Annotated in this window: 218 protein-coding genes and 1 riboswitch (2 of these 219 cut by a window edge); of the genes, 84 read left to right on the plus strand and 134 right to left on the minus strand. The window is 76.2% G+C overall.

What is annotated here, in order from left to right; translation table 11 throughout:
- A protein-coding gene (locus tag ACI79O_RS00510) for an MFS transporter (protein ID WP_456913087.1) crosses the window boundary here: on the minus strand, positions 1-1,041 show its 5' portion. 483 nt of this gene lie to the left of the window's left edge; 1,041 of the gene's 1,524 nt are visible here — the first part of the coding sequence; its start codon is at positions 1,039-1,041; the stop codon falls past the left edge of the window.
- A 114-nt stretch (positions 1,042-1,155) separates the two neighbouring features.
- On the opposite strand from ACI79O_RS00510, the gene ACI79O_RS00515 reads away from it, so the two are divergent.
- Together ACI79O_RS00515 and ACI79O_RS00520 are read left to right on the plus strand one after the other, a co-directional pair.
- Positions 1,156-2,088 carry a helix-turn-helix domain-containing protein gene (locus tag ACI79O_RS00515; protein ID WP_456885836.1) on the plus strand — a complete coding sequence of 311 codons (933 nt, stop codon included), beginning with the start codon at positions 1,156-1,158 and terminating at the stop codon, positions 2,086-2,088.
- Positions 2,085-2,627 carry a dihydrofolate reductase family protein gene (locus ACI79O_RS00520; RefSeq protein ID WP_456885838.1) on the plus strand — a complete coding sequence of 181 codons (543 nt, stop codon included), beginning with the start codon at positions 2,085-2,087 and terminating at the stop codon, positions 2,625-2,627. Before ACI79O_RS00515 ends, ACI79O_RS00520 begins: the two co-directional genes overlap by 4 nt.
- 7 nt (positions 2,628-2,634) lie before the next feature.
- On the opposite strand, the gene ACI79O_RS00525 is transcribed toward ACI79O_RS00520, so the two are convergent.
- The 4 genes from ACI79O_RS00525 to ACI79O_RS00540 all read right to left on the minus strand — a co-directional run bounded on the left by ACI79O_RS00525 (position 2,635) and on the right by ACI79O_RS00540 (position 6,731).
- Positions 2,635-3,234 carry a YceI family protein gene (locus ACI79O_RS00525; protein ID WP_456885840.1) on the minus strand — a complete coding sequence of 200 codons (600 nt, stop codon included), beginning with the start codon at positions 3,232-3,234 and terminating at the stop codon, positions 2,635-2,637.
- Between the two features lie 79 nt (positions 3,235-3,313).
- On the minus strand, positions 3,314-4,123 hold the full coding sequence (locus ACI79O_RS00530; protein ID WP_456885841.1) for an acyl-CoA thioesterase: 810 nt from the start codon (positions 4,121-4,123) through the stop codon (positions 3,314-3,316).
- 59 nt (positions 4,124-4,182) lie between these two features.
- Positions 4,183-5,325, minus strand: a complete 1,143-nt coding sequence (locus ACI79O_RS00535) for a thiolase family protein (protein ID WP_456885843.1) — start codon at positions 5,323-5,325, stop codon at positions 4,183-4,185.
- 35 nt (positions 5,326-5,360) lie between these two features.
- A complete protein-coding gene (locus tag ACI79O_RS00540) occupies positions 5,361-6,731 on the minus strand; it encodes an MFS transporter (protein WP_456913088.1) in 1,371 nt (456 codons plus the stop codon).
- 60 nt (positions 6,732-6,791) lie between these two features.
- Here ACI79O_RS00540 and ACI79O_RS00545 point away from each other — a divergent pair, with 60 nt between their 5' ends.
- Positions 6,792-7,892, plus strand: a complete 1,101-nt coding sequence (locus ACI79O_RS00545) for a LacI family DNA-binding transcriptional regulator (RefSeq protein WP_456913089.1) — start codon at positions 6,792-6,794, stop codon at positions 7,890-7,892.
- On the opposite strand, the gene ACI79O_RS00550 is transcribed toward ACI79O_RS00545, so the two are convergent.
- From ACI79O_RS00550 to ACI79O_RS00560, 3 genes are read right to left on the minus strand one after another with little or no spacing between them, the layout of a single operon-like run.
- The gene (locus tag ACI79O_RS00550) at positions 7,889-8,653 is read right to left on the minus strand and encodes a crotonase/enoyl-CoA hydratase family protein (RefSeq protein WP_456885849.1); all 765 of its coding nucleotides are present in this window, start codon (positions 8,651-8,653) and stop codon (positions 7,889-7,891) included. The genes ACI79O_RS00545 and ACI79O_RS00550 overlap by 4 nt on opposite strands.
- 29 nt (positions 8,654-8,682) lie before the next feature.
- Positions 8,683-9,783 carry a CaiB/BaiF CoA transferase family protein gene (locus ACI79O_RS00555; protein ID WP_456885850.1) on the minus strand — a complete coding sequence of 367 codons (1,101 nt, stop codon included), beginning with the start codon at positions 9,781-9,783 and terminating at the stop codon, positions 8,683-8,685.
- Positions 9,780-10,466, minus strand: a complete 687-nt coding sequence (locus ACI79O_RS00560; RefSeq protein ID WP_456885852.1) for a dienelactone hydrolase family protein — start codon at positions 10,464-10,466, stop codon at positions 9,780-9,782. The genes ACI79O_RS00555 and ACI79O_RS00560 overlap by 4 nt, the downstream gene beginning before the upstream one ends.
- Before the next feature lie 293 nt (positions 10,467-10,759).
- On the opposite strand from ACI79O_RS00560, the gene ACI79O_RS00565 reads away from it, so the two are divergent.
- From ACI79O_RS00565 to ACI79O_RS00575, 3 genes are all read left to right on the plus strand, one after another.
- Positions 10,760-10,903 carry a hypothetical protein gene (locus ACI79O_RS00565; RefSeq protein WP_456885854.1) on the plus strand — a complete coding sequence of 48 codons (144 nt, stop codon included), beginning with the start codon at positions 10,760-10,762 and terminating at the stop codon, positions 10,901-10,903.
- Positions 10,904-11,052: 149 nt separating this feature from the next.
- Positions 11,053-12,342, plus strand: coding sequence for a pre-mycofactocin synthase MftD (gene mftD / locus ACI79O_RS00570; protein ID WP_456885856.1), 1,290 nt, complete (start codon positions 11,053-11,055; stop codon positions 12,340-12,342).
- A gap of 108 nt (positions 12,343-12,450) precedes the next feature.
- Entirely contained in the window at positions 12,451-15,825 is a 3,375-nt protein-coding gene (locus ACI79O_RS00575; RefSeq protein WP_456885857.1) for a BTAD domain-containing putative transcriptional regulator, read from the plus strand.
- On the opposite strand, the gene ACI79O_RS00580 is transcribed toward ACI79O_RS00575, so the two are convergent.
- Entirely contained in the window at positions 15,822-16,529 is a 708-nt protein-coding gene (locus tag ACI79O_RS00580) for a hemerythrin domain-containing protein (RefSeq protein WP_456885859.1), read from the minus strand. The genes ACI79O_RS00575 and ACI79O_RS00580 overlap by 4 nt on opposite strands.
- Before the next feature lie 123 nt (positions 16,530-16,652).
- Between ACI79O_RS00580 and ACI79O_RS00585 the strand changes: the two genes are divergently transcribed.
- The gene (locus ACI79O_RS00585; protein ID WP_456885862.1) at positions 16,653-17,642 is read left to right on the plus strand and encodes an LLM class flavin-dependent oxidoreductase; all 990 of its coding nucleotides are present in this window, start codon (positions 16,653-16,655) and stop codon (positions 17,640-17,642) included.
- A gap of 11 nt (positions 17,643-17,653) precedes the next feature.
- Here ACI79O_RS00585 and ACI79O_RS00590 read toward each other — a convergent pair whose 3' ends face one another.
- The 5 genes from ACI79O_RS00590 to ACI79O_RS00610 all read right to left on the minus strand — a co-directional run bounded on the left by ACI79O_RS00590 (position 17,654) and on the right by ACI79O_RS00610 (position 20,771).
- Positions 17,654-18,172: a pyridoxamine 5'-phosphate oxidase family protein gene (locus ACI79O_RS00590; protein WP_456885863.1), complete on the minus strand. Its 519-nt coding sequence runs from the start codon at positions 18,170-18,172 to the stop codon at positions 17,654-17,656.
- Between the two features lie 47 nt (positions 18,173-18,219).
- Entirely contained in the window at positions 18,220-18,792 is a 573-nt protein-coding gene (locus ACI79O_RS00595) for a class I SAM-dependent methyltransferase (RefSeq protein WP_456885865.1), read from the minus strand.
- Between the two features lie 46 nt (positions 18,793-18,838).
- The gene (locus ACI79O_RS00600; protein WP_456885867.1) at positions 18,839-19,705 is read right to left on the minus strand and encodes an alpha/beta hydrolase; all 867 of its coding nucleotides are present in this window, start codon (positions 19,703-19,705) and stop codon (positions 18,839-18,841) included.
- A 67-nt stretch (positions 19,706-19,772) separates the two neighbouring features.
- Positions 19,773-20,183 (minus strand): large conductance mechanosensitive channel protein MscL, encoded by a 411-nt coding sequence (gene mscL / locus ACI79O_RS00605; protein ID WP_456868828.1) that lies wholly within the window; start codon positions 20,181-20,183, stop codon positions 19,773-19,775.
- 54 nt (positions 20,184-20,237) lie between these two features.
- Positions 20,238-20,771 carry an N-acetyltransferase family protein gene (locus ACI79O_RS00610; protein ID WP_456885869.1) on the minus strand — a complete coding sequence of 178 codons (534 nt, stop codon included), beginning with the start codon at positions 20,769-20,771 and terminating at the stop codon, positions 20,238-20,240.
- A gap of 193 nt (positions 20,772-20,964) precedes the next feature.
- On the opposite strand from ACI79O_RS00610, the gene ACI79O_RS00615 reads away from it, so the two are divergent.
- Positions 20,965-21,681 (plus strand): GAF and ANTAR domain-containing protein, encoded by a 717-nt coding sequence (locus tag ACI79O_RS00615; protein WP_456885871.1) that lies wholly within the window; start codon positions 20,965-20,967, stop codon positions 21,679-21,681.
- 53 nt (positions 21,682-21,734) lie between these two features.
- Here ACI79O_RS00615 and ACI79O_RS00620 read toward each other — a convergent pair whose 3' ends face one another.
- The 5 genes from ACI79O_RS00620 to ACI79O_RS00640 form a co-directional block, all read right to left on the minus strand.
- On the minus strand, positions 21,735-22,322 hold the full coding sequence (locus ACI79O_RS00620; protein WP_456885873.1) for a hypothetical protein: 588 nt from the start codon (positions 22,320-22,322) through the stop codon (positions 21,735-21,737).
- 99 nt (positions 22,323-22,421) lie between these two features.
- A complete protein-coding gene (locus ACI79O_RS00625; protein ID WP_456885875.1) occupies positions 22,422-23,843 on the minus strand; it encodes an NADP-dependent succinic semialdehyde dehydrogenase in 1,422 nt (473 codons plus the stop codon).
- Between the two features lie 82 nt (positions 23,844-23,925).
- A complete protein-coding gene (gene chrA, locus ACI79O_RS00630; RefSeq protein ID WP_456913090.1) occupies positions 23,926-25,317 on the minus strand; it encodes a chromate efflux transporter in 1,392 nt (463 codons plus the stop codon).
- A gap of 16 nt (positions 25,318-25,333) precedes the next feature.
- The gene (locus ACI79O_RS00635; RefSeq protein WP_456885882.1) at positions 25,334-25,765 is read right to left on the minus strand and encodes a chromate resistance protein ChrB domain-containing protein; all 432 of its coding nucleotides are present in this window, start codon (positions 25,763-25,765) and stop codon (positions 25,334-25,336) included.
- On the minus strand, positions 25,762-26,259 hold the full coding sequence (locus ACI79O_RS00640; RefSeq protein WP_456913091.1) for a Chromate resistance protein ChrB: 498 nt from the start codon (positions 26,257-26,259) through the stop codon (positions 25,762-25,764). The genes ACI79O_RS00635 and ACI79O_RS00640 overlap by 4 nt, the downstream gene beginning before the upstream one ends.
- A gap of 76 nt (positions 26,260-26,335) precedes the next feature.
- On the opposite strand from ACI79O_RS00640, the gene ACI79O_RS00645 reads away from it, so the two are divergent.
- Positions 26,336-27,253, plus strand: a complete 918-nt coding sequence (locus tag ACI79O_RS00645) for a YwqG family protein (RefSeq protein WP_456885886.1) — start codon at positions 26,336-26,338, stop codon at positions 27,251-27,253.
- 167 nt (positions 27,254-27,420) lie between these two features.
- Here ACI79O_RS00645 and ACI79O_RS00650 read toward each other — a convergent pair whose 3' ends face one another.
- A complete protein-coding gene (locus ACI79O_RS00650) occupies positions 27,421-28,593 on the minus strand; it encodes a DUF222 domain-containing protein (protein ID WP_456913092.1) in 1,173 nt (390 codons plus the stop codon).
- Positions 28,594-28,736: 143 nt separating this feature from the next.
- On the opposite strand from ACI79O_RS00650, the gene ACI79O_RS00655 reads away from it, so the two are divergent.
- A complete protein-coding gene (locus ACI79O_RS00655) occupies positions 28,737-29,306 on the plus strand; it encodes a dihydrofolate reductase family protein (protein ID WP_456913093.1) in 570 nt (189 codons plus the stop codon).
- Position 29,307: 1 nt separating this feature from the next.
- On the opposite strand, the gene ACI79O_RS00660 is transcribed toward ACI79O_RS00655, so the two are convergent.
- On the minus strand, positions 29,308-30,276 hold the full coding sequence (locus ACI79O_RS00660) for a sulfotransferase (RefSeq protein ID WP_456885892.1): 969 nt from the start codon (positions 30,274-30,276) through the stop codon (positions 29,308-29,310).
- Positions 30,277-30,343: 67 nt separating this feature from the next.
- On the opposite strand from ACI79O_RS00660, the gene ACI79O_RS00665 reads away from it, so the two are divergent.
- The 4 genes from ACI79O_RS00665 to ACI79O_RS00680 all read left to right on the plus strand — a co-directional run bounded on the left by ACI79O_RS00665 (position 30,344) and on the right by ACI79O_RS00680 (position 32,463).
- Positions 30,344-31,246 carry a hypothetical protein gene (locus ACI79O_RS00665; RefSeq protein ID WP_456913094.1) on the plus strand — a complete coding sequence of 301 codons (903 nt, stop codon included), beginning with the start codon at positions 30,344-30,346 and terminating at the stop codon, positions 31,244-31,246.
- Positions 31,247-31,336: 90 nt separating this feature from the next.
- A complete protein-coding gene (locus ACI79O_RS00670; protein WP_425283680.1) occupies positions 31,337-31,417 on the plus strand; it encodes a putative leader peptide in 81 nt (26 codons plus the stop codon).
- Positions 31,418-31,489: 72 nt separating this feature from the next.
- A complete protein-coding gene (locus ACI79O_RS00675; protein WP_456913095.1) occupies positions 31,490-32,056 on the plus strand; it encodes a cysteine dioxygenase in 567 nt (188 codons plus the stop codon).
- The gene (locus ACI79O_RS00680; RefSeq protein WP_456885898.1) at positions 32,053-32,463 is read left to right on the plus strand and encodes a rhodanese-like domain-containing protein; all 411 of its coding nucleotides are present in this window, start codon (positions 32,053-32,055) and stop codon (positions 32,461-32,463) included. Before ACI79O_RS00675 ends, ACI79O_RS00680 begins: the two co-directional genes overlap by 4 nt.
- A 55-nt stretch (positions 32,464-32,518) precedes the next feature.
- On the opposite strand, the gene ACI79O_RS00685 is transcribed toward ACI79O_RS00680, so the two are convergent.
- From ACI79O_RS00685 to ACI79O_RS00695, 3 genes are read right to left on the minus strand one after another with little or no spacing between them, the layout of a single operon-like run.
- Entirely contained in the window at positions 32,519-32,695 is a 177-nt protein-coding gene (locus ACI79O_RS00685) for a hypothetical protein (RefSeq protein WP_456876553.1), read from the minus strand.
- Positions 32,692-33,744, minus strand: coding sequence for a glycosyltransferase (locus ACI79O_RS00690; RefSeq protein WP_456913096.1), 1,053 nt, complete (start codon positions 33,742-33,744; stop codon positions 32,692-32,694). The genes ACI79O_RS00685 and ACI79O_RS00690 overlap by 4 nt, the downstream gene beginning before the upstream one ends.
- Positions 33,741-34,802 carry a glycosyltransferase family 9 protein gene (locus ACI79O_RS00695; protein ID WP_456913097.1) on the minus strand — a complete coding sequence of 354 codons (1,062 nt, stop codon included), beginning with the start codon at positions 34,800-34,802 and terminating at the stop codon, positions 33,741-33,743. The genes ACI79O_RS00690 and ACI79O_RS00695 overlap by 4 nt, the downstream gene beginning before the upstream one ends.
- Before the next feature lie 81 nt (positions 34,803-34,883).
- Here ACI79O_RS00695 and ACI79O_RS00700 point away from each other — a divergent pair, with 81 nt between their 5' ends.
- The 3 genes from ACI79O_RS00700 to ACI79O_RS00710 all read left to right on the plus strand — a co-directional run bounded on the left by ACI79O_RS00700 (position 34,884) and on the right by ACI79O_RS00710 (position 38,838).
- On the plus strand, positions 34,884-36,146 hold the full coding sequence (locus ACI79O_RS00700) for a glycosyltransferase (RefSeq protein WP_456913098.1): 1,263 nt from the start codon (positions 34,884-34,886) through the stop codon (positions 36,144-36,146).
- Positions 36,143-37,930 carry a glycosyltransferase gene (locus tag ACI79O_RS00705; RefSeq protein ID WP_456913099.1) on the plus strand — a complete coding sequence of 596 codons (1,788 nt, stop codon included), beginning with the start codon at positions 36,143-36,145 and terminating at the stop codon, positions 37,928-37,930. The genes ACI79O_RS00700 and ACI79O_RS00705 overlap by 4 nt, the downstream gene beginning before the upstream one ends.
- Before the next feature lie 107 nt (positions 37,931-38,037).
- Complete coding sequence (locus ACI79O_RS00710; RefSeq protein ID WP_456913100.1) at positions 38,038-38,838, plus strand: hypothetical protein; 801 nt, start codon at positions 38,038-38,040, stop codon at positions 38,836-38,838.
- Here the strand turns inward: ACI79O_RS00710 and ACI79O_RS00715 are convergent.
- The 3 genes from ACI79O_RS00715 to ACI79O_RS00725 form a co-directional block, all read right to left on the minus strand.
- Positions 38,835-39,236, minus strand: coding sequence for a hypothetical protein (locus tag ACI79O_RS00715; RefSeq protein WP_456913101.1), 402 nt, complete (start codon positions 39,234-39,236; stop codon positions 38,835-38,837). The two genes, ACI79O_RS00710 and ACI79O_RS00715, sit on opposite strands and share 4 nt — an antisense overlap.
- 145 nt (positions 39,237-39,381) lie before the next feature.
- Entirely contained in the window at positions 39,382-40,467 is a 1,086-nt protein-coding gene (locus ACI79O_RS00720; RefSeq protein ID WP_456885912.1) for a zinc-dependent alcohol dehydrogenase, read from the minus strand.
- Positions 40,464-41,414 (minus strand): Gfo/Idh/MocA family protein, encoded by a 951-nt coding sequence (locus tag ACI79O_RS00725; protein WP_456885913.1) that lies wholly within the window; start codon positions 41,412-41,414, stop codon positions 40,464-40,466. Before ACI79O_RS00725 ends, ACI79O_RS00720 begins: the two co-directional genes overlap by 4 nt.
- Positions 41,415-41,536: 122 nt before the next feature.
- Between ACI79O_RS00725 and ACI79O_RS00730 the strand changes: the two genes are divergently transcribed.
- Positions 41,537-42,751 (plus strand): zinc-dependent alcohol dehydrogenase, encoded by a 1,215-nt coding sequence (locus ACI79O_RS00730; protein ID WP_456913102.1) that lies wholly within the window; start codon positions 41,537-41,539, stop codon positions 42,749-42,751.
- A gap of 18 nt (positions 42,752-42,769) precedes the next feature.
- Here ACI79O_RS00730 and ACI79O_RS00735 read toward each other — a convergent pair whose 3' ends face one another.
- Genes ACI79O_RS00735 through ACI79O_RS00750 form a run of 4 tightly spaced genes read right to left on the minus strand, consistent with a single transcriptional unit; the run spans position 42,770 to position 47,277 of the window.
- A complete protein-coding gene (locus tag ACI79O_RS00735; RefSeq protein ID WP_456885916.1) occupies positions 42,770-43,654 on the minus strand; it encodes a potassium channel family protein in 885 nt (294 codons plus the stop codon).
- A 49-nt stretch (positions 43,655-43,703) separates the two neighbouring features.
- Positions 43,704-44,345 carry a hypothetical protein gene (locus ACI79O_RS00740; protein WP_456913103.1) on the minus strand — a complete coding sequence of 214 codons (642 nt, stop codon included), beginning with the start codon at positions 44,343-44,345 and terminating at the stop codon, positions 43,704-43,706.
- Entirely contained in the window at positions 44,342-44,827 is a 486-nt protein-coding gene (locus ACI79O_RS00745) for a hypothetical protein (RefSeq protein ID WP_456913104.1), read from the minus strand. The genes ACI79O_RS00740 and ACI79O_RS00745 overlap by 4 nt, the downstream gene beginning before the upstream one ends.
- Positions 44,824-47,277, minus strand: a complete 2,454-nt coding sequence (locus ACI79O_RS00750) for a molybdopterin oxidoreductase family protein (RefSeq protein WP_456913105.1) — start codon at positions 47,275-47,277, stop codon at positions 44,824-44,826. The genes ACI79O_RS00745 and ACI79O_RS00750 overlap by 4 nt, the downstream gene beginning before the upstream one ends.
- A 216-nt stretch (positions 47,278-47,493) precedes the next feature.
- On the opposite strand from ACI79O_RS00750, the gene ACI79O_RS00755 reads away from it, so the two are divergent.
- Genes ACI79O_RS00755 through ACI79O_RS00770 form a run of 4 tightly spaced genes read left to right on the plus strand, consistent with a single transcriptional unit; the run spans position 47,494 to position 51,065 of the window.
- Entirely contained in the window at positions 47,494-48,171 is a 678-nt protein-coding gene (locus tag ACI79O_RS00755) for a DsbA family oxidoreductase (protein WP_456913106.1), read from the plus strand.
- Between the two features lie 58 nt (positions 48,172-48,229).
- Positions 48,230-48,637: a four-helix bundle copper-binding protein gene (locus tag ACI79O_RS00760; RefSeq protein ID WP_456913107.1), complete on the plus strand. Its 408-nt coding sequence runs from the start codon at positions 48,230-48,232 to the stop codon at positions 48,635-48,637.
- Positions 48,638-48,670: 33 nt separating this feature from the next.
- Complete coding sequence (pdxY, locus tag ACI79O_RS00765; RefSeq protein WP_456913108.1) at positions 48,671-49,522, plus strand: pyridoxal kinase PdxY; 852 nt, start codon at positions 48,671-48,673, stop codon at positions 49,520-49,522.
- A 49-nt stretch (positions 49,523-49,571) separates the two neighbouring features.
- Positions 49,572-51,065 (plus strand): APC family permease, encoded by a 1,494-nt coding sequence (locus ACI79O_RS00770; RefSeq protein WP_456913109.1) that lies wholly within the window; start codon positions 49,572-49,574, stop codon positions 51,063-51,065.
- A gap of 6 nt (positions 51,066-51,071) precedes the next feature.
- Here the strand turns inward: ACI79O_RS00770 and ACI79O_RS00775 are convergent, their stop codons facing one another.
- A complete protein-coding gene (locus ACI79O_RS00775) occupies positions 51,072-51,578 on the minus strand; it encodes a MarR family winged helix-turn-helix transcriptional regulator (RefSeq protein WP_456913110.1) in 507 nt (168 codons plus the stop codon).
- Between the two features lie 86 nt (positions 51,579-51,664).
- On the opposite strand from ACI79O_RS00775, the gene ACI79O_RS00780 reads away from it, so the two are divergent.
- The 4 genes from ACI79O_RS00780 to ACI79O_RS00795 are packed head-to-tail and all read left to right on the plus strand — an operon-like array spanning position 51,665 to position 54,794.
- Positions 51,665-52,579 (plus strand): EamA family transporter, encoded by a 915-nt coding sequence (locus ACI79O_RS00780; RefSeq protein ID WP_456913111.1) that lies wholly within the window; start codon positions 51,665-51,667, stop codon positions 52,577-52,579.
- Between the two features lie 27 nt (positions 52,580-52,606).
- Complete coding sequence (locus ACI79O_RS00785) at positions 52,607-53,359, plus strand: LamB/YcsF family protein (RefSeq protein ID WP_456913112.1); 753 nt, start codon at positions 52,607-52,609, stop codon at positions 53,357-53,359.
- Positions 53,359-53,967 carry a 5-oxoprolinase subunit B family protein gene (locus tag ACI79O_RS00790; protein WP_456886248.1) on the plus strand — a complete coding sequence of 203 codons (609 nt, stop codon included), beginning with the start codon at positions 53,359-53,361 and terminating at the stop codon, positions 53,965-53,967. The genes ACI79O_RS00785 and ACI79O_RS00790 overlap by 1 nt, the downstream gene beginning before the upstream one ends.
- The gene (locus ACI79O_RS00795; RefSeq protein ID WP_456913113.1) at positions 53,961-54,794 is read left to right on the plus strand and encodes a 5-oxoprolinase subunit C family protein; all 834 of its coding nucleotides are present in this window, start codon (positions 53,961-53,963) and stop codon (positions 54,792-54,794) included. The genes ACI79O_RS00790 and ACI79O_RS00795 overlap by 7 nt, the downstream gene beginning before the upstream one ends.
- Before the next feature lie 63 nt (positions 54,795-54,857).
- Here the strand turns inward: ACI79O_RS00795 and ACI79O_RS00800 are convergent, their stop codons facing one another.
- The gene (locus tag ACI79O_RS00800; RefSeq protein ID WP_456913114.1) at positions 54,858-56,318 is read right to left on the minus strand and encodes a benzaldehyde dehydrogenase; all 1,461 of its coding nucleotides are present in this window, start codon (positions 56,316-56,318) and stop codon (positions 54,858-54,860) included.
- A 287-nt stretch (positions 56,319-56,605) separates the two neighbouring features.
- Here ACI79O_RS00800 and ACI79O_RS00805 point away from each other — a divergent pair, with 287 nt between their 5' ends.
- On the plus strand, positions 56,606-56,797 hold the full coding sequence (locus ACI79O_RS00805; protein ID WP_456885936.1) for a hypothetical protein: 192 nt from the start codon (positions 56,606-56,608) through the stop codon (positions 56,795-56,797).
- Positions 56,798-56,803: 6 nt separating this feature from the next.
- Here ACI79O_RS00805 and pcaC read toward each other — a convergent pair whose 3' ends face one another.
- From pcaC to ACI79O_RS00835, 6 genes are all read right to left on the minus strand, one after another.
- The gene (gene pcaC / locus ACI79O_RS00810; RefSeq protein ID WP_456885938.1) at positions 56,804-57,205 is read right to left on the minus strand and encodes a 4-carboxymuconolactone decarboxylase; all 402 of its coding nucleotides are present in this window, start codon (positions 57,203-57,205) and stop codon (positions 56,804-56,806) included.
- A complete protein-coding gene (gene pcaD / locus ACI79O_RS00815) occupies positions 57,202-57,981 on the minus strand; it encodes a 3-oxoadipate enol-lactonase (RefSeq protein ID WP_456913115.1) in 780 nt (259 codons plus the stop codon). The genes pcaC and pcaD overlap by 4 nt, the downstream gene beginning before the upstream one ends.
- On the minus strand, positions 57,978-59,306 hold the full coding sequence (gene pcaB, locus ACI79O_RS00820) for a 3-carboxy-cis,cis-muconate cycloisomerase (RefSeq protein ID WP_456913116.1): 1,329 nt from the start codon (positions 59,304-59,306) through the stop codon (positions 57,978-57,980). Before pcaB ends, pcaD begins: the two co-directional genes overlap by 4 nt.
- A 26-nt stretch (positions 59,307-59,332) precedes the next feature.
- On the minus strand, positions 59,333-59,896 hold the full coding sequence (pcaG, locus tag ACI79O_RS00825; protein ID WP_456885945.1) for a protocatechuate 3,4-dioxygenase subunit alpha: 564 nt from the start codon (positions 59,894-59,896) through the stop codon (positions 59,333-59,335).
- A complete protein-coding gene (gene pcaH, locus ACI79O_RS00830) occupies positions 59,893-60,648 on the minus strand; it encodes a protocatechuate 3,4-dioxygenase subunit beta (RefSeq protein ID WP_456885947.1) in 756 nt (251 codons plus the stop codon). The genes pcaG and pcaH overlap by 4 nt, the downstream gene beginning before the upstream one ends.
- A 70-nt stretch (positions 60,649-60,718) precedes the next feature.
- Positions 60,719-62,419, minus strand: coding sequence for an FAD-dependent oxidoreductase (locus ACI79O_RS00835; RefSeq protein WP_456885949.1), 1,701 nt, complete (start codon positions 62,417-62,419; stop codon positions 60,719-60,721).
- A gap of 266 nt (positions 62,420-62,685) precedes the next feature.
- Here ACI79O_RS00835 and ACI79O_RS00840 point away from each other — a divergent pair, with 266 nt between their 5' ends.
- Positions 62,686-65,280: an ATP-binding protein gene (locus ACI79O_RS00840; RefSeq protein ID WP_456885951.1), complete on the plus strand. Its 2,595-nt coding sequence runs from the start codon at positions 62,686-62,688 to the stop codon at positions 65,278-65,280.
- Here ACI79O_RS00840 and ACI79O_RS00845 read toward each other — a convergent pair.
- Complete coding sequence (locus tag ACI79O_RS00845; protein ID WP_456885953.1) at positions 65,263-66,123, minus strand: acetoacetate decarboxylase family protein; 861 nt, start codon at positions 66,121-66,123, stop codon at positions 65,263-65,265. The two genes, ACI79O_RS00840 and ACI79O_RS00845, sit on opposite strands and share 18 nt — an antisense overlap.
- A 130-nt stretch (positions 66,124-66,253) precedes the next feature.
- Here ACI79O_RS00845 and ACI79O_RS00850 point away from each other — a divergent pair, with 130 nt between their 5' ends.
- Both ACI79O_RS00850 and ACI79O_RS00855 read left to right on the plus strand, forming a co-directional pair.
- Positions 66,254-66,997: an IclR family transcriptional regulator gene (locus tag ACI79O_RS00850; protein ID WP_456885955.1), complete on the plus strand. Its 744-nt coding sequence runs from the start codon at positions 66,254-66,256 to the stop codon at positions 66,995-66,997.
- 51 nt (positions 66,998-67,048) lie between these two features.
- Complete coding sequence (locus ACI79O_RS00855; protein ID WP_456885957.1) at positions 67,049-68,215, plus strand: 4-hydroxybenzoate 3-monooxygenase; 1,167 nt, start codon at positions 67,049-67,051, stop codon at positions 68,213-68,215.
- A gap of 69 nt (positions 68,216-68,284) precedes the next feature.
- Here the strand turns inward: ACI79O_RS00855 and ACI79O_RS00860 are convergent, their stop codons facing one another.
- From ACI79O_RS00860 to ACI79O_RS00875, 4 genes are all read right to left on the minus strand, one after another.
- Positions 68,285-69,118: a hypothetical protein gene (locus ACI79O_RS00860; RefSeq protein WP_456885959.1), complete on the minus strand. Its 834-nt coding sequence runs from the start codon at positions 69,116-69,118 to the stop codon at positions 68,285-68,287.
- A gap of 9 nt (positions 69,119-69,127) precedes the next feature.
- Positions 69,128-70,615 (minus strand): mannitol dehydrogenase family protein, encoded by a 1,488-nt coding sequence (locus tag ACI79O_RS00865; protein WP_456885961.1) that lies wholly within the window; start codon positions 70,613-70,615, stop codon positions 69,128-69,130.
- Positions 70,616-70,645: 30 nt separating this feature from the next.
- Complete coding sequence (locus ACI79O_RS00870; RefSeq protein ID WP_456885963.1) at positions 70,646-71,593, minus strand: ribonuclease Z; 948 nt, start codon at positions 71,591-71,593, stop codon at positions 70,646-70,648.
- A gap of 106 nt (positions 71,594-71,699) precedes the next feature.
- Complete coding sequence (locus tag ACI79O_RS00875) at positions 71,700-72,098, minus strand: TFIIB-type zinc ribbon-containing protein (RefSeq protein WP_456885965.1); 399 nt, start codon at positions 72,096-72,098, stop codon at positions 71,700-71,702.
- Positions 72,099-72,161: 63 nt separating this feature from the next.
- Between ACI79O_RS00875 and ACI79O_RS00880 the strand changes: the two genes are divergently transcribed.
- Positions 72,162-73,232 carry a DUF3616 domain-containing protein gene (locus tag ACI79O_RS00880; RefSeq protein ID WP_456885967.1) on the plus strand — a complete coding sequence of 357 codons (1,071 nt, stop codon included), beginning with the start codon at positions 72,162-72,164 and terminating at the stop codon, positions 73,230-73,232.
- 7 nt (positions 73,233-73,239) lie between these two features.
- On the opposite strand, the gene ACI79O_RS00885 is transcribed toward ACI79O_RS00880, so the two are convergent.
- Positions 73,240-74,403: an MFS transporter gene (locus ACI79O_RS00885; protein WP_456913117.1), complete on the minus strand. Its 1,164-nt coding sequence runs from the start codon at positions 74,401-74,403 to the stop codon at positions 73,240-73,242.
- 172 nt (positions 74,404-74,575) lie between these two features.
- On the opposite strand from ACI79O_RS00885, the gene ACI79O_RS00890 reads away from it, so the two are divergent.
- The 3 genes from ACI79O_RS00890 to ACI79O_RS00900 all read left to right on the plus strand — a co-directional run bounded on the left by ACI79O_RS00890 (position 74,576) and on the right by ACI79O_RS00900 (position 78,255).
- Positions 74,576-75,751 carry an acyl-CoA dehydrogenase family protein gene (locus ACI79O_RS00890; protein ID WP_456875712.1) on the plus strand — a complete coding sequence of 392 codons (1,176 nt, stop codon included), beginning with the start codon at positions 74,576-74,578 and terminating at the stop codon, positions 75,749-75,751.
- A gap of 7 nt (positions 75,752-75,758) precedes the next feature.
- Positions 75,759-76,910: an acyl-CoA dehydrogenase family protein gene (locus ACI79O_RS00895; RefSeq protein ID WP_456913118.1), complete on the plus strand. Its 1,152-nt coding sequence runs from the start codon at positions 75,759-75,761 to the stop codon at positions 76,908-76,910.
- A gap of 103 nt (positions 76,911-77,013) precedes the next feature.
- Entirely contained in the window at positions 77,014-78,255 is a 1,242-nt protein-coding gene (locus ACI79O_RS00900; protein WP_456913119.1) for a serine hydrolase, read from the plus strand.
- A gap of 3 nt (positions 78,256-78,258) precedes the next feature.
- Here the strand turns inward: ACI79O_RS00900 and ACI79O_RS00905 are convergent, their stop codons facing one another.
- Together ACI79O_RS00905 and ACI79O_RS00910 are read right to left on the minus strand one after the other, a co-directional pair.
- Entirely contained in the window at positions 78,259-79,095 is an 837-nt protein-coding gene (locus tag ACI79O_RS00905) for an HDOD domain-containing protein (protein ID WP_456913120.1), read from the minus strand.
- Positions 79,092-81,158, minus strand: a complete 2,067-nt coding sequence (locus ACI79O_RS00910; RefSeq protein WP_456913121.1) for a putative bifunctional diguanylate cyclase/phosphodiesterase — start codon at positions 81,156-81,158, stop codon at positions 79,092-79,094. The genes ACI79O_RS00905 and ACI79O_RS00910 overlap by 4 nt, the downstream gene beginning before the upstream one ends.
- 300 nt (positions 81,159-81,458) lie before the next feature.
- Between ACI79O_RS00910 and ACI79O_RS00915 the strand changes: the two genes are divergently transcribed.
- Genes ACI79O_RS00915 through ACI79O_RS00930 form a run of 4 tightly spaced genes read left to right on the plus strand, consistent with a single transcriptional unit; the run spans position 81,459 to position 85,322 of the window.
- A complete protein-coding gene (locus ACI79O_RS00915; RefSeq protein WP_456913190.1) occupies positions 81,459-82,994 on the plus strand; it encodes a Re/Si-specific NAD(P)(+) transhydrogenase subunit alpha in 1,536 nt (511 codons plus the stop codon).
- A 2-nt stretch (positions 82,995-82,996) separates the two neighbouring features.
- Positions 82,997-84,406 (plus strand): Re/Si-specific NAD(P)(+) transhydrogenase subunit beta, encoded by a 1,410-nt coding sequence (pntB, locus tag ACI79O_RS00920; protein WP_456885979.1) that lies wholly within the window; start codon positions 82,997-82,999, stop codon positions 84,404-84,406.
- A gap of 23 nt (positions 84,407-84,429) precedes the next feature.
- Positions 84,430-84,846, plus strand: a complete 417-nt coding sequence (locus ACI79O_RS00925) for a hypothetical protein (RefSeq protein WP_456875718.1) — start codon at positions 84,430-84,432, stop codon at positions 84,844-84,846.
- 38 nt (positions 84,847-84,884) lie between these two features.
- On the plus strand, positions 84,885-85,322 hold the full coding sequence (locus ACI79O_RS00930; RefSeq protein ID WP_456875719.1) for a hypothetical protein: 438 nt from the start codon (positions 84,885-84,887) through the stop codon (positions 85,320-85,322).
- Here ACI79O_RS00930 and ACI79O_RS00935 read toward each other — a convergent pair.
- A complete protein-coding gene (locus ACI79O_RS00935) occupies positions 85,264-86,160 on the minus strand; it encodes a pentapeptide repeat-containing protein (protein ID WP_456913122.1) in 897 nt (298 codons plus the stop codon). The genes ACI79O_RS00930 and ACI79O_RS00935 overlap by 59 nt on opposite strands.
- A 127-nt stretch (positions 86,161-86,287) precedes the next feature.
- On the opposite strand from ACI79O_RS00935, the gene ACI79O_RS00940 reads away from it, so the two are divergent.
- Both ACI79O_RS00940 and ACI79O_RS00945 read left to right on the plus strand, forming a co-directional pair.
- A complete protein-coding gene (locus ACI79O_RS00940; RefSeq protein WP_456913123.1) occupies positions 86,288-86,713 on the plus strand; it encodes a VOC family protein in 426 nt (141 codons plus the stop codon).
- Positions 86,710-87,072 carry a hypothetical protein gene (locus tag ACI79O_RS00945; protein ID WP_456913124.1) on the plus strand — a complete coding sequence of 121 codons (363 nt, stop codon included), beginning with the start codon at positions 86,710-86,712 and terminating at the stop codon, positions 87,070-87,072. The genes ACI79O_RS00940 and ACI79O_RS00945 overlap by 4 nt, the downstream gene beginning before the upstream one ends.
- 30 nt (positions 87,073-87,102) lie before the next feature.
- On the opposite strand, the gene ACI79O_RS00950 is transcribed toward ACI79O_RS00945, so the two are convergent.
- Positions 87,103-87,723: a dihydrofolate reductase family protein gene (locus ACI79O_RS00950; RefSeq protein ID WP_456913125.1), complete on the minus strand. Its 621-nt coding sequence runs from the start codon at positions 87,721-87,723 to the stop codon at positions 87,103-87,105.
- Between the two features lie 134 nt (positions 87,724-87,857).
- Between ACI79O_RS00950 and ACI79O_RS00955 the strand changes: the two genes are divergently transcribed.
- Entirely contained in the window at positions 87,858-88,298 is a 441-nt protein-coding gene (locus tag ACI79O_RS00955; RefSeq protein ID WP_456913126.1) for a VOC family protein, read from the plus strand.
- Positions 88,299-88,424: 126 nt separating this feature from the next.
- A complete protein-coding gene (locus tag ACI79O_RS00960; RefSeq protein WP_456913127.1) occupies positions 88,425-89,120 on the plus strand; it encodes a GPP34 family phosphoprotein in 696 nt (231 codons plus the stop codon).
- A gap of 298 nt (positions 89,121-89,418) precedes the next feature.
- On the opposite strand, the gene ACI79O_RS00965 is transcribed toward ACI79O_RS00960, so the two are convergent.
- A complete protein-coding gene (locus ACI79O_RS00965; protein ID WP_456885993.1) occupies positions 89,419-89,733 on the minus strand; it encodes a hypothetical protein in 315 nt (104 codons plus the stop codon).
- Between the two features lie 258 nt (positions 89,734-89,991).
- Between ACI79O_RS00965 and ACI79O_RS00970 the strand changes: the two genes are divergently transcribed.
- The 4 genes from ACI79O_RS00970 to ACI79O_RS00985 all read left to right on the plus strand — a co-directional run bounded on the left by ACI79O_RS00970 (position 89,992) and on the right by ACI79O_RS00985 (position 92,539).
- Positions 89,992-90,576: an ester cyclase gene (locus tag ACI79O_RS00970; protein WP_456885995.1), complete on the plus strand. Its 585-nt coding sequence runs from the start codon at positions 89,992-89,994 to the stop codon at positions 90,574-90,576.
- 558 nt (positions 90,577-91,134) lie between these two features.
- A complete protein-coding gene (locus tag ACI79O_RS00975; RefSeq protein WP_456885997.1) occupies positions 91,135-91,329 on the plus strand; it encodes a hypothetical protein in 195 nt (64 codons plus the stop codon).
- Between the two features lie 76 nt (positions 91,330-91,405).
- Positions 91,406-91,873, plus strand: a complete 468-nt coding sequence (locus tag ACI79O_RS00980; protein ID WP_456885999.1) for a hypothetical protein — start codon at positions 91,406-91,408, stop codon at positions 91,871-91,873.
- Positions 91,874-92,116: 243 nt separating this feature from the next.
- Complete coding sequence (locus tag ACI79O_RS00985; protein WP_456886001.1) at positions 92,117-92,539, plus strand: hypothetical protein; 423 nt, start codon at positions 92,117-92,119, stop codon at positions 92,537-92,539.
- Positions 92,540-92,766: 227 nt separating this feature from the next.
- On the opposite strand, the gene ACI79O_RS00990 is transcribed toward ACI79O_RS00985, so the two are convergent.
- From ACI79O_RS00990 to ACI79O_RS01040, 11 genes are all read right to left on the minus strand, one after another.
- Positions 92,767-93,009 (minus strand): hypothetical protein, encoded by a 243-nt coding sequence (locus ACI79O_RS00990; RefSeq protein WP_456913128.1) that lies wholly within the window; start codon positions 93,007-93,009, stop codon positions 92,767-92,769.
- Positions 93,010-94,136: 1,127 nt separating this feature from the next.
- A complete protein-coding gene (locus tag ACI79O_RS00995; protein WP_456886004.1) occupies positions 94,137-94,421 on the minus strand; it encodes a hypothetical protein in 285 nt (94 codons plus the stop codon).
- A 263-nt stretch (positions 94,422-94,684) separates the two neighbouring features.
- Positions 94,685-96,136 carry an argininosuccinate synthase gene (argG, locus tag ACI79O_RS01000; RefSeq protein WP_456913129.1) on the minus strand — a complete coding sequence of 484 codons (1,452 nt, stop codon included), beginning with the start codon at positions 96,134-96,136 and terminating at the stop codon, positions 94,685-94,687.
- Between the two features lie 45 nt (positions 96,137-96,181).
- The gene (locus ACI79O_RS01005; RefSeq protein WP_456913130.1) at positions 96,182-96,568 is read right to left on the minus strand and encodes a hypothetical protein; all 387 of its coding nucleotides are present in this window, start codon (positions 96,566-96,568) and stop codon (positions 96,182-96,184) included.
- 77 nt (positions 96,569-96,645) lie between these two features.
- A complete protein-coding gene (locus ACI79O_RS01010) occupies positions 96,646-97,371 on the minus strand; it encodes a DUF72 domain-containing protein (protein WP_456913131.1) in 726 nt (241 codons plus the stop codon).
- A 16-nt stretch (positions 97,372-97,387) separates the two neighbouring features.
- Complete coding sequence (locus ACI79O_RS01015; RefSeq protein WP_456886252.1) at positions 97,388-98,227, minus strand: SDR family NAD(P)-dependent oxidoreductase; 840 nt, start codon at positions 98,225-98,227, stop codon at positions 97,388-97,390.
- Positions 98,227-99,735 carry a flavin-containing monooxygenase gene (locus ACI79O_RS01020; RefSeq protein ID WP_456913132.1) on the minus strand — a complete coding sequence of 503 codons (1,509 nt, stop codon included), beginning with the start codon at positions 99,733-99,735 and terminating at the stop codon, positions 98,227-98,229. The genes ACI79O_RS01015 and ACI79O_RS01020 overlap by 1 nt, the downstream gene beginning before the upstream one ends.
- A 76-nt stretch (positions 99,736-99,811) precedes the next feature.
- Positions 99,812-100,477: a TetR/AcrR family transcriptional regulator gene (locus ACI79O_RS01025; RefSeq protein ID WP_456886014.1), complete on the minus strand. Its 666-nt coding sequence runs from the start codon at positions 100,475-100,477 to the stop codon at positions 99,812-99,814.
- Positions 100,478-100,508: 31 nt separating this feature from the next.
- Complete coding sequence (locus ACI79O_RS01030; RefSeq protein ID WP_456913133.1) at positions 100,509-101,135, minus strand: class I SAM-dependent methyltransferase; 627 nt, start codon at positions 101,133-101,135, stop codon at positions 100,509-100,511.
- 54 nt (positions 101,136-101,189) lie between these two features.
- Entirely contained in the window at positions 101,190-102,146 is a 957-nt protein-coding gene (locus tag ACI79O_RS01035; RefSeq protein ID WP_456913134.1) for an aggregation-promoting factor C-terminal-like domain-containing protein, read from the minus strand.
- A 234-nt stretch (positions 102,147-102,380) separates the two neighbouring features.
- Positions 102,381-102,541, minus strand: a riboswitch (cyclic di-AMP (ydaO/yuaA leader).
- 151 nt (positions 102,542-102,692) lie between these two features.
- The gene (locus ACI79O_RS01040; RefSeq protein WP_456886020.1) at positions 102,693-103,514 is read right to left on the minus strand and encodes a hypothetical protein; all 822 of its coding nucleotides are present in this window, start codon (positions 103,512-103,514) and stop codon (positions 102,693-102,695) included.
- 360 nt (positions 103,515-103,874) lie between these two features.
- Here ACI79O_RS01040 and ACI79O_RS01045 point away from each other — a divergent pair, with 360 nt between their 5' ends.
- Together ACI79O_RS01045 and ACI79O_RS01050 are read left to right on the plus strand one after the other, a co-directional pair.
- Positions 103,875-105,032: an LLM class flavin-dependent oxidoreductase gene (locus tag ACI79O_RS01045; RefSeq protein ID WP_456886022.1), complete on the plus strand. Its 1,158-nt coding sequence runs from the start codon at positions 103,875-103,877 to the stop codon at positions 105,030-105,032.
- Positions 105,029-105,652, plus strand: coding sequence for an FMN reductase (locus ACI79O_RS01050; protein WP_456913135.1), 624 nt, complete (start codon positions 105,029-105,031; stop codon positions 105,650-105,652). Before ACI79O_RS01045 ends, ACI79O_RS01050 begins: the two co-directional genes overlap by 4 nt.
- A gap of 61 nt (positions 105,653-105,713) precedes the next feature.
- On the opposite strand, the gene ACI79O_RS01055 is transcribed toward ACI79O_RS01050, so the two are convergent.
- From ACI79O_RS01055 to ACI79O_RS01070, 4 genes are all read right to left on the minus strand, one after another.
- The gene (locus ACI79O_RS01055) at positions 105,714-107,288 is read right to left on the minus strand and encodes an FMN-binding glutamate synthase family protein (RefSeq protein WP_456913136.1); all 1,575 of its coding nucleotides are present in this window, start codon (positions 107,286-107,288) and stop codon (positions 105,714-105,716) included.
- Positions 107,289-107,376: 88 nt separating this feature from the next.
- Complete coding sequence (locus ACI79O_RS01060) at positions 107,377-108,834, minus strand: GntP family permease (protein WP_456886028.1); 1,458 nt, start codon at positions 108,832-108,834, stop codon at positions 107,377-107,379.
- 18 nt (positions 108,835-108,852) lie between these two features.
- Entirely contained in the window at positions 108,853-110,403 is a 1,551-nt protein-coding gene (locus ACI79O_RS01065; RefSeq protein WP_456913137.1) for a gluconokinase, read from the minus strand.
- A gap of 39 nt (positions 110,404-110,442) precedes the next feature.
- The gene (locus ACI79O_RS01070) at positions 110,443-111,774 is read right to left on the minus strand and encodes an MFS transporter (protein ID WP_456913138.1); all 1,332 of its coding nucleotides are present in this window, start codon (positions 111,772-111,774) and stop codon (positions 110,443-110,445) included.
- 123 nt (positions 111,775-111,897) lie between these two features.
- Between ACI79O_RS01070 and ACI79O_RS01075 the strand changes: the two genes are divergently transcribed.
- From ACI79O_RS01075 to ACI79O_RS01085, 3 genes are all read left to right on the plus strand, one after another.
- Entirely contained in the window at positions 111,898-112,527 is a 630-nt protein-coding gene (locus ACI79O_RS01075) for a TetR/AcrR family transcriptional regulator (RefSeq protein WP_456886034.1), read from the plus strand.
- Positions 112,528-112,612: 85 nt separating this feature from the next.
- On the plus strand, positions 112,613-114,484 hold the full coding sequence (locus ACI79O_RS01080) for a hypothetical protein (protein ID WP_456913139.1): 1,872 nt from the start codon (positions 112,613-112,615) through the stop codon (positions 114,482-114,484).
- A complete protein-coding gene (locus tag ACI79O_RS01085) occupies positions 114,481-115,665 on the plus strand; it encodes an acyltransferase family protein (RefSeq protein ID WP_456913140.1) in 1,185 nt (394 codons plus the stop codon). Before ACI79O_RS01080 ends, ACI79O_RS01085 begins: the two co-directional genes overlap by 4 nt.
- Positions 115,666-115,671: 6 nt before the next feature.
- Here the strand turns inward: ACI79O_RS01085 and ACI79O_RS01090 are convergent, their stop codons facing one another.
- The 3 genes from ACI79O_RS01090 to ACI79O_RS01100 form a co-directional block, all read right to left on the minus strand.
- Positions 115,672-119,892 carry an alpha-(1->3)-arabinofuranosyltransferase domain-containing protein gene (locus ACI79O_RS01090; RefSeq protein WP_456913141.1) on the minus strand — a complete coding sequence of 1,407 codons (4,221 nt, stop codon included), beginning with the start codon at positions 119,890-119,892 and terminating at the stop codon, positions 115,672-115,674.
- A 34-nt stretch (positions 119,893-119,926) separates the two neighbouring features.
- The gene (locus ACI79O_RS01095; RefSeq protein ID WP_456913142.1) at positions 119,927-120,907 is read right to left on the minus strand and encodes a DUF3068 domain-containing protein; all 981 of its coding nucleotides are present in this window, start codon (positions 120,905-120,907) and stop codon (positions 119,927-119,929) included.
- 179 nt (positions 120,908-121,086) lie between these two features.
- Positions 121,087-121,818 (minus strand): class I SAM-dependent methyltransferase, encoded by a 732-nt coding sequence (locus ACI79O_RS01100; RefSeq protein WP_456913143.1) that lies wholly within the window; start codon positions 121,816-121,818, stop codon positions 121,087-121,089.
- A 71-nt stretch (positions 121,819-121,889) separates the two neighbouring features.
- On the opposite strand from ACI79O_RS01100, the gene ACI79O_RS01105 reads away from it, so the two are divergent.
- The gene (locus ACI79O_RS01105) at positions 121,890-123,287 is read left to right on the plus strand and encodes a glycosyltransferase family 4 protein (protein ID WP_456886046.1); all 1,398 of its coding nucleotides are present in this window, start codon (positions 121,890-121,892) and stop codon (positions 123,285-123,287) included.
- On the opposite strand, the gene ACI79O_RS01110 is transcribed toward ACI79O_RS01105, so the two are convergent.
- Entirely contained in the window at positions 123,179-124,936 is a 1,758-nt protein-coding gene (locus tag ACI79O_RS01110; RefSeq protein WP_456913144.1) for a hypothetical protein, read from the minus strand. The genes ACI79O_RS01105 and ACI79O_RS01110 overlap by 109 nt on opposite strands.
- 59 nt (positions 124,937-124,995) lie before the next feature.
- On the opposite strand from ACI79O_RS01110, the gene ACI79O_RS01115 reads away from it, so the two are divergent.
- Positions 124,996-126,330 (plus strand): hypothetical protein, encoded by a 1,335-nt coding sequence (locus tag ACI79O_RS01115; RefSeq protein ID WP_456913145.1) that lies wholly within the window; start codon positions 124,996-124,998, stop codon positions 126,328-126,330.
- On the opposite strand, the gene ACI79O_RS01120 is transcribed toward ACI79O_RS01115, so the two are convergent.
- The gene (locus ACI79O_RS01120) at positions 126,278-127,678 is read right to left on the minus strand and encodes an MFS transporter (RefSeq protein WP_456913146.1); all 1,401 of its coding nucleotides are present in this window, start codon (positions 127,676-127,678) and stop codon (positions 126,278-126,280) included. The genes ACI79O_RS01115 and ACI79O_RS01120 overlap by 53 nt on opposite strands.
- Before the next feature lie 185 nt (positions 127,679-127,863).
- On the opposite strand from ACI79O_RS01120, the gene ACI79O_RS01125 reads away from it, so the two are divergent.
- From ACI79O_RS01125 to ACI79O_RS01135, 3 genes are all read left to right on the plus strand, one after another.
- Complete coding sequence (locus ACI79O_RS01125) at positions 127,864-128,268, plus strand: cupin domain-containing protein (protein ID WP_456886053.1); 405 nt, start codon at positions 127,864-127,866, stop codon at positions 128,266-128,268.
- Positions 128,269-128,322: 54 nt separating this feature from the next.
- Positions 128,323-131,139, plus strand: coding sequence for an FAD-binding and (Fe-S)-binding domain-containing protein (locus tag ACI79O_RS01130; protein ID WP_456913147.1), 2,817 nt, complete (start codon positions 128,323-128,325; stop codon positions 131,137-131,139).
- 101 nt (positions 131,140-131,240) lie between these two features.
- Positions 131,241-131,900, plus strand: coding sequence for an NADPH-dependent F420 reductase (locus ACI79O_RS01135; protein ID WP_456886056.1), 660 nt, complete (start codon positions 131,241-131,243; stop codon positions 131,898-131,900).
- A gap of 7 nt (positions 131,901-131,907) precedes the next feature.
- Here ACI79O_RS01135 and ACI79O_RS01140 read toward each other — a convergent pair whose 3' ends face one another.
- On the minus strand, positions 131,908-132,528 hold the full coding sequence (locus ACI79O_RS01140) for a GDSL-type esterase/lipase family protein (protein WP_456886058.1): 621 nt from the start codon (positions 132,526-132,528) through the stop codon (positions 131,908-131,910).
- 113 nt (positions 132,529-132,641) lie between these two features.
- On the opposite strand from ACI79O_RS01140, the gene ACI79O_RS01145 reads away from it, so the two are divergent.
- On the plus strand, positions 132,642-133,136 hold the full coding sequence (locus tag ACI79O_RS01145) for a cation:proton antiporter regulatory subunit (RefSeq protein ID WP_456886060.1): 495 nt from the start codon (positions 132,642-132,644) through the stop codon (positions 133,134-133,136).
- A gap of 3 nt (positions 133,137-133,139) precedes the next feature.
- Positions 133,140-134,303, plus strand: coding sequence for a cation:proton antiporter (locus ACI79O_RS01150; RefSeq protein WP_456886062.1), 1,164 nt, complete (start codon positions 133,140-133,142; stop codon positions 134,301-134,303).
- A 58-nt stretch (positions 134,304-134,361) separates the two neighbouring features.
- On the opposite strand, the gene fabG (ACI79O_RS01155) is transcribed toward ACI79O_RS01150, so the two are convergent.
- The 10 genes from fabG (ACI79O_RS01155) to ACI79O_RS01200 all read right to left on the minus strand — a co-directional run bounded on the left by fabG (ACI79O_RS01155) (position 134,362) and on the right by ACI79O_RS01200 (position 140,525).
- On the minus strand, positions 134,362-135,123 hold the full coding sequence (gene fabG / locus ACI79O_RS01155; protein ID WP_456913148.1) for a 3-oxoacyl-ACP reductase FabG: 762 nt from the start codon (positions 135,121-135,123) through the stop codon (positions 134,362-134,364).
- A 142-nt stretch (positions 135,124-135,265) separates the two neighbouring features.
- Positions 135,266-135,685: a DUF350 domain-containing protein gene (locus ACI79O_RS01160; protein WP_456886066.1), complete on the minus strand. Its 420-nt coding sequence runs from the start codon at positions 135,683-135,685 to the stop codon at positions 135,266-135,268.
- A gap of 84 nt (positions 135,686-135,769) precedes the next feature.
- Positions 135,770-136,237 (minus strand): AAA family ATPase, encoded by a 468-nt coding sequence (locus ACI79O_RS01165; protein ID WP_456886255.1) that lies wholly within the window; start codon positions 136,235-136,237, stop codon positions 135,770-135,772.
- Positions 136,237-136,500 carry a hypothetical protein gene (locus ACI79O_RS01170; protein ID WP_456877837.1) on the minus strand — a complete coding sequence of 88 codons (264 nt, stop codon included), beginning with the start codon at positions 136,498-136,500 and terminating at the stop codon, positions 136,237-136,239. Before ACI79O_RS01170 ends, ACI79O_RS01165 begins: the two co-directional genes overlap by 1 nt.
- 86 nt (positions 136,501-136,586) lie before the next feature.
- Entirely contained in the window at positions 136,587-137,912 is a 1,326-nt protein-coding gene (locus tag ACI79O_RS01175; RefSeq protein ID WP_456886068.1) for an AI-2E family transporter, read from the minus strand.
- A 103-nt stretch (positions 137,913-138,015) separates the two neighbouring features.
- A complete protein-coding gene (locus ACI79O_RS01180; protein WP_456886070.1) occupies positions 138,016-138,174 on the minus strand; it encodes a hypothetical protein in 159 nt (52 codons plus the stop codon).
- Between the two features lie 352 nt (positions 138,175-138,526).
- The gene (locus tag ACI79O_RS01185) at positions 138,527-139,057 is read right to left on the minus strand and encodes a hypothetical protein (protein ID WP_456913150.1); all 531 of its coding nucleotides are present in this window, start codon (positions 139,055-139,057) and stop codon (positions 138,527-138,529) included.
- Positions 139,058-139,143: 86 nt separating this feature from the next.
- Complete coding sequence (locus ACI79O_RS01190) at positions 139,144-139,665, minus strand: hypothetical protein (protein ID WP_456886072.1); 522 nt, start codon at positions 139,663-139,665, stop codon at positions 139,144-139,146.
- Positions 139,666-139,725: 60 nt separating this feature from the next.
- The gene (locus ACI79O_RS01195; RefSeq protein WP_456913151.1) at positions 139,726-140,187 is read right to left on the minus strand and encodes a PPOX class F420-dependent oxidoreductase; all 462 of its coding nucleotides are present in this window, start codon (positions 140,185-140,187) and stop codon (positions 139,726-139,728) included.
- 68 nt (positions 140,188-140,255) lie between these two features.
- Positions 140,256-140,525 (minus strand): hypothetical protein, encoded by a 270-nt coding sequence (locus tag ACI79O_RS01200; protein ID WP_456886076.1) that lies wholly within the window; start codon positions 140,523-140,525, stop codon positions 140,256-140,258.
- Between the two features lie 130 nt (positions 140,526-140,655).
- Here ACI79O_RS01200 and ACI79O_RS01205 point away from each other — a divergent pair, with 130 nt between their 5' ends.
- From ACI79O_RS01205 to pabB, 3 genes are all read left to right on the plus strand, one after another.
- Entirely contained in the window at positions 140,656-142,044 is a 1,389-nt protein-coding gene (locus ACI79O_RS01205; protein ID WP_456913152.1) for an AI-2E family transporter, read from the plus strand.
- A 69-nt stretch (positions 142,045-142,113) separates the two neighbouring features.
- Positions 142,114-143,064, plus strand: coding sequence for a proteasome assembly chaperone family protein (locus tag ACI79O_RS01210; RefSeq protein WP_456886080.1), 951 nt, complete (start codon positions 142,114-142,116; stop codon positions 143,062-143,064).
- The gene (pabB, locus tag ACI79O_RS01215) at positions 143,061-144,809 is read left to right on the plus strand and encodes an aminodeoxychorismate synthase component I (protein WP_456913153.1); all 1,749 of its coding nucleotides are present in this window, start codon (positions 143,061-143,063) and stop codon (positions 144,807-144,809) included. The genes ACI79O_RS01210 and pabB overlap by 4 nt, the downstream gene beginning before the upstream one ends.
- Before the next feature lie 81 nt (positions 144,810-144,890).
- On the opposite strand, the gene purU is transcribed toward pabB, so the two are convergent.
- From purU to ACI79O_RS01240, 5 genes are all read right to left on the minus strand, one after another.
- The gene (gene purU, locus ACI79O_RS01220) at positions 144,891-145,775 is read right to left on the minus strand and encodes a formyltetrahydrofolate deformylase (protein WP_456913154.1); all 885 of its coding nucleotides are present in this window, start codon (positions 145,773-145,775) and stop codon (positions 144,891-144,893) included.
- Between the two features lie 50 nt (positions 145,776-145,825).
- The gene (gene ligD, locus ACI79O_RS01225) at positions 145,826-146,746 is read right to left on the minus strand and encodes a non-homologous end-joining DNA ligase (protein WP_456913155.1); all 921 of its coding nucleotides are present in this window, start codon (positions 146,744-146,746) and stop codon (positions 145,826-145,828) included.
- Positions 146,747-146,770: 24 nt separating this feature from the next.
- A complete protein-coding gene (ligD, locus tag ACI79O_RS01230; RefSeq protein ID WP_456886085.1) occupies positions 146,771-147,718 on the minus strand; it encodes a non-homologous end-joining DNA ligase in 948 nt (315 codons plus the stop codon).
- Positions 147,719-147,769: 51 nt separating this feature from the next.
- Positions 147,770-148,756 (minus strand): non-homologous end joining protein Ku, encoded by a 987-nt coding sequence (ku, locus tag ACI79O_RS01235; protein ID WP_456886086.1) that lies wholly within the window; start codon positions 148,754-148,756, stop codon positions 147,770-147,772.
- 125 nt (positions 148,757-148,881) lie between these two features.
- Entirely contained in the window at positions 148,882-149,499 is a 618-nt protein-coding gene (locus ACI79O_RS01240) for a DUF1360 domain-containing protein (RefSeq protein ID WP_456886088.1), read from the minus strand.
- A gap of 154 nt (positions 149,500-149,653) precedes the next feature.
- On the opposite strand from ACI79O_RS01240, the gene ACI79O_RS01245 reads away from it, so the two are divergent.
- Together ACI79O_RS01245 and ACI79O_RS01250 are read left to right on the plus strand one after the other, a co-directional pair.
- Positions 149,654-150,190 (plus strand): hypothetical protein, encoded by a 537-nt coding sequence (locus ACI79O_RS01245; RefSeq protein WP_456874148.1) that lies wholly within the window; start codon positions 149,654-149,656, stop codon positions 150,188-150,190.
- A gap of 256 nt (positions 150,191-150,446) precedes the next feature.
- Positions 150,447-150,845, plus strand: a complete 399-nt coding sequence (locus ACI79O_RS01250) for an STAS domain-containing protein (protein WP_456874149.1) — start codon at positions 150,447-150,449, stop codon at positions 150,843-150,845.
- A gap of 67 nt (positions 150,846-150,912) precedes the next feature.
- Here the strand turns inward: ACI79O_RS01250 and ACI79O_RS01255 are convergent, their stop codons facing one another.
- Positions 150,913-151,923, minus strand: coding sequence for a DNA topoisomerase IB (locus tag ACI79O_RS01255; protein WP_456886090.1), 1,011 nt, complete (start codon positions 151,921-151,923; stop codon positions 150,913-150,915).
- A gap of 45 nt (positions 151,924-151,968) precedes the next feature.
- Complete coding sequence (locus ACI79O_RS01260) at positions 151,969-153,840, minus strand: SpoIIE family protein phosphatase (RefSeq protein WP_456886092.1); 1,872 nt, start codon at positions 153,838-153,840, stop codon at positions 151,969-151,971.
- Between the two features lie 236 nt (positions 153,841-154,076).
- On the opposite strand from ACI79O_RS01260, the gene ACI79O_RS01265 reads away from it, so the two are divergent.
- Both ACI79O_RS01265 and ACI79O_RS01270 read left to right on the plus strand, forming a co-directional pair.
- Positions 154,077-154,586: an ATP-binding protein gene (locus ACI79O_RS01265; RefSeq protein WP_456874152.1), complete on the plus strand. Its 510-nt coding sequence runs from the start codon at positions 154,077-154,079 to the stop codon at positions 154,584-154,586.
- A complete protein-coding gene (locus ACI79O_RS01270; protein WP_456913156.1) occupies positions 154,583-155,557 on the plus strand; it encodes a SigB/SigF/SigG family RNA polymerase sigma factor in 975 nt (324 codons plus the stop codon). The genes ACI79O_RS01265 and ACI79O_RS01270 overlap by 4 nt, the downstream gene beginning before the upstream one ends.
- 34 nt (positions 155,558-155,591) lie before the next feature.
- Here the strand turns inward: ACI79O_RS01270 and ACI79O_RS01275 are convergent, their stop codons facing one another.
- On the minus strand, positions 155,592-156,785 hold the full coding sequence (locus ACI79O_RS01275) for an SPFH domain-containing protein (RefSeq protein WP_456886096.1): 1,194 nt from the start codon (positions 156,783-156,785) through the stop codon (positions 155,592-155,594).
- 70 nt (positions 156,786-156,855) lie between these two features.
- On the minus strand, positions 156,856-157,296 hold the full coding sequence (locus tag ACI79O_RS01280) for an NfeD family protein (protein WP_456874155.1): 441 nt from the start codon (positions 157,294-157,296) through the stop codon (positions 156,856-156,858).
- Positions 157,297-157,374: 78 nt separating this feature from the next.
- Between ACI79O_RS01280 and ACI79O_RS01285 the strand changes: the two genes are divergently transcribed.
- The gene (locus ACI79O_RS01285; RefSeq protein WP_456886098.1) at positions 157,375-158,109 is read left to right on the plus strand and encodes a hypothetical protein; all 735 of its coding nucleotides are present in this window, start codon (positions 157,375-157,377) and stop codon (positions 158,107-158,109) included.
- A 21-nt stretch (positions 158,110-158,130) separates the two neighbouring features.
- On the opposite strand, the gene ACI79O_RS01290 is transcribed toward ACI79O_RS01285, so the two are convergent.
- From ACI79O_RS01290 to ACI79O_RS01315, 6 genes are all read right to left on the minus strand, one after another.
- Positions 158,131-158,967 (minus strand): methyltransferase domain-containing protein, encoded by an 837-nt coding sequence (locus ACI79O_RS01290; protein ID WP_456913157.1) that lies wholly within the window; start codon positions 158,965-158,967, stop codon positions 158,131-158,133.
- A 150-nt stretch (positions 158,968-159,117) separates the two neighbouring features.
- Positions 159,118-160,233 carry a ferrochelatase gene (locus ACI79O_RS01295; RefSeq protein WP_456886101.1) on the minus strand — a complete coding sequence of 372 codons (1,116 nt, stop codon included), beginning with the start codon at positions 160,231-160,233 and terminating at the stop codon, positions 159,118-159,120.
- Positions 160,234-160,270: 37 nt separating this feature from the next.
- Positions 160,271-161,041 (minus strand): enoyl-ACP reductase FabI, encoded by a 771-nt coding sequence (fabI, locus tag ACI79O_RS01300; RefSeq protein ID WP_456913158.1) that lies wholly within the window; start codon positions 161,039-161,041, stop codon positions 160,271-160,273.
- A complete protein-coding gene (gene fabG / locus ACI79O_RS01305; protein ID WP_456886105.1) occupies positions 161,041-161,745 on the minus strand; it encodes a 3-oxoacyl-[acyl-carrier-protein] reductase in 705 nt (234 codons plus the stop codon). Before fabG (ACI79O_RS01305) ends, fabI begins: the two co-directional genes overlap by 1 nt.
- 76 nt (positions 161,746-161,821) lie before the next feature.
- Positions 161,822-162,175: a nuclear transport factor 2 family protein gene (locus tag ACI79O_RS01310; protein ID WP_456886107.1), complete on the minus strand. Its 354-nt coding sequence runs from the start codon at positions 162,173-162,175 to the stop codon at positions 161,822-161,824.
- On the minus strand, positions 162,172-163,152 hold the full coding sequence (locus ACI79O_RS01315) for a patatin-like phospholipase family protein (RefSeq protein WP_456886109.1): 981 nt from the start codon (positions 163,150-163,152) through the stop codon (positions 162,172-162,174). Before ACI79O_RS01315 ends, ACI79O_RS01310 begins: the two co-directional genes overlap by 4 nt.
- Positions 163,153-163,221: 69 nt before the next feature.
- Between ACI79O_RS01315 and ACI79O_RS01320 the strand changes: the two genes are divergently transcribed.
- Positions 163,222-163,425, plus strand: coding sequence for a zinc-ribbon domain-containing protein (locus ACI79O_RS01320; protein ID WP_456886111.1), 204 nt, complete (start codon positions 163,222-163,224; stop codon positions 163,423-163,425).
- A 24-nt stretch (positions 163,426-163,449) separates the two neighbouring features.
- Here ACI79O_RS01320 and ACI79O_RS01325 read toward each other — a convergent pair whose 3' ends face one another.
- From ACI79O_RS01325 to serA, 3 genes are all read right to left on the minus strand, one after another.
- A complete protein-coding gene (locus ACI79O_RS01325; protein ID WP_456886113.1) occupies positions 163,450-163,842 on the minus strand; it encodes a nuclear transport factor 2 family protein in 393 nt (130 codons plus the stop codon).
- A 145-nt stretch (positions 163,843-163,987) separates the two neighbouring features.
- Positions 163,988-165,208, minus strand: coding sequence for a 3-deoxy-7-phosphoheptulonate synthase (locus tag ACI79O_RS01330; RefSeq protein WP_456913159.1), 1,221 nt, complete (start codon positions 165,206-165,208; stop codon positions 163,988-163,990).
- On the minus strand, positions 165,198-166,409 hold the full coding sequence (gene serA / locus ACI79O_RS01335; protein ID WP_456913160.1) for a phosphoglycerate dehydrogenase: 1,212 nt from the start codon (positions 166,407-166,409) through the stop codon (positions 165,198-165,200). The genes ACI79O_RS01330 and serA overlap by 11 nt, the downstream gene beginning before the upstream one ends.
- Positions 166,410-166,582: 173 nt before the next feature.
- Between serA and ACI79O_RS01340 the strand changes: the two genes are divergently transcribed.
- Positions 166,583-167,557, plus strand: a complete 975-nt coding sequence (locus tag ACI79O_RS01340) for a quinone oxidoreductase family protein (RefSeq protein ID WP_456886120.1) — start codon at positions 166,583-166,585, stop codon at positions 167,555-167,557.
- 42 nt (positions 167,558-167,599) lie between these two features.
- Here ACI79O_RS01340 and ACI79O_RS01345 read toward each other — a convergent pair whose 3' ends face one another.
- A complete protein-coding gene (locus ACI79O_RS01345; protein WP_456886121.1) occupies positions 167,600-168,448 on the minus strand; it encodes a mycofactocin-coupled SDR family oxidoreductase in 849 nt (282 codons plus the stop codon).
- 288 nt (positions 168,449-168,736) lie between these two features.
- On the opposite strand from ACI79O_RS01345, the gene ACI79O_RS01350 reads away from it, so the two are divergent.
- Both ACI79O_RS01350 and ACI79O_RS01355 read left to right on the plus strand, forming a co-directional pair.
- Entirely contained in the window at positions 168,737-169,363 is a 627-nt protein-coding gene (locus tag ACI79O_RS01350) for a hypothetical protein (RefSeq protein ID WP_456886123.1), read from the plus strand.
- Positions 169,360-170,844, plus strand: a complete 1,485-nt coding sequence (locus ACI79O_RS01355; protein ID WP_456913162.1) for a glycosyltransferase family 2 protein — start codon at positions 169,360-169,362, stop codon at positions 170,842-170,844. The genes ACI79O_RS01350 and ACI79O_RS01355 overlap by 4 nt, the downstream gene beginning before the upstream one ends.
- Positions 170,845-170,913: 69 nt before the next feature.
- Here ACI79O_RS01355 and ACI79O_RS01360 read toward each other — a convergent pair whose 3' ends face one another.
- The 9 genes from ACI79O_RS01360 to ACI79O_RS01400 form a co-directional block, all read right to left on the minus strand.
- Positions 170,914-171,657 carry an SDR family NAD(P)-dependent oxidoreductase gene (locus ACI79O_RS01360; RefSeq protein ID WP_456913163.1) on the minus strand — a complete coding sequence of 248 codons (744 nt, stop codon included), beginning with the start codon at positions 171,655-171,657 and terminating at the stop codon, positions 170,914-170,916.
- A gap of 1 nt (position 171,658) precedes the next feature.
- The gene (locus tag ACI79O_RS01365; RefSeq protein WP_456874173.1) at positions 171,659-172,618 is read right to left on the minus strand and encodes a VWA domain-containing protein; all 960 of its coding nucleotides are present in this window, start codon (positions 172,616-172,618) and stop codon (positions 171,659-171,661) included.
- A gap of 28 nt (positions 172,619-172,646) precedes the next feature.
- Positions 172,647-173,690 (minus strand): DUF58 domain-containing protein, encoded by a 1,044-nt coding sequence (locus ACI79O_RS01370; RefSeq protein WP_456886130.1) that lies wholly within the window; start codon positions 173,688-173,690, stop codon positions 172,647-172,649.
- Entirely contained in the window at positions 173,687-174,988 is a 1,302-nt protein-coding gene (locus ACI79O_RS01375) for an AAA family ATPase (RefSeq protein ID WP_456886132.1), read from the minus strand. Before ACI79O_RS01375 ends, ACI79O_RS01370 begins: the two co-directional genes overlap by 4 nt.
- Positions 174,989-175,360: 372 nt before the next feature.
- Positions 175,361-176,836, minus strand: coding sequence for a C40 family peptidase (locus ACI79O_RS01380; protein ID WP_456913164.1), 1,476 nt, complete (start codon positions 176,834-176,836; stop codon positions 175,361-175,363).
- Positions 176,837-177,001: 165 nt separating this feature from the next.
- Entirely contained in the window at positions 177,002-178,537 is a 1,536-nt protein-coding gene (locus tag ACI79O_RS01385) for an AMP-binding protein (RefSeq protein ID WP_456886137.1), read from the minus strand.
- Positions 178,538-178,720: 183 nt separating this feature from the next.
- Positions 178,721-179,152, minus strand: a complete 432-nt coding sequence (locus ACI79O_RS01390) for a DUF1772 domain-containing protein (RefSeq protein ID WP_456886138.1) — start codon at positions 179,150-179,152, stop codon at positions 178,721-178,723.
- On the minus strand, positions 179,149-179,460 hold the full coding sequence (locus ACI79O_RS01395; protein WP_456913165.1) for a hypothetical protein: 312 nt from the start codon (positions 179,458-179,460) through the stop codon (positions 179,149-179,151). Before ACI79O_RS01395 ends, ACI79O_RS01390 begins: the two co-directional genes overlap by 4 nt.
- Positions 179,457-180,215 carry an SIR2 family NAD-dependent protein deacylase gene (locus ACI79O_RS01400; protein ID WP_456913166.1) on the minus strand — a complete coding sequence of 253 codons (759 nt, stop codon included), beginning with the start codon at positions 180,213-180,215 and terminating at the stop codon, positions 179,457-179,459. Before ACI79O_RS01400 ends, ACI79O_RS01395 begins: the two co-directional genes overlap by 4 nt.
- Positions 180,216-180,399: 184 nt before the next feature.
- Between ACI79O_RS01400 and ACI79O_RS01405 the strand changes: the two genes are divergently transcribed.
- From ACI79O_RS01405 to ACI79O_RS01415, 3 genes are read left to right on the plus strand one after another with little or no spacing between them, the layout of a single operon-like run.
- Positions 180,400-183,234: an aconitate hydratase gene (locus ACI79O_RS01405; RefSeq protein WP_456913168.1), complete on the plus strand. Its 2,835-nt coding sequence runs from the start codon at positions 180,400-180,402 to the stop codon at positions 183,232-183,234.
- Positions 183,234-183,989 carry an SDR family oxidoreductase gene (locus ACI79O_RS01410; RefSeq protein WP_456913169.1) on the plus strand — a complete coding sequence of 252 codons (756 nt, stop codon included), beginning with the start codon at positions 183,234-183,236 and terminating at the stop codon, positions 183,987-183,989. The genes ACI79O_RS01405 and ACI79O_RS01410 overlap by 1 nt, the downstream gene beginning before the upstream one ends.
- Positions 183,986-184,687 (plus strand): sirohydrochlorin chelatase, encoded by a 702-nt coding sequence (locus ACI79O_RS01415; protein ID WP_456913171.1) that lies wholly within the window; start codon positions 183,986-183,988, stop codon positions 184,685-184,687. The genes ACI79O_RS01410 and ACI79O_RS01415 overlap by 4 nt, the downstream gene beginning before the upstream one ends.
- A gap of 18 nt (positions 184,688-184,705) precedes the next feature.
- Here the strand turns inward: ACI79O_RS01415 and ACI79O_RS01420 are convergent, their stop codons facing one another.
- The 8 genes from ACI79O_RS01420 to ACI79O_RS01455 all read right to left on the minus strand — a co-directional run bounded on the left by ACI79O_RS01420 (position 184,706) and on the right by ACI79O_RS01455 (position 191,522).
- On the minus strand, positions 184,706-184,984 hold the full coding sequence (locus ACI79O_RS01420) for a hypothetical protein (RefSeq protein WP_456886150.1): 279 nt from the start codon (positions 184,982-184,984) through the stop codon (positions 184,706-184,708).
- Between the two features lie 29 nt (positions 184,985-185,013).
- On the minus strand, positions 185,014-185,838 hold the full coding sequence (locus tag ACI79O_RS01425; protein ID WP_456913172.1) for a sulfurtransferase: 825 nt from the start codon (positions 185,836-185,838) through the stop codon (positions 185,014-185,016).
- The gene (locus tag ACI79O_RS01430; RefSeq protein ID WP_456886154.1) at positions 185,835-186,302 is read right to left on the minus strand and encodes an SgcJ/EcaC family oxidoreductase; all 468 of its coding nucleotides are present in this window, start codon (positions 186,300-186,302) and stop codon (positions 185,835-185,837) included. The genes ACI79O_RS01425 and ACI79O_RS01430 overlap by 4 nt, the downstream gene beginning before the upstream one ends.
- Before the next feature lie 43 nt (positions 186,303-186,345).
- Entirely contained in the window at positions 186,346-188,238 is a 1,893-nt protein-coding gene (locus tag ACI79O_RS01435; RefSeq protein WP_456913173.1) for an ABC transporter ATP-binding protein, read from the minus strand.
- Between the two features lie 76 nt (positions 188,239-188,314).
- On the minus strand, positions 188,315-189,088 hold the full coding sequence (locus ACI79O_RS01440; protein ID WP_456886158.1) for an enoyl-CoA hydratase/isomerase family protein: 774 nt from the start codon (positions 189,086-189,088) through the stop codon (positions 188,315-188,317).
- Positions 189,085-189,315 (minus strand): helix-turn-helix domain-containing protein, encoded by a 231-nt coding sequence (locus ACI79O_RS01445; protein WP_456874187.1) that lies wholly within the window; start codon positions 189,313-189,315, stop codon positions 189,085-189,087. The genes ACI79O_RS01440 and ACI79O_RS01445 overlap by 4 nt, the downstream gene beginning before the upstream one ends.
- Before the next feature lie 172 nt (positions 189,316-189,487).
- On the minus strand, positions 189,488-189,871 hold the full coding sequence (locus ACI79O_RS01450; protein WP_456874188.1) for an MmcQ/YjbR family DNA-binding protein: 384 nt from the start codon (positions 189,869-189,871) through the stop codon (positions 189,488-189,490).
- A 49-nt stretch (positions 189,872-189,920) separates the two neighbouring features.
- Positions 189,921-191,522, minus strand: coding sequence for an ABC-F family ATP-binding cassette domain-containing protein (locus ACI79O_RS01455; RefSeq protein ID WP_456874189.1), 1,602 nt, complete (start codon positions 191,520-191,522; stop codon positions 189,921-189,923).
- Positions 191,523-191,653: 131 nt separating this feature from the next.
- On the opposite strand from ACI79O_RS01455, the gene ACI79O_RS01460 reads away from it, so the two are divergent.
- Together ACI79O_RS01460 and ACI79O_RS01465 are read left to right on the plus strand one after the other, a co-directional pair.
- On the plus strand, positions 191,654-193,759 hold the full coding sequence (locus ACI79O_RS01460) for an SCO7613 C-terminal domain-containing membrane protein (protein WP_456913174.1): 2,106 nt from the start codon (positions 191,654-191,656) through the stop codon (positions 193,757-193,759).
- A gap of 45 nt (positions 193,760-193,804) precedes the next feature.
- Positions 193,805-195,649, plus strand: a complete 1,845-nt coding sequence (locus ACI79O_RS01465) for an SCO7613 C-terminal domain-containing membrane protein (protein ID WP_456913176.1) — start codon at positions 193,805-193,807, stop codon at positions 195,647-195,649.
- 10 nt (positions 195,650-195,659) lie between these two features.
- Here ACI79O_RS01465 and ACI79O_RS01470 read toward each other — a convergent pair whose 3' ends face one another.
- The 10 genes from ACI79O_RS01470 to ACI79O_RS01515 all read right to left on the minus strand — a co-directional run bounded on the left by ACI79O_RS01470 (position 195,660) and on the right by ACI79O_RS01515 (position 206,895).
- On the minus strand, positions 195,660-196,853 hold the full coding sequence (locus tag ACI79O_RS01470) for a site-2 protease family protein (protein WP_456913177.1): 1,194 nt from the start codon (positions 196,851-196,853) through the stop codon (positions 195,660-195,662).
- 528 nt (positions 196,854-197,381) lie between these two features.
- On the minus strand, positions 197,382-197,762 hold the full coding sequence (locus ACI79O_RS01475) for a metal-sulfur cluster assembly factor (RefSeq protein WP_456886168.1): 381 nt from the start codon (positions 197,760-197,762) through the stop codon (positions 197,382-197,384).
- Positions 197,759-198,226: a Fe-S cluster assembly sulfur transfer protein SufU gene (gene sufU, locus ACI79O_RS01480; RefSeq protein ID WP_456874195.1), complete on the minus strand. Its 468-nt coding sequence runs from the start codon at positions 198,224-198,226 to the stop codon at positions 197,759-197,761. The genes ACI79O_RS01475 and sufU overlap by 4 nt, the downstream gene beginning before the upstream one ends.
- Positions 198,226-199,557: a cysteine desulfurase gene (locus ACI79O_RS01485; protein WP_456886172.1), complete on the minus strand. Its 1,332-nt coding sequence runs from the start codon at positions 199,555-199,557 to the stop codon at positions 198,226-198,228. The genes sufU and ACI79O_RS01485 overlap by 1 nt, the downstream gene beginning before the upstream one ends.
- On the minus strand, positions 199,554-200,327 hold the full coding sequence (gene sufC / locus ACI79O_RS01490) for a Fe-S cluster assembly ATPase SufC (protein WP_456874197.1): 774 nt from the start codon (positions 200,325-200,327) through the stop codon (positions 199,554-199,556). Before sufC ends, ACI79O_RS01485 begins: the two co-directional genes overlap by 4 nt.
- 15 nt (positions 200,328-200,342) lie before the next feature.
- The gene (locus ACI79O_RS01495; protein ID WP_456886176.1) at positions 200,343-200,696 is read right to left on the minus strand and encodes a Rieske (2Fe-2S) protein; all 354 of its coding nucleotides are present in this window, start codon (positions 200,694-200,696) and stop codon (positions 200,343-200,345) included.
- 3 nt (positions 200,697-200,699) lie between these two features.
- Positions 200,700-202,010: a Fe-S cluster assembly protein SufD gene (sufD, locus tag ACI79O_RS01500; protein WP_456886178.1), complete on the minus strand. Its 1,311-nt coding sequence runs from the start codon at positions 202,008-202,010 to the stop codon at positions 200,700-200,702.
- Positions 202,010-203,452, minus strand: a complete 1,443-nt coding sequence (gene sufB, locus ACI79O_RS01505) for a Fe-S cluster assembly protein SufB (RefSeq protein ID WP_456886180.1) — start codon at positions 203,450-203,452, stop codon at positions 202,010-202,012. The genes sufD and sufB overlap by 1 nt, the downstream gene beginning before the upstream one ends.
- The gene (locus tag ACI79O_RS01510) at positions 203,449-204,261 is read right to left on the minus strand and encodes a helix-turn-helix transcriptional regulator (protein WP_456913178.1); all 813 of its coding nucleotides are present in this window, start codon (positions 204,259-204,261) and stop codon (positions 203,449-203,451) included. Before ACI79O_RS01510 ends, sufB begins: the two co-directional genes overlap by 4 nt.
- Before the next feature lie 93 nt (positions 204,262-204,354).
- Positions 204,355-206,895, minus strand: coding sequence for an ATP-dependent Clp protease ATP-binding subunit (locus ACI79O_RS01515; protein ID WP_456886182.1), 2,541 nt, complete (start codon positions 206,893-206,895; stop codon positions 204,355-204,357).
- Positions 206,896-207,105: 210 nt separating this feature from the next.
- On the opposite strand from ACI79O_RS01515, the gene ACI79O_RS01520 reads away from it, so the two are divergent.
- On the plus strand, positions 207,106-208,035 hold the full coding sequence (locus ACI79O_RS01520) for a COX15/CtaA family protein (RefSeq protein WP_456913179.1): 930 nt from the start codon (positions 207,106-207,108) through the stop codon (positions 208,033-208,035).
- Between the two features lie 189 nt (positions 208,036-208,224).
- Here the strand turns inward: ACI79O_RS01520 and ACI79O_RS01525 are convergent, their stop codons facing one another.
- Positions 208,225-209,139: a heme o synthase gene (locus ACI79O_RS01525; protein WP_456886186.1), complete on the minus strand. Its 915-nt coding sequence runs from the start codon at positions 209,137-209,139 to the stop codon at positions 208,225-208,227.
- 329 nt (positions 209,140-209,468) lie between these two features.
- Between ACI79O_RS01525 and tkt the strand changes: the two genes are divergently transcribed.
- From tkt to ACI79O_RS01565, 8 genes are read left to right on the plus strand one after another with little or no spacing between them, the layout of a single operon-like run.
- Positions 209,469-211,703: a transketolase gene (gene tkt / locus ACI79O_RS01530; RefSeq protein WP_456886188.1), complete on the plus strand. Its 2,235-nt coding sequence runs from the start codon at positions 209,469-209,471 to the stop codon at positions 211,701-211,703.
- Positions 211,704-211,737: 34 nt separating this feature from the next.
- Positions 211,738-212,841, plus strand: a complete 1,104-nt coding sequence (tal, locus tag ACI79O_RS01535) for a transaldolase (protein WP_456886190.1) — start codon at positions 211,738-211,740, stop codon at positions 212,839-212,841.
- A complete protein-coding gene (locus tag ACI79O_RS01540) occupies positions 212,838-214,445 on the plus strand; it encodes a glucose-6-phosphate isomerase (protein WP_456886192.1) in 1,608 nt (535 codons plus the stop codon). The genes tal and ACI79O_RS01540 overlap by 4 nt, the downstream gene beginning before the upstream one ends.
- Before the next feature lie 51 nt (positions 214,446-214,496).
- Positions 214,497-216,014 carry a glucose-6-phosphate dehydrogenase gene (zwf, locus tag ACI79O_RS01545; RefSeq protein WP_456886194.1) on the plus strand — a complete coding sequence of 506 codons (1,518 nt, stop codon included), beginning with the start codon at positions 214,497-214,499 and terminating at the stop codon, positions 216,012-216,014.
- 40 nt (positions 216,015-216,054) lie between these two features.
- Positions 216,055-217,209 carry a glucose-6-phosphate dehydrogenase assembly protein OpcA gene (locus ACI79O_RS01550; protein ID WP_456886196.1) on the plus strand — a complete coding sequence of 385 codons (1,155 nt, stop codon included), beginning with the start codon at positions 216,055-216,057 and terminating at the stop codon, positions 217,207-217,209.
- Positions 217,206-218,027, plus strand: a complete 822-nt coding sequence (gene pgl, locus ACI79O_RS01555) for a 6-phosphogluconolactonase (RefSeq protein ID WP_456913180.1) — start codon at positions 217,206-217,208, stop codon at positions 218,025-218,027. Before ACI79O_RS01550 ends, pgl begins: the two co-directional genes overlap by 4 nt.
- Before the next feature lie 23 nt (positions 218,028-218,050).
- Positions 218,051-221,146 (plus strand): BTAD domain-containing putative transcriptional regulator, encoded by a 3,096-nt coding sequence (locus ACI79O_RS01560; protein WP_456913181.1) that lies wholly within the window; start codon positions 218,051-218,053, stop codon positions 221,144-221,146.
- Positions 221,143-222,006 carry a PIG-L deacetylase family protein gene (locus ACI79O_RS01565; RefSeq protein ID WP_456913182.1) on the plus strand — a complete coding sequence of 288 codons (864 nt, stop codon included), beginning with the start codon at positions 221,143-221,145 and terminating at the stop codon, positions 222,004-222,006. Before ACI79O_RS01560 ends, ACI79O_RS01565 begins: the two co-directional genes overlap by 4 nt.
- A 69-nt stretch (positions 222,007-222,075) precedes the next feature.
- Here ACI79O_RS01565 and ACI79O_RS01570 read toward each other — a convergent pair whose 3' ends face one another.
- From ACI79O_RS01570 to gap, 6 genes are all read right to left on the minus strand, one after another.
- A complete protein-coding gene (locus ACI79O_RS01570; protein WP_456874214.1) occupies positions 222,076-222,444 on the minus strand; it encodes an RNA polymerase-binding protein RbpA in 369 nt (122 codons plus the stop codon).
- Between the two features lie 88 nt (positions 222,445-222,532).
- Positions 222,533-222,766 carry a preprotein translocase subunit SecG gene (secG, locus tag ACI79O_RS01575; protein ID WP_456874215.1) on the minus strand — a complete coding sequence of 78 codons (234 nt, stop codon included), beginning with the start codon at positions 222,764-222,766 and terminating at the stop codon, positions 222,533-222,535.
- A 35-nt stretch (positions 222,767-222,801) separates the two neighbouring features.
- Complete coding sequence (locus ACI79O_RS01580) at positions 222,802-224,610, minus strand: ABC transporter substrate-binding protein (protein ID WP_456886204.1); 1,809 nt, start codon at positions 224,608-224,610, stop codon at positions 222,802-222,804.
- A gap of 35 nt (positions 224,611-224,645) precedes the next feature.
- Positions 224,646-225,458, minus strand: coding sequence for a triose-phosphate isomerase (tpiA, locus tag ACI79O_RS01585; protein WP_456886206.1), 813 nt, complete (start codon positions 225,456-225,458; stop codon positions 224,646-224,648).
- A gap of 10 nt (positions 225,459-225,468) precedes the next feature.
- Complete coding sequence (locus ACI79O_RS01590) at positions 225,469-226,662, minus strand: phosphoglycerate kinase (RefSeq protein WP_456913183.1); 1,194 nt, start codon at positions 226,660-226,662, stop codon at positions 225,469-225,471.
- Positions 226,663-226,665: 3 nt separating this feature from the next.
- Positions 226,666-227,314 carry the 3' portion of a type I glyceraldehyde-3-phosphate dehydrogenase gene (gene gap / locus ACI79O_RS01595; protein WP_456886210.1) on the minus strand. 356 nt of this gene lie beyond the right edge of the window, so the window shows 649 of its 1,005 coding nt (coding positions 357-1,005); its start codon lies off the right edge, out of view; its stop codon occupies positions 226,666-226,668.

Genomic DNA, 227,314 nt, shown 5'->3' on the forward strand with positions numbered 1-227,314 from the left:
CAGCCGCCCGGCGACCACCGCCGACGTCGCCGACCCGAGCGCGAACGGGGTCACCGCCAGGCCCGACTGCAGCGGCGTGTAGCCCAGGCCGGTCTGGAAGAACAGCGCCAGCACCAGCCAGATGCCGCTGAACCCGACGAAGTAGACCGTCCCCAGCGCCGCCCCGATGCCGTAGCCCCGGGTCTGCGTCACCAGGCGGGGGTCGAACACCGGCTGGCCGCCGCGGGCCACCACCCGCCGCTCCCAGGCCGCGAACGCCGCCAGCAGCGCCGCGCCGGCGAGGAACAGCCACCACAGCCGCGACAGCCCGCCGGCCTCGGCCTGCACCAGCGGGAAGAGCACCGCCAGCGCACCGGCGCCGAGCAGCAGCACGCCGACGACGTCGATCCGGCCGCGCCCGCCGGACGTCCCGCGCGGCAGCAGCCGCATAGCCAGCAGGAACGCGACGACGCCGATCGGCACGTTGACGTAGAAGAGCCACCGCCAGCCGTCCGGCCCCGACGCCAGGCCCAGGATCGCCCCGCCGACGACGGGCCCGACGGCGGTGGAGACGCCGACCGTGGCACCGAACAGGCCGAAGGCCCGCCCGCGCTCGGCGCCGCGGAACAGCTGCTGGATGAAGGCGGAGTTCTGCGGCGCGAGGCAGCCGGCAGCGAGCCCCTGCACCAGGCGCGCGGCGACCAGCCAGCCGACCGACGGCGCCGCACCCGCGGCCGCGCTGGCCAGCACGAAGCCGGCCAGGCCCGCGAGGAACAGCCGCCGCCGGCCGAGGGCGTCCCCGAGCCGGCCGGCGGGGACCAGCGCCAGCCCGAAGGTGAGCGCGTAGCCCGACACCACCCACTGCACCGTGGCCGGGGTGGCGCCCAGGTCGGCCTGCAGCGAGGGCAGCGCCACCGAGACGATGCTGACGTCGAGCAGGCTCATGAAGCCGACGACGAGGGTGACCGACAGCGCCTGCCAGCGCCTCGGGTCGGGCCGGTACCCCTCGTCCGCACCGGCCGCGGGACGGGAGGCGGCCTCGGCCGGGGAGCGGGGTGGCACGACGGGGTGCCCTACCCGGTGGTGCGCGACCGACACCCGCCGGCCCCTGCCGACGGCTGGGACAGCGCAAGAACGGTCGGGCGCCGCGGACGGCCGGCTCGCCAGACTGGGCAGGTGACGCCACCCGCACGCGACCGGCTGCGTGAGCTGCTCGACGCCGTCCTCGACGAGGACAACCGCACCCTCTCCGACATGGCCGGCGACGCCTACGCCTCCCCGTTCCACTTCAGCCGGCAGGTGTCGGTCGGCGTCGGCGAGTCACCGGTGGCGCTGCGCCGCCGGGTGGTCCTCGAGCGCGCGGCCTGGCAGCTGCGGCAGGGCGCCAGCGTGACCGAGGTGGCCCTCGCGGCGGGCTACGAGTCGGTGGAGGGGTTCAGCCGGGCCTTCGCCCGCGCCTACGGCCGCACGCCGGGCAGCCTGGCCACCGACGGGACGCCGCCGCGGACCCGCGACGAGCACTGGCTGCCGGCGCCCAACGGGCTGCACTTCCACCCGCCGTCGTCGCTGTGGGTGTCCGACGAGCCGGTGCGCCGCGGCGGCGACGAGGTGACCGCGCTGCTGGTGCACCACGGCGTCGAGGACACCCGGGTGCTGCTGGAGCTGGCCAAGGGCCTGCCCGAGGAGGAGTACCGGCGGGTGCGCTCGGCCGGTCTGTCGGTGCTGTCCTGGGACGGGCCCGAGGAGACGCTGGCCGCCGTCCTCGACCACGTCGTGTGGGCCCTCGAGGTGTGGGTGGCGTCGATCGAGGGCGGGGACACCCCCGCGCGCGGTCCCGACGACGCCGCGGCGCTGCTGGACCGGCACGACGCCGTCGCCCCCCGGTGGCTGGCCGCGGTGCGCGACATCTCGCGGCGCGGCGCCTGGAACGACCGGCTCGTCGACGCGCTGTGCGAGCCGCCGGAGAGCTTCGTCCTCGGCAGCGTCGTCGCGCACGTCCTCACCTTCTCCGCGCACCGCCGGCTGCTGGCCCGGCACTGGCTGCGCGCGGCCGGCGTCGAGGTCGACGCCGGCGACCCCATCGAGTGGCTCTCCCGGAGGAACCGATGACCCGCACCGTCTACTACACCGCCACGTCGCTGGACGGCTTCATCGCCGACGCCGACAACTCGCTGTCCTGGCTGCTCTCCCGCCAGGTCGACCAGGAGGGGCCGATGGGCTTCTCCACGTTCGAGAAGTCGCTCGGCGCCCTGGTCATGGGCGCCACCAGCTACCGGTGGATCCGGGACAACGGCGGCCCGGACCCCTGGTCCTACACCCAGCCGGCGTGGGTGCTGACCCACAGTGAGCTCGAGCCCTTCCCCGGCGCCGACATCCGGTTCGCCGCCCCGGGCACGCCGGAGGAGCTGCGCGCGCTGCACGCGGAGATGGTCGCGGCGGCCGGGGACCTCGACCTCTGGGTGGTCGGTGGCGGGCCGGTGGCCGCGCAGCTGGCCGAGGTGGGGCTGCTCGACGAGGTCGTCGTCGCGATCGCGCCGGTCACCCTGGGCGGCGGGGCGCCGCTGCTGCCGGCCCGGGTGGAGCTGGTGACCCGGGAGGTCGCGCAGAACGGCGAGTTCGTGTGCGTCCGCTACGACGTCGTCCGCTAGGTCCTCGTCAGGCGGCGCGGATCACCGAGACGTCGAACTCGATCTGGATCCGGTCGCTGACCAGCACGCCCCCGGTGTCCAGCGGCGTGTTCCAGGTCAGGCCCCAGTCGCTGCGCTTGATGGCCAGCGCGCCCTCGAAGCCGACCCGGGTGTTGCCGAAGGGGTCCTGCGCCGAGCCGGTGAGCGCGAACTCCACGGTCACCGGCCGGGTGACGTCGCGGATGGTGAGGTCGCCGGACACCTCGTAGGCCTGCTCGTCGACCTGCTCGACGTCGGTGGAGGTGAACACGATCTCCGGGTACCGCTCGACGTCGAGGAAGTCCGGGGAGCGCAGGTGGGCGTCGCGGTCGGCCTGGCCGGTGTCGATGCTCGCCGTCCGGATGCGGATGCCCACCGTGCTCGCCCCGGGCTTGGCGACGTCGAGGTGCGCCTCCCCCTCGAAGTCGGTGAACGCGCCGCGGACCGTGGTCACCATGGCGTGCCGCGCCCGGATGCCGATCCGGGTGTGCGCGACGTCGATCGTGTAGTCGCCCGAGACGTCGGCCAGCGCAGCCGTCGCCGCGTCGAAGTCGATGGGGTCACCCTCGGGTGCCCGGTGCTTGGCCACGTGTCCGTCCTTCCCCCAGTCAGCGGGCCCATCCTCTCCGATGCGCCCGCCGATGACACCGCCGGGCTCCGGAGGCGGCTCAGCGGCCGGGGCGGAAGGGGTTGCGCCCGGGCCGGAACAGCGTCTCCTGCGCGAGGCTGGCGGCCAGGACGCCGTCGCCGGTGGTGACCGAGCCGGTGTACCAGCCGCGCCCGCCGGAGACGGTGTGCGGGACGAGGTCGACCAGCACCCAGTCGTCGAGCCGGGCCGGGCGGTGGAACCAGACGGCGTGGTCGAGCGTCGGCCCCGGCGCCGCCTCGTCCTCCGGCAGCGCCGACAGGCCGGTGCCGATGTCGGAGAGGTAGGTCAGCGCGCAGGCCTGCAGCAGCGGGTCGCCCGGCAGCGGCACGGTGGCCCGGGCCCAGAACCGGGTGGGCATCGACGCGCCGGGGTGCGGCTGGGCGGGACGCCGGCTCTCCATCGTGAACAGCCGCGGCAGGGTGAACGGCTCGCTGTCCTGCGGTGGCTCGGCCGCCGGCGCCGCCGCCACCTGGAGGTCGGGGCCGGCGGTCGGCGCCTGGAAGGACGCCGACATCGACAGCACCACCTCACCGCCCTGCACGGCGACCACCCGGCGGGCGGAGAACGAGCCACCGTCACGGTCGCGGTCGACCCGGAAGACGGTCGGGCGGGCGGCGTCGCCGCTGCGGAGGAAGTAGCCGTGCAGGGAGTGCGGCAGCCGCTCGGGCGCCACGGTGCGGCCGGCCGCCAGCAGCGCCTGTGCGGCGACCTGGCCGCCGTAGAGCGGCAGCGGGTCGGTGAACAGCAGCGTGCTGCGGTAGAGGTCGCGGTCGATCTCCTCGAGCCGCAGGACGTCGAGCAGCGTGGGCTCCGTGGCGGTCGCGCTCACGGCCGCCGACCGTAACCGGGCGCCGGGGCCGCCTCGCGGGGCGGCCCCGGCGCCGGGTGTCACAGCAGCTCGAGGATGGTCGCGTTGGCCTGGCCGCCGCCCTCGCACATCGTCTGCAGGCCGTAGCGGATGCCGTTGTCGCGCATGTGGTGCACCAGCGTGGTCATGATCCGCGCACCCGACCCGCCCAGCGGGTGCCCCAGGGCGATGGCGCCGCCGTTGGGGTTGAGCGCCTTGGCGTCGGCGCCGATGTCGGCCAGCCAGGCCAGCGGCACCGGCGCGAAGGCCTCGTTGACCTCGAACGCGCCGATCTCGTCGACCGACAGCCCCGACTTGGCCAGCGCCTTCTGCGTCGCCGGGATCGGCGCGGTCAGCATGACCACCGGGTCGGCGCCGGCGAGCACCGCGGTGTGCACCCGCGCGACCGGGCGCAGGCCGAGCTCGGCGGCCTTCTCCGACGTCGTCATGAGCAGGGCCGCGGCGCCGTCGGAGATCTGCGAGGAGTTCCCGGCGGTGATGACGCCGTCCTCGCGGAACGCGGTCTTGAGGGTGCCGAGCTTCTCCACCGTCGACTCGCGGATGCCCTCGTCCTGGCTGACGACGGCGCCGTCGGGCGTGGTCACCGGCGCGATCTGGGCGTCGAAGCGGCCCTCGGCGCGGGCGGCGGCGGCCTTCTCGTGCGAGGCGACGGAGAACTCGTCGCACTGCTGCCGGGAGAGTCCCCACCGCTGCGCGATCGTCTCGGCGCCCAGCCCCTGGTTGATCTTCGCGCCGGCGTAGCGCTCGAGGAACCGGGTGCCGAACGGGTTCGCGTCCTGCCGCGCGCTGCCCATCGGCACCCGCGACATCGACTCCACGCCGCCGGCGACGACGACGTCGTAGTGCCCGGCCACCAGCCCGGCGGCGGCGAAGTGCACCGACTGCTGCGAGGACCCGCACTGCCGGTCGACGGTCACGCCGGTCACCGTCTCGGGCCAGCCGGCCGCGAGCGCCGCCGTGCGGGCGATGTCGAAGGTCTGCTCGCCGACCTGGGAGACGCAGCCCCAGATGACGTCCTCGATCTGCGCCGGGTCGACGCCGGCCCGCTCGGCCAGCGAGGTGAGCACGTGCGCCGACAGGTCGACCGGGTGCACCCCCGACAGCCCGCCGTTGCGCTTGCCCACCGGCGTGCGCACCGCCTCCACGATCACCGCGTCACGCATGGTCGCTCCCCTCGACAGGTGTGGTCACCGGCACACTAACCCGCGCCGCCGGGGACCCGGCCCCGACGTCGCAGGAGCGCCGCCGCCGCGGCGGCGGCGAGCGCGGCCGCCATCAGCCACCCCAGCGGCGCGCCGGCCAGCGGCAGGGCCGTCCCCCCGGTGACGCCGGCGACGAGCAGCACGACCGCCACCCCCAGCGCGGTGCCCAGCTGTGCCGCGGTGTTCAGCACGCCGGCGGCGGTCCCCTGCAGCCCGGGCGCGACGGCGGTGCCCAGCGCCGTCGCCGCCACCGAGGACACGCCGATGCCCAGGCCCGAGACGGCGACGGCGGCCGGGACCACCCACACCCCGGCGGCCGAGGCGAGCAGCGCGAGGTCACCGGCGGCGATGACGGCCAGGCCCGCCGCCGCGGCGGTGCGCGCCGGCACCCGGCGCAGGACGCGCGCGGCGAGGGCGGCGCCGCCCACCACGCACAGGCTGAAGGGCACCAGCGCGAGGCCCGCGGCCGCGGCGCCGAGGCCCTCGGCCTCCTGCAGGTGCAGGGTGGCGAGGGTGACCGCGGAGCTGGTGCCGGCGGTGTTGGCCGCCGAGGCGAGCACGCCGGCGCGCAGCCCGGGGTCCCGCACGGCGGCCGCCGGCAGCAGTGGGTCGGCGGCGCGGCGCTCCACCGCCGGGAGCGCCGCGGCACCGGCCAGGCCGGCCGCGACCAGCAGGACCCCGAGGAGACGGTGCCCGCCGTCCTCCAGCGTCGAGGCGCCGCTGACGACGGCGGCCACCGCGGCGGCGAGCAGCGCCGCGCCGGCCAGGTCGAGCGCGCCCTCGGCCCGGCGCGGGACCGGCGGCGCCGTGCGGCGCACCGCGGCGAGCAGCACGGCCGACAGCGGCACGGTGAGCCAGAACAGCACCCGCCAGCCGGCCAGGTCGGTGAGCACGCCGCCGAGGACCAGGCCGGTGGCCCCCGCCGCGGCGCCGGCCGCGCCCCAGGCGGCCAGCGCGCGGCGGCGTCCGGCCTCGTCCGCGGACGCGGCGGTGAGCAGGCGCAGCGCGGTCGGCACCGACAGCGCGGCCGCCGCACCCAGGGCGCCGCGGGCAGCCACCAGCACGCCCACCGACGGCGCGGTGGCCGCCGCCAGCGACGCGGCGCCGAAGGCCACCAGCCCGGCCTGCAGGACGCGCGCGTGCCCGTACCGGTCGCCCAGCCGTGCGCCGAGCACCAGCAGCGCGCCGAAGAGGACCGCGTAGACGGTCACCACCGGGGCCGCCGCCGACGCCGGCGCGCCCAGGTCGGCCAGCATCGCCGGGAGCGCCGCGACCACCAGCGTGGTGCCGAGGACGTCGACGAACTGGACCGCGCACAGCACCGGCACCGCGCCGCGTGCGGTCCGGACGGCAGCGGCGCTGCTCACCGGGGTCACGGATCGGCGGGCACCCCGCTTCTTCATCGATGAAGCACGCAGGATGGGTCCGTGCCCGACGACCGGCCGAAGACACTGCGGGACGTCGCCGCCGAGCTCGGCGTCTCGGCCAAGACGGTGTCCAACGCGTTCTCCCGCCCCGACCAGCTCTCCGCGGGCCTGCGCGAGCAGGTCCTGGCCACCGCCCGGCGGCTGGGCTACCCCGGCCCCAACCCGCTCGCCGCCGGGCTGCGCCGCGGCCGGGTCGGCGCGATCGGCGTCGCCTACGACAACGGGCTGTCCTACGCCTTCGACGACCCGGTGGCCGTGGCGCTCCTGGCCGGCGCCTCCACGGTGGCCGAGCCCGCCGGCGCCGGGCTGCTGCTGGTGCCCGGGTCGACCGACATGCACCGCCGGCTGGCCGCGGTCAACGACGCCGTCGTCGACGGGCTGGTCGTCTGCTCGCTCGGCGACGACGACCCGCTGCTGGCCGCCGCCGTCGCCCGCGGGCTGCCGCTCGCCGTCGTCGACCAGCCCCGCCCGGAGCGGCTGGCCGCGCTCGGCGCGCCCGGGACCCCGTGGGTGGGCGTCGACGACCGCTCGGCCGCGGCGGCAGTCGCCGAACACCTGCTGGACCTCGGGCACCGGCGGCTGGCCGTCGTGTCGTTCGGGATGCACCAGGAGCCGATCCGGCGCGGGCTCGCCGACCTGGAGCTGCAGGCCGCGGCCACCTACGCCGTCACCCGCGACCGGCTCGCCGGCTACCGCGACGCCGTCGAGCGCGCCGGGCTGGACTGGTCGGCCGTCCCGGTGTCCCACGGCGAGGACAGCACGCCCGCGGTCGGCGCGGCCGGCGCGGCGGCCGTGCTGGACACCGATCCCCGCCCCACGGCCCTGGTCTGCCTGAGCGACCGGCTCGCCGAGGGTGCGCTCGCGGTCGCCGCCCGCCGCGGCCTGCGCGTGCCCGACGACCTGTCGGTCACCGGCTTCGACGACGCGGCCACCGCGGCCGCGCTGGGTCTCACGACGGTGCGCCAGCCGACCCGGGAGAAGGGCAGCACCGCGGCGCGGGGCCTGCTCGAGCGCATCGCCGGCCGGCCGGCGCCGCCGCCGCGGGTGCTGCCGACCGAGCTGGTGGTGCGGACCTCGACCGGCCCGGCGCCGCGGGACTAACGGCCGCGCCAGACCGGCGGGCGGCGCTCGGCGAATGCGGTGGCGCCCTCGCGGGCGTCCTCGGAGGCGAACACCGGCTCGATGAGCTGCTGCTGCCGGGTCCAGCCCTCCTCGGCGGTCCAGTCGGCGGTGCCGGTGGCGATCTCCTTGGTGGCCGCGACGGCCAGCGGGCCGTTGGCGGCGACGACGCCGGCCAGCTCGACGGCCGCCTCGAGCGCGCCGCCCTCGTCGACCACCCGGTTGACCAGCCCGACCGCGGCGGCCCGCTCGGCGTCGACCGGCTGCCCGGTCAGCAGCATCTCCATCGCCACGGCCCGCGGGATCCGCCGCGGCAGGAACAGCGCGGCGCCGGCCGCGGCCACCAGCGAGCGGCTGACCTCGGGGACGCCGAAGCGCGCCGTCCGCGCGGCGACGACCAGGTCGCAGGCGAGCACCAGCTCGAACCCGCCGGCCAGGGCCCACCCCTCGACGGCGGCGACCAGCGGCTTGCGCGGCGGGGTCTGCGTGATGCCGCACAGCCCGCGGCCCTCGATCGCCGGGCGCTCGCCGCGCAGGAACGCCTTGAGGTCCATGCCGGCCGAGAAGGTGCCCCCGGCGCCGGTGAGCACTCCGGCCCGCAGGTCGCCGTCGGCGTCGAGCTCGTCGACGGCGGCGGCCACCCCCCGCGCCACGGCGGCGTCGAGGGCGTTCTTCGCCTCCGGCCGGTTGATCGTGATGACCTGCACGGCGCCGCGGCGCTCCACCAGCACGGGATCGGGCACCCGTCGACCTCCTCTTCTCGGCGCCCCGGTCAGCGGGGGCGGGACCACTCCTCGAGCACGGCGGCGGCGTCGGCCGGGCCCGGCGGGACGGACGCGGCGGGGCCGGCCGGGGTCCGGGAGAACCGCGGCGCCGGCGCCGCCTGCACCACCCCGTCGACCTCGGCGAACGTGCCGCGCGCGGCCAGGTGCGGGTGCGCCGGCGCCTCGCGCGGCTCCAGCACCGGCGTGACGCAGGCGTCGGTGCCCTCGAACACCCGCTCCCAGTGCTCACGCGAGTGGGCGGCGAACGCCGCGGTGAACGCCTCCCGCAGCCGCGGCCAGCCGGCCGGGTCCGACTGCGGGGGCAGGCCGGCGTCGGCGAGCCCGAGGCCGGCGAGCAGCTCGGCGTAGAACTGCGGCTCCAGCGCCCCCACGGCGACGTGCCGGCCGTCGGCGCAGGGGTAGACGTCGTAGAACGGCGCGCCGCCGTCGAGCAGGTTGGTGCCGGGCCGGTCCGACCAGACGCCCATCCCCCGCATCGACCACATCAGCTGCGAGACCAGCGCGACGCCGTCGACCATCGCGGCGTCGACGACCTGCCCGCGCCCGGACCGCGACCGCTCGTGCAGCGCGGCGAGGATCCCGACGAGCACCAGCATCGAGCCGCCGGCGTAGTCGGCGACCAGGTTCATCGGCGCCCGCGGCCGCTCCCCAGGGTGGCCGAGCGCCGCCAGCGTCCCGGTGACCGAGAGGTAGTTGACGTCGTGGCCGGCGCGGTCGGCCCACGGCCCGTCCTGGCCCCAGCCGGTCATCCGCGCGTAGACCAGCCCGGGCGCCCGCTCCAGGCAGACGTCGGGCCCCAGACCCAGCCGCTCGGCGACACCGGGCCGGAACACGTCGAGCAGCACGTCGGCGCGTGCGACGAGGTCGAGCACGAGCTCGCGGCCCCCGGCGGTCTTGACGTCGGCGGCGACCGGGCGCCGGCCGCGCAGCACGACGTCGCGCCCGGTGCCACCCACCCGCAGCGCGCCGGCGGGCCGCTCCACCCGGACGACGTCGGCGCCGAGGTCGGCCAGCACCATCGCCGCGTGCGGGCCGGGGCCGATGCCGCCGAGCTCGACCACCCGCAGCCCGGCGAGCGGCCCGGTCACGCCGCGGCCCGCAGGTGCCGGTCGAGGAAGCGGAGGATGCGCGCCCAGGCGTCCTCGGCCGAGGGCCGGTGGTAGCCGCCGCCGAGCACCCGCTCCAGCGCCGTGACCGGGCCGGGGTGCCGGTTGAGGAAGGAGTGCCCGGCGCCGGGGTACTCCCGCACGTCGTGCTCGACGTCGAGGTCGGTGAGCACCCGGTCCAGCCGGTCGGCGGCACCGCGCAGCGCCGGGTCGCGGCCGCCGTAGCTCGCCACGACCGGGCACGCCCCCGCCAGCACCCGCTCGGCGTCCCGGGGCAGGAAGCCGTAGTTGGGCGCGGCGACGTCGAACCCCCGGGTGGCGGCGACGAGCGCGAACCCGCCGCCCAGGCAGAACCCGAGGACGCCGATCCGGCCGGTGCAGTCGTCGCGGTCGGCGAGGAAGCGGCGGGCGGCCTCGAGGTCGCCGAACGCCGGGCCCTCGCCGCGGGACAGCGACCGGAAGGTCGAGCGCAGGCAGCGCCGGATCCCGCCCGCGCTGAACAGGTCGGGCGCGACGGCGAGGTAGCCCGCCGCCGCGAGCCGGTCGGCGTGGTCGCGGACGTCCTCGGTCAGCCCGAAGGCCTCGTGCACGACGACCACGCCGGGCCAGGGCCCCTCCCCCACCGGCGGGACGGCGAGGTGGGCGGACAGCTGCGGCGTGCTCACGCCACCGGGGACGACGGTGCTGGGCAGGACGGCCTCCGGGGTCTCGGACGGCGGTGTGGAGCGGTGCGGCGCGCCCGACGCTAGCCCGCTGGTGTGGCGCCCGTCTCACCGGGCCGGGTGCAGTGCGGATCACGGCCGCGGAGGTGGCACCCGGGACTCCGGAGGCGGACAGTTGGAATTGCAGACCCAGCAGGTCGGAGCCGTTGTCCTGTGACCGACACCGCACGTGGTGGGCCCGCCGGTGACGGCCGGGAGCGACCGTCGCCGCCGACCGTCGCTCGAGAGGAACCACCATGACCCGCCTGCGCTCCGCCCTCACCTCCGCCCGGGCCACCCGCGCCCGCCGCCGCGACGAGCGCGAGTTGCAGCGCGCCCTCGCCACCGCGCCCACCCAGGAGTCGGCGCACGAGATCGCCGCGCTGGCCGCCCGCCGCTGAGCCGTCCCGGCCCTCCTCCCGGCCCCGGAGCCCCTCGGCTCCGGGGCCGGCCCCGTTCCCGGACACGTGTGGTCCGGGCAACACCCCGCCGTTACGGTGGCACCCGGTGCCAGCACCGGACCCCCGGTCCGACGACAGCGGGAGACGACATGGCGGGCGCGTGGTTCGAGACGGTGGCCGAGGCGCAGCGGCGGGCGGAGCGGCGGCTGCCCAAGGGCGTCTATGGCGCGCTGGTCGCGGGGTCGGAGAAGGGCCTGACCGTCGACGACAACCTGCGGGCGTTCGACGAGCTGGGCTTCGCGCCGCACACCGCGGGCCTGTCGAACACGCGCGGGATGGCCACCACCGTGATGGGCCAGGACGTGTCCATGCCGGTGCTGATCAGCCCCACCGGCGTGCAGGCGGTGCACCCCGACGGCGAGGTCGCCGTCGCCCGGGCCGCGGCCGCCCGGAACGTGGCGATGGGCCTGTCGTCGATGGCCAGCAAGCCGATGGAGGAGGTCATCGCGGCCAACCCGAAGACCTTCTTCCAGCTGTACTGGGTGGGCGACCGCGACGCCATGGCCGCCAAGGTGGAGCGGGCCCGGCGGGCCGGTGCCGCCGGGCTGATCGCCACGCTGGACTGGTCGTTCGCCTACGGCCGCGACTGGGGCTCCCCGTTCATCCCGGAGAGGATCGACCTCGAGGCGGTCCGCCGCTACGCCCCGCAGGTCGTGCTCCGGCCGCGCTGGCTGCTGCAGTTCGCCCGCACGAGGAAGTTGCCCGACCTGTCCGTGCCCAACATGGTCGGCGACCCCGCCGAGACCCCGCCGACCTTCTTCGGTGCCTACGGCGCCTGGATGCAGTCGCCCATGCCGACCTGGGAGGACGTCGCCTGGCTGCGCGAGCTGTGGGGCGCCGACCGGCCCTTCATGCTCAAGGGCGTCATGCGCGTCGACGACGCGAAGCGCGCCGTGGACGCCGGCGTCACCGCCATCTCGGTGTCCAACCACGGCGGCAACAACCTCGACGGCACCCCCGCCTCGATCCGCGCGCTGCCGGCGATCGCCGAGGCCGTCGGCGACCAGGTGGAGGTGCTGCTCGACGGCGGCATCCGGCGCGGCTCCGACGTCGCCAAGTCCCTGGCCCTGGGCGCGAAGGCGGTCATGATCGGCCGCGCCTACCTGTGGGGGCTGGCGGCCAACGGCCAGGCCGGGGTGGAGAACGTGCTCGACCTGCTGCGCGACGGGCTGGGCTCCGCGCTGACCGGCCTGGCCCGGGAGTCCACGGCCGAGCTGACCCGCGAGGACGTCGTCGTCCCGCCCGGCTTCGAGCGGCGCCTCGGCGTGGCCGGACCCGATGCCCCGGTCGAGGCGGCCCCGGTCGAGGCGGCGCCGGTCGAGGCGGCGCCGGTGGCGTCGGCGCCCAAGCGCGCGCGGCGGCCCCGCACCGCCTCGTAGCGACGGCCATGCCGGGCGGGGCGCCTGGGGCGCCCGGTGCCCAGATCGGGGTGGTGTCGGCCACAGGAGGCTGATCGCGGGCGCCGGCCGACCTATGCTCGCGCCGTCATGGGCACGGGGAGTGCCGGAACGGTCGGGTTCCGGGTGTTGGGCGAGGTCGGCGCCGTCCGGGACGGCGTGCCCCTCGACCTCGGTGGTCGCCGGCAGCGGTCGGTGGTCGCCCGGCTGCTGGTCGCCGGCGGCCGGATGGTCCCCGCCGACGTGTTGGTCGCCGACCTGTGGCGGGCCTCCTCCCCCGCCGACGCGATGGGTTCGCTGCAGGCCCACGTCAGCCACCTGCGCCGCATCCTCGAGCCCGGCCGCGCACCCCGGACGCCGGCCGCGCTGCTGGTCACCGTCCCCCCGGGGTACGCGCTGCGGCCGGCCGAGGACGCCGTCGACGTGCTCCAGGCGCTGCGGCTGCTCGACGAGGGCGACCGGCTGGCCGCGACCGACCCGGCCGCGGCCCGGGAGCGCTACACCGCCGCCATCGACCTCTGGCGCGGCCCGGCCTACGCCGAGTACGCCGACGAGCCGTGGGCCGCCCCGGAGGCCGCCCGCCTCGACGAGCTGCGGCTGACCGCGGTCGAGCGGCGCGCCGCGGTGGCCCTCGACGCCCCCGGCGGACGCGACCCCCTGCCGCTGCTGCGCGCGCACGTGGCCGAGCACCCGCTGCGGGAGGAGGGCTGGCGGCTGCTGGCCCTCGGCCTCTACCGCGCGGGCCGGCAGGGCGAGGCCCTGGCCGCGCTGCGCGAGGTCCGCACCCGGCTCGCCGACGAGCTCGGCGTCGACCCCGGTCCGGAGCTCCGGGCGCTCGAGGAGGCCGTGCTGGCCCAGGCGCCCTCCCTGCTCCCGGCCCGCCCGCCCGCGCCCGCCGTCGGCCGGCCCGCCGCCGTCGCCCCGGCTCGCCCGCCGGCGGCCGCCGCGGCCGCGGCGCCCGTGCCGCCGGCGCCGCGGCCGGTCGGCCGGGACGCCGAGCTCGCCGCGCTCGAGGCGGCCGCCGGCCGCGCCGCGGAGGGCCGGCTCGAGGTCGCCGTGCTCGCCGGGGAGGCCGGCAGCGGCAAGACCACGGTGCTCGAGCACCTGCGCGCCGAGTACGCCGGCCGCGGCTGGACCACGCTCGCGGTGTCCTGCCCCGAGACCGACGGCGCCCCGCCCGCCTGGCCGTGGGCCGCGGCGCTGCGCGCGCTGGCCGCCACCGCCCCGCCGGAGGACCCCGCGCCGCTGACCCCGCTGCTGACCGACGACGTGCCCGCCGAGACCGGCGGTGACCCGACCGGCAACCGGTTCCGGCTGCACCGCGCGGTGGCCGGCTGGCTGGCCGCCGTCGCCGCGGCGACCCCGCTGCTGGTCACCGTCGACGACCTGCACCGCGCCGACCGCGAGAGCACCGCGCTCCTGCTGGACCTGCTGCCGGCCCTGGCCGGGTGCCCGGTGCTGGTGGTCGCCGGGCACCGGCCCGAGGAGAGCTCCGGGCTGGCCGACGTCCTGGCCGCCCTCGCCCGCCGCTCCCCCCTCGGCCTGCGGTTGCGCGGCCTCGAGCGTCGCGCCGTCGACGCGCTGGTCGAGGACTGGGCGCTCACGCCGGTCGACGGCCGCACCCGTGCCGCGATCGCCGCCCGCGCCGACGGCAACCCCTTCTACGTGCGCGAGCTGCTGCGGCTGGTCGACGCCGGCGCCGACGTCGACGCCGTCCCCGGCACCGTACGCGACGTGGTGCGGCACCGGCTGGCCTCGCTGCCCGCCCGCACCGGCACCCTGCTGCGGCTGGCCGCGGTCGTCGGGCGCGACGTCGACGCCGAGGTGCTGCTGGCCGCGGCCGCCCCCGCCGGCGGCGCGGACGACGACGAGGACGCGCTGGTCGAGGCGCTGGAGACCGCGCTGGTCAGCGGCCTGCTCGTGGAGCCCGGCCCGGGCCGGCTGCGGTTCGTGCACGCGCTGGTCCGCGACACGCTCTACGAGGACCTGTCCTCGCTGCGCCGCACCCGGCTGCACGGGCGGGTGGCCGCCGTCCTGGAGCGGCTGCGGCCCGACGACGTCACGGCGCTCGCCCACCACACCGCCGCGGCCGGGCCGGGCTCGGCCGCGGCGGCGGCGCGCTGGGCGCAGGCCGCCGCCGAGCTCGCCGAGCGGCGTTTCGCCCACGCCGACGCCGCGGTCATGTGGGGCCGGGCGGCCGAGGCCACCGCGACGGCCCGGCCGGGCGACGCGGCGGGGCTCGCCCGGCTGCTGGCCGCGCAGGCGCACGCCGACGCGATGGCCGGCGCCGTCGGCGAGGCCCGCGCCCTGCGCACCCGGGCGCTGGCGGTGCTGCCCGAGGACGCGCCGGCCGCGCTGACCGCGTCGGTCCTGCTGTCCTCGGACGTGCCGACCTTCTGGAACGCCTGGGTCGACCCCGTCGACGACCGGTTCGTCGCGCGCACCGAGCGCGCCGTCGCCGGGCTGCCGGCCGGGGACCCGCAGCGGGCCCGGCTGCTGGCGATGCTCGCCGTCGAGCTCGAGGAGCGGCACGAGGAGCGGGCCGTCGAGGTGTCGGCCCAGGCGCTGGCCGAGGCCCGCCTCGGCGGGGACCGGCTGGCGCTGGCCCACGCCCTGACCGTCCGGCAGTTCCACGCCGTCCGCGGGTCCGACCGCAGCGAGGCCACCGCGCTGGGCAGCGAGCTGCTCGCCCTGGCGCAGCGCGAGGGCTTCGGCCTGTTCGAGGCGGTGGCGCGGCTGGTGCTGCTGCAGGACACCTGCGCGGTGCTCGACCTCGAGGCCGCCGACCGGCACGCCGGGGAGGCCGAGCGGCTGTCCGCCGCCTACGGGCTGCCGCTGCTGCACGGCATCGCCCGCTGCTACGCCGGCCTGCGCGCCGCCGTCGCCGGGCGGGTGGCCGAGGCCGAGGCGGCGTACCGCGTGGCCGAGCAGGCCCTGCTCGACGCCGGCTACTACCCCCAGGTGGCGCGGGCCCTCCGGCTGACCACGCAGCTGTCCCTGCAGCTCGCCGACCCCGCGGCCCGGCCGGTCGCCCCCGAGGAGCTGGCCACCCTGGCGCCGATCTCGCCGGAGCTCGCGACCGAGTTCCAGGCCCTGGCGCTGGTCCTGGCCGGGCGGGTGGAGGAGGCGCGGACGCTGGGCCCGTCGCGCCACCGGGTCACGCGGGACCTGTTCACGCCGTTCCTCCAGTACTGCCGCGGCGTCGTCGGGCTGGCCCTGGGCGACGCCGACCGGATGGCCGAGGCCGAGGCCGAGCTGCTCCCCTACCGGGACACCGTGTGCGGGACGCACACCGCCCAGCTGGCCTTCGGCCCGACGGCGACCCTGCTCGCCCGGCTGGCCGCCGCGCGGGGTGACACCGAGGCCGCCGCGGCCCACCGCGAGGTCGCCGTCGCCGTCGCCGAGCGGACCGGGCACCCGGGCTGGATCGCGGCCGCCCACGCCGCGCCGGGGGTGCCGGGCTAGGAGCCTGCGACCAGGTCGCGGCGGCGCCGCCAGCCGGGCCCGGCAAGCCGCAGCAGCAGCCGCAGCGGCAGCGGGGTCGCGGCGAGCAGCCCGGCGCGCTCGCCGGGCGTGCCGCAGGCGTCGGCGAGCCAGGGCAGCGTGAACGCCGCCTGCCGGAGGCCGGCGCCGCGTGCGCAGAGCGCCTCGTAGCGGGCCAGGTCGCGGGCCGACACGCACCGGCGCACCGCCGGGAACACCTCGCGCTCCTCCTCGGCGACGTGCTCGTCGAGCGCATCGGCCAGCTCGCGGAGGACGGCCGCCGCGTGGCCGGCGTCCGGGCCCGCGGCGGCGAGCGCCGGCAGCACGGTCGCCGCCCGCCCGAGCAGCGCCCGCAGGGCGGTGTGGTCCTCGGTCAGCGGCTCCAGGTCGGCGGCGTGCGTGCCGGCGCAGGCCGCGACCACCGGCCACAGCACGGCGTCCTCCCGCTCGGTGTGCGCCCGCACCTCGCGCAGCACGCCCCGCCCGAAGGCGACCAGCGCCCGCCGCCGCTCCGGCGGCCAGCCGTCGCCCCCGGTCTGCTCGGTGGCCCCGGCGGCGGCGTCGGCCAGCAGCCGGCAGCCGGCCCGCAGCGCGCGGTGCGCCAGCGCCAGCCGGGAGACGTCGGCCTCGGGCTCGCCGGGCCGGCGGGGGGTGACGGGGAACGGCAGCGGCGCGGTCGCGGTCACCGGACGACCGTCCCGCGGCCCGGTTGCCGGTGACTTGCGACCGACTACCGCCGGCGCCGGAAGAGCCGGGCACCCCCGGGAGTTGCACCGGGCAACGATCGCCGTCGTCCCAGGAGCTCCCCCATGCGCATCCCGCTGTCCGTGCTCGACCTCGCCCCCGTCGCCCGCGGGGAGACCGTCGGGGAGAGCATCGCCGCCAGCGTGGCCCTCGCGCAGCGGGCGGAGGAGGCCGGCTACCGCCGGGTCTGGTACGCCGAGCACCACAACATGCCGGCCATCGCCTCGTCGGCCACCAGCGTGCTCGTCGCCCACGTGGCCGCCCACACGCGCACCATCCGGCTGGGCGCGGGCGGCGTCATGCTGCCCAACCACTCACCGCTGACCATCGCCGAGCAGTTCGGCACGCTGGCCTCGATCCACCCGGGCCGGATCGACCTCGGCCTGGGCCGCGCGCCGGGCTCGGACCAGAACACCGCCTGGGCGCTGCGCCGCGACCCCGCGGCCGCCGACCGCTTCCCGCAGGACGTGCTGGAGCTGCAGGGCTACCTGACCGGCCGGTCGCGGGTGCCCGGCGTGGAGGCCGTCCCCGGTCGCGGGACCGACGTGCCGCTGTACGTGCTCGGCTCGTCGATGTTCGGCGCCGGCCTGGCCGCCGCGCTCGGCCTGCCCTACGCGTTCGCCTCGCACTTCGCCCCGCAGCTGCTCGAGCCCGCGGTGGCCGCCTACCGGCGCGACTTCCGCCCGTCCGAGCAGCTCGACGCGCCGTACGTCATCGCCGGGGTCAACGCGATCGCCGCCGACAGCACCGAGGCCGCGCGGGCCGCGCTCGCCGCCACCCGCCGCCGGCTGGCCGTCGGCCTGTTCGGCCAGGGCCGCGACCTCGACGACGCCGCCGCCGACCTGCTGCTGGAGTCGGGCGCGGGCCGGCAGGTGGACACCATGCTCACCCACACCGCGGCCGGCACCCCGGCGGAGGTCCGCGAGCAGCTGACCGCGTTCGCGCGGCAGGCCGACGCCGACGAGCTGATCGTCGCCCACCAGGTCCCCACCGCCGAGGGCCGGCTGCGCTCGGTGACCCTGGTCGCCGAGGCGATGGACGCCGTCGCCGCCTGAGACGTCCTCCCTCAGGGGAGGTACCGGGTCTGGCCGTGCGGTCCGCCGAAGAGCAGGACCTTGGCCGGCGTGACCCGGTAGACCAGCGCACCGCCCTCGGTTGCGCCGCCGGAGTCGCTGACCTCGACGAACTCCTCGCCGTGCACCTCGAAGTGCCAGTCGTCGCCGTACTTGGCGTACCAGGCGCCCGCGAGCGCCTGCAGCTCCTGCGGGTCGGTCACGCGCGTCGCGGTGCCCTCGACCACGACGTCGAGACCGCTGTCCCAGCCGTGCGCGCCGGTGCTGCCGGTGGTCACCGCCACGTGCGGGTTGCCGTCGAGGTTGCGCTTCTTCTGCTCCCCGGCGCCGGTGCAGAACGCGAAGCCGTCCTGCCAGACGCCCACCAGCGGCACCGCGTGCGGGCGCCCGTCGGCCCGGACGGTGACCACCCAGTAGAGCTGGGCGTCCGCGAGCAGCCGTTCGACGTCGGCCCACGGCGGCGCCGTGGCCGACGCGTCGCCGTAGCGGGGGTCGATCTCGCCGGTCGTCATGTCGGTTGTGACCGGTCCCGGCGCGGCGACTCATCGCCCGCGCCGGGTCAGCCCTCCGGGGTGCCGGTGCAGGCGAACAGGAACGCCGGCGGCACGTTCCACGGCGTGACGCGGGTGCGCACCTCGGCGAACCGGCGGCGCAGCTGACCGAGGACCAGCGGCGAGTACTGGATCACCAGCGCCGTCCCGCCGGGGCGCAGCGCCAGCGGGAGCTCGTCGAGCAGCCGGTGGCGCAACCCGGCCTCCAGCGAGGTGAACGGCAGCATCGAGACGACCACGTCGGCGCGCTCCCCGTCGAGGTGGGCGCCGAGGTCCTCCGCCGAGCCGCAGACGACCTGCAGCCGCGGGTCGACCGAGCGCTCGGTGAGCAGGCGGGCCAGCCGCGGGTCGATCTCGACGGCGACCAGCCGGGCGTCCGGGCCGAGCCGGGCGAGGATCTCGCGGGTGGCCACCCCGGTACCGGCCCCGAGTTCGACCACCAGCCGGGCCGCCGGGACGTCGGCGAGGTCGAGCATGGCCCGGACCGCGGTCCGGGACGTGGGCAGCACGGCGCCGATCTGGCGCGGGTTGCTCGCGAACGCGCGCAGCAGGCGCAGTCCGTCACCGAGGGCGTGGGTCACCGTCACTCCCGTCCGCCGCGCCGTCCGCGCCGCTGCCCGGACCCTGTCACGGACCGGTGGCCGTCGCCGCCCGAGCACCGTCCGCCCGGTGCGCGTCGAGCCAGGCGACGACGTCGGCCAGGACCTCGTCCTTCTCCGGCTCGTTGTGCGGCTCGTGGTAGAGCCCGTCGTAGACGCGCACCGTCAGGTCCGGCGAGCCGGCGTGCTCGCGGACGACCTCGCTGGCCGCCGGCGGCATCAGCCGGTCGTCCCCGCCGTGGATGACCAGCAGGGGCAGGCGCAGCCCGCGCAGCCGGTCGGGCATCCCGGCGGCGCCGAGCATGATCGCGGTGCCGGTGCGCGCCACCATCCTCCGGTTGTGGTTCAGCGGGTCGGCCCGGTAGGCGGCGACGACCTCGGGGTCGCGGCTGACCGTCTCGGCGTCGAGGGTGAGCACGCCCAGGCCCGGGGCCAGCCGGGACAGCAGCGGCGCGACCGCGCGCTGCACCGGGGTGGCGCTGCTGGTGTCGAGGGCCGGGGCGGACACGACGGCGCCGGCGACCCGCTCGTGCGGCGTGCCGGTCAGGTACTGCAGCGCGACCAGGCCGCCGAGGCTGTGGCCGTAGACGAACAGCGGGACGCCGGGGTGCCGGTCGGCGGCCGCGCGGGCGGTCTGCGCGACGCCCTCGACGGCCGCGGCCAGGCTGCGGATGTCGCCGCGGCGGCCCGGGGAGCGGCCGTGGCCGAGGTGGTCGGGCGCGTAGGAGGCGTACCCGGCGGCGCCGAGGCGCTCGGCCACGTGCGCGTAGCGACCGCCGTGCTCGTGCGCGCCGTGCACCAGCACCACGACGCCGACGGGGTCGGGCACCGTCCAGCCCTGCCAGTACTGCCCCGACGGCAGGCTGCCCTGCCCGTGCCTCACCGCTGTCGTCACGCGTCCTCCCGGTCCGGTCGTACCGGCGCCAGACCGTAGCCGGTCGCCGGCCGGACCCGGCTCCCGGTCAGGGGACGACCGGCTCCACGTCCCGCGTGCAGAACATGCAGACCGAGGCGTCGACCGGGATGAAGCTCTTGCAGTGGTCGCACTCCCGGTTGCCCTGGGCGCCGGCGGTCTCCCGGCCGGTGGCCCGGCGGATCGCCTGGACCAGGAACATGATCGTCACCGCGAGCAGCAGGAACGAGACGAACGCGGTGAGGAACGACCCGTAGCGGATCTGCGCGCCGTTGACGGTGAGCACCAGGGCGTCGAAGTCGGGCTGGCCGAAGACCGCGGCGACCAGCGGCAGGATCACGTCCCCGACCAGCGACTCGACCACCGTGGCGAAGGCCGCTCCGATCGCCAGGCCGACCGCGAGGTCGACGAGGCTGCCGGAGAAGGCGAAGTTGCGGAAGTTGGTCAGCAGCGTGCGCACGGGGGTCCTCCCTGGCCGGTCCGGGTCGGCGGGGAGCGTAGGGCCGGCCCGCGGTCAGCGCGGCTCGGCGGCCGGCGCACCGTCGGCGGGACCGGGGCCGAGGTCCCGCTGCAGCCAGGTGACGTCGTGCCAGGCACCGGCCTTCCAGCCGACCCGACGGTAGGTGCCCACCGGCTCGAAGCCGAGGGCGCGGTGCAGGCCCAGGCTCGCCTCGTTGGGGAGGGCGACGCCGGCCAGCGCCCGACGGTAGCCGCGCGCGGTGAGCCGCTCGAGCAGCGCGCCGTAGAGGGCCCGGCCGGCACCGGTGCGCCGGCGGCCCGGCTCGAGGTACACGCTCACCGTGCACGACCAGCGGTAGGCCGCGCGGCTCGTGAACGGCCCGCCGTGCGCGAAGCCGCGCACCGCGCCGTCGGCCTCGAGCACCAGCCAGGCGTGGTGCTCCTGCGCCGCGGCGATGCGCGCGGCCATCTCCGCCGCGGTCGGCGGCTCGGTCTCGAAGGAGACGGCGGTGCCGGTGACGTAGGGGGCGTAGACGTCGCGGCAGGCGGCGGCGTCGGCGGGGGTCGCGTCACGGACAGTGCCGGTCACTTCCCCGACGCTAGCCGCACGCCGAGCCCTGTCCGAGCGCTGCGTGTGCGCGGCATCACTCTCACGTGTCGAGATGCGGGCGTGTCGCGCCTCCGGGTGGCACGATCGGCCCACCCCGCAGACCGGCGCATCGAACGACCGGGGCGCCCTCAGTCTCTCGGACCCGGAGCCCGCTCCGGCTGGAGGTGCCGCGGTGCACGCTGTGACCACCGCCGTCCCCGTCCCCCGACCCCGTCCCGACCTCGCCGCCTGGCTGCTCGGCGCGGCCCGTCGGTGGCACGCCGCCGACGACCCGGCCACCGCCGTCCGGGCCGTGCTGGAGGACGTGGCGGCCCTGCTGCCGGCCGGCGCGTCCGCGTCGCTCACGCTGCTCGGCCCCGGCCGGCGGCCGCTCGCGCCGGAGGGCGACGCCGGGCCGGCCGCTGCCCTGGACACCGCCCAGGTCGGCAGCGGGCAGGGGCCGCTGCTGGACGCCCTGGCCGGCACCGCGGCCCGCAGCGGCGACCTCGGCCGCGACCTGCGGTGGCCGGCGCTCGCGGCACCGGCCGCCGCCGCCGGCGTGCGCACGGCGACCTGCCTGCCCCTCGACACCGGCACCGAGGTCCTCGGCGCACTGTCGGTGTACGCGACCGGCCCGGTCGCCGACCGGGCGGTGCTCGTCCCGGTCGCCGGGCAGGCCGCGCTGGCGCTGTCCGCGGTCCGGCGCACCGCCAACCTGGCCGTGGCCCTGGAGAGCCGCGACCTCATCGGGCAGGCGAAGGGCGTGCTGATGGAGCGCCACCGGATCACGGCCGACATCGCGTTCGGCATCCTCGTGCGCGCCTCACGGGACACCCAGCGCAAGGTCCGCGACGTCGCCGCGCTGGTCACCGAGACCGGCGAGACGCCGCCGCCGGCCGGGGACGGCTGACCGGCCGGTGACCGGCCGGGCGCCCGCTGGTCGCGGGGCCCGGCCGGCGGCGGCTACGAGGGCAGCAGCCGGCCCAGCACGCCCTTCGCGGTCGACCCGAGCCGGTAGGACTGCACCAGCCAGGCGTTGCAGACGATGACCGCGCCGGCCAGCGTCGGGACGGCGGCCTGCGCGACCCGCTGCCGCCCCTGCCACCTCGCGATCTCCGGCGGGGTGCCCGCCGAGGGCAGGGTCGCGTCCTTCACGTCGAGCCCGCCGCCGTCGCGGTTCGCCTTCTCGGCCAGCTCGCCGATCTTCTTGCCCGTGTACGCGGCGTAGGCCGTCGCGCCGGCCCCGGCGACGGTGAGCGCGGCCTTGAGCGCGCCGACCGACCCGAAGCCCTTCTGCAGCGCCAGCCGCCGGCCGCCGACGCGGGTCAGCTGCAGCCCGGACCCCAGCGTGGCCGCGATGCCGCCCCACTGCGCCGGGGAGAACCGGCTCCAGGCCGAGCTGGCCACCCGGACCTTGTCGATCCCGGTGGTCAGGTCGCTGCCGGACTTGTTCACGCCGGCGATCCCCATCACCGCGCCGCCGAACCACAGCGCCGTGCCGAGGTCGTGCACCGCCTGGGCCACGAAATGGTTGTCCGTCGTCTTCGTCACGAGTGCTCCTGCCCGGGTGCGCGGTCGCACCCGTCGAACGTCCCCGGCGTCCCCGCTGCTGAGGGCCGGTCCGGTCCGGCTACCCGTGCCACGGCGCGCTCACTCCGAGGCGGTGGCGGTGTTCCCCTCCCCCTGCCGGCTGCTGGGCGGGCCGATCCACACGGTGGTGGCGTTCATGAACTCGTACATGCCGAGTTCGGTGAGCTCACGGCCGTAGCCGCTCTGCTTGACCCCGCCGAAGGGCAGTTCCGGGTAGCTGGTGACCATGCCGTTGACGAACGCCATCCCGCTCTCGACGTCGCGGACGAACGTGGCCCGCTCCGCCTCGTCCTCGCTCCACAGGTTGGCGCCGAGGCCGTAGGGGTGGCTGTTGGCGATCTCCAGGGCCTCCTCGAGGGACTGCACCGTCCACAGCGCGGCCACCGGCCCGAAGACCTCCTCGTCGAACAGGTCCATCTCCGGCGTGATCCCGGTGAGCAGTGTCGGCTCGTAGTACCAGCCGGGCCGGTCGGGCCGCTTCCCGCCGACGACGACGGTCGCGCCCTTGTCGACGGCGTCCTGCACGTACCGCTCGACGTCCTCGCGGCCGGACTCGGTGGCCAGCGGCCCGACCTGGGTGCCCTCCTCCATCGGGTCGCCGACGGTGAGCGCGCCGAGCTTCTCGGCGAACAGCCGGGTGAACTCCTCGGCGACGTCGGCGTGCACGAAGAACCGCTTGGCCGCGATGCAGCTCTGCCCGTTGTTCTGGCAGCGCGCGGTGACCGCCACCTCGGCGGCGCGGTCGAGGTCGGCCGAGGGCATGACGATGAACGGGTCGCTGCCACCGAGCTCGAGGACCGTCTTCTTCAGGACGTCACCGGCGATCGCGGCCACCGACTGCCCCGCCGGGGCGCTCCCGGTGAGCGTGGCGGCGGCGACCCGGTCGTCGCGGAGCACCCGCTCGATGGCCGAGGAGCCGATGAGCAGGGTCTGGAAGACGTCGGCGGGGAAGCCGGCCTTCCGGAACAGCTCCTCCAGGTACAGCGCCGTCTGCGGCACGTTGCTGGCGTGCTTGAGCAGCGCGACGTTGCCGGCCGTGAGTGCCGGGGCGGCGAACCGCATCGCCTGCCAGAGCGGGAAGTTCCACGGCATGATCGCCAGCACCACGCCGATCGGCCGGTGGACGACGAACGCCTGAGCGGCGCCGACGGCGTCGGCGTCGGCGGGCTTCGGCTCGAGCATCGCTGGGCCGTGCTCCGCGTAGTACCGCAGCGCCTTGGCGCACTTGGCGGCCTCCGCCTTCGCCGCGGCCAGCGTCTTGCCCATCTCGGTGACCATGAGCGCGGCGACGGTGTCGGTGTCGGCGTCGAGCACGTCGGCGGCCGCGCGCAGCCAGCCCACGCGCTCCTCGGGGCTGGTCAGCCGGTAGGAGCGGTACGCGGCCGCGGCCCGGCCGATCTTCTCGTCGACGGCGTCGTCCGACAGGGGTTCGTAGGTCTTCAGCGTCTCACCGGTGGCCGGGTTGATCGTCGCGATCGCCATCTCTGCCTCCCGTCCGGGGCGGGCCGGGCTGCCCGCACCCTCAGCCGGGGGCCCTACCCGGTCGGCCGCCGGTCACCCGCGCTCACGCCACCGGCAGCCCGGCGAGGCCCGCGGCCAGCCCGAGCACCGCGCAGACGCCGAGCGTCCGCAGCACCGACCACCTGAGCCGGAACAGCAGGACGGCGGCGACCGCGGCGACCGCCCAGGCCACCGGCTGGGCGCTGGTGGGGTCGGGCACCTCCAGCGCCAGCGGGCCGAGCCGCACGGTCTCCGAGAACAGCGTGTGGACGGCGAAGTAGAGGCCGAGGCTGGCGATGACGCCGACCACCGCCGCGGTGATGCCGGTGAGCGCCGCCGACAGCGACCGGTTGCCGCGCAACCGCTCGATGTAGGGCGCGCCGAGCAGCACGAACAGGAAGCTCGGCACGAAGGTCACCCAGGTGACCAGCAGCGAGGCGAGCACGGCCGCGGCCCAGGGGTCGAGTGCGCCGGGCGCGCGGAAGGCGCCGAGGAAGGCGACGAACTGCACCACCATGATGAGCGGCCCGGGCGTGGTCTCGGCCAGTGCCAGCCCGCGCACCATCTCCCCCGGCGCGAGCCACCCGTAGGTGCCGACGGCGGCCTGGGCGACGTAGGCCAGCACCGCGTAGGCGCCGCCGAAGGTGACCACCGCGGCGCCGGAGAAGAACAGCCCCTGCTCGGTGAGCGTGCTGCCGGCGCCGGTGAGCAGCACGACGGCGGCCAGCGGGACGCCCCACGCGAGCAGCCCGACGGCGAGCACGGTGAGCGTGCGGCGCGTGCTCGGGCGCTCGGAGTGCAGGGCGTCGTCGGCGATCACCGGCGCCGGGCCGCCGTCGGCGGGTGCCTCGGCGACCGCCGCCGGCCGCCGGCGGCCCAGCACCCACCCGGCCAGGCCGGCGGCCAGCACCACGAGCGGGAACGGGACGGCGAACAGCGCCAGCGCGAGGAACGCGGCAACGGCGATGGCGACCAGCGGCGGGCTGGTGAGCGCCCGCTTGGCCACCCGCTGCACCGCCTGGGCGACGATCGCCACCACCGCCGGCGCGAGCCCGGCGAACAGCGCGAGGACGGCGGTGGTGTCCCCGAAGGCGACGTAGACCGCGGACAGGACCAGCAGCGCCAGCACGCCCGGGAGGACGAACAGGCCGCCGGCGACCAGGCCGCCGCGGGTCCCGTGCAGCAGCCAGCCCACGTAGGTGGCCAGCTGCTGGGCCTCGGGGCCGGGCAGCAGCATGCAGTAGTTCATGGCGTGCAGGAACCGGCGCTGGCCGATCCAGCGCCGCTCGTCGACCAGCTCCCGCTGCATGACCGCGATCTGCCCGGCGGGGCCGCCGAAGGTCTGCAGGGACACCTGGAACCAGGTGCGGACGGCGGTGCGGAACGGCGGCACGGCGGCGGCCACGGGAGGGGTGGCAGGCGGCACGGCCGGGGTGGGGCGCGGCTCGGGCGTCACGGGTCTCCGTCGAGGGTCAGGCCGGCTCACGGCCGAGCAGCAGGCGGCGTCGGACGTACTCGTAGAGGCCGTCGAAGAGCGGTCCGGAGACGGCGAGGGTGCGCTCGTCCTCGCCGGTCATGGACAGGCCGCGCAGCAGGACGTCGAGTCCCGGCGCCTCGGGCGCGTCGAACCGGCCGTCGTCGAGGTCGGCCTCGTGGACGATCTGGCCGATCCGCTCCAGCGCGGGGTCGGTGAGGCCGTGGACGCGCAGGATCGTCTCGAAGGAGCAGTCGCCGCCGACGTGGCCGAGGGCGGCGCCGCGCATGTCGAAGGGCGTGGCGTCGGCCGGGACGTCGGCGGGGTCGGAGACGAAGACGAACTCGGCGTCCGGGTCGACGAACCGGCGGATCAGCCAGGCGCAGGCGGCACGGTCGACGTGCACCCCGGCGCGGGTCGCCCACCTCACGACCGGCTCCCCCGTCCGGCCGCCAGCGGCTCGCCCACGGCGTCGGCCAGCGCCAGGAGCGCTGCGCCGGCCGCATCCCGCTCCGCCGGCGGGAAGAAGTCCCGCCGGCCGATGGCCCGCCACTCGCCGCGCAACCGCCGCAGGGCGCGCGCCCGGTCGGCCTCGGGGGCCTCGAGCGCCGCGGTGCACTCCACGGTCAGCTCGCGGTACTCCGCCGCCCGCGCGGCGGCCATGACGGCGGCGAGCTCGCGCTCCTGGGCGGCCGCGGCGGGCCGGGCGATCCACACCCCGGCGGAGCCGCCGGCGGCGAGCACGTCGTCGGCGAGCCACTCGAGCGACTCCCGGGTGCGGGCGTCGGCGGGCAGGGCCACCACGCCGTCGCCGAGCTGGGCCACGCCGAGCCGGCGCAGCCGGCGCCACAGCGTCGTCCGCGGGCCCGACGGCTCCCTCGGCAGGCGGTAGGACAGCAGCACCCACTCCCCCACCGCGGTCACAGCGCGATGCAACCACGGTTGCGCCGGCCCTGTCGACCCGGCCCGCGTCACCGCGAGGCGCCACGATGATGGGCGCATGGCCCGCCGATGGCACCCTCCGGACGACGACCTCGCCCCGATCACCACGTCGTGGCTCGCGGTCGACGAGTGGCTGGCGGGCCTGCCCTTCGACATGTCGCCCCTGGCCCGGGACATCACCTGGTCCCCGGTGTTCACCGAGCAGGGCTTCCGGCCGGGCCGGGCCGGGCTGGACCGGGAGTGGCGGTGGGGCGGGTGGGTCTCCTGGCTCGGCGGGCCGGCTCTGCTGCCGCTGGACGAGTGGCCGCGCCGACCGGACGGCAGGCCGCTGGCGCACGTCACCTCCCTGTCGCTGCACGACGCCTGGGCCGCTGCCGAGGAGGAGGGCAAGGCGGCCTGGCCGGGACATCGCGAGGGACTGCCGACCGAGGGCTACCTGGAGGTGTTCCACGACCTGGTCGACACCTACGGCTGGGAACCAGGCGACCGGGACGCGGGTGGCTGGCTGGTGCGCTGGGTGCCCCAGCCACAGCGGCCGGGCTTCGCCGAGCCGCCCGCCGACCTCGACACACCGACGGACGCCTGCCAGGCGGGGATGCTGCTACCCGGCTGGAGCAGTCGACCGTCGGGGGACTTCCGCGCAGACCGGGGGCAGAACGCGGCAGCGACGCTGGTCGCCGAGGAGTTCCAGCGAGCCTGGGCGTACCAGCGGACCCGGTCACGGAGTGCACCGCCCACCCCCGTGACGCATGTCTACGGGCACAGCCAGAACTCGACCGCACCGGCTCTGCGGATCCTGCGCGAGGCCCTGCCCGTCCAGGACGGCGACGACCACCGGCTCGTGCTGGACATCGAGTCGTGGACCCACCTGAGCGGCTGGTTCGGCGATGCCGCGTCGCTCGAGGTGTGGATGCGGGACAGCGACCTGGCCGCGCGACGCTTCGACCGCGCTTGGTGCATCACCCGCACCGACTGAGCCGCGATGCGTGAGTGCCCGCTGTGGGGCACCAGAGCAGTCGCGGCGCACGGGTACGCAGGACGGGGCCTCGCACACGGCTGCGTCGGTCGTCGATCGCCGGGCGGGCATGCCGGTACGGCCGTCCGCGGGGGGTGCGGGCGGCCGTGCCGGCGTGCGCGGGTCGGTCAGGCGGCAGGGGCGAGAGGTGGGGGGACGGTGATCTCGGTGCCGTCGGGGCGCCAGGTGCGCCATCGCCCGTCCGGTTGTCGCTCGACGCGGAAGCCGTGGTGGACCTGGGTGTGGTGCCGTTCGCACAGCAGCCCGCTGTTGGCCAGGCTGGTCTCGCCGCCGTCGATCCAGTGCACCAGGTGGTGCACGTCGGCCCAGTGACTCGGGGCGTCGCAACCGGCGAACACGCACCCGCCGTCCCGGAGTTCGACCGCGCGGCGCAGCTGCCGGCTGACCAGCCGCCGGCTGCGGCCCAGGTCCAGCGGCACCCCGTCGGGCCCGAACACCACCCGGGAGATCGCCCCGTCGCAGGCCAGCCAGCGCGCCCGGGCCGCGGAGATCGTCGCCCCGAACCCCATGGTGGCGCTGCCGGGCCCGGTGGCCGGGTCGGCCAGGTCGTCCAGGTCGACCCGCACCGCGACGTGCGGCTTGACCGTCCGCAGCACCGGCAGCTGACCGGACGCCAGGCTGGTGTCGGCCAGCTGCACCAGCGCGTCGCCCTGCCGCTGAGCCCGGGTGCGCTCGTCCCCGGCCGGGCGGTCGCGCTGCACGAACGGCTCCAGCGCCGCCTGGAACCGCTCTCCGGCCACCGCGTCGAGGTGGAAGCGTCCGCTGAGGGATCCGTCGGCGTGCTTGGACACCGTCAACGACCGGCTGGCGGTGGGGTCGGGTTCGGGCCCGTCGGGGTCGAGCGCGTCGAGGTAGCGCTGCACGATCTGCACCAGGTCGGCGTGGGGACAGTCGAGGGCGACCTGGGTCAGCGCGGCGTCCATCGCGGCCAGGTCGACGTCCCGGGCGGCGGCCGCGGCCCGCCGCTGCGGCGTGACCACCCGCGCGGCCTCGGCCACCTGCTCGGCCGACACCAGCCCGGCCTCGTGCGCCTCGGCCAGCGCCGGCAGGTGCTCCAGCGCCCGACCGTTGCCGACCAGCCGGGACGCCGCCGCCGAGGAGAGCCGGCAGTGCCCGCGCAGCCACGACGCCATGCTCTTCTGCCCGTCGCGCTCGGGGGCCTGGGACAGTTCCGCGGCGCGGACCCGGCGGGCCAGGGCGGCATCGATCCGGTTGCGCTCGGCGACCAGCGCGGCGACGTCATCCAGGACGTCACCGGTCTCCCACTCGCTCGAACGCATGATCGAAGAATAGCCGATCAAGACCACGCGCACCACCCGAACTCCCAGGTCAGAGCCCTGTCCACAGATCCGCAGCGCGCCTTGACACCACGCCCAGCGCGACCTCAGCGATGAGTGCGCCACCCCGGCGGCGTCCACACCACATGACCCTCGTCATCGGCGACATCACGGTGTCCCTCGACGGCTACGTGTCCGGCTCGGACGACGGCGTCGAGGCCATCCACGCCTGGGCACTCCGCAGCGACGACCCCGTCGACCGCGGCGTCCTGGAGCGGCACGCGGCGGCGTCCGGTGCCGTCGTCATGGGCCGGCGCACCTTCGACGAGGTCGACCGCGGGTGGGGCGACGGCATCGGCTACGGCGCGACGCTGGACGCCCGGCCGCCGTTCTTCGTCGTCACCGGCAGCCCGCCCGCGGAGCACCGGCTCGCGGCCACCCACGACTTCGCGTTCGTCACCGACGGCCCGGCCGCAGCCATCCACAGTGCCCGGGCAGCAGCCGGCGACCGCGACGTCTTCGTCATGGGCGGCGGCGCGATGGTCGGCTCGTGCCTGCGGGACGGGCTGCTCGACGAGCTGCGCCTGCACGTGGCGCCGGAGGTCCTGGGCGCGGGCACACCGTTGTTCGCCGGCGTCGGGCGGCACCGTCTCGAGCAGACGTCGGTCGAGGCTGGCGCGGTGTGCACCCACGTCACCTACCGGGTGCGCCGCTGACTCAGGACCGGCGCGAGCGGAAGTCGCCGCGGCCGGTGTCGCGCCGCCAGTCGTCGAAGGACTCCCCGGTCAGCTCCTCCAGGAGCGCGATGTCGGGCAGCAGCGGCGCCAGGACGTCGCGCCGCACCTCCACCGGCAGCGGCGGCCGGGGCGCCCGCCCGGCGTGCAGCGCGGCCACCAGCGGCCGCGAGACCTGCCGCCAAACCTGCGGCGGGGCGTGGGCACCCAGCGCCGCCCCGGCCCGCACCACCTGGGACAGCGCCCGGTACCGGGGCGTGTCGGAGACGTAGGGCTTCACGTTCTCCGGGGGCACGGTGTGCGCCACCCCCCGCTCGACGCCGAGGAAGTCGCTGACCCGGTCGAGCGTCTCCCGCGGGGTGTCGACCAGCTGCCGGTAGCGCAGGAGCAGCACCTGCGACCGCGGCAGGACGGCGTACAGGTCGCGCAGTTGCTCGCCGTAGCGACCGAGACCGCGGTAGTGCCAGAACGGCGCGTAGCCCGCGGCCACCCGCGCGTCCTCCAGCGCGACGGCGGTGCGGAAGTCCGCCTCGGGCTCCAGGCCGTCGGCGCGCAGGTGCACCCAGTTCGACCAGGCCCGGTCCACCGGGTCGCGCACCACCACGACCACGCGGACCCCCGGGACGTCGGCGGCCAGGCGGCGCTGCGCGGCGCGGTCGTGGAGGTAGAACGGCGTGCTCTCCCCGCGCACCGTCCCGGGCGGGGCGCCGTCGAACAGCCGCAGGTAGTCCTCGCGCCGCCAGACCCACTCCCGCGCGCTGTGCGCGTCCCCGGGTCCGCGCTGGCCGCTGCGCGGCGGCGGACGGCCGTCGGTCAGGTAGTACTTCGGCTCCTTGACCGGGGACAGGTACAGGCCGGGGTGGGTGGCCAGCGCCGCGTGCAGCGCCGTCGTCCCGGCCTTGGGCGCACCGGCGACGACGAACTGCGGGAGCCGGCCGGCGTCAGCGGTCACCCGACCCACCCCCGACCCGCGGTGTACACACGGGAGACCTGCCACCCCCACGGAGAGGAGCCGTCGAGTGACCGCGCCCCGCCCCCCGGCGCCCGACCGCTTCTGGAGCGACGCCGAGGTCGTCGTCGAACCGGAGGACCCGCGCCCGGGCTCGTGGGCCGGCGCCCCGTCGGCGCAGCTGGTCGACGGCACCTGGTGGCTGGCCCACCGGCTGCGCCGCCCGGTCGGCGAGGGCCGCGGCTTCGGCAACGTGGTGGCCCGGTCCGACGACGGGGTGCGCCTCGAGCCGGTCGTCGCCCTCGGCAAGGACCGCTTCGGCGCCGAGTCGCTCGAGCGGCCGGCGCTGGTGCACACGCCCGAGGGCCGCTGGCGGCTCTACGTCAGCTGCGCGACACCCGGCACCCGGCACTGGCGGGTGGACCTGCTCGAGGCCGACACCGTCGAGGGGCTGGCCGTCGCCGAGCCGCGCACCGTGCTGCCCGGCAGCGCCGCCGACGCGCCCAAGGACCCGGTCGTGCGGTGGGACGGCGGCCAGTGGCACCTGTGGGCCTCGGTGCACCCGCTCGACGACCCCGACGCCACCGACCGGATGACCACCGAGCACGCGACCAGCCCGGACGGCGTCACGTGGACGTGGCGGGGCACCGCGCTGGCCGGCACGCCGGGCAGCTGGGACGCCCGCGGCGTCCGGTTCGCCACCGTCGTCCTCGACGGCGACCGCACCTGGGCGCTCTACGACGGCCGGGCCACCGCGGCGGAGAACTGGGAGGAGCGCACCGGGCTGGCCCGGCTCGACGGCGGGGGGTTCCGCGCCGCCCCCGGCGGGCCGCACCTGCAGAGCCCGCACCCGCCGCACGGGCTGCGCTACGCCGACGTCGTGGCGCTGCCCGGCGGGGGTGCCCGCTGGTACTACGAGGCGACCCGCGCCGACGGCGCCCACGAGCTGCGCACCGTCCTGCTCCCGGCCTGACGCCGTCCACCCGACTCCGACGAGCGACACGCCAAAGTGCACCACGTCGATCGACTTGACACACATTGGAGCGGCGGGTCGGATGGGGACGTGGCACCCGCCCTGACGCTCACCCGCCGGTCCGCCGTGGACCTGCTGCGGGTGGCCAGCGCGCTGTGTCCGGCCGCCTGAGCGCCCGGCCCACCGCCACCTCTCGCGCCCGCCCCCGGCAGGGGCCCGGCGCGCCCTGGACCCGGAGTCCCGATGACCCCCCGCACCGCCCTGCTGTCCGACGCCGCCCGCGACGAGCTCACGGCCGACACCACCAGCGCCCGCACCACGTCCACCGCCGCGGTCGCGGCCGCGCTGGCCGCCGTCGCCGACGCCTGGCTGCCGCGGGTCGAGTACCGCGCCGCCAGCCGCTGGACCGGCCTGCTCCCCCTCGACGACGCCGTCGACCTGCTCGACCCCTCGCTCGCCGCCGACCTCGCCGCCACGCAGGTCTGGCTGCTGACCTGGCTGCCCGGTCAGGGCACCCCGCTGCACGACCACGGCGGCTCGGCCGGTGCCTTCGCCGTCGTCCGGGGCTCGCTGACCGAGGAGACCGTCGGCGGCCGCGCCGGCGCGGTCCGGGAGGTGTCCACCGAGCTGACGGCCGGGCGGGTGCGCCCGTTCGGACCGCACCACGTGCACCGGGTCACCAACCGGGGCACCGGAGCCGCCGTGAGCGTGCACGCCTACACCCCCGCCCTCCGCCAGATGAGCACCTACGCCCTCGAGGGCGGGGTACTGCTGCACACCGGCACCGAGCGCGCCGGCGTCGACTGGTGAGCGCCCGCCCGCCCGGCGCCAGGAGCGTCGACCAGCTGCTCGCGGAGGCCCGGTCGCGGATCACCCGCGTGACGCCGGCCGAGGCCGCTGCGCGGGTGGCGGCCGGAGCGGTGCTGGTCGACATCCGGCCGCAGTCGCAGCGCGAGGCCGAGGGCGAGGTGCCCGGCGCGCTGGTGGTCGAGCGCAACCACCTCGAGTGGCGGTTCGACCCCGAGAGCGACGCACGGGTCCCGCAGGCCACCGGGTACGACGTCGAGGTCGTCGTGCTGTGCCAGGAGGGCTACACCTCCAGCCTGGCCGCCGACGCACTGCGCTCGCTGGGCCTGGCCAGCGCGAGCGACGTCATCGGCGGGCACCGCGCGTGGGTGGCCGCCGGGCTGCCCACGACCAGCGGCCCGGCGGGCTGAGACCGTCCGGGGACGGCGGCGCCTGACGGAGGGACGCCGCCGCCCCGGACCCCCCTCAGGTCTTGCTCTTGCCCTGCGCGCCGGAGTGCTCGTGCCGGTCGTCGCCCTTCCGGACGTGGTGGGTCTGCTTCGAGGCGCCGGTGGTGGCGCCGGCCGCGCTGGGCGCCACGCCCTCCTTCTTCGCCTCGCGGGCGGCCGCGCGCTGGGCGTCGGCGTCGTTGTTCTTGCTCATGCCGGGCGGGTACCCCGGCGGCCGCCCGCCACGCCGGACAGCACCCGGAACGTCCGGGCGGCCATGAGGTCCGCGCCGAGGTCCCGCACCGCCCGCGCCTGGGCCCGCGTCCCGAGGTCCGCCCGCCGGTCCGGGTCGGCGAGCAGGCCGCCGATCGCGTCGGCGAGCGCTCCGGCGTCGTCCACCGGCACCACGACGGCGTCCTCCCCCACCGCCCGGCGCACGTCGCCGACGTCGGTGGCCACGCACGGCAGGCCCTCGGCCATCGCCTCCAGCAGCGCCAGCGGCAGCGCCTCGACCCGCGAGGACAGCACGAACAGGTCCAGCCCGGCGAGGAAGCCGCGGACGTCGGAGACCCAGCCCGGGAAGGTCACCGGCAGCCCGGCGGCCGCGGCGCGCAGCGCCTCCCCGTCGCGCCCGGCCCCGCCGACGACGGCCTCGTACGGGACGTCGAGCCGGCGCAGCGCGGCGAGCAGCACGTCGAAGCCCTTCTGCGCGGTGAGGCGGCCGAACGCGCCGACCCGCGGCACCGGGCGGCCCGCCGGCCCGGCGGGGTCGGGCGGGACGTCGACGCCGTTGGGGACCAGGTGCGCCCGCGCCGGGTCGACGCCGAGGTCGGCCACCACCTGCGCGCGGCCCTGCGCCGAGGGGCTGAGCACCGCGGCCATCCGCCGGTAGAGGGCGGCCAGCGCGGCCCGCTCCTCCCCCGTGCGCGTGTCGCCGACCAGGTGCAGCACCCCGGCGGTGGGCGCCACCTCCTGCGCGGCGGCGACGGCGGCGGCGTTGGACGCGGGGTCGACCAGGTTGACCACCACGACGTCGGGGCGCTGCGCGGCCAGCGCCGCCCGGGTCCCCGGCGCGGCGGCGGCGCGCCGGGTGAGCGGGACGACGGCGGCCGGCACGTCCAGGCCGGCGAACCCCGCGGCCACCGGCTCGGCGCACACCAGCGACGCGGTGGCGCCGTGGTCGGCGGCCCGGCGCAGGTGGTGGGTCAGCCACACCTCCGCGCCGCCCCACGCGTCGGAGTCGGCGACGAACGAGACCCTCACGAGGCCGCCAGCTCGCGCGCGGCCCGGGCGACGGCGTCCGGCCGGACCGTGAGCGCGCAGCGGAACTCGATCGGGCAGGCCAGGTGCGGGCAGGGCGCGCAGGCGACGGCCGGCGTCAGCGCCCGGTGCCGGGGGCCGGGGTGCGCCCAGCGCACCGGGTCGCCGGGCAGGAAGACGGTCACGCTGCGCGCGCCGACGGCGGCGGCCAGGTGTGCCGAGCCGGTGTCGTTGCCGACCAGCACCGCGCTGTCGCGCAGCAGCGCGGCCAGCCCGCCCAGGCTGGTGGCGCCGGTGAGGTCGACGGCCGGGGCGCGCATCGCGGCTCCCACCCGCGCCGAGATCTCCCGCTCGCCGGGCACCCCGGTGACGACGACGGCCAGCCCGTCGGCTGCCAGCGCGTCACCGACCGCGGCGTAGCGGTCCACCGGCCAGCGGCGGGTGGGCGCCGAGGCACCGGGGTGCAGGACGGCGTACCGGCCCGGCTCGAGCCCGTGCGCGGCGAGCGTGGCGGCGTGCTCGGCCTCGTCGTCGGCGGTGACCGGGAAGCCCATCGCCGCGTCCCCGCCCGGCGGCAGGCCCAGGTGCTCGAGCAGCGCGACGTGGCGCGCGGCCTCGTGCAGGTGCCGGGGGTAGCGCAGGTGCAGCGCCGCGGCGGCGGCCGGCGGGTCCCAGCCGGTCGGCGCGAAGCCCCCGGTGAGCCGGGCGCCGAGCGCGGCGGTGACCCGGTTGGCGGCGGGCCGGTCGCCGTAGGCCTGCAGCGCGAGGTCGAAGCGGCGGGCGCGGGCGGCCGCGGTGAACGGCTGCCACCCCGCCGCGTCGACCGGTCCGTCGGGGATGCCGGGCGCGCCGGGGAAGGCCAGGAGGTCGTCGACGGTGCCGCCGAGGCGGTCGACCACCGGCGCCATCCGGCCGAAGGTCACCAGCGTCACCTCGACGTCGGGACGGGCGGCGCGCAGCCGGCGCAGCGCCGGGACCGTGCACAGCAGGTCGCCCAGGCCCACCCGGAGCCGGACCAGCGCCAGGCGGCGCACGGCCGGGTCGGCGAGCGGCGTGATCACCTGCGCCCTCTGCCCCGGCTGTGCCGTGCGCTAACGCGTGGTGCACTACACATCCCGTCCCGACAGCCGGAGGTCCCCTGCGTGTCCCGCCCCGCCGTCCCCGCCGGTCCCCTGCACGTGCTGCGGCTGTGCAGCGTCTTCGAGCCACCGGCGGCCCCGGGGCCGGTCCATCCCGGGACGCTCCCCGGCGAGCTCGACTCCCGGTCGGCCCGCTTCGACCCGATCGGCGGCATGCAGAACCACACGGCGACGCTGACCCGCTGCCTGGACGCCCGGGGCGTGCGGCAGACGGTGGTCACCGCGCGGCTGGCCGGCCCGGCGGGCACCACCCCGCTGGGCCGCGGCGGACGGGTGCACCGCACCGGACTGCCCGTGCCGCAGCTGCGCCAGCTGTGGGCGCTGAGCGGGCTGTCCACGGTCCTGCGCGCCGGGCGGCGGGCACCGGTCGACGTCGTGCACGCCCACCAGGGCGAGGACCTCGCCACCCTGCCGCTGGCCCGGCTGGCCGCCCGGGTGCACCGGGCCCCGCTGGTGGTCACCGTGCACTGCAGCGTCGGGCACACCCTCACCGGCCGCGGGCCGAGGGTGCGGCTGCTGCGCGCGGTGGGCGGCTGGATCGAGCGCAGCACGCTGCGGCGCGCCGACGCCGTCGTCGTCCTCACCGGGCGGACCGCGGCGGCCCTGCGCGACGACGACGTGCCCGCCGACCGGATCTCGACCATCCCGTCGGGGTTCGACCCGGCGCTGTTCGCCGGGCACCCCGCCGACGCCTTCCCCGGGGTGGCCCGGCCGCGGATCGGCTACGTGGGCCGGCTGGCGCCGCAGAAGAGCCCGGGCACGCTGGTCCGCGCGTTCGGCCGGATGCGGGAGACGGCGTCGCTGGTCGTCGTCGGCGACGGCCCGGACCGGCCGCTGGTCGAGCGGCTGGCCGCGGAGAGCCCCGCGGCCGACCGGATCACCCTCGCCGGCTTCGTCGAGCACGCCCGCGTGCCGGCGCTGCTGTCCTCGGTCGACGTGCTGGTGCTGCCCTCGGCCTACGAGGAGATGGGCTCGGTGCTCACCGAGGCGATGGCCGCGGGGCTGCCGGTGGTGGCCAGCGACGTCGGCGGGATCCCCGAGGTGGTGCGGCACGGGGTCACCGGGCTGCTGGTGTCACCGGGCGACGTCGACGCGCTCGCCGCCGCGCTGGACCGGGTGACCGCCGAGCCGGCGCTGCGGTCCCGGCTGGCCGCGGGCGCCCGGGCCCGCGCGGCCGACTACGCCTGGCCGGCGCTCGCCGGGCGGGTCGCCGAGGTCTACGACCGGGTGCTGGGAGCGGCCGCCGACCTCGAGCCGGCCGCGTGAGACCGCAGGTCGCCGTCCTCGTGCCGGTGCACGACCAGGCGGCCTTCCTCCCCCGGGCGCTGGAGTCGCTGCTCGCGCAGGAGGAGACCGCGTGGGAGGCGGTGGTCGTCGACGACGGCTCGCGGGAGCCGGTCGCCGTGCCGCCCGACCCGCGGCTGCGGCTGGTGCGCACCGAGGACAACCGCGGCCTGGGCGCGGCCCTGAACACGGCGCTGGACGCCACCACCGCGCCGGTCGTGGCCTACCTCCCCGCCGACGACGTGTGGTTCCCCGACCACCTGGGCACCGCGCTCGACCGGCTGGCCGACCCGGCGGTGGGGCTGGTCCGCGCCGGGCTCGCCGAGCCGGCCGGCACCCCGTACGCGCAGCTGGTGCAGGTGGCCCACCGCCGCACCGGCGACCGGTGGACCGAGCGCGCCGAGCTGGAGACCGACGACCTCGACCGGCTGATGTGGACCCGGGTCGCCGCCCGCGGGACGACGACGGGCACCGGCCGGGTCACCTGCGCGTGGACGCAGCACCCCGGGCAGCGGTCGCGGGCGATCCGGGAGGCCTTCGACGGCGGCCTCAACGTGTTCCGCACCCGCTACCGGGTGGCCGGGCCGCTGCGGTTCGCCTCGACCGACGGCGGGGAGGTCGACGAGGTCGCCCGGTACGCGCGGTTCCGGTCACGGGCGTACGAGGCCCGCCCCGACGGGCTGTCGGTGCTCGTCGTCGGGGAGCTGGCGTTCAACCCCGAGCGGGTGCTGGCGCTGGCCGAGCGCGGCCACCGGCTCACCGGGCTGTGGACCGCCGACGCGCTGGGCGACGCCACCGTCGGGCCGCTGCCGTTCGGGCACGTGCCCGACCTCGACCGCGACGCGTGGCGCGAGGGCGTGCGCGACCTCGCCCCCGACGTCGTCTGGGCGCAGCTGAACTGGCGGGCGGTGCCGTTCGCGCACGCGGTGCGGCGGGCCTTCCCCGACCTGCCGTTCGTGTGGCACTTCAAGGAGGCGCCGCAGCGCAGTGTCGTCCGCGGCGAGTGGCCGCTGCTGGCCGACCTCGTCTGCGGCGCGGACGCGGTGCTGCTGGCCACCGAGGAGGAGCGCGACTGGTTCGCCCTGGCGCTGTCCGGCCGGGTCGACCCCGCCCGCCTGGGCGTCCTCGACGGCGACCTGCCCACGCGCGACTGGCTGGACGCCCCGCTCTCGCCGAGGCTCTCCGACGCCGACGGGCAGCCGCACGCCGCCGTCGTCGGCCGGCCCTCCGGGCTGGACCTGGAGTGGGTGCTGGCGCTGGCCGACCGCGGCGTGCACACCCACCTCTACGGCCAGGTGCGCGCGCCGGGGCCCAAGGGGTCCTGGACCGGCTGGCTGGACGAGGCGCTGGCCCGCGCACCGGGCTTCGTGCACGTGCACCCGGCGGTGGGCCCGGAGGACTGGGTGCGCGAGCTCTCGCGGCACGACGCCGGCTGGCTGCACCGCTTCGACAGTCGCAACGGCGGCGACCTGCGCCGGGCCACCTGGGACGACCTCAACTCCCCCGCCCGGCTGCCGGTGTGCCTGGCCGCGGGCCTGCCGCTGCTGCAGCAGGCCAACCCGGGCTCGCGGGTATCGGTGGAGCGGGTGCTGCGCGAGGACGGGACGGGGCTGTTCTACCGCTCGGCCGACGACGTCGCCGCGGTGCTGCACGAGGAGGTCGCGACCCGGGCGGGACACCGGGCGGCGCTGGCCGCGCGGGAGCGGCACGTCTTCGACGCGCACGCCGACCGGCTGGTCGACCTGTTCCGCACGATCGCCCGCTGAAGATCAGCCTTTATCGCGATGAAGGCACCTCCCCAGAGGTGCCTTTATCGCGACAAAGGCCCCTTCCACGGGCGGGACTGTCGGACCCTGCTCCTACCGTCCGGGACGTGGACGAGCTGCGGTGGGCGGTGACCGACGGGCCGCGCGGCACGGCCGCGGTCGAGCTGCCGGAGGACGCCGGGTCGGCGGGCCGGCTGGCCGAGCAGGCCGGCGGGTTCTGGTGCGCGCTCGCGGCCGGCGGCTGCGGCGGGTCCCTGGTGGTGGCCGACGGCGGTGCGCGGCCGGTGTTCCGGCACACCGGCGAGGAGCCGTGCCGGTTCGTCGGGCGCGGCGCGACGGCGGCCCGCGCCTACGACCCCCTCCGCTACCGGCCCGCGCTGACCGCGTGGCTCACCGGGCAGGGACACCGGCCGCGGGTCGAGACGGTGTCCGGACGGGACGGGCACGCCGGCCTGCACGTCGTCGTCGACGCGCTCGGCGCCGCCCTCGAGGTCCAGCTCATGCCGTTGACCGACACCGCCTGGCGGGCGCGGGACGACCGGGTCCGTCGCACGGTGCGGTCGGTCACCTGGCTCTACGGCCCCGACGCCGACACCGCCGCGGCCACCGAGGCCGGGGTGCGCGGCGCGGCGCTGTCGCTGCGGCGCCACGACCGGGGCCTGCTCGTGGGGGTCCGGGACGCCGGCGACCGGGTGCGCTGGGTGCGCCTGGCCGCGTGCCGGCTGACCGCCGACGGGGTGACCGCGCCCGGGCTGGCGGAGGCGCGGGCCGCGCACGCCCGGCAGGCGGAGGCGCGGCAGGAGGCGGCGCGCCGGGTGGCCCGGCAGGGCGCGCGGTGGTCGCAGCGGTCCGGCGCGGTGCCGTGGGACGTCCGCACCGGCACGCTGCCGTTCCCGGCCGGGGGTTAGGACGGCACGCCGGTCGTGTCGTCCTCGGCGCCGGCCCGCGGGGACTCCGGCGGCCGGCGGGTCCCCACCCGCCGCGGCAGGTGCAGGTGCGGCAGGCGGAGGTGCGGGGGCAGGTGGGGGTGCGGCACGTGCGGGTGCGGGAGCCGGGCCACCAGCCCGGCCGGCAGGTGCACGTGCGGCAGGTGCAGGTGCGCCCGGCGCGGGTGCTCCCGCGGCTCGGCGTGCCGGCGGCCCAGCGCGGCCGACCAGACGCTGCGTCCCCGCGCCGCCTGCGCCCGCGCGGCGGTCTGTGCCGCGCGGTGGTCGCGTTCCCACCGGGCGGTGTTGCTCCGTGCCATGGCGGTGACCAGCCCGGTCAGCACCAGGAAGCCGACGACGCTGACGACTGCCCACTCCATGGCGGCCCTCCCCTGGACCGCGCCGCGCAGCCCGGCGACCCGGCGGCCGCGGCGATGACCGCAGGATCCCGCCGTCCCGGTTCCGGGACAAGTCGGTCTCCGCGGCGCACCGCGCGACGCGCCGGGCCGTGCGGAGCGGGCGCCGTCAGAACCGCAGCACGGCCTGCAGCGGCGGCGCGGGCAGCCGCCGCCCGGCGAGGTCGGCCAGCAGCCGGGGGCCGTCGTCGAAGGGCAGCACGTCGGTGACCAGGTGCCGGCGGACGTCGTCACCGCGCTCGCGCAGCAGGTCCAGGACGACGTCGGCCAGGGCCCGCCGCGGCCAGGCGGTGGCCATCCCGCGCGGCACCCGGCTGATCTGGGCGCACACCACCGCCAGGCCGTTGTGGTGGAACTCCTCGCCGAGCCGCACCTGCTCGGCGCCGGCCTGGTAGAAGCCGAGGTCGACCACGACGCCCTGCGGCCGCAGCGCCTTGAGCCCGGTGGCGAGCGCCGCGTCGTGGCCGCGGCACTGCAGCACCAGGTCGGCGCCGGCGTCCCCCGGCGCGTGCCGCCAGCGCTGCTTGACCTCGCGCCAGGCGTCGCCGTCCACGGTGTCCAGCCCCAGTGCCCCGGCCACGGCGCGGCGGCCGGGCGAGTCCTCCGCGACGACGACGTCGGCGGCGCCGTGATGCTGTGCGAGCAGCGCTGACAGCAGTCCGATGACACCGGCGCCGGTGACCAGCACGTGCCGGTCGCGGACGCCGTCGCCGATCGCGCCGCCGGGGCCGGTGAACTGCGCGGTGGCGTGCAGCAGGCCGTTGACGCAGATCGGCCCCATCTGCGCGAGGTAGACGCCGAGCAGCGGGTCGAGGTCGTCGGGGACGGGGATCACGTGCATCGTCGCCGGGTCGGCGCAGCGGCCGGTGCGGTGCCCGTACGCCATCGCCACCCGGGTGCCCTCGGCGAGGTCGGGGGTGCGGCTCTCGGTGACCACGCCGACCTCCATGTAGCCCAGCGTGTGCACCGGATAGCCGACGACCGGCTCGCCTGCGGAGAAGGAGCGCAGGTCGGGGTCCCAGTGCACGACGTGGTGCGGATCGGTGCCGCGGACCAGCGCGACCTCGGTGCCGGCGCTGATCCCGCTGTACTCCGTGGTCACCCACGCCTGGCCGGCCGCGGGCTCGGGCTCGGTGTCGTCGAGCAGCGCCGGCTCGCCGGGCCGGACGACGCCGATGGTCCGCACCGCCCTCACAGCGCCACCGTCCCGCCGTCGGCCGCCGCCCGCGCCACGGCCACCGCGAGCCGGTGGGTGCGCAGCGCCTCGGCGTAGGGCGCGCGGACGTCGTCGCCCTCCCCGCGCACGGCGGCGACGAACGCCGCGTCCTCGACGGTGATCGGGTCGGCCGCGCGCACCACGGTCCGCTCGCCGTCGGCGTCGGTGATGCGCAGGTCGTGCTCGGTGAGCTCCAGGCCGAGGCCGGGGGCCACCACCTGCACGCCGATCCGGTAGCCGCGCGGGGCCAGGCAGCTGTTGGAGAACGTGCCGACCGCGCCGCCCGCGTAGCGCAGGGACGCGGTGCAGACGTCCAGGATGTCGCCGGGCCCGTCCGGCGAGCGCCCGCCGGTGGCCCAGCCGGACTCCACCTCGCCGGCCAGCACCCGGCCGACGTCGAGCAGGTGGGTCGCCTGCTCGACGGTCTGCCCGCCGGACTGGTCCTGCCGCGCCCACCAGGGCACGTTCGGCGCCTTGTCCAGCCAGGCGCCCAGCAGCAGCCGGGGCGGCCGGTCGGCGAGCAGTCCGCGGGCCCGTTCCAGGGTGTCGAGGTAGCGCCAGTGGTAGCCGACCGCGGTCAGCAGCCCGGCGGCCTCGATGCGCGCGGCCAGCCGCTCGGCGGTGGCCAGGTCGGCGGCCGGCGGCTTCTCGACGAACAGCGGCAGGCCGGCGTCGATCGCGGCGTCCTCCACGGCACCGTGCTGGGCGGGCGGGACGCACACGTAGAGCGCGTCGAGCGCCTCGGCGTCGAGCAGGTCCTCCCACGACCGGTACGCCGTCGCGCCGGCCCGCTCGGCCAGCCGCCCCGCGCGGTCGGCCTGCGGGTCGGCGACCCCGGCGACGGTGACGCCGTCCAGCGCGGTCAGGGACTCCACGTGCCGGCCGGCGATGAACCCGGCCCCCACCACTCCGATGCGCGTGCTCACCGGCGCGTCCTGCCCCCGGTCGGGGCTGCGCAACCGCCCGGTACCGGTTCGGGTCGCACCCACCGGGTAGGCCGCCGCCGGGTCGAGCAGCGGCCCCGTCCCGCTTCCCAGGGAGATCCGGCATGAAAGCAGTGGTGTGGCACGGCGTCGGCGACATCCGGCTCGACGACGTCCCCGACCCGACCATCCAGGACCCGACCGACGCCATCGTCGAGATCACCGCCAGCGCGATCTGCGGCACCGACCTGCACTTCGTGCGCGGCACGATGACCGGCATGGTCGAGGGCACCGTGCTCGGCCACGAGGCCGTCGGCGTGGTCCGCGAGACCGGTCCGGGCGTGCGCAACCTGCGCCCCGGCGACCGGGTGGTCATCCCCTCCACCATCGCCTGCGGGTACTGCTCGTACTGCCGCGCCGGCTACTACGCGCAGTGCGACAACGCCAACCCCAACGGCCCGGCGGCGGGCACCTGCTTCTTCGGCGGGCCGCAGACCACCGGCCCGGTCGACGGGTTGCAGGCCCAGTACGCCCGCGTGCCCTTCGCCAACGCCGGTCCGGTGTGGCTGCCCGACGAGGTGGGCGACGACGCCGCCATCCTGCTGTCCGACATCTACCCCACCGCCTGGTTCGGCGCCCGGCTGGCCGAGGTGGGCAAGGGCGACACCGTGCTCGTCCTCGGCGCCGGCCCGGTCGGTCAGTTCGCCGTCACCAGCGCCTTCCAGCAGGGCGCCGGGCGGGTGCTGGTCGTCGACGGCGTGGCGAGCCGGCTGGACCAGGCCCGGGCCCGCGGGGCGGAGGTCGTCGACTTCAACGCCGAGGACCCGGTCGCCGTCGTCCAGGAGCTCACCGGCGGCGTCGGCGTGGACCGCGTCGTCGAGGCGGTCGGCGTCGACGCGCAGCGGCCGAAGAGCGGCCCGGCCGCCGAGGCGGCGCAGGAGCAGGCCGAGCAGTTCGAGCAGGAGCGGCATCAGGTGGCTCCGGAGCGGAACGCGCAGGGCGACACCTGGGTGGCCGGTGACGCGCCGAGCCAGTCGCTGCAGTGGGCGGTCGAGTGCGTGGCCAAGGCCGGGAGCATCGGGGTCATCGGCGTCTTCCCGCCGGACATGACCAGCTTCCCGACCGGCGCGGCCATGAACAAGAACCTGACCGTGAAGATGGGCAACTGCAACCACCGGCGCTACGTCCCCGAGCTGCTCACCCTCGTCCGCACCGGCGCCATCGACCCGACGACGGTGCTCACCCAGGTCGGCGACATGCCGTCGGTGCTCGAGGCGTACGAGACCTTCGACCGCCGGGAGAGCGGCTGGACCAAGGTCGCGCTGGACCCGAGCAGCTGAGGGACCCGCCCCGACCGGTCAGCCGGCCGGCAGCCGCCGGACACCGCGGGCGTCGGCGTAGCGGTCCAGCACGTCCCGCGGGGAGGCCCGGGTGTGCAGGAACTCGTCGTCGACGACCACGAGGAAGTCGTGCACGGCGGCCTCGAGCAGCCGGCCGGCGAACCGGGTGTCGGGGTCCGCTGCGGCCATGGCGGCCGCGGCCAGGTCCAGCGCGACGTCCAGGGCCGGCGCGAGCGCGGCATCGGGGCGGCTCTCGGTGAACCAGTGCGTCTCCGGGTGCTGGAAGAGGTCGACGCGCTGCTGCACCACGTCGGCCGCCACCTGCGCCAGGAGGGCCGGCGCCAGCGCCGAGTCCCCAGCGGCCACGCGGTCCCCGGCGCCCGACCGCTGCAGCAGCGTCAGGCGGATCGCGAGCGCACGCCGCCGGCTCAGCGCCGGGTAGACCTGCAGGACCCACGACACCGCGGCGGTGACGAGGGTGAGGCCGACGAGCGCCTCGACGGGCACGACCAGGCGCAGCCAGGCGGCCTCCGGGGAGATGTCGCCGAACCCCAGGGTGGTCAGGGTGACCGCCGAGAGGTACAGCGCGTCGAGCAGCCCGGCCCGCGCCGAGGGGTCGAGCCCGGTGGCGAAGGCGAACCCGTCCGGCAGGTGCGGCCAGTAGACCAGCGCCCAGCCGCCGGCGATGAGCAGCAGCCAGGTCAGGATGACCGCGGTCATCGCCAGCGGCCCGGTCACCGGTCCGACCCGCCCGCGCCCGGCCCACCAGACGCCCCGCAGCAGCCGCCGGCTCAGCCAGCCCCGGCCGCTCGGGTGCCAGATCGTGTGGAAGATGTCGCGCAGGGCGACGAGGACGAGGAGCGCCCCCACCGCGGTGACCGACCAGCCGAGGACCTCGCCCACCCGGGCCACCCTGCCAGCCGGGAGCCGCCACCGCGGCGCGCCGCCGACCTCACAGCTGCGGGCGGACGCCCGGCTCGCCGGCCACGCCCGACGGCTCGACGGCGGCCCGCCCGGGACCCCGGCGCCCCAGCGGCAGCACGGTGCGGCCGTGGGACCCCTCGAGCTCGAGGGCCAGCGCCGCGTAGACCGCCAGGACGCCGAGCGCGAGCCCCACCCAGCCGGCGGCCGTCTGCCAGGCCGGCGAGCCGGTGAGGTGGTACCCGCCGGTGACGGCGAACCGGATCCCGGCCAGTCCCATCACCGCGGCCGGCACCAGCTTCGCCGTCGCGGAGAGGGCGGAGACCTCCATGGCGACGCCGGCCGCCAGCAGGAGGACACCCAGGCCGGCGCTGGTCGCGCCCGGCGGTGACGTCCACGTGGTCAGGCCGACGACGGCCCACGTGCCGGCGAGCACACCCATCCCGGTGGCGGCGACCGGGTCGCGGGCGGTGAACCCGACGACCGAGGCGAGCAGCTGCAGCGGGACCGTGGCGACGAGCGCGGTGAGAGCGGCGACCCGTCCCTCGGTCGGCGGGATCCAGCCGAGCTGGACGGCGGCGAACACGGTGGTCGCCAGTGCCAGGGCGAGGAAGCCCAGGGGCAGCGGCGTCGCGACCGGCCGGAGGACGACGTGGGTCCCGGGCCGGGTCATCCCGTCACCAGGATCTGCGTCGCGGACTCCTTGATCCGGCTGTTGGCCCACGTGGCCTGGCGGAGGGTCTGCGGGTGGCAGCGCTGCGCGAGCCCGAGCAGGTCGGTGTCCTCGAGCCCCTGTGCCGCCTGCGCCACCATCTCCCAGTCGACCGAGACGCCCACCGCGTGGATGTGGAGGCTGCGCAGGTCGCGCAGCAGGAGCAGCGCGGGTGCCGAACGCCGGCCGAACCTGTCGCTGACCGCCTCGTAGAGCCGCGCGACCAGCCGCGGCTCACCGGCGGGCTCGGGGTCGAGCTCCACGCCGTACCGGGCCCCGAAGGGGGCCAGCCGTCGCACGTGGTCCTGCGACCAGCGGGCCAGGTCGCGGCCGAGGTGGAACACCTCGTGGTCGACCTTGTGCCGCTCGGCGACGGCCAGCAGCTGGTGCGCCAGGGAGTTCTCCGAGCGGTGCAGCTCCTCGAGTGCCAGGCCGAGGTTCACCGCCGGCCTCCCTCGTCCGCCAGGGTCTCCTGGACCTCGGCGGCCCGCCCGCCCCGGGTCGGCGGGAGGGAGCCGCGCGCCGGGGCCGAGCCGGTGGTGGTGGGTGCCGAGGACCGCCCGCGCCGCGACCAGCGGACCCTGCGCACCCGGGCGGCCGCGGTCTTGAAGATCGGCTGCTTGGAGGCGGCGTCCCAGTCGGTGAGCGTGAGCTCGTTGGCGGCCCGGCGCCGGCGTCCGCGTCCCGGGACGTCCCAGTAGCCGTAGTGGAAGGGCAGGAAGACGACGCCGTCGCGGATGCCGCTGATCCGCAACCGGGCCCGCACCCGTCCGCGCGCCGTGGCGATCTCGAGCAGGTCGCCCTCCCGGGCGCGCAGCCGGCCGGCGTCGCCCACCGACATCTCCACCCACACCTCGGGGGCCGCGGCCTGCAGCTGCGGCGCCCGGCCGGTCTTCGTGCGGGTGTGGAACTGGTAGAGGGTGCGGCCGGTGATGAGCGCGAACGGGAAGTCGGCCGAGGTCGGCTCGTGCGGCGGGACGTACTCCGCCGCCTTGACCACCGCCTTGCCCGAGGGGTTCATCGACCGGTACTGGTCGGGGTCGAGCGGGGCCCCGGTGAGCAGGTCCCGGCCGTAGCTCTCGCAGTACTCGGGATCGCTGTAGAACCGCCCGCCGGTGTAGAGCCGCTCGGTGCCGTCGGGGGCCTCGTCGGTGCACGGCCACTGGATGCCGCTGCCGCCGCGCAGCTTGTCGTAGGTGATGCCGGTGTAGTCACACGGCCGTCCCCGGCTGCACTCCTTCCACGCCTCGAAGGCGCCCTCGGGGTCGGACCACTTCACCAGCGGGGCACCGTCCCTGTCCTGCAGCCCGAGCCGGTGGGCGAAGTCGATGAGGACGTCCATGTCCGGCCGGGCCTCACCGGGCGGGTCGACCGCCTTCTCCGTCAGGTGCACGGTGCGGTCGGCGTTGGTGAAGGTGCCGGTCTTCTCCCCCCAGGTGGCCGCGGGCAGGACGACGTCGGCCAGCTGCGCGGTCTCGGTGAGGAAGATGTCCTGCACCACGAGGAACAGCCGGTCCTGGGACAGGATCGACCGGATGCGGGCCAGCTCCGGCAGGGACACCGCCGGGTTGGTGCAGATGACCCAGAACATCCGGATCGAGCCCTCTTCGAGGTACCGCAGCTGCTGCATGACGTGCGTCGGCGGCGCGTAGTGCGGGATGTGGGCCGGGTCGACGTTCCAGATGCGGGCCAGTTCCTCGATGTGGGCGTCGTTGGACCAGTTGCGGAACGCGGGCAGGTCGCCGTCGGCCCCGGCCTCGCGGGTGTTCTCCGCCGTGGGCTGGCCGTTCATCTGCAGGATGCCGCAGCCCGGCCGGCCGAGCATGCCGCGGACCAGGTGCACGTTGTTGACCTGCACGGCGGCCGCGGTGGCCTGGTGGGACTGGTAGAAGCCCTGCAGCACCGTGGACAACAGCCGCTCGGCGGTCCCGATGACCCGGGCGGCCTCGCGGATCCGGTCGGCGGGGACGTCGCAGATCCCGGCGACGACGTCGGGCGGGTACTCGGCGACGCGCTCGGCCAGCTCGTCAAAGCCGACCACGTGGGCGTCGAGGTAGTCCCGGTCGATCCAGCCGTTGGTCACGATCTCGTGCAGCAGCCCGTTCATGAGGGCGACGTTGGTCCCCGGGCGCGGGGCCAGGTGGACGGCCGCCGCCCGCGCCACCGGGGTCGTGCGGGGGTCGACGCAGACCACCTGGGGCGGGTTCGGGCCGGCCAGCCGGTCGAGGACCCGGGTCCAGGTGACGACCTGCGTCTCGGCCATGTTGTGCCCGTACAGGACGATCACGTCGGCGGAGTCGATGTCGGCATAGGAGCCGGGCTGGCCGTCGCAGGCGAAGGACTCCTTGAGCGCCGCGGCCGCCGTCGCGGTGCACAGCCGGGTGTTGCCGTCGACGTGGATCGTCCCGATGCCGCCGTGCGCGATGAGCCCGAGCGTGTAGTAGTCCTCGAGGAAGAGCTGCCCGGTGTTGTAGAAGCCGATGCTGCCGGGGCCCCGCTCGTCGAGCAGCTCCCGGGTCCGCCGGACGACGAGGTCCATGGCGGTGTCCCAGTCGGTCTCCACCAGCCGGCCGTCCCTGCGGACCAGCGGCCGGGTGAGCCGCTCTCGGGAGGTGTTGGCCTGCCAGCCGAAGAGGTCCTTGGGGTCCAGCCGGCCGCGGTTGACCCGGTCGACGGCCCGGCCGCGGACGCCGACGATCGCACCGTCCTTGACCGCGATGTCCATGGCGTCCCCATTCGAGTGCAGGATCGACGCCGCCTGCACCCAGCGGTCGACGTCGTCCTCGGTCACCCCGTCGGCCAGGTGCTGGTCGACCCGCACCGGCCACGTCTGCCCCGGCCCGTACGGCGTGCGGGTCCCCCACGGCTCGGCGATCCGGTCGGTGCGTGGCATGCCTGGTCCCCTCGTCGGGTCGGTCCCCGGCTCCTGCTCGGCCGCTGTCCTCCTGGGGTGATCACCCGACGGTTGCCCCGCGAAACGGCCCGGCGTTCGGACGGCGCCCGGCGGGGTACCGCGATCCCGTCGCGTCACCACGGGCACGGGAGTCCCGGGACCCGGCGCAGCCGGCCGGGCACCGAGCGCTGACCGCGCCGGCGGAGAGGAGCACCCGTGACCGTCGACGTCGCCCCGGGCACCGTCGTCGTCTACACCGACGTCGTCTGCGCCTGGTCCACCGTCGCACTGCAGCGCTTCTACGCCGCGCGGTCCCGGCTGGGCCTCGACGACCGCGTGCGCGTCGACCACCGGCTGTACCTGCTCGAGGACGTCAACTCCTTCGCCATCCCCATGCGGATGCTGCAGGCGGAGATCCCCGTCGTCGGCCCGCTCGAGCCCGACCTCGGCATCGCGCCCTGGCAGGGCGAGCCGTCGGACTGGCCGGTGACCGCGCTGCCGGCCGACGAGGCCGTGCACGCGGCCGAGGAGCAGTCCGCCGCGGCCGCCGAGCAACTGGACATGGCGCTGCGGCTGGCGTTCTTCCGCGACAGCCGGTGCATCAGCATGCTCCACGAGGTGGTCGGCGTGGCCCGCGGCTGCGACCGGGTGGACGCCGACGCGGTGGCCGCGGCGCTGGAGGACGGGCGGGCCCGCGGCGCCATGATGGCCGACTACCGGGCGCACGCCGACGAGGTCCAGGGCAGCCCGCACTTCTTCCTGGCCGACGGCTCCGACGTGCACAACCCGGGCATCGGGCTGCACTGGGCCGACGCCGGGTACCCGGTGGTCGACACCGACGACCCCGGCGTCTACGCGGACCTCGTGCGGCGCGCCGCCGACGCCGCCTCCTGACCGGGTACGCCGGGACGGCACCCGCCGTCCCGGTCCGACCGACCGAACGGAGACCGACGTGACCCTCGCCGACCGGATGCTCGCCGCCCACCCCGCCGACCTCGGCGGCATCGACCGCGAGCGGCTCGTCGCCTGCATCGAGGCCTGCGTCGAGTGCGCCCAGGCCTGCACCGCCTGCGCCGACGCCTGCCTGTCCGAGGAGATGGTCGCCGACCTCCGGACGTGCATCCGCACCGACCTCGACTGCGCCGACGTCTGCGAGGCCACCGGCCGGGTGCTGTCCCGGCACACCGGCTACGACGCCGACCTGACCCGGGCGGTGCTCGAGGCCTGCGCCGCGGCGTGCCGGGCGTGCGGCGACGAGTGCGCCGCCCACGCGGAGGTGCACGAGCACTGCCGGATCTGCGCCGAGGCCTGCCGGCGCTGCGAGCAGGCCTGCTGCGACCTGGTCGCCACGCTGGGCTGACCCGGGCGGGGGCGCATGGCAGCCTGTGCCCCCATGGTCAACGTCCTCTCGATCCAGTCGCACGTCGCCTACGGGCACGTGGGCAACTCCTCGGCCGTCTTCCCGCTGCAGCGCCTCGGCGTCGAGGTGTGGCCGGTGCACACCGTCCAGTTCTCCAACCACACCGGCTACGGGGCCTGGACCGGGCGGGTCTTCGACGGGCAGGCCGTCGAGGAGGTCGTCGACGGGATCGCCGACCGCGGCGTGCTCGGCACCGCCGACGCCGTCCTGTCGGGTTACCTGGGCTCGGCCGACATCGGCCACGCCGTCGTCGGCACCGTGGGGCGGGTGCGGGCGGCCAACCCCGACGCCGTCTACTGCTGCGACCCGGTGATCGGCGACGTCGGGCGGGGCGTGTTCGTCCGGCCGGGCATCGAGGAGCTCATGCGCGAGGTCGCCGTCCCCGCCGCCGACCTGGTGACGCCCAACCACTACGAGCTCGACCTGCTCTCCCAGATGACGACGCGGTCGCTGGCCTCGGTGAAGGACGCCGTCGCCGCGGTGCAGGAGCTGGGGCCGCGGGTGGTCATGACCACCTCGCTGGTCGCCGAGGACACCCCCGACGACGCCGTCGACCTGCTCGCCTCCGAGGGCGGCCGGCACTTCCGCGTGCGCACCCCGCGCCTGTCGGTGTCGGTCAACGGCGCCGGCGACGCGATCGCCGCACTGTTCCTCGCGCACTGGCTCGGCACCCGCTCGGCCGGCGAGGCGCTGTCGCGGGCCGCGGCCAGCGTGTGGGGCCTGCTGCGCCGCACCGAGGAGGCCGGGTCGCGGGAGATCCTGCTGGTCGCGGCGCAGGACGAGTTCGTCTCCCCCTCGCGGAGCTTCCCCGTCGACGAGGTGTGACGAAGCGCCCTCCTGCCCCGGTCAGCAGGGGCGGCCCCCGGCGCGCAGCATGGTCCGGGTGGAACTGTTCCGGACGAAGTCGGTGGAGGCCGTCCGCGCGGACGCGGGCGACGGCGGGACGCACGCCGGGGCGGGGCACGGGCGGCTGCGCAAGCGGCTGTCGGCCCGTCACCTGGTCGGCTTCGGCATCGGGATCGTCATCGGGACCGGCATCTTCACGCTGACCGGCGTGACGGCGAAGAACAACGCGGGACCGGCGGTGGTGGTGTCCTTCGCGATCGCCGGGCTGGTCGCGCTGCTCGCCGCTCTCTGCTACGCCGAGCTCGCGTCGTCGGTGCCGACGGCGGGCAGCGCCTACACCTACGCCTACGCGACCGCCGGCGAGGTGGTGGCGTGGATCATCGGCTGGGACCTGTTCCTGGAGTTCGCGCTCGGCGCGGCCGTCGTCGCGCGCGGCTGGTCGGGCTACGTGGGCAACCTGCTCGACCTGCCGCCGTCGATGTTCGGCGAGACCTCGACGGTGAACGTGGGCGCGGCCGGGATCGTCCTGCTGCTCACCGCCGTGGCGGTGCTCGGCATCCGGGAGTCGGCCCGGGTCACCGGCGCGCTGGTGGTGGTCAAGGTCGCCGTGTGCGTGTTCGTCGCCCTGGCCGGCATGTGGTTCGTCCGCGGGGACAACCTCACGCCCTTCGTCCCGCCCGCGGAGCCGGCCGAGGGCGGCAGCGGGCTGTCCCGCCCGCTCCTCGAGGTCGTCGCCGGGCTGGAGCCGGTCGCCTTCGGCATGGGCGGGGTGCTCACCGCCGCCGCGGTGGTGTTCTTCGCCTACACCGGCTTCGAGGCGGTGGCCAACCTCTCCGAGGAGACCCGGCGACCGGCCCGCGACGTGCCGCTGGGCCTGCTGGGCACGCTGGGGCTGGCCACCGCGCTCTACGTCGGCGTCGCGTTCGTCCTGGTCGGGATGGTCGAGTACGGCAGCATCGACGAGGGCGCCCCGATCGCCGACGCCTTCGACCAGGTCGGGCTGGGCTGGGCGGCGTCCCTGGTGGCGATCGCGGCGGTCGCCGGCCTGACCTCGGTGATCCTGGTCGACCTGATCACCATCGGCCGGATCGGCTTCGCCATGGGCCGCGACGGCCTGCTGCCCCCGGCGGTCGCCCGGGTCAGCCCGCGCACCGGCGTCCCCGCGCGGATCACGCTGCTGTTCGCCGCGCTCGTGCTGGTGCTGGCCACGTTCGTGCCGCTGGGCACGCTGGCCGACCTGGTGAGCATCGGCACCCTGTTCGCGTTCCTGCTGGTGTCGCTCGCGGTGGTGGTGCTGCGGCGCACCCGGCCCGAGCTCGAGCGCCCGTTCCGCGTGCCGCTGGCCCCCGCGCTGCCGCTGGTGGCCGCGGCGGCCTGCCTCTACCTGATGTTCATGCTGAGCATCGAGACGTGGCTGCGCTTCCTGGCCTGGCTCGCGCTCGGCGGGCTGGTCTACGCCGTGTACGGCTACCGGCACTCCCGCGTCCGCCGGGAGGCGCGGGTGCAGTCGCGGGTGCGCTGAGTCGGGTCAGTCGCCGGCGCGCTCCTCGACGGAGGCGAGCAGCTCGCGCAGCAGGTCGTCGAGCCGCCGCACCGCGGCCGGTGACATCCCCTCCAGCAGGCGCTGCTGCTCGGCCAGCCCGGCGCCGACCGCCTCGTCGACCAGCGCCCGGCCGGAGTCGGTGAGCCGCACGAGCAGCGCCCGCCGGTCGGCCGGGTCCGGGGTGCGCACCAGGTGGCCGGCCTTCTCCAGCCGGTCCAGCCGGCTGGTCATCCCGCCGCTGCTGAGCATGAGCGCCCCGGTCAGCCGGCCGGGCGAGAGTCCCTCGGGGCCGCCGGCCCGGCGCAGCGTCGCCAGGACGTCGAAGTCCGCCCGGGTGATGCCGAACCGCGCGTAGCAGCGCTCCTGGGCGTCCCCCACCAGCCGGGCGGTGCGGTAGACGCGGCCGAACACGGCCATCGCCGTGGTGTCGAGCTCGGGTCGCTCCCGCGCCCACTGCGCCACGATCTCGTCGACGCCGTCCCGATCGGTCACCTCTCGATCCTGCCACCCACTCGCTTGACGGATACTCGGTCCTGAGTATCTTGGCATCGAGATTCATTGGAGCGAGGGAGTTGGTCGTGGTCACCACCGTCTCCGCACCACCGGCCGCTCCCCCCGTCGCCGCCGCCGCGCCGGCCCGTCGCCGCGTCCGCGCGGTCTGGGCGCTGACCGCGCTCACCGCGGTCGCGCCGGTCACCTGGGGGACCACCTACGTCGTCACCACCGAGTGGCTGCCGCCCGACCGGCCGCTGCTCGCCGCGACCGTGCGGGCGCTGCCCGCCGGCCTGCTGCTCGTCGCGGCCGGCCGCGTGCTCCCCCGCGGCGCCTGGTGGTGGAAGGCGGCGGTGCTGGGCACGCTCAACATCGGCGCGTTCTTCGCGCTGCTGTTCGTCGCCGCCTACCGCCTGCCCGGCGGGGTGGCCGCGGTGCTCGGCGCCGTGCAGCCCCTCGTGGTGGCGCTGCTGGCCCTGCCGCTGCTGGGCCGGCCGCTGCGGGCCCGCACGTTCGCCCTCGGCGCGGCCGGCGTGGCCGGGGTCGCGCTCGTCGTGCTCACCGACGCAGCGAGGCTCGACCCCCTCGGCGTCGTCGCCGGGCTGGTGGCCACCGTCTGCATGGGGACCGGGGTGGTGCTGACCAAGCGGTGGGGCCGGCCGGTCCCGGTGCTGGCCTTCACCGGCTGGCAGCTGGCCGCCGGCGGGGCGCTGCTGCTGCCGCTGGCCCTCGCCGTCGAGGGACTGCCGGCGACCGTCAGCGCCGGCCAGGTGGGCGGCTTCCTGTACCTGGCCGTGGTCAACACCGCGCTGGCCTACGTGCTGTGGCTGCGCGGGATCGGCCTGCTGCCCGCCGACCGGGTGAGCTTCCTCGGCCTGCTCTCCCCGGTCGTGGCCGCGGCCGTCGGCTGGGTGCTGCTCGGGCAGTCGCTCGGGCCGCTGCAGCTGGCCGGTGTGGTCCTGGCGCTGGGCAGCGTCCTCCTCGCCCAGCGCGGCGGCTGACGGCCGCACCCGAGCAGACTCCCCGGCGTGGACCTCAACTCCGACCTCGGCGAGGGCTTCGGGCGGTGGACCCTCGGCGACGACGACGCCCTGCTCGACGTGGTCACCAGCGCCAACGTCGCCTGCGGCTTCCACGCCGGCGACCCGGTGATCCTGCGCCGGGTGTGCGACCGGGCCGCGGCGATCGGCGTCGCGATCGGCGCCCAGGTCGGCTACCGCGACCTCGCCGGGTTCGGCCGAAGGTTCGTCGACGTCGAGCCCGACGCGCTCACCCAGGACGTGCTCTACCAGGTGGGCGCGCTCGAGGCCTTCGCCCGGGTGGCCGGCACCCGGGTCCGCTACGTCAAGCCGCACGGCGCGTTGTACAACGCGATCGTCGCCCACGAGGAGCAGGCCGCGGCCGTGGTGCGCGCCGTCGTCGAGTACGACCGGACGCTGCCGGTGCTGGGCCTGCCCGGGTCGGCGTGGCTGCGGCTGGCCGCCGACGCCGGGCTGACCGTGGTGGCCGAGGCGTTCGCCGACCGCGCCTACACGCCCGAGGGCACGCTGGTGTCGCGGCGACTGCTCGGGGCGGTGCTGCACGACCCCGGCGAGATCGCCCGCCGCTGCGTGGCCATGGCCACCGGGGAACCGATCACCGACGTCGAGGGCGGCCCGCTGCGGCTGGCCCCGCAGTCGATCTGCGTGCACGGCGACACCCCCGGCGCCGTCGAGGTCGCCCGCCGCGTGCGGGCGGCGCTGGCCGGGGCCGGGGTCGAGCTCGCCCCCTTCGCGCCGTGATGCGGGTGCTGCCCAGCGGCTCCACCGCGCTGCTGGTGGAGCTGGACGGCCTCGACGAGGTGCTCGGCCTGTACGCGGCGCTGGAGGAGGACCGCCCGGCCGGCGTCGTCGACCTGGTCCCGGCCGCGCGCACGGTGCTGGTGGTCACCGACCCCGCGGTCACCACGCCCGAGGCCGTCGAGGCGGCGGTGCGGCGGACCCGTCCCCGGCCGGGGCGCGGACCCGCCGGCGAGCTGGTGGAACTCCCGGTCGTCTACGACGGCGCGGACCTCGGCGACGTCGCCGCGCACCTGGGCGTGGACCCCGGCGAGGTGGTGCGGCGGCACACCGGCACCGACTGGACCGTCGCCTTCTCCGGCTTCGCACCGGGCTTCGGCTACCTGACGCCGGCCGACGGCGGCTGGGACCTGCCGCGCCGCGCGTCCCCGCGCACCCGGGTGCCGGCCGGGTCGGTGGCGCTGGCCGGCGGGTTCACCGGCGTCTACCCGCGCGAGTCGCCGGGCGGGTGGCAGCTGGTCGGGCGCACCGACGTCGCCGTGTTCGACCTGGCCCGCGACCCGGCCGCGCTGCTGCGGCCCGGCGTGCGGGTGCGGTTCGTGCCGTGCTGACCGTCCTCGCCCCCGGGCCGCTCACCACGGTGCAGGACCGCGGGCGCCCGGGGCTGGCCGGCATCGGGGTGGGCCGGTCGGGCGCGGCCGACCGGGCGGCGGCCGCGCTGGCCAACCGGCTGGTGGGCAACGACGCAGGGGCCGCCGTCCTCGAGGCCACGCTCGGCGGGCTGGCACTGCGGGCCGACGCCGACCTGCTGGTCGCCACCACCGGCGCCCGCTGCCCGGGGTCCCCGGCGCACGACGCGCCGGCCCTGCTGCGCGCCGGGAGGACGCTGACGCTGGGCGCGCCGGCCACCGGGCTGCGGACCTACCTCGCCGTCCGCGGCGGGATCGCCGTCGAGCCGGTGCTCGGCTCGCGGTCCACCGACCTGCTGTCCGGCCTGGGACCGGCACCCCTGCGCGCCGGGGACCGCCTGCCGGTCGGGGAGCCCACCGGCCCGCCGCCCGGGGTCGACGTCGCGCCGGTGCCCGACCCGCCCGGCGGGGAGGTGACCGTGCGGCTGCTGCCCGGCCCCCGCGGCGACTGGTTCACCGAGGATGCGCTGGCCACCCTGGGCACCGCGGCGTGGACGGTCACCGCCGAGAGCAACCGCATCGGCCTGCGGCTGGACGGCCCCCCGCTGGCGCGCCGGGTGCCCGGCGAGCTGCCCAGCGAGGGGCTGGTCCGCGGCGCGCTGCAGGTGCCGCCGGCGGGCACGCCGGTGCTCTTCCTCGCCGACGCGCCGGTCACCGGCGGCTACCCGGTGGCCGGCTACGTCGCCGACGACGACGTCGACCGCTGCGCGCAGCTGCGGCCCGGGCAGACCCTCCGGCTGCGCCGCTGACCCGTGCACGTCCGCGGACGTGCCCGGCTGGGTCCGGGCACGTCCGCGGAAGTGCCCGGGACCTCAGAAGGGGTACGTCGGCAGGTCCCCGCGCACGGTGACCCACTGGGTCTCGGTGAACGCCTCGATGTTGGCCTGCGGGCCGCCGTGCCGGGAGCCGGTGCCCGAGGCGCCGACGCCGCCGAAGGGCGCCACCGCCTCGTCGTTGACCGTCTGGTCGTTGACGTGCACCAGCCCGCTGGGGATGCGCTCGGCGAGCTCGAGCCCGGCGGAGACGTCGCGGGTGAGGATGCCGAGGCTCAGCCCGTACTCGGTGTCCGAGGCCAGCTCGACGACCTCGTCGAGGCTGGCGAACGGCGTCACCGGCGCGACCGGGCCGAAGATCTCCTCCGCGTAGGCCGGGTGGTCGACCGCGACGCCGCCGAGGACGGTCGGCCGGTAGAACAGCCCCTCGTAGGTGCCGCCGGTGCGCACGGTGGCGCCGCGATCGACGCTGGCGGTGACCAGCCCGTGCACGCGGTCGCGCTGGCCGGCGTCGATGAGCGGACCGAGGGCCACCTCCTCGCGGTACGGGTCGCCGACCGGCAGCTTCTCGACCTTCTCGGTGAGCACGGCGGTGTACTCCTCGGCGATCGACTCGTGCACCAGGTGCCGGCTGGTGGCCATGCAGATCTGCCCCTGGTGGGCGAACGTCCCCCAGGCGCCGACGCCCGCCGCCGCGGTGACGTCGACGTCGGGCAGCACGATCAGCGCGGAGTTGCCGCCGAGCTCGAGGTGCGCGCGCTTGAGGTGCTGCCCGGCCAGCGCGCCGACGGCGCGGCCGGCGCTCGTCGAGCCGGTGAAGGCGATGACCCGCACCTGGGGTGCGGTCACCAGCGCCTCGCCGACGTCGGCCCCGCCGGGCAGCACCTGCAGCACGCCGGCCGGCAGCCCGGCCTCCTCGAAGACCCGGGCGAACAGCACGCCACCGGAGATCGCGGTGCGCGGGTCGGGCTTGAGGACGACGGCGTTGCCGAGCGCGAGCGCCGGGGCCACGGCCCGGATGGCGAGGATGGTCGGCACGTTGAACGGCGCGATGACCCCGACGACGCCGGCCGGCAGGCGGCGGGCGAAGGACAGCCGCGGCGCGCCGGTGCGCAGCAGCTCGCCGTAGGGGTGGCTGGGCAGCGCCGAGGCCTCGTAGCACTCCTGGGCGCTGGTGTGGACCTGGAAGTCGCCGAACGGCGGGATCGCGCCGGACTCCCGCGCCAGCCAGCCCCGGATCTCCTCGGCGGCGTCCTCGAGCACCTGCCCGGCGCGGCGCAGGACGCGGGCCCGCTCCTCGAACGGCACGGCGGCCCACCCCCGCTGGGCCCGTGCCGCCCGCTCGGCCGCGGCGTGGACGTCCTCCGGGGTCGCCCGGCCGACCGGCGCGATGACGTCACCGGTGGCCGGCTCCACCGCGTCGTAGGTGCCGCCGGACCCGTCGGTCCAGGCCCCGGTCCAGACCCTGCCCTGCCACGCGCCGTCGTCCAGGAGTGCCACGTCGGTCCTCTCGTCGGTGGTCCTGCTCCGATCCTCACCGAGGTGCGGCGCGCCCGCTGTGCAGGGGCCGACCCGGCGCCCGGACCGCGAGATCGGCGGTCTCGTGGCCATGAGCGGCTGATGGCCGCGAGACCGCCGATCTCGGTGCCGACAGCGCCGCACGGCCCACGGCCGGGCGCGACCGGGGACTGCCGGGGTGTGACGACGCGCCGGGCGGTCCGGACACGCGCCGCCGGTCGACCCGGAGCACGCGATCGGGGCCCGGGCCGTCCCTACCGTCGGAGGCCGTGAGGGATCCACGGTCGTACTGGGACGGCGTCCGCGGGCGGCTGCTCGTCGCGGTCCTCGTCGGCCTCGGCGCCGCCGGCCTGCTGTTCCTGCTGGACGACGACCTCACCGCGGTGGTCCTGGTCGGCGTCGTGACGCTGCTCAGCGTCGCCCTGGTGCCCACCCCGGAGGAGCGGGCGCGGCGGGCCTGAGCCGGCTCAGCCGGCGCGCATCTCCTCGAGCACGGTCCCGGCGACCTTGAACGCGTGGTTGGCCGCCGGCGCCCCCGCGTAGACGGCGGCGTGCTGGACCACCTCGGCGATCTCGGCCTCGGTCAGCCCGTTGCGCACCGCCGCGCGGACGTGCAGCGCGAACTCGTCCCAGTGCCGCAGCGCGATGCAGATCGACAGCGTCGCGACGCTCCGCTCCCGCCGCCCGAGCCCCGGCCGCTGCCAGACGTCGCCCCAGGCCACCCGGGTGATGAAGTCCTGGAACCCCGCGGTGAACGGCGTCGTGCCGGCCACCGCGCGGTCCACCCACGCGTCCCCCAGCACCTCGCGCCGGGTGCGCATCCCCGCCTCGCGGCGGGCGTCGTCCGAGTCGAGGGGCGCGTCGCTCACGCGTGCCGCCCCGCGGCGTCGAGGTGGGCCAGCAGCGCGCCGGTGACCTCGAGCGGCTGCTCCAGGTTGGGCAGGTGCGCCCCGGGGTCGACCGTCAGCAGGGCCGACCCGGCGATCCCGTCCGCGATCGCCTGCTGGTGCGGCGGCGGCAGCGCGGGGTCCTGCGCGCCCGACACGACCAGCGTCGGCGCGGTGATCCGGGCGAGGTCCTCCCGGCCGTCGAAGGAGCCGACCGCCTCGCAGCAGGCCGCGTACCCCTCGTCGTCGGCGCCGGTGATCATCGCCTCCAGCCGCGCCACCAGGTCGGGGTGCTGCGCGGCGTACCCGGGCGTGAGCCAGCGGCCGACGATCGTCGGCGCCAGCGGTGCGGTGCCACCCGTGCGCGCCTGCACCGCCCGGTCGAGGAACCCCTGCGGGTCGGGCGCCGCCGACGTGCACAGCAGCGCCAGCCGGTCCACCCGCGACGGCTCGCGGGCGGCCAGCCGCATCGCCGTCATCCCGCCCAGCGACAGGCCGGCCACGTGCGCCCGCCGCACGCCGAGCCGGTCGAGCAGCGCGACGACGTCGTCGGCCAGGTCGTCGACCGTGTACGGCCCGGCCGGCGCCGGCGACTCCCCGTGCCCCCGGGCGTCGTAGGTGACCACCCGGTAGCGCTCGGCCAGCGCCGGCACCTGCGGGTCCCACATCCCGCGGGTGGCGCCCAGCGAGTTGGACAGGACGACGACCGGCGCGTCGGCCGGCCCGTCCACGGTGTAGCTGACCTCGACCGCGCTCACGGCGCTCCCTCCACCAGCCTCTCGTGCTCGGCCAGCGCCGCGTCCACCTGGGCGCCGGCCTCCCCCGCGTCCGGCGCGGCCGCGGCGAGCACCGCGGCGGCGTCGACGTCGTCGCGCGCGGCCACCACCTCGGCCAGCGGCCGGCCCGACGCGTGTGCCTCGCGGGTCGCCGCGGCCGCCGCGTCGTGCGCCGCGCCGCGTCCCAGCGCCGGCGCGAGGGCCTCGGCCAGCGCACCGGCCAGCGGCCCCTCGCCCGCCGCGGCCACGGTCGCGGCCATCCGGTCGACGTCGGGCCGCAGCCCGCGCAGGCCCTCCGCCAGCCACGACGCCGCCGAGCCGACCGTGACCAGCAGGTCGGTGAGCGTGGGCCACTCGCTGTGCCAGGCACCGGCCGCCCGCTCGTGCTCCTGCTCCATCGCGCCGAGCAGCGTGGCCACCAGCCCCGGCGCCCGCCGCGCGCACGCCCGCGCCGAGATCGCCGCCACCGGGTTGCGCTTGTGCGGCATGGCGGAGGACCCGCCGCGCCCCTCGCCGGCCTCGGTGACCTCCGCGACCTCCGACTGGGCCAGCAGCACCACGTCGACGGCGACGGTGGCCACCACCCCCGCGGTCGCGCCGAGCGCCCCGGCGAGGTCGGCCACCGGCAGCCGCACGGTCGACCACGGCACCGCCGGCGCCACCAGCCCGAGCGCGCCGGCCAGCGCCTCCCGCAGCACCACCCCGGCACCCGACGACGCCGCGAGCGTGCCCACCGCGCCGCCGTACTGCACCGGCAGCGTGGCCACCACCTCGGCCAGCCGCAGCCGCGCGCCGTCGAGCCCGGCCAGCCACGTCGCCGCCTTGAGCCCGAAGGTGGTCGGCAGCGCCTGCTGCATCAGCGTCCGGCCCATGACGGGGTCGTCGCGGTGCGCGCGGGCCAGCTCGGCGCACCGGCCGGCCGCGGCGGCGAGGTCGGCGTCGACCGCCGCGACCGCCGACCGGGCCAGCAGCACCAGGGCCGTGTCGACGACGTCCTGGCTGGTCGCGCCCACGTGCACGGCGACCGCGTCGCGCTCGCCCACCGCGTCCTGCAGCGCGCGCACCAGCGGCGGCACCGGGTTGCCGGCGTCGGCCGCGCGGGCGACGACGCCGGCGAGGTCGAGCCGCGACGGGTCGGCGCAGGCCGCGGCCACCGCGTCGGCCGCGGTCGCCGGCACCAGGCCCACCGACGCCGCGGCCCGGGCCAGCGCCGCCTCCACCTCCAGCAGCGCGCGGATCCAGGCGTCGTCGGAGACGGCCGTCGCCGCACCGCCGCGGGCAAAGGTGCCGGCGAACAGACCCGTCACGACGTCCTCCCCACCGGCCGTCGTGCTCAGACGGCGAAGAAGACCGTCTCGCGGTCCCCCTGCAGGTGCACGTCGAAGCGGTACCCGTCGTCGGTCGGGGTGGCCAGCAGCGTCGCCCGCCGGTCCTCCGGCAGTGACCGCAGGACGGCGTCCTCGGCGTTGGCCGCTTCCTCGTCGGCGAAGTAGACGCGGGTGACCACCCGGTCGAGCAGGCCGCGGGCGAACACCGAGACGTCGACGTGCGGCGCCTGCAGCCCGCCCTCGCCGTCGGGCACCCGGCCGGGCTTGAGCGTGCAGACGGCGTACTCGCCGTCGGGCACGGTCTGCACGCGGCCGAACCCGGTGAAGCCGGGGCGGGCGACCGCGCCCCGCGGGTCGTCGGGGTGGTCGAACCGGCCGTCGGGGTCGGCCTGCCAGGTCTCGATCATCGCGTCGGGGACGACGTCGCCGTCGCCGTCGAACACCGTCCCGCGGATCCAGATCGCGCCCTCGGTGCCGGGCGGGACGACGAACTCGCCGCCCTCCCAGGTCAGCCCGATCGCCAGGTACGGGCCGACGGTGGCGCTGGGCGTGAGAGGGAGGCGGCTCACGCGACGTCCCCGTCGTCCTCGGTCTCGAACGGCGTCCGGTCGGCGCCGCGCAGCACGACGTCCCACTCGAAGGCCAGCGCCCAGTGGTCCACCGTGCGCGAGTGGTCGTACCGGCTGACCGCCGCCGGCCGGGCCGCCTCGGGGATGGCGTTGTAGATCGGGTCCTGGGAGAACAGCGGGTCGTCGGGGAAGTACATCTGCGTCACCAGGCGCTGGGTGAAGGCCCGGCCGAACAGCGAGAAGTGGATGTGGGCCGGCCGCCAGGCGTTGTCGTGGTTGCGCCAGGGATAGGCGCCGGGCTTGACGGTGAGGAACTCGTAGCGGCCCTCGGCGTCGGTCACGACCCGGCCGAGGCCGTCGAAGTGCGGGTCCAGCGGCGCGGGCCAGGTGTCGACGACGTGCCGGTAGCGGCCGGCCGCGTTGGCCTGCCAGACCTCCACCAGGGTGTCGGGCACCGGCCGGCCGTCGCTGTCGAGCACGCGGCCGTGGACGACGATCCGCTGACCCACGGCCTCGCCGCCGGCGCGCCGGGTGAGGTCGGCGTCCTCGGGGCGCACGCGGTCCTCGCCGAGCAGCGGGCCGGTCACCTCGGTCAGCCGCTGCGGCAGGTCGACCGGGGTCCGCAGCGGCGCGCGCAGCGCGGTGCTGCGGTACCCGGGGAAGCCCACCGGGGTGCGCGCCGCGGCGTCCGCGCGCAGGTAGCGGGGCAGGTGCAGCCCCGGTGGCGTCACCTCGGGTGTGGTCCGGGTCATGCCGGGAACGTACGTCCGGGCGGGAGCCGTCCCAAGCGCCCGGTTCCGCTGGGAGGAAGTCCGGGTGCGGTCAGCGGCCGGCCGCGGCGCCGGCGAGCTCGGCCAGGTGGGCGTGCACCAGCGTCACCGCCAGCGCACCCTCCCCCACCGCCGAGGCGACCCGCTTGACCGATCCCTGGCGCACGTCGCCGGCCGCGAAGACACCCGGCGTGCTGGTCTCCAGCAGGGCCGGCGGCCGCTCCAGCGGCCACGCCGGCGAGGCGTCCTCGGTGGTGAGCGAGGAGCCGGTGAGCAGGAAGCCCCAGCGGTTGCGGGCCAGGGTGCCGGCGAGCCAGTCGGTGCGCGGCTCGCTGCCGATCATCACGAACAGCATCCCCGCCTCCTCGGTCTCGGCGCCGGTGTCGAGGTCGCGCAGCACCACCGACTCCAGGACGTCGCTGCCGCTCCCGCCGACCACCTGCACCCGGTACCGGATCTCGACCCGCGGCAGCGCCACCAGCTCGCGGATGAGGTAGTCCGACATCGTCTCGGTCAGCGACGCCCGGCGGACCAGCAGGGTCACCTTCTCGGCGTACCGCGAGAGGTACACCGCCGCCTGCCCGGCCGAGTTGCCGCCGCCGACGACGAAGACGTGCCGGCCGGCCATCGCCGGGGCCTCGCTGACCGCCGCCCCGTAGAAGACGCCGCGGCCGGTGAACGACTCCAGCTCCGGCACGCCGATCCGACGCCAGGCCGCGCCGGTGGCCACCACCACGGTCCGCGCCTGCACCGTGGACCCGTCGTTGAGGGTGAGCCGGTGCACGCCGCCCTCGGTGGTCAGCGCCGTGGCGGTGCGCATGAAGGAGAACGTCGTGCCGAACGCCCACGCCTGCAGGTAGGCGGAGAACGCCAGCCGGCTGCCGCTGACGCCGGTGGGGAACCCGAGGTAGTTGCGGATCAGCGAGCTGGTGCCGGCCTGCCCGCCGACCGCCTCGCACTCCAGGTGCAGGGTGTCGAGCCCCTCGGACGCGGCGTAGACGCTGGCGCCGAGACCCGCGGGCCCGGCACCGACGATGGCGACGTCGTGGACGGCCTCGGTGTCCAGCGGGTCGAACAGGCCGAACGCCTCGGCCACCTCCAGGTCGGTCGGGGCCTCGAGCACGGTGTGCTCGGGCCGGAAGCGGACGACGACCACCGGCAGCCGGGGCTGCTCGAGCTCCAGGTCGGCGAGCATCGCGCGGCCCTCGGGGGAGCCCGCCTCGTAGACGCCGATCGGGATGCGGTTGCGGGTCATCTGGTCGCGCAGGTGCTGCGCGTGGGGGTCCCACTGGTCCCCGATGATCCGCACCGCCTCGAACCCGCCGCCCCGCCGCGAGGACCACTCGTCGAGGATCTCGGTGACCGAGCGGTGGAACTCCTCGTCGGCGCGTCCCTGCGGCGCGTAGACCCAGCGGTCGAGCTGGCCCACGGTGATCGCCTCGAATATGGGCCGGGCGGTCTCGAAGGCCCCCCACCGCACCAGCGCCACCGCCACCGCGCCGGGGTACCGGCCGTGGCAGGCGCGCAGCACGTCGAGCCCGTCGGGGTCGGCGTCCCCGAGCCCGCCCAGCAGCACGGCCACCGGCGGGTCGCCCGCGGCGCGCATGGCCGCCTCCGCCTCGGCCGGGTCGGCGCCGGACACGATCCGGTAGTCGCTGCCGTAGCGGCGCTCCAGCTCCCGGGTGGTGGCGGTGCGCACGCCGGCGTCCCGGGTGACGACGACCAGCGCGGCGCCGGGGTCGTGGGCGGTCACGACGGCGCCCCGTCGCGGACCGGGAGGAGCCGGGAGGGACCGGGCTGGGCAGGGGCACGGGTCACGGTGGTCTCCGAGTGCGCGTCCCCCGTGCTGTCGTCGGCCGCCGGTATGCAACCACCCAGGCCGGGGCCCTGTCACCGGGTTCCGGGACGCCCGTGACGGGACGGCGGGCCGTCCCTAGACTCGCGGCGTCGGCAGACTCCCCGGCGTCGGCGACCCCGGACGGGCGGAGCGCCCGTCGACCGGGCGGGAGGTGCACGCACGTGACCGCAGTGGCGGACGTGCCCGGCGCCCCTCCCCCGCCCATCGCGACCCCCGACCGCCGGCTGCGCGTCTTCGTCTCCTCCACCCTCGAGGAGCTGGCGGCCGAGCGGCGCGCCGTCCGCGACGCCATCGCCCGCCTGCGGCTCACCCCGGTCATGTTCGAGCTCGGCGCCCGCCCGCACCCGCCCCGCGACCTCTACCGCGCCTACCTCGCCCAGAGCGAGGTCTTCGTCGGCATCTACGGCGACCGCTACGGCTGGGTCGGCCCGGACATGACGATCTCGGGTCTGGAGGACGAGCTCGTGCTGTCGGCGGGCATGCCCCGGCTGCTCTACGTCCGCACGCCGGCCCCCGACCGCGACCCCCGGCTGACCCGGCTGCTCGCGCGGGTGCAGGCCGAGGGCGGCATGTCGACCACCCCCTACCGCGACCCCGCCGGGCTCGCCGACCTGGTCGCCGACGACCTCGCCGTGCTGCTCAGCGAGCGCTTCGGCCGGCCCTCCCCGACGCCGTCCGGGCTGGCGGCGGGCTGGCTGCCGACGCCGCCCACCCCGATGGTCGATCGCACGGCCGAGCTGGCCACGGTGACCGGCCTGCTCCGCGACCCGGCCGTGCGGCTGGTGGCGCTGACCGGCCCGGGCGGCATCGGCAAGACCCGGCTGGCGCTGGCCGCGGCCGCCGCCGTGGAGCCCGGCCGCGACGGCACCTGGTTCGTCGACCTCTCCGCGGTCCGGGACGCCGCGGACGTCCCCGCCGCCGTCGCCGAGGCGGTCGGGGTGGCGGCCGAGGGCCGGCGTCCGCTGCTCGACCTGGTCGCCGACCGGCTGGCCGGCCGGCGGGCGCTGCTGGTCGTCGACAACCTCGAGCACGTGACGGCGGCCGTGCCCGGCCTGGCGACGCTGCTGGCCCGCTGCCCGTCGACCCAGCTGCTGGTGACCAGCCGCACCGTGCTGCGGCTGCGCGGCGAGCACGACGTGCCGATCGAGCCGCTGGGGACACCGGCGCCGGGCGACGCCGGTGTCGCGGACGTGACCGGCGTGCCCGCCGTGGACCTCTTCGTCGCCCGCGCCCAGCAGGCCGACCCCGGCTTCGCCCTCACCGAGGCCACCGCGGGCCCGGTCGCGGAGCTGGTCCGTCGCCTCGACGGCCTGCCGCTGGCGGTGGAGCTGGCCGCGGCCCGGGTGCGCACGCTGCCCCCGCGGCTGCTGCTGGCCCGCCTCGACCGCGCGCTCGACCGTGCCCTCGACATGGGCGACCCCGACGTCGACGTCCCCGACCGCCAGCGCACGCTGCGGGCCACGATCGCCTGGAGCCACGACCTGCTCGACGAGCGGGGCCGGGCGCTACTGGCCCGGCTGTCGGTGTGCGCCGACGGCTGCACGCTGGACACCGCCGAGGCGGTGGGCGCCGACGGCGACGACCTCGACGTCGTGGAGACGCTGTCGGACCTGGTCGGGCACAGCCTGGTGAGCCCCACCGACACCGGCGACGGCGAGCCGCGGTTCCGCATGCTGGAGCTGGTCCGCGCCTACGCCGCCGAGCGGCTGCGGGAGCGGGGCGAGGAGGAGGCGACCCGCGCCCGGTGGGCCGAGCACATGGCGGGCCTGGGCGCCGACGCGGGCGCCGGGCTGGCCGGCCCGGCGGCGCAGCTGTGGCGCGCCCGGCTCGACGCCGAGACCGCCGACCTGCGGGCCGCGCTGCGCTGGGCGGTGGCCACCGACCGCGCCGAGCTGGCCGTGCGGCTGACCGCGCCGCTGGTCCGCTGGTGGTGGGCGCGCGGGCTGCTGCCGGCCATGGCCGAGCTCGCCGAGCAGACCGCGCAGCTGCCCTCCGCCGCCGCGCTGCCGCCCGACCTCGCCGGCCGGCTGGCCTGGGCCCGCGCCGCGCTGCGGATCGCGATGGGCTCGCCGGCGACGGCGGCGCCGCTGCTCGACGGGCTGGTGGCCGACGCCCGCCGGCGCGGCGACGTCTGGCTGGTCGGCCACGGCCTGGGCGCGGAGGCCATGACCCTGCCGCCGGGCGACCCCCGCGTCGCCCCGCGGCTCGACGAGGCCCTCGCCGAGCTGCGGCGCAGCGGCGACGGGTGGTCGGTCGCGTTCAACGGGATGCTGCGGGGCGGGGTGGCGCTCGCGGCGGGGGACCTCGAGGGAGCCGAGCGGGTCGCCGACGAGGCCCGCGGCCTGGCCCGCGCGGCCGCCGACGACCAGCTCACCGCGCTGCTGACCGACACCCTCGCGCTGGCCGCACTGCTGTCCGGGGACCTGCCGCGCGCCCGCGCCCGGCTGGAGGAGGCCGCCGCGCTGCACCGCCGGACCCGCGACCTGGAGGGCGTGGCCTCCTGCCTGGAGGTGCTCGCCGGGCTGGCCCTCGCCCAGGGCCGGCACGCGCCGGCCGCCCGGCTGGCCGGCGCGGCCGAGAACGCCCGCGCCGCCCTCGGGGTGGCCCGCTGGTCACCGCACCAGGCGCTGGCCGACCGGCTCCGGGAGACGCTGCGGGCCGCGCTCGGCGACGCGGAGGAGGCGGCCGAGCGCGCGGCCGGCGCGGCGCTGGGCCCCTGGGCGGCGCTCGACGAGGAACTACCGGGCGGCGGCTGATCGTTCCAGCGCGCCCGCCGGGTACTGCGACATCGGTGCGGTCCCCGGGTGCGCCACGGTGAACCGGCCGAAGGGGGCGTCGCTGCCGGCGTACGGCGCGGGCGGCGCGGCGTCGGCGGCGCCGAGCGGCCGGCCCGCCGGCAGCGTGCTGCGGTACTCGACGGCGCGGAAGGCGGCCAGCGCCGGGGACAGCTCGAGCCGGCGCAGCGCGCCGGCCACGGGGTGCTCCCCCAGCACGAGCCCGGCCCCACCCGGGACCGGCCGGGCCTGCCACCGGGCGAGCACCGGGATCGTCGTCTCGTGCAGCCACCCGTCCCGCACCGACCACAGCCGGCGCGTGCCGGTCCCGCGCAGCGCCGGGCCCCACGTCCGCACGGTGTGGGTGAGCACCTCGGTCCCACCCTCGGACAGCCGCACCACCTGGCGGTCGGCGGCGTCGAGGAAGTCCATGTCGGCGAGCCACTTGGGCAGCCCCCACTCCTCACGGCCCAGGTCGCGGGCCTCCCGCGAGGTCACCGGGAGCTGCAGCACGAACCCCCCGATCGCGGGCCGGGTCCTGCGGCGCGCCGCCGGCCCGGCGAGGACGCCGGCGGTCACCCCGACCTCGCCGTAGGGCGCCACGGTGTGCGTGCCGCCGTCGGCGTCGGTCCAGGTGACGGTGCGGTAGCGGTAGGCGTGCACCGCGACCAGCGTGCGGCCGCCCGGCAGCGGGATCGGCCGCAGTAGCGGCCGGCCTCCGCGCCGCGGCAGGGCCGCGGCGACCGCCTCCGCCGAGGCGAGGTGGTAGGAGCAGGCCACCGCCGTGTCGTGGTAGGCCAGCGGCAGCCGGACGGACTCGGTCATGCCCACCTCCCCGGCGTCCGGCCCAGCACACCGCTCCGCGGAACAGACCGGCAAGACCCGAGGTCGCCGCGCTTCCGCTGGGTGGGAGACTGCCGCCGTGGCGGGCGGCGCGGCCGAGAGTGGGCGATCGGTGACCTCCCGCGCCCTGGCGCTGCTCGACGCGTTCGACGCCGCGGCGCCGCGGCTGTCGCTCAGCGAGATCGCCGAGCGGTCGGGCACCCCGCTCACGACGGCGCACCGGCTGCTCGCCGAGCTCACCGGCTGGGGCGCGCTGTCCCGCCGCGCCGACGGCCGCTACGAGATCGGCCGCAAGCTGTGGGACCTCGGCCTGCTCGCCCCCGTGCAGCTCGAGCTGCGCCAGGTGGCCACGCCCTTCCTGCTCGACGTGCACACCGCCACCCGCGACACCGTCCACCTCGCCGTGCGCGACGGGACCAGTGCGCTCTACGTGGAGCGGATCTCGGGCCGCGAGTCGGTTCCGGTGGTCAGCCAGGTCGGCAGCCGGCTGCCGCTGCACGCCACGGGGGTCGGCAAGGTCCTGCTGGCCGCCGCCCCCGACGAGGTCGTCGCCGAGGTCCTCGCCGCACCCGTGCGGGCCACCCGGCACACCGTGGTCGACCCCGGGCGGCTGCGCCGGGAGCTCGGCGAGGTGCGCCGGCGGGGTTGGGCGCGCACCGCGGAGGAGATGTCGCTGGGCACGCTGTCGGTCGCCGTCCCGGTGCGCGTGGAGCGCCCCGGCAGCACCGTCGTCGCGGCGGCGCTCGGGATCGTCGTCCCCAGCCACCGGCGCGACCTGCCCCGCCTGGTGCCGGTGCTCGAGGTGGCCGCGCGCGGCATCGGGCGCGCGCTCGCCGGCACGGCTCCCTTCCGCTGACCGGGAGGCGGCGGTGTCCTCCCGGGCGTAGCCGGGGTCACACTCGGCCGCATGCGCACCCAGGTGGGGATCATCGGCGCCGGCCCGGCCGGCCTGCTGCTGTCGCGGCTGCTCGCCCTGCAGGGCGTCGACTCGGTGGTGCTGGAGAACCGCTCGCGGGAGTACGTCGAGGCCCGGATCCGCGCCGGGATCCTCGAGCAGAACACCGTCGACGTGCTCACCGAGGTGGGCCTGGGCGACCGGCTGCACCGGCAGGGCCTCGAGCACCGCGGCATCCACCTGCAGTACCCGGGCGTGCGCGCCACCCTCGACTTCCCGCAGCTGTGCGGCCGCCGGGTGTGGGTCTACGGGCAGACCGAGGTGGTCAAGGACCTCGTCGCCGCGCAGCTCGCCGGCGGCCCGCCGCTGCACTTCGAGGTCTCCGACGTCGCCGTCGAGGACGTCGACACCGACAGTCCGCGGATCCGGTTCACCGACGCCGAGGGCCGCCCGCAGGTGCTCGAGTGCGACGTCGTCGCGGGCACCGACGGCTTCCACGGCCCGTCGCGCGCCGTCGTCGCCGAGGGCACGCGGCAGCGGCTGTGGGAGCGCACCTACCCCTACGCGTGGCTGGGGATCCTCGCCGACGCCGCCCCGGCCACCGACGAGCTCATCTACGCCTGGCACCCCGACGGGTTCGCGCTGTACTCCATGCGCTCGCCGTCGGTGTCGCGGCTGTACCTGCAGGTGGACCCGTCGGAGCGGATCGAGGACTGGTCCGACGACCGGATCTGGGAGTCGCTGGCCACCCGGTTCGCCCACGAGGGCTGGGAGATCAGCACCGGCCCGGTGACCGAGAAGTCGATCCTGCCGATGCGCTCGTTCGTCAGCGCGCCGATGCGCCGGGGGCGGCTGTTCCTCGCCGGCGACGCCGCGCACATCGTGCCGCCCACCGGCGCCAAGGGCCTCAACCTCGCCGTCGCCGACGTCGTGCTGCTGTCCCGGGCGCTGGTGCGGCTGCTGCAGGAGAAGGAGTCCGACCTCGCCGACGCCTACTCCGACACCGCGCTGCAGCGGGTGTGGCGGGCCACCCACTTCTCCTGGTGGATGACCTCGATGCTGCACACCACCGGCGACCCGTTCGACGCCGAGCTGCAGCTGGCCCAGCTGCGCCGGGTGTGCTCCTCGGAGACCGCGGCCCGCGAGCTGGCGGAGAACTACACCGGCCTGCCGCTGTAGCCCCCCGCCGACTGCGCAGTTGCCGCCGCCCGCACCGGCGCGTCGCCACGTGTCGGCGACCGGAACTGCTCAGTGGGCGTGCAGCAGCTCGCGCACCCGCCCGGCGGTCCCCTCGGCCAGCGGCAGGTGCGGCAGCACCCCGGTGACCTCCTCGGGCTCGAGTCCCTGCTCCACGAGGACGGCCAGCAGCCGGCGGGCCTCGGCCGGCGGCACCGGCGAGGGCAGCCCGGCCTCCCGGACGGCGGCCAGCGCGAGGAACAGCGCGCCCGAGAGGTCCTCGTCGCGCTCGTCCGGCGGCGGCGCCGGCGCGGCCGCCCGCGCGGTGGCCTCAGCGGCGCGCACCAGCGACAGCGGCAGCCCCTCGGACTCGACCTCCAGCAGCGGCGCCCGCCCCAGTGCGGCCAGCACGACGTGCTCGGCCTCGGTGCGCAGCGGCTCCTCCCAGTCACCGGCGCGGACGACGTCGGCCGGGTCGGCGTCGGCGGGGTCCTCCCCCAGCTCGTCGAGCAGCTCGGCCCACTGACCGGGCCGGGTGCGGCGGGCGCGGTCGGCGGCGAGCACGCAGGTCTCGTGCACGAACGGCTCGATCACCTCGCGGTCGAACCGGTCGGCGAACACGGTGCCGTCGGCGTCGACGGCGTTGAGCGCGTCCTGGAAGCTGCCGGGTGTGGCGTCGCCGAGCTCGATGCGGCCGTCCTCCTCCCCCGACAGCGGCTGGCCGGTGGCGGCCCGGTCGCCGATCGTCGAGCCGGTGGCCACCAGCCGGCCGCGCAGCCGCAGGTGGTGCGGCCGGTCGGACAGGCCCACGCTCCACGCGCAGGCCTCGGCGATGAGCGCGGCACGGCGCTCGCGGAGCAGCTCGCGGCCGAGCAGGCCGAACCAGTCGGGTTCGAAGTCGGGCACCGCACCGTTCTACCCGGCCGGCCGGGCTCGGGGACCGCGGACGAGGTCCTCGACCGTGGCCCGGACCCCCCGCTGCCGCAGCGAGGTCAGCGTCTCCACGAAGGCCGCGGCCACCCGCGGGTCGTCGGCGAGGTCGCCGAAGACGTCGGTCTCGCGGAGGAAGGCCAGCGGGTCGGGGTCCCGGGCGCGGGCGAGCAGCGCGTCGCGCCGCGGGTCGGACAGCTCGATCGGCCGGCCCGCGTCGTCGGCCCCCTCCGCCGTGCGCGCCCAGCCGGCCAGGACGGCCACCGACCGGCGGATCTCCCGTCCCGCGGCGAGGTCGTCGCGCAGCACCGGGAGGAGGAACTGCGGGATGCGGTCGGAGGCGTTCTCGCAGATCCGGGCCAGGGTGTCGCGGACGGCGGGGTTGGCGAAGCGGCCCACCAGGTCGGACCGGTAGCGGCGCAGGTCGATGCCGGGCACCGGCGGCAGGGTCGGGGTGGCCTCCTCGTCGAGGTAGCCGAGCAGCAGCGCGCGGAACAGCGGGTCCTGGCAGGCGTCGTGCACGTGTTCGTGACCGGCCAGCCGGCCGAGGTGGGCGAGCACCTGGTGCCCGGCGTTGAGCAGCCGCAGCTTCATCGTCTCGTAGGGGGCGACGTCGGCCACGAGCTGCACGCCGACGTCCTCCAGCGGCGGGCGGCCCCCGGGGAAGGAGTCCTCGAGCACCCACTGCGTCCACGGCTCGCACACCACCGGCCAGGCGTCCTCGACGCCGGTGGCGGCGGTGAGCTGGGCCCGGTCGGCGTCGGTGGTCACCGGCGTGATCCGGTCGACCATCGAGTCCGGGAAGGGCACCTCGGCCGCCACCCACTCCCCCAGCGCGGGGTCGCGCAGCGCGGCGAAGGCGGCGAAGCTCGCGCGGGCCAGGTGCCCGTTGCCGGGGATGTTGTCGCACGAGACGACGGCGAAGGGCGCCACCCCGCGCTCGCGCCGCCGCACCAGCGCCTCGGCGACCAGTGCGAACACCGTCCGCGGCGGCGCGCCGGGCTGCAGGTCGGCCACCACCGCCGGCGCCGTGGCGTCGAAGGCGCCGGTGTCGGGCGAGGTGTTGTACCCGCCCTCGGTCACCGTCAGCGACACGATCCGGGTGCCGGGCGCGGCCATCGCCTCCACGACCGCGTCGGGGTCGTCGGGCGCGAGCAGGTACCCCGTGAGCGAGCCGACCACCCGCGCGTCGAGGTAGCCGTCGGGGTGCTTGACGACCAGCGTGTACAGGCGGTCCTGGGCCGCCATGACCTCGGCCATGCGCCGGTCCGACGGCAGCACGCCCACGCCGCAGATCCCCCAGTCACGGTGCCCGGCCGCGAGCAGGTCGTCGGCGTACACGGCCTGGTGGGAGCGGTGGAAGCCGCCGACGCCCAGGTGCACGATGCCGGTCCGCACCGCCGGCCGCTCGTAGCGCGGGGTCCGCACCGACGCGCTCAGTCCGGACAGCGTGGTCGCGTCGAGCCGGGGCATGGGGGTCCTCCTCGGGTGCGGGCCCCCGGGCTACCCGGCCCGGCCGCCGTCACCCGCCGCGACGTCGACCCGCGCGGGCACCGGCACGCGCTGCAGGTCGGAAGCGACGACGAGGTCGCCGTCGTACTCCGCCCGCGCCTCGTCCTCGAACCGGCGGGGGTCGGCGTAGCGCTGGGAGAAGTGGGTGAGCACCAGCCGCCGCACGCCGGCCTCCGCCGCGACGCGGGCCGCCTGGCGCGCGGTGAGGTGGCCGTACCGCCGGGCCAGCTCGGCGTCCTCGTGCAGGAAGGTGGCCTCGATGACCAGCAGGTCCGCGCCGTCGGCCAGGGCCGCGACGTTGGCGCACAGGCGGGTGTCCATGACGAAGGCGAACCGCTGACCGCGGCGCGGGACGCTGACCTCCCCGATCCGGACCGTGCGCCCGCCGGCGTGCAGCACGCCCTCGCGCTGCAGCCGGCCGACGTCGGGGCCGGTGACGCCGGCCGCGGCGAGCCGGTCGGGCAGCATCCGCACGCCGTCGGGCTCGACGAGGCGGTAGCCGAAGGTCTCCACGGGGTGCTCGAGCCGGCGCGCCTCGACGACGCCGGCGGGGTCCTCGGCGACGGTGCCCTCGCAGTGCACCGGCTCGGCGCGGATGTCGGCGAGGTCGGCGAAGGCGCTGGCGTGCCGCAGCCGGTCGAAGAAGACCTGCCCCGATGCCGGGTAGTGCACCGCGACCGGGTGCGGGACGCCGTCGAGGGACATCCGCTGCACCACCCCGGGCAGGCCCAGGCAGTGGTCGCCGTGGAAGTGGCTGACCAGCACCCGGTGGACCGCGCTGCTGGGGACCCCGGCCAGCAGCATCTGCCGCTGGGTGCCCTCGCCGGGGTCGAACAGGAAGCCGCGGCCGTCCCAGCGCAGCAGGTAGGCGTTGTGGTTGCGGGTGCGGGTGGGCGCCTGGCTGGCGGTGCCGAGCACGACCAGCTCCCGCCCCGCCACGGCCGGGAACCTACCGGCGGCCGGCCGGGAGGTCCTGCCGTGCGCAGTCGTGCTCTGCCTACAGGTGTGTGCAGAGCACGACCGTCCGCGGAGGTGAGGTGTCGCCCTAGCCGAACAGGTCGGACAGGAACGACTCCTTGCGCTTCTTGCCGTGCGAGCCGTAGGAGCCGTGCGAGGAGTGCGACGACGACCGGGTCACCGCGCCGAGCACCTCGTTCACCACGGCGCCCAGGCCCGCTCCGCCGGCGGCCGGGTACTGCGCGCCGTGCTGCTGCGGAGCGCCGTGCGGCTGCGGGGTGCCGTACTGCTGGGCGGCGCCGTGCTGCTGCGGGGCCGGCCGGGCCCGCTGCTGCGCGCCGTGCCAGGAGTTCTCGGCGTCGATGAGCCGCTCGAGCTCACCGCGGTCGAGGAAGATGCCACGGCACTCGGTGCACTGGTCGACGTGGACGCCGTTGCGCTCGTAGGTGCGCATCGTTCCCTGGCACTTGGGACAGACGAGATCCATGCCGCACGGTACGACGCTCGGGAGTGCCCCGGACGGCGCCGGACCGTGCCACAGTGCGCGCCCGTGACGACGACCCGCACGGTGACCCTCCGGTTCGGCGCGGCCTCCCGCGAGGACCTCACCCACACCAACCTCTCCGCCGTCCGCAGCGACGGCCGGGTGCTCTGGGTCGCCGGCGACGAGACCGCCACCATCGAGCGGCTCGTCGCGGACGACCCCGCGGACCCCACAAGCTACGGCGACCAGACCACCTTCTCCCTCGCCGATCTCGTGCCCCTCCCGGGCGGGACCGGCCCCGGCGTCGAGGAGGAGGCCGACATCGAGGGCATCGCCCGCCACGACGGCGCGGTGTGGGCGGTCGGCTCGCACAGCCTGCGCCGCCGCCGGATCCGCGACGAGCACGACGGCCAGCAGGCGCTGCGCCGGCTGGCGAAGGTCACCGGGCAGCCGCGCCGGCAGATCATCGCCCGGATCCCGGTGGTCGACGTCGACGGGCTGCCCACCCTGGTCAAGGACGACGGCACCCGCAGCGCCGCCGTCTTCGGCACCCGCGGCAAGGACCTGCGCGACCTGCTCGCCGACGACGAGCACCTCGGCCCGTTCCTCGCCATCCCCAGCAAGGACAACGGCCTCGACGTCGAGGGCATCGCGGTCGCCGGCGACCGGGTGTACCTGGGCCTGCGCGGGCCGGTGCTGCGCGGCTGGGCGGTGGTGCTGGAGCTGCGGCCCGAGGTCGACGAGCGCGACCCCGCCCGGCTGCGCCTGCGGAGGTTCCCCGACGGGTGCCGCTACCGCAAGCACGTGCTGCGGCTGGCCGGCCTCGGGGTGCGCGACCTGTGCCCGCACGGCGAGGACCTGCTGGTGCTGGCCGGGCCGACCATGGACCTCGACGGCCCGGTGTACGTCTACCGCTGGCACGGCGCGCTCGTGTGCGAGGAGCCGGCCGTCGTCCGCGGCGACCGGCTCACCCGCGAGCTGGCGCTGCCCTACGGCGACGGCGACGACCACGCCGAGGGCATCGGCCTGCTCGGCGCCCCGGAGGACGGCCGGCTGCTGGTCGTCTACGACAGCCCGGCCCCCGAGCGGCTGACCGCCGACGGCGGCGTGGTCGCCGACGTGGTCCAGCTGCCCTGACCCCCGCTCAGCCGATCCGGACCGGGCGGGCGGCGGCCACCCCGGCCGCCGCCAGCCCGGCGCCGACGGCGAGCAGGAGCAGCAGCGGCGCGGTCCACCCGCCGGTGGCCTCCGACAGCGCACCGACGACGACCGGGCCGAGCGCGCCGGCGGTGTAGCCGACCAGCTGGGTCATGCCCGACAGCCGGGCGGCGGTGCCGGCGTCGGCCGAGCGCAGCACGACGAGGGTCACCGCCAGCGCGATGCCGGCGCCCTGCGCCAGCCCGCCCAGCACCGCCCACAGCGGCCAGCCGCGGGGGGCGGCGAGCAGCCCGGCGACCGGCACGATCCACAGCGCGGCGACGGCGAGCGCGAGCCCCGCCTGGCCCGGGCTGCGGGCGAGCACCGCGGGCACCAGCAGGCTGCCGGCGATGCCGAGCACCTGGAACACCGACGCGGCCAGCGAGCCGGTGGCCGCGTCGGTGCCGGCGCGGTCGGCCAGCAGGGTCGGCAGCCACGCGGTGAGCGAGAAGTACAGCGTCGAGTGCAGCGCCTGGACCGCGGTGACCGCCCACGCCACCGGGGACCGCCACAGCCGCGCGCGCCGGGTCGGCGCCGGGCTCGCGGCGTCCGGGCCGGCGGTGGCGTCCCGGGCGGCCCGCGCCCACACCGCCGCGGCGGCCACGGCCAGCAGCCCCTCCGCGGCGAGCGCACCGCGCCAGCCCAGCACGGCCGCCAGCGGCGCGGTGAGCGCGGCGCCGGCGGCGGCACCGGCGACCAGCGCCGCGGTGTAGAGGCCGGTCACGGTGGCCGCGCGCCCGCCGAACCCCGCCTTGACCACGGCCGGCAGGAGCACGTTGCCCACCGTCATGGCCGCGCCGGCCAGGAGGGTGCCGGCCAGCAGTACCGGCGGCCCGTCGAGCACCCGCAGGCCCTGGGCGACGGCGAGCACCACCAGCGACCCGAGCACCGCCGGCCCGGCACCCAGCCGCCGCCCGGCCGCGGCGGCGGCCGGCGCGAGCACGGCGAAGCACAGCACCGGCAGCGCGGTCAGCAGCCCGGCCTCCGCGGCCGAGAGGTCCAGGTCGTCCCGGACGTCGCCGAGCACCGGGCCCACGGCGGCGATCGCGGCCCGCAGGTTGAGCGCGGTGAGCAGGACCGCCGCCAGCAGCAGGCGGTTCCCCCCGGGCACCCGCCCATCGTGCTCCGGGCCCGTCACGACGGCCCGCCGCCCGTCCCGGCGACGGGTCCGCGACACCACCCGCGACGCGCGGGAGTCGCACGTACTGATCAGTAACCGGTGTGGGATCGTCGGAGGACACGTCGAGACGGCCGCCACCGGGCGCCGTCAGGAGAGAGGTCCCATGCGGTTGCAGCTTTCCCCGGAGATGGAGGCCTTCCGGGATGAGATGCGCACCTTCTTCACCACGCAGGTGCCGCAGGAGGTCCGCGACACGCTCGCGGCGCGCCGGCACCTGAGCCGCGAGCAGTACATCCAGGCCCAGCGGGTGCTCAACGCCGCGGGCCTGGCCGTACCGCACTGGCCGGTGGAGTGGGGCGGCAAGGACTGGACGCCGCTGCAGCGGCACATCTGGCGCGAGGAGATGCAGCTGGCCAACGTGCCCGAGCCGCTCGCGTTCAACACCAGCATGATCGGCCCGGTCATCGCCGCCTTCGGCAACCAGGAGCAGAAGGAGCGCTTCCTGCCGGCCACGGCGAACCTCGACATCTGGTGGTGCCAGGGCTTCTCCGAGCCCGACGCCGGCTCCGACCTCGCCTCGCTGCGCACCACCGCCGTCCGCGACGGCGACGACTGGGTGGTCAACGGGCAGAAGACCTGGACCACCCTCGGCCAGCACGCCGACTGGATCTTCTGCCTGGTCCGCACCGACCCGACGGCGGAGAAGAAGCAGCGCGGCATCTCGATGCTGGTCTTCCCGATGGACTCCCCCGGCGTCACGCTGCGCCCGATCCAGCTGATCGACGGCGGCCACGAGGTCAACGAGGTCTTCTTCGAGGACGTCCGCGTGCCCGCCGAGAACCTGATCGGCGAGGAGAACCGCGGCTGGGACTACGCCAAGTTCCTCCTCGGCAACGAGCGCGTGGGCATCGCCCGCGTCGGCGCCACGAAGAAGCTCATCGCGCAGGCCAAGCAGTTCGCCCGCGAGGTGCACGCCGGCGGCCGGCCGCTGTCGGAGGACCCCCGCACCACCGCGCGCATCGCCGAGCTGGAGAACGAGCTGCTGGCGCTCGAGCTCACCGCGCTGCGCGTGGTCGCCAACTCCGCCGACGGCAAGCCGCACCCGGCGTCGTCGGTGCTCAAGCTCCGCGGGTCGGAGCTGCAGCAGGCGGCCACCGAGCTGATCGTCGACATCGCCGGCCCGCTCTCGCTGGCCTCGTTCGCCGACGGCGGGTCGCAGGTCCCCGACTGGGCCCGGGTGGCCACGCCGGAGTACCTGAACTACCGCAAGGTCTCCATCTACGGAGGCAGCAACGAGGTCCAGCGGACCATCATCGCCGGCACGATCCTGGGGTTGTGAGGTAGCCGTGGACTTCACCTACGACAGCGAGCAGAACGACCTGCGGGAGGCCGTGCGCGGCCTGCTGCAGCGCGCCTACGCCGACAGCGAGCGACGCCGCCAGGTCGTCGCCGCCGAGCCGGGCTTCGACGAGAAGACCTGGGCCCAGCTGGCCGAGATGGGCGTGCTGGGGCTGCCCTTCGCCGAGGAGCACGGCGGCATGGGGGCCGGGCCGATCGAGGTCGGCATCGTCGCCGAGGAGATGGGCCGGGTCCTCGCGCCCGAGCCCTTCGTCGAGTCGGTCGTGCTGGCCGGCGGGCTGGTCGCCGCCGTCGGCACCGACGCGCAGCGGACGGCGGTCCTCGGGCCGCTGTCGGAGGGCTCGAGCGTGCTCGCGTTCGCGCACGCCGAGCCGGCCGCGCGCTGGAGCCCCGCGGCGTCGGCGGTCACCGCCACGCGCGACGGCGAGGGCTGGGCGCTGACCGGCGCCAAGGAGCCGGTGCCGAACGGCGCCCGCGCCGACGTCCTGGTGGTCTCCGCGGCCGTCGACGGCGGCACCGCGCTGTTCCTCGTGCAGGGTGACGCCACCGGCCTCGCCCGCACCGGCTACCGCACGCACGACGGCGGCCGCGCGGCCAACGTGGTCTTCGAGGGGACCCCCGCCGAGCTGCTCGGCGAGGGCACGGCCGACCGCAGCGCCGACGTCGAGCGCGCCCAGGCCCTGGCCCGGATCGCCTACGCCAACGAGGCGGTCGGGGCGATGGACACCGCGCTGCGGACCACGTCGGAGTACCTGAAGACGCGCAAGCAGTTCGGCGTCACGCTCAACCGGTTCCAGGCGCTGACCTTCCGGGCGGCCGACATGTACGTGTCGCTGGAGCTGGCCCGCAGCACCGCGCTGTGGGCGAGCATGGTGGCCGACGCCGGCGGCGACGTCGTCACCGCCGGGCACCGCGCGCGGCTGCAGACCAGCCGCGCCGGCCGCCACCTCGGCAAGGAGGCCATCCAGCTGCACGGCGGCATCGGGGTCACCGCGGAGTACTCGGTCGGGCACTACACCAGCCGGCTCACCGCGATCGACCACCTGCTCGGCGACGGCGACTGGGCCGCCGACCGGCTGGCGGAGACCGTCGACTCCTACCCGACCGTCGACCCGCTGGGCGCGCCCTACACGGGCTGACGACCCCGCACCCACCGCACCGCGGCCGGCGTAACCCCTCGGGGGCGCCGGCCGCGCGCGTCTGCGGGCCCGTCCGGGCCGGCGCCGCCTAGGGTGCCCTGCCGTGCACGTCGCCTGGCTGCTCCTCCCGCTCGCGATCGGCGTCGCCCTGGCCTGGGCGGCGGCCCGCCCGGTCCGCCGCCGCAGCGGGCGCGTCGCGGCGGGGTTGGTCGCGGTCCTGGTGTGGACGGCGGTGGCCGCCGGCGGGCTGCAGCTGTGGGCGCGGGCGTCGCTGGACTCCTCCGCCACCGCCCGCGCCGTCGTGTGGATGGACGCCGACGTCGACGACTGGCGCCGCTTCCCGGCCCTCCCGATCCCGGCCGGTGGGACCCCGCTGCCGCTGCGCCCCGGCACCCTGCCCGCCGGCGTCCTCGACCGGGTGACCGTCCCCGGATCCGGCGAGGAGGACCTCGACGACCTGCTGGCCCGCACGCAGACGACGGCCTTCCTCGTGCTGCGCGGCGACGAGCTGCTCGTGGAGCGCTACCCCGGCGGCGGGTCCCGGGAGTCGGTGCAGACGTCGTTCTCCGTGGCCAAGTCCGTGCTGTCCACGCTGGTGGGCATCGCGATCGAGCGCGGCGAGATCGGCGGCCTCGACGACCCGGTCACCGACTACGTGCCCGAGCTGCTCGACCGCGACCCCGACGCCGCCCGGATCACCCTGCGGCACCTGGTCACCATGTCCTCGGGCCTGGCCTACGAGGAGCAGGGCCTGCCGTGGAGCGACGACGCGCTCACCTACTACGACCCCGACCTGCGCGCGCTCGCCCTCACCGTCGAGGTCGTCGAGCCGCCCGGGCGGACGTGGCTCTACAACAACTACAACCCGCTGCTGGTCGGGCTGGCGCTGGAGCGGGCGGTGGGCCGGCCGGTGGAGGAGTACGCCGCCGAGGTGCTGTGGGGACCGATGGGCGCCGAGGCCGACGCCAGCTGGAGTGCCGACAGCGAGGCCACCGGCTTCCCGAAGATGGAGAGCGGGGTCAACGCGCGGGCGGTCGACTTCGCCCGCTTCGGCCTGCTGTTCGCCCGCGAGGGCCGCGCCGGCGACGCGCAGGTCGTACCCGCCGCGTGGGTCGCCGAGGCGACCGCGCGCGACACCGCCACCGACCCGGCCGAGCACTACCAGTACTGGTGGTGGGTCGACACCGAGCGGGAGGGCCGCTTCTCCGCCCGCGGCAACAAGGGGCAGTTCGTCTACGTCGACCCGGCCACCGACGTCGTCGTCGTGCGGATGGGCCGGGAGGCGGTGCTGGAGGACTGGACGGCGGTGCTGCGCGACGTCACCGACCGGGTCGCCGCGGCCTGACCGTCAGCCGGTGATCGCCCGGCGCAGGTCCTCGGCCGCGGCGGCCACCTGCTCCAGCACCGCCGCGACGCCGTCCTCGCGCAGCAGCCCGCCGCTGAGCCGCTCCACCGGCACCGGCTCGTGCGCCGGGTCGGCGGAGCGCGCGCCGACCTCGAAGGCGACGCGCAGCAGCGCGCCGTCGGGGGCGGCGGGGTCGTCGGCGGCGGCCAGCGGCCCGACCATGACGGCCGGGAAGCCCCACTGCTCGAGCGCCACCGCCGACAGCCGCAGCGCGGAGATGCCGTAGCGGGACACCTCGGCGGCGCGCCGTGCGGCGAACGAGCGGGCGCCGCCGGCCAGCGCCCGGTAGCCCGCGGGGTCGTCGCCGTGCAGCAGGGCCACCCCGACCTGGGCGAGCAGCCCGAGGCACAGGGCGTCCTGCGGCCGGGCGCCGAAGCGTGGCGCCAGCACCGACGCGGCCAGCGCCACCCCGGTGCTGGTCTCCCAGAACCCCTCGGGCAGGTGCTCCTCGTCGTCGAGGCAGGTCAGCGCGACCGTCGCCATGGTCCGCACCGCGGTGAAGCCGACCACCGTGACCGCGAACTGCAGCGTGGTCGCCCGGCCGCTCATGCCGAAGTAGGCCGAGTTGGCCAGCTTCATCACCCGGCCCGCCAGGGCGACGTCGCCGGCGAGCACCCCGGCCAGCCGGGTGGCGCTGGCGTCCTCGGTGGTGGCCACCGCGACCACCTGCGCGGCCACCGGTCGCTGCCCGGCCATCGTGTCCATCCGGGCGAGCAGCCGGTCGAGGTCGACCGCCGGCGGGGCGCCCAGCGACGGGACGGCGTGCAGGTGCGCGCTCACCGGGCACCGGCCCACGCGGCGGTGGTGGCGCCGTCCATCGGGCGGGCCAGGGAGAAGCCCTGCAGGTAGGTGGCCCCCAGCGCGGTGAGCGCCGCGGCCTGGCCGGGGGTCGCCACCCCCTCCGCGACCGTGGACAGCCCCAGGCTGCGGGCCATCGCGATCACGGCGGTGGCGATCTCGGCGTGGCCCTCGGCGAGCTCGGCGACGAAGGACCGGTCCACCTTCAGGCAGGTCACCGGCAGGTGCCGCAGCGAGGCCAGTGAGGAGTACCCGGTGCCGAAGTCGTCGATGGCCACCGCCACGCCGAGGTCACGCAGCGACTGCAGCACCGTGCGCGCCGCCGCGGGGTCGGTCATCAGCGCCGACTCGGTGATCTCGACCGACAGCCGGGCGGGGGCGAGGCCGTGCCGGTCCAGCGCGGCGACCACCGCGTCGCGCAGGCTCCCGTCGAGCTGCAGCGCCGAGACGTTGACGTTGACCCGGGGCGGGGCGGCCGGGCCCAGCTCGCGGTCCCACGCGGCCACCTGCCGGCAGGCCTCGTCGAGCACCAGCAGCCCCAGCGCGCCGATGAGCCCGCTCTCCTCGGCCAGCGGCACGAAGGTGGCCGGGCTGATCGGCCCCTGCTCGGGGTGCACCCACCGGGCGAGGGCCTCGACGGCGTCCAGCGACCCGTCCCCGGCGGCGAGGATCGGCTGGTAGTGCAGCGCGACCTCGCGCCGCTCGATCGCGTCCCGCAGGTCGGCGACCAGCCGCAGCTTGGCGCGGGCCTCGGCGCGTCCCGCCCGGTCGAGCACCCGCACCCGGCCCTTGCCGCCGGCCTTGGCCTGGTACATCGCGATGTCGCAGTCGCGCACCAGGTCCGCGGCGTCGGCGTGCTCGGGGGCCTGCACGGTGACGCCCACGCTGGCGTGCGGCCGGAAGAGGACCCCGGCCAGGGAGACCGGCGCGGCGAGCGCGTCGACGACCCGCGCGGCCAGCGCGGCGGCGGCGGCCTCGTCGACGTCGTGGCAGACGACGACGAACTCGTCCCCGCCGAACCGGGCCACGAGGTCCCCGGGTCGGACGGTGGCGCGCAGCCGGCCGGCCACCTCGACGAGCAGCTCGTCGCCGGCCTCGTGACCGAGGGAGTCGTTGACCACCTTGAAGTCGTCGAGGTCGAGGAACAGGCAGGCCACGCCCCGGCCGCCGGGGAGCGCGCGGGCCGCGGCGAAGGCCTCGGCCAGGTGCTGGTCGAGCAGGGTGCGGTTGGGCAGGCCGGTCAGCGGGTCGTGGGAGGCCTGGTGGGCCAGGCGCGCCTCGAAGGCCAGCCGCTCGGTGACGTCCTCGACGGTGCCCAGGAAACCGGCGCCCGCCCCGGGGGTGAACACGTGGCCCAGGCGCAGCAGCGCCGACCGCTCGGTGCCGTCGGCGCGCACCAGCCGGGCGCCGGCCTCGACGTCGCTGCCCTGCAGGACGGCGGCCACGGCCTCCACGACGGCGCCGAGGTCGTCGGGGTGCACGCAGTCGGTCCACCCGGTGCCCAGCAGGTCCGCGGCCGGCCGCCCGACGAGCCGGCAGAACGCGTCGTTGACGTGCGCCAGCCGCATGCCCTGCTCGGAGAGGACCGTCGGCACCGGCGAGCGCTCGGTGAGGGTGGCGAAGCGCCGTTCGGCTGCGGCGGCGGTGGCCCGCGAGGCCCGCTCGGCGTCGGCGGCCCCGGTGGCGACCGTCAGCGTCCACGCCCGCCCGGACGGCGCCGGCGTCGCCCGCACGACGGCGTCGACCAGGCGGCCGCCGGCGGTGCGGACGGGCAGCGCCAGCCGGGACGTGCGACCGCGGCGCAGCAGCACGGGCAGCTCCGCCGGCGGCAGGGTGGGCAGCAGGTCCGGCACCGGCAGGCCGGACGGCGCGTCGCCCAGCAGCGCGACCGCGCCCCGGTTGGCCCAGGCGACCCGCGGCGTGCCGGCGGCGGCCTCGACCACCAGCACCGCCTCGTCGCCGGCCGCGGCCGCGGCGAACACCGCGGCCACCACCTCCGGCGACGCGCCGCCGGGCTGGCCCGTCGTGCTCGGGCTGGCGGGCACGGGTCTCCTCCCTGCTGTCGGTGGCCTGGGTCGGCCGGCGTCCCGGCGTGGGGACTCCCCGGCACCCTCGGCACGTCGCGGGCCGGGCTCCAGCCGGGCGCACCCGGCCCTCACCCGGTCGGGGGACCACGCGGTTCCGTGCGATCGGGTCACGAATCCGTCGGGGGTGGCCCGGGACGGCGCCGGCGCCTGTCACGATGCAGCACCGGGGTCGGCCCGCCCGCCTCCCCCGCTGCACCACCCGGTCCGCCGGCGGGGTCGCCGGCCCGAGCTGTCGATGGAGTGCGCGTGCTGATCGGTGTGCCGGCAGAGACCCGACGGAACGAGACGCGGGTGGCCGCGACGCCGGTGAGCGTCGGGCGGCTGTGCGCGCTGGGCCACGAGGTCCTCGTCGAGGCCGGTGCCGGGGCGGCGGCGTCCTTCCCCGACGAGGCCTACGTCGCCGCGGGCGCGCGGATCGGGCCGGCCGCCGACGCGTGGGCCGCCGACGTCGTCCTGCACGTCAACGCCCCCACCCCCGAGCAGGTGGCGCTGCTGCGCCCGGACGCCGTGCTGGTCAGCCTGCTCGCGCCGGCGCTGTCGCCGGACCTGCTCGACGCGCTGGTCGCCCGCGGCGTCACCGCCCTGGCGATGGACGCCGTCCCCCGCATCTCGCGGGCGCAGTCGCTGGACGTGCTGTCGTCGATGGCCAACATCGCCGGCTACCGCGCCGTCGTCGAGGCCGCGCACGCCTTCGGCCGGTTCTTCACCGGCCAGGTCACCGCCGCGGGCAAGGTGCCCCCGGCCACGGTGTTCGTCGCCGGCGCCGGCGTCGCGGGGCTGGCCGCGATCGGCACGGCCAGCAGCCTCGGCGCGATCGTGCGCGCCACCGACGTCCGCCCGGAGGTCGCCGAGCAGGTGCGCTCCCTCGGCGGCGAGTACGTGGGCGTGCCCGCCGACGAGGGCGAGCAGGCGGCCGCCGGCGGCACCGGCTACGCCTCGGTCACCTCCGAGGACTTCGACGCGCGCGCCGCCGTCATGTACGCCGAGCAGGCCCGCGAGGTCGACGTCGTCATCACCACCGCGCTCATCCCCGGCCGGCCGGCGCCCCGGCTGCTCACCGAGGACATGGTGGCGAGCATGAAGCCGGGCTCGGTGGTCGTCGACATGGCCGCCGCGCAGGGCGGCAACGTGGCGGGCTCGGTGCCCGACGAGGTGGTGGTGACCCCGAACGGCGTGACGATCATCGGCTACACCGACCTGCCCGCCCGGCTGCCGGCCCAGGCCTCGCAGCTGTTCGCCACCAACCTGGTCAACCTGCTGACGCTGCTCACTCCCGGCAAGGACGGGCGGCTGGTGCTCGACCTCGACGACGTCGTCGTGCGGGGCATGACCGTGGCGCGGGCCGGCGAGAGGCTGTGGCCACCGCCCCCGGTGCAGGTGTCGGCAGCCCCGGCACCGGCCGCCGCGCCGCCACCCGCGCCGCTGCCCCCACCGGCCGCGACGACCCCCGCCCCGCAGCGGCGGGCGGCGCTGGTCGGCCTGGCCGGCGCGCTGCTCTTCCTGCTCGCCGCCTTCTCCCCCGACGAGCTCATCGGCAACCTGACCGTGTTCGCCCTCGCCGTGGTCGTGGGCTTCTACGTGATCGGGCACGTGCACCACGCGCTGCACACCCCGCTGATGAGCGTCACCAACGCGATCTCGGGGATCATCGTGGTCGGCGCGCTGCTGCAGCTCGGGCACGTCAGCACGGTGGTGACCGTCCTCGCCTTCCTCGCCGTGCTGCTGGCCAGCATCAACGTCTTCGGCGGCTTCGCCGTGACCCGCCGCATGCTCGGCATGTTCCGGAGGGCCTGACCATGACCGCCACCACCGCCGCGTCGGCGGCCTACATCGTCGCCGGCCTGCTGTTCGTGCTCAGCCTGGCCGGCCTGTCCCGGCACGAGACCGCCAAGGCGGGCAACGCCTACGGCATCGCCGGCATGGCGATCGCGCTGGTCGCCACCATCGGGCTGGCCGCCCGCGACGGCGACGCGCTGTCGATCGGCCTGATCGCCGTGGCCATGGTGCTCGGCGCCGCGATCGGCATCTGGCGGGCCCGGATCGTCGAGATGACCGGCATGCCCGAGCTCATCGCGCTGCTGCACAGCTTCGTCGGCCTGGCCGCGGTGCTGGTGGGCTGGAACGGCTACCTGTCGGTGGAGGGCGCGCCCGCCGGCCAGGCCGAGGTGCTGGACCTGCCCGTGGGCATCCACTCCGCCGAGGTGGCGATCGGGGTGTTCATCGGCGCGGTCACGTTCACCGGCTCGGTCGTCGCCTACCTCAAGCTGTCGGGACGCATCCGCAGCAACCCGCTGGTGCTGCCGGGCAAGAACGCGCTCAACGTCGGCGCCCTCGCCGCGTTCGCCGTCCTGACCGTCGTCTTCGTCGTCTCACCGGGGCTGGGCGTCCTGGCGGCGCTGACCGTGCTGGCGCTGGCGCTGGGCTGGCACCTGGTCGCCTCGATCGGCGGCGGCGACATGCCGGTCGTCGTCTCGATGCTCAACAGCTACTCGGGCTGGGCGGCCGCCGCCTCGGGCTTCCTGCTCGACAACGACCTGCTGATCATCACCGGTGCGCTGGTCGGCTCCTCCGGTGCCTACCTCAGCTACATCATGTGCCAGGCGATGAACCGCTCCTTCCTGTCGGTCATCGCCGGCGGCTTCGGCAACGAGGGCGCCACCGCGGCCTCCGGCGACGTCGAGGGCGAGCACACCGAGGTGACCGCCGAGGAGGTCGCCGAGCTGCTCCGCGACGCCGGCAGCGTCGTCATCACGCCGGGCTACGGCATGGCGGTGGCGCACGCGCAGAACGCCGTCGCCGAGCTGACCCGCACGCTCACCGACAAGGGCGTCGAGGTCCGGTTCGGCATCCACCCGGTCGCGGGGCGGCTGCCCGGGCACATGAACGTGCTCCTGGCCGAGGCCCGGGTGCCCTACGACGTCGTCCTGGAGATGGACGAGATCAACGACGACCTCGCCAAGACCGACGTCGTCCTGGTCATCGGCGCCAACGACACGGTCAACCCGGCCGCCGCCGAGGACCCGGCCAGCCCGATCGCCGGCATGCCCGTGCTGCACGTGTGGGAGGCCGAGCACGTGGTGGTGTTCAAGCGGTCGATGAGCACCGGGTACGCCGGCGTGCAGAACCCCCTTTTCTTCCGCGAGAACACCCGCATGCTGTTCGGCGACGCGCGGGAGCGCGTCGAGGACATCCTGCGGGCCCTGTGAGGGCCCCTCCCGAGAGGAGCACCGTGAGCACGACCCCCACCGCCGGCGTGCTGGTCAGCCCGGCCTGGCTGATCGGCGGCCTGCGCAACGTCCCCGGCTTCCTGGCCACCGACGGGCGCGGGCTGGCCTTCGTCAGCGACACCCCCGTGTTCGACGTGCCGCTGGGCGCGGTCACGGACGTGAGCTGGCCGTGGTGGTGGTTCGGCGGCGGGCTGAAGCTCACCGCGGCCGGGCAGCGCTTCAAGGTCACCTTCGTCCGGCCCAACGGCATGCCGGCGCCGAACCCGGGGATGCTGGCGTCCTCGGTCGGCACGGTCGGGGTGCTCACCGGCACGCTGCCGCCGCACGTGCTCGCCGACCTGCACGCCCTGCGGGGGCTGGCCGACGTCCGCGACGGGCGGGCCGCCGGCCGGCGCTGGCGCGAGGTCCTGCCGGGCTGAGTTGCGGCGCGGTCGCCGGGGGCGCGACGGTTGCCGCTGTGGACCCCTTCCGCCTCGGCATGCCGAAGATCCCCGGCCTCACGGAGCTGCTGACCACGCTCCAGGCGCAGACCGAGGCGCTGGCCCAGCTGCCGCGCACGCTGACCGACCTCAACGCCGCCGTCCGGGACCTCATCGCCGCCACCGCGACGGCGACGTCGGCGATCTCCTCGGCGCAGCGGACCGCGGAACGGCTGGAGGACCTGGTCGGCGAGCTCGAGGAGCCGGTGCGGGCGCTGCGGCCGGGGCTGGAGCGGGTGGGCCGGGTGCTCGACGACCCCGCGGTCGACGCCGTGCCGGACATCATCCGCACCATCGACGAGGACCTCATGCCGATGATCTCGACGATCCGTCAGGCGCAGTCGCGGGTCGCCGGCGTCACCGGCCTGCTGCGCCGCCGCGGCCGCCCCGACGACGACGGGGACGCCGTGCCGTGACCGGTGCGGTCGCCGTGGCGGCCCTGGCCGGCCAGTGCGCGGGGCGCTCCAGCGCGGCCGGCAGGCGGGTGGCGCCGTCGCCGCGCGCCGCGGCCACCTGCGGGCGGGTGAGGAACAGCGCGCCGGAGAGGTCGGCGCCGCGCAGGTCGGCCGCGCGCAGGTCCGCGCCGAGCAGGTCGACGGCGGTGAGGTCGGCGCCCCGCAGGTCGGCGCCGATCAGGTAGGCGCTGCGCAGGCTGGTGCCGCGCAGGTCGGTGCGGCGCAGGTCGGCGCCCACCAGGTCGGCACCGCGCCGGTCCCGGCCGCCGGGGCGGACCGCGGCGCTGACCCGGCCGAGCAGCTCGCCGGCCTCGGCGCGGAGCGCGGCGGCGTCGACGCCGGCCAGCTCCGCAGGCCCCCCGGCGGCCAGCCGCTCGGTGCGCCCGGTGAGCGCGGCGACGTCGGCGCGCAGCGGCGCGGGCAGCGGCCGGTCGGCGGCCTCGGCGAGGTACCAGAGCAGCTCGTGCAGCTGCCGCAGGACGGGGAAGGCCGCGGCCACGCCCGGGTCGGCGGCCGGCCGCTCGACGCCGGCGGCCCGCACCAGCCGCTGCCCGGCGCCGAAGCAGTCGAAGACCGTGCAGCCGGGGAAGCCGCGCTGCCGCAGGTCGGCGTGGATGCCGCAGCGGGCGTCCGCGGTGAGGTGGACGCACGGCCGGCCGGCGGGCTTGTCGATCGCGAAGTCGGCCGAGGCGGCGAACGCGGGCAGGACGCAGCACAGCCCCGCGCAGGCGGAGCAGTCGGCGCGCAGCTCCCGCCGCCGGTCGACGGGCGCCGCCGCCGGGGAGGCGGGAGGGGTCACCGCTCGAGGGTATGCGGCGCGGCTGCCTGCCCCGTCCCCGCCGAGATCACGCGATCTCGACGCTCCGGCGGCCCTGAGGCGTCGAGATCACGTGATCTCGACGCGGGGGCCGGGCCAGGATGGCGGCGTGGACGTGCTCAGCAGCCGCGTGCTCCTGCGGCCCACCGACGCCGCCCGGTCGCAGGCCTTCTACCGCGACGTCCTGGGGCTGGCCGTGTACCGCGAGTTCGGCCCGCCCGAGCACCGCGGCCTGGTGTTCTTCCTCGGCAACGGCCTGCTCGAGGTCTCCGGCCGGGCCGACGAGCGGCCGCGCGGCCTGGCGCTGTGGGTGCAGGTGCGCGACCTCGCCGCCGAGGTCGACCGGCTCGCGCGGGCCGGCGTCCCCGTCGTCGACGAGCCCGGGCGCCGGCCGTGGGGGCTGCTGGAGGCGACGGTCACCGACCCCGACGGCGTGGCGATCGTGCTGGTCGAGGTCCCGGCCGACCACCCGCTGCGGGTGGACGTGCGCCCGCCCGGCCAGGTACGGCCAGGGCCTGCCACGGTGGGCGAGTGACCAGGGAGCGGTTCGCGCACGAGGCACTGCTGTCGATGGAGCCCGGCGCCGACGACCGTGCCCCGGGGGGCGCGATCACGGTGGCGCTGTGCGGCAGCTGGGAGCACGAGCCGCCGTGCCCGCTCGCCCCGCACCACACCCGCGTCGAGCGGGCAGGCGACGAGGTCCGGCTGCGGGTGCTCTTCGCGGCCGAGGTCGACGACGCACCGCGGGTGCGGGCCGCGATCGACGACGCCCTGGCCGCGGGCACGGGGGCGACGCCGGAGGGCGGGGCCGTGGCGTGGCGGCTCGTCCGCTCCTGGGCGTCGGAGGTGCGACCGGAGGAACAGGAGCACGCCGGACGTCTGGCGCGGAGCTGACCGCCCCGTCCTCCGATCGGGAGTGCAGCGCTACGCCGTCCGTCGGTGAGCCGGGCGCTCGACCCGGTAGCGGATGTGGGTGGCGAGCGGCGAGGTGTCGACCTCGACCGGGGTGAGGTCGACACCGGTGAGGTCGGTGAAGATCGGCTCGCCCCGCCCGAGCACCGCCGGGACGAGGTCGACCACCAGCTCGTCGAGTGCGCCGGACGCCAGCGCCTGGCGCACGGTGGAGGCGCCGCCGACGACGTCGACCACGCCGTCGCCGGCGGCGTCGCTCGCCTGCCTCAAGGCGGCGTCGAACCCGCCGGTGACGAAGAAGAAGGTCGTGCCGCCCGCCATCTCGAGCGGCTCCCGCTCGTGGTGGGTCAGCACGAACACCGGGGCGTGGTACGGCGGCTCGCTCCCCCACCAGCCCCGCCAGTCGCCCTGCCAGGGGCCGCGCACCGGACCGAACATGTTGCGTCCCATGACGTACGCGTCGCCGCGGTCGAGGAGCCGCTCCTGCCAGGGGACGTCCGCCGGGTGCAGCCGGCCGATGTGCCACTGGTGCAGGGCCAGACCCCCGATCCCCAGCGGGTGCTCCTCGGACTGGTCGGGGCCGGCGACGAAGCCGTCGAGGGACATCGACATGTGCGAGATGACGGTGGCCATGCCGTGGTGACCGCCCGACGGCCCGGGACTCATCTCCGGGGTGCCTCGTCCGGGTTGTCGAGGACGGGGCGTCGGCTCCGTCCCGGGGACGAGAGTGGCCACGACAGGCCGCGCGACGGAGAGGGTGAACCACCGTGACGATCCAGCGGATGGACCACGTCAGCGTCGTCGTCGACGACCTCGAGGCGGCCAAGGCGTTCTTCGCCGCGCTCGGCATGGAGCTGGAGGGCGAGGCGCCGATCGAGGGACCGTGGGCGGACCGCGTGAACGCGCTCGACGGCATCCGGGTCGACATCGCGATGATGCGGACCCCGGACGGCCACGGCCGGCTCGAGCTGACGAGGTTCCACAGCCCGGAGGTGGTCAGCCCGCAGCCGGAGAACGCCCTGGGGAACACGCTGGGCCTGCGCAGCATCATGTTCGCCGTCGACGACCTCGACGCCACTCTCGCCGGCCTGCGAGCCCACGGCGCGCAGCTCATCGGAGAGGTGGCGCAGTACGAGGACAGCCACCGGCTCTGCTACGTCCGCGGCCCCGCGGGGATCATCGTCGCGCTGGCCGAGCAGCTCGACTGAGCCCGGCTGTACCCCCTCTGTCGCCTCGGCGTCGGTGTCCCGCAGCGGCCCGGCGGTGGCCCTGCGACGTCCCGCACGGCATCGTCTCGTCGGGCGTGCACGTGAGCTGCGTCGAAGGGATCGGGCATGGCGGCCGGAGGAGAAGCGAGAGCTCAGGGCACCGCGGAGCCCCTGGCCTCGCTGGACGGCGAGGGCGTCGGTCCGCGGCTCGCGCTGCTGTGCCTCCAGCGCGATGGTCGGCTGACCGAGTCACGGTGGGCGGTCCGCGCAGTGCGGGCGGGGCTGCTCGTCGATCTCGCGCTGGCGGGCCGGCTGATCGAGGGTGAGGACCACATCGAGCTGCTGCCAGGCCCGGGAGCTCCGCTGTCGTCGCCGGCCGAGGCGCTGGCGCAGGAGTTGGTGGGCCCTCCACCGCGGACGCTGAGTGAGGTCGTCGACGACGGCGCGGTGGGTCTCGATCAGCTGGCGGCGGATCTGGTCGCCCGTGGGCTCTGGATACCGCAGACGCCGCGCCTGCTCCGATGGGGCACGCGCTATCGGGCGGCGTCGCCGCGGCTGTCGCGAGCCGAGTTGATGCCCGTGGTGGCCGACATCGCTCCCGGCGGAGTCGGCGTCGACGCCGGTTGGGCGGCCACCGCCGTCCTCGCGGCGGTGGCGGGCCTGCTCGCCGGCGAGTTCCGTCCCGCCGACGAGCACCTCGTCGAGGCCTGCGGCAGTGCTGCGTGGGTGGTCCAGGTGGCGGTGGACGACCTCGAGAGCGCACGCAGCCACCACGCGATCGTCGCCAGGGCGACGCGCCGCGACCTGCACACCCCGGGGTAGACGTGGCACGGGCGCGCAGGGCCGTACTCCCCTTTCCGGCGGGATCGGCGACTCCTAGCGTCGGCTCATGACTCGGAAGCCACTGCGGTGCCGGTTCGGGTTGCACTCCTACGTCCAGCGACACCCGGACGGCGAGGGACCCTCGGGTCCGGACGACAAGGTCTGCCGGCGGTGCGGGAGGCGCACGGGCGCCCCGTTCGGGAACGCGCCGTGGGTCTTCCCCGGGTGATGCTGTCGGCGGTGGCGGAGGAGCGATGGCTCTCGATACGACCTCCGGACTCGAGGACGTGCGGTCGGGCTACAGCGGATCCCCGGCCGCCCGGTGACCGGTGACCGACCGGCGGCGGTCGATCCTCCTGCTGGTGCCAGGAGCGGCGCCGCAGACCGCGGACAGCGTCGCCCCCGCTGCGATCGCCGGGTTGACCCACCCGGGAACGAGGTCGTGGTCGGCGTTGCACGGCGCCCTGTAGGGCGGCAGGAGACCGCTGCGGTGGGCGGCCCAGTACTCGACGCCGAAGCGCTCCTGCTCGACGAGCGTGCAGGTCTCCCCGGCGTCCGTCCCGGCGAAGGTCTGCAGTAGCCCGAAGGCACACAGCGCAAGGGTGGTGACCACACCGAGCCGGGTAGCGCGCCGCGTGAGCTCCGTCCAGGAGGACCGTCGCCCGCGCATCGATCGGATGGTGTCAGATCCGCCCTCTGCCGCGTCCTGACGCGCGGACAGCCGCGCCGATGTGGCGATTCCCCCAGGCCGCCTGCGAGGAGTGACGGAGCGCCGCCCGTCCACCGCACGCTCCACCGCTGCATGCCTCACGGCGTTGGCCCAGGAGTGGGTGACCAGTACGACTGGCCGGTCGGCCGAGGGAGGGCCGGGATGGACGCAGGCCAGCGCGTGCTCGAGCACTTCACCGGAGTAGCCACTGGAGACAGCGACCTGGCGGGACGCTCGCTGCACCCGACCCATGTCGATCACACGGCCGCGGAGGAGCCTCCTGCCTGCTCCCTACCCGGCTTGCCCGGCCTCATGGCCACCAGCGCCTGGTTGCGTCTCGCCTTCGCCGATCTCCGCTTCGAGATCATCGAGACCGCCGCGGAGCGCGAGCGGATCATGGCCCACGTCTGGATGCGAGGACGGCAGCACGGGCCCCTCGTCGTGTTCCCTCCGGGTGGCCGGCCTGTGGCATTCCCGCCCACTGGACGCGAGTTCGCCGCCCGGCACTGTCATGTCTTCCGCCTGCAGGACGGCTTGTTCGCGGAGCACATCGAGGTGCGCGACGACCTCGGCCTGATGACTCGGCTGGGGCACCTGCCTCCCACGCCCGCAGCGATGATCCGGATGGCGAGGTGGCAGATCACCGGCGCCCACGGCCGCGCGGTCGAGACCGCGATCAGGGTGTCCCAGCAAGCCGCTGACACGGCGAAGCAGGCCGCCGACTCTCCCGGGAGCTCGGTCGTCTAGTGCTGTCGGCGAGGCCCGGGGTCGATCGTCATCCGGCGAACGGAGCCCACATCCGTGCCCGACAGGCCTCCTTCGCAGCGAGCCGGCTCGTGTCCTCAAGCGGCCCGCCAACGGACACCGTCACCGCTGTCGGATGCCGTATCGCTGACGGATCATGCGCGCATGACCGACCCCTCGCTCGCCCCCGACTTGGTCGGCCTCCACCCGGACGACGCTGCCCGACGTTGCTCGGAGCGGGGCCTCGAACTCACGATCGAGAACGCGGAGTCGGTGTCGTCCTGCTGGGGCCACGGTCAGCCCTGGTGCGTGACGGAGCCAGTTGCCCAGGCCCGGCGAGCGGTTGTCATCACGCGCGGTCGTGGTCCGTGTGAGCCTGCGCGACCGACAGGGCGGTGCAGGTGTCCGGGAACCGCGCCGCCCCTTGCTGCCAGACCTGCCCGTGCAGGCCGACGGCTCTCGGGACTGACCGGGCGTGTCCCCCAGCGGCCACTTGAGGACCGTGCGCGAGATGTTGAGACCCTCGTTCACTGCGAGGCTGCAGCCATGAGGAGCAGAGGCGTGACCTACCCGGCGCCGTCCGTGCGGGTCGTGCTGCTCGTCGGCCTCGGGTCGGCCCTCCTGATCATCGGGGTCATCGAGAGCGTGGGACGCGTGCCGCCGATGTGGGCGGCGCTCCTTGCCGGCGTAGGTGCAGTCATGCTGTCGGTCGGGCTGGGCATCTACTTCAGGCGCGAGGTCGCTCGTCGCCCATAGCGGCCCATCCAGGGACACACCTTGGTGGCGAGTGCATGATCACGTCGTGGCGCATGAAGGGCGACGGAGACGCGAGGTGTGGCCGACCGCGTTCATGCACCGCGCCACCTCGTGGACGGGCTCGCTCATCCTCGCCCTGGGCGCGACGGCACTCGTTCCAACGCTGACAGCGTGCGGAACCGGATCGCTGGACGGAGATGCGGGGCAGGTCTGTCCGGCGGTCGACTACGGCCGCACCCTCGTCGTTCGGTTGACCGGCGACTGGCCGGCGGCGGAAGGCCGCACGGTGGTCGCCCGATGCTCATCCCCGTGCGGGGCCGTCCAACTCGGCCGCGAGGACCTGGGCCCCGAGGTGACCGGCGCGCTGGTGGGCTCGACGGCCAATCTGTCGACGATGGCCACGCCCGACTTCGTGGCAGTGACCGTGGTCGAGCCGGACGGGCACCAGACCCGGGTCGATGCAGCACTCGACTGGACGCGCGTCGGCGGCACCGAGGAGTGTGGCGGGCCGATGGAGGCGGAGGTCGACGTTCCGCTCGGCTGACTCACCGCGGTACTGGTCGTTGCCGCTGTCGATCGTCGCGTCGTTCTGGGACTGTCCCTGGAGCCGCGCTCGGGGTCCGCCCGGCCACGTGCCCCTGAGCGGCCCGCTGTGGGACCCCAGGTTCCGAGGCGGCGGTGCCGGGGCTGACAAGGATGTCGACGACTGGTGAGGGGGCGCCACGTGCGGGTGACCAAGGAAGGCCGAGCTGGCCCTTTGGCTGAATGCGCCGTACATGATCAACGCATGAGCGATCCGAGCCGCCCACGTCCCGGTGCGGTTGTGGGCCTGGGAGCGGTTCTCGGAGCACTGTGCTGGATCGCATGGCTGGGCTGGGATCGGTCAGCGTCCTATGACGTCGTCACAGAGTCGGTTCAGACGCCGTACGTGACGCTGCAGGTGCTCGGATGCGCGCTGACCGTGGGGATCGTCACGGCGGTCCTGGCCGCCCGAACTTCCTCCCTGCATGCAGCGGCGGGCGTCTCGCTCGGCTTCTGGCTGCTCTGGACCGTGGATGCCGCATCGCAGGACGACAGCGGCCTGTTCGCGGTCGGCTCCGTCATGCTCGCGTGCGGATTGGCAGCCGGCACCGCGCTCGCCGCTGGCCTCGGATCCAGCCTGCGGGCCCTCTGGCTCCGCGCCCGCCGCCGACGCGGACGCGGACGCTGATCACCCACGATCATCCAGCGGCCAAGACGGCCCACCCCCGGCGGCTACTCAGCTTCCGATCCCGTTGGCACGAGCCTCGACGCTCGCCGAGGGCTGACGGCCGGCGCTCGCTCGGGCGACGGGTCGGCACCTCCGTCCCGGACTGCTCCGCAACGAGGTGTCCCTGAACCCTTCGCGGCGAGCCAACCAGTGTCCTCGAGCGGCCCACTCCGTGTCTCGCAATCGAGCTAGCGGGCGCTCGCGATCCAATGCCGCACTCGCCGCGACGCCGCCAGCGAGCCGGCCGCAACTGCTGGTGACCCGGCGAGCGCCAGCCAGATGGCGACTCCCCCCGCACCATCGGCACGCAACTCCTCGTCCAGCATGGTGCCGACCATCAAGACGACCACAGCACCAATGGCTCCGATGACCATCAGGGCCCAGCCCTGACGCGCGAGCAGGCGCCCATGCGCCAGGATCAATGTGGCCACAGTCGGGACCATAGCTACCGCCACCCAGCCGCCGAGCAACGAGTCGCTGATCAGGGGACTGCCGCCACCCACGAGGGTCGTGACTGTGGCCGCCACCAGCCCGAGGCCAGCCGCCGCAGTGGCCAGTCCTGGTCGCGCCTGATCTACCGGCCACGGCGCGGCAGCCCCTGCCCGCCCTGTGGGTGAAGATGGTGGGACTGTCGGTGTCACGGGCTGGAGAGTGACAGACGCCGAGCCCGAGGCGCTCCTGTTCGCGTCACCTGATCCCCTGGCAGGGCCGACACGCTTCAGCGGACGGCGACCAGAGGATGTGAGTCACGTCAAGCGTCCACGCGCACCCAGCCCTGTGTTCCTGAGCGGCCCACCGTGGGACACCCAACGCGACGGGACACGGAGTCGGGGGACAAGGTCGAAGCCATAGAGTGCCGAAGTGATCATGGCAGGGACCACCGGGGAGCCACAGTTGTGGTCCACCATCGTGACGGTTGTCGCGCTCGTCCTGATTGGCTGGCTCGGCTGGCGGCAGCGGCGCAAGAAGTAGGCCGCGAACAGCCGCGCCTTCTGGACGTCCACTGTCCCTCAGCGGCCCACTCAGGACCAATGGCGAGGCTGTTCGTCAGCGCCACCGTTCATCGGGTCGCCCTGCTCCCCAGCGACTGGTCGACGGGCGGACCTCTCTGGGGCCGTTGTGCCCAGCCGACCGGAAGTAGCAGCCTGCCAACACCAAGGCAGCGGTGAGTTGCGCCGCCGAGGCCCACCGGACTCCGACGCTGTCGGTCAGGATCAGTTGAGCCAAGGCGAAGGAGGAGATGGCCAGCCAGAGCCCTGCAAGGCCGCATGCCGCTCGACGCGACCCTGGAAAGAGCCACCACGGCTTCTTACGACGGGAGCCGTCCGACCTCTGGCTCATGGGCGTGAACCTACGTACGGCGCCATGGCGGCACCTCTCCGTTCACCAACCCGTGTGACGACCCACCTGCCGGTCAGACCCGTCGATGCTGAGGCTTCCGCCGGTGTCCCGTAACGGCCCACCCAGAGACGGTCTCAGGCTGCCGATCTGCACACCGAACTCGCGGCTCGGCAACGGGACACGTGGGCCTTGCCAGCGGACACCGGCGGCCTGCGGGTCAGCGGGCCGGCCACCCCTGGTTGTGGATCTCGTAGACCTCCCGGGCCTCGTTCGGCCACCCCGCGGCGTCCCATGTCGCCTGGAAGTCCTCGTTCTCGATCACGCATCGGAACACGTCTTCTCGAGACGCCCACACATCCACGATCATGATGCCGGAGTCGGTGCGTGCGCAGACGTGCACTTCCGGGCGCACCTCGGAAGTGGCGGTGGCGGCCGCGAGAGTCGCGTCATATCGGGCCACCAGGTCATCGGGGTCACCTTCGGCCCTGAAGATCGCTAGCACGGGCATCGGAGCCTCCTCGGGCGATCCCTCGCGGCGAGCCCGGTCAGGTCGGACGAGGCCAGGCCGTGACCGTCCGATCTCCGTCGGCCGAGTCGCCGAGAGGCTCATTGTCGGAGGGGTTGGAGCCTCCGTACAGGCTGAGCTCGATCCGAGTCAGAGTTCGCCGGTGAACACCGCTTCACCGGAGGGGTTCGAGCGCCGGTTGCCCCTGTCTGTGAAGCCGCCCCCAGGGACGTGGGTGGCGCACGGGCTCCGCAGGAAGCTCAGTCGTTGCCCGCTTCCATGGCGGCGCGGTCGAGCAGCTCGTCCTCCCCGGCGGGGCCGCCGCGTGCGGCGATGACCTCGGCCCCGCCCCGGGTCATCGTGCCGATGAGACCCGTGGCGGCGGCCTGGGCGGCGCCGATCGCGACCCGCTCGGGGCCGGTGCCCACCATGCCCAGCGCCGCGTACTGCTCGAGCTTGGCCCGCGAGTCGGCGATGTCGAGGTTGCGCATGGTCAGCTGGCCGATCCGGTCGGTGGGCCCGAACGCCGGGTCCTCGGTGCGCTCCATCGACAGCCGGTCGGGGTGGTAGCTGAACGCCGGCCCGGCGGTCTCCAGCACCGACCAGTCCTCGCCCCGCCGCAGCCGCAGGGTCACCTCGCCGGTGACCGCCATGCCCACCCACCGCTGCAGCGACTCCCGGAGCATGAGCGCCTGGGGGTCGAGCCACCGGCCCTCGTACATCAGCCGGCCGAGCTTGCGGCCCTCGGTGTGGTAGGCGGCGAGGGTGTCCTCGTTGTGCACGGCGTTGACCAGCCGCTCGTAGGCCGCGTGCAGCAGTGCCATGCCCGGCGCCTCGTAGATGCCGCGGCTCTTGGCCTCGATCACCCGGTTCTCGATCTGGTCGGACATGCCCAGCCCGTGCCGGCCGCCGATGGCGTTGGCCTCGAGCACCAGGTCGACGGCGGAGTCGAACTCCTTGCCGTTGATCGTCACCGGCCGGCCCTGGGCGAAACCGACGGTCACGTCCTCGGTGGGGATCTCCACCGAGGGGTCCCAGAACCGGACGCCCATGATCGGCTCGACGATCTCGATGCTGGCGTCGAGGTGCTCCAGGCGCTTGGCCTCGTGGGTGGCGCCCCAGATGTTGGCATCGGTGGAGTAGGCCTTCTCGGCAGTGTCCCGGTAGGGCAGCCCGTGCGCGGTCAGCCACTCCGACATCTCCCGCCGCCCGCCGAGCTCCTCGACGAACGCGGCGTCCAGCCACGGCTTGTAGATGCGCAGCGCCGGGTTGGCCAGCAGGCCGTAGCGGTAGAAGCGCTCGATGTCGTTGCCCTTGAAGGTGGAGCCGTCGCCCCAGATCCCGACGCCGTCCTCGAGCATGGCCCGGACCAGCAGCGTGCCGGTGACCGCGCGGCCCAGCGGCGTGGTGTTGAAGTAGCTGCGCCCGCCGGAGCGGATGTGGAAGGCCCCGCAGGTCAGCGCCGCCAGCCCCTCCTCGACCAGCGCCGCCCGGCAGTCGACCAGCCGGGCGATCTCGGCGCCGTAGGCGGCGGCCCGGTCGGGCACCGAGCCGATGTCGGGCTCGTCGTACTGGCCGATGTCGGCGGTGTAGGTGCAGGGCACGGCGCCCTTGTCGCGCATCCAGGCCACCGCCACGGAGGTGTCGAGACCGCCGGAGAAGGCGATCCCGACGCGTTCACCGACGGGCAGGGACGTGAGCACCTTGGACACGTCGAAGATTATGCACGACCACGCATGATCATGCAGTGACCGGGGTCAGGCAGGTGGCTCCCGGTCCCCCGGCGAGCGGCGGACGACGTCGGCGAAGGACTCCTCCAGCCGGGCCCAGGTCGAGCTCCACTCGACCAGCGGGTCGAGGATCCGCTCGAAGACGGCGAGCTGCTCGTCGAACGCCTGCAGCTGCCCGATCAGGCCCTCGATGAGCTGTCGTTGGGCCTTCACCGACGCGGCGATCGACCGCACCTGCGCGGCCGACATCGCCCCGGGCGGCGAGGGCAGCCGCGGCAGCGACAGTCCGGCCGGGACGGCGCCGGCGGCCAGCCGGGTGGCCCGGTCGGTGAAGCCGCGCAGCTGGGCGACGAACTCCTCGACCGAGCGCGCCACCAGCCCGCTGTCGCGGGACCTGTCCTCGGACTCGCTCACCCTCCGCCTCCCCCGGCCCGGCCCGCCGCGGGTTCGGCGGGGCCCGGACCAGTCTGGCGTCCGGAGGCCGGGGCCGCTCAGCCGACGAACGCCCGCAGCGTCTCCGCGTTGCGCACGGCGTGACCGTGGCCGTCGTTGTTGAAGTACGCGTAGACGTCGCGGCCCTGCCCCGCCCACTCCCCGATCCGGTCGGCCCACCAGCGCAGGTCGGCGTCGGGGTAGGAGCCGGCGTAGAGGTGCGCGAGGTCTGGGCCGTGCAGCCGCACGTAGACGAACGGCGCGGTCGCCCGCAGCACGCACGGCAGGCCCGCACCGCTCATCACGCAGTAGGCGGCGCCGTGCCGCTCGAGCAGGGCGAACACCCCGTCGTCGTGCCAGCTCGGGTGGCGGAACTCGACGGCGACCCGCATCCAGTCCGGCAGCCGCGACAGGAAGAAGTCGAGCCGGGCGTCGTCGCGGGCGGCGGCCGGGTGCAGCTGCACCAGCAGCACCGCCCGGCGCGGGCCGAGCTCGTGCCAGGCCGCGGTCATCCGCTCGACCCACGCCTCGGGCGCGAACAGCCGCTTGGCGTGCGTCAGCCCGCGCGGCGCCTTGACCGAGAGCTGGAAGCCCTCGGGCAGCCGCCGCCGCCACGAGGCGAACGTCGCGTTCCGCGGCCAGCGGTAGAAGCTGGCGTTGAGCTCGACGGTGCCGAAGCGGGCGACGTAGTGGGCCAGCCGGTCGCGGGGCGGCGTCCCCGGCGGGTAGAGGACGCCGTCCCAGTGGTCGTAGCTCCAGCCCGACGTGCCGACGTGGACCGCCATCGACCGGCCCGCGCCCTCAGGCGCGGCGCTTCTCCGCCAGCCGGGTCGCCCCGGCGAGGAGCCGGCCGTAGGAGCCGGGCGCCAATCGCACCAGGACGTCGGGGACGGCGGCGCTGGCGCCGATGAGCAACCGGGGACGGCGTCGCTCGATCGCCGTGACGATGCGGGCGGCGGCCCGGTCGGCCGGGTAGCGCAGGAACTTCGCGAAGTCGCGCTTGCCCTGCTCGGCCTCCGCGGGGTCCACGCCGCTGCCGACCCGGGCGGTCTCGGCGATGCGGGTGGCGATGCCGCCGGGGTGCACGCTGGTCACGCCGACGCCGTCCTCGGCCAGCTCGTGCCGCAGGACCTCGGTGAAGCCGCGGATGGCGAACTTGCTCGACGAGTACGCCGCCTGCCCGGCCGGGGCCATGATGCCGAAGATGCTCGACACGTTGACCAGGTGCGAGCCGGGGTGCGCCTTGAGCGTCGGCAGCAGGGCGTGGGTGAGCCGGACGGCGGCGCGGAAGTTGACGTCCAGGACCCAGTCGAACTCCTCGAGGGTCACCTGGTCGAAGCGCCCGCCCAGCGCCACGCCGGCGTTGTTGACCAGCAGCGTCGTCCCGGGGTGGCCGGCCACGATCGCCTCGGCGGCCGCGCGCAGCTGGCCGGCGTCGGCGAGGTCGGCGACGACGGTGTCGATCGACCGGGCGGGGTGGGCCGCCCGCAGCGACGCGGCCACGCCGTCGAGCCGCTCGGCGTCGCGGTCGAGCAGGACCAGGTCGTTGCCGCGGGCGGCCAGCGCCGGCGCGAGCGCGGCGCCGATGCCGCTGGCCGCGCCGGTGACGACGGCCGTGCCGGTGAAGCCGTAGGGCCGCATCACGCCGCCACCCCGCCGACGCCCGCCGTGGCGGGCTCGCGGACCGGGCGGGTGAACCGGATCCCCTCGTCCTCGACCGGCCCGCGGCGCATGAGCAGCACGTCGCGGACGTAGTTCTGGTACAGCTTCCACGGCGCCCGGGCGCCCTGCTTCGGCAGGGCGGCGATGCTGCGCTGCACGTAGCCGGCCGACAGGCCGATGATCGGCGCGGTTCCGCCCTCGGCCGGGGCCAGCGGGGTGGCCGCGGCGTAGCCGTTGCGGTCGAGGTGGGCCAGCAGCCGGCAGACGTAGCGGGCGACCAGGTCGGCCTTCAGCGTCCAGGAGGCGTTGGTGTAGCCGATGGTCATGGCGAAGTTCGGCACACCGGAGACCATGAAGCCCTTGTAGGACACGGTGCGCGACAGGTCGACGTCCTCGCCGTCCACGCTCAGCTGCATCCCGCCGATGGGCAGCAGGTTCAGGCCGGTGGCGGTGACGACGACGTCGGCGTCGAGGTGCTCCCCCGACTCCAGGTCGATGCCGGTCTCGTCGAAGCCGGCGATCCGGTCGGTGACGATCGACGCCTTGCCGGCGCGCAGCGCGCGGAACAGGTCGCCGTCGGGGACGACGCACAGCCGCTGGTCCCACGGGTCGTACGGCGGGTTGAAGTGGGTGCCCACGTCGACGGTCTCGGGCAGCTCCTTGGCCGCCGCCTTCGCGAGGATGCGCTTCATCAGCTCGGGCCGGCGCCGGCTGAGCTGGAAGGAGGCCATGGAGACCAGCACGTTCTTCCACCGCACCACCGGGTAGACGACGCGGTCGGGCAGCCGGCGGCGCAGCTTCTCGGCGAGCGCGTCGCGGCCGGGCAGGCTCACGACGTAGGTGGGGGTGCGCTGCAGCATCGTCACGTGCGCGGCCTCGGCGGCCAGGCTCGGCACCAGGGTGACGGCGGTGGCGCCGCTGCCGATGACGACGACGCGCTTGCCGGCCCAGTCGAGGTCCTCGGGCCAGTGCTGCGGGTGCACGACCCGGCCGAGGAAGCGCTCCTCGCCGGAGAACTCCGGCCGGTACCCCTGGTCGTAGCGGTAGTAGCCGGAGCACACCGACAGCCACGAGCAGGTCCACGTCTCGGTCCCGCCGGTGTCGGTGCGCTCGGCGGTGACCGTCCACAGCGAGTCCTCGGTGGACCAGGACGCGGCGAGCACCCGGGTGCGGAAGCGGATGTGCTCGTCGACGCCGTACTCGCGCGCGGTGTCGCGGACGTACTGGCGGATCGAGGGCCCGTCGGCGATGGCCTTCGGGTCGGTCCACGGCCGGAAGGAGTAGCCCAGGGTGAACATGTCCGAGTCCGAGCGCACGCCCGGGTAGCGGAACAGGTCCCAGGTGCCGCCGATGGCCTCGCGGGCCTCGAGGACGGCGTAGCTCTTGCCGGGGACCTCGCGCTGCAGGTGGCAGGCCGCGCCGATGCCCGACAGGCCCGCGCCGACGATCAGCACGTCGACGTGGCGGACGGGACTGGTCTCGGTCATGACTCTCCCTGTCGGGGCCGGGGTGACCTGGGCGACACTACTCGACACCGTGTCGAGTACGTCGACGACGCGTCGGTCAGGTGGGTGCGGCTGCCGGCCCGTCGCCGCCGTAGACGGCGCGCAGCCACACGGTGAGCAGCACGTCGACGAGGTCGGCCTCGTCCAGCGCCGGCGCCTGCCCGGTGGCGGTCACGTGGATGACCCGCTCGTTCATCCAGTTGAGCGCCACGGCGAGGTCGCGGGCCGGCGGGCCGGGTGGGGCGGCGCCGCGGGCCCGCTCGGCGTCGATGGCCGCGGCGGTCTCGGCGACGAACTGCTCCATGACCTCCGACCACAGCGCGCGGGCCTCGGCGCTGGTGGCGAACAGCGACGCTGCCGCGGTGGTGAGGGCGTGGTGCGCGGCGAAGGTGTCGCGGACCGCCTCGAGCGCACCCCGCCAGCCGGCGCGGACGTCGTCACCGGCCCGGCGCAGCGCCGCCGAGCGGGACGCGCGCGCCTCCCCCACCACCCGGTCGAGCAGCGCGAGGACGACGGCGTCCTTGGACGGGAAGTAGAAGTAGAAGGTGGGCCGGGAGATGCCCGCCCCGCGCGCGAGGTCGTCGACGGAGATGTCGGCCAGCGGGCGCTGCCCGAGCAGCTCCTCGGCGGTGGTGAGGATGGCCCGCTCCCGGTCGTCGCCGGAGGGGCGGCGGGCCCGGCGCCCGCGGCCGCCGCCGGGGGCGACGGGGAGCGGTGCGGCCACGGCGGCGACCCTACCCACGACCGCGGGGCGCTCAGGGCAGTCGCCACACCGTCGTGCGGCGCAGGCCCGGGCCCTCGGTCTCGGGGACGTCGAGCACGGTGACCGGCTCGAGCCGCTCGTGCGGCAGGTACGGGCGGCCGGGGTCCCCGACGAGCACCTCGGCACCGCGGGCCCGCGCCCGGTCGAGGAACGGCAGCACCCGCCCGGTCATCACGCGGTCGTAGCAGACGTCCCCGGCCAGGACGACGTCGACGTCGGGCGGCTCACGGTGCAGGACGTCGCCGATCACGCTGATGCCGCGCACGCCGTTGAGGACGGCGTTGACGCCGACCGCGGTCCGCGAGAACGGGTCGACGTCGCTGGCCAGCACGTGCCGGGCGCCGGCGAGGACGGCCGCGACGGCGACCAGGCCGCTGCCCGACCCGAGGTCGAGGACGCGACGGCCGGCGACCGGGACGGCGCCGTCGAGCACGGCGCGGGCCAGGGCCTGCCCGCCGGGCCAGGCCGCGGCCCAGAACGGCGGCTCCTCACCGGCGCCGCCGGCGGTCTCCATCGCCTCCCACAGGGCGACGACGTCGTCGGCGACGTGCAGCCGGACCTCGGGGACGAGGGAGGGCCGGCGGACCCGGGTGTGCGCGCGGACGAAGCCCGCGGGCACCACCCTGGTCCGGGCCGGCCCTCCCTGCGCCACCTGTGGATCAGTACTAGTGGATCAGTACCAGCCGGTGGCCTGCGAGTGCGCCCAGGCCTCGCAGGGCGAGCCGTAGCGCTCGTTGATGTAGATCAGGCCGGCGTCGATCTGGCGGTAGCCGTCGGAGGTCTTGGCGATGCCGGTGCTGGCCCAGGTGGAGTCGAGGAACTGCGCGATCCCGTAGGCGGTGCTGGTCGGGTTCTGCGCGTTGGGGTTCCAGTTGCTCTCCTTGCCCCAGAGCTTCTCGAGGCAGGAGAACTGCTCGGCGCCGACGAGGCTGAGCGCGTAGTCCTTGAAGGACCCGCGGCTCTCGGAGCTGGAGCTGCTCGGCGCCGGAGCCGCGGCGGACTCGGCGGCCTGGGCCTCGGCGGCCTCGGCGGCCTCGGCGGCAGCAGCGGCCTCCGCGGCGGCGGCCTCGGCCTCGGCGGCAGCCTGGGCCTCGGCGGCAGCCTGGGCCTCGGCGGCGGCCTGCGCCTCGGCGGCGGCGCGCGCGGCCTCCTCCTCGGCGGCGATGCGGGCGGCCTCCTCGGCGGCGATGCGGTCGCGCTCGGCCTGGTCGGCCGCGGCCTGGGCCTGGACGGCGGCGGCGTCGATCGCGGTGCGCTCGGTGCGGGAGGCGGCGAGCTCCTCCAGCGGCGCGAGGTCACCGTCCTCGACGGCGCCGTCGGTGCCCTGCTCCGCGAGGCCGAGCGCCTCGGCCACGCCCACCGAGGCGCTGGCGGTGTCGGCCTCGGCACCGCCGGTGGCGGCGGGGCCGGTGCCGGAGAGCACCCCGACCAGGAGCGCGCCGGCGGCGGCGGTACCGAGCAGCAGGGCCGGGCGGCGGGAGCCCAGCAGGCCACCGCGGCGCGCGCGGCCGGGGGCGGGGGTCTCGTCGTCCACCTCGAGGACGGCGGTCTCGAGGGCGTCGGTGTCAGGGGTGTCGGGGGTCTCGGCGACGGGGGTGTCGGCGGCGGTGCGGCGGGTACGGCTGGACATGCGGGTGGGCGCTCCGAGGGAGAGGGCGCGCGGCGGCCCGGGGCATGGGCACGCGCACGCAGCGCGGGTCTACGGCGTGTCTGGTCGGGAGGTCTCCGGCGGCCGCGGTCGGCGCCGGGGCGCGGCAGGGCAGGGTCGAGCCGGCGTCAGGAGGACGCGGGACCGCGCTGCGCGCGCGGGCGGCTGCACCTGCGGGCCGCGGGGGCCCGGAGGCGGGGCATGCGGAGGCTCTCCGTTTCTTCCGTGAGCCGCCTACCGAGTTAGCTGACGGGTTCGGGCGGGAAGCAGCCCTACACCCCCGCGAGCAGAGCTCGACGGGTGCGATTCACCCCAGTACTGCGGTGGGTCCCCGGCTCGCGTCCACGGGTGCGGACACGACTCGGCGGCGTCCGGCCAGGCTCCCCGGACGGGGAGAGACGACCGACCGGACGCCCGCCACCGTAGACACCGTTACCGGTCCGTGACAACACGGGGCCGGAGGGACCGGCGGGACGGGTGTGACCCGCCGGCCCCCCGGGCAGCTGCCCGCGCCGGTGTCGCTGCTGGTCAGGAGGCCGCGGCGACCTGGGGCCGGTCCGTGTCGCGCAACACAGTGACCTGCGACGCATCGGCAGCGGCGACCGGCTCCCGCGCGGCGCCCGCCGCGGCTTCCCCGACGGTCTCGGCCGCCTCGCGACGCTCGGCGAGGACGGGGACGTCGTCGGGCAGCACGCCGGTGATCACCGCCAGCGCCCGGTCGATCTGCCCGGTCAGCCCGAGCAGCCACTCGCGCGCCTGGTCGCGCTCGTCGCGCAGCGGCGCGAGCTCGGCCTCGGCGACCCGCCGGCGCTCGGCCGCCTCGGCGTCGGCGCGGGCGCGGACCTCTGCCGCCTCCCGGTCCAGGCGCTCGCGCACCGCGGCCGCCGCGCGGTCCAGCCGGGCGCGCTCCTCGGCCGCCCCCCGGCCCAGCTCCGCCGCCTCGCGGCGGGCCGCCTCGAGCACCGCCGCGGCCTCGCTGCGGGTCTGCTCGCGCAGGGCGATGACCGCCTCGCGCATCTCGGCGACCCCGCTCAGCCGCGCCTCGGCCTCGGTGCGGGCCTCCTCGACCACGCGCCGCGCCTCCTCCTCGGCGGCGGCGGTCCGGGCTGCGGCCTCGGCCTCGGCCCGGCGGACCAGTTCCAGCGCCTCGTCCGGCCCCGGCAGCGACTGCCGCTCGCGGACGAGCGCGGCCAGCCGGCGCCGGGCGTTCTGCAGTTCGGCCGAGGCGGCGGCGTAGCGGCTGAGCAGGTGGTCGTTCTCCCGGCGCAGGACGAGGACCTCGGTCTCCGCCCAGTTCACGTAGTCGTCGACCTGCGCGCGGTCGTAGCCGCGGACCGCCCCGGTGAACACCGGCCCGGTCCCCAGCAGGCCGTCGAGTCCGCCCGACGGCGACCGTCCCCCGGTGCCGTCCCCCGGCGCTCCGGTCTGAGCGCCTCCCCCTGCCCGCTGCGACATCCCGGTCCCCCTCGGTCCGCCGTGCCGGTCCGGACTCCCCGGCCGGCCGTCGGGGTGATCACGATCCCACCCCGGATACCCACCGGCCGGGCGCCGACAGGGGGGCGCGGAGCCCGCCGGAGTGGGATCGCCGGGACGTGCCGGATCCGTCACCGAGCGCAGTCATTGCATCTCAGCGCGGTCACGAGACCCTGGGAATGGACGCGAGGGCGCCGCGGTTGGACGGGCCGTAGCAGTAGTTGCACTCTCAACCACATGGAGCACGAGATGCAGTTCGGCGTCTTCTCGGTCAGTGACATCACGACCGATCCCACGACGGGCCGCACGCCGAGCGAGGCGGAGCGGATCCGGGCGATCGTCACGATCGCGAAGAAGGCCGAGGAGGTCGGCCTGGACGTCTTCGCCCTCGGCGAGCACCACAACCCGCCGTTCTTCTCCTCGTCGCCGACGACGACCCTCGCCTACGTCGCGGCGCAGACCTCGCGGCTGCAGCTGTCGACGGCGACCACCCTGATCACCACGAACGACCCGGTGAAGATCGCCGAGGACTACGCGATGCTGCAGCACCTGGCCGGCGGCCGCGTCGACCTGATGATGGGCCGCGGCAACACCGGCCCGGTCTACCCCTGGTTCGGCCAGGACATCCGCGACGGGCTGCCGCTGGCGGTGGAGAACTACGCGCTGCTGCGCCGGCTGTGGGACGAGGACGTCGTCGACTGGCAGGGGCGGTTCCGCACCCCGCTGCAGGGCTTCACCTCGACGCCCCGCCCGCTGGACGGCGTCCCGCCGTTCGTGTGGCACGGCTCGATCCGCAGCCCCCAGATCGCCGAGCAGGCCGCGTACTACGGCGACGGCTTCTTCCACAACCACATCTTCTGGCCGAAGGAGCACACCCAGCGGATGGTCGAGTTCTACCGCCGCCGCTTCGAGCACCACGGCCACGGTGCCGCCGACCAGGCGATCGTCGGCCTCGGCGGTCAGGTGTTCATGCGCAAGAACTCGCAGGACGCCGTGGACGAGTTCCGGCCCTACTTCGACAACGCGCCGGTCTACGGCCACGGCCCCTCCCTGGAGGACTTCTCCCGCGAGACGCCGCTGACCGTCGGCTCCCCGCAGCAGGTCATCGAGCGGACCCTCGGCTTCCGCGACTACGTCGGCGACTACCAGCGGCAGCTGTTCCTCGTCGACCACGCCGGGCTGCCGCTGAAGACCGTCCTCGAGCAGCTCGACATCCTCGGCGAGGAGGTCGTGCCGGTGCTGCGCCGCGAGTTCGCCGCGCTCAAGCCCGCGCACGTGCCCGACGCGCCGACCCACGCGTCGCTGGTCGCCGCCCGCGGCGGCGCGCAGGACTCCACCGTGTACGCCGCGGGTGACGACGTCACCGGCCAGGTCCAGGAGGAGGTCTCCGCATGACCACCCGCACCCTCGCCGTCGTCAGCGCCGGCCTGTCGACGCCGTCGTCGACCCGGCTGCTGGCCGACCGGCTGACCGCCGCCACCGTCGACGCGCTGCGCGAGCGGGGCGAGGACGCCGTCGTCGAGGTCGTGGAGCTGCGCGAGCACGCCCGCGACCTGGCCGATGCCTTCGTCACGGGCTTCCCCAACACGGCGCTGCGCGCGGCGATCGACACGGTCACCGGCGCCGACGCGGTGATCGCGGTGACCCCGGTGTTCACCGCCTCCTACAGCGGGCTGTTCAAGTCCTTCGCCGACGTGCTGGACACGGACGCGCTGACCGGGAAGCCGGTGCTGCTGGGCGCCACCGCCGGCACCGCGCGGCACTCGCTGGTGCTCGAGCACGCGATGCGGCCGCTGTTCGCCTACCTCCGGGCGGTGACCGTGCCGACGGCGGTGTTCGCGGCGAGCGAGGATTGGGCCGGCGGCGACGGCGTCAGCGGCGAGCTGGCGGCGCGGATCACCCGTGCGGCGGGCGAGCTGGCCGACGTCGTCACCGGCCGGCCGGCCACGGCCCGCCCGGTCGACCCCTTCGCCGACGTCCCCGACTTCGAGCAGCTCCTCCGCGGCGAGGCATAGCGGAAGGACCCTCCTGCCCCCACCGCTCGCAGGCTCGCGGCGGGCCCCTGCAGGAGGGCCGTCAGCGGACGGCGTCCTCCGAGGGGGGCGCCGTCCCGCCCTGGGGCGCCTCGGCGGTCATGAGCGCGATGGTCTCCGCGCGGTCGGCCGCCGAGGGCAGGCCCCAGCCGGGCTCGTAGCCGTAGACCTCGGCCAGCGGGGTCGACGCCGACCGCCCGGTGAGCACCTCCACCGACGAGGTGTCGATCAGTCCCGGGTGCTCGACGCCGCACGCCTCGGCCACCTTGAGCAGGTCCCGCCGCAGGGTGGCGACGTAGTTGGCCAGCCGCACCGACTTCAGCGCCGGGTCCAGCCCGTGGGCGAGCCAGGCGTTCTGGGTGGCCACCCCGGTCGGGCAGGTGTCGGTGTGGCACTTCTGCGCCTGGATGCAGCCGATGGCCAGCATCGCCTCGCGGGCGATGTTCACCATGTCGCAGCCGAGGGCGAAGGCCACGACCGCGTTGTCGGGCAGGCCGAGCTTGCCCGCGCCGACGAAGGTCACCTGGTCGGTGAGGCCGCGCCGGGCGAAGGTCGAGTACACCCGCGCGAACCCGAGCTGGAAGGGCAGCGACACCGAGTCGGTGAAGATCAGCGGCGCGGCGCCGGTGCCGCCCTCGCCGCCGTCGACGGTCACGAAGTCCACCCCGCGGCCGGTGGTGGCCATGAGCTCGGTGAGCTCGTCCCAGAAGGCCATGTCGCCGACGGCGGACTTGATCCCCACCGGCAGCCCGGTCTCGGCGGCGAGCAGCTCCACCCAGTCGAGCAGGCTGTCGGTGTCGGTGAACTCCGCGTGCCGGGACGGGCTGACGCAGTCGACCCCCTCGGGCACCCCGCGGGCCGCGGCGATCTCGGCCGACACCTTGGCCCCCGGCAGCACCCCGCCGAGGCCGGGCTTGGCGCCCTGGCTGAGCTTGACCTCCAGCGCCCGCACCGGGGCCCCCGCCACCAGGTCCTGCAGCCGTTGCAGGTCGAAGCGGCCGCGCTCGTCCCGGCACCCGAAGTAGGCGGTGCCGATCTGGAACACCAGCTCGCCGCCGTGGCGGTGGTGCACCGACAGGCCGCCCTCCCCCGTGTTGTGCATGCACCCCGCGAGCGCCGCGCCGCGGTTGAGCGCCTCGACCGCCGCCCCGGACAGCGACCCGAAGCTCATCGCCGACACGTTGACCACCGACGGCGGCCGGAAGGCCTGCCGCCGTCCGCGCGGGCCGCCGAGCACCTTGGCCGAGGGCAGCGTGACGTCGGCCGCCGAGTGGGGGTGCGACGGCGGCACGGCGCGGCCGAAGGTGCGGTGGTTGATGACCGGGTAGCCGGCGGTGTACTCGAGGTCGTTGTCGGTGCCGAAGCCGAAGTAGTTGTTCTCCCCCTTGGCCGAGGCGTACACCCACCGGCGCTGGTCGCGCGTGAAGGGCCGCTCCTCGTTGTTGCCGGCGACCAGGTACTGCCGCAGCTCCGGGCCCAGGGCCTCCAGCAGGTAGCGCGCGTGCCCGATGACCGGGAAGTTGCGCAGCACGGTGTGCTCCCGCTGCAGCAGGTCCCGGGCGGCCACCGCCGCCACCGCGCCCAGTCCGGCCACCGCGGCCCGCGCCGCACCCCTCATGTCGCACCTCCGCTCGCGGTCAGGGCGCCATCCTGGCGCGGAACGGCGCCGTCCGCGCCAGGAGCGGCGCCACGGACCCCGAGTGGGGCTACAGGAACAGGCTGAGCAGGAACGCCAGCGCGAACCCGATCGACCCGAGCAGCGTCTCCATCACCGTCCACGTCTTCAGCGTCGTCTTCTCGTCCATCCGGAAGAACCGGCTGACCAGCCAGAAGCCCGAGTCGTTGACGTGGGAGAGCACGGTGGCGCCGGCCGCGATCGCGATGACGATCAGGGCCAGGTCGATCGAGGACAGCCCGTCGGAGGCCTCGACCACCGGGGCCAGGAGGCCGGCCGTGGTGGTGAGGGCGACCGTCGCCGACCCCTGCGCGACCCGCAGCAGGACGGAGACGACGAACGCGGCCACGATCACCGGTAGGCCGATGTCACCGAGGACGTCGGCCAGCGCCGTGCCGATCCCGCTGGCCCGCAGCACGCCGCCGAACATGCCGCCGGCGCCGGTGATGAGGATGATCGCGCAGACCGGACCCAGGGCGCTGTTGACGATCGACTCGACCTGGGCGCCGCTCTCCCCGCGCCGCCGGCCGAGGACAACGATCGCCACCAGCACGGTGATGAGCAGCGCGACCGGGGTGGCACCGAGCAGCTGGCCGGCCCGGACGAAGAACGAGGCCTCGTCCACCGCGCCCGCGGCGGCCAGCGTGGTCAGCCCGGTGTTGAGGAAGATCAGCACCAGCGGCAGCAGCAGGATGCCCACGACCGTGCCGAACCCGGGCGGGGCCGACCGGGTCGCGGTCTCCGTGCGCCGCCCGCCGGAGGCGCCCGCCGTCCCCGGCGCCGTGCCGGCGACCGTCGGCTCGGGAGCGGCCGGCGTGCCGGGCTCGTCCTCGGCGGGCGGGACCGCGATGTCGTACCGCCGGCCGGCCCACAGGCCGAACAGGTAGCCGCCGAGGTACCAGGTGGGCAGGCCGATGAGCAGCCCGAACACCAGGGTCAGGCCGATGTCGGCGCCGACGAGCTCGGCAGCCGCGACCGGCCCGGGGTGCGGCGGGACGAAGGCGTGCATGACCGCGAAGGCGCCGGCGACCGGCAGGCCGTAGGTGAGCAGCGAGCCCCCGAGGCGGCGGGCGACGGTGAACACGATCGGCAGGAAGACGACCAGCCCGGCGTCGAAGAAGATCGGGAAGCCGAACAACAGCGCGGCCACGCCCAGGGCCAGCGGTGCGCGCTTCTCGCCGAACCGGCCGATGAGGCTGTCGGCGAGCACCTGCGCGCCGCCGCTGTGCTCGAGCAGCCGGCCGAGCATCGCGCCCAGGCCGACCAGCAGGGCGACGTTGGCCAGCGTGCCGCCGAACCCCTCGGTCAGGGTGGTGACGACGTCCTCGAGCGGGATCCGGGTGGCCAGCGCCGTCAGCAGGCTGACGAGGATCAGCGCCAGGAAGGCGTGCAGTTTGAGCTTCATGATGAGGAACAGCAGGACGGCCACCGCGGCGGCGGCGATGAGCAGCAGCGGGCCGACGCCCAGTACCGGTTCGACCTCGGGCATGGCAGTTCCCTCCTGGGTTCAGACGGGGTGCACCGTCGGGGTGTCGTCGAGGGTGTCGAGCGTGGTCAGGACCTCGGCCAGCGCGCGGGTGGACCGCTCGACCAGCGGACGCGTCCGGCGGTAGAGGTCCGCCGCGGCCGGGTCGGGCTGCACGGGGTCGGAGACGCCGATGAGCGCGGTCGCCTCGTCGAGGTCGGGCAGCGCGCCGAGCGCGTGCAGGCCCAGCAGGGACGCGCCCAGGCCGGTGCCCTCGGGCGAGTCGGCCACCCGGACCGGCAGGTCGAGCGCGGCGGCCAGCGTCCGCACCCACAGCGACGAGGCCACCGCGCCGCCGGTGGCGCGCACCTCGGTGACCGGCAGGCCGGTGGCCGAGAACGCGTCCCGCACCAGTGCGAGCTGCTGGCACACCCCCTCGACCGCGGCCCGGACGAGGTGCGCCCGGCGGTGCTCACGGCGCAGGCCGACGTAGGCGCCGCGCAGCCCGGAGCGCCACCACGGCGCCCGCTCGCCGAGCAGGTAGGGCAGGCACAGCAGGCCCGCGCTGCCCGCCGGCACCTCCTCGGCCTCGGCCAGCAGCCGGGCGTCGAGGGCGTCGGCGTCCTCGCCCTCCGGCGCCGGCCCCTCCCCCGCGGCCAGCGCCTGCGCCGCCCAGCGCACCACCGACCCGCCGTTGTTCACCGCCCCGCCGACCACCCAGTGGTCGTCGGTGAGCGCGTAGCAGAACAGCCGGTGGGCGGGGTCGGCCGTGGGCTCGGGCACGACGACCCGCATGGCACCGCTGGTGCCCAGCGACACCGCCGCCACCGACGGGCGGACCGCGCCGATGCCGAGGTTGGCCAGCACGCCGTCGGAGGCGCCGATGACCACCGGGGTGTCCCCGGGCAGCCCGGTCGCCGCGGCCACCTCCGGGCGCAGGCCCGGCAGCACCGCCGTCGTCGGCAGCACCTCCCCCAGCTGGTCGGCGCGCACGCCGGCGACCTGCAGCGCCTCGGGGTCCCAGGAGCCGGTGCGGATGCCGTAGAGGCCGGTCGCCGAGGCGCACGCGCGGTCGAGCACCTGTGGCCCGCCGTGCAGCGCCGCGACGACGAGCTCCTTCACCCCGCCCCAGCGCGGCACCGCGGCCAGCCGGTCGGCGTCGTCGGCGCGCAGCCAGGCCAGCTTGAGCAGCGGGGACATCGCGTGCACCGGCGTGCCGGTGCGCTCGTGCAGCCCCGGCGCCCGGCCGTCGGCGCGCAGCGCGTCGGCGAACCCGGCGGCGCGGGCGTCGGCCCAGGTGACCACCGGGCCGAGCGGCCGGCCGTCGTCGTCCATGGGGACCAGGCCGTGCATCGCCGCCGACAGGCAGATCCCGACGACCCGGTCACCGCGGTCCCGGGCGGCGGCGCTCACGGCGGCCAGCGCCCGGACGGCGGCGTCGGCGAGGCGCCGCGCGTCGAGCTCGGCGCGGCCGGGCGCGGGCACCGACAGCGGGTAGCCGACGCTGACCAGGTCGCGGACCCGTCCGTCGGTGCCCGCGGTCACCGCCTTGGTGGCCGTCGTCCCGCTGTCCAGTCCGACCACGACGTCCATGCGGTGATCGTGCCGGGACCGACTCCCGGGCGCGAGAGGTCAGCGGTAGGCCGACGCCCCGCGCAGCCGCGCGGTGACGGCGACGCGCAGCGGCGCGAGGACCACGCCGTCGCGGGCCAGCCGCGCGCGCAGCACCCGGCGGTGGCGCAGCACGCCGACCAGGCCGATCGCCCAGAACAGGTACTGGACGGCGAACGCGGCGCGGAACGCGTCCAGGTCGTAGGCGGTCGAGGCGCCGGGGGTGAGCAGGTCGAGGACCGCCCCGATGGCCAGGATGGTCAGCAGCGAGGCCACGAACCCGCCGACGTTGACCACACCGCTGGCGCTGCCCTGCCGCTCGGCGGGGTTCCAGGTGCGGGCGAAGTCGAAGCCGATCATCGAGCCGGGGCCGTTGGTGCCGAGGACGACGACCAGCACGGCCAGCAGCCACAGCGGCGCGCGGCCCGGCCACAGCAGGACCACCGTCCAGGTGGTCGCCGTCAGGCCGAGGATGGTGAGCACCAGGACCGAGCGCCGCAGCGGCCACCGCCCGCACAGCCGGCCCAGCAGCGGCCCGACGGCCATGCCGACGACCACCAGCAGGCTGAGCAGCCCGGCCGCCGTCGCCGGGGAGAGCCCCTGGCCGACGACGAGGAAGGGATAGCCCCACAGCAGCGCGAACACGGTGCCGGAGAACTGGGTGACCAGGTGCGTGTAGAGGCCGATCCGGGTGCCGGGCTCGCGCCAGGTGAGCGTCAGGCTGCGGCGCACCTCGGCCAGCCCCGCGGCGCCGGGCGTCGGCGTCCCGGGCGGGGCGTCGCGCAGCGTGGTGAGCACCAGGACGGCGACGAGCACCCCGACCGCCGCGGCACCGACGAACGTGCTCTGCCAGCCGGCGGCGTGCAGCAGCGCCACCAGCGGATAGGCTGCCAGGATCTGCCCGACCTGGCCGAGGATGCCGGTGAGCTGGGTGACCAGCGGGACGGTGGGCCCGGGGAACCAGAGGCCGACCACCCGCAGCACGCTGATGAAGGTCATCGCGTCACCGGCGCCGACCAGCACCCGCGCGGCGACGGCGGTGGGGACGTCGGTGGCCAGCGCCAGCACCAGCTGGCCCGCGGCCATGGTCAGGCCGCCGGCGAGCAGCAGCCGGCGGGAGCCGAACCGGTCCAGCGCCACCCCGACCGGCACCTGCAGCCCGGCGTAGACGGCCAGCTGGAGCACGAGGAACAGCGAGACCGCCGAGGCGCCGGCGGAGAACCGCTCCTGGGCCTCCACGCCCGCGACGCCCAGGGAGGCGCGGTGGAAGACGGCGACGACGTAGGCGGCCAGCGCCGTGAGCCAGACGGCGTAGGCGCGCAGCGGCGCACGGGCGGGCGTCGGGGGCGTCACCCCGGTGACGACAGCGCCCGGCCGCCGGGTGTTCCCGGCCGCGCCCGTGAACCGCCTCACCGTGCCGCCCGCGCGGCGGTGTCTCCGGCCGTCCCGCCGGTCCGGCGGCCGTAGCATCCACCCGTGGACGCCCTGGTCTCGCCGGCCGACCTCACCGAGGACGACGCCGCCCGCCGGGTGCGCATCCTGCTCGCGCTGGCCACCTCCATGGCAGCCAAGGGCTACCGCGCCACGACGATCTCCGACATCGCCCGCGAGGGCCGGGTGTCCAAGACCGTCGTCTACGCGCACTTCCGCGACAAGGAGCACTGCCTCCTCGAGCTCTACACCCGCGCCACCGACAAGATGCTCGCCACCGTGCAGGCCGCCCAGGAGCACGCCGCCGCGGCGGGCCTGCCGTGGCGGGACCGGCTGCGGACGGCGGTGCGCGCCTACCTCGAGGTGCTGGCCGCCAACCCCGAGGTGGCGTGGGCGGCGCTGGTCGAGGTGCAGGCGGCCGGCCGGCCGGCGCTGGCCCTGCGGCGGCAGGTCATCGACCGCTACGTGGAGCTGATCTGCGGCGTCGCCGCCGACCTGGCCCGGCGGCACCCCGACGAGGTGCGCCCGGTCGACCGCGCGCTGGTGCTGGCCGCCGTCGGCGGGCTCAACGAGCTCATGCTCGCCCGCGTGGAGCGCGGGGAGGCCGCGGCGCTCGGCGACGACACCGACGTCGCCACCGAGGTGCTGGTCCAGCTGGTCGCCCACCGCGCCTGACGCCGGCTCCTCCCCCGGTGGGCTACCGGTCGGTAACCTGCCCCGCTTACCCTCTCCGAGACCTCGCTCACAGGATCGGAGTTCCATGGCTGCACCCGCGGACGTCGGCGCCCCCGCCGGAGGCCCGGCCGCCGGGGGGACACCGCCCGCCTCGTCCCGGCGCGCGGTCCTCCAGCTGAGCGTCGAGCGGGAGGCCCTGGTCCCGGCGGTCGCCGCGGTCCTCGTGGCCGTGCACCTGGCGGCGCGCGCGTGGACGGCGGCCGGCGGCTGGCTCACCCGACAGGACGTCCTGGCCGCGGCCGAGCTCATCGGCCTGACCGGCGAGGTCCCCGGCCCGCCCGGTGCGGCGGCGCTGGCCCGCGGCGTCGCCTCGGTCGCGCCCTACTCGTGGCCGGGGCTGGTCGCCCTGCTGGTGGTCGGCCAGCTCGTCGTCGACCTGCTGCTCTACCGGCTGCTGGTCGACCTGTTCGGGCGCCGGCCGGCCGTGCTGCTGCCCTTCACCGTGTACCTGGCCAGCTCGCTGCCCCTCGTCGGCGGCCTGTGGTGGAGCGCCGCGCTGGTGCAGCTGCCGCTCCAGCTGGTCCTGCTGACCGCGCTGGGCGCGCACGTGCGGTACCTGCGCACCCGCGCGCCCGGGCCGGCAGTGGTCGGCGGGCTGGCCGTCGCCGTCGGGCTGCTGTTCTCCGGGTGGGTGCTGCTGGTCCCGCTGCTGCTGGTGGTGGTCACCGCCCTGTGGGCGACGGCCGGCTCCGCGCGGGACAGGATGCGCGCGCTCGGCGCCGGACCGGTCGCCTGGGCGGCGCAGGCGACCGGGGTGGTGGTCGGGCTGGTCGCGCGGAGCCTGGTCTCGGCCGGCCCGCTCGTCGACGCCGCCGTGTTCCGCGACGCGTCCGGCGGCCTGCCCGGCGAGCTGGCCCGGACGGTGCTGCCCGGGCTGGTCGGTGGTCCGTGGGTCTGGCGTCCCGTGGCGCTGCCGTTCGCGGTCCCGGCGCCGCCGGACGCGCTGGTGTGGGGCGCGGCGGCCGTGGTCGCGACCGTGGTCGCCGGCAGCGTCGTCCTCCGCCGCGGCGCGCTGCGCGCCTGGCTGGTGGCGGTGGCGACCGGTGGCGTTGTGCTGCTCGGCGAGGCGGCGTCCCCGGACCGCGCCGACGTCGTCGGCGGGCTGCCCACGGGCACGGTCCCGCCGGCCACCCTCGCGCTGGTCGCGGCGCTGGGCCTGGCCGCGGCGTTCCTGCCCGTCCGCGGCGCCCCGGCCGTGAACCGCCCGCGCCGCGGCGCCGGGAGAGCCGCCGGGCGGGGGTCCGCCCGCCCGGCCCTGGGGGTCGCGGTGGCCGGCGCGCTCGCCGTCGGCTGGTTCCTCTCCACCGCCGGGTTCGGGCAGTTCTGGTCGGTGAACGCCACCCGCGACTACGTGGCCGAGGCGCGATCCTCGGTGGGTGGCCAGCAGGCCCTCGTCCTCGCCGACACCCCGGTGCCCGAGGAGGTCCTGCCGGCGGCGCTGGAGCCGGCGAACCGGGCGTCGGTGGTGCTGTCGGGGCTGCCGGCCCAGCCGCACTTCCTGCAGGTCGGCGAGATCGGCTACCAGCTGGTGGTGCTCGACGACCGGGGCCGCGGGCAGCTCGCCGCGGTCGACCCGGTCAGCACGTCGGGGACCGGGCCCGCGCCCGACTGCGGCTGGCAGGTCGCGGCCGGCCCGGTGACCGTGCCGCTCCAGCGCCCGGTTCCCGAGGGCCGGTGGATCGTGCAGGTCGCCTACATCGCCGGCGCGGGCAACGCGATCACGGTGCAGGCCGGCGACACCCTCGGCGGCGCGCTGGTCGGCGGCGGGCTGCACGACCTCTACCTGCAGGTCGAGGGGCCGGTGGCGGAGCTCGTGGTGAGTGTGGACGACCCGCAGGTGCCGGTGTGCGTGGGCGCGGTGACGGTCGGCGTGCCCCGGCCGCTGGGCGGGGCGTGACCGCGGTGCGCTACCCCTGCCTCAACGGGCTGCGGGCGCTGGCCGCCCTCGCCGTCGTCACCACCCACGCCGCGTTCTGGTCCGGGTCCTACACGCCCGACCTCGGCGGGTACGCGCTGGCACGGCTCGACATCGGCGTCGCGGTGTTCTTCACCCTCTCGGGCTTCCTGCTGTCCCAGCCGCTGTTCCGGGCGGCCGCCGAGGGCCGCCCCGCCCCGCGGACCGGGGCCTACCTCTGGCGCCGGGCGCTGCGGATCCTCCCGGCGTACTGGCTGTGCGTCGCACTGGCACTGCTCTTCCTGCCGGGCAACCAGGGCACCACCGCCGGTGACTGGCTGCGCTTCCTCACCCTGACCCAGGTCTACGCGCGGGACTGGCACGCCGAGGGCCTCGACCACGCCTGGAGCCTGTGCACCGAGGTCGCCTTCTACCTGCTGCTGCCGCTGCTGGTCCGCGGCCTGGTCGCGGCCGGCGGCGGCGGATGGCGGCCGCGCCGGCTGTTCGCCGGTCTCGGCGTGCTCTCGCTGCTGGGCTTCGCGTGGAGCCTGTGGGCGGCGAGCGACCCGCTGGTGCTCGGCTCCCTGACGCTGTGGCTGCCGGCCTACCTGTCGTGGTTCGCCGCCGGCATGGCCGTCGCCGTCCTGACCGTCTCCGCCCCCGACGGCGCGGCGGTCCGCCGGGTGCAGGTGCTCGCGTCGAGCCCGTGGACCTGCTGGGCCGGCGCCGCGGCGCTGTTCTGGGTGGCGTCGGGCCCGCTGACCGGCTCGGTGGAACTCGACCAGCCCCTCACCGGCGCCCAGGTCGTCGTCAAGCACGTGCTCTACACCGGCATCGCCGGCCTGGCGCTGCTGCCGCTGGTGTTCGGCGAGCAGACCGAGGGCCGCACCCGCCGGTTCCTCGCCTCCCGGCCGATGCACTGGGCCGGCGAGATCTCCTACGGCGTCTTCCTGTTCCACATGCTGCTGCTGGTCTCGTTCTGGGACCTGTTCGAGAGCCCCCTCCCGCTGGTGCTCGGTGGGACGCTCGCCGTGTCCGTCGCGGTGGCCGCGCTGTCCTACCGGCTGGTCGAGCGGCCGCTGGTCGAACGGCTGCGCTCGGTCGTCCCCGACCGACCGCCCGTGCGCGCCGCCGACCGGGTGATCGCCCGCGACGGGGACGAGGCGCAGGCGCTCGCTCCTTGAGCCCGCTCAGCGCGGGCGGCGCCCGGGCAGCCGGCCGGCCGGCCGGCGGAGGTCGGGAGCGGGCAGCACGGTGGCCGCCACGGCCGCGAGCGCGGCCACCGCGAGCACCTGCCGGACGGTGCCGGTGGCGGCGGGGACGGTGAACAGCAGGACGCCGGCGGCCGCCACGGCCCCTGCCGCGAGCCCACCCAGGACGGCGGACCGCCGCGCCCGGACCACGCCACCGGCGACCAGCACCGCCGCCGCCAGCAGACCCAGCCCGACGAGGCCGCCGACCAGGGCGGTGCCGGCGACCACGGCCGCGCCGACGACGGCGACCGCGCCGCGGGTGCGCCGGCCCGCCTCGACCGGCCGCGGGCGCCGGACGGGCAGCAGCGCGAGCACGGCGAGCAGCGCCACCGCGCCGGCACCGGCCGCCAGCGCGCCGCGGTAGGCCGCCCCGGGCTCGAACTCCAGCGACACCGTCCCCGCCGCGCCGGGCGGCAGCACGTAGCCCTGCTGCCAGCCGTCGACGACGACCGTCTCCAGGGCCGTGCCGTCCAGCGACGCCGTCCAGCCGGGGTTGGTGTTCTCCGGGACGACCAGCAGCGTGGCCTCGTCCCGCGCGGCCACCTCGACGGCGCGGTGCTCGGCGTCCCAGCGGGTCACGCGGGCGGCCTCGCGACTCCCCGGGGCGGTGGGTGCACCCGGGCCGGTCAGCGTCGCGGAGCGGACGGCGAGCACGTCGGTGCCGGTGGCGACCAGGCGGTGCTCGCCCGCGGCCAGCGGCACCGGGGCGCCGTCGCACAGCTCCAGGTCGAGGGCCCGCAGCTCACGCAGGGCACCGACGGTCGTCGTCACGGTCGTCCGGCGGGGCGCCCTGTCCACGGTGACCACCGGGCCCTCCCCGCACGGGACGGTGACGCGGGCGGCGGCATCGAGCGTGGCGGGCGCACCGCCGACCTCGAGCTCGCTGACCCCGACACCCAGCGGCGTGACGAAGCGGGTGGCGGGGTCGAGGGTCTGCAGCTCCAGCGGCAGCTCGAAGGACACCTCGAGCCGGTCGGTGGTCACCGGCGCGAAGCGGACGGCGCCGTCGTCGTCGAGGTCGAGGGTGCGCGGCAGCCCGCCCGCGGTGAGGGTGACCGCCGTCGGGAAGGACGCGGCCAGGCCCGGGGTCGTGACCACACGCAGCGAGTCGACGGTGCGCGGCTCGGGCCAGGCGAGCGTGAGGGTGGGTGCGTCGTCGTCCGCGGCCGCCCGCCAGGCGGTCGCCGGGTCGCCGTCGACGGCCGCCAGCGCGCTCGCGCGCGGGTCGGTCACCGCGGTGCTGCTCGCGGTGACACCGACGCCGACCCCGCCGGCCTCGGCGAGCAGGGCGTCCAGGGCCGGGCCCGGGCGCGGCGCGGCCGTGACCGCGAGCGCGGCCTCCCCCGCCGCGGTCGCGGTGAACGTGCGGTCGAGACCGACGCCCTCCTCGGCGCCTGCGGCGAGGACCGCGGCGCAGCGCGGGTCGCCGTCGGCGTCGGTCACGCAACCCGACGCCGCCCCGTGCGGGCCGAGCGCGTCGAACACCCAGGCGGTGACCTCGCCGTCGGGGGCCGGTGTCACGAGGGTGCGGGTGACGGTCACCCCCGGCAGCGCCACCTCGGCCAGCGCGAGCGCGGCGCCGGTGCCCGCGTCGACGCCCACGGTGAGGGTGCTGGTGCGGCCGGCGGGCAGCGGCAGGTCCTGCGGCTCGGCGGTGGCGCGCAGCGGCCGGGTGATGGTGCCGGTGTCGGTGGTGAGGCGGACCTCGGCGGGGGCGTCGTCGGCGGTGTCGGCGGACAGGGTGATCGTCACGCCGGCGGCGAGGAAGGGCCGGTCGGTGGTCAGCCGCCACTCCGCCGCACCCGCGCCGCCGACGACGTCGGCGGGCCGCCAGGCGGTGGAGACGTCGCCGTCGAGCGCCGCCCACGGGGAGGCGTCGGGGTGGGCGCCGCCGAGGTTGCCGGCGTCGGAGGCCGAGCTCGACGCGCCGGGCGTGCCGCCCTCGTGGCGGACGACGGTCTCCGCGAGGACGGGGGCGGGCACCGCGTAGTCGCGGGCCGGGCCGGGGAGGCGGCGCGGGTCGTCGGCGGCGAGCGCGGCGGAGGTCGCCCGGGTGATCCGGCCGAAGCTGCGCTCCCGGCGGACCAGCGCGTCGCTGACCACCGTCGGACCCGCGCCCGCGGGTGCGGTGCCGGCCAGCACGGTGGGCCGCCCGGAGACCAGGCCGCGCTGCTCCAGGGCGAGCACGGCGTCGGGGCCGCCGGCGACCGTCACCGCGTCGGCCAGCGGAGCGGTCCACGCCCGCGGCGCCGGGTCCTCGACGGCGTAGACCTCCAGCGCCGGCGCGGGCTCCGCCAGGCCGGCGTCGAGGACGACGCCGTCGGTGTAGGGCAGCGCGGGCACGTCGGGCCCGAACGAGGCGACCGGCGTGATGCCCGGGGAACTCCGCAGCGCCTGGCGCACCAGGACCGGCCGCGTGGACCCGGCCGCCCCCGTGTCGAGGTCGTTGCGCAGTACGAGGTGGGAGAAGCCGGCGCGGGCCAGGAAGCGGGTCAGCCCCGCCGAGCCCTCGCCGGTCGCGAGCTGTGCCTCGACGGCGTCGAGCACCCGGATGTGGCCCTCGGGGGTGAGCGGCACGGCATTGCGGACGTCCCACGGCGAGTCCGCCAGCGGCTGCAGCGGCTCGTCCTGCGGGCTGCCCCACGCGTAGGTGCCGAACGACGAGCCGGGGACCAGCAGCGCCCGGCCGCCGGCCCGGTCGGCGGCGAGGAAGCCGGCCGCCTCCGCCCAGTAGCCGGGGACCTCCTCGAACCCGGTGGGTGGCGCCAGCCGTCCGGCCGCCGCCGGGGAGACCGTGGCGGCCAGGGCCAGGACGACGGCGGCGAGGACCGCGCGGGCCAGCACGGTGCCCGGCCCCGGCCACCCCGCCGGCCAGGCCGGGAGCGCCGCGCACCCGCGGTCGGGGGCCCGCTCTCCGGCGCGGCGGGCCAGGACGGCGACCAGGTGCGCCAGCGCCAGCGCCAGCGGCAGCCGCAGGACCAGGTCGAACTTGTGCACGTTGCGCAGCGGCGCGAGCGGGCCGTCGAGCGCGGCGTTCAGCGGGCCGGCCAGCAGACCGTCGACGGTCGCGAGGTGGCCGAGGGTGACCAGGGCGACGCCGGCGAGCAGGCCGAGGACCAGCCAGGTGCGCTCAGGCAGGTCACGCCGGGTGAGGGACAGCAGGCCGGCGCCGGCGAGCACCAGCGTGCCGGTCGCGGGCAGCACGTCGACCACAAGCGACCACCCGGCCGGCCACAGCGGCCCGCTCGCGGTGCCCAGGTAGGCCACCCAGTGGTCGACCCCGCGCAGCACCGACAGCACGTCGGTCGGCGCGGTCGTGACGTCGGCGCTCTCGATGTAGTCGAGGAACGGCGGGCTGTACCGGCCGAGCAACAGCAGCGGGCCGGCCCACCACGCGGTGGCCAGCGCGACCGCGACGGCCCACCAGGCGGCCAGCCGGCGCCGCAGCGGCCCGGCGGGGCGGGTGAGCAGCCACAGGACCGGCAGCGGCAGCACGGCGGCGGCGGCGACCGCGTTGACCCCGCCCGCGCAGAGCACCGCCAGCCCGGACACGGCCGCCGCCCGACGCGGCGAGCGGGCCGCGGCAGCGCCGACCAGCGGCACCAGCACCCACGGCGCGACGGCCATCGGCACCACCTCCACCGAGGTGGCGCCCAGCGCGGTGACCATCCGCGGGGCGAGGGCGTAGGCCAGCCCGCCGACCAGACCCGCGGCCGGGGTCCCGATGCTCAACCGCCGGGCCAGGACGACGACGCCGAGGAAGGCCGTGCACATCACCAGCGCCAGCCACAGCCGCTGCACGACCCACGCCGGCAGGCCAACCGCGTCGCCCAGGGCGGAGAACGGCCCCATCGGGAAGAGGTAGCCGTAGGCCTGGTTCTGCACCTGGCCGGCGAAGCCCTCGGGCTCCCACAGGTGCAGCGCCCGCCCGAGGAAGCCCCACGGGTCGACCGCGAGGTCGAGCTTGGTGTCGGCGATCACCCGCCCGGGTGACTGCGACAGTGCCAACCCGAGCAGGGCCAGGCACACGACGCCCAGCCGCACCCGGTGCAGCAGCCGTCCCCCGCCCGCCTCCGGCGCGGGCGCCGTCGCCGCCCGGGACGCGACCGAGCCCGCCGGGAGGGTCCCGGCGGGCTCGGGGGCGAGCGTCGCGGTCACGGCTCCGGGAGCCGGCCGCGCGGGCCGATCGGCGTCACCGGGTCACGGTCACCGGCTCGGCCCGCTGGGGGGTGTCGGGGCCGGCGGACCGGTGGCCGTCCTGCCGGGAGCGGAGGAACAGGAGCACACCGGCGACGAGGAGCACGGCGCCCAGCCCGGCGAGGGCGAGCGGCAGGGTTCGCTGCACCAGCGTGATCTGGTCGCGGGTCTCGGCCGCGCCCTCGGCCGCGGTGCGCACCCCCTCCTCGGACGGGCCGAGGTCGGCGGCGAGGACGGTCACCCCGTCGTCGCCGGAGGGACCGCGGAGCACGGTGACCGGCTGCTCGACCGAGCGGACGATCTTGCCGCTGACCGGCTCGACGAGGATCTCCCGCTCGCTGCTGTAGACGACGTCGGCGGTGACGGTGTCGCCGGACGACTCGCCGGCCAGCGTCCCGGGGACCTCGACCTGGGAGATGACGGTCTCCGGGATCGACTGCACGAAGCGGTAGACCTCGACGCCCTCGACCTCGTCCTCGCCGTCGTAGCGGGCCGGGACCGCCTCCCGGACGCTGTTGTTCCACAGGTCGTAGTCGCGCTGCTCGGTGTCGAACGGGAAGGTGAGGGTCAGGCCCTCGATGTCGACCGGCTCGCCGTTGATCGACCGGGCGTCACAGCCGACGCTCGCAGCGGTGTCGCGGTCGAGGCAGTTGACGACCTCGGTGGGCGCGGTGACCAGCTCGCCGTCCTCGTCGGTGATGGCGGTGCCGTAGTTCCACACCGCGACGTCGTCGGAGGCCTCGTCGGCGGACGGGTCGCCCTGGACGGTCAGCCGAGCGGTGATCGGCCCCCGGACCTCCTGGAGCTCCCCGAGGTCGAGGTAGGTGGCCGCGTCGTCGCTCGCCTCGGACGTCGCCTCCTGGTCCAGCGGCAGGCTCACCAGCGCCGGCGCGAGGAACAGCCGGACGGCGAGGGCGGCACCGAGGCAGAGGCCTCCCAGGCCCAGGAGAACGAGCCCGAGGACACGTCGGCGCATGTGGAGGGACCTCCCGAGGCGTTGCGACGGCTCCTGCGGCGTCGCGGCGGCGTCACATTACTGTCGGGTAGGCCACACGCCAACTCCGGCCGGTCCCCGCGGGTACCGGTCCCCCGATCGGGTCGGTACCCGCCTTTATCGGCCCCGACGACCGAGCCGGTAACCGCCGTTACCAGCTGTCACGGGTAGTGACGGCGCAGCACCAGGACGACGTTCCACGACGCCACCTCGCGCAGCCCCGGCACGCGGGTGACCCACGCCGCCCACCAGGGGTGGTAGCGCGGGAGGACGGCGAGCAGGTCGGCGTCGGGGCAGCGCCGCGCCCACCGCACCGCCGCCCCGGCCGAGACGGCGAACAGCGACTCGCCGTAGCGGTTCTTGGGCTCCCGACCGGTGCGGCGGCGGTAGCGGCGGCGGGCGCGGGCACCGCCCAGGTAGTGCCAGGGCGCGGTCTCGTGGCCACCCCACGGGGACAGCCACGGCGTGAACGACAGCAGGACCGTGCCGCCGGGCCTGGTCACCCGCACCATCTCCTCGGCCATCACCCACGGCCGCGCCACGTGCTCGAGGACGTTGGACGAGTAGCAGACGTCGACGGCGCCGGTGCGGACCGGCAGGGCCTCGCCGCTGCCGCGCAGGGTGCCCGGCTCGGGCGCGCCGCGCGCGGCCATCTCCCCGGCGTCGGGCTCGAGCCCCACGTAGGTCGCCCCGGCCGCGCGGAAGGCGCGGGCGAAGTAGCCCGGGCCGCCGCCGACGTCGAGGACGGTGGCGCCGGCGAGGTCGGTCCACCGCGCCAGCTGCCGCACGGAGTCATCGGCCAGCGCGCCGTAGAACGTGTCGGGGTCGGTCTGCTCGACCAGGAACGCGCGGAACAGGCGCACCGACCGTTCCAGAGTGGCGGTTCGGTCCATTCCGTGCTGTCTCCCTCTGTCGACCATTCGGGCGGCTGGAATGGCTGGTACGCGTCTGTATCGTGCCGCGGGTGATCCGCGTCTCCCGCCGCCGACGACCGCCGGCCGACGTCCTCTTCGTCAACTGGCGCGACGAGCGCCACCCCGAGGGCGGCGGGTCCGAACGGTACGTGCACCGCGTCGCCGAGGGCCTGGCGGCCGCCGGGCTGGACGTCGAGCTGTTCTGCGCGGCGCACGAGCGGGCGCCGCGCGAGGAGGTCGTCCGCGGCGTGCGGGTGGTCCGCCGCGGCGGGCGGCTGGCGGTCTACCCGCGGGCGCTGCTGCACGTGGCCCGGCGCCGGCCGCGGCTGGTCGTCGACGTGCAGAACGGGCTGCCGTTCTGCAGCCCGCTGGTCACCCGCGCGCCGGTGGTGGTGCTCGTCCACCACGTGCACCGCGAGCAGTGGCCGATCGTGTTCGGCCGGCTCGGCGGCGCCGTCGGCTGGTGGCTGGAGTCGCGGCTGGCCCCGTGGGTGTACCGGCGCTCCCGGTACGTGACGGTGTCGGACGCGACCCGCCGCGAGCTCGCCGGCCTCGGCGTGGCGCCCGCCCGGGTGACCGTCGTCCCCAACGGCGTCGAGCCGGCGCCGCCGGTGACGGTGGAGCGCTCGGCCGCTCCCCGGCTGGTGGTGCTGGGCCGGCTGGTGCCGCACAAGCGGGTCGAGCACGCGCTGGAGGTGCTGGCCCGGCTGGGCCGGCACCGGCCGGACCTGTCGCTGGCGGTCGTCGGGGAGGGCTGGTGGGACGAGCGGCTGCGCGCCGAGGCCGCGCGGCTCGGCGTCGCCCACCGGGTGGAGTTCCACGGCTTCCTCGGCGAGGAGGCCAAGCACGCCGAGCTCGCGCGCGCCTGGGTGCACCTGTGCCCCTCGGTCAAGGAGGGCTGGGGGCTGGTGGTCACCGAGGCAGGTGCCCACCGGACGCCGACGGTGGGCTACCGCTCGGCCGGCGGGCTCACCGAGTCGGTGCTCGACGGCCGCACGGGCCTGCTCGCCGACGACCTCGACGGGCTGACGGCGGCGGTGGAGCGGCTGCTCGACGACGCGCCCGCGCGGGCGGCCATGGGCGCGGCCGCGGCCCGCCACGCCGCCGGGCTGGACTGGGGGTCGAGCGTGCGGGGCTGGGGTGCGGTGCTGGCGTCCGCGCGGGCGGACGCCGGCACCGGGTCAGCCGCGGGTGCCGTAGTCGAGGACGTCGACCGGCTGCTGGTCGCTCTGCTCGACCGCGGAGGTGTCGGGGTCGACCACGGCGGTCACGCCCGCGACGGCGGCGGCACCGACACCGGCGCCGGCGCCGAGGGACAGCAGGACGGCCAGGAGGGTCTTCACGCGGCGACTCGATTCTCCGGGGGACGGCGACGCAGCGGGACCATAGACGCCGCGAGCGTGATCCACAACGCGGCACCCGCCACCGCGCCCAGCGCGGCGCCGTGAGCCAGCAGCACCGCCGCGGTCCGCAGCGCGCCGGGCCGCGGTCCCTCGACCGCGCCGGGCACGCGGTACAGCCGCAGCTCCGAGCCGTCGACGACCAGCGGCAGGGCGGTCACCGCCGCGGGCACCGGCGGGCCGGGCGTGCCGAGCTCGACCAGCACCCAGCCCACGCCGAGCCGGGCCAGCCGGTCGGGGTCCCCGGCGGCGGGGAGCACCTCCGCCGCGCGGGGGTCCTCGCCGCGCACGGGCGCGCCGTCGACGACCAGCGTGTCGTCGGCGACCACCGGCCGGGTCAGCCAGCGCGCGGCCGGGTCGAGCTGCGTGCGGCCGTCGTTCCAGGCGAAGGCGCGGTAGGCGCCGGCCGGGAGGACCAGCACGTCGCCCGGCGCGCCGTCGTCGGCCAGCACCTCGCGGACGGTCTGCCACTCCCCCGGCCAGGCGGCCGGCTGCAACCGGCCGCCGACGCCCCAGGCCAGGTCGGGGACGGCGACCAGCGGCAGCAGCAGCGCCAGCCCGGCTGCCGCCGCGGCGGCGGCGCGGGGCAGCACCGTGCCGGCGGCCGCGACCGCGAGGCGGGCGCCGAGCCCGGCGCCGACGGCCAGCGGCAGCGCCCACCAGGCGGCCCACTTCTGCCCGTCGCGCAGCAGGCCCCCGCCTGGCACCCCGGCGACGGCCGCCTCGAGCAGTGCCGCGGCGCCCGGCAGCACCCCGGCGAGGGCGAGCAGCAGGCCCGCGGCGCCGAGCGCGAGCAGCCGGGTGCCGGCGCCGCGGCGCGCACCGCGGCCGGCCCAGCCGGCGACGGCGAGCCCGAGCAGCAGCGCGGTGACCAGCGGGACCAGCGCCGACGTCCGGCTGTCGGGGACCGCCGCGCCGTTCCAGACGCCGCCGGTGCCGAGCACCGCGCCCGCCGCGCCCGCCCAGTTCTCGCCGCGCGCGGCGAAGGCGGCCACCCCGGCCGGGTCGGAGGTGCCACCGGCGGGGCTGAGCGCCCCGGCGACCACCCAGGGCGCCGACAGCAGCGCCACGGCACCCAGCCCGGCGGGCGCGCGCCGCAGGCCGGTGCCGGCGAGGACCGCGCCGGCAGCCAGCAGGCTGCCGGTGGGGGTGAGCGCCGCGGGCGCGACGGCGAGCACCAGCCGCGGCCACGCCCGCGGCTCGCCGGCGCGCAGCCGCAGGCCGGCCCGCACGATCCAGGGCAGCGCCGCCCAGCCGACCAGCAGCGCCCAGTGGCCGAGGAGCAGCCGCTCGGCCAGGTAGGGGCTCCAGCCGTAGACCAGCCCGGCGACCGCCCCGGCCAGTCCGCGCCGGCCGTCGGGCCCCGGGGGCACCAGCCGGGCGGCACCGAGCACCGCCGCGGCGACGGTCAGCAGCAGCACCGCCTTCTGCACCAGGTCCCCGGGGACGACGGCGGTGATCAGCCCCATCGCGCCGTCGACCGGGACCGCCCGCGGCAGCGAGCCGCCCAGCCCGAGGGCGTCGAGGTCGAGGTCCTGGCGGGGCACCGAGACCATGTCGACGAGGTTCACGTGCCCGGGGGCCAGGGCCGGCGCGGTCACCAGCACGGCGACGGCCACGGCGAGCACCCGGGCCGGCCACGGCGAGCGGTCGGGGACGACGGCGGAGTCCACGGAGCCGTCGAAGGCGCCCGTCACGCGTCCTCCCCCCGGCTCCCGGTCCCCGCACCGGGGCCCCCGCAGGGTAGGGCGGCCGCGTGACGCTCCCCCGCCCGCGGCACCCGGAGGGGGGAGCCGCGCGCGTCGCCGGGGCGGTCCCGGCCGCCGTGCTGTCCGGGGCGCTGCTGGCCGTCAGCGCGCTGTCCTACGTCGTCACGGTGCTCGCCGCGCGGCTGCTCACCCCGGCCTCCTACGGCGAGCTGGCCGCGCTGCTCGGCGTCCTGCTCGTCGGCGTCGTGCCGGCCACGGGCCTGCAGACGGCGGCCGCGCTGCACCTGGGCGACCCGCGGTCGGGCCCGGCCGACGCCGCCGCCCGGCGCCTGCACGCCACCGCGCTGCTGGCCGCGGGCGCGGCCGGGCTCGTCGGCCTGGCCGCGGTGCTGCCGGTGACCGCCCTGCTGCGGCTGCCCGACCCCACCTCGGCGGTGTGGATGCTGGCGGTGCTCGTGCCGCACACCCTGGTCGGCGCCTACGACGGGATCCTCCAGGGCACCGGCCGCTACGGGCGGCTCGCGGTCGTCGTGGGAGCGTTCGGGCTGCTCAAGGCCGGCGGTGCGGTGGCCGGCCTGCTGCTCGGCGGGACGCCCGCGGCGGCGCTGGCGGGCATGGCGGCCGGCTGCGCGCTGGGGGCACTGGTGTCGTGGGCCGGCTGCGGCCGGCCGGGGGTGTCCGGCGGCCTGCGCGGGCCGGCGCGGTCGACGCTGCGGGCGTCGGGCGCGCTGCTGGGCCTGGTGCTGCTGGTCAACCTCGACCTGCTGCTCGCCCGCCACCACCTGCCCGCGGCGCTGGCCGGCGAGTACGCGGTCGGCGCGGTGTTCGCCAAGGTCGCGTACTGGCTGCCCCAGGGCGTCGGCGTGGTCGTCCTCCCCCGGCTGGCCGACGCCGCCGGCCGGCGGCGGGCCCTGTCCTCGGCGCTGGCCGTCGTCGCCGCGGTCGGCGGGGCGCTCACGCTGGCCACCGCGGCCCTGGGCGCCGCCGCCCTGCCGCTGGTCGGCGGCGCCGCCTACGGCGCCCACCTGGGCGGGTGGACCTGGGTGTTCGCCGCGTCGGGCACCGCCCTCGCGCTCGCCCAGCTGCTGCTCTACAACGGCATCGCCGCGGCCGACCGGGTCGCCGCGGCCGCGGTGTGGGGCGCCGTGGTGCTGGAGACCACCGTCGTGGGGGCGCTGGCGGCCGCCGGGGCGCTGTCGGTGCTGACCGTGGCCGCCACCGCGGCGGGGGCCGGCGCGCTGCTGGTCGCCGTCGGCCTGCTGCGGCTGCGGCGCGCCCCCGCCCCGCCGGCGGACCCGCTGGCCGAGGCGGAGGTCGCGGGCGCGACGGTCAGCGGCGCGCCGGTCGCAGTGCCAGCACCGCCAGCGCACCGGCCGCGCTGACGCCGCCGGCGGCCAGGGCGGCGGTGTCCCAGCCGGCGACCAGCCCGGCCGCGGTGCCCGCCGGGTCGCCGGCGGTGACCAGCAGCACCACGAGGGTGACCCCGACGGCGGCGCCCAGGTAGCGCGCGGTGTTGTTGGCGCCGCTGCCCATGCCGGCCCGCTCCGGCGGCACGTGCGCCACCGCCTCGCGGCCCAGGGCGGCGTTGACCACGCCGTAGCCGACCCCGAGGACGACCAGCCCGGGCAGCAGCCGCAGCTCCGAGGAGCCCGCCTCGAGGACCGCGAGCGCGGCCAGTCCCGCCGCCGACACGGCGAGGCCGGCGGCCAGCAGCAGCCGGCCGTCGACCGCGGGGAGCCAGCGCACCCCGACCGAGGTCGCCGTGGCCACCGCCGACCAGACCAGCACGAGCACGGTGGTGGCGAGCAGGGTGGCGCCGAGGGCGCGCTGCAGCACCGTGGCGAGGAAGGACATCAGCCCGACCGTGGCCGCGCCGGTGACCAGGGCGCCCAGCAGCGCGGCGTGGAACCCGCGGACGCGGAACAGCCCGAGGTCGACCATCGGCGCGCGCACGCGGGACTCGGCGAGGACGAACCCGGCGGCCAGCAGCCCGCCGGCGGCCAGCAGCGCCGCCGTCGTCGCGGTGCCGGCGCCGGACCGGGGGGCGACCAGGCCGACGAGCAGGCAGGTGACCGCGGCGACCAGCAGCACCGGCCCGGCGACGTCGACCCGCGGCCGGCGCCCGCGCGGGGACTCCGGCAGCAGCAGCCGGGCGGCGACCGCGAGCAGCACGGCGACGACAGCGGTGGCGACGTGCGTGGCCCGCCAGCCGGTGTCGCCGTCGAGCAGCACCGCGGCCAGCCCGCCGACGCCGGTGCCCGCACCGATGGCCGCACCCCACACCGCCGCGGCCCGCGCCCGCGCCGGGCCCAGCGGGAAGACCTGGGCGATCAGGCCGAGCGAGCAGGCGAGCACCGCGGCACCGCCGACCCCCTCGGCCAGCCGTCCGGCGACGAAGACGCCGGTGCCCGTCGCCGCGCCCGACACCGCCGCGCCCGCGGCCAGCAGCACCAGCCCGGCGGTGAAGACGCGCCGCCGGCCGAGGTCGTCGGCGGCCGCGCCGCTGACCAGCAGCGCCGCGGCCAGCCCGACGCTCATCGCCGAGAGCAGCCACGCCTGCCCGCCCGGGCCGGTGCCCAGCTCGCGCGCGGTGGCGACCGTGGTGGCCAGCGGGGTGACGAACGCGGCGAGCACCACCAGCGTGCTGGTGGCGACGACGGCCAGCGTCCGCGACTGCGGGGACGCCGCGTCGACAGCAGCGGGCGGACGGGACCGGACCGGGATGGACACGCACGCCCCCAGGGACTCGACGTTGTCAGTTGGATTCCCGAACTGACGCGGTCGACGGTAGCAGCCGCGCGCCGCCGGCGGGAGTGGCCGGCGGGAACGGGCGCGCATGGCCCGGACGGAGCGCGGGCAGGAGCAGCGGCGGGAGGCACCGTCCGGGTGCCGCAGGAGCAGGGAGGAGCGCGCCGATGGCGTCCGTCATCCACTTCACGATCGCGACCGTCGCCGAGGAGAGCCCGGACTTCCGCCGGGTGCTGTGGACCGGGGAGAACACGCAGCTCGTCGTCATGACCATCCCGCCGGGCGGGGAGATCGGCGAGGAGGTCCACGAGGACATCGACCAGATCCTGACCTTCGTCAGCGGGGTCGGGGAGGCGAAGGTCGGCGGGGCCACCAAGAAGGTGGCGCAGGGCGACCTGGTCGTCGTCCCGGCCGGGACCAAGCACAACTTCCTCAACACCGGGCCCAATCCGCTGGTCCTCTACACCGTCTACGGCCCGCCGGAGCACGCCGACGGCGCGGTGCACCACACCAAGGAGGAGGCCGACGAGGCCGAGGAGTCGGGGCAGGACGAGCCGCCGTCCCAGGAGTGACCGCCCTCCCCGGTGCCTCCCGCACCCGCGCGGGGCACCGGGGACACTGGTCCGGTGACCGTCGTCGACGCCGCCACCACCGAGATCGCCGAGGCCCTGCGACGGGCCGGGATCGGCGACGTCGACGACTCGGGCCTGGCCCGGGCGCTGTACTCCTCCGACGGCTCGCTGTACCGGGTACTTCCGCGCGCCGTCGTCCGCCCGCGGCACGCCGACGAGGTGCTCGCGGCCTTGGAGGTGTGCCGCGAGCTCGGCGTGCCGCTGACCATGCGCGGGGCGGGCACCTCGATCGCCGGGAACGCCGTGGGCACCGGCGTCGTCGTCGACACCAGCCGGTACCTCACCCGCGTGCACGCGATCGACCCCGAGGCGCGCACCGCCGTCGTCGACCCCGGAGTGGTGCAGGCCGCGCTGCAGGTCGCCGCCCGGCCGCACGGGCTGCGCTTCGGCCCCGACCCGAGCACCGCCAACCGCTGCACCGTCGGCGGGATGATCGGCAACAACGCCTGCGGCTCCCGCGCACTGGGCTACGGCCGGACGTCGGACAACGTCGTCGGCCTCGACGTGGTCACCGGCACCGGGCAGCGGCTGCGGCTGTCCTCCGGGTCGGCCGTCCACGGGCTCGACGACCTCCGCGTCCTGGTCGGCCGCGAGCTCGCCACCATCCGCACCGAGCTCGGCCGCTTCGGCCGGCAGGTGTCGGGCTACTCGCTGGAGCACCTGCTGCCCGAGCACGGCTTCGACGTCGCCCGCGCGCTGGTGGGCAGCGAGGGCACCCTCGCCCTCGTGCTCGGGGCCACCGTGCGGCTGGTCGCCGACGCCCCGCACCGCGGGCTGGTGGTGCTCGGCTACCCCTCGATGGCCGACGCCGCCGACGCCACGCCGGGGCTGCTGCGGCACGGGCCCACCGCGGTCGAGGGCCTCGACGAGCGGATCGTGCAGCGGCTGCGCGACGTGCCGGCCGCCGTCGTCCCCGACCTGCCCCGGGGCGCGGGCTGGCTGATCGTGGAGCTGACCGGCGACACGGTCGCCGAGGTGGCGGCCAAGGGGGCCGGCGTGGTCGCCGACGCGGGGGCGGTCGACGCGCTGGTGGTCACCGACGTCGCGCACGCCGCCGCGATCTGGCGGATCCGGGAGGACGGCGCCGGCCTGGCCGCGCGCACCTCCGACGGGCGGCCGGCGCACGCCGGCTGGGAGGACGCCGCCGTCCCGGTGACCTCGCTGGGCGCCTACCTGCGCGAGTTCGAGGCGCTGCTGGAGCAGCACGGGCTGCAGGGCGTGCCCTACGGCCACTTCGGCGACGGCTGCGTGCACGTGCGGATCGACTTCCCGTTCGGCCGGGAGCCCGACCGGGGCCGGGCCGCCTACCGGGCCTTCGTCACCGAGGCGGCCGCGCTGGTGGCCCGCTACGGCGGGTCGGTGTCGGGCGAGCACGGCGACGGGCGGGCCCGCAGCGAGCTGCTCGGCAGCATGTACTCCCCTGCCGCGCTGGACCTGTTCGCGCAGGTCAAAGGCGTGTTCGACCCCGCCGACGTGCTCAACCCCGGCGTGCTGGTGCGGCCCGCGCCGCTCGACGACGACGTCCGGGTGGCCGCCGCCCCGCGCCGCCGGGACGGGCTGGCGCTGGCCTACCGTCACGACGGCGGCGACCTCTCCAACGCCGTCCACCGCTGCACCGGCGTCGGCAAGTGCCGGGCCGAGCCCTCCGGCGTCGCGGTGATGTGCCCGTCGTGGCCGGCGACCCGGGAGGAGAAGGACACCACCCGCGGGCGGGCGCGGGTGCTGCAGGAGATGCTCGCCCCCGGCGGCCCGGTGCGGGACTGGCGCTCCCCGGAGGTGCACGCGGCGCTGGACCTGTGCCTGTCGTGCAAGGGCTGCTCGCGCGACTGCCCGACCGGTGTGGATATGGCCAGCTACAAGTCCGAGGTGCTGCACCAGTCCTACCGGCGGCGGCTGCGCCCGCGCTCGCACTACCTGCTGGGCCGGCTGCCGATGTGGGCCGACCTCGCCGCCCGGGCCCCGCGGCTGGTCAACGCGGTCACCTCCTCGCGGCTGGGCGGGCGGCTGGCGCGCTGGACCGCCGGGGTCGACCAGCGCCGCGACCTGCCGGCGTTCGCGCGGCGCACCTTCCGGCAGGAGTGGACCCCCCGCCCCGGCGACGGCACCCCGGTCGCGCTCTGGGTGGACTCGTTCACCGACCACTTCGCCCCACAGGTGGCGCACGCGGCGGTGCGGGTGCTCGAGGCCGCCGGCTACACGGTGCAGGTGCCCGCCGACGACACCTGCTGCGGGCTGACCTGGACCACCACCGGCCAGCTCGACACCGCCAAGCGGATCATCGGCGAGACCGTGCGGCGGCTGGCGCCGCTGGTCGACGCCGGGATCCCGGTCGTGGGGCTGGAGCCCTCGTGCACCGCGGCGCTGCGCAGCGACGCCGTCGAGCTGGTCGACGACGACGCCGCCGCGCGGGTCGCCGCGGGCACCCGGACGCTGGCCGAGCTGCTCACCGCGACCGAGGGCTGGGCGCCGCCGTCGCTGGCCGGCGTCGAGGTGGTCGCCCAGCCGCACTGCCACCACCACGCGGTCATGGGCTGGGCGGCCGACGAGCGGCTGCTGCGGCGGGCCGGCGCGACGGTCACCCGGCTGGGCGGCTGCTGCGGGCTGGCCGGCAACTGGGGCGTCGAGCGCGGGCACCACGACGTGTCGGTGGCGATCGCCGAGCAGCAGCTGCTGCCCGCGGTCCGCGCGGCCGGGAGCGACGCCGTCGTCCTGGCCGACGGGTTCTCCTGCCGGACCCAGCTCGACCAGCTGGCCGGCCGCCCCGGGCGCTCGCTCGCCGAACTGCTGGCCGACGCTCTGGACGAGGCATAGGAAGCTCTCCGCACGTCTCGGCGGCCGGCACGTGCGGATAGCTTCCTTTGCCTGGGGCCCGACCGGGGAATGACCGGCGGCCGGCGGCGTTGCGGCCGGGCATGACGACCATCGGCATCATCGGCGCCGGCCACATCGGCACGGCGCTCGCCCAGGCGGCCACCGACGCGGGCTACGACGTCGTGCTCGCCAACTCCCGCGGTCCCGAGACGCTGAGCGACCTGGTGCAGTCCATCGGGGCGCGGCCGTCCCGGCGGGGCTCGGTGCGGGCGGCGACCGCGGCCGAGGCCGGGACCGCCGGCGACCTGGTGGTGGTGACCGTGCCGCTCAGGGCGATCGGGGACATCCCGGTCGAGCCGCTGGTGGGCAAGGTCGTGCTCGACACCAACAACTACTACCCGGAGCGCGACGGGCACGTCGCCGAGCTGGACGACGGGTCCACGACCAGCTCGGAGCTGCTGCAGGCGCACCTGCCCACGTCGCGGGTGGTCAAGGCCTTCAACCACGTCCTCGCCGCGCACATCACCGCCCGGCGCAGCGTGCCCGGCACGCCGAACCGGCGGGCCGTCGCCATCGCCGGGGACGACGCCTCGGCCCGGGAGGCGGCCGCCTCGCTCATCGACGACCTCGGCTTCGACGTGGTCGACCTCGGCCCGCTGGCCGAGGGCTGGCGCGTGCAGCCCGGTACCCCCGGCTACGGCCCCGACCTCGACGCCACCGGCATGCGCCGGGCGACAGCGGAGGCCGCCCGGACCGCGTGAGCGCGGCCTAAGCGGCGCGGCGCGCCAGGCGGTCGCGGGCGGCGGCGAGCAGGGCCGGTGCCAGCGCGGCGGCGATCCGGGCGTAGCCGGCCGAGGACGGGTGGAACCGGTCGGCGGAGAACATCGCCGGGTCGGCGGTGAAGGCCCGGCCGACCTCGGCGGCCACCGGCGCGACGACGGCGCCGTGCGCCCGGGCGACGGCGGCCTGGCGCTGCTGCAGCACCGCGCACGCGGCCTGCACGGCGGGCCGGAACGCCGGCGGGACGAACGGCACGCTCGACATGTCCGGCGCCGGCACGACCACGACGTCGGTACCGGCGGCGCGCAGGTCGGCCACGGCGGCGCCGAGCGCGGCGGTGGCCGCGTCGACCGGCACGAACCGGGCGAGGTCGTTCGCGCCGATCACCACGACCGCGAGGTCGGCGCCGAGCGGCGCGGCCCGGCGCACCTGGGCGGCGAGGTCGCGGGAGACCGCGCCCGGGACGGCGAGGACGGTGAGGTCGGTGGCGATGCCCTCGTCGCGCAGCGCCCGCGCCAGGCGCGGGCCGAGGCCGTCCTCGACGCGGGCGGCCCCGGTGCCGAAGCCGATCGAGTCACCGAGGACGACGAGGCGGAGGGGAGCGGTCACGCCGGGTACAACGCCGGCAGCCCGGACGCTCTGCCCGCCGGTCCCACGACCGGCCGTGACCCGCGCCACCCGACCCCGGCCGCAGAGGCCCTCGCGGCTGCCAGGATGCCCGCGTGGTGGAACTCGAGGAGACCCTGCTGCCCGGCATCGGCGTGCGCTACGGACTCACGACGCGCGCCGGTGACCGCCTCGCCGTCGTCGTGCAGCGGGAGGGCGGCATCGAAGTCTCCGTCTACGACCGTCGCGACCCCGACCGCACCCGCGGCGTCATCCGGCTCGACGCGGACGAGACCGGGGTCCTCGCCGAGCTGCTCGGCGCCCCCCGCCTGACGCAGCGCTTCGTGGACCTGTCCCGGGAGGTCCCGGGGCTCGAGTCCGGCCGCTTCACGGTGCGGCCCGGGTCGCCCTTCGAGAACCGCCCGCTGGGCGAGACCCGCGCCCGCACGCTGACCGGCTGCTCGGTCGTCGCCCTGGTCCGCGAGAGCGACGTCGTCACCTCGCCCGGGCCCGCGGACGTGCTGCACGCGGGCGACGTCCTGGTCGCCATCGGGTCGGCCGCCGGCCTCGGGCAGCTGGCCGCCCGGCTCGACGGCGACACCCGGGCCTGAGGAGTGCACGGCACCGAGGCGCTGCTGGTCGAGCTGGGGCTGCTCTTCCTCGGCCTGGCCGCCCTCGGTCTGCTGGCCCGCCGGCTGGACCTCTCCCCGATCCCGTTCGTGCTCGTGGCCGCCCTGGCCGTCGGCGAGGGCGGCATCGTCCCGTTGACGACGGCCACGCCGTTCATCGAGGCCGCGGCCGAGATCGGCGTGGTCCTGCTGCTGCTCGCCCTGGGCCTGGAGTTCTCCCCGGACGAGCTGTTCGCCTCGCTGCGCCACCACGGCCGCTCCGGCCTCGTGGACCTGCTGCTCAACGCGCCGCCCGGGCTGGTGGCCGGCCTGCTCCTGGGCCTGCCGTGGGAGGGGGCGCTCGCCCTGGCGGGCATCACCTACATCTCGTCCTCGGGCATCGTGGCGCGGCTGCTGGCCGATCTGGGCCGGCTGGCCAACCGCGAGACGCCGGCCGTGCTGTCGGTGCTGGTCCTCGAGGACCTCGCGATGGCGCTGGTCCTGCCGCTGCTGGCGGTGGCCCTGGCCGGGGGCGGCCCGGTGGCGGCCGCTGGCGGCCTGGCGCTGGCGGCCGGCACGGTCGTGCTGGTCCTGGCCGCCGCCCGGCGGCACGGGCACCACCTCGGGCGGCTGCTGTCCTCGCCCGACGACGAGCAGGTGCTGCTGCGCCTGGTCGGGCTGACCCTGCTGGTTGCCGGCGCGGCCCAGGCGCTGGGCGTCTCGGCCGCCGTCGGCGCCTTCCTCGTCGGGCTGGCCCTGCCCTCGCCCTTCGCGGAGCGGGTGCGGCGGATCCTGACGCCGCTGCGCGACCTGTTCGCGGCCACCTTCTTCGTGGCCTTCGGGCTGGCCACCGACCCGGCCGACGTCGTCCCGGTCCTCCCGGCCGCGCTGCTGCTGGGCGGTGTGACCGCGGCGACCAAGATCGCGACGGGGTGGTACGCCGCCCGCCGGGACGGCGTCGCGGTCCCCGGTCGCTGGCGGGCCGGGACCGCACTGGTCGCCCGTGGGGAGTTCTCGGTGGTGATCGCCGGCCTGGCCGTGGCGGCGGGTGTGGCCGAACTCGGCCCGCTGGCCACCGCGTACGTGCTGCTGCTCGCCGTCGCCGGTCCGCTGCTGACCCGGCTGGTCGAGCCCCGGCCGGCGCGTCCGGAGCGCCCGGCGGCCGCCTGAGGGGCACCCCGACGCGACGGGCCCGGCCGGGAGTCCTCCCGGCCGGGCCCGGTGACAGCTAGGCCTTGGGGCCGCCCGCGGCGTAGACGACCTGGCCGGAGACGAAGCCGGCGCCCTCGCTGACGAAGAAGGACACCAGGTGGGCGATGTCCTCGGGCTGGCCCACGCGCTGCACCGGGATCTCCTTGGCGGCGTAGGCGATGAAGTCGTCGAACCCGATGCCCATGCGCTCGGCGGTGGCCTTGGTCATCTCGGTCTGGATGAAGCCGGGGGCGATGGCGTTGGCGGTGACGCCGAACTTGCCGAGCTCGATGGCGAGGGTCTTGGTGAAGCCCTGCAGACCGGCCTTGGCCGTCGAGTAGTTGGCCTGGCCGCGGTTGCCCAGCGCCGAGGTCGACGACAGGTTCACGACCCGGCCCCACTTCGCGTCGACCATGTACTTCTGGCACGCGCGGGTCATGAGGAACGAGCCCCGCAGGTGCACGTTCATGACGACGTCCCAGTCGACCTCGGTCATCTTGAACAGCATGTTGTCGCGGGTGACGCCGGCGTTGTTCACCAGCACGACGGGGGCACCGAGCTCGGCGGCGACGCGGTCGACGGCGGTCTGCACCTGCTCGGCGTCGCTGACGTCGGCACCGACGCCCAGCGCCCGGCCACCGGCGGCCTCGATCTCCTGGACGGTGTCCTTGGTGGCCGCCTCGTCGAGGTCGAGCACGGCCACGGCGAAGCCGTCGGCGGCCAGCCGCTTGGCGGTCGCGGCGCCGATGCCGCGCGCCGCGCCGGTCACGATGGCGACGCGGGGGGTCCCCTCGCTCATTGCAGTTCCTCTCGCTGGTGGCGGCGGCGTCGGTGCCGGCCGTCCTCGTGGGGGCCACCGGCCCCCACCGGGGGGTGGCCCACGCTGCGCCGGACACGTTACGTCGGGCGCGAGGCGCTCCCGACGGCGGTCCGGCGGCGTGTCAGGGCCAGATCGAGGCGACGATGATCGCGGCGACCGACAGCTGCGCGGCGCCGCTGACGAGGGCCGCGGGGTGCAGGCCGACCTCGGTGACCAGGTGCCCGAGCCTCCCCGGGGTGATGAGGTCCAGGCCGACGAAGGCGATCGCCTGCAGGACCACGCCGAGCAGGCCGAACACCACGGTGTAGAGCAGCGCCTGGCCGAACCCGGCGGTGGCGTTGGTCCAGATGGTGGTGAAGGTGATGGCGCCCTGGGCGAGGAACCCGGCGGCGAGGACGACCCCCGCGCTCACCGACCTGTCCTCGTAGATGTGCCGGCCGAGGTGGCCGGGGGTGAGCAGGTCGAGGACGAGGTAGCCCACGGCCAGCAGCACGAGGCCGACGGCGGTGTAGGCGACGGCGTAGCCGATGCTGGCCAGCACGGGCGGGACCTCCGGGGACGGACGACGGGGCGGACGGCCGTCAAGGTCTACCGCACCGCTCCCCCGGCCCGCGCACGGCGGGCCTCAGCCGGCGGCCCGTGTCCCGTCGGCCCGGACGACGTCGACCCGGTCGAACCCCTCCGCCGCCGACGGCGGGACCAGCCGGGCGCGGGTGGCGTGCACCCCGACCAGGGGGACCCGCGACCGCCCCTCGCGGGCGTCGTTGCGGGCCAGGCAGGTCTCGAGCGGGGTGTCCAGCCAGACGGCCCGCACGGGGACGCCGGCGGTGCGGGCCGCCGCCACCAGGGCGACGCGCTCGGCCGGGGACGGGTTGGTGTTGTCGACGACGACGCTGCGCCCGGCGGCGAGCAGCTCGGCCACCACCCGCTGCTGCCGCGCCTCCCGCCGCCGCGCCCGCGGCCAGTGGTCCTTGCTGACCACCGCGTGCGTCGCCACCAGGTGCTCCTGCACGTACGTGGACTTGCCCGCCCCCTGCAGCCCCACCAGCACGACCAGCTCCCGGTCGCCGGTCGGGGCAGCGGGGTCCTCCATCACGCGGTGCGGCGCAGCGGGGTCACCGGCTCGTCGTCGTCGAGCCCGGGACGGGCCGCCGGGTGCTCGACGAGCGCGAGCACGCGCCCGGACATGAACCGCGCGGTGCGCACGGGCGTGCCGCCGCGGGTGGTCTCGGTGACCTCCACCAGGCCGCGGCCGTGGGTCACGTCGACCCGCCGTCCGGCCCGGGTGGCCTCGATCTCGTAGGTGCGGGTGCCGCCACCGGCGTCGATGACGACCTCGACACGATCACCCTTCACAGGGTCCTCCTCGGGGTCTCGCCGGACACTCCGCCCGACGTGTGGACAACGTCCCGCAGACCCCTGACATTCCGGGAAAGGGCTGGTCAGTCCGGGTGTCCGCGCCGTCCGGGCCAGTGCGGGTGCAGCGTCCGGACCGACGCCAGCGCCGCCCGCCGGGCCTGCGCGCGCTGGCGGGCGCGGCTGGTCCGCGGCGCCCTGGGCTCCTCCCGCAGCAGCGCGTCGAGCCAGTGCCCGCGCGGGTCGACGTCGACCAGCAGGGCCTTGACCAGCAGGGTGAGCGGGATGGCCAGCAGCGCCCCCAGCGCCCCGAGCACCCAGCCCCAGAACAGCAGGGCGAGGAAGGTGACCGTCATCGACAGGCCGACCGAGTCACCGACGAAGCGGGGCTGGACCAGCGTCTGGACGACGAAGTTCAGCAGCGCGTAGACGCCCAGGATGATCCAGAACTCGGGCCAGCCGCCGTCGAGCAGGCCCAGCAGCGCCGGCGGGATCACCCCGAGGACGAACCCGATGTTGGGCACGTAGTTGGTGATGAACGACAGCAGCCCCCACAGCACCGGCATCGGCACGTCGAGGACGGCCAGCGCGATCGTGTCGCCGACCGCGACGATCGCGCCGAACACGGTGCTCACCAGCAGGTAGGACCGGGTCCCGCGGGCGAACAGGCCCAGCGCGATGGGCAGGTGCGGCCGCTCCTCGGCCACCAGCGCCAGCCGGCGGCCGAACCCGCCGGACTCGATGGCGAGGAAGACCATCGCCGAGAGCAGCAGCACCAGGGTGCTGGCCGTGTCGGTGACCCGGGCGAGCAGGCCGGTGGCCAGGCCCACGAGCTGGCCGTAGTCGAACCGGTCGACGAGGTCCTGGATCTGCGTCGAGGACAGCCCCGCCTCGTCCAGCCGCCGCACCGTGTCGTCGAGCAGCACGGCGAACTGCGGGGCGTAGTCCGGCAGGAGGACGGCGAACTGCGCGATCGCCACCACCAGCAGCGATCCCAGCCCGAGCAGGACGCCCCAGACGAGCAGGAGCAGGACGGTGGCCGCGGCCCAGCGCGGCACCCCGTGGCGCAGCAGCCAGCGCTGCACCGGCATCAGCGCGACGACGACCACCAGCGCCAGCAGCACCGGCGCGACGAGCCAGGCGATCTCCCGCACTCCGGCGACGGCGATGGTGGCGGCCGCGGCGCCGACGAGCAGCACCAGCCAGCGGGGCAGCCCGCCGGTCGGCGCCGGGGCTGCGGCCGGCCCGGCGCCGGCCGGGGGCACCTCGACGTCGGGAGCCGGGGCGTCGGCCGGCGCGGCCGCGTCGGCGGCCTCCGCGTCGGCGGCCTCCGCGTCGGCCGGCGGCACCGGGGTGCCCCCGGTCCGTGCCCTCCCCGGACCCGGGCCGGGCACGTGCTGCCGCGTGGCCATGCAGCTCCCTTCCCCCGTCCGGCGCCCCTGCGGGTGCCCAGGGTGTCACGGCGCACACCGGACGCCGGGACGGGCGTCGGAGGGTGTCGCGCGCCGGCCGCGCTCACCCCCGCGCGGCGGGGCCGACCCGGTCGGCCAGCGCGAGGACGCGCCGCCAGGTGTCCCGGCACGCCTCCTGCCACTCGGCCGCGGCCCGGTCGGAGAACGAGTGCGGCGCGCCGTCGTAGACCGCGGTCTCCACCTCGGCCCCGGCGGCGGGCATCGTCGCGGCGAGCGCGAGCTGTCGGCCGCCGGGGCGACCGCGCCGGCGCCGGCGACCAGCAGCAGCGTCGGGCGGGAGGCGCGGGACGCGGCGTCGCCCACCAGGACCGGCCGGCCGTAGGAGCCCACGCCGGCGGCGACGTCGAGGTCGCCGCCGGACTGCCGCCACGAGTGGCTGCCGCCGAAGCAGGACCCGACGGTGACCACCGGCAGGTCCGGGCGGGTGCGTCGGCGCAGCTCGGCGACCGCGGCGGCGGGCTCGGCGTCGACCCCGGCCGGCGTGCTCCGCGGCGGTGCGGGTGGCCGGGCCCCGGGGTCGTGGCACCTGCCGTCGTCGCGCCGGTCTCCGGCGGTCAGTCGGCGTCGCTGGGGACCGCGGCCTCCGGCCGCCCGCCGAAGACGCCCGCGGCCACCTCGCGGCGGGCGTCGGTGAGCCACTCGTACTGGTGGTGGGCCTGGTCGATGAGGCGGTCGAGCTCGGCGCGGTCGAGCCGGCCGTCGACCTCGCTGACGATCCGCAGGGTCTCGAAGCCGCTGCGCTTGGCGCGCACCGCCGAGGCCAGGAACTCGAACTCGACGAGGTCCGACAGCGGCGAGCGGGACAGCAGCCGCCCGTTGAGCTTGGCGCGGGTCACCTTCTCGGCGACCCACACGCCGAGCTGCTTGTACTGCCGCACCGGCACGCCCAGGGCGGTCGCCACCCGCAGCAGCGACGCGCGCTCCTCGAACAGCTCACCGCGCAGCTGCTCGAGCGGCTGCTGCCAGCGGCTGCCGCGGTGGACGCCGATCATGCGGCCGACCAGCTCGATGCCGCCGGTGGCCGCGGCCAGGTGGTCGTTGAGGTAGATGCCGAGGAGCTCGGCGTTGCGCTGGGGCTCGGGCACGGCGGGCCTCCTCGGGGGCGTTCCGGACGCTTCATCCTCGCCGACCGCCGCCGCGGCGCGCGCGGCGGCGTCCCCCGTGCGGGCGGTCAGACCGCGGCGCGGGCGAGCAGCCGGGCGGCGGCGGGCCGCAACTCGCGCTCGAGGTCGAGGCCGCCGGCGGCCAGCCGCTGCGCCACGGCCTGCCGGGAGACGCCCAGCGCCGCGGCGGCCGCTCCCCGGGTGGCGCCGCCGGCCACGAGGTCGACCGCGGCCCAGGCCGCGGGGCTGCGCCGGGTGAGCAGGACCGCCAGTGCGGTGAGCACCGCCTGCGCGTCGGCCGCGGCCTCGGGGTCGGCGCCGCGCACGGCCAGCCGGACCGGCCGCCGGGAGGCCGCCTCGAGCGCCCGCCGGGCGGCGAGCGCGACCGGCGCGTCGTCGGCCGGAGCGGCACCGATCCCGATCCGCCAGCCGCCGGCGCGCACCAGGGCCACGACCGCGTCGACGGCGGCCGCGGCGTCCGCGACGGCGGCGGTCCAGCCCTCCCCCAGCGGGCGGGCGCCGGGTCCCAGGACCTCCGGCGGCCCGGCGGCGCCCGCGGTCAGCGGCGCGCAGGCGAGGGCCAGGGGCACGCGGGCAGCGTCGCGGCTCCCGCCGGGCGGGGCAAGCTCCTGGGCTTGCCCGGCGCGCCGCTAGTCCCGGGCGAGCTCCGGCGGGAAGCCGCCGGTGGCCACCGGTCCCCAGGACTCGATCGTGATCCGCAGCAGGCACTTGCCCTGCCGGGCCATCGCCGCGCGGTACTCCGCCCAGTCGGGGTGCTCCCCGCTGATCGAGCGGAAGTACTCGACGAGGGGCTCGAGCGCCTCGGGCAGGTCGAGCACCTCGGCGTGCCCGTCGACCTGCACCCACGCGTCGTCGAACTCGTCGGACAGCGCGCACAGCGAGACGGCGGGGTCGCGGCGGGCGTTGCGCACCTTGGCCCGCTGCGGATAGGTGGACACGACGACCCGGCCCTCGGCGTCGACGCCGTAGGTCACCGGCGAGAGCTGGACGCCCTCGCGCCGGCGGGTGAGCAGCACCGCCCGGTGGCGCAGGCGGAGGAAGTCGAGCAGGGCAGCACGGTCGACACGGTCGGCGGTCGCGGTCCTCGGCACGACCCCGACGCTAGCGGCGCCCCCGTCCGCCGGCGCCGGGGCCGTGCCGCCGGTGGGCTGACGGACCCTCAGTCCCCGGCCTTCTTCACGCCGAACATGAGCACCCGCCGGCCGACGTCGTAGTGCACGGTGTCGTTGTCGGCGAGCAGGTCCTGCAGGTTGTCGGCGTCGTCCGGGTCGAGCGTCAGGACCTCCTCCCACGCGCCCTGGTCGAGGACCAGCTGCAGGGTGTAGGTGCCGGGCTCGCCGGGCTCCCCGGCGACCCAGCTGAACTGGTAGTGCGACAGCTGTCGCACCTTGATGCTGTCGTCGGTGACCGGCTGCGGGACCTCGGGCATGGCTTACCTCTCGGACGTCCCGGGGCGGGTTCCCCGGAGCCACCCCCCTACCCCGTCGCGCGGGTCCTGACCCGGCCCGCCGGCCTGCTCCCGTGCGGTGCGGACCGCTGATCTGTGGTGCGATCTCCCCATGAGGTTCCGCCTGCCCGGACGCCCGGACGCGCCGCCGTCCGCCGGTGGCGCCGCGCCCCCGGCCGGGGCCTCGGCCGCCTCCGGGGCGTCCCCGGCCGGCCCGGGCCGAGCGCAGGACCCGGCGCAGGACCCGGCGCAGGGTCCCGGCCCGGCCCCCTCGCTCACCGGCGAGGGCGGGGAGGGCGACCCGCGGTCGGCCGACCACGAGGCCACCGTGGCCCCGGCCCCCGCGTGGAAGCGCGGCGAGCGGGCGGTGTCGGCGATGAGCACGCTGGCCATCGCCTCGGCGCAGCTGCTGCTCATCAGCGGCGCGGTCGTCGTCCTGTTCTGGGTGCTGGGCCGGCTGTGGGTGATCCTGCTGCCGGTCATCCTCGGTCTGCTCTTCGCCACCGTGCTGTGGCCGCCGACCCGGTTCCTGCGCCGGCACCGCTGGCCGCCCGCCCTGGCCGCCGCGGTCGTCCTGCTGCTGTTCCTGGCCCTGATCGGCGGCCTGATCGCCGTCATCGCACCGCAGGTGGCCGACCAGGTCACCGAGCTCGCCGACCAGTTCGCCAGCGGTCTGCAGCAGGTCCAGCAGTGGCTGCAGGGGCCGCCGCTCGACATCGACGAGGACCAGCTCGGCCAGTACGTCGACCAGGCGATCAACTCCGTGCAGTCCAACGCCTCGAACATCGCCGGCTACGCCGCCACCGGCGCCACGGCCGTCGGCAACGGCCTGCTCAACCTCGTGCTCGCGCTGGTGCTGGCGTTCTTCTTCATCAAGGACGGCCCCCGCTGGGTGCCGTGGCTGGCGGCCCAGACCGGCCCGCGCGCCGCGCCGCACGTGACCGCGCTGTCGCAGAAGACCTGGACGACGCTGTCGGAGTTCATCAAGCAGCAGGCGCTGGTCGGCTTCATCGACGCGTTCTTCATCGGCCTGGGCCTGTGGATCCTCGACGTGCCGCTGGTCATCCCGCTGGCGGTGCTGACGTTCTTCGGCGCCTTCATCCCGATCATCGGCGCCTTCGTGGCCGGCGCCTTCGCCGTGCTGATCGCGCTGGTCGACGAGGGCCTCACCGTCGCGCTGATCGTCTTCGGCATCGTGCTGGTCGTGCAGCAGATCGAGGGCAACGTGCTGCAGCCGATCATCCAGGGCCGCGGGTTCAACCTGCACGCCGCGGTGGTCATCCTCGCCGTGACCGCCGGCGGCAGCCTGGCCGGGATCATCGGCGCCTTCCTCGGGGTCCCGGTGGCCGCGCTGATCGCCGTCGTCTACCGCTACACCCGCGACGCCCTCGACGGCCGCCACCCCGAGGTGGCCGGCGACGGCACGCGGGCCCGCGTCGCCGGCGACGACGACGGCGCCGTCCTCACCCGCGACCCGGCTCCCGGGAGCGCCGGGCGCTGACCGGGCGGGAATGCCGGCACCCCCGCCGGCGCTGACCCCTGCGGACGTCGACCAGCAGGAGGTGCCGCCGTGGCGCAGCGACCGGAGGAGCTCGTCGAGCTGCTGCCCGACGCCGAGCCGTTCCTCACCCGGGAGGCCGGGGTGACCGGGCCCGGGGACCGGCGCGGCCTGGTGCTGGTGCACGCCCTCTCCGGCGACTTCGACGCGGCGTCCTCCGCCGCGCTCGCCGCCGCCCACCTGCTGGCCACCCTGCCGCACCGCCCCGTCGCGCGATTCGACGCCGATGCGCTGGTCGACTACCGCGCCCGCCGGCCGCGGATGTCCTTCGCCGGCGACCGCTACCAGTCCTTCACCGCGCCGGAGATCGTCGTCTCCGCGCTGGAGGACGACTCCGGAGAGCCGTTCCTGCTGCTGCACGGGCCCGAGCCGGACTACCGGTGGGAGGGCTTCGTCGCGGCGGTCGCCGGGCTGGTCGAGGGCCTGGGCGTCACCTCGGTGGTGGCGATGCAGGCCATCCCGATGCCGGTGCCGCACACGCGGCCGGTGACGGTCACCGCGCACGCCACCCGCCGCTCGCTGATCGAGACCTACCCCGTGTACTGGGGCGACCTGGTCATCCCGGGCAGCGCCCCGGCCCTGCTCGAGCTGCGGCTGGGCGAGGCCGGCGTCGACGCGCTCGGCGTGGCCGCGCACGTGCCGCACTACCTGGCGCAGGCCACCTACCCGGCGGCGACGCTGACCCTGCTCGAGCACGTCGGCCGGCTGACCGGCCTGCTGCTGCCCACCGAGACCCTGCGCGAGGCGGCCCAGCAGCACCGCACGGAGGTCGACGAGCAGATCGCCCGGTCGGCGGACAACACCGCCGTCGTCGCGGCACTCGAGCAGCAGTACGACCAGTTCACCGCCGCCCGCGAGGACAGCACCCTGCTCGGCGCCGTCGGCGAGGTGCCCAGCGGCGAGGAGCTCGGCGCGGAGTTCGAGCGGTTCCTCGCCGAGCAGGACCGCCGCCGCGGCGAGTGAGGGCCGAGGGGCGGTTCGACGACCTCGCCGGCGGGACGGCGCTGTCCTTCCCCGCGACCTCCCGCGTCCTGGTCGCCACCACCCCGGACGACGTCGTCCCGGTGCTCGCCGAGGTCGAGCGGGAGACCGCCGGGGGGTGCTGGGCGTTCGGCTACCTCGCCTACGAGGCCGCGACCGGGCTCGACCCGGGCCTGACCGTCGCGCCCCGGCCCGCCGGCGACCCGCTGCCGCTGGCCGTCTTCGGGCTGACCGACCGGCCGCTCGAGGTCCCCGTGGTCGTCCCCTCGGACGGGCCGGGGCACGCCGTCGGCGGGTGGACCCGCTGCTGGACCGAGGCCGGTCACCGCGCCGCCGTCGAGCGGGTGCGCGAGCACATCGCCGCCGGCGACACCTACCAGCTCAACCTGACCGTGCGGATGCGCGCGCCGGTCTCCGGCGACCTCCGGCGGCTCTACGCCGACCTGGCCTGGGCCCAGGCCGGGCGGCACGCCGCCTTCCTCGACCTCGGCCGGCACGCGGTCCTCTCCGCCAGCCCCGAGCTGTTCTTCCGCTGGTCCGGTGAGGAGCTGCTCACCCGGCCGATGAAGGGGACCGCACCCCGCGGGGCCACGCCTGCCGAGGACGAGGCGGCCCGCGCCCGGCTGCTGGCCAGCGACAAGGAGCGCGCCGAGAACCTCATGATCGTCGACCTGCTGCGCAACGACCTGGGCCGGGTGGCCGAGGTCGGGAGCGTCGAGGTCCCCGCGCTGTTCACCGCCGAGCGGTACGAGACGGTGTGGCAGCTGACCTCCGACGTCACCGCCCGCACCCGGCCGGGCACCGGGCTCGTCGACGTCCTCCGGGCGCTGTTCCCCTCCGGCTCGGTCACCGGCGCGCCCAAGCGGCGGTCGATGGAGCTGGTCGCGGAGCTCGAGGACGGCCCGCGCGGGGTCTACTGCGGCGCGGTCGGCTGGGTCGCCCCGCCGGGGTCCCGGGACCGCGCGGTGTTCAGCGTGGCCATCCGGACGGTGACCGTCGACCGCGCGACCGGCACCGCCGAGTACGGCACCGGCGGCGGCATCACCTGGTCCTCCGACCCCGCGGCCGAGCACGCTGAGCTGCTGGCCAAGGCCGCCATCCTCGACCGGCGTCCCGCGCCGTTCGCGCTGCTGGAGACGATGGCCGCCGGGGCCGACGGCGCGGTGCGCGACCTCGACCGGCACCTGGCGCGGCTGGCCCGCTCCGCCGCCGAGCTGGGCTTCCCGTTCCCCGAGGCGACCATCCGCCGGGAGCTGGCCGCCGCCGCCGGACCGGGCCCGGCCGCGCGGCTGCGGCTGGCGCTGCACGCCGACGGGCGGGTCGACGTCGGGACGCGGCCGCTGCCGGGGCCCCCCGCCGGGCCGGTGCGGCTGGCGGTCGACGGCGAGCCGGTCGACCCGGCCTCGCCGTGGCTGCGGCACAAGACCACCCGCCGCGACGTCTACACCGCGGCCGCCGCCCGCCACCCGGACGCCGACGACGTGGTGCTCACCAACACCGCCGGCCACGTCACCGAGACGACGATCGCCAACCTCGCCGTCCGGCTCGACGGCGCCTGGTGGACCCCGCCGCTGTCGGCGGGGCTGCTGCCCGGGGTGGCCCGCGGCCGGCTGGTCGAGGAGGGCCGGCTGCGCGAGCGCGACCTCACCCCCGACGACCTGCGCCGCGCCGAGGCGCTCGCCGTCGTCAGCTCGCTGCGCGGCTGGCGCCCGGCCGTCCTGGTGTAGAGCCGGAGTCGTGTGGGGAGGGCCCCCTCGCAGGGTCCCGTCCCGAGCCTGCGAGGGGCGGGGGGCGAGGGCCGTCCTGCGTTAGGCGAAGACGATGGTGCGGTCACCCTCCACGATCACCCGGTCCTCGACGTGCCAGGTCACGGCCTGGGCGAGCACCTGCCGCTCGACGTAGCGGCCCACCCGGCGCATGTCCTCGACGGTGGCGCGGTGGTCGACCCGGGCCACCTCCTGCTCGATGATCGGCCCGGCGTCGAGGTCCGGGGTCACGTAGTGCGCGGTCGCCCCGATCAGCTTCACGCCGCGGTCGTGCGCCGCCTGGTAGGGGTTCGCGCCGACGAACGCCGGCAGGAAGCTGTGGTGGATGTTGATCAGCCGCTCCGGGAACCGGCTGCAGAAGTCCGCCGAGACGATCTGCATGTAGCGGGCGAGCACCACCAGGTCGACGTCGCCGACGATCTCCAGCGCCCGGGCCTCGGCCTGCGCCTTGGTCTCCGGCGTCACCGGCACGTGGTGGAAGGGCACCCCGGCGACGGCCGCCACCGGCTCGAGGTCGGGGTGGTTGGAGACGACGGCGACGATGTCGGCCCGCAGGTCCCCGGCCCGGACCCGGTAGAGCAGCTCCTGCAGGACGTGGTCGGTCCGCGACACGAACACCGCCAGCCGCGGCCGGTGCGACGCCTCGGTGAGCCGCCAGGTGAGCTGCCACTGCTGCGCCAGGAGCTCCAGCGCGCCCTCCAGGTGGGTGCGCCGCGCCGACAGGCCGGGCAGCACGAACTCCAGCCGCAGCGTGAACACGCCGCCGGTCGGGTCCGAGGAGTGCTGCTGGGACTCGGTGATGTTCGCGCCGACGTCGGCCAGCAGCCGGGAGAGCACCGCGACGATGCCCGGGCGGTCGGGGCAGCGGACCACCAGCCGGCCGGTGTCGGCGGTGTTCACGGCGTGGGCGACGGGGGCGGCGGACACGGTGGGGATGGTCGCAGAACCGGCCGCTCCTGCCGCCCGGGCTCCCCCCGTCAGAGGGAGGGCAGCCGGGCCCGGGTGCGGCCGGCGACGTCGAACAGGTCGCCGTACTCCTCGACCCGCGCCAGCACCTCGTCGGTGCGGAACCGCAGCTCCGCGGGATCGGCGCCGTCGCGGACGGCGTCCACCTCGTCCCACCCGACCGGTGTCGAGACCGGGGCGTCGGGCCGGGCGCGCAGCGAGTACGGCGCCACCGTCGTCTTGGCCGGGTTGTTCTGGCTCCAGTCGACGAGCACCTTTCCCGGCCGCAGCACCTTCTCCATCCGCCAGACGACCCGGTCGGGGGTCTCGGCCGACAGCTCCTGCGCCAGGGCCTTGGCGTAGCGGCTGGGGTGCTCGCGGTCGGTGACCCGGATCGGCGCGTACACCTGCATGCCCTTGGAGCCGGAGGTCTTGACCACCGGGTCCAGCCCGTCGCCGACCAGCCGCACCCGCAGCCGCTCGGCGACGTCGCAGCACTCGGCGATGCCGGCGTCCGGGCCCGGGTCGAGGTCGAGCACCAGCAGGTCGGGCAGCGCCGGCTGCAGCCGGCTGCCCACCTGCCACTGCGGCACGTGCAGCTCCAGCGCGGCGAGGTTGGCCGCCCACGCGAGGTCGGCGACGGTCTCCAGGACCACCATCTCCAGGACCTCGCGGTCCCTCGAGCTGCCCGGGCTCGGGATCGTCACCCTCCGCACCCAGTCCGGCGCGTGCCGGGCGCTGTTCTTCTCGAAGAACGCCTGACCCTCGACGCCGTCCGGCCAGCGGGTGAAGGTCACCGGCCGCCCCGACAGGTGCGGCAGCAGCGTCGGGGCGATGCGCACGTAGTAGTCGATGACCTGGGCCTTGGTGAACGAGACCTCGGGGAAGAGGACCTTGTCGAGGTTGGACACCGACAGCTGCCGGCCCTCGACGCGCACCCGCTGGCGGCTCACGCCGCCCATCCCATCGCGCCGCGCCTAGGGTGACCACTCGACCACGACGTCGTCGACGTCGAGGTCCTCGCGCAGCCCCCGCCACGCGGGGTGGCGCATCCGGCCGTCGGCGGTCCACGCGGCGAAGGCGACCTCCCCGACGAGGACGGGTTCGGTCCAGCGCGCGTCGCGGGCGACCTCGCGCGGCAGGGCGTCGGCGAACGGCGACGTGCGCCGCGGGACCAGCAGCCCGCCGAGCTCGCGCAGCACCGCGTCGGTGAAGCCGGTGCCCACGTGCCCGGCGTAGACGAGTCGGCCGTCGTCGTCGTGGACGCCGACCAGCAGCGAGCCCACTCCCCCGGCGCGCCGCCCCTTGCCCGGCCGCCACCCGCCGACGACGACGCTCTGCATGCGCAGGTGCTTGACCTTGCGCCACTCCGGCGCGCGGACGCCGGGCCGGTAGGGCGAGTCCAGCCGCTTGGCGACGACGCCCTCGAGGCCGTTGGCGCGGCTGGCGGCGTGCACGTCGGCGCCGCCGCCGCGGAACCAGGGAGTGCCGACCCAGCGCTGCCCCTCGGCGCCCAGGCCGTCGAGCCGCTCGCGCCGCTGCTCGTAGGGCAGGTCGAGGAGGCTGCGGCCCTCGACGCTGAGCACGTCGAAGACCAGGTAGGAGACCGGGGCCGCAGTGGCCATCCGGGCGACCTCGGCCCCGCCGGTGCGGTGCATGCGCGCCTGCAGCAGCCCGAAGTCGGGCCGGCCCAGCCGGTCGAGGGCCACCACCTCGCCGTCGACGACGAGGTCGGCCCGCCGCAGCGCCACCGGCAGTGAGCTGAGTTCGGGATAACGGTTGGTGACCAGCGTGCCGCTGCGCGCCCACAGCTCGACCCGGCCCCCGCGCACCGCGGCCACCGCGCGCACGCCGTCCCACTTGAACTCGTAGCCCCACTGGCCGTCCTGGGCGCGCGGCGGCAGCTCGCCCGCGACGGCGAGCATCGGCGCCGGCACCGGCACCGGAGGCCCGGGCGTCGGGGCGGGGCGCACGGGTCAGGCGCTGCGGCGCGGGGCGCGCTTGGCCGGCTCCTTCTTCGCCGCGGTGACCTTGCGCGCCCGGGTCGGACGGGCCGGCGCCTCCTCCGCGGCGGCCGCGGCCTTCCTCACCGGCGCCTTCTTCGCCGCGGTCTTCTTCGCCGGCGCCTTCGCCGCGGGAGCCTTCCGGGCCGGGGTCTGCGCCGCGGGGGCCTCGTCCTCGTCGGCCGCTCCGCCGCGGGCCCGCTCGACGCTGCGGCGCAGCGCGCTCATCAGGTCGACGACGGCCGCGCCCGGGTCGGCGGTCTCGGGCACCGGCTGCACCTCGCCGCCGGTCTGCTTGGCCTCCAGCAGGGCGGTCATCGCCTCGCGGTAGTCGTCGGTGAACTCGTGCGGGTCGAACTCGCCGGCCATGGACCCGATCAGCGCCTCGGCCATCTGCAGCTCCTGCGGCCGCACCGACACGTCGTCGTCGAGGAAGCCGAAGTCGGGACGGCGGATCTCGTCGGGCCAGCGCATGGTGTGCAGCACCAGGACGCCGTCGCGGACCCGGAGCGCGGCCAGCGACTCCCGCTGCCGCAGCGCGATCTTGGTGATCGCCACCCGGCCGGTGTTCTCCAGGGCGTCGCGCAGCAGGACGTAGGGACGGGTCGCCGGGCCGTCGGGCTCGAGGTAGTAGGTCTTCTCGAAGTGCACCGGGTCGATGTCGCCCTGGTCGACGAACTGCAGCACCTCGATCTCGCGCCGGGTGGCCAACGGCAGCTCGGCGAGGTCCTCGTCGGTGAGGATCACCAACTGGCCGTCGGGCAGCTCGTAGCCCTTGGCGATGTCGGCGTACTCGATCTCCTCGCCGTCGATCGAGCAGACCCGCTTGTACTTGACCCGGCCGCCGTCGGCGGCGTGCACCTGGTGGAAGCGGACGTCCTTGTCCTCGGTGGCCGAGTAGAGCTTCACCCCGATGCTGACCAGGCCGAACGAGACCGCGCCGCGCCAGATCGAGCGCATGTCCACTCCCCTTCCCCGGGCTCCGCGACCGCGGGGCGGCGCGGCCCGCAGGATAGGTGCGGGCCGGTGCCCCGGCAGTGCGACCGCCGACGGTCTCCTCCGCCCGGGGGAAGCGGGCATGCCTCCTAGGCCTGCTCGGCGTGCCGGCCGGCCGTGTCGTCATCCTGCCCCGGATCGCCGCTCCCGGGGCCGTCCTCGTCCCCGGTGACGCTGCTCTGCAGGGCGTCGTAGGCGAACTGCAGGACGTCGGAGCCGGCCACCATCGTCATGGTGAGGGCCGCCAGCCGGGTGGCGCGGGGCGCGGCGACGTAGCCGAACACGAACCCGGTGCCCACCCACTGGGCGAGGCAGAACGGGCAGGTGACCAGCTCGCCGACCGCGTGCTTCCAGCCGTGCTCCACGCGCAGGTCCTCGGCGAGCTCGGCCTCGCCCGAGGCGCCCTGGAAGCGGGCGAACGGTGCGCGCAGCGGGCTGGTCACCGGGTCCTTGGCGATCCGCCGGGCGAGCCGGAAGGTGCCGACGGTGAGCAGGACGGCGTCGCCGAGGGGGATCCGCGCCGGCAGCTCCCGGCCGGACGCGCGGAGGACGGCGGCACCGGCGGCCACCGCGGTGCTGTAGACGCTCATGGCGCCGAGGAAGCCGCCCAGCGGCCGGCCCTCGCCGCCGTCGTAGCCGCGCGCCTGCTCCCTCGCCCAGCGGCGGACCGGTTGCCCGATGCGCGCCACCTCGTCCTGGATCGCCATGCCGGCTGCGCTACCCCGCCGCCGGGGGCGCCATGCCGCGCGCGGTGCGCCGTCGGGCACACCCCGGGCCCGCATGGGACGGCGGCACCCGGGTAGGCGGAGGGCAGTCCGCCGCCGGAGCACCCCGGTCCGGCGGCCCGAGAGGGAGGAACCCATGACCGATCCGGAGCCGGACACCACCGGAGCGCTGCACTCCACGCAGAACGACGCGGAGTTCCCCGACGACGAGCGGGGCCTCACCGGGACCCGCGACGACGTCCGCGGCGACAGCGGGGCCACGGGCCCCGAGGGCCAGACCGCCCGGGACGTCTTCCCCGAGGACAACGGCGTCCCGGACGTCGCCCAGGACGACTTCCCCACCATGCAGCGGTCCGAGGACCCGCAGTTCGCGCCGGAGCCGGGCGACCGCGAGAGCCACGAGACCGTGGGCTTCGGCACGACCGCCTTCGAGCAGCAGCAGGGCAAGTCGCTGTCCGGGCGCCTGGAGGAGGAGATCGCCGACGACGTCCCCGACGTCCGCCCCGCCGAGGACCCCGCCCGCGGCATCGGGCAGCTCGAGCAGGACTACGACACCACCCCGGACACCGACTCCGGGACCAACCGCACCGCCGACGACGTCGAGGCGGCACTCGACCCGGTGGTCGGCGGCGAGGGTCCCGAGGAGGCCGCCGTCCACCTCGTGGATCCCTGACCCGGCCCGCACCCGGCTCACCGCCCGGCCCGGCAGGTCACCCGCTCCGGGGGTCCTGCCGGGCTGGTTGGCGTGCGACCATCCGGTTGTCTACGTTGTAAATGCGGTTGAGCAGGCAGCCGCGCGCGTCGGCGGCACCGGCCGGCGCGTTCCCCGACCGACCGCCCACCGGGGGCTGCACCACTCCCCGTGTCCGCGGCGGTAGATTGACCGGTGGCCGCACCGTTCGGCGTGGCCGCTGAGAGGAGCTTCGTCCGTGACCGCATCCGACCTGCCCGCCGGGGGGCAGCCCGACGTGTCCACCGAGGGCACGGAGGCACCCTTCGACGACGTGATCACGCTCTCGACCTCCACGGGTGAGGACGGCGCGGTCACGGTGACGGTCGTCGGCGAAGTCGACACCTTCACCGCCCCGGTGCTGCGCTCCTCGCTGGACACCCAGCTCGAGCAGCAGCCCCGTGAGCTGGTCATCGACCTGTCCGGCGTCCAGTTCCTGGGGTCGGCCGGCCTGGCCGTCCTCGTCGAGACCCAGAAGTCGGCCCGCGCCCGCGACGTCGGCCTGCGCCTGATCGCCACCACCCGGGCGGTCACCCGCCCGCTGGAGGTCACCGGCCTGATCGACCTGTTCACCATCGTGGACGGCAGCGCCCGCTGACCTCCCCCGCAGCACCCGTCACGAGGCCCCGCTCCGGCGGGGCCTCGTGCGTTCCCGGGGTCGGCCGCTACGCGGACAGCAGGCGACAGACCGCCTGCTCGAGCACCTTCTGGACCTCGCGGGTGTCGTCGGCCTGCTCCAGCTCGCCCAGCGCCTCGGCGACGGTCTCGCCGTGCTCGTACCGGTCGACCACCCGCGGGTCGACGTAGCTGGCCTTGCACACCGCGGGGGTGTTGCCGAGGTGCTCGGACACCCGCACGTAGGCGTCGCGGATCGTCTTGTTCCGCTCGGTCCTGGTCCTCGGTGAGGGGCGCTCGGCCAGCGTGGCGGCCATCAGCACCGTCGCGTTCCAGGTCCGGAAGTCCTTGGCGGTGATCTCCGCGCCGCTGACCTCCTTGAGGTAGGCGTTGATCTCGTCGCTGGTCACGTCGCGCCAGCTGCCGTCGTCGAGCTGGTAGGCCAGCAGCTCGTCGCCGGCGTCGTCGGGACGGTCGAGCAGGTGCCGGACGACGGTCGCCGTCGGCCGGTCGGTGATCTCCACCTCGCGCTCGATGCCGCCCTTGGCGGTGTAGCGGAAGAACGTCCGCTCACCGCGCACGCTGACGTGCTCCCGGCGCAGGGTGGCCAGGCCGTACGTGCCGTTCTCCTCGGCGTACTCCTCGCTGCCGATGCGGAAGGTGCCCAGGTCCAGCAGCCGCAGCGCGCAGGCCAGTACCCGCTCGCGGTTGAGCCCGCGGGTGCGCAGCGCCGCGGCCACCTGCTCGCGGACGTCGGGCAGCTCGGAGGCGATGGCGAGGACCCGCTCGTGCTTCTCCGCGTCCCGCCGCGCGCGCCACGCGTCGTGGTAGCGGTACTGCCGCCGGCCCGCGGCGTCGAGGCCGGTGGCCTGGATGTGGCCGTTGGGCCACGGGCAGATCCAGACGTCCTTCCACGCCGGCGGGATGGCGATGCCCCTGATCCGCTCGAGCCGGTCGGGGTCGCGGATGAGCGCGCCGGTCTCGTCGCGGTAGGCGAAGCCGCGCCCGGCGCGGCGCCGGGTCCAGCCGGGGCCGTGCACGTTGCTGCGCCGCAGTCTCACGCCCCGTGGATGGGCAACTGGACCGGCCCGTAAACGGGGACGAGGTCAGCGCAGCTCGACCAGCCGCTGCAGCCCGCTGACCTCGAGGATGTGCCGGGTGACGCCGCCGGCCGGCGCGTGCACCACCAGCCGCCAGCCCTCCGCCTCGGCGATGGCCGCGACGGCGAGCACCACGCGGACCGCCGCGCTGCTGAACAGGGTGACCGCGGTCAGGTCGAGCTCGACCCGGACGGTGCCGCCGTGGCTGGCCTCCAGCAGCCGGATCCGCAACTGCTCGGCGCTGACCATGTCGACGTCGCCGGCCGCCCGCACCACCGGGCTGCCGCCGCCGCGGTCCACGACGACGGTGGCGCCCGTGCCACCCACCGGGTGCTCGGGCTCCTCGTCGGGCGTCTGCCGCAGCCGGGTGCGCAGCGTCACCGTGGTGCCCTGCTCGCCGCGCAGGACCATGCCGTCGACCAGTTGCCGCATGATCAGCAGCCCCCGGCCGCGGTCACCGGGATCCCGGTCGGGCGGGCGCCAGGTGCCCTCGTCGTGGACGGTGACGGTGAGCACCCCGTCGACGTCGACCGCGGCGGTGACCTGCATCGGGCCGGGCTCGGTGTCGCGGTAGGCGTGCTCGGCGGCGTTGGCGCAGGCCTCCCCCACGGCCACCATCACCCCGACCCGGTCCTGCTCGCCCATGCCCAGGGCGGTCAGCCACGCGCCGAGCCGGCGGCGGACCGCAGGCAGCGCGGACGGGATCGCGACCAGGTCCAGCTGCAGCGGCTCCACCGACCGGGCGCGGCGGTGTGCCACCAGGACGGCGACGTCGTCGGGCCGGCCGTCGTCGGAGAACAGCGCGCCGGCGATCTCGGCCGCGAGCCCCGCCACGGCCCCGCCGTCGAGCGCGGCAGGGTCGGCGAGCGCCGCCCGGGCGACCTGGCTGAGCCGGCCGAGCCCCTCGGCAGGCGGCGGGCCGGAGGCCGCCACGGCGCCGTCGGAGTAGAGGACCAGGGTGGCGCCGGGCTCGAGCTGCGCGCGGGCCACCGGGGTGGCGGCGCCCGGGAGCGTGCCCAGCGGCGGGCGCGCGGTGACCGGCAGGTAGGTGCTGGTGCCGTCGGCGTGCACGAGCAGCGGCGGCGGGTGGCCGGCCGCGGCGAAGGTCAGCGCGCCGGTGGCCGCGTCGAGGACGGCGTAGAACACCGACGCGCCCTGGACGTCGTCCATCTGGGCGGCGAAGTCGTCGAGCGCGGCGAGCACCGCCGCCGGGGCGGGGTCGCGCAGCGCGCTGGAGCGCATGGCGCCGCGCAGCCGGCTCATCGCGGCCGCGGCCGGCACGCCGTGGCCGACGGCGTCGCCGATGACCAGCGCCAGCCGGCCGTGGCCGAGCGGCACCGCGTCGTACCAGTCGCCGCCGGCGGCGCGCGCCGAGGTGGCGGGGTGGTAGCTGCCCGACAGCCGCACGTCGGGCAGCAGCGGCAGGGACGGCGGCAGCAGCGAGTGCTGGGCCTCCCCGACGACGTCGACGGGCGGGGCGGCCGGCGGGACGTCGCCCGCGTCGCGGCCCGCACCGCCCTCGAGGCCGCCCTCGAGCACGAGCACCGCGCCGGGGTCGGGGCCGGCGGCGAGCGGGCGGACGGCCACGGTGACCGGCGGGCCCTCCTCGTCCAGGACGCCGGTGAGGATCTCGGGACGGCCGGTGCGCAGCACGCTGGCGACCAGGTCGGCGACCGGGCGGCCGCCGACCACCGGCAGGCCGTCCGGCGCGGGGCCCAGGGCGCGGGCGCGGGCGTTGGCCCACACCGTGCGCTGGTCGGGGCCGGTGACGAACCACAGCGCCGAGGGGGCCTCCTCCAGCGCCGCGACCAGCGCGGCCGGGCCCTCGTCCACGGCGGGACGGGGCCCCGACGGCAGGCTGCCCTGGCTGGCGTTCATCCGGCACAAGCAGACAACAGCGCCTGCACCCCGGCAACCGCGCGGACGGTCCCGTCCGGAGGGTGTTTGACCAGCCCGGAGGCGGGGTAGCCCGTCGCGCTGGCACGCGGCCGGGGACCCGACCCCGCCCCCGTGCGGAGTCAGGACGGCCCGGCGGGCAGGATGGAGTCGGGCGCCCGCGCACCCGCCGACCCGGGCGGAGCGGGTGGCCGCAACGGATGAGGAGCAGACGACGGATGGCGGACTCGAGGAGTGCCCTCGCCCAGGACGGGCGGCGCGCCGAACGACTGGAACTGCGCGTGCCCACCACGCCGACCCAGCTGCCCGCGGTGCGGGCGATGGCCGGCGACCTGGCCATCCGCATGGACTACGACCTCGATTCGGTCGAGGACCTGCGCCTGGCGGTCGACGAGGCGTGCGCGACCCTCTCGGCGATCGCCCGGGGCGACGAGCCGCTGACGGTGGTGTTCGAGACCTCGCGCGCCGGGCTGCACATCGACGCGTGGGTCCCCACCGCCGACGGCACCGAGGTCCCCCGCGACGGCTTCGGCTGGGCGGTGCTGGCGACCCTCGCCGACAACGTCGACGGCCGGCGCGCGACCCAGGCGACGGTGCCCGGAGGTGACGGCAGCGACGCGCCGGTGGCCCTGATCAGCATGGACAAGTACCTGCCCGGCCAGCGACCGGGTGAGCTCGCCGGCCGCCCGGGCAACGGTGTGGGCAGCGACCTCTCGGTCGCCCCGTGACGTCGGCGGCCGCCAGCAGCCGGGCCGTCGAGGAGGACACCCTGGACGACGACCAGCCGGAGAACACGCCCGACCCCGTCGAGGTGGCCGAGGCCCCCGTCCCGGGGGACGAGGACACCGCGCAGGACGAGAGCACCGACGACGACAGCACCGAGGAAGCCGCCGACGACACCAGCGAGGCCCCCGAGCCCGACAGCGCCCCGGTGTCGGACAACCGCCGCCGGGCCGAGCGCACCGCTCCGCTGTTCGCCGAGCTCGCGACGCTGGAGAAGGACGACCCGCGGCGCGAGCGGCTGCGCGAGGTCCTGGTGGAGGAGCACCTGCCCCTCGTCCGGCACTTCGCCCGCCGGTTCAGCAACCGCGGCGAGCCCTTCGACGACCTGCTGCAGGTCGGCACCCTGGGCCTGATCGCGGCGATCGACCGGTTCGACCCCAACCGCGGGGTGGAGTTCCTCTCCTTCGCCGTGCCGACGATCACCGGTGAGATCAAGCGGCACTTCCGCGACCAGGGCTGGTCGGTGCGGGTCCCGCGCCGGCTGCAGGAGCTGCACCTGTCGCTGAACTCCGCGGTCGGCGAGCTGGCGCAGAAGAACGGCCGGGCGCCGACGCCGTCGGAGCTCGCCGAGCACCTGGGCATCCCCCGCGAGGAGGTGCTGGAGGGCCTCGCGGTGGCCAACGCCTACCGCAGCAGCTCGCTCGACGAGCGGCTCTCCGGCGAGGACGACTCCCCCACGCTGGCCGCCACGCTCGGCGAGGAGGACGCCGCGCTCGAGGGCGTGGAGTACCGCGAGTCGCTGCAGCCGCTGCTGGCCACCATCCCGGCCCGCGAGCGGCGGATCCTCATCCTGCGCTTCTTCGGCAACATGACCCAGTCGCAGATCGCCGCCGACATCGGCATCTCGCAGATGCACGTCTCCCGGCTGCTGTCCCAGACGCTGGCCAAGCTCCGCGAGGGCCTCCTCAAGGACTGACGACCGGTGCACCTCCGCGGAAGTGCACCGGTCCTCAGGCGTCCGGGCGGGCGCCGTTGCCCTCGTGCGGCGCGACGCCGTGCTCGGCGGCCCGGGCCAGGTCCGTCGTCGGCGGCAGCTGCGGTGACGGGAGGGCCGGGCCGGCGTCGGCGATGCTGGACATCTCGATCCGCGCTTCGGGCTGCGCGGCGGCCGGGGGCAGCTGCGACTCGAACCAGCTGCTGGTGTCGATCGGCTCGGCCGCCGGCGCGCCGTCCCCGGGCGGCGGGACGTCGAGGAACGAGCGGCTCTCGCCGTCGCCCCCGCCGAGCCGGGACAGCCCCTCCAGCGCCTTGCTGAACTCGCTGGGGACGATCCACATCTTGTTCGCGTCGCCCTGGGCGATCTGCGGCAGCGTCTGCAGGTACTGGTAGGCCAGCAGCCCCTGGTCGGGCCGGCCGTCGTGGATGGCCCGGAACACCGTCTCGATGGACTTGGCCTGACCCTGCGCCTGCAGGAACAGCGCGGCCCGCTCGCCCTCGGCGCGCAGGATCCGGCTCTGCCGCTCGGCTTCCGCGTCGAGGATCGCCGCCTGCTTGCGGCCCTCCGCGGAGAGGATCGCCGCCGCCTTCTGCCCCTCGGCGCTGGTGATCGCCGACTGCCGCTGCCCCTCTGCCTGCAGGATGACCGCCCGCTTGTCGCGGTCGGCACGCATCTGCTTCTCCATCGAGTCGCGGATGGTCGGCGGCGGGTCGATGGCCTTGATCTCGACGCGCGCCACCCGCAGGCCCCAGGGCCCGGTGGTGCCGTCGAGGACCTCGCGCAGCTGGCTGTTGATGCCGTCGCGGCCGGTGAGCGTGCCCTCGAGGTTGAGCCCGCCGACCACGTTGCGCAGCGTCGTCGTGGTCAGCTGCTCCATGCCGGTGATGTAGTTCGCGATCCCGTAGGTGGCCAGCCGCGGGTCGGTCACCTGGAAGTAGACGACGGTGTCGATGCCCACCTGCAGGTTGTCGGAGGTGATCACCGGCTGCGGCGGGAAGGAGACGACCTGCTCGCGCAGGTCGATGGTGGCCCGCACCCGGTCGACGAAGGGCACGAGGAACGACAGGCCCGGCGTGAGCGTGCGGCTGTAGCGGCCCAGCCGCTCCACCACCTTCGCCTGGGCCTGCGGGACGATCGTCACGGCCTTCGCCATCACCAGCACGAACACGGCGGCGACGACGATCAGCGCGATCAGGGCGGGGGTCACGGGCGGCCTCCAGGGGGTCGGTGCCTGACCGTGATCATCCCCCACCCGTCGCCGCGGGTCACGGTTGCGCTCAGCGCTCCCCGAAGGCCTCGCCCACGACCGCGGTCGCGCCGTCCACCTGCAGGATGCGCACGGTCTCACCGACGTCGAAGGTCTCGTCGAAGCCGGTGCGGGCGGTCCACTCGTCGGCGCCCACCTGGATGCGGCCGCCGGAGCGACCCACGGCGCGGGTCACCACGGCGGTGCGGCCCACCAGCGCCTGGACGCCGTCGACGTGCCGGGGCGTCCGGTTCTCCAGGTGCGCCTTGGCCACCGGGCGCACGCTGGCGATGAGGAACACCGAGACGGCGACGAAGGCGATGAGCTGGAAGGGGACCGAGGCCCCGGCCAGGGCGGCCACCATGCCGCCGAGCGCCCCGCCGGCGAACATCAGCAGGACCAGGTCGAGGCTGGCCACCTCACCCGCGGTGAACAGGCCCGCGGCCACCAGCCAGAGCACCCACGCAGCCATGTCCCGCAGTCTCCCAGACCGTCCCCCTCCGGGGCGCCTCCCTCCGCGCCCGGCGCCGGCCCGACGTAGCCTCGCGGGGTGCACGACCTCCCCGCCGGCCGGTTCGCGGTCTGGGCGACCGCCTGGCTCTCCGGCCGCACCTCCACCGACGCCGCGCTCGACGCGCTCGCCGACGACCGCGCGCACCCGGTGACCGGCCTGCCCGGCGCGTCGGGCACCGTGCCGCTGAGCTGGGCGCTGACCGCGCTGCGCGGGCTCGGCGAGCGCCGGGTCCGCCTGGTGCTGCCGGTGCCCGGCGACGTCCGCGGCCTGCCTGCGGCACCGGGACTGGCCGCGCTGGCGCTGGAGGCCGGCCAGGCGGCGGTCGGCGAGCGGGTGGCGCTGGTCCCCGAGAGCGCCGGCCCGGAGGTGGTGGCCTGGACGGCGGTCGACCTCGCCGGCGTCGCGCCCGCCCCGCCGCCGGCGGAGGGCCCGCTGCGCGCCGTCTCCGGGGCGCTGGACCTGGCGGTGGTCGACGCCGCCCGCACGCTGGCCCGCCTCGACCTCGCCCGCTGGCACCCCGAGGTCCCCGCGCTGCTGACCGGCCTGGCCGGCGCGCGGGCGCCGGAGCTGCCCCCGGACACCGACCCGCTGGCGTCCTCCGTGCTCGCCCGCGCGCGGCGGCTGGCCCGGGTGCTCGACCTCGCGACCGCCGACGCCCCCGGCGGCGCGGTGACCGGCGGCCAGGCCGCCGCCCGCGACGACGCCCTGCGGCCGCTGGCCGCCGCCGTCCGCGAGGCGACCCTCGCCGCCTACAACGCCGTCCCGCGGTAGCCGCCGGCGGGCTGACCGCCCTCACGGCCGGACGGCGGTCACCAGCCAGGCCGCGGAGGCGAACTCGACGCCGTCCGGGCCGGCGTGCGCCTCGAGCCGGCCGCGCAGGTCGGCCACCGCACGCTCCCGGGCGGCGTCGTCCAGGCCCTCGAGCAGCCAGCCGGCGAGGCCGAGGACGAACGTCTGGGCGTCGTCGGGGTCGGCGCCGAACCACTCCGGCTCGGCCAGTCCCTCGATCTCCACCTGGCGGTGCCCCGCGGCGGTCAGCACCTCGCGGATGCGCCCGGGGTCGGCGAGCGAGAACGGTCCGGGCGCGCCCGGCGGCGGCGCGGGCAGCGGACGCCCGGCGGCCAGCGCGCCCAGGATCTCGGTCATCCACTCGTTGGCCTCGATCGCCTGCCACACCAGCAGGACCAGCCGGCCGCCGGGCACGAGCGCGCGGCCGACGTTGGCCAGCGCGGCCACCGGGTCGGCGAAGAACATCGCGCCGGTCCGGCTGATCGCCACGTCGAAGCCGGCCGGCGGGAAGGTCGCCACCTGGGCGTCGGCCTGCTCGAACCGGACGCCGGTCAGCCCCTCCTCGGCGGCGCGCCGGCGGGCGACCCCGAGCATCGCCGAGGACAGGTCCACGCCGAGCGCGGACCCGGTGCGGCGCGCGGCCTCCCGCGTGGTGCGGCCGGTGCCGCAGCCGACGTCGAGGACCCGGTCCCCCGGGTGCAGGTCGGCCGCGGCGAGGAAGGCGGCGTCGTAGCGGGCGATCGACCGGTCGAAGCGGTCGGCCTGGGCGGCCCAGTACGCGCCCTGGTCGCCGTCCCAGGCGGTCAGCTGCGCGGCGTTGGCGGGGTGGACGTCGACCACGGCACACCGTCCTCGGAACGGCCCCCGGTGGTCCGACGGTCTACCCGCCGCACCCGGCCGGGGTCAACGGGGGCGCGACGTTGCGGGCGTTCCTGGCGCTCTGCCGGTGCTGCAGGACCGGCACAGCGTGAGGAACACCCGCAGTGCGGGTCAGGCCGGGCGGGGCCGCGCGACGTGACAGCAGGCGGCCGGGCAGTTGGTGCCCAGCCGGGGCTCCCCGCCGGCGCGGCGCTGCTGCAGCAGCTCGCGGACCATCGCCACGAACGCCGGGTGGGTGCCTGCGGTGCCGGCGCGGACGAAGGCCAGCCCCAGCTCCTCGGCGGTCTCCCGCGCCTCGTTGTCGAGGTCCCAGACGACCTCGAGGTGGTCGCTGACGAAGCCGACCGGGAACAGCACGACCGCCGTCTCGCCGTTCTCGTGCAGCGCGCGCAGGTGGTCGTTGACGTCGGGCTCCAGCCACGGCACCGACGGCGGGCCGCTGCGGCTCTGCCACACCAGGTCGAAGGCGCGACCGGGCTCGACGGCGTCGACGACGGCGCGCGCGGCAGCCCGGAGCTCGGCCTCGTAGGCGTGCCCGTCGGGACCGGCGACGGCGGCCATCGCGTCGGGGATCGAGTGCGCCGTCGCCACCAGCCGGGCCGTGTCCCGGTGCTCGGGAGGCAGCTCGGCCAGGGCGGCGGCGAGCGCGTCGGCGTTGGCCCGCACGAAGCCGGGGGTGTCGAAGTAGTGCGGCAGCTTCTCCGCCGTCGGGCCGCCGCCGGTCGCGATCCGGGCCCGGGCGAGGTCCTCGTGGTACTGCCGGCAGCCGGAGTAGGAGGCGTAGGCCGAGGTCGCCAGCACGTAGACGTGCTCGACGCCGTCGTCGGTCATCTGCTGCCAGACGTCCTCGACGTAGGGGTCCCAGTTGCGGTTGCCCCAGTAGACCGGCAGGTCGACGCCGTTCGCGGCGAGGTCGGCCCGGACCGCGTCGACCAGCGCCTGGTTCTGCTCGTTGATCGGGCTGACCCCGCCGAAGTGGTGGTAGTGCTCGGCGACGTCGAGCAGCCGCTCGCGCGGCACCCCGCGGCCGCGGGTCACGTTCTCCAGGAACGGCATGACGTCGTCGTGGCCGCGCGGGCCGCCGAAGGAGAGGACCAGCAGCGCCTCCCGGCGTCCGGCGGGCGCGGGCGCGGCCGGCGGGGGCGTCCCCCCGTTGTTGCGGACGGCGAGCGAGGGCTCCTCGTCGGGTCGCTGGCCGGGGTGCAGGTCGACGGTGGCGCGGGGCACGGACTTCCTTCTCGGTGGACTGCGGGGCCGGATGCGCTCACACGCCGACGGCGTGGAAGCCCCCGTCGACGTGGACGATCTCGCCGGTGGTGGCCGGGAACCAGTCCGACAGCAGCGCGACGACGGCCTTGCCGGCGGGCTCGGTGTCGGTGACCGACCAGCCCAGCGGCGCGCGGCCCTCCCACGCCTCCTCGAACTGGGCGCTGCCGGGGATCGCCTTCATCGCCATGCTGCGCAGCGGGCCGGCGGCGACGATGTTGGACCGCACGCCGTCGGGGCCGAGCTCGCGGGCCACGTAACGGCTGACCGACTCCAGGGCCGCCTTGGCCGCGCCCATCCAGCCGTAGACCGGCCAGGCGACGGAGGCGTCGAAGGTGAGGCCGACGACCGAGGACGGGTTCGCCAGCAGCGGGCGGCAGGCCTGGGTCAGCGAGGCGTAGGACCACGACGACACCTGGAACGCCGTCGCGGCGTGCTCCCAGGAGACCTCGGGGAAGCCCTCCCCCATCGCCTCCTGCGGGGCGAAGCCGATCGAGTGGACGACGCCGTCGAGGGTGTCGAAGCCCTGCTCGCGCAGCCGGTCGGCCAGCGTGGCCAGGTGCTCGGTGTCGGTCACGTCGAGCTCGACGACCGGTGCCTCCTGCGGCAGCCGCTTGGCGATCCGCTGGCACAGCGACAGGGCGCGGCCGAAGTTGGACAGCACGACGGTGGCGCCCTGCTCCTGCGCGATCCGGGCGGTCGCGTACGCGATCGACGCCTCCGTGAGCACGCCGGTGACCAGGACCTTCTTGCCCTCGAGAATCCCCATCAGTGCCCCATCCCCAGTCCGCCGTCGACCGGGACGACCGCCCCGGTGACGTATCCGGCCGCGTCGCTCGCGAGGAAGCGGACGACGGCGGCGATCTCGTCGGCCTCGGCGTACCGGTTCAGCGGCACCTGCCCGAGGATCTCCTGCTGCCGCTTCTCCGGCAGCTCCGCGGTCATGTCGGTGCGCACGAACCCGGGCGCGACGACGTTCGCGGTGACGTTGCGGCTGCCGAGCTCGCGGGCGATCGAGCGGGCCAGGCCGACGAGGCCGGCCTTGCTCGCGGCGTAGTTGGTCTGGCCGGCCGAGCCGAGCAGCCCGACGACCGAGCTGACGAACACCATGCGGCCCTTGCGCGCGCGGACCATCTTCGGCGTCGCCCGCTTGGCGACCCGGTAGGCGGCGGTGAGGTTGGCGTCGAGGACGTCGGTGAAGTCGTCCTCCTTCATCCGCATGAGCAGCCCGTCGCGGGTGATGCCGGCGTTGCTGACCAGCACCTCGACCGGGCCCTGGTGCTCCTCGACCTCGGTGAACGCGCGGTCGACGGCCTCGGCGTCGGTGACGTCGCACTGCACGCCGAACAACCCCTCGGGGGCGCCGCTGCCACGGTGGGTGACGGCCACCGCGTCGCCCTGCTCGGCGAAGGACCGGGCGATGGCCAGCCCGATCCCCCGGTTGCCGCCGGTCACCAGCACCGACCTGGCCACGTGCACCCCCTGTCCGAGGACCTCGTCCGGCGTCCAACCTAGTTGGACTGCTCCGGTCCCACCCGGCCGCGGGTGGTCAGCCGGGCGTCTGCAGCTCGACGTCGTAGGAGGTGATGGTCGAGAGCGCCCCGCCGCGGAACTCGTAGACGTCGCAGGAGGCCACCACCGACGTGCCGCCGCGGTCGGTGTAGCGGGCGACGGTGTCCACGGCCGCGGCGTCGCCGTCGGCCACCACGACGAAGCGGGTGAACTCCACGTCGGTGGCCGCGAGCGCGGCGAGGGTCTCCTCGCACGCGTCGACCACGGCCTGCCGGCCGACGAACTGCCGGGTGCCGACGGCGGTCCAGACGACGTCGGGGGCCAGGGCCGCGTAGACCTCGCGGAAGCGGTGCCGGCTGAAGGCCTCGGCGACCTCACGGGGTGCGGTCACGGCGCCCTCCGCGTCGCGGCCTCGCGCACCAGCGCGGCCACCTCGGGCGTCGCGGCGTGGGCGCCGGCCTGGATGAACGACTGCTGGATGACCTCGTCGAGGCGGTTGCGCGACATCATGTCCGCGCCCATCGCCTCCTGTTCGGTGGCGCCCGGCGTGAAGACCGCGGTCCGGATGCCGGCGGTGTGCAGGGCCCGCACCTCACGGTCGAGCACCCGCTGCGAGAAGCGGCGCACGGCGGCGGTGACGTCGGGCCGCCAGCCCGGCGACCCGCTCATCGGGGCGACGACGAGCACGAGGCCGACGCCGGCGTTGCGCATCACCGCGGCGTTGGTCGCGGAGTGCACGCCGCCGTCGACGTAGGCGTGCCGGCCGATGCGCACCGGGGCGAAGTACCCGGGCACCGCGCAGGAGGCGGCGACGGCCAGGTGCAGCGGCGCCGGCGGTGCCCCCGGGCGGCCGAAGACGACCCGGCGCCCGTCCCGGCGGCGCACCGCGGTGATCCAGAGGTCACGCTCGGGCCACCCGGGCCCCTCGACCTCGCGCAGGGCGGCCAGCTGCTCGACGACGTCGTGCTGCCCCGGCGCGAGCAGCGTCATGGCGGCGGCCATCGGGTTGAACCGCAGCGGCCGGGCCACCGCCCGGGCGATCAGGTGCGGGCCGGGCAGCCGCAGCGGCCGGCGCAGCACCTCCAGCGGCCGGAAGGGCGCCAGCTCGGGCACGACGGTCGCGGCCATGGTCTTGAGCACGTCGTCGTCGCCGGACAGCGGCGCCTTGACCGTCCAGGCCGCGAGGTCCTCGGCGGAGACCCCGGCCCGCAGCAGGGTGCCGGTGATCGACCCGGCCGAGGTCCCGACGACGACGTCGACGCCGCGGGCGTCGAACCCGAAGTCGTGCTGGAGGACCGCGAGGACGCCGGCGTGGTAGGCCTGACCGACGACGCCGCCCCCGCCCAGCACCAACCCCACCCTGACCACGGAACGAGGGTGCCACGGGCCTGGTCCGCAGGCCCGGCGGGGCGGGCCTGCGCTGCCTACGCTGACCCGGTGTTCCTCCTCTTCGGGTTCGGCACGAAGCAGCAGCACCTCGGCCCCGGGCAGCTGCGGACCTGCCCGCGCTGCTCCCACACCACGGTGTGGTCGCGGATCCGCCAGTTCCGGCAGTTCAGCGTGTTCTTCGTGCCCGTCCTGCGCTGGCGCCGGCAGCACCTCGAGGTCTGCGGCGTCTGCGGCACCGCCGTCGCGGTCTGAGCCGGCCGCGGGCTCCCGGCCCGCTCAGTCCGACCAGAACGCGTCGAAGGCCTCGGCGTCGAGGTGGCCCTCCCACACCTCGGACAGGCGGCCGTCCCGGACGTGCCCGATGAGCGCCAGGCGGGCCTCCAGGGAGCGCCCCGCCCGCTGCCCCCGCTCGGTGTGCAGCCCGACGACGTGCTCGTCGCCAGCGACCACGTCGTGGAGGTCCGACCGGAAGGTGCCCTCGGTCAGCGCCGCCAGGCGGCCGAAGAGAGCCACCACCTCGTCGAACCCCTTGTAGTCACCGGCGAGGACGTTGCGGCCCGGCACGTGCCAGACCAGCTCGGGGTGGAACAGGCGCCGGAGCGTCTCGACGTCGCCTGCGGCTGCTGCTGCGTAGAGGTCCCGGAGCAGGACCTCGTTCGGGTGTGGCACGACCGCCTCCTGGCCTCCCGTCGGGCTGGGCGGCCGATGCTGCTCCCAGCCGGGGACGGGAGCGAGGGGTGTGCGTACCGGTACTCCGGAGTCGGGCGCGTGCGCACGGTGCGTCACCGGCCGTGCCCGCGCCGGCACGAGCCGGTCAGCCCGTGGTCCGCCGGGCCCGGACGGCCTCGGCCAGCTCGGCGAGCACGGCCTCGGTCGTCGCGGGGTCGATGCAGGCGTCGGTGACGCTCACGCCGTGGGCCAGCCGCTCGGGGTGCCGCTGGTCGAGGTCCTGCCGGCCCTCCACCAGGTTGCTCTCGACCATGACGCCGCGGATGGCCCGCTCCCCGCCGGCCACCTGCCCGGCGAGGTCGCGCACCACCGCGGGCTGGCGCCGGTGGTCCTTCTGGCTGTTGCCGTGCGAGGCGTCGACGACGAGCACCTCCGGCAGTCCCCGCTCGGCCAGCCTGCGCCGCGTGTCGGCGACGTGCGCGGACGAGTAGTTGGGGCCGTGGCGGTCGCCGCGCAGGATGACGTGGGCGGTGTCGTTCCCGGTCGTCGACAGCTGCGCCGACACCCCGTGCGGGTCGACGCCGAGGAACTCGTGCGGGGCCCGCGCGGTGAGCACGGCCGAGATCGCGGCGTCGATGCTCCCCTCGGGCGAGTTCTTGAAGCCGACGACCGACGAGAAGCCCGACACCCGCTCCCGGGCGGTCTGGTCGGTGACGTTGCGGGCGCCGACGCCGTTGTAGGTGACCAGGCCGTTGACGTACTGCGGCGTCAGCGCGTTGAGCGGCTCGGCGGCCACCGGGACGCCGAGGCCGGTGATCGCGATCATCAGCATCCGGGTGGCGACCAGCCCGACGCTGATCCGGCTGGACCCGTCGAGGAAGGGGTCGTAGGCGAACCCCTTCCAGTCGACCTCCGTCCGCGGCTTCTCGGTGTAGGTCCGCATGAGGATCTCGAGGTCCGCGCCGTGCCGCTCGCGCATCCGGGCGAGGAAGCCGGCGTACTCCAACGCCGCCTCGGGGTCGTGGATCGAGCAGGGGCCGGTGATCACGGCGAGGCGGTCGTCGCGGCCGGTGACGATGTCGGTGACCGCGCGGCGCCCGGCGGCGGTGGTCGCGGCGGAGGCGGCCGACAGCGGCAGCACCGTCGCGACCGACGCCGGGGTGACGACCACGCTCAGACCCGTGATCCGCGTGTTGACCAGCCCGGAGACGTCGGCGCCGTCGGCCGGCCGGACGCCGAGCCGCTCGAGCACGCCGGGCAGCAGCGCACCGAGCGCGGCGTCGATCTGCCCGTTGACCTGCGTCTGCACCTCGACCAGGAGGTCGGCGACCCGGGTCGCCGCGTCCAGGATCCGCTCAGCCGGCACGGGACTGGCCGAACGTCGTCATGCGGACCGTCTCGGGCAGTGCCTGCAGCGCGGCGTGCAGGGTCGGGGGCAGCTCGCCGTTGACGTCGGTGACGACGTAGCCGAGCTCGCCGCGGGTGGCCAGCACCTGGCCGTCCACGTTGAGGCCGTGCTCGCCGACCAGCGCGTCGACCCGGGCCATGACGCCGGGCACGTTGCGGTGCAGCAGCGCGAACCGCGCCGCCGAGGACCCGTGCAGCGCCACCGCGGGCAGGTTGACGCTCAGCGTCGTCGTCCCGGTGCGGGTGTAATCGGCCAGCTTGCCGGCGACGAAGCGGCCGATGTCGTACTGGGCCTCCTGGGTCGACCCGCCGACGTGCGGGGTGAGGATGACGTTGGGCAGCCCGCGCAGCACCGAGTCGAACGGGTCGCCCTGCTCCTTGGGCTCGTCGGGGAACACGTCGACGGCGGCCCCGGCGATGTGCCCGCTGAGGACGTGCTCGCGCAACGCCTGGTGGTCGACGACGAAGCCGCGGGAGAGGTTGAGGAAGAGGCTGCGCCGGCGCATCCGGGCGAACTGCTCGGCGCCGAACAGGCCCGCGTTGCCGGCCCGCCCGTCGACGTGCAGCGTCACCGTCTCCGCCCGCTCGAGCAGCTCCTCCAGGCTGCCGCAGGCCTCGGCGTTGCCGAGCGCGAGCTTGTCCTCGAGGTCGTAGAAGAGCACCCGCATGCCCAGCGCCTCGGCGAGCACCGACAGCTGGCTGCCGATGTTGCCGTAGCCGACGATGCCCAGGGTCCGGCCGCGGATCTCGTGGCTGCCGGTCGCCGACTTGTCCCACACCCCGTCGTGCAGGGCGCGGTCCCGGTCGGTGAGCCGCCGGGCGAGGCTGATGATCTCCGCGATGGCCAGCTCGACGACGCTGCGGGTGTTGGAGTACGGCGCGTTGAACACCGCGACGCCGGCCGCGGCCGCCGCGGGCAGGTCGATCTGGTTGGTGCCGATGCAGAAGGCGCCCACCGCCGCGAGCGCCGGGCGGCTCTCCACGACCTTCCTGGTCACCTGCGTCTTCGACCGGATGCCGAGCAGGTCGACGCCGTCGAGGGCGGCGGCCAGGTCGGCCTCGTCGAGCGCGCCCCGCAGGGACTCCACCTCGTAACCGGCCGAGGACAGCAGTTCCACCGCCACCGGGTCGATGTTCTCCAGCAGCAGGGCTCTGGGCATGTCGGACTCGTCCTCCCTCAGACAACGCGACTGCCCATGCTCCCAGGCCCGGCCGCGCCGCCGGTGGGGGCCGGCCGGACCGCACCCCCTTCGGGCGGGCCAGCGCGGACCGTCGGCGCCTGCCGATCGATGCCGTCGGGGCCCCGCCCGCCGCACGACCTAGCCTCAGCCGCATGCGTGCCGTGCAGATCACCCGCTTCGGCGGCCCCGAGGTCCTCGACGTCGTCGACCTCCCCGACCCCGTCCCCGGCGACGGCCAGCAGCTCTACGAGGTGTCGTCGGCGGGGGTGAACTACGCCGACACCCACCAGACCGAGGACAGCTACCTGGCTCCGCAGCAGCTGCCGCTGGTCCCCGGGGCCGAGTTCGTGGGCCGCCCGGCCGGCGGCGGGGAGCGGGTGGTCGGGCTGCTCGAGGGCAGCGGTGGCTACGCCGAGAAGGTGGTCGCCAACCCGCGGCTGACCTGGCCGGTGCCCGACGGCGTCACCGACGAGCAGGCCCTCGCCCTCGTGCTGCAGGGCACCACCGCCTGGCACCTGCTGCGCACCAGCGCCCACCTGGCCGCCGGGGAGTCGGTGGTCGTGATCGCCGGCGCCGGCGGGGTCGGCTCGCTGGCGGTCCAGCTGGCGAAGCGCTGGGGCGCGGGCCGGGTGATCGCCACCGCGTCGAGCGCGGAGAAGCGCGCGCTGACCGAGGAGCTCGGCGCCGACGCCAGCGTCGACCCCGCCCTCGCCGACGACGACCCCAAGGCGTTCGCCGCCGCGCTGCGCGAGGCCAACGGCGGCAAGCGGGTCGACGTCGTCCTGGAGATGACCGGCGGCAACGTCTTCGACGGCGCGTTCTCCGCCCTGGCGCCCTTCGGCCGGCTCGTGGCATACGGCATGGCCGGCCGGCGCCCGCCGAAGCCGGTGCAGGCGCCGGCGCTCATGGGCACCAGCCGGGCGGTCGTCGGCTTCTGGCTGGCGCACTGCTTCGGCCGGCCGGCCATGCTCGACGAGGCGATGGGCGAGATGCTGCCGCTGGTCGCCGACGGCGCCCTGAAGCCGGTCGGCGGCGGCCGTTTCCCGCTGACCGCCGTCCGCGAGGCGCACCAGGACCTGCTCGCCCGCCGCACCACCGGCAAGCTCGTCCTCGACCCCACCCGCTGACGCCCGCGGGTGCCGGGGCCCCTCCCCGGCACCCGCGCCCCGTCAGCCCTGGGTCGGGATCTTGTACGGCGCTGTCGCTCCGGCGTCGATCATCATCGTCGTGCCTGTGACGTAGCGGGACTCGTCGGAGGCCAGGTACAGGACGGCGTTGCTGATGTCGACCGCCTCCACCCAGGGCACCGGCAGGGCGTTGAGCGGCCGGAACGCCTGCTCCGCCTCCTCGCGGCTGAGGTCCTGCCGCCCGGTGAACAGCTCGTAGCTCGCCGGGTTCTGCACCATCGGTGTGTCCACGGTCGTGGGGTGCACCGAGTTGACCCGGATCCGGTGTGGCGCCAGCTCGACGGCGAGCGCACGCATGAGCCCCACGACCCCGTGCTTGGCGGCGGTGTAGTGCGCCAGGTTGGGGAAGGCGATCACCCCGGCCGTGGAGCTGGTCAGGACGACCGAGCCCCCCTCGCCCCGCTCCACCATCGACGGCACCGCCGCTTTGACCGTCTTCCACACGCCGGTCAGGTTGACGTCGACGACGTCCTGCCACTGCTCCTCGGTGAGCTCGAGGGCGGGGGCGTAGCTGCCGATCCCGGCGTTGGCGCAGACGACGTCGACGCGCCCGAACTGGGACAGCCCCTCGTCGACGACGCGCTGCAGCGAGCCGAGGTCGCGGACGTCGGCCTGCTGGGCGACGATCCGCCGGTCGAGCGCCTCGACCGCCTTGACCGTCTCCTGCAGGTCGGCCTCGGTCGCGCCCGGGGAGGGCACCGTGGCGATGTCCTGGCAGATGTCCACCGCGATGATGTCGGCACCCTCCTCCGCCAGCCGGATGGCATGGGCGCGACCCTGCCCGCGTGCGGCACCGGTGATGAAGGCGACCTTCCCCTCGACCCGTCCCACGGTGACCCCCTCCGTCGCGGGGTGCACCCCGGTGGCCACCCCGGTGCCGGATCACTGTGATCCGGAGCGCACAGGAGGTCAAGGACCCTCCTGCCGTGCGGAGGAGCGAATGCGCCGGGAGGCCGCACCTCTCGCCGCAGGGGCCTCCCCCCCAGGGGTCACGGGGTCTCGCCCGGTCCCCGTCACCGTCCCTAACGTCCCCGGTGACCACTGCTGGGGGTGTGCAACGGCGCCCGGTCCCCGGTGATCACCCGATCGCTCGCTCCTGGGGAGACCGTGTCCCGATCCATGCCCCGATCCCGCGCTGCCGTGTTCACGCTCGGCGCCGCACTGCTCACCGGACTGACCGGCTGCGAGTGGCCCGACGTCAGCATGAGCCCGGGCCTCAGCGCCGAGGCCGCCGAGACCACCGAGGCCGAGCCGGCCGCCGACGAGGACGACGCCGCCACGGCCGCGGCGACGACGTCCGCGGCCGCCCGCCCGGCCGGCGACCTCGACAGCGGCTCGCTCACCCGCACGCTGCCGGCCGGTGACCGCACCGTCGTCGTCGACTACTGGACCGACCAACAGGCCACGACCTGGACCGCCGGGGACGACAAGACCATCCAGCTCTCGGCGCACGTCGAGGGCGGGGACGGCGACGCCGAGGTCCTGGTGACCCGCTTCGCGGCCACCACCGACGACGGCAGCACCCGCGCCCTCGCCGCCGAGGACCGCGGCGAGTTCGCGCTCACCCCGCCGTTCAGCTACACCACCGCGCTCAGCCTGCCGGGGACCGCGTCGGCCGCCGGCTCGCTCACCGTCTCGGTCCAGTTCGACCTGCTGGTCGAGACCGAGCCCGGCGCGGAGCGCTACTTCCGCCAGACCGTGCTCGACACCCTCGAGCTGCCGCTCCTGCAGGAGGACCCCTCGTGACCCAGCTCGTCGTCCACGGCAACCGGCGCGCCACCGACCGCGCGCACCTGCTGGCCCGCGGCGGCCAGGAGATCCCCGACATCAGCTCGCTGGTGCCGGCCGAGTTCGGCGGCTCCGAGGCCCGCGACCAGCAGCCGCGGCACGCCACGATCAGCTGCGTCATCCCGGCGTACAACGAGGAGTCGACGATCGCCGACGTCCTCACCTCGCTGCTGGCCCAGACCCGGCCGCCGGACGTCATCCACGTCGTCATCAACAACACCGACGACGACACCCCGGAGATCGCCGGGCAGTTCGCCGGCGAGCACACCCGCGTGGTCAAGGGCGAGAGCTACCGGACCGTCGTGCACGTGCACGACATCGGCGAGAACCCCGACAAGAAGGTCGGCGCCCTCAACTACGGCTACTTCGTCAGCCGCGGCCACGACTACATCCTCGGCGTCGACGGCGACACCACCCTCGACCGGCGCTGCGTGGAGTGGCTGGAGAAGGAGATGGTCACCGACCCGCGCATCGGCGGCCTGTCGGCGATCTACACCTTCGACAAGTCGAGGGTCCACGGCGCGATGGCGCGGTTCCTCGTCGCCGGCCAGCGCGCGCAGTTCGCCGGTTTCAACATGGACAACCTGGTCCGCGGCCGGAACATGGCCGTGCTCGGCGGCCAGTGCAGCCTGTTCAGCGTCCGCGCGCTCGAGACGGTCATGTACCGCCACCACCAGTCCGCGCCGTGGGTGCGCGACTCGGAGGTCGAGGACTCCAAGCTCTCGCTGCAGATCAAGGACGCCGGCTTCAGCACCAAGATCAGCGCGCGGGCCCGGGCCTTCGTCGGCCCGATGACCACCCTGCGGGCGCTGCACGGCCAGCAGGTGAAGTGGAACTTCGGCGGCATCGACCTGCTCTGGCCCGGCCAGCGCGGCGACAGCAAGGGCCAGCCGCTGCACCCGAACCTGCGGCTGCGCTGGTACGAGAACGTCTCGATGGTCTTCAACATCGGCGCGCGGATGGGCTTCCTGCTGCTCCTTGCCGCGGCGCTGTCGATCGACGCCTTCGTGTTCAACCCGGTCTGGCTGATCCCGCCGGCGGTGGCGACGCTGCTCAACCTGCGGATCGCGCTGTCGATGCACGACACGAGCGCCAGCGACATCTTCTACGCGCTGCTGGTGGCGCCCGCCGAGCTCTACATGTGGGTCCGCATGGGGCACTTCCTCACCGCGTGGGTGCAGTTCTTCGCCCGGGTGGAGAAGGACAACTGGGCGGCGCAGGCGGCGGCCGAGCGGGGCCGCGGGTCGGCCTACGTCATGCCGGCGGTCTGCGCGGCGGCCACCTTCGTCGTGCTGATCTTCGCCTGGAGCCAGCAGAGCATCGGCGTGCAGTCGGCGATCCTGTCCATCGGCTGGCCGGTGCTCTACCTGCTCACCGTCCTGCAGACGATCTTCATGCTGCGGAAGCTGGTCCGCCGCCAGCGCGGTTTCACCGTCTGAGGCCACCGCTGCGCAGCATGGGCCGCCGGGGACGACGCCGTCCCCGGCGGCCCGTCGTCGTCCGCGGGCTCAGCGCGCCTCGGGGTCGGGGCCGTTGACCGCCCGGCCGCCGTCGACGGGCAGGACGGCGCCGGTGACGAAGGCCGCCGCCGGGGACAGCAGGAAGGCGACGACGTCGGCCACCTCGGCGGGCGCGCCGACCCGGCCCAGCGGGTGCAGCGCGGCCAGCTCGGCGTCGACACCGGGGTGCGAGGCCCGGAACTCCTCCAGCCGGTCCGTGGCGATCGTGCCCAGCGCGACGGCGTTGGCCCGGATCCCGTCGGGCCCGTGGTCGACGGCGACGGCCCGCGTCAGCCCCTCGACCGCGGCCTTCGCCGTCGCGTAGGGCAGCGCCCCGCGGACCGGCCGCTGCGCCTGGTGCGAGGACACGGTCACGATCGCCCCCGGCCGGCCGTGCGCCCGGAGGTGCCCGACGGCGGCCGAGCAGCTCGCCAGGGCCAGGGCCAGGTTCGCGGTGACCAGGTCGAGCACCTCCGCGGTGGTCGCCGAGGTGAGCGTGGCGTCGCGGAAGACCGCGGCGTTGGCCACCCAGCCGGTCAGCGGGCCGGCCTCCTCGGCCAGGGCCGCCGCGCGGTCGAGGACGGCGGGGTCGCGCGCGTCGCCGCTGACCAGCCGCAACCGGTCGTGCACCCAGCCGAGGTCGGCGGCGGTGTCGACCACGACCACCTCGCCGTCGGCGGCCAGCCGCTCGGCGATCGCCCGCCCGACGCCCTGCGCTCCGCCGGTCACCACCGACGACGGCCGGGGCGCCACGTCAGAACAGCCGTTGCAGGCGCCAGGCGGCCAGGCCCAGCCCGCCGAAGAGCAGCAGCGTGGCGATCCGCACGAACCAGTAGGACACGTCCTGCGGCTCGGTGGTGTAGCCGATCTGGCTGCCCAGGTCGTCGTAGACGGCCTCGAGCTCGGCGCGGGTGCGGGCCTCGTTGTACTGCCCGCCGGTCTCCTCGGCGATCTGCCGCAGGGCGTCGCGGTCGATGGGCACCGGGGTCACCTCGCCGCCGATCTCGATCGACCCGTAGTCGGTGCCGAACGCGATCGTCGACACCGGCACCCCGGCCGCCTGCGCCGCCGCGGTCGCCTGGGTGTTCTCCCGGCCCACGGTGTTGTAGCCGTCCGACAGCAGCAGGATCCGCGCCGGCGGCAGCTCCTCGCCCTCGCCGACGTCGAGGGTGGACTGGAAGGTGCTGATCGCGGTGAGCGAGGTGAAGATCGCCTCACCGATCGCGGTCGCCTCCGACAGCTCCAGGTTGGCGATCGCCCCGCGCACCTGGTCGCGGTCGGTCGTGGGCGTGACCAGCGTCGAGGCGGTGCCGGAGAACGACACCAGCCCGAGGTTGATCCGCTCGGGGAGGATGTCGACGAAGTCCGAGGCGGCGTCCTTCATGGCCTCGAAGCGGCTGGGCTCGATGTCCTCGGCCTGCATCGACAGCGACACGTCCAGCGCCAGCACGACGGTGGCGGTCTCCCGCGGCACCCGCACCTCGGTGCTCGGCCGGGCCAGCGACAGCACCAGGCCCAGCAGCGCGGTCAGCGTCAGGCCGAACGCGACGTGCCGCACCCACCCGGCCCGCTTCGGCAGCAGCCCGGCGGCCAGCCCGGTCTGGGAGAACCGCGCCGCGTACACCCGCCGGCGCAGCTGCATGACCACGTAGAGGACGGCCAGCGCGACGACGGGGACGAGCGCGATCAGCCACAGCGGTGACTGGAAACTCACGAGCGGACCTCTCTGGGGGTCGGGGCGGTCACCGGGAGGCCCCGCCGCTGCCCGCGCGGCGCCGGTCGGCCACGAAGCGCACGACGTCCATCAGCCAGTCGCGGTCGGTGCGCAGCTGCAGGTGCCCGGCGCCGGCGCGGCGCAGGCCCGCGGCGATCGCCCGCCGCTGCTCGGCCGCGCCCTCGGCGAAGCGGGCGCGGAACACCGGGTCCCCGGTGGGCACCTCGAGGGTCTGCCCGGACTCGGGGTCGCGCACGGTGAGCAGGCCGACGTCGGGCAGCTCCAGCTCCCGCGGGTCGACCACCTCGACGGCCAGCAGCTCGTGCCGGGCACCGAGGCCGCGCAGCGGCCGCTCCCAGTCGGTGTCGCCGAGGAAGTCGCTGACCACCACGACCAGCCCGCGGCGGCGCGGCGGGCGGCGCAGCGTCTCCAGGGCGGCGGCGAGGTCGCCGCGGCGTCCGGTGGCGGCCCGCGGGGTGGCCACCACCCCGCGCAGCAGCCGGTCGGCGGCCAGCCGGCCGGCCTGCGCCGGGTAGCGGTCCACCCGCTCCCCGGTGGTGACGACGGCGCCCAGCCGGTTGCCGCCGCGGACGGTGAGGTGGCTGACGGCGGCCAGCCCGGCGATGGCGAGGTCGCGCTTGTCGCACAGGCCGGTGCCGAAGTCGAGGCTGGCCGAGAGGTCGACCACCGCCCAGGTCTCCAGCTCCCGGTCGGCGATCGTCTCGCGGACGTGCGGCACCTGCGTGCGCGCGGTGACCGGCCAGTCCATCCGCCGGACGTCGTCGCCGGGGTGGTAGGTGCGCGAGTCGCCGGCCTCGCTGCCCGAGCCGGGCACCAGGCCGAGGTGGTCGCCCTGCAGCAGCCCGTCGAGCCGCCGCCGGACGGTCAGCTCCAGCCGCTGCAGCAGCACGTCGGCCGGGCCCTCGCCGAAGTGCGGGGGCGAGCCGTCGCCGTCCCGCGGGTCGATCCCCGAGCCCGGGGTGCCCGCGGGCGCGGGCGCCGTCGCCGTCCCCACCGCGCCGGCCGGGGCGGGGTCCGCCCCGGCCCGTGCGCGGCCGCGACGTCCGATCACGCCTGCGGGGCGCCGGGGACGTGCCCGTTGCCGCCGGGCACGCCGGCGCCGGGCTGGCCGCCCTGTGGCATCGACCCGTTCTGCGCCGGGCCGGCCGGGACGGCGCCCGGCTGGCCGGGACCGGCCTGGCCCGGGCCGCCGGGCGCGAAGCCGGGCGGGCCGTACGGCGGCAGGCCCTGCGGCGGGCCGAAGGGCGCCCCGGGCGGCGGCACCGCCGGACCGCCCGGCGCGGCGGGGCCGTAGCCGCCGGCCCGCTGGCGGGGGGTCACCTGCGGCAGCGGCACGGTCTGCAGGATCCGCTTCACCACGTGGTCCGGCGGGACGCCGTCAGCCAGCGCGTCGTAGGACAGCACCAGCCGGTGGCGCAGCACGTCGGCGGTCACGTCGAGCACGTCCTGCGGCAGCACGTAGTCGCGGCCGCGGACCAGGGCCAGCGCCCGGCCGGCCGCGATCAGGCCCAGCGAGGCGCGCGGGCTGGCGCCGTAGGACACCCACGAGGCGACGTCGTCCATGCCGTGCTCGCGCGGCTGGCGGGTGGCCACGACGAGCCGGACGACGTAGTCGACCAGCGCGTGGTGCACGAAGACCTGGGAGGCCGCGCGCTGCATGCGGCGCAGGTCCTCCGGGCCGAGGACGGTCTCGGGCACCGGCGGGGTCGACCCCATCCGGTAGATGATCTCGCGCTCCTCTTCCGGGCTCGGGTAGTCGACGAGCACCTTCATGAGGAAGCGGTCGCGCTGCGCCTCGGGCAGGGGGTAGACGCCCTCGGACTCGATCGGGTTCTGGGTGGCCAGCACGAGGAACGGGTCGGGCAGCGGGTGGGTGACGCCGCCGATGGAGACCTGCCGCTCGGCCATGACCTCCAGCAGCGCCGACTGCACCTTGGCCGGCGCGCGGTTGATCTCGTCGGTGAGCACGAAGTTGGCGAACACCGGGCCGAGCTCGGTGTCGAAGGCGTCCTGTCCGGCCTTGTAGATGCGGGTGCCCAGGATGTCGGCGGGCACGAGGTCGGGGGTGAACTGCAGCCGGGCGAACCGCCCGCCGACGACGGTGGCCAGCGTCTCGACGGCGAGGGTCTTGGCCACGCCGGGGACGCCCTCGAGGAGCACGTGCCCGCGGGCGAGCAGCGCGACCAGCATCCGCTCGACCAGGCGGTCCTGGCCGACGATGACCCGCTTGATCTCGAACAGCGCCCGTTCCAGCCGGGCGGCGTCGGCCGACGGCGGCACCGGGGCACCGGCGGCCGCGGCGGTGGCGCCGGCGGGCTTGTCGAGAGGGGTGCTGGCGGCGGTGGTCACGGGGCTCCTCGGATGCCGGTCCGCGGCCTCCCGGTCCGGATCGGGGCTCCCGGGGGGCCGGTGACGGGGCCTTCCGCCCGTCCCGGGGTCAGTGTCCCACCCGGACCTGGGTGTCCGTCCGGTCCCGCGCGGCGCCGCGCCGCCCGCCCCGTCGGCGGGACACGCCGGGCGGACGCGCCGTACCGGGGGGTGCGTCCCCCTGCCCCGGGGGTCCAACGGCTGCTAGCGTTGGCGACGCGTCGGGCAGCTCCCCCCGTGGCTGCCCGACGCCCTCATGCCCAGCCGGTGTCCGCGCCCGGCAGTGCGTCCTCCCAGCCTCCCTGCAGGGTCCCGCCGCGAGCGTGCGAGCGGTGGGGGCAGGGAGGTCCTTCGTCACGCCGTGGGGCGGACCGCCCCGAAGTACGTGCTGCCGAACCACATCGGCGCCACCTTGACCACGTCGCCGCTCTGCGGGGCGTGGACCACCTTGCCGTCGCCGATGTAGAGCGCCACGTGGTAGATCGAGGTGTAGGAGCTCCCCGAGCCCCAGAAGACCAGGTCGCCGGGGCGCAGGTCGCCGCGGGCGACGGTCTTGCCGCGGTTGTTCCACCACTGGTCGCGGCTGGTGCCGCCGATCCGGATGCCGGCCCGCGCGTAGGCGTACTCCGTCAGCCCGGAGCAGTCGAAGCCGTGGATGCCGGTGTCCGGCGGGATGCCGTAGCTCGGGCCGTTCGCGCCGCCGCCGCCCCAGCTGTAGGGCAGGCCGCGCTGGGACATCGCCGCGTCGATCGCCCGCTGCACAGCCGAGGCCGACGGGGCGCCGGCGACGGTCGACGACGGCGGCGTCGGCGTGCCCGCCGCACCCCCGGAGGACGAGCCCGACGAGGAACCCGACGAGGACGAGCCAGACGGAGCCGGAGCGGGAGCCGGAGCGGGAGCCGGAGCCGGAGCCGGGGCCGGGGCCGGGGCCGGGGCCGGGGCCGGAGCCGGAGCCGGAGCCGGGCGCGTCGACGGGGCGGCCTGCGGAGCGGGCGGGGCCGGGCGGGCCGGGGCGGGGGTCGCGCTGGCCGCGGCGCGCGCAGCCGCGGCGCGCGCAGCCGCGGCGGCGGCCGCAGCGGCCGCGGCCTCGGCGGCGTCCTGCTCCTGCTGGAGCTCGGTGACCTCCTGACCGGCGGCCGCGGCCTGGGCGGCCAGGGCGTCACGCTGCCCGGCGAGCGCGGCGGTCTGCTCGCGGGCGGAGAGCTCCTGGGCCTGGGCGCCCTCGAGGATCACGGCGGCCTCGGCCTGCAGCTCCTCGGCCTGCTCCGACGCGGTGTGCGCCTCCTGCTGGGCGACGGCGGCCTGCTCCTGCAGGACGACGAGCTCGCCGACGACGTCGACGCGGTGGGTGCCGGCCGCCTCGAGCAGCGCGGCCCGCTCGATGAGCTGCGCGGGGCCGCCGGAGGACAGCAGCGCGGCCGCGCCGGGCGCGGTGCTGCCCTGGATGTAGGTGTCGCGGGCGTAGGCGGCGACCTGGGCGCGCCCGGTGGCGACCTCGGCGTCGGCCCGCGCGGCGGCGGCCGCAGCCTCGTCGGCGGCGGCGCGCGCGGCCTCGTAGGCGGCCTGCGTCTCCTCGTAGTCCTGCAGCGCGATCTGCGCGTTCTGGTGCGCCTGGGCGGCGGCGGCCTCGGCCTCGGCGAGCTGCGCGCTCAGCACGCCCACCTGCGCCGAGGCGGCGTCCCGCGCGGCCTCGGCGGCGGCGATCTCCTCGTCCGTGGGCGCCGCGGCGGCGGTGCCGGGGGTCAGCCCGACGGCCAGCAGACCGGCCACGGCGGTCCCGGCGGCGCGCAGCGCCCAGCGGTGATGTCGCGTGCGCGTACCCGTACCCACGTGCCGACCCCTCCCGGTGCGCCGGCGTGCGGGCCGGGCGCGTGCTCTCCGGGCACCCGTCCGGGTGCCACCCGCACGGAGATCGACCGGCCGGGTGGCCCGGTTGAGAGCGTCTCCCCCCGAAGGGTGGGGTCGGGCCCCTCCCGGCCGGGAGGGGCGGCGGGTTCAGTTCACCTGACGTTCGCTCGACTGCCAGAAGGGCTCGCGCAGCTTGAACTTCTGGATCTTGCCGGTGGCCGTGCGGGCCAGCGCGTCGCGGAACTCCACTCGCTTGGGCGTCTTGTACCCGGCCAGCCGCGAGCGGCAGTGGGCGATGATCTCCTCCGCGGTGACGGTCTCCCCCTCGGTCACGACGACGATCGCGGTCACCAGCTCGCCCCACTTGTCGTCGGGGATGCCGATCACGGCGACCTCGGCGACGGCGGGGTGGCTGAACACGGCGTCCTCCACCTCGATGGAGGAGACGTTCTCGCCGCCGGTGATGATCACGTCCTTCTTGCGGTCGGAGATGGTCAGGTAGCCGCCGTCGTCGATGCTGCCGCCGTCGCCGGTGTGGAACCAGCCGCCCTCGAGCGCCTCGGCGGAGGCGTCGGGGTTGTCCCAGTAGCCGGCCAGCACGGTGTTGCCCTGGGCGAGCACCTCGCCGGACTCGCTGACCCGCAGCCGGGTGCCCAGCGCCGGGACGCCGGCCCGTGACAGCCGCTTGGCGCGCTCCTCGGGGTCGAGGTCGTCGAACTCCGCGCGCGGCCGGTTGATGGTCAGCAGCGGGGCGGTCTCGGTGAGGCCGTAGATCTGGTTGAACTCCCAGCCGAGCTCGGCCTCGACGCGGGCGACGGTGCGCGAGGGCGGCGGCGCACCGGCGACGACGATCCGCACCCGGTCGCGGCCGGGCACCTCTCCGTCCCACTCGGCTGCGGCGTCGAGGACGGCGTTCCAGACGGCGGGCGCGCCGGACATCATCGTGACGCCGTGCTGCTCGACGCGGCGCAGGATCTCCGCGCCGTCGACCTTGCGCAGCACCACCTGGCGGGCGCCGACGCCGGCCATCGTGTACGGCAGCCCCCAGCCGTTGCAGTGGAACATCGGGAGCGTGTGCAGGTAGACGTCGCGGTCGCTGACCTGCATGTGCATGCCGAAGGTGACCGCGTTGACCCAGATGTTGCGGTGGGTCATCTGCACGCCCTTGGGCCGCGCGGTGGTGCCGCTGGTGTAGTTGATGGTGGCGGTGGCGTCCTCGTCGGGCTCGCCCCACGGCCGGGGCTCGGCGCCGAAGGCCAGCAGCTGCTCGTACTCCTCGCCGGTGCCGAACCGGTGCTCGGCCTGCACGCCCTTGAGCGAGGTCTCCAGCTCCGGGTCGACCAGCAGCACGCGCGCGCCGCAGTGCCCGACGATGTAGGAGACCTCCTCCGGGTTGAGCCGGAAGTTGATCGGCACCGCCACCCGGCCCGACGACGGGACGGCCAGCAGCACCTCCAGCAGCCGGGCGGCGTTGTGGCTGACGATCGCCACCCGCTCGCCCTCCTCCACGCCGAGCGCGTCGAGACCGGCCTGGAGCGCGCGTCCGCGACGGGCGAACTCGCGCCAGGTCACCTCGCCCAGCGACGGCGCGGGCTGGCTCGGCTCGTCGACGACGCCGACGCGGTCGCCGTAGACCAGCTCGGCGCGGTCGAGGAAGTCGCGGGTGGTGAGGGGCACGCGCATGCGATCTCCCGGGGAGCCAGGGCCGACCGCGGGCCGGTCAGCCGCTCGACGTGGTCGCCGTCACGCTAGCCGCCTCCGCGACGATCAGGTGACCTGATCGTGCAGCGTCCTCCCGCACGGTGGGCGGTGAGGGAGGACGCGCTGCGGTGAGGGAGGACCCGCTGCGGTGCGGGAGGACGAGGGTCAGCCGTCCGTGGCCAGCACCGCCCACGCGGCGGCGACCGTGCCGGCCGTCGCCGCGACCACCCGGACGGTGTCGGCGTGGCAGAGCCGGCGGTGCACTCCGGCGTCCCACCCGGCGGCCAGCTGCCGGTGCAGCGGGACGGCGACCAGCGCCGTCACCGCGAGCACCAGCGCGAGGCAGCCGCCGCTCGCGAGCACCGGCAGCAGCGGCGTCCCGGCCGGTCGGGCGGCCAGCAGCCACAGCGTGGTGACGGCCTGGCCGGCGAACAGCGGCCCGACGACCCACGCGATCAGCCGCTGGTGCGCCCGCTCGTACGCGGGGAACGCCTCCGGCGGCACCCGCGCGAACTGCGGGTAGACCAGCGCGCGCACGGTCCACTGGAAGCCGGCGTAGGCCGCCGTCAGCGCGAGGTGGACGACGAGGAGGGTCACCGCTTCGGCGGCTTGCCGCGCCAGGCCAGGCTCTGCGCGTCGAGCTCGCGCAGCAGCGGGTCGCCCTCGGTGAGCACCCGCTCGGCCAGCGCGACGGCGCCGGCGAGCTGCTCGTCGGACAGCTGCGCGAACGCGGGCGACCGGCGGCGGTCGAGCACGTCGTACCAGCGCCCCGCCACGGCGTGGTCGAGCACGATGCGGCCGAAGCAGTGGTCGTTCCTGACGACCCAGCGGCCCTCGCGGGCCCGCCGCGGCAGCTCGCGCAGCACGAGCTCGCGGTAGCGGGCCTCGAGCTCCGCGCGGGTCACGCCGTCCCCAGCAACCGCGGCAGCGCCGTCGAGATGGGCTCGCGGACGACGAGGTCGGCCAGCCCGTCGTAGGGCGTGGGCTCGGCGTTGACGATGACGACGCGGGCCCCGTGCGCCGCGGCGACCTCCACCAGCCCGGCGACCGGGTACACCACCAGCGAGGTGCCGACGGCGAGGAAGACGTCGCAGTCGGCGGCCGCCTGCACCGCGGCGTCGAGGACCCGCTGGTCGAGGGCCTGCCCGAAGCTGACCGTCGCCGACTTGAGGATGCCGCCGCAGACCAGGCACGCGGGGTCGGGCTCGCCGGCGTCGAGCCGGGCCAGGGCGTCGTCCATCGACGTGCGGTCGCCGCAGGACAGGCACTCGACGGCGTGCACGGTGCCGTGCAGCTCGAGGACCCGGTCCGGTGCGGAGCCCGCCGCCTGGTGCAGCCCGTCGACGTTCTGGGTGAGCAGCGCGCGCAGCCGGCCCCGGCGGCCGAGGTCGGCCAGCGCGCGGTGCCCGGCGTTCGGGGCGACGTCGGCGGCGCGCATCCCCGCCCGCATGCGCCACGCCTTGCGCCGGATCCCGGGGTCGGAGACGTAGTAGGACAGCGTCACGAGCTTCTCGGCGTCGGGGTCGCGGGTCCACACGCCCTGCGGCCCGCGGTAGTCGGGGATGCCGCTGTCGGTGGAGACGCCCGCACCGGTCAGCACCGTGATCCGGCGGGCGCCGGCCAGCCAGTCCGGGAGCGGGTCGGGCACGGCGCCGGTCACGCCGTCCACCGTAGGTCCGTCCTCTCCTCGTGCGCGTCCGCGGAAGTGCACGGGCCACGGGCGTCGTGCGACGCAGCTCACCGGGGAAGGGAAGGGTCGCCTGGCCAGCGGCTCGTCGGGTCGGGCTGGGATGATGGAGGGTGGCATTCAAGCCCGATGGACACGCGAGGGTGAGGCGCAAGCAGTGGCAGCCAGCAAGGACAGCTTCGGGGCCCGGTCGACGCTCAGCGTCGACGGCACCGACTACGACATCTACCGGCTCGACGCGGTCGAGGGCGCAGACCGGCTCCCCTTCAGCCTGAAGGTCCTGCTCGAGAACCTGCTGCGCACCGAGGACGGCGCGGACATCACCGCCGACCACATCCGGGCGCTGGCGAACTGGGACCCCTCGGCCGAGCCCGACCAGGAGATCCAGTTCACCCCGGCCCGTGTGGTCATGCAGGACTTCACCGGCGTCCCCTGCATCGTCGACCTCGCCACCATGCGCGAGGCCATGGCGGAGCTCGGCGGCGACCCGAACAAGATCAACCCGCTGGCGCCGGCCGAGCTGGTCATCGACCACTCGGTCATCGCCGACGTCTTCGGCACCCCGGACTCGTTCGAGCGCAACGTCGAGATCGAGTACCAGCGCAACGGCGAGCGCTACCAGTTCCTGCGCTGGGGCCAGGGCGCCTTCGACGACTTCAAGGTCGTCCCCCCGGGCATGGGCATCGTCCACCAGGTCAACATCGAGCACCTGGCCCGCGTGGTGTTCCCGCGCCAGGAGGGCGACCGCGTCGTCGCCTACCCCGACACCTGCGTGGGTACCGACTCGCACACCACGATGGTCAACGGGCTGGGCGTGCTCGGCTGGGGCGTCGGCGGCATCGAGGCCGAGGCCGCGATGCTCGGCCAGCCGGTGTCGATGCTCATCCCGCGCGTGGTCGGCTTCAAGCTGACCGGTGAGCTGCCCGAGGGCTCCACCGCCACCGACCTGGTCCTCACGATCACCGAGATGCTGCGCCAGCACGGCGTCGTCGGGAAGTTCGTCGAGTTCTACGGCGAGGGCGTCTCCGCGGTCCCGCTGGCCAACCGCGCCACGATCGGCAACATGAGCCCGGAGTTCGGCTCGACCGCGGCGATGTTCCCCATCGACGAGGAGACCATCACCTACCTGGAGCTGACCGGACGCCCGGCCGCGCAGGTGGCGCTGGTCGAGGCCTACGCCAAGGAGCAGGGCCTGTGGCACGACCCGTCGCGTGAGCCCGCCTTCTCCGAGTACCTCGAGCTGGACCTGTCCACGGTCGTCCCCTCGATCGCCGGCCCGAAGCGGCCGCAGGACCGGGTCGCGCTCACCGACGCCAAGGCCTCCTTCCGCGAGGCGCTGCCGACCTACGCGCCGGTCGACGAGATGCAGCAGGACGACGACGACGCGCCCCGCGACGCCGGCTCCAGCGTCGACGAGTCGGTCGAGGAGACCTTCCCGGCCTCGGACCCGGCCAGCCCGTTCGCGCACGACAACGGCGACGCCGGCAAGCCGCACCACGTCGTCACCGGCCCGGTGGCCGACCGCGCCTCCAAGCCCACCCGCGTGGTGCTCGAGGACGGCACGGAGACCTTCGTCGACCACGGCCACGTCGTGATCGCCGCGATCACCTCCTGCACCAACACCTCCAACCCGCAGGTGATGCTCGGGGCGGCGCTGCTGGCGAAGAAGGCCGTCGAGGCGGGCCTGGAGACCAAGCCCTGGGTCAAGACGACGCTGGCGCCGGGCTCGAAGGTGGTCACCGACTACTACGAGAAGTCCGGCCTCACCCCGTACCTCGAGAAGCTCGGCTTCTTCCTGGTCGGCTACGGCTGCACCACCTGCATCGGCAACTCCGGCCCGCTGCCGGAGCCGGTGTCGGCCGCGGTCAACGAGGCCGACCTCGCCGTCGTCTCGGTGCTGTCGGGCAACCGCAACTTCGAGGGCCGGATCAACCCCGACGTCAAGATGAACTACCTGGCCAGCCCGCCGCTGGTCATCGCCTACGCGCTGGCCGGGTCGATGGACGTCGACATCACCACCGAGCCGCTGGGCAAGGGCAAGGACGGGCAGGACGTGTACCTGCGCGACATCTGGCCCTCGCCGGCCGAGGTGCAGCGGGTCATCGACGAGGCGGTCTCGGCCGAGCAGTTCGGCCGCAGCTACGAGGACGTCTTCGCCGGCACCGAGCAGTGGCAGAACCTGCCCACGCCCACCGGTGACACCTTCTCGTGGGACGCCGAGAGCACCTACGTCCGCAAGCCCCCGTACTTCGAGGGCATGCAGGACCAGCCGGCCCCGGTGCAGGACATCACCGGCGCGCGGACGCTGGCGGTGCTCGGCGACTCGGTGACCACCGACCACATCTCGCCGGCCGGCTCGATCAAGGCCGACAGCCCGGCGGGGCAGTACCTGCGCGAGCACGGCGTCGAGCGCCGCGACTTCAACTCCTACGGCTCCCGCCGCGGGAACCACGAGGTCATGATCCGCGGCACCTTCGCCAACATCCGGCTGCGCAACCAGCTGGTGCCCGGCACCGAGGGCGGCGTCACCAAGAACCACCTCACCGGCGAGACGACGAGCATCTACGAGGCCTCGCAGGCCTACCAGCAGGCCGGCGTCCCGCTGGTCGTGCTGGCCGGCAAGGAGTACGGCTCGGGCTCGTCGCGCGACTGGGCGGCCAAGGGGACGGCGCTGCTCGGCGTCAAGGCGGTCATCGCCGAGAGCTACGAGCGGATCCACCGCTCCAACCTCATCGGCATGGGCGTGCTGCCGCTGCAGTTCCCCGAGGGCCAGAACCGGGAGTCCCTCGGCCTGACCGGCGACGAGGAGTTCACCATCACCGGGATCACCGACCTCAACGACGGCGAGACCCCGCGCACGGTGAAGGTGAAGGCGGGCGACGTGGAGTTCGACGCCCGCGTCCGCATCGACACCCCCGGCGAGGCGAACTACTACCGCAACGGCGGGATCATGCAGTACGTCCTGCGGTCGCTGCGCGGCTCGGCCGCCTGATGGACCTGGGCCTGGGCGGTCGCGGGTACCTGCTCACCGGCGCGAGCCGGGGACTGGGCCTCGCGACCGCCCGGGCCCTCGTCGCCGACGGGGCGCGCGTCCTCGTCAGCTCCCGGTCCGCGTCCTCGGTGGAGGCCGCCGTCGCCGAGCTGGGGGACGGCGCCTCCGGGGTCGCGGCCGACCTCGCCGACCCGGACGCCGCCGACCTGCTGGTCTCCCGCGCCCTCGAGGTGCTCGGTCGGGTCGACGGCGTCCTGGTGTCGGTGGGCGGGCCGGCGCAGGGCACCGTGCTGCAGACACCGGAGGACGCCTGGCGTGACGCCGTCGACAGCGTGCTGCTCGGCCCGCTGCGGCTGGTCCGGGCGTTGGAGCCGCACCTGGGCGAGGGCGCGGCGATCGGCTTCGTGCTGTCGACCTCGGCGCGCCAGCCGATCGGGCACCTGGCGATCTCCAACGGCCTGCGGCCGGGCCTGGCGATGACGGCCAAGGCGCTGGCCGACGAGCTCGGTCCCCGCGGGATCCGGGTGCTCGGGTTGATGCCCGGCACGATCGCCACCGACCGGATCACCGAGATCGAGGCCGCTTCCGGCGATCCCGAGCGCATGCGGGCGCAGACCGAGGCCGGCATCCCGCTTCGCCGGGTGGGCCGGCCCGAGGAGTTCGGCCGGGTGGCCGCCTTCCTGCTCTCCCCCGTCGCCTCCTACGTCACCGGCACCATGGTCGCCGTCGACGGCGGCGTGCTCCGCACCCCATGAGCTCCTGCCCGGTCCTCGTCGCCTGCGCCCACGGCACGCGCAACCCCACCGGACGGCGGCTGGTCGCCGAGCTCGCGCTGGCCGCACGCCGGCTGCGCCCCGGGCTGACCACCACCGCGGCCTTCGTCGACGTGCAGCCGCCGACCGTCGTCGACGTCGTGGCCGGGCTCGCCGGATCCGGGCAGCCGGCCGTCGTCGTGCCGCTGCTGCTGTCGGGCGGCTACCACGTGCACGTCGACATCGCCGGCGCCGTCGCCGCGCACGACACCGCCGTCGCGGCCCGGCCGCTGGGTCCCGACCCCCGGCTGGCCGCGGTGCTGCTCGACCGGCTCGTCGAGGCCGGCGCCGACCCGGGCGACCCGCTGACCGCCGTGGTCCTCGCCGCCGCCGGGTCGAGCGACCCGCGGTCGGTGGCCGACGTGGAGGACACCGCCGACCTGCTGCAGCGCTCCTGGGCCGGGCCGGTGACCACCGGGTACGGCTCGGCCGCCCAGCCGCCGGTGGCCGACGCGGTCGCGGCCGCTCGCAGGGGTGGCGCCGAGCGGGTGGTCATCGCCTCCTACCTGCTGGCGCCCGGCCACTTCCACGGCAAGCTCGCCGAGGCCGGCGCCGACCTCGTCACCGCTCCCCTGCTGCCCGACGAGCGCATCGCCGCCGTCCTGCTCGACCGCTACGACGCCGCCCTCGACAGCCACTAGCGCGACAGAGGCACCTGGTCAGGCCTGCCAGCCGAGCACCCGCTCACCCACGACCAGCACCAGCACGAACACGGCCGCGGCGACCACGGGGACCACCGGCGTCCACCACGAGCGTCGGGCCGCCAGGCGGACCAGCCAGACGGCGAGCGCCAGCCACAGCAGCCAGAGCGGGACCAGGACGGCGCCGGGGACCACCAGACCGCCGGCGAGGTAGAACCACCCGACGGCCAGGTGGGCGAGCCCGGCGAGGGCGGCGACGACGAGCGGCCCCGTGGGGCGGGCGGTGACGGGCTGCACGGCGGCAGCATGCCAGCGCCGGCGGGTCCTCAGGCCGGATCCGGCCCCGTCGCCACCGGGCGGGACGGGTCGTTCGACCACTGCGACCACGAGCCCGGCCACAGCGCCGCCTCGATCCCGGCCTGCGCCAGCGCGGCCACCTCGTGCGCGGCGGTCACCCCCGACCCGCAGTAGACGCCGACCGTCGTCCCCGGGCGCACGCCCAGCGCGGCGAACCGGCCGGCCAGGTCGGTGCGGAACGTGCCGTCGGGCGCCAGGTTCCCCGTCGTCGGCGCGCTCACCGCACCGGGCACGTGGCCGGCCTGCGGGTCCACCGGCTCGACCTCGCCGCGGTAGCGCTCCGCCGCGCGGGCGTCGAGCAGCACCCCGCCGCCGGCCGGCAGCGCCGCGGCCTCGTCGGCGGTGAGCGTGGGCATCCCGCCCCCGGTCAGCGCCACGTCGCCGGGTTCCGGGACGACGTCGCCGGTCTCGAGCGCCCCGCCCGCGGCCACCCAGGCGTCCAGGCCGCCGTCGAGCAAGCGGACGTCGGCGAGCCCGCCCCAGCGCAGCAGCCACCAGGCCCGCGCGGCGGCCAGCCCGCCGGTGGCGTCGTAGGCGACCACCGCGTCGCCGGTGCGGATCCCCCACCGCCGGGCCGCGGCCTGCAGGTCCGCGACCGACGGCAGCGGGTGCCGGCCCTCCTCGGCCGTCGGCGGCGCGGCCAGCTCGGTGTCGAGGTCGGCGAAGACCGCACCCGGCAGGTGGCCGGCGAGGTACCGCTCGCGCCCGCGGTCGTCGCCGAGCGCCCAGCGGACGTCGAGCAGCACCGGCCGGGGCCCGGCGAGCAGGTCCGCGGCACGGACCAGCACGCTCACCGGGCGGTGGCCAGCAGCCCGCGCAGCTCCGCCGTCAGCGCGTCCCGGGCGTCGCGGCGGCCCAGCCACGCGGCCGGGGTCGCCTGGAACAGCGTCGTCTTCCACCGGCCGCCGCCCTCGTCGACCGCCACCAGCGTGTGGATGCTGTGCAGGCCCGGGTCCACGTCGTCCTCACCCGGCGGGATCATCCCGGCGTGCGCGTGCAGCACCGCCACGCCGTCGGCGATCGCGCGCACCGAGCGGACGATGCCGACGTAGGTGGCCGTGGGGTGGCTGCCGAACACCCGCCGCAGGTCCGACGCGATCGACAGCCGCCCGCTGACCGTGGTGCCGTCGTACCCGACCATGTCGCCGTCGTCGGCGAACACCGCGGCGACCGCCGCTCCGCTGCGCCGGTTCCACCCGTCGACGAAGGAGGTGTACAGCGAGCGGATCTGGGCGTCGTACGGGTGGGCGGACGTCACGGAGCTCCTCCTGGTGCAGCTGGGGCAGGAGGAACGCTAGTTGCTACGCCGCGTCGACCGTCCGACGCTCGCCGTCGGCGAACTGCGTCCGGTAGAGGTCGGCGTACCGCCCCCCGAGCGCCAGCAACTCCTCGTGAGTACCCGACTCCACGATGCGACCGTCGTCGACGACGAGGATCTGGTCGGCGCTGCGGATGGTGGACAGCCGGTGCGCGATCACCAGCGACGTCCGGCCGGCCAGCGCGGTGTCCAGCGCGTGCTGCACCGCCACCTCCGACTCGCTGTCGAGGTGCGCGGTCGCCTCGTCGAGGATGACGATCCCCGGCGCCTTCAGCAGCACCCGCGCGATGGCCAGGCGCTGCTTCTCCCCGCCGGAGAGCCGGTAGCCGCGGTCCCCGACCACCGTGTCCAGCCCGTCGGGCAGCGAGGCGACCAGGGCCGCGATCCGCGCGCCGGTCAGCGCCGACCACAGCTCCTCCTCGGTGGCGTCGGGCCGGGCGTAGCGGAGGTTGGCGCGGATGGTGTCGTGGAACAGGTGCGCGTCCTGGCTGACGACGCCGATCGCGTCGCGCAGGGAGGCCAGCGTGGCCCGCCGGACGTCGAGCCCGCCGACCCGCACCGTCCCGGCGGTCACGTCGTAGAGCCGCGGCACGAGGTTGACGACGGTGGACTTGCCCGCACCGGAGTGCCCGACCAGGGCCACCATCTGACCGGGCTCGACGCGGAACGACACGTCGTGCAGCACCGCCGTCGGCCCGCCGTGCTCGGGCAGCGACACGTCCTCCAGGGAGGCCAGCGAGACGTCGGAGGCGGCCGGGTAGCTGAAGGAGACCGCGTCGAACTCGATGGACCGGTCGTCGGCGGGCACGGGCACCGCGTCGGGCGCCTCGGCGATCATCGGCGGCAGGTCGAGCACCTCGAACACCCGGTCGAAGCTGACCATCGCGCTCATGACGTCGACCCGCACGTTGGACAGCGCGGTCAGCGGGCCGTAGAGCCGCGACAGCAGCAGGGCGAGCGCGACGACGTCGCCCGGCGAGAGCGACCCGGCGAAGGCCAGCCACCCGCCGAGGCCGTAGACCAGTGCGGTGGCCAGCGCGGCAACCAGCGTCAGCGCGGTGAAGAAGGTGCGGCCGTACATGGCCGACAGGACGCCGATGTCGCGGACCCGCGCCGCCCGGCCGCGGAAGCTCTCGGCCTCGGCGTCGGGGCGGCCGAACAGCTTGACCAGCAGCGCGCCGGCCACGTTGAACCGCTCGGTCATGGTCGCGTTCATCGACGCGTTGAGGCCGTAGGACTCCCGGGTGATCTCCTGCAGCCGGCGGCCGATGCGGCGGGCGGGCAGCACGAACAGCGGCACCATCACCAGCGACAGCAGGGTGATCTGCCACGACAGCGAGAACATGACGCCGGCGGTGAGCACCAGGCCGATGGCGTTGGAGACGACGCCGGACAGCGTCGAGGTGAACGCCTGCTGCGCCCCGACGACGTCGTTGTTGAGCCGGCTGACCAGCGCGCCGGTCTGCGTGCGGGTGAAGAACGCGACCGGCATCCGCTGCACGTGCTCGAACACCCGGGCGCGCAGGTCGTAGATCACGCCCTCGCCGATGCGCGCGGAGTACCAGCGCGTGGCCAGCGAGATGGCGGCGTCGACGACGGCGAGCCCGGCGATGAGCAGCGCGATCCGGACGACGCCGCCCGCGGTGCCGTCGAGGCGGGCGATGCGGTTGACGATGTCGCCGGCCAGCAGCGGGGTGAGCACCCCGATGACCGACGAGCCGATGACCAGCAGCAGGAACCAGGTCAGCTCCCGCCGGTAGGGGCGGGCGATGCCCAGGATGCGGCGCACCGTGCCCTCGGGCAGCTCCCGCGAGGTGACCGACGGGTCACGGCGGAACGACCGCATGGCCGCCATGGAGGTCATGGGACCGCTCATGGCACGACCTCCTCCCGGCCGGACGGGGACCGGCCGCTGGTGGAACGGCGGCCGGTCCCCGTCTGTTCCGGTTCCCTCAGCCCCCGGCCAGCTCGGCGAGCCGGCGCGCCTGGGCGGCGCGCTCGGCGGCGTCCTGCGCCTGCGGGTCGTTGCGGACGGCCGAGCGGACCAGCGCCGCGGTCTCCCGGACCGCGCCGACCGGCGGGGCGGTGAGCGCGGCGACCAGCGTCGCGACCGCCCCCTCCAGCTCCGCCGCCGGGACGACGGCGTTGGCCAGCCCCCACGACAGCGCCTCGGCCGCGCCGACCGGCCGCCCGGTGACACACAATTCCAGCGCCCGCGCGTACCCGACCAGCTCGGCCAGCGTGCTGGTCCCCGTCAGGTCGGGCACCAGGCCGAGGGTCGCCTCCGGCAGCCGCAGCGACGCGTCCTCGGTGAGCACCCGCAGGTCGCAGGCCAGCGCCAGCTGCGCACCGGCACCGATGGCGTGCCCCTGCACCGCGGCCACCGAGACGATCCCCGGCGAGCGCAGCCACCGGAACCCGGCCTGGTAGGACCGGATGCGCTCCTGGGCCTGCTCGGCCGGCAGCGCGCCCAGCTGACCGAGCCCGCCGGGCGTCGACGGGTCGGCGCTGAACAGGCTGCGGTCCAGCCCGGCGGAGAACGAGCGGCCCGAGCCCCGCACGACGACGACGCGGACGTCGTCGTCGAGCGCGGCCCCCACCGCCGCCAGCGCCGCCCAGGTGGCCGGCGTCTGCGCGTTGAGCTGGTCGGGACGGTCGAGGGTGACGGTGAGGACCGCGCCGTCCCGGCTGGTGCGGACCCAGCCGTCGGTCTCGACCGCCGTCACGCGGTCTTCTTGCTGTTCCGGTTGGCACCGCCACGGCTGCGCAGCGTGGCACCGGACTCCGACAGGAGCCGGTGCACGAAGCCGTACGACCGGTTGGTGGAGCTGGCGAGCGAGCGGATGCTCTCCCCGCCGTCGTAGCGCTTCTTGAGCTCGTCCGCGAGGGACGTGCGGTCCCCGCCGGTGATCCGCTTGCCCTTGCCGAGGTCCGCCGTGCTCGAGTCGGCCATGACTCCCCTCCGTCGCCGCCGTCCGCGCCGGCCGGAGCCGGCGTGCCGGGTGCTCGTCCGCGTGGTGCCGACGTCCCCGTGACGGCGGCCTCCCCGACCGATGATCACCCAGACGGGCGACCTCGGCCAGGCGAGGCGGGATTCGGCAGGTGGGATGCGCGGCGGACCGCCGTCACCGGCCGCGCAGCTCCTCCCGCAGCCGGCGCGGGGCACGGCACCACCAGGCCTCGGTGATCGCCTCCTCCAGGTCCTCGACGGCGGCCCGCTCGACGTGCACGAGCACCATCGGGTGGAGTCCGTAGCCGGCGACGGTGAAGTAGACCCCGGGACGTGCCGCGACGAGGGCGTCGACCACGTCCGGGTCGGCGGTGCGCACCCCGAGCGCCGGGCCCTCGGGCGCGCGGTCCCCGAGCAGCTCCCGCTCGCCGCGGCGCAGCAGGCGCTCCCAGGCGAAGGCCCGCGCGCCCACCCGCCAGGACCGCGTGCGCCCGCTGTCGTCCTCGACGGCGCCGGGCAGGTCCAGGGCGATGCGCCGCACGTCGTCCCAGCTCGCCACCGGCCCTTCCTACCGGCCGGTCGGCCGCGCCGGTGCCGGTCGCGCCGCGCTACGCGAGCTCGACGAGGTCGGCGAGGTCCTCGCTCCAGGCGTCCTCGGTGCCGTCGGGCAGCAGGATGACCTTGTCGGGGTCCAGCGCGCGCACGGCGCCCTCGTCGTGGGTGACCAGCACGATGGCGCCGGTGTAGGTGCGCAGCGCGTCGAGGACCTGCTCGCGGCTGGCCGGGTCGAGGTTGTTGGTCGGCTCGTCGAGCAGCAGCACGTTGGCGCCGGAGACGACCAGCGTCGCCATGGCCAGCCGTGTCTTCTCCCCGCCCGACAGCGTCCCGGCGCGCTGGTCGGCGGCCTCGCCGGAGAAGAGGAAGGCGCCGAGGATCCGCCGCAGCTCGGTGTCGGTGCTCTGCGGGGCGGCCGCCCGCATGTTCTCCAGCAGCGAGCGGTCGTGGTCGAGGGTCTCGTGCTCCTGCGCGTAGTAGCCGATCCGCAGCCCGTGCCCGGGCCGGACCTCGCCGGTGTCGGGCACCTCGGCGCCGGCCAGCACGCGCAGCAGCGTCGTCTTGCCCGCCCCGTTCAGGCCGAGGACGACCACCCGCGCACCCCGGTCGACGGCGAGGTCGACGTCGGTGAACACCTCGAGTGAGCCGTAGCTCTTGCTCAGCCCCTCCGCGGTGAGCGGCGTCCGCCCGCAGGAGGCGGGCGTGGGGAACCGCAGGCGGGCCACGCGGTCCTGCTGGCGCACCGCCTCCAGGCCCGCGGCGAGCCGCTGCGCCCGCTTGTCCATGCTCTGCGCCGCCCGGGCCTTGGTCGCCTTGGCGCGCATCTTGTCCGCCTGGGCGGTGAGCGCGTCGATCTTGCGCTCGGTGTTGGCCCGCTCCTGGCGGCGGCGCCGCTCGTCGGTCTCCCGCTGCTGCAGGTAGGCCTTCCAGCCCAGGTTGTAGACGTCGACCTCGGCGCGGTTGGCGTCGAGGTGCCACACCTTGTTGACGACGGCGTCGAGCAGCTCGACGTCGTGGCTGATGACGACCAGGCCGCCCTTGTGCGCGGCGAGGAAGCCCTTCAGCCAGGTGATCGAGTCGGCGTCGAGGTGGTTGGTGGGCTCGTCGAGCAGCAGCGTCTCGGCGTCGGAGAACAGGATGCGGGCGAGCTCCACGCGCCGCCGCTGACCGCCGGACAGCGTGCGCAGCGGCTGGCCCATGACCCGGTCGGGCAGGCCGAGAGCGGTGCAGATGCGCGCGGCGTCGCTCTCGGCGGCGTACCCGCCGAGGGCGGCGAACCGGTCCTCGAGCCGGCCGTATCGACGCACCGCCCGGTCGCGCTCGGCGTCGTCGGCGGGCTCGGCCATGGCCACCTGCGCCTTGACCAGGTCGGCCTTGAGGACGTCGAGGCCGCGGCCGGACAGCACCCGGTCGGTGGCGCTGGTGTCGAGGTCGCCGCTGCGCGGGTCCTGCGGCAGGTAGCCGATCTCCCCGCTCACCTCGACCGTGCCGGCGTGCGGGAGGCGCTCGCCGGCGAGGGTGGTGAGGGTGGTCGTCTTGCCCGCGCCGTTGCGCCCGACCAGCCCGATGCGGTCACCGGCCTGCACGCGCAGGCTGACGTCGCTCAGGAGGATGCGGGCGCCGGCGCGCAGCTCCAGGCCGGTCGTCGAGATCACTGATCCCAGGGTAGGCGCATTCCCGCCGGAACCCGAACGGATTGCCGGGTGACGTCCACAGCAGCCGGCCGTGTCCACAGCCGGGGTGAGATCGGTTCCGCAGCCGCCCGCCGCGCGTCACCATCCCGGCCATGAGCACGCCGACCTGGGGACCGCCCTGTCCCGTCTGCGGCACCCCGGCCGCCCCGGGCCCCGCACCCTGCCCGACCTGCGGGCTGCCCGCCGTCGGGCAGGCCGCGACGGTGGTGGCCCGGCTGGGCGCGACCATCGACGAGTTCGTCCGCGAGCGCGACGCCCTGGTGGCCACGCTGCGCCAGGCCGCCCGGACCGCGCCGGTCGCTCCCCCCACCCCGGCGCACGTCCCGGTCGTCGCCCGCGTGAACGCTCCGGCCGCTCCCCCGCCACCGCCTCGAGCGGTGGCGCCCGCCCGTCCGCCGCGGGCGCCGCGCCGTCGGCTGAGCCCGCAGCAGGTGCTCCTCGGGCTCGGTGCCCTGCTGGTGGTGGCCGCGTCGATCGCGTTCGTCGCGGTGGCCTGGACGCGGCTGGGGGTGACCTTCCAGGCCGTCGTCATGGGCACGGTCACGGCCGCCGCCTGTGCCGCGTCGGCCCTCGCCGCCCGGCGCGGGCTGCGGGCCACCGAGGAGGCGCTGGCCGCCGCCGGTGCCGCGCTGCTCGCCGTCGACCTCGGGGCCGCCCACGCCCTGGGCCTGGCCGGGGCCGACACGGTCCCGGTGCGGCTGTGGAGCGGGCTGTCCTGCGTCGTCGTCGGCGGGGCCGCGCTCGCCCTCGGCCGTGCCACGCGCAGCACGGTCACCTGGCCGCTGGTCGCGCTGCTGGCCGCCCAGCCGGCCGGCTGGCTCCTGCTGCCCGCCGGGATCGCCGACGGCCCCGCCGGCGTCGCGGTCCTGCTCGGCACCGCGCTGCTCGACGTCCTCGCGCTGCTGTTCCTGCGCCCGGTGCTGCAGCCGGTCGCGCAGGTCGCGGCGGCGCTGGTCGCCGGGGCCGGCGTGCTGCTGGGCGTGCCGCTGGCCTGGGACGGCGCAGCGCCGGACTCCTGGGCCGCGACCGCGGTCCTCGCCGCCGGCGCGGCCGGTGCCCTCGCGCTGCTGCGCGCCCCCCGGACCGCGGCGCGCCTCCCCGAGCCGCGGGTGGTGTCGGGCCTGGCCGCCGGGATCGCCGCGGCGGCCCTCGCCGGGTCGCTGTCGGGGCTCGGGGTCGGCGGGTCGGTCGCCGCGGCCGGGCTGGGCCTGGTGCTGCTGACCGCGGCGGCCCCGCCCGGCGCGTCCGCCGCGGTGCTCGCCGGGCTGCTGGCCGCCGGCGGCGTCCTGGCCGGGGCCGGCGCGGCGGTGCTCGCCGACGACGGGCGGTCCGGGCCCCTGGCGCTGCTGGTGCTCGCCGCCGCGGTCCCGGCGGGGCTCGCCGCGGTGCTGCGCCCGGAGGTGCGGCCCGCCGCCACGGGCGCCGCGCTGGCCGCACCGGGCCTGGCGGTGCTGGTGGCGCTGGAGGACGGGCTGCTCGCCCCGGTCCCCGCCGCGCTGCTGCTGGCACTGGTCGGCGCGGCGTCCTTCGCGGTCGCCGCCCTGCGCGCCGGGTCCCCGGAGGAGGCCGCCGCCGCGGTCGCCGGGACCCTCGCGGGCCTGGTGGCGGGGCTGGTCGCCGCCGACGTCGAGGCGTGGGGCCAGATGGCGGTCGACCTCGCCGTCGTGGGCGCGGCCGCCGGCTGCTACGCCGTCGTCGCCCGCCGGCAGCCGGTCGCGGTCCTGGCCGTGGCCGACCTCGTGCTCGCCGGCTGGATCGCGGCGGCCGGCGCCGACATCGGCACGCCGGAGGTCTACACGCTGCCCGCGGCCGCGGGCCTGCTGCTCCTGGCCGTCCCGGCACTGCGGGTGGGCGCCGCGTCCTGGGCCGCGGAGGGTCCCGCGGCGGCGGTCGCGCTGCTGCCCTCGGCGCTGGTCGTGGTCGCCGAGCCGACGGCGGTGCGCCTGGTCGGCGTCGTGGCCGCCGCCGCGGCACTGACCGTCGCCGGCACGCTCACCCACCGGCAGGCGCCCTTCGTCGTGGGCGCCGGGGCGCTGGTCGTCGTGGTCCTCGGGCGGCTGGCGCCCTACGCACCGCTGGTGCCGCGCTGGATCACGCTGGCCACGGCCGGGTTGCTCCTGCTCGTCGTGGGCGCCACCTACGAGCGGCGCCGCCAGCAGGCGCGGGAGGCGGTGGCCTGGGTGGCGCAGATGCGCTGAGCGGCCCCAACCTGGGGCCGTGCACCACCGAGGGGAGGGACGGCGATGACCGGCGCGCCGCTGCCGCCGCTGCCCTACTCCGCCCCGCCCGCTCCGGCCGCGGCTCCGGCTCCGCTCGAGCCGTCCCTGCCCGCGCGGTGGCGCCCGCCGCAGGTGCTGCTCGCCGTCGGCGTCGTGCTGCTCATCGCGGTCGGACTGGCCGGACCGTCGCTGGCCGGCGCCGCCGCCCGGATCGGCGTCCTGCTGCTGGCGCTGGTCGCCGCCTGCGCGTCGGCGCTGGCCGCGCGGGCCCGGCTGCGCAGCACCGAGGAGGCCTGCGCGGCGGCCGCGGCGGCGCTCGCGCTCACCGGCGCCGCGTCCGGTGACCGTCCGCTCGACGGCGGCCCGCTGCCGGCGCTCGTCGCGGCGGGGGTGCTGGTCAGCCTGCGGGTCCTGTTCCCCCGCCCGCTGAGCTGGCCGCTGGCGGCCTGGGCGGCGGTGCAGGTGGCGGCGCTGCGCTCGCTGTCCCTGGTCCCCGACGCGGTGCCGCGGACGGTGCTGCTGCTCACCGTCGCGCTGGCCGGGCTGGGCGTCACGCTGGCCGCGCGGGGCTCGCTCGCCCGCGTCGCGCTGGTCACCACCGGGCCCTGGTGGGTCGCCGGTGTCGCGGGCGGGCTGGTCACCGCCGCCACCGCCGACGGCCCGGCGCGCTGGCTGGCGGCGGGGCTCACGGTGGCCGTCGCGGGCGCGCTGCTGCCGGTGCGCCTGGTCCGGGCGGTCGAGCCGCTGCTCGGCCGGCCGCGGGCGGTGCCCGTGGTCGCCGGGCTCGTCGCCGGGGGCGCGGTCGGGGCGGCGCTGTCCACCGGCGACCCGGTGTCGCTGCCGCTGGCCGGCGAGCTCGGCGTGCTGCTGGTCAGCGTCGCCGCGACCACGCTGACCGGGTGGCGGCGCGGCCTGCTGCTGCCGGCAGCCACCGCGGCCGGGAGCCTGCTGGTCCTGCTGGCGGTCGCCCAGCTCGCGCTGGCCGCCCGCTGGACGGCGCTCGTGGTCCTGCTGCTGCTCACCGCGCTCCCGGTGGCCGGGGTCGCCGTGCTGCGGCGCGACGAGCGGCCCACGGCCCTGCCCACGGCGGTCGGCTGCCTGGCCGGGGCCGCGCTGCTTGCCGTCCCGGCCGGCCTGCTGACGACCGGTGCGGCCGCCGTGGCGCTCACCGGGCTCTACGCGATCACGCTGGCCGGCCGGCCCGCGATGGCGCCGGACGTCCGCGGTCCCACCGGCACGGTGGGCGCGGTCTGCGCCGCCGCCGCGCTGGCAGTGGTCGCCGTCGACGCCGCGTGGGCCTCCCTCGCCGCACACCTGGCGGTGCAGGGAGCGCTCACCTGCGGCTGGGCGGCGCTGCTCACCCGCACCCCGGACGACGGCGGGCCCGAGGGCGCCGCGGCATGGCGCACCGGCGCGGCCGAGCTGGTGGCCGCGGCCTGGACCGTTGCGGCGCTGACCGGCGCGTCGGCGGTCGAGGCGTGGAGCCTGCCGGCCGCCGCCGGGCTCTGGCTGGCCGCCGGTCCGCGGCTGCTCGACGGGCCGTCCTGGCCGGCCTGGGGTCCCGGGCTGGTGGTCGCCGCAGCGCCGTCCACGGTCGCCGCGGTGCTGCAGCCCGGCGCGCTGCGCCCCGTGCTGGTGCTGGTGGCGGCCGCGGCCGCCATGGCGCTGGGGGCCCGGACGGCGGTCCGCGCGCCCCTGCTCACCGGCGCGGTCACCGCGGTGGTACTGGGCGTGGGGCTGGCCGTCGTCGCGCTGCCCCTGCCGCTGGGCGGGGCGCTCCTCGTGGGCGCGGCGCTGCTCGGGATCGGCGCCCGCCGCGAGCTGCGCCCGGTGGCCGGGTTCGGCGCGCGGCTGTCGGAGATGCGCTGACCCCGGCCGCTCAGCGCGCTCCGGGGTCCGGCACCGGGGCGACGTCGGCCCCGCCACCGGCCGACGGGTAACGACCGCCGGTGGCGGCCAGGTCGGCCAGCTGCAGGGTGCGCGTGACGTCGCTCGGGGACACCACTCCCACCACGCGGCCGCCGTCGAGGACCACCGCCCGCCCGTCGGTGCAGCCCTGCATCCGGCCCAGCAGGTCCAGCAGCGGCTCGTCCGGGCGGGCGGTCGGGATCTCGGCCGGCGGGCAGGCGACGTCGCGCAGCCGGGTCGTCGCCCGGGCGGCCGCCGGCACCGACCGCAGCCGGTTGAGGGTGACCAGGCCGACCAGCGCGCCGCCGGGGTCGACCAGCGGGTAGGTGCTGAAGCGGTGCGCCAGCGCCACCTCGTGCAGGAACTGCTCGACCGGCTGCTCTGGGTCGGCGACCAGCACCGGGCCGCTCATCACCCGGCCGACCGGCAGCCCGCCCAGCCGCGCCGACACGTGCGCCTGCTGCTCCTCGGCGGTCGCGGCGTTGACCAGGAACAGCCCGATCAGTCCCAGCCACAGCCCGCCCAGCCCCCGGCCGGTGACCAGCTGCAGGGCGCCGAGGGCGATGAGCGCGAAGCCGAAGAACCGCCCCGCGCGGGACGCCGTCACCGCCGAGGACCACGGGTCGCCGCGCCGCCACCACAGCAGCGCCCGCAGCAGCCGCCCGCCGTCGAGCGGAGCCGCCGGTACCAGGTTGAACAGGGCCAGCGACACGTTGATCACCGCGAGGTAGTCCAGGACCGCCACGGGCAGCCCGCCGGCGTCGGCGGCGCGGGCCAGCAGCGCGGCGGCCATGAACAGCCCGCCCAGGACGAGGCTGGTCAACGGGCCGACCCCGGCGATGCGGAACTCCGCCCCCGGCGTCCGCGCACCCCCGCGCAGCCGGGCCACCCCGCCGAGCAGCCACAGGGTGATGCCCTCCACCTCCACCCCGTTGCGCCGGGCCACCAGCGCGTGCGCCAGCTCGTGCGCCAGCAGCGAGGCGAGGAAGGCCACCGCGGCGGCCAGCGCGGCGGTGGCGTAGGCCAGGCCGCTGCGGCCGGGCAGCACCAGCGGGAACCGGCCCAGCGCCAGGCCGGCGGCGATGATCAGCACGATCACCAGGACGCTGGCGTTCACCCCGATCCGGATGCCGGCGATCCGGCCCAGGCGGAAGGTCTCGGTCATGCGGGGCTCCTCGGGCGCGCGGGGAGGGGTTCGCTGGCGCCCTACCCGGTGGGGCACCACGGACAACGTGCGCGCCGGCTCACGGACCGAACAGCACCTCGGCGCAGACCGGGCGGTGGCCCGGCGGCGAGGAACCCCCGCAGCGAGGCGGTGTCGGCTGGCGCCACCGGCGCCCCAGAGCGGCCCGCCCCCGGGCACCAGTCCGGGAGCCGCGGCGGCCAGCGCGGTCCCCAGCCCGCGGCCGCGGGCGGCCGGGTCGACCTCCACACCGACCTCCCACCGCCCCGCGATGCCGCGCCCGAGCACGACCACTCCCGCGCCGTCCGGCGTCCTCCACACCCGGACGTCGGTGCGGTGCCGCCGCGCCCGGGCGACGCGGGGGTGGTCGACCGCGGCCAGGACGTGCCAGGCGGTGCCCCCGACGACGACTGCCCGCGCCCCGGAGGGCGCGGGCAGTCGTCGTGACACTCGCGTCGGCCGGCGGGGCGTCCCCGGCGGCCAGTCGGCCCAGGAGCTCGGCGAGCAGCCCTAGACCCGGAAACCGAGGGCGCGCAGCTGCTCGCGGCCGTCGTCGGTGATCTTGTCCGGACCCCACGGCGGCATCCAGACCCAGTTGATCCGGATGTCGTCCACCAGTCCGGGGCCGGGGCCGCCGGTCAGCGCCTGGCGGGCCTGGTCCTCGATGACGTCGGTGAGCGGGCAGGCGGCCGAGGTCAGCGTCATGTCCAGGACGGCGACCTGCGACTCCCCCTCGTCGGCGACGTCGATGCCGTAGACCAGGCCGAGGTCGACGACGTTGACGCCCAGCTCGGGGTCGACGACGTCGCGCATGGCCTCCTCGACGTCCTCGATGAGCGCCGACTTGTACGGCGGGAGCTCGGGGGTGGGCTCGGTGGTGGTCTCGCTCATGCCTGTCCTCCAGTCGGTGCGGCGGCCAGCGCGCGGGCGGAGGCGTCCTTGAGGGCCATCCAGCTCATCAGCGCGCACTTGATGCGGGCGGGGTACTTCGACACCCCCGCGAAGGCGACGGCGTCCTCGAGCTCGTCCTCCAGCTTCTCGGCCACGGCCGGGTCGCCCTTGGACTGCATGAGCGTCATGAAGTGCTCGCCGGTGGCCAGCGCGTCGGTGACCGGGCGGCCGACCACGAGGTCGTACATCGCCGAGACCGACGCCTGGCTGATCGAGCAGCCCATGCCCTCGTAGGACACGTCGGCGATCGTGTCGCCGTCCAGGTGCACCCGCAGGGTCACCTCGTCCCCGCAGGTCGGGTTGACGTGGTGGACCTCGGCCTCGAACGGGTCGCGCAGGCCGCGGCCGTGCGGGTTGCGGTAGTGGTCCAGGATGATCTCCTGGTACATCGACTCGAGCTGCATCAGGCGGGTGCCTCCTCCGGCGTCACTCCGAAGAAACGCTGCGCCGCCCGCACACCTTCCACCAGCGCGTCGACGTCGTCGTAGCCGGTGTGCACGTAGAAGGTGGCCCGGGTGGTGGCCGGGACGCCGTAGCGCCGCACCACCGGCCACGCGCAGTGGTGGCCGACCCGGACGGCGATGCCGAGGTCGTCGAGGACCTGGCCGACGTCGTGCGGGTGGATGCCCTCGACGGTGAAGGACACCGCGCCCCCGCGGGCGACGGTGTCGGGCGGACCGATCACCGTGACGCCGGGGATCGCCTGCAGCCGCTCGAGGGCGTAGGCGGTGAGCGCCTCCTCGTGCGCCTGCACGTTCTCCATGCCCAGCGCCTGCAGGTAGTCGACGGCGGCGCCGAGGCCGATGGCCTGCGCCGTCATCGGCACACCGGCCTCGAAGCGCTGCGGCGGCGGCATGAAGGTGCTGCCCTCCATGCGCACGACCTCGATCATCGAGCCGCCGGTCAGGAACGGCGGCAGCGCGTCGAGCACCTCGTAGCGGCCCCAGAGCACGCCGATACCGGTGGGCCCGAGCATCTTGTGGCCGGAGAAGACGAGGAAGTCCGCGCCCAGCGCCGCGACGTCGACCGGCTGGTGCGGCACCGACTGCGCGCCGTCGACCAGCACCAGCGCGCCGACCTCCCGCGCCCGCGCCACGATCGGCTCGAGCGGGTTGATCGTGCCCAGGATGTTCGACTGCTGGGTGACCGCGACCAGCTTCGTGCGCTCGGTGACGACGGTGTCGAGGTCGGAGAGGTCGAGCCGGCCGTCGTCGGTGAGGCCCAGCCACCGCAGCGTGGCGCCGGTGCGCTCGCACAGCTGCTGCCAGGGCACCAGGTTGGCGTGGTGCTCCATCTCGGTCACGACGATCTCGTCGCCCTGGCCGACGGCGTACCGGCGGAAGGACGGCTCCTTGGCCGTGGCGGCGTTGGACAGCGCGTAGGCGACGGTGTTGACCGCGTCGGTCGTGTTGCGGGTGAACACGACCTCCTCGACGGCGGCGCCGATGAACCCGGCGACCTTCGCCCGCGCCGCCTCGTAGAGGCCGGTGGCCTCCTCGGCGAGCTGGTGCGCGCCGCGGTGCGGGGCGGCGTTGTGGTTCTCGTAGAAGTCGCGCTCGGCGTCGAGGACGCTCCGCGGCTTCTGCGAGGTGGCCCCGGAGTCGAGGTAGACCAGCCGCTTCCCGTCGCGCACGGTGCGCGACAGGATCGGGAAGTCCGCCCGGATCGCCTCGACGTCCAGGGGCAGGGGCTGCTTCTGCGCCCCGGCAGCGGGACGCGAGACGGTCGAGGTCATGCCTTCGCGGTCTCCTTCGAGCCCTTGACGTAGGCGGCGTAGCCCTCGGCCTCGAGCTTGTCGGCGAGCTCCTTGCCGCCCTCGTCGACGACCTTGCCGCCGACGAACACGTGCACGAAGTCCGGCGTGATGTAGCGCAGGATCCGCGTGTAGTGGGTGATCAGCAGGACGCCGACGTCACCCTCCTCGCGGGTGCGGTTGACGCCCTCGGAGACGACCCGCAGCGCGTCGACGTCGAGGCCGGAGTCGGTCTCGTCGAGGACGGCGATCTTCGGCTTGAGCAGCCGCATCTGCAGGATCTCGTGGCGCTTCTTCTCACCGCCGGAGAAGCCCTCGTTGACGTTGCGCTCGGCGAACGCCGGGTCCATCTCCAGCGCGGTCATCTCGTCGCGCACGTCCTTGACCCAGGTGCGCAGCTTCGGCGCCTCGCCCTTGACCGCGGTGGCCGCGGTGCGCAGGAAGTTCGACACCGAGACGCCGGGGACCTCGACCGGGTACTGCATGGCGAGGAACAGGCCGGCGCGGGCGCGCTCGTCGACGCTCATCGCGAGGACGTCCTCGCCGTCGAGGGTCACCGTGCCGCCGGTGATCGTGTACTTCGGGTGGCCGGCGATCGAGTAGGCCAGCGTGGACTTCCCCGACCCGTTGGGGCCCATGATCGCGTGCGTCTCGCCCGACCGGACGGTCAGGTCGACGCCCTTGAGGATCTCCTTGGCGTCGTCGCCCTCGCCGACCGTGACGTGCAGGTCGCGGATCTCCAGAACCGACACTTCTCTTCTCGCTCCTCAGTTGCCGGCCGCGAGCGGGAGGCTGCCGTCGGCTTCGGTGTCGACGAGCACGTCCTCCCCCTGCACGCGGACCGGGTAGACGTCGACCGGCTCGGTGGCCGGCAGGTTGGTGGGCTCGCCGGTGCGCAGGTCGAAGCAGGACCCGTGCAGCCAGCACTCGATGGTGGGGGCGCCGTCGAACTCCTCGACGTCACCCTCGGACAGGGGGACCTCGGCGTGCGAGCAGACGTCCTGGACCGCGTAGACCTCGCCCTCGAACCGGACGACGGCGACGTCGAGGTCGGCCAGCTCCACCCGCAGCGCCCCGTTCTCCGGGACGTCGGAGAGGGCGCAGACCCGCTCGAAGGCCATGTGTCAGGCCACCTCGACCGGCTGCTCGTCGAGGCCCGGCAGGGCCCCCAGGCGCGCCTCGATGGAGCGCATGATGCGGTCCTGCAGCTCGTCGACCCCGATGTGCTGGACGACGTCGGCGAAGAAGCCGCGGACCACCAGGCGGCGGGCGGTCTCGGCGTCGATGCCCCGCGAGCAGAGGTAGAACAGCTGCTCGTCGTCGAACCGGCCGGTGGCGCTGGCGTGGCCGGCGCCGACGATCTCGCCGGTCTCGATCTCCAGGTTGGGCACCGAGTCGGCGCGGGCGCCGTCGGTGAGCACCAGGTTGCGGTTGAGCTCGTAGGTGTCGGTGCCGGTGGCCGCCGGGCGGATGCGGACGTCGCCGATCCACACCGTGCGCGCGCCCTCGCCCTGCAGCGCGCCCTTGTAGAGCACGTTGCTGGTGCAGTTGGGCACCGCGTGGTCGACCCAGAGCCGGTGCTCCTGGTGCTGGGTCTCGTCGGAGAAGTAGACGCCGAACAGCTCGGCGGTCCCGCCGGGGCCGGCGTACTGCACGTTGCTGACCAGCCGCACGAGGTCTCCGCCGAGGGTGACCACGACCTGCCGGAAGGTGGCGTCGCGGCCGACGACGGCGTCGAACTGGCCGCCGTGCACCGCACCGGGCGCCCAGTCCTGGACCGAGACGACGGTGACCTGCGCGCCGTCGCCCACGAGGACCGCGACGCCGCCGCTGTACCGGGCCAGGCCCGCGTGGTCGAGGACGACGGTCGCCTCCGCGAACGCGCCCACCTCGACGACCAGCTGGCCCCAGACGACCTCGTCGGACCCGGTGCCCGACAGCCGCAGCGTGACCGGCCGGTCGGGCCGGGCCTCCGCGGCCACGCGGACGACGGCGGCGCCGCCGCTGCGCTGCCGGGTGAGCGCGGCCAGCCGGTCGACCGGCTCGGGCAGGCCCTTGAGCAGCGGGTCGTCGGCGTCGACCGAGGTCAGCTCGACGCCCTCGGGCAGGTCGGGATCCCAGGCGAGGTGCGCGTCGGACGGGGCGCCGTCGAGCAGCGGGCGGATCCGGCGCATCGGGGTGAAGCGCCAGACCTCCTCGCGGCCGGTGGGCACGCCGAAGGCATCGGGGTCGGTCGAGGTGAACCGCTCGGCCGGCGAGCCCGTCGGGGCGGTGCCGCCGTGCGAGTGCGCGCCCGGGGCCGCCTGCCCGGCGGTGCCGGTGCCGGCCGCGGGGACGGCCGGCGGGCCCGCCTGGGTGCCCACCCCCTCGCCGAACAGCTCGCCGGCGAGGGTGGCCGACTCGGTGGTGAGGCCAGTGGTGTTCGGGTCGGTCATCAGCCGACGGCACCTTCCATCTGCAGCTCGATCAGGCGGTTGAGCTCGAGGGCGTACTCCATGGGCAGCTCCCGGGCGATCGGCTCGACGAAGCCGCGCACCACCATCGCCATGGCCTCGTCCTCGGACAGGCCGCGGCTCATCAGGTAGAAGAGCTGGTCCTCGCTGACCCGGGAGACGGTCGCCTCGTGGCCCATCGCGACGTCGTCCTCGCGGACGTCGACGTAGGGGTAGGTGTCCGACCGGCTGATCGTGTCGACCAGCAGGGCGTCGCACTTGACCGTCGACCTCGACCCGGACGCGCCCTCGTCGATCTGGACCAGGCCGCGGTAGGACGTGCGGCCCCCGCCGCGGGCCACCGACTTCGACACGATGGTCGAGGAGGTGTTCGGGGCGGCGTGCACCATCTTGGCGCCGGCGTCCTGGTGCTGGCCCTCGCCGGCGAAGGCGATGGAGAGCACCTCGCCCTTGGCGTGCTCGCCGGTCATCCAGACCGCCGGGTACTTCATGGTGACCTTGGAGCCGAGGTTGCCGTCGATCCACTCCATGGTCGCGCCCTCGTGGGCGACGGCCCGCTTGGTGACCAGGTTGTAGACGTTGTTCGACCAGTTCTGGATGGTCGTGTACCGGCAGCGGGCGTTCTTCTTGACGATGATCTCGACGACCGCGGAGTGCAGCGAGTCCGACTTGTAGATCGGCGCGGTGCAGCCCTCGACGTAGTGCACGTAGGCGCCCTCGTCGACGATGATCAGCGTCCGCTCGAACTGGCCCATGTTCTCGGTGTTGATCCGGAAGTAGGCCTGCAGCGGGATCTCGACGTGCACGCCCTTCGGCACGTAGATGAACGAGCCACCCGACCACACCGCGGTGTTGAGCGCGGCGAACTTGTTGTCGCCGGACGGGATGACCGAGCCGAAGTACTCGCGGAAGAGGTCCTCGTGCTCCTTGAGGGCGGTGTCGGTGTCGAGGAAGACGACACCCTGCTCCTCGAGGTCCTCGCGGATCTTGTGGTAGACGACCTCGGACTCGTACTGGGCCGCGACACCGGCGATCAGCCGCTGCTTCTCCGCCTCGGGGATGCCCAGCTTGTCGTAGGTGTTCTTGATGTCCTCGGGCAGCTCGTCCCACGAGGTGGCCTGCGCCTCGGTCGAGCGCACGAAGTACTTGATGTTCTGGAAGTCGATCCCGGACAGGTCCGAGCCCCAGTCGGGCATCGGCTTGCGGCCGAAGAGCTTGAGGGCCTTGAGCCGGCGCTCGAGCATCCACTCGGGCTCGTTCTTGCGCGCCGAGATGTCCCGGACGACGTCCTCGTCCAGGCCGCGGCGGGCGGAGGCCCCGGCGACGTCGGCGTCGGCCCAGCCGTACTGGTAGCGGCCGAGCTGGTCGATCTGCTCGTCCTGCGTCAGCGGCGTGCCGGTCACCGGCTGCTGGGTGCTGGTCATGCGGGCGTCCTCTCCCGGTCGCTCGTGGGGGTGCTGCTGGTGGTGGACGGTGCGGGGCGCGGGACCCGCGCTGCACGCTCACCGGGTACAGGGCGCGCGGGGCCCGGTGTGTTCCCCGCGCCGGTGTGAGCCCGCGCGCGTGCGGGCCCGGGGATGTGGGTGGTGCACACGCCGTCGCCGTGGGCGATGGTCGCCAGCCGCTGGACGTGCGTCCCCACCAGCCGGCCGATCACCGCCGTCTCGACCTCGCACAGCTGCGGGAACTCCGCGGCCACGTGCGCCACCGGGCAGTGGTGCTGGCACAGCTGCCCGCCGCTGGCGATCGCGGAGGCCGAGGCAGCGTAGCCCTCGGCGGTCAGCGCCTCGGCGAGCGCCTGGGCGCGGTCGACCGGAGCCCCGGCGGCCCGCGCCACCGCGTCGGAGGCCCGCCGCTCCAGGCCGGCCAGCTGCGCCTCCGCGACGGCGCGGACGGCGTCGGGACCGCCCGAGGCGGCGACGTGGCGCAGCGCGGTGAGCGCGAGGTCGTCGTAGGCGTGCGCGAAGCCCGAACGGCCGGCGTCGGTGAGGTGGAAGCGCCGGGCGGGCCGGCCCCGCCCCCGGTGCGCACTCGGCGCCGCCCGCTCCTCCACGCGGCCGCGGGCGGCGAGCGCGTCGAGGTGGCGGCGCACCGCGGCGGGGCTGACGCCCAGCCGGCCGGCGAGCTCGCTGGCGGTCTGCGGGCCGTGCTCGAGCAGCAGCGCGGTCACCCGGTCGCGGGTGCGGACGTCGTCGGCCCGTCCCGTCCCCGCCGGCGCCGTGCTGGTTTCCACAACACGATTGTGACCTATTTCGGGGACCCCGCAAGCAAGGTCGCCCTAACCCACCAGGCCCTGACCGCGCTGGTCAGGGCCTGGTGGGCCGGGTCACGCCTGGGCGGCGGCCGCCGGCTCGGCGTCCTCGACGGACAGGTCGAGCGCGCCGTCCCGGACACCGACGACCACGTGCCGGCCGGGGCCGACCCGCCCGTCGAGCAGCAGCCGCGCCAGCGGGTTGTCGACCTCCCGCTGGATCGCCCGGCGCAGCGGACGGGCGCCGAACTGCGGCTCGAAGCCGCGCTCGGCGATCCAGGCGACCGCCTCGTCGGTGAAGGTCACCGCGATGTCCTGCGCCGCCAGCCGTCGGCGGGTCTCGTCGAGCAGCAGCCGGGTGATCTGCTGCAGCTGGTCGCTCTCCAGCTGCTGGAAGACCACGATCTCGTCGATCCGGTTGAGGAACTCCGGCCGGAACGACTCGCGCAGCCGCCGCATCAGCCGGTCGCGCAGCCCGGCGTCGGCGGCCGCGGCGTCCCCGGTGCCGAAGCCGAGCGGGGCGTTGCGGCCCTGGATCAGCTCGGAGCCGAGGTTGCTGGTCATGATCAGCACGGTGTTCCTGAAGTCGACCGTGCGGCCCTGCGAGTCGGTGAGCCGGCCGTCGTCGAGCACCTGCAGCAGGGTGTTGAAGACGTCGGGGTGGGCCTTCTCGATCTCGTCGAGCAGCACCACCGAGTAGGGGCGGCGGCGCACCGCCTCGGTGAGCTGGCCGGCGTCCTCGTACCCGACGTAGCCGGGCGGGGAGCCGACCAGCCGGCTGACCGTGTGCCGCTCCTGGAACTCGCTCATGTCCAGCCGGATCATGCGGTCCTCGTCGCCGAACAGCGCCGTGGCCAGCGCCCGCGCCAGCTCGGTCTTGCCGACGCCGGTCGGGCCGAGGAACAGGAACGACCCGATCGGCCGGTCGGGGTCGCCCAGCCCCACGCGGGAGCGGCGGACGGCCTCGGCCACCACGCGGACGGCGTCGTCCTGGCCGACCACCCGCCCGTGCAGGTGCTCCTCGAGCTGCAGCAGCCGCGCCATCTCCTCCTGCGTCAGCTGGGCCACCGGGATGCCGGTCTGCCGCGACACCACCTCGGCGACGTCCTCGACGCCGACCTCGGGGACGCCGGACCGGCCACCGCCGCTGCGGGCCTCCTCCAGGCGCGCCTGCGCCTGGGCGAGCTGGTCGCGCAGCTCGACGGCGCGCTCGTACTGCTCCGCGGCGACCGCCTGGTCCTTCTCCCGCTGCAGCCGGTCGACCTCCTGCTCGAGGCCGCGCAGGTCGGTCGGCGGGGTCTTCACCCGCCGGCGCACCCGGGCACCGGCCTGGTCGATGAGGTCGATGGCCTTGTCGGGCAGGTGCCGGTCGGTGACGTAGCGGTCGGAGAGCTCCACGGCGGCCCGGACGGCGTCGTCGGTGAAGCGCACCTGGTGGTGGGCCTCGTAGCGGTCGCGCAGGCCGCAGAGGATCTGCACGGTGTCCTCGACGCTGGGCTCGGTCACCAGGATCGGCTGGAACCGGCGCTCCAGCGCCGCGTCCTTCTCGATGTTCCGCCGGTACTCGTCGAGCGTCGTCGCGCCGATGATGTGCAGCTCGCCGCGGGCCAGGGCCGGCTTGAGCATGTTGCCCGCACCGCCGGAGCCCTCCGAGGCGCCCGCGCCGACGACGGTGTGCAGCTCGTCGATGAACACGATCACCTCGTCGGAGTGCTCGCGGATCTCGTCCATGACCTTCTTGAGCCGCTCCTCGAAGTCGCCCCGGTAGCGGGTGCCCGCCACCAGGCCGGTGAGGTCGAGCTCGACCAGCCGGCGGCCGCGCAGCGTCTCCGGGACGTCGCCCTCGACGATCTGGGCGGCGATGCCCTCGACGATCGCGGTCTTGCCGACGCCGGCCTCGCCGATGAGCACCGGGTTGTTCTTCCGGCGCCGCGAGAGGACCTCGACGGTCTGCTCGATCTCGGACTCGCGGCCGATCACCGGGTCGATCTGCCCGTTGCGGGCCATCTCGGTGAGGTCGCGGCCGAACTCGTCGAGCGTCGGGGTGCTCGACTGCTGCCCCTGCCCGGGGCCGCCGGGCCGCCCGCCGCCGGGCTGCGGGGCACCCGTCGCGGCCTGCTGGAGGGCCTCCGGGGTGACGCCGCGCTCGCGCAGCACCCGGCCGCCCGGGGAGTCGGGGTTGACGGCGAGGGCGAACAGCAGGTGCTCGGGGCCGATGTAGGTGCTGCCCAGGGCGCGCGACACCCGGTGGGCGTCGAGCAGGGCGCGCTTGGCGGCCGGCGTCAGGGACGGCGCCTCGTCCCGCGGCTCGCCGCGCAGCGGCTGGCCGTCGAGCTCGCTGCGCAGCCGGTCGGGGTCGGCGCCGGTGCGGGAGAGGAAGGCGCGGGTGGTCTCGTCGCCGGTCATCGCCCACAGCAGGTGCTCGGTGTCGAGGTCGGCGCTGCCGGTGGCCACCGCCTGGTGGGCCGCGGCGTTGACCAGCTCGCGCGCCTGCTGGCTGAGGAACTGGGTGATGTCGACACGCTGGCGCGGGACGCCCTGCCCGCCGCCGAGGTAGCGGGCGAAGAAGTCGTCGAAGGGGCTCCCGTAGGGGCCGGGGAAGAAGGGGGTGGTCATGCCTCACGTCCAGGGAGTCGGGTCGGTCGGGAGGTGCTCGCCGGAGGTCTCCCGTCGGGGAGCCCGTACCCGTGATGGGGCACCGTCACCGGGCGCGGCGCGTCGGCCGCTGCCGAGGGGGTGCAGCGCCCGGCCGGGCCCCGCTGCTTCCCCGCTGTGATCTGCCCTGAGCGAACCGGGACGGCGCCCGCGCGCGGCTAGCATCGGGCCGTGCGGGTCCCCTCTGCCCTCGTCTCCCGGATCGCGCTGGTCAACCTGGTGGCCAACGGCGCGATCGTCGTCACCGGCGGCGCCGTCCGGCTGACCGGCTCGGGGCTGGGCTGCCCCACCTGGCCGCGGTGCACCGACGAGAGCTTCGTGGCCACTCCGGAGCTGGCCGGGCACGGCGCGATCGAGTTCGGCAACCGGCTGCTGACCTTCGTGCTCGCCGCGGTCGCGATCGCCACCGTCGTCGCCGTCTTCCGCTCCGGCCGCCGCGACCTGCGCACGCTCGCCGTCGTCGCGTTCCTGGGCATCCCCGCGCAGGCGCTGCTCGGCGGGGTGACCGTGCTGACCGGCCTGAACCCGTGGACGGTGGCCGCGCACTTCCTGCTGTCGTCGGTACTGGTCGCGGTGTCCACGGTGCTGTGGCTGCGGTCGCGGGAACCCGGGGTCGGCCAGCCGCTGGTCCGCCGTCCCATCGCGCTGCTGGTCGGCGGGATCTCCGCGGTGACCGCCGCGGTGCTGGTGCTGGGCACGATCGTCACCGGCAGCGGCCCGCACAGCGGCGACCTCGACGACACCGGCGCCCCCTCGGGTGGGCGGATGGGCTTCGACCCCGAGACGGTCAGCCAGCTGCACGCCGACGCCGTCTTCCTGCTCGTCGGCCTGACCGTCGCGCTGCTGGTGGCGCTGCACGCCATGGACTCCCCCGGCCGGGTGCGCCGGGCCGCGCGCGACCTGCTGGTCGTGCAGCTGCTGCAGGGCGTGGTCGGCTTCGTGCAGTACTTCACCCACCTGCCGGTGCTGCTGGTGCTGCTGCACATGCTCGGCGCGGTGCTGGTGACCGTGTACACCGCGCGACTGGCGTGGTCGGTCCGCGGCCCGGCGAGCGAGCAGCCCCTCGACGCCGCCGCCGTCCCCACCGCCGCCGTCCGCTGAGCCGCGGGGCCGGCCTCACTCCCGCGCCGGCCCCACCCCGCGGTGCCCGACCGGAGGCCGCTGCGCCCGGCGGCAGCGAGGTGCGCACGGTCGCGTCGAGAAGTGCGCTGCCGTCGTCATCGCGGTCCCGTGACCACACCGGATGACCCACTGGGCGCTTCCCGGCGGACGGCGGGGTCGCCGGAGTGCTCAGAGGAGGACGTCGACGGCGATCGCGATCGACAGCAGCGTCATGTGCGTGATCGACACCGAGAACAGCCGCATCGGCCGGCCCGGGACCGCGGCCAGGATGCGGCCGAGCCACTGGTGGGACTCGGCGACGTACCAGGCGCCGAGGAGTCCGCCGCCGATGGCGAACGCCCAGCCCAGGACGGGGCTCAACGACCCCATGAGCAGGGTCGCCCCGAGCGTGGCCCACGCCCACACGACCGACTGCCGGCCCACGCTCGCCGGACCGGCGACGACCGACAGCATCGGGACCCCGGCCCGGGCGTAGTCCTCGCGGTACCGGCTGGCCAGCGCCCAGAAGTGCGGCATCTGCCAGCAGAACACGACGGCGAAGAAGGCCAGCGCCGGCCAGTCGAGCGAGCCGGTCACCGCCGCCCAGCCGATGAGCACCGGCGCGGCCCCGGGGAACGCCCCGAAGACCGTGTTGTGCCGGGTCCGGCGCTTGAGCACCATCGTGTAGACGACGGAGTAGGCCAGGATCGCCACCGCGGCCAGCGCCGTGGCCAGCGGCGTCGTCTCGAACCACAGGATGGCCAGCGACGCCGTGGCCAGGACCGCCCCGAAGACCAGCGCCGCCCGCGGGGACACCACCCCGGCCGGGATGGGCCGGTTGCGGGTGCGCGACATCAGCCGGTCGATGTCCCGGTCGTACCAGCAGTTGACGACGTTGGCCGCCCCCGCGGCGAACATCCCGCCGACCAGCGTGGCGCCCACGAGCCGCCAGGAGGGCCACCCGCCGGCCGCCATCATCATCGCCGGCAGCGTCGTCACCAGCAGCAGCTCGACGAGCTTCGGCTTGGTCAGCGCGACGTAGGCGCCCACCACGGCGGGCAGGCGGCGGGCGGAGACGGCCGGGCGCTCGGAGAGCGCCGTCACCTGACGACCTCTCCCGCGCGCACCCACGGGCGCCAGGGCACCACCGGGCACGAGGACAGCACGGGGGTCCCTTCGAACCGGGGGATGAACGCTGCCCACTGTATCCCTCGGGCACCCCGCCGGCGGCTCGGGATGACTAGGGTCTGATCACGTTGACGCCGCGCGGACAGCGGGTACGGCCGTCGCCGACGACGGAGCGTCCCGGGCCAGCGATGACCCGGGGGGCACCGGGCCCCACCGCACTCACCGCCCGCGTCGCCCGTCCGGGAGCACGGGACACCGTCCCCGGACGGCTCAGCACCGGCCGACCTCGAGGAGCACCGTCCGACATGACCAGCGACACCACGAGCTCGGGCACCAGGAGCACCGGGTCCGAGGCCCCGGCCGAGGCCGCCACCGACGCGCCGACCGGCGACCCCCGCCAGCCGCGCCCGACGCTGCCGGACGGCTTCGGCGACCTCGACCGCCGCGTGATCGACACCGCCCGGGTGCTGGCCATGGACGCCGTCCAGAAGGTCGGCAACGGCCACCCGGGCACTGCGATGAGCATGGCGCCCACCGCCTACCTGCTGTTCCACAAGTGGCTCCGGCACGACCCCAGCGACCCGAACTGGGTCGCCCGCGACCGCTTCGTGCTGTCCATGGGGCACTCGAGCCTGACGCTGTACGTGCAGCTGTACCTGTCCGGCTACGGCCTCGAGCTCGACGACCTCAGGGCGCTGCGCACCTGGGGCTCGAAGACCCCCGGCCACCCGGAGGTCAACCACACCCCGGGCGTGGAGACGACGACCGGCCCGCTCGGCCAGGGCGTCGGCAACGCCGTCGGCATGGCCATGGCCGCCCGCCGCGAGCGGGGCCTGCTCGACCCCGACGCCGCCGAGGGCGAGAGCCTCTTCGACCACACCATCTGGGTCTTCGCCTCCGACGGCGACCTGGAGGAGGGCGTGAGCGGCGAGGCGTCGTCGCTGGCCGGCACCCAGAAGCTGGGCAACCTGGTGCTCGTCTACGACGACAACCGCATCTCCATCGAGGACGACACGACCGTCGCCTTCACCGAGGACGTCGGCAAGCGCTACGAGGCCTACGGCTGGCACGTGCAGCGCGTCGACGACGGCGAGGACCTCGCCGCGGTCGACGCCGCCGTCGCCGCCGCCAAGGCCGAGACCGGCCGCCCGTCGATCATCGTGCTGCGGACGGTCATCGCCTGGCCGGCGCCCAACAAGCAGAACACCGGCGCCGCACACGGCTCGGCGCTCGGCGACGACGAGGTGCGCGCCACCAAGGAGGTCCTCGGCTTCGACCCGGAGCAGACCTTCCAGGTCGACGACGAGGTGCTCGCCCACGCCCGCTCGGTGGTCGACACCGGCAAGCAGGCGCACGCCGAGTGGCAGCAGCGCTTCGACGCCTGGGCGCAGGAGCAGCCCGAGCGCGCCGCACTGCTGGCCCGGATGGGCGAGCGCCGGCTGCCCGAGGGCTGGGCCGAGGGCCTGCCCACCTTCGACGCCGACCCCAAGGGCGTGGCCACCCGCAAGGCCTCGGGCAAGGTGCTCTCCTCCCTCTACCCGGTGCTGCCCGAGCTGTGGGGCGGGTCGGCCGACCTCGCCGAGAGCAACAACACCGCCGTCGAGGGCGAGCCCTCGTTCCTGCCCTCGGACCGCCAGACGAAGATGTGGAGCGGCGGCCCCTACGGCCGCACCCTGCACTTCGGCGTCCGCGAGCACGCCATGGGCGCGATCATGAACGGCATCGCGCTGCACGGCGGCACCCGCGTCTACGGCGGCACCTTCCTCACCTTCTCCGACTACATGCGCGGCGCGGTCCGCCTGGCCGCGCTCATGCAGCTGCCGGTCATCTACGTGTGGACGCACGACTCGATCGGCCTGGGCGAGGACGGCCCGACCCACCAGCCGATCGAGCACTTCGCCGCGCTGCGCGCCATCCCCGGCCTCGACGTCGTCCGCCCGGCCGACGCCAACGAGGTCGCCGTCGCCTGGCGGACCATCCTCGAGCACAACGACCGCCCGGCCGGCCTGCTGCTGTCCCGGCAGAACCTGCCGGTGTTCGACCGCTCGGTGATGGCCTCCGCCGAGGGCGTCGCCCGCGGTGCCTACGTGCTGGCCGACGCCTCGAACGGGCAGCCCGAGGTGATCCTGCTGGGCACCGGCTCGGAGGTGCAGATCGCCGTCGCCGCCCGCGAGCGGCTCGAGGCCGACGGCGTCCCCACCCGCGTGGTGTCGGTGCCCTGCGTCGAGTGGTTCGCCGACCAGGACCAGGCCTACAAGGACGAGGTGCTCCCGCCGAGCGTCCGCGCCCGGGTCAGCGTCGAGGCCGGCGTCCCCATGGGCTGGCGCGAGTTCGTCGGCGACGCCGGCCGGATCGTGGGCCTGACCCACTACGGCGCCAGCGCCGCCTACTCCGTCCTCTACGAGGAGTTCGGTCTCACCGACGAGGCCGTCGTCACCGCCGCCCGCGAGTCGATCGAGGCCGCCGCGTCGGGCACCGCCGTCCCGGCCGGCCCGGTCGCGGCCACCGGCGGCCTCCCCCACCCCACCGGCGACCGCTGAGCCGCCGGGCCCACCATCTGGAAGGACCGAGACCATGGCACAGAACGAGAAGCTGGCGCAGCTGTCGTCCGCGGGGGTCGCCGTCTGGCTCGACGACCTCTCGCGCGACCGCATCCGCAGCGGCAACCTGCAGTCGCTGGTCGACGAGTACTCGGTCGTCGGCGTCACCACCAACCCGACGATCTTCGCCGCGGCGATCAGCGGGTCGGACTCCTACGACGACCAGGTGCACGCCCTCGCCGTGCGCCGGGTGAGCGTCGAGGAGGCGCTGCGCACCATCACCGCCGCCGACGTCCGGGACGCCTGCGACCTGCTCGCGCCGGTCGCGGAGCGGCAGCCCGGCGACGGCCGGGTGTCGCTGGAGGTGGCGCCGGGCCTGGCCCGCGACACCGACGCGACGGCGGCCGAGGCGGCGCACCTGTGGTGGCTGGTCGACCGGCCGAACCTGTTCATCAAGATCCCCGCCACCGAGGAGGGGCTGGCGGCGATCACCACCTCGATCGCCCGCGGCATCAGTGTCAACGTCACCCTCATCTTCAGCCTCGAGCGCTACCGGGCCGTCATGGACGCCTACCTGGCCGGGCTGGAGCAGCGGCTGGCCGAGGACCCCGACGCCGACCTGACCGGGATCGCGTCGGTGGCCTCGTTCTTCGTGTCCCGCGTGGACACCGAGATCGACAAGCGGCTGGAGAAGGTCGGCGCCGACCAGCTCAAGGGGAAGGCGGCGCTGGCCAACGCGCAGCTGGCCTACCAGGCCTACGAGGAGGTCTTCTCCTCCGACCGCTGGAAGGCGCTGGAGGCCAAGGGCGCCCGGCCGCAGCGGCCGCTGTGGGCCTCCACCGGCGTGAAGAACCCCGAGTACTCCGACACCCTCTACGTCAGCGAGCTCATCGCCCCCGGCACGGTCAACACGATGCCGGAGAAGACGCTCAAGGCCTACGCCGACCACGGCGAGCCGGGCACCCCGGTGCAGCAGAGCTACGAGGACGCGGCGGCCACCATGAAGGCCATCGCCGACGCCGGGGTCGACCTCGACGACGTCTTCCGCGTGCTCGAGGACGAGGGCGTGCAGAAGTTCGTCGACTCGTGGGACGAGCTCACCGAGTCGGTCCGCAGTGAGCTCGAGGACAAGGCATGACCCTGCAGTTCAGCTGCAGCGGGCTCGACGTCCCCGAGAACGTCCGGACGCAACTGGCCGACGACGACGTCGCCGCGCGGCTGGTGGCCAAGGACGCCACGCTGTGGGGTCCGGAGGCCGAGAGCGAGGCCGCCATCCGGCTGGGCTGGCTGGACCTGCCGGCGTCCTCCCGGGAGCTGCTGCCGCGGCTGGCCGCGCTGCGGTCGGAGCTGGCCGCCGAGGGCCTCGACCGGGTGGTGCTGGCCGGCATGGGCGGGTCCTCGCTCGCGCCCGAGGTGATCTGCCGGACCGCGGGCGCACCGCTGGTGGTGCTCGACACCACCGACCCGGGGCAGGTCGCCGCCGCCATGGCCGACCTCGAGCGCACCGTCGTGGTGGTCAGCTCCAAGTCCGGCGGCACGATCGAGACCGACAGCCACCGCCGGGCCTTCCTCGCCGCCTTCGCCGAGGCGGGCCTGGACGAGGAGCAGGCCGGGCGCCGGTTCGTCGTCGTCACCGACCCGGGCTCGCCGCTGGCCGAGACGGCGGCGGCGATGGGCGCCCGCGCGGTCTTCCTCGCCGACCCGAACGTCGGCGGCCGCTACAGCGCGCTGTCGGCGTTCGGCCTGGTGCCGGCCGCGCTGGCCGGGGTCGACGTCGGGTCCCTGCTCGACGAGGCCGCCGACCTCGCCGAGCACCTCGCCGAGCCGGGCAACCCGGCGCTGGAGCTCGGCGTCGCGCTCGGGGCCGGCTTCCGCACCGGCCGGGACAAGGTGGCGCTGGCCGACGGCGGCACCGGCGGCGGCCGCATCGAGGGCTTCGGCGACTGGGCCGAGCAGCTCGTCGCCGAGTCCACCGGCAAGGAGGGCCGCGGGCTGCTGCCCGTCGTCCTGGAGTCGGCCGACGCCCCGGGATCGGCGGCGCCCGACGCACTGCTGGCCGTCGTCGGCGGGAGCCCGGTCGAGGGCCGGCCCTCGGTCGGGGTCACCGGCCCGCTGGGCGCCCAGTTCCTCGGCTGGGAGTACGCGACCGCGGTCGCCGGGCGGGTGCTGGGGATCAACCCCTTCGACCAGCCCAACGTCACCGAGTCGAAGGAGAACACCGCCCGCATCCTCGACGCCGGCCTGCCCGACGAGCAGCCGGCCGTGACGATCGGCGCGGTCGAGGTGTACGGCTCGGGCGGGGTGCTCGACGGCGTCGACGTGTCGCAGCACGACGGCCTGCGGCTGGTCCTCGACTCGCTGCTGGCCTCGGTGCCGCCACGCGGCTACCTCGCCGTCATGGCCTACCTCGACCGGGAGGCCGACGCCCGCGCCGGGGAGCTGCGCGCGGCGCTGGCCCGGCGCACCGAGCACGCGGTCACCTTCGGCTGGGGTCCGCGGTTCCTGCACTCGACCGGCCAGTACCACAAGGGCGGCCCGCAGGTCGGCGCGTTCCTGCAGGTCACCGGCGCGGTCGCCGAGGACCTGCCGGTGCCCGACCGGCCGTTCTCCTTCGGCACGCTGCAGGCCGCCCAGGCCGCCGGTGACCGGCAGGCGCTGGCCGACCGGCAGCGGCCGCTGCTGCACCTGCACCTGACCGACCGCGCCGCCGGGATCGACCAGGTCCTCGGTGCCCTCGGCTGACCGCCGGGGTAGCACCGGGGTCGTCGCACCGAGGAGCCCAGAGGAGGACTCGTGATCCCCAACCCGCTGCGCGACCCGCGGGACCGGCGGCTGCCGCGCGTCCCCGAGCCCTGCGCGCTGGTCGTCTTCGGCATCACCGGCGACCTGGCGCGCAAGAAGCTGCTCCCCGCGGTCTACGACCTGGCCAACCGGGGGCTGCTGCCGACCAACTTCGCGCTGCTGGGCTTCGCGCGGCGGGACTGGGGTGACCAGGACTTCGCCGAGCTGGCCCGGGACGCCGCCCGCAACGCCGCCCGCACGCCGTGGCGGGAGGAGGTCTGGGAGCGGCTGGCCGCCAGCGTCCGGTTCGTGCAGGGGTCCTTCGACGACGACAACGCCTTCGACGAGCTGGCCAACGCGCTGAACGACCTGGAGAGCAGCCACGGCATCGGCGGCAACGCGGCGTTCTACCTGTCCATCCCGCCGGCGATGTTCCCGGTCGTGCTCAAGCAGATGCAGCGCACCCGCATGGCCGAGAGCACGCCCGACCGCTGGCGGCGGGTCGTCGTCGAGAAGCCCTTCGGCACCGACCTGGCCTCCAGCCGCGAGCTCAACGAGCTGGTCGACTCGGTGTTCAGCGCCGAGGACGTCTTCCGCATCGACCACTACCTGGGCAAGGAGACCGTCCAGAACCTGATGGCGCTGCGGTTCGCCAACACGCTGTTCGAGCCGATCTGGAACGGCCACCACGTCGACTCGGTGCAGATCACCATGGCCGAGGACGTCGGCATCGGCGGGCGGGCGCAGTTCTACGAGCGGACCGGCGCCGCCCGCGACGTGCTGCAGAACCACCTGCTGCAGCTGCTGGCGCTCACCGCGATGGAGGAGCCGGTCGAGTTCTCCGCCGACGAGATCCGCACCGAGAAGCTCAAGGTGCTGCGCGCGGTGTCGCTGCCCGAGGACATGCGCACCTTCGCCGTCCGCGGCCAGTACGAGCAGGGCTGGCTGGCCGGCCAGCGGGCCCGCGGCTACCAGCAGGAGGAGGGCGTCGACCCGGCGTCGACGACCGAGACCTACGCCGCGGTCCGGCTGGGCGTGGAGACCCGCCGCTGGGCCGGCGTGCCGTTCTACCTGCGCGCCGGCAAGCGGCTGCCGCGCCGGGTCACCGAGATCGCGCTGGTGTTCAAGCGGGCGCCGCACCTGCCCTTCGCCGACACCGACACCGAGGAGCTGGGCAACAACCAGCTCGTCGTGCGCGTGCAGCCCGACGAGGGGGTGACGCTCAAGTTCGGGTCGAAGGTGCCCGGCAGCGTCATGGAGGTCCGGGACGTGTCCATGGACTTCCTCTACGGCGAGCAGTTCACCGAGACCAGCCCCGAGGCCTACGAGCGGTTGCTGCTCGACGTGCTGCTCGGCGACGCCACGCTGTTCCCGCGCAACGCCGAGGTCGAGGCGTCCTGGGCGGTCATCGACCCGCTCGAGGAGTTCTGGGCGGGCAGCGCGCCGGAGCCCTACCGGGCCGGCGAGTGGGGCCCGCGGGCCGCCGACGACATGCTCGCCGCCGAGGGGCGCCGGTGGCGGCGTCCGTGACCCCGCCCCGGGACAGTCGCCGTCGAGAGGAGCAGATCCCGTGACCACGCTGTGGGACACCACCGGCTCGGCCGTGGTGAAGGAACTGGCCGCCCAGCGACGGACCGGCGGCGCGGTCCTCTCCGGCGTGGCCCTGACGCTGGTCGTCGTCGCCGACGAGGGCCGGGTGACCGAGGCCGAGGAGGCCGCGACCACCGCCTCCGAGCAGCACCCCTGCCGGATCCTCGTGGTGGTGCGCCGGCAGATCGAGGCCCCCGTCCCGCGCCTGGACGCCGAGGTGTCCATCGGCGGGCGGCTGGGCCCCGGTGAGGCGGTCGTCATGCGGATGTACGGGCGGCTGGCCCTGCACGCCGAGTCGGTCGTGCTCCCCCTGCTGGCCGCCGACGCCCCCGTGGTCACCTGGTGGCACAGCGACCCGCCCCAACAGCTGACCACCGACGCACTCGCCGTCATCGCCGACCGGCGGATCACCGACAGCACCGTGGCCGCCGACCAGATGACCGCGCTGCGCACCCGGGCGCAGGACTACGCGCCCGGCGACACCGACCTGGCCTGGACCCGGTCCACCGGCTGGCGGGCGACCCTCACCTCGGCGCTGGACTCGGTCTCCGGCCGCCGCGGCGACGTCGTCCGGATCCTGGGCGGGCGCGTCGAGGGCGACCCGGGTGCGGCCACCGCGCAACTGCTGGCCGGCTGGATCGAGTCACGCTCGGGCGCCCGGCTGGAGGTCGTGCAGGCCACCCGGCACTCCGGCCCCAGCGGCATCGACTCGGTGGTCCTCGAGCTCGACCAGGACGAGGAGGTGCGCGTCCACGCCGACCGCCGCGGCGGCGCGGTGATCAGCCAGCCCTACCGGCCCGACGCCACCATGGCGCTGCCCGACCGCTCGCTGGGCGACCTGCTCGGCGAGGAGCTGCGCCGGCTGGACCCCGACGAGCCCTACGCCGAGGCGCTGGAGACCACCACCGGGGTCTCGGGGCTGGCCGGCCGCGCCGGGGTGCGCTCGCACGTGTGGGTCGACCCCGCCGAGCCGGACGGCGCCGGATCCGGGGCGGTCGACGCCGCGGAGGTCGCCGAGGGCAGCCCGCACGGCGCGGCGCCCACCGTCCCGCCGACCTCCGAGGGCACCGACGAGGTGGCCCTGCACGGCGAGCACGACACCCCCGACCCGACGGCACCCGAGGCGGTCCGGTGACCCTCACCCCCGGTGACCGGATCGTCGAGGAGCTCTCGCGGCGGACCGACGGCCCGGTGCCCGACGTGATCGTCGAGCCCGACGCCGAGACGCTGGCCCGCGCGGTCGCCGCGGCGCTGGTGGCCCGGCTGGCCGCCGCGCAGGCGGTGCACGGGACGGCGTCGGTCGTGCTCACCGGCGGGGGTGTGGGCACCGACGTGCTGCGGCGCGTCGCCGACCTCGCCGCCGAGCCGGCCCGCGAGCGGGTGGACTGGGGCGCCGTCGACGTCTGGTGGGGCGACGAGCGCTTCGTCCCGGCCGACGACGACGAGCGCAACGAGAAGGGCGCCCGGGAGGTCCTGCTCGACCGGGTCGGCGTACCCGCCGAGCGGGTGCACCCGATGCCGGCCTCCGACGCCGGGTTCGCCGAGCCCGAGGAGGCGGCCGAGTGGTACGCCGGGGTGCTGGCCGACGCGGCGGAGGGCGGGCCGCTGCCGCGCTTCGACGTGCTGCTGCTCGGGATGGGCGGCGAGGGCCACGTGGCGTCGATCTTCCCGCACTCGCCGGCGGCGTCGGACGCGCGTCCCGTGGTGGCCGTGCGCGACTGCCCCAAGCCGCCCCCGACCCGGGTCAGCCTGGGCTTCTCCGCGATCGGCAGCGCCGAGGAGGTGTGGCTGCTCGTGGCCGGTGAGGGCAAGGCCGAGGCCGTCGCGCGGGCCCTCGGCGGCGCCGACCCGCTCGACGTGCCGGCGGCCGGCGCCTGCGGCCGCCGGGCCACCCGCTGGCTGCTCGACGCCGCGGCGGCGAGCCGGCTGCCCGGAGCGCAGGACACCGACTGACGGGCGGGACGGCGGCGGACGGGGTGCTGCGGATCGGGCTGCTCGGGCCCCTCGAGGTCCGCCGCGACGGTGTCCCCGTGCCGGTCGGCGCCCGCCTCCAACGGGCCGCCCTGGCGGTGCTCGCGCTGGAGGCCGGCCGGCTGGTCCCCGCCGACCGCCTGGCCGACCTGCTGTGGCACGGCTCGCCGCCGCCCAAGGTCACGGCGTCCCTGCACAGCACCATCGCGCTGCTGCGCCGCACCCTCGACCCCGGGCGGGCGCCCCGCTCCAGCGGCTCGGTGCTGCTCACCGCGCCACCCGGCTACCGGCTCGCCCGCGAGGCCGTCGAGATCGACGCCGACCTCTTCGAGCGGCTGCTCGGCGAGGCCCGGCACGCCACCGGCGACGCCGCCCGGACGGTCGCCCTGCTCGACGACGCCCTGGCGCTGTGGCGCGGCCCGGCGCTGGCCGAGTTCGCCGACGAGCCCTTCGCCCGCGCCGCCGCCGACCGCTGGACCGAACTGCGGCAGGACGCGGTCGAGCAGCGGGCCGCGGCGCTGCTCGCGCTCGGCGAGACCGGTCGCGCCGTCGCCGACCTGCAGGCGCACCTGGCCGCCGCCCCGCTGCGCGAGCAGGCCCGCGCCTCGCTCGCCCACGCCCTGTATCTCGGCGGCCGCCCCGGGGAGGCGCTGGCGGTGCTCGCCGAGGGCCGCCGGCTGCTGCGCGAGGAGCTGGGTCTGGACCCGGGCCCGGCACTCCGCGAGGTCGAGGAGCGGATCCTCCGCCGGGACCCGGCGCTGCAGCCCGTGCCCGTGCGGTCCGTCCCCGCGCCGTCCCCGGCGGCGGGGCCGCCGCCGCTGCGCGGCCGGGAGGGCGAGTGCGCCCTGCTCGCCCGCGTCCTGACCGACGCCGCCGGCGGGTCGGGCGCCGTCGTGCTGCTCACCGGGGACGCCGGGATGGGCAAGACCGAGCTGCTGCGGTGGCTCACCGCGTCCGCCGGCGCGACCGGGGGCGGTGCGCACACCGGCACCTGCCGCGACGGCGTGGCCGCGCCGCCCTACTGGCCGGTGCTGCAGGTACTGCGCGGCGCCGTCCCGGGGCTGGACGCGGCGACCCGCGCGGGGGTGGCACGTGCTCTCGGCCCGCTGCGGGCGGTGGTCCCCGGCCTCGGCGAGGCACCGCAGGCCGCCGGCGGGGGCATCGACCCGGCGATGGTGCTCGTGCACCTGACCGACGCGCTGACCGGTGTCCTCGCCGCGACCGGCCCGCCGGCGGTGCTGGCGCTCGACGACCTGCACGCCGCCGACCCGGCGACCCTGCGCCTGGTCGCCGGTCTCGCCGCGGACGTCGCCGGCTCCCCCGTCGTCCTCGCCCTGGCGCTGCGCAGCGGCGAGGCGGACGCGCCCGCCCTGGTCGACACGCTGGCCGCGCTCGGCCGGCTGCCGCGGCTGGTCCGCCTCGACCTCGAGCCGCTGGCCCCGGCCGCCGTGGCCGACCTGGTCCGCACCGCCGCCTCCGCCGACCTCGGCGACGACGGCGTCCGGGACGTGGTGACCCGCGCCGACGGCAACCCCTTCTTCGCCCTCGAGCTGGCCCGTGCCACCGGCTCTCCCGACGGCGGCGCGCCGACGGGACGGGGCCGCGCCGTGGGCGGGGTGCCCGCCGCGGTCCACGACGTGCTGCGCCAGCGCGTCCTCCGCCGGCCGCCTCCCGGCCCCGACCTGCTCACCGCGGCCGCCGTCGCCGGGGCGCCGCTGTCGGTCGAGGACCTCGCCGCGGTCGTCGGCGTCCCCGTCGGGGAGGCGCTGGGCGCCCTGGAGTCGGCGGTCGCCGCGCGGCTGGCCGTGGACGGCGGGGACGGCACGTTCGCGCCGGGCCACGCGCTGCTCGCCGAGGTCCTCCGGGCGCAGCTGTCCAGCGCCCGCACCGCCCGGCTGCACCGCGCGATCGGCGAGCGGCTGGCCGCGCGGGCGGGTGCGGACCCGGAGCAGGCCGCGCGCGTCGCCGGCCACCTGTTCGCCGCCCGCGCGCTCGACGGCGGGGTCGCCGCCGTGCCGTGGCTGGAGCGCGCCACCGACCACGCGGTCCGCGTCTCGGCGCTCGACCTGCTCCGGGAGCTGGGCGGGCAGCTGCTGACGGCGGCCGCCGCCCTGCCGGCCGGTCCCGAGCGCCGCCGGCGGGAGCTGCGCGCGCTCGGCCGCACCGCGTACGCCGACGCGTGGGCGGCCGGCTACGACAGCCCGACCGTCCGCGAGTACGGCCGGCTGGTGACCGCCTGGGAGGTGCCCGACCCGCCGCACCCCGACGACGTCGAGCTGCTGTGGGTCGCCACGCTGTTCCAGTGCCAGGTCGGCCGCCTCGACGACGCCGACCGCACCGTCGCCCGGATGGCCGCGCTCGCCGGGCACCTGGACGACCCGACGGCCGGCTACCTGACCGAGGACATCACCGCCGTCGTGCGGTGGATGCAGGCCCGCCCGGCCGAGGCGCTGGGCCATCTCGAGCGAGCCGGGGCGCACGTCGCCACGGGCCGCGTCGACCTGCGCCGCTCGCTCGCCTTCTCACCGCCCACCCGGCTCGCCGTCGTCCGCGCCCTGTGCCTGTGGCTGCTCGGCCGGCGGGACGAGTCCCGGGCCCACGCCGACGCGGCCCTGGCCGTCGCCGAGGAGGCGGGGCTGGGCGCGGCCGGCTTCGCCCGCCGCTGGGCGCTGGTGCTCGCGCTGGTGGACGGCGACGCCGACCGCGTCCGCCGGCTGGTCGCGCTGCCGCTGCGGGAGCCCGCGTGGGAGCAGTACCGCTACCCGTCGGCGGTGGTCCGCTTCGCCGAGGGCTGGCTGCTCGCCCGCCGCGAACCCCGGGCCGGCCTGGCCGTGATGCGGGAGGCGCACGCGGCGCTGGCCGGGCAGGGTCTGGCCGCCGGCCGCTCGGTCTTCCTCGGCCTGCTCGCCGCCACCGCGCTGACGGCCGGGGAGCCGGCGGTGGCGGCCGCGACCTGCGAGGCGGGCCTGGCCGTCGCCGAGCGCGGCGAGCGCTACTGGGTGCCGGAGCTGACCCGGCTGCGGGACGCCGCCCGGCAGGCGGCCGGCGTCAGAGGACGCCAAGAGGACCTCAAGTCGGTGGCGCCACCCTCGGGGCCATGACCGCTGCGACCCTGCTCCCGTCCCCGTCCGGCACCCTCCGCGACCCCGTGACCGACGTCCGGCCCGGCGACCGCTGGCTGGTCGTCGTGGCCCACCCCGACGACGAGGCCTTCGGGTGCGGGTCGGTCATCGCCCGCGCCGCCGCGGCCGGTGCCCGCGTGACACTGGCCTGCGCCACGCGCGGCGAGGCCGGACAGCCGGCTCCCGGACTGCCCGACTGCGGCGACCTGGGCGCCGTGCGGGAGGCAGAGCTGTACCGCTCGGCGGCCGCGCTCGGCGTCGCCGCCGTGGAGCTGCTGGGCTACCGCGACTCGGGTTTCGACGGCGCGCCGCCCCGCGGGTCGCTCTGCGCGGCACCGCCCGACGCCGTCGCCGGGGTCCTCGCCCGGCTGGTCGCCGACGCGCGGCCGGACGTGGTGCTGGTCCTCGACGGCACCGACGGGCACCGCGACCACCAGCGGGTCCGGACGGCCACCGCGGCCGCGGTCCGGGACGCGGCGGCGCCGGGCACCGTGCTCGTCGAGCACTGCCTGCCCAACTCGCTGATGCGCCGCTGGCTCGAGGAGATGCGCACCGTGCGGCCGGACACGGCCTACCACGCGATCGACCCGGCCGACTTCGGCCGCCCCGACGCGGAGGTGACCGACGTCCTCGACGTCAGCCGGTTCCTCGACCGCCGCGAGGCCGCGATGGCCGAGCACTGCTCGCAGGCCACCCCGTTCGACGGGCTCAGCCCGGACCTGCGCCGCGCGTTCCTGGCGACCGACCACCTGGCGCGGGTGGCGTGGCGGCCCCGCCGGCCGGGGACCTGGTGGGACCCGGGCCGGGCGGCCTGGGTGCCCTGCCCGGCGACGGGCTGACCGGCGGCCACCCGGCACCACGCACGCCGGGTACCGCAGCTCGGTGCGGGGCTGCGGTACCCGGGACGTTCAGGCGCCGCGGCGGGCCCGGAGCTTGGCCAGGGCCTCCTCGAGCAGGGCGTCGCCGTCGGCGTCGCTGCGCCGCTCGCGGACGTAGGCGAGGTGGGTCTTGTACGGCTCGGTGCGCGGCACCGGCGGCGGTGCCGCGGCGTCCTGGCCGGCCGGCAGGCCGCACCGGGGGCAGTCCCAGAGGTCGGGCACCTCGGCGTCGGTGGCGAAGGCCACCCGGGTCTCGTGGCCCTGGCTGCACCAGTAGCCGATCCTGTGCCGCGGTGCGGCCTCGCCGCGCTCGGCCTCTCCCATCGGACCCGCACCGACCCGGGTCCCCCGGATCGCGTTGCCACCAGCCACGAGCGCCCCCTCTGGACCGACCTGCACGGCGCGGTTCGCGTCGCGCGCGCAGTCTATGGCCTGGAGCGTGTTCTCTCGATCACGATTTTCCGCGAGGTGCCTGGTGGAGCCTCCGTCAGACCTTCAGCAGGATGCCCAGGGCCACGATGCACACGGTCCAGACCAGCCCGGTGAAGATCGTCAGCCGGTTGAGGTTCTTCTCGACGACCGAGGAGCCGGACAGCTGCGAGGACACCGCACCGCCGAACATCGAGGACAGGCCGCCGCCCTTGCCCCGGTGCAGCAGGATCAGCACCACCAGCAGGACGCTGGTGAGACCCAGCAGCACGTTGAGGACGACCTCGACCATGGCACCAGGGTAGCCGGTGCCCGCGGCGGGTCCGCTCAGCGCACGCCCGCGGTGGCCAGGTCGTAGCCGGCGTAGGGCCGCATGACCACGCCGTTGTGCAGCCGCTGACCGGCCAGCAGCCGCACGCGGGCCTCCGCCAGCGGCACGTACGCACCGGTGTCGAGGGCGGCGGCGGCCACGTCCCGCCAGGCCGCGGCGGCGGCCTCGGGATCGGTGGCGGCGCGGGCGGCGTCCACGGCCGCGGACACGGCGGGGTCGGTGAGCCGCGCGTAGTTGGTGTTGCCGACGGCGCTGACCGAGCGGCCGTCGACCAGCGGCACGAGGAACGAGCCGGGGAGCGGGAAGTCGGCGGTCCAGGTGGCCAGCACGATGCCGAAGCCGTTGCGGGCGACGTTGTCCGGGCTGCCGACGTCGGTGGCGTAGAAGCTGGCCGCGGGCAGCGGCCGGACCTCGGCGTCGATGCCCACCTCGGCGAGCTGGGCGGCGACGACGCCGGCCACCTCGACGCTGGCCTGCGCGTCGGGCACGGCCAGCACGGTGCTGAAGCCCTCGGGCTGCCCGCACGCGGCCAGCGCGTCGCGGGCGGCATCGGGGTCCGGCCCGGCGTCGGCACCCTCCCCCTCGGGCCCGCCGGGCAGCGTGCCCGGCCACAGCTGCCCGGCCCGCACCGCCCGGTCGGGGCCGCCGAGGACCTCCTGGACGGCGCGGCGGTCGATCGCGGCGGCGACCGCGGTGCGGCAGTTCGGATCGCTCATCGGGGCGACGTCGGTGGGCAGCGCCAGCAGCCGCAGCGCGCCGCTGGTCACCTCGTCGACCCGGTCGGGCAGGGGCACCTCTCCCCCGGTCTCGCCGGTCAGCCGCGCGCCGGTGGCCGGGTGCACGCCGGTGCCCGAGACGTCGACGTCGGCCGAGCCGGCGAGCAGCGCCTGGTCCCGCTCGAGGTTGGACAGGCCGGTGCGGACGACGACCCGGTCGGGCAGCGCCGTGCGGACCTCGTCGCTGGCCGGGTCCCAGGCGGGGTTGCGGTCGAGGACGATGCCGGTCGCGGCGTCGACCGTCGTGATCGCGTACGGGCCCGACGAGACCGGGTCGGCTCCGTAGCCGGCGCCGGTGTCGCTCTCCACCGGGACCGGGCTGCTCGAGGGCAGCGCCAGGACGTAGGGGAAGTCCGGCTGCGCCGAGCGGAGCCGGAAGACGATGGTGGCGTCGTCGGGCGTCTCGACGGCGGCCAGCCCGAGCTTGGCCGGGTCCTCGTCCTGGTACGGCCCGGCATAGGGGTTCTCGGGGTCGTCGAGCAGCTCCACGACGTGGGTGGGGCCGCCCACGATGACGTCGGAGGCGAAGGACCGCTCGATGCCGTACTTGACGTCGCGCGAGGTGATCGGCCGGCCGGTCTCGAACCCCACGCCGGGGCGGAGGGTGAACGTCCAGGTCAAGCCGCCGTCGGGGGTGGTGCCGAGGTCGGTGGCGAGGTCGGGCGCGAGCTCGCCGGTGGCACCGGGCTCGGAGGAGTAGGTGACCAGCGTGCGGGCGTAGAGCCGCATGAGGTTCCACACGCCGGGCTGGTAGGAGCGCTGCGGGTCGAGGCTGTCGATCTCGCCGGTGACCACCCGCAGCGTGCCGCCGGCCTCGTCCGACGGGGCGCGCACACCCTCGAGACCGGCGTCCGGGCCGTCGCCGAGGACCGGGACGCCGGCGTCGCCGTCCCCGCCACCGCGGCAGCTGACCGCGACGGCGACCACCAGCGCGACGACCAGCGCGAGGCCCAGGACGCGGCCGGCGGTACCGGACAGCAGCCCCGGCAGCCGGGTGGACCGGGTGGGTCGCTGCAGCCTGCTGCCCACCCGTGTCCCCCCGCTCGGCCGCCGGGGCGGCGTGCTCAGCCGCCCCCGGCGGCGATCCGACAGATCTGCGCGAACTCGTCGGCGTCGAGGCTCGCGCCCCCGACGAGTGCACCGTCGACGTCCGGCCCGGCCAGGATCCCGGCCGTGTTGGCGGCCTTCACCGACCCGCCGTAGAGGATACGGACGACCTCGGCCGTGCCCGGGCCGAAACGCTCGGCGAGCCGCGACCGGAGTGCGCCGCAGACCTCCTGGGCGTCCTCCGGGGTGGCCACCTCGCCGGTGCCGATCGCCCAGACCGGCTCGTAGGCCAGCACCACGCGGGCCACCTGCTCGGCGGAGAGGCCGGCCAGCGAGGCGTCGAGCTGGTCGGTGCAGTGCACCACGTGCCCGCCGGCCCGGCGGACCTCGAGCCCCTCCCCCATGCACACGATCGGCGTGAGGCCGTGCCGCAGCGCCGCCTGGGTCTTGGCGGCCACGACCGCGTCGTCCTCGGCGTGCAGCGACCGCCGCTCGGAGTGGCCGACGACGACGAAGCCGCACGCGAGCGCGGCCAGCATCGCGCCGCTGACCTCGCCGGTGTAGGCGCCGGAGTCGTGCGCCGAGAGGTCCTGCGCGCCGTAGCCGACCGGCAGCTTGTCGCCGGTGACCAGCGTCTGCACGCTGCGCAGCGCCGTGAACGGGGGCAGCACGACGACCTCGGCGGCGTCGAGCTCCTTCTCGTCCAGGCTGAAGACCAGCTTCTGCACCAGGCCGATGGCCTCCAGGTGCGTCATGTGCATCTTCCAGTTGCCCGCGATGAGCGGGCGGCGGCCCTCCCGGCGGGCCGGGGCCGCCGGCCTGCGTGCCATCCCGCGCCCCTCAGTCCGCGAGCACCGCGAGGCCCGGGAGCTCCCGGCCCTCGAGGTACTCCAGCGACGCGCCGCCGCCGGTGCTGACGTGGCCGTAGGCGGACTCGTCGAGGCCGAGCTGCCGGACGGCGGCCGCGGAGTCCCCGCCGCCGACCACCGACAGCCCGTCGACGGCGGCCACGGCCTCGGCGACCCCGCGCGTGCCGGCCTGGAACGGCGCCAGCTCGAACACGCCCATCGGGCCGTTCCAGAACACCGTGCGGGCGCCGGCCAGCTCGCGGCCGAACACCTCGACCGTGCGCGGGCCGACGTCGAGGCCCATCTGCTCCCCCGGGATCTCCTCGGCCGGGACGACCGCGGTGTCCACGTCGGCGCTGAACTCCGGCGCGACGACGACGTCGACCGGCAGCACGATGCGCTCGCCGGCCTCGGCGAGCAGCCGCCGGCAGGTGTCGACCTGGTCGGCCTCCAGCAGCGAGCGGCCGACCTCGAGCCCCTGGGCCCGCAGGAAGGTGAAGCACATCCCGCCGCCGACCAGCAGCCGGTCGACCTTGGGCAGCAGCGCCTCGATGACGGCGAGCTTGTCGCTGACCTTCGAGCCGCCGAGCACGACCACGTAGGGCCGCTCGGGGTCGGTGGTCAGCCGGGTGAGCACGTCGAGCTCGGTGGCCACCAGCCGCCCGGCGACGTGCGGCAGCCGCAGCGCCACGTCGTACACCGAGGCGTGCTTGCGGTGCACCGCGCCGAACGCGTCGTCGACGAAGACGTCGGCCAGCGCGGCGAACCGGTCGGCCAGCCCGCCGCGCTCGGCGTCGTCCTTGCTGGTCTCGGCGGCCTCGAAGCGCACGTTCTCCAGCAGCAGGACCTCGCCGTCGCCGAGGGCCGCCGCCCGGGTGCGGGCGTCGTCGCCGGCGACGTCGGCGGCCAGCGGCACCTCGGCGCCGAGCAGCTCGCCGAGCCGGGCGGCCACCGGGGCCAGCGAGTACTGCGGGTCGGGCCCACCCTTGGGCCGGCCCAGGTGCGCCGCGACGACGACCCGGGCGCCGGCCTCCCGCAGCGCCTGCAGGGTGGGGAGGCTGGCCCGGATGCGCCCGTCGTCGGTGATGGCCCGGGTCTGCTTGTCCAGGGGGACGTTCAGGTCGGCGCGCAGGAACACGCGCCGACCCGAGACGCCCTCGGCGAGCAGGTCGTCGAGGGTCCGCATCGGCTACAGCGAGCGGCCGACGAGCTCGACGGAGTCGACCAGGCGGTTGGAGTAGCCCCACTCGTTGTCGTACCAGCCGAGCACCTTGGCCATCGGGCCGAAGGTCTTGGTCAGCTTGCTGTCGTAGATGCAGCTCGCCGGGTCGGTGACGATGTCGGAGGAGACGATCGGGGCGTCGGTGTACTTGAGGATGCCGGCGAGCGGGCCCGCGGCGGCCTCGCGGTAGGCGGCGTCGATCTCGTCGGCCGGCACCTCGCGGGTCAGCTGGACGGTGAGGTCGGTGGCCGAGCCGGTGGGCACCGGGACGCGGACGGCGTAGCCGTCGAGCTTGCCCTGCAGCTCGGGCAGCACCAGGCCGATCGCCTTGGCCGCACCGGTGCTGGTGGGCACCATGTTCAGCGCGGCGGCGCGGGCGCGGCGCAGGTCCTTGTGCGGGCCGTCCTGCAGGTTCTGGTCGGCGGTGTAGGCGTGGATCGTCGTCATCAGGCCGCGCTCGATGCCGAAGGAGTCGTTGAGCACCTTGGCCAGCGGCGCGAGGCAGTTGGTGGTGCAGGACGCGTTGCTGATGATCGTCTGCGAGCCGTCGTACTTCTCGTGGTTGACGCCCATGACGATGGTCAGGTCGTCGCCGGTGGCCGGCGCCGAGATGACC

The organism is Geodermatophilus sp. SYSU D00696, assembly GCF_054050235.1.

Excerpts from the sequence above, each read along its gene's own strand:
- pcaH (WP_456885947.1), bottom strand. The coding sequence starts at position 60,648 with ATGACCCGGACCACACCCGAGGTGACGCCACCGGGGCTGCACCTGCCC.
- ACI79O_RS00565 (WP_456885854.1), top strand. The coding sequence starts at position 10,760 with ATGACCCGCCTGCGCTCCGCCCTCACCTCCGCCCGGGCCACCCGCGCC.
- ACI79O_RS00715 (WP_456913101.1), bottom strand. The coding sequence starts at position 39,236 with ATGGAGTGGGCAGTCGTCAGCGTCGTCGGCTTCCTGGTGCTGACCGGG.
- ACI79O_RS01435 (WP_456913173.1), bottom strand. The coding sequence starts at position 188,238 with ATGAGCGGTCCCATGACCTCCATGGCGGCCATGCGGTCGTTCCGCCGT.
- ACI79O_RS00685 (WP_456876553.1), bottom strand. The coding sequence starts at position 32,695 with ATGAGCAAGAACAACGACGCCGACGCCCAGCGCGCGGCCGCCCGCGAG.
- ACI79O_RS00985 (WP_456886001.1), top strand. The coding sequence starts at position 92,117 with ATGAGCGATCCGAGCCGCCCACGTCCCGGTGCGGTTGTGGGCCTGGGA.
- ACI79O_RS00750 (WP_456913105.1), bottom strand. The coding sequence starts at position 47,277 with ATGCCACGCACCGACCGGATCGCCGAGCCGTGGGGGACCCGCACGCCG.
- ACI79O_RS01515 (WP_456886182.1), bottom strand. The coding sequence starts at position 206,895 with ATGACCACCCCCTTCTTCCCCGGCCCCTACGGGAGCCCCTTCGACGAC.
- ACI79O_RS01465 (WP_456913176.1), top strand. The coding sequence starts at position 193,805 with ATGACCGGCGCGCCGCTGCCGCCGCTGCCCTACTCCGCCCCGCCCGCT.
- ACI79O_RS00520 (WP_456885838.1), top strand. The coding sequence starts at position 2,085 with ATGACCCGCACCGTCTACTACACCGCCACGTCGCTGGACGGCTTCATC.
- mftD (WP_456885856.1), top strand. The coding sequence starts at position 11,053 with ATGGCGGGCGCGTGGTTCGAGACGGTGGCCGAGGCGCAGCGGCGGGCG.
- ACI79O_RS00650 (WP_456913092.1), bottom strand. The coding sequence starts at position 28,593 with ATGCGTTCGAGCGAGTGGGAGACCGGTGACGTCCTGGATGACGTCGCC.
- ku (WP_456886086.1), bottom strand. The coding sequence starts at position 148,756 with ATGCGCTCGATCTGGCGCGGCGCGGTCTCGTTCGGCCTGGTCAGCATC.
- sufU (WP_456874195.1), bottom strand. The coding sequence starts at position 198,226 with ATGCAGCTCGAGTCGATGTACCAGGAGATCATCCTGGACCACTACCGC.
- ACI79O_RS01065 (WP_456913137.1), bottom strand. The coding sequence starts at position 110,403 with ATGGACGTCGTGGTCGGACTGGACAGCGGGACGACGGCCACCAAGGCG.
- ACI79O_RS00740 (WP_456913103.1), bottom strand. The coding sequence starts at position 44,345 with ATGACCCGGCCCGGGACCCACGTCGTCCTCCGGCCGGTCGCGACGCCG.
- ligD (WP_456886085.1), bottom strand. The coding sequence starts at position 147,718 with ATGCTCGCCGTCGCGGGCGAGCTGCCGCCGCGCGCCCAGGACGGCCAG.
- ACI79O_RS01340 (WP_456886120.1), top strand. The coding sequence starts at position 166,583 with ATGCGTGCCGTGCAGATCACCCGCTTCGGCGGCCCCGAGGTCCTCGAC.
- ACI79O_RS01565 (WP_456913182.1), top strand. The coding sequence starts at position 221,143 with ATGACCGCTGCGACCCTGCTCCCGTCCCCGTCCGGCACCCTCCGCGAC.
- ACI79O_RS00655 (WP_456913093.1), top strand. The coding sequence starts at position 28,737 with ATGACCCTCGTCATCGGCGACATCACGGTGTCCCTCGACGGCTACGTG.
- ACI79O_RS00855 (WP_456885957.1), top strand. The coding sequence starts at position 67,049 with ATGCGCACCCAGGTGGGGATCATCGGCGCCGGCCCGGCCGGCCTGCTG.
- ACI79O_RS01485 (WP_456886172.1), bottom strand. The coding sequence starts at position 199,557 with ATGACCTCGACCGTCTCGCGTCCCGCTGCCGGGGCGCAGAAGCAGCCC.
- ACI79O_RS00770 (WP_456913109.1), top strand. The coding sequence starts at position 49,572 with ATGGTCCGGGTGGAACTGTTCCGGACGAAGTCGGTGGAGGCCGTCCGC.
- ACI79O_RS01280 (WP_456874155.1), bottom strand. The coding sequence starts at position 157,296 with ATGGCTGCGTGGGTGCTCTGGCTGGTGGCCGCGGGCCTGTTCACCGCG.
- ACI79O_RS00865 (WP_456885961.1), bottom strand. The coding sequence starts at position 70,615 with ATGCCCCGGCTCGACGCGACCACGCTGTCCGGACTGAGCGCGTCGGTG.
- ACI79O_RS01125 (WP_456886053.1), top strand. The coding sequence starts at position 127,864 with ATGGCGTCCGTCATCCACTTCACGATCGCGACCGTCGCCGAGGAGAGC.
- ACI79O_RS00875 (WP_456885965.1), bottom strand. The coding sequence starts at position 72,098 with ATGGATCTCGTCTGTCCCAAGTGCCAGGGAACGATGCGCACCTACGAG.
- ACI79O_RS01460 (WP_456913174.1), top strand. The coding sequence starts at position 191,654 with ATGAGCACGCCGACCTGGGGACCGCCCTGTCCCGTCTGCGGCACCCCG.
- ACI79O_RS01045 (WP_456886022.1), top strand. The coding sequence starts at position 103,875 with ATGGAGCACGAGATGCAGTTCGGCGTCTTCTCGGTCAGTGACATCACG.
- ACI79O_RS01020 (WP_456913132.1), bottom strand. The coding sequence starts at position 99,735 with ATGACCGAGACCAGTCCCGTCCGCCACGTCGACGTGCTGATCGTCGGC.
- ACI79O_RS00645 (WP_456885886.1), top strand. The coding sequence starts at position 26,336 with ATGGCCCGCCGATGGCACCCTCCGGACGACGACCTCGCCCCGATCACC.
- ACI79O_RS00890 (WP_456875712.1), top strand. The coding sequence starts at position 74,576 with ATGCGGTTGCAGCTTTCCCCGGAGATGGAGGCCTTCCGGGATGAGATG.
- ACI79O_RS01265 (WP_456874152.1), top strand. The coding sequence starts at position 154,077 with ATGGCGGACTCGAGGAGTGCCCTCGCCCAGGACGGGCGGCGCGCCGAA.
- ACI79O_RS01540 (WP_456886192.1), top strand. The coding sequence starts at position 212,838 with ATGACCCTGCAGTTCAGCTGCAGCGGGCTCGACGTCCCCGAGAACGTC.
- ACI79O_RS00575 (WP_456885857.1), top strand. The coding sequence starts at position 12,451 with ATGGGCACGGGGAGTGCCGGAACGGTCGGGTTCCGGGTGTTGGGCGAG.
- ACI79O_RS00585 (WP_456885862.1), top strand. The coding sequence starts at position 16,653 with ATGCGCATCCCGCTGTCCGTGCTCGACCTCGCCCCCGTCGCCCGCGGG.
- tkt (WP_456886188.1), top strand. The coding sequence starts at position 209,469 with ATGACCAGCGACACCACGAGCTCGGGCACCAGGAGCACCGGGTCCGAG.
- fabG (WP_456913148.1), bottom strand. The coding sequence starts at position 135,123 with ATGAGCGAGGGGACCCCCCGCGTCGCCATCGTGACCGGCGCGGCGCGC.
- ACI79O_RS01200 (WP_456886076.1), bottom strand. The coding sequence starts at position 140,525 with ATGCCCGAGGTCCCGCAGCCGGTCACCGACGACAGCATCAAGGTGCGA.
- tpiA (WP_456886206.1), bottom strand. The coding sequence starts at position 225,458 with ATGGCACGCAGGCCGGCGGCCCCGGCCCGCCGGGAGGGCCGCCGCCCG.
- ACI79O_RS00535 (WP_456885843.1), bottom strand. The coding sequence starts at position 5,325 with ATGCGTGACGCGGTGATCGTGGAGGCGGTGCGCACGCCGGTGGGCAAG.
- ACI79O_RS01175 (WP_456886068.1), bottom strand. The coding sequence starts at position 137,912 with ATGGCCACGCGGCAGCACGTGCCCGGCCCGGGTCCGGGGAGGGCACGG.
- ACI79O_RS00960 (WP_456913127.1), top strand. The coding sequence starts at position 88,425 with ATGGCGGCCGGAGGAGAAGCGAGAGCTCAGGGCACCGCGGAGCCCCTG.
- ACI79O_RS01055 (WP_456913136.1), bottom strand. The coding sequence starts at position 107,288 with ATGAGGGGTGCGGCGCGGGCCGCGGTGGCCGGACTGGGCGCGGTGGCG.
- ACI79O_RS00730 (WP_456913102.1), top strand. The coding sequence starts at position 41,537 with ATGAAAGCAGTGGTGTGGCACGGCGTCGGCGACATCCGGCTCGACGAC.
- ACI79O_RS01165 (WP_456886255.1), bottom strand. The coding sequence starts at position 136,237 with ATGGAGGACCCCGCTGCCCCGACCGGCGACCGGGAGCTGGTCGTGCTG.
- ACI79O_RS00970 (WP_456885995.1), top strand. The coding sequence starts at position 89,992 with ATGGACGCAGGCCAGCGCGTGCTCGAGCACTTCACCGGAGTAGCCACT.
- ACI79O_RS01080 (WP_456913139.1), top strand. The coding sequence starts at position 112,613 with ATGGCTGCACCCGCGGACGTCGGCGCCCCCGCCGGAGGCCCGGCCGCC.
- ACI79O_RS00590 (WP_456885863.1), bottom strand. The coding sequence starts at position 18,172 with ATGACGACCGGCGAGATCGACCCCCGCTACGGCGACGCGTCGGCCACG.
- serA (WP_456913160.1), bottom strand. The coding sequence starts at position 166,409 with ATGCCCAGAGCCCTGCTGCTGGAGAACATCGACCCGGTGGCGGTGGAA.
- ACI79O_RS01410 (WP_456913169.1), top strand. The coding sequence starts at position 183,234 with ATGGACCTGGGCCTGGGCGGTCGCGGGTACCTGCTCACCGGCGCGAGC.
- ACI79O_RS00625 (WP_456885875.1), bottom strand. The coding sequence starts at position 23,843 with ATGGCGATCGCGACGATCAACCCGGCCACCGGTGAGACGCTGAAGACC.
- secG (WP_456874215.1), bottom strand. The coding sequence starts at position 222,766 with ATGGTCGAGGTCGTCCTCAACGTGCTGCTGGGTCTCACCAGCGTCCTG.
- ACI79O_RS00845 (WP_456885953.1), bottom strand. The coding sequence starts at position 66,123 with ATGACCGAGTCCGTCCGGCTGCCGCTGGCCTACCACGACACGGCGGTG.
- ACI79O_RS01095 (WP_456913142.1), bottom strand. The coding sequence starts at position 120,907 with ATGCGCCGACGTGTCCTCGGGCTCGTTCTCCTGGGCCTGGGAGGCCTC.
- ACI79O_RS01445 (WP_456874187.1), bottom strand. The coding sequence starts at position 189,315 with ATGGCCGACTCGAGCACGGCGGACCTCGGCAAGGGCAAGCGGATCACC.
- ACI79O_RS00790 (WP_456886248.1), top strand. The coding sequence starts at position 53,359 with ATGCGGGTGCTGCCCAGCGGCTCCACCGCGCTGCTGGTGGAGCTGGAC.
- ACI79O_RS01245 (WP_456874148.1), top strand. The coding sequence starts at position 149,654 with ATGACCGATCCGGAGCCGGACACCACCGGAGCGCTGCACTCCACGCAG.
- ACI79O_RS01495 (WP_456886176.1), bottom strand. The coding sequence starts at position 200,696 with ATGGCCTTCGAGCGGGTCTGCGCCCTCTCCGACGTCCCGGAGAACGGG.
- ACI79O_RS01415 (WP_456913171.1), top strand. The coding sequence starts at position 183,986 with ATGAGCTCCTGCCCGGTCCTCGTCGCCTGCGCCCACGGCACGCGCAAC.
- ACI79O_RS01475 (WP_456886168.1), bottom strand. The coding sequence starts at position 197,762 with ATGAGCGAGACCACCACCGAGCCCACCCCCGAGCTCCCGCCGTACAAG.
- pntB (WP_456885979.1), top strand. The coding sequence starts at position 82,997 with ATGACCGCCACCACCGCCGCGTCGGCGGCCTACATCGTCGCCGGCCTG.
- ACI79O_RS01060 (WP_456886028.1), bottom strand. The coding sequence starts at position 108,834 with ATGCCCGAGGTCGAACCGGTACTGGGCGTCGGCCCGCTGCTGCTCATC.
- pdxY (WP_456913108.1), top strand. The coding sequence starts at position 48,671 with ATGGTCAACGTCCTCTCGATCCAGTCGCACGTCGCCTACGGGCACGTG.
- ACI79O_RS01010 (WP_456913131.1), bottom strand. The coding sequence starts at position 97,371 with ATGGCGGTCCACGTCGGCACGTCGGGCTGGAGCTACGACCACTGGGAC.
- ACI79O_RS01350 (WP_456886123.1), top strand. The coding sequence starts at position 168,737 with ATGCCCCGATCCCGCGCTGCCGTGTTCACGCTCGGCGCCGCACTGCTC.
- fabI (WP_456913158.1), bottom strand. The coding sequence starts at position 161,041 with ATGGGGATTCTCGAGGGCAAGAAGGTCCTGGTCACCGGCGTGCTCACG.
- ACI79O_RS00950 (WP_456913125.1), bottom strand. The coding sequence starts at position 87,723 with ATGGCCACCGTCATCTCGCACATGTCGATGTCCCTCGACGGCTTCGTC.
- ACI79O_RS01050 (WP_456913135.1), top strand. The coding sequence starts at position 105,029 with ATGACCACCCGCACCCTCGCCGTCGTCAGCGCCGGCCTGTCGACGCCG.
- ACI79O_RS01470 (WP_456913177.1), bottom strand. The coding sequence starts at position 196,853 with ATGACCGAGACCTTCCGCCTGGGCCGGATCGCCGGCATCCGGATCGGG.
- ACI79O_RS00675 (WP_456913095.1), top strand. The coding sequence starts at position 31,490 with ATGACCCCCCGCACCGCCCTGCTGTCCGACGCCGCCCGCGACGAGCTC.
- ACI79O_RS01205 (WP_456913152.1), top strand. The coding sequence starts at position 140,656 with ATGAGGTTCCGCCTGCCCGGACGCCCGGACGCGCCGCCGTCCGCCGGT.
- ACI79O_RS01135 (WP_456886056.1), top strand. The coding sequence starts at position 131,241 with ATGACGACCATCGGCATCATCGGCGCCGGCCACATCGGCACGGCGCTC.
- tal (WP_456886190.1), top strand. The coding sequence starts at position 211,738 with ATGGCACAGAACGAGAAGCTGGCGCAGCTGTCGTCCGCGGGGGTCGCC.
- ACI79O_RS01180 (WP_456886070.1), bottom strand. The coding sequence starts at position 138,174 with ATGCCCGCCGCCGGGGCCGAGGTGGAGACCGCGGTCTACGACGGCGCG.
- ACI79O_RS01100 (WP_456913143.1), bottom strand. The coding sequence starts at position 121,818 with ATGGACCGAACCGCCACTCTGGAACGGTCGGTGCGCCTGTTCCGCGCG.
- ACI79O_RS01385 (WP_456886137.1), bottom strand. The coding sequence starts at position 178,537 with ATGCGCGTGCCCCTCACCACCCGCGACTTCCTCGACCGCGCCGAGCTG.
- sufD (WP_456886178.1), bottom strand. The coding sequence starts at position 202,010 with ATGACCGACCCGAACACCACTGGCCTCACCACCGAGTCGGCCACCCTC.
- ACI79O_RS01015 (WP_456886252.1), bottom strand. The coding sequence starts at position 98,227 with ATGCGGCCCTACGGCTTCACCGGCACGGCCGTCGTCACCGGCGCGGCC.
- ACI79O_RS01240 (WP_456886088.1), bottom strand. The coding sequence starts at position 149,499 with ATGGCGATCCAGGACGAGGTGGCGCGCATCGGGCAACCGGTCCGCCGC.
- sufB (WP_456886180.1), bottom strand. The coding sequence starts at position 203,452 with ATGACCAGCACCCAGCAGCCGGTGACCGGCACGCCGCTGACGCAGGAC.
- ACI79O_RS01260 (WP_456886092.1), bottom strand. The coding sequence starts at position 153,840 with ATGAACGCCAGCCAGGGCAGCCTGCCGTCGGGGCCCCGTCCCGCCGTG.
- ACI79O_RS01590 (WP_456913183.1), bottom strand. The coding sequence starts at position 226,662 with ATGCGGACCCTCGACGACCTGCTCGCCGAGGGCGTCTCGGGTCGGCGC.
- ACI79O_RS01035 (WP_456913134.1), bottom strand. The coding sequence starts at position 102,146 with ATGTCCAGCCGTACCCGCCGCACCGCCGCCGACACCCCCGTCGCCGAG.